The 230,686-nt window shown below is 71.1% G+C and carries 205 protein-coding genes, 10 tRNA genes, 3 rRNA genes, 1 other RNA gene, 3 pseudogenes and 1 riboswitch (2 of these 223 cut by a window edge); of the genes and pseudogenes, 181 read left to right on the forward strand and 41 right to left on the reverse strand.

What is annotated here, in order from left to right; genetic code table 11:
• The 10 genes from tadA to caldi_RS15075 all read left to right on the forward strand — a co-directional run.
• On the forward strand, window positions 1-244 hold the 3' portion of the coding sequence (tadA, locus tag caldi_RS15030) for a tRNA adenosine(34) deaminase TadA (protein WP_264842579.1). The gene continues 233 nt to the left of window position 1, outside the view; the window shows 244 of its 477 coding nt (coding positions 234-477); its start codon lies beyond the left edge, outside the window; it ends in the stop codon at window positions 242-244.
• Window positions 245-256: 12 nt separating this feature from the next.
• Window positions 257-347, forward strand: a tRNA-Ser gene (locus caldi_RS15035).
• A gap of 20 nt (window positions 348-367) precedes the next feature.
• An RNA gene (gene ffs, locus caldi_RS15040) (signal recognition particle sRNA large type) lies at window positions 368-631 on the forward strand.
• Window positions 632-783: 152 nt separating this feature from the next.
• Window positions 784-2,514 (forward strand): DNA polymerase III subunit gamma/tau, encoded by a 1,731-nt coding sequence (gene dnaX, locus caldi_RS15045; RefSeq protein ID WP_264842580.1) that lies wholly within the window; start codon window positions 784-786, stop codon window positions 2,512-2,514.
• A 7-nt stretch (window positions 2,515-2,521) separates the two neighbouring features.
• Window positions 2,522-2,842 (forward strand): YbaB/EbfC family nucleoid-associated protein, encoded by a 321-nt coding sequence (locus caldi_RS15050; RefSeq protein ID WP_264842581.1) that lies wholly within the window; start codon window positions 2,522-2,524, stop codon window positions 2,840-2,842.
• Between the two features lie 31 nt (window positions 2,843-2,873).
• Window positions 2,874-3,452: a recombination mediator RecR gene (recR, locus tag caldi_RS15055; RefSeq protein ID WP_264844822.1), complete on the forward strand. Its 579-nt coding sequence runs from the start codon at window positions 2,874-2,876 to the stop codon at window positions 3,450-3,452.
• A 106-nt stretch (window positions 3,453-3,558) separates the two neighbouring features.
• Entirely contained in the window at window positions 3,559-3,891 is a 333-nt protein-coding gene (locus tag caldi_RS15060; RefSeq protein WP_264842582.1) for a YaaL family protein, read from the forward strand.
• Window positions 3,888-4,160 (forward strand): pro-sigmaK processing inhibitor BofA family protein, encoded by a 273-nt coding sequence (locus tag caldi_RS15065; RefSeq protein WP_264842583.1) that lies wholly within the window; start codon window positions 3,888-3,890, stop codon window positions 4,158-4,160. Before caldi_RS15060 ends, caldi_RS15065 begins: the two co-directional genes overlap by 4 nt.
• Window positions 4,161-4,285: 125 nt before the next feature.
• Entirely contained in the window at window positions 4,286-5,725 is a 1,440-nt protein-coding gene (gene gltX / locus caldi_RS15070; protein ID WP_264844823.1) for a glutamate--tRNA ligase, read from the forward strand.
• Between the two features lie 63 nt (window positions 5,726-5,788).
• The gene (locus tag caldi_RS15075) at window positions 5,789-7,294 is read left to right on the forward strand and encodes an aldehyde dehydrogenase family protein (RefSeq protein ID WP_264842584.1); all 1,506 of its coding nucleotides are present in this window, start codon (window positions 5,789-5,791) and stop codon (window positions 7,292-7,294) included.
• Here caldi_RS15075 and caldi_RS15080 read toward each other — a convergent pair.
• Window positions 7,291-8,151: an IclR family transcriptional regulator gene (locus caldi_RS15080; RefSeq protein ID WP_264842585.1), complete on the reverse strand. Its 861-nt coding sequence runs from the start codon at window positions 8,149-8,151 to the stop codon at window positions 7,291-7,293. The genes caldi_RS15075 and caldi_RS15080 overlap by 4 nt on opposite strands.
• 268 nt (window positions 8,152-8,419) lie before the next feature.
• On the opposite strand from caldi_RS15080, the gene gcl reads away from it, so the two are divergent.
• The 12 genes from gcl (at window position 8,420) to caldi_RS15140 (ending at window position 22,500) form a co-directional block, all read left to right on the forward strand.
• A complete protein-coding gene (gene gcl / locus caldi_RS15085; protein ID WP_264842586.1) occupies window positions 8,420-10,183 on the forward strand; it encodes a glyoxylate carboligase in 1,764 nt (587 codons plus the stop codon).
• A gap of 90 nt (window positions 10,184-10,273) precedes the next feature.
• Window positions 10,274-11,059 carry a hydroxypyruvate isomerase gene (gene hyi, locus caldi_RS15090; protein ID WP_264842587.1) on the forward strand — a complete coding sequence of 262 codons (786 nt, stop codon included), beginning with the start codon at window positions 10,274-10,276 and terminating at the stop codon, window positions 11,057-11,059.
• A gap of 106 nt (window positions 11,060-11,165) precedes the next feature.
• Window positions 11,166-12,059 (forward strand): 2-hydroxy-3-oxopropionate reductase, encoded by an 894-nt coding sequence (locus caldi_RS15095; protein ID WP_264842588.1) that lies wholly within the window; start codon window positions 11,166-11,168, stop codon window positions 12,057-12,059.
• 412 nt (window positions 12,060-12,471) lie between these two features.
• Window positions 12,472-14,014 (forward strand): 16S ribosomal RNA (locus caldi_RS15100).
• A gap of 221 nt (window positions 14,015-14,235) precedes the next feature.
• Window positions 14,236-17,214 (forward strand): 23S ribosomal RNA (locus tag caldi_RS15105).
• Between the two features lie 58 nt (window positions 17,215-17,272).
• Window positions 17,273-17,389 (forward strand): 5S ribosomal RNA (gene rrf, locus caldi_RS15110).
• Together the 16S, 23S and 5S rRNA genes form the textbook arrangement of a ribosomal RNA operon.
• 222 nt (window positions 17,390-17,611) lie before the next feature.
• On the forward strand, window positions 17,612-17,788 hold the full coding sequence (locus caldi_RS15115; protein WP_264842589.1) for a hypothetical protein: 177 nt from the start codon (window positions 17,612-17,614) through the stop codon (window positions 17,786-17,788).
• 637 nt (window positions 17,789-18,425) lie between these two features.
• Window positions 18,426-19,040, forward strand: a complete 615-nt coding sequence (locus tag caldi_RS15120; RefSeq protein WP_264842460.1) for a DUF6431 domain-containing protein — start codon at window positions 18,426-18,428, stop codon at window positions 19,038-19,040.
• Between the two features lie 97 nt (window positions 19,041-19,137).
• Entirely contained in the window at window positions 19,138-20,523 is a 1,386-nt protein-coding gene (locus caldi_RS15125) for a DDE-type integrase/transposase/recombinase (RefSeq protein ID WP_264841556.1), read from the forward strand.
• Window positions 20,524-20,546: 23 nt separating this feature from the next.
• On the forward strand, window positions 20,547-21,353 hold the full coding sequence (locus caldi_RS15130) for an ExeA family protein (RefSeq protein ID WP_264841555.1): 807 nt from the start codon (window positions 20,547-20,549) through the stop codon (window positions 21,351-21,353).
• The gene (locus caldi_RS15135) at window positions 21,350-21,673 is read left to right on the forward strand and encodes a hypothetical protein (RefSeq protein WP_264841554.1); all 324 of its coding nucleotides are present in this window, start codon (window positions 21,350-21,352) and stop codon (window positions 21,671-21,673) included. Before caldi_RS15130 ends, caldi_RS15135 begins: the two co-directional genes overlap by 4 nt.
• A gap of 479 nt (window positions 21,674-22,152) precedes the next feature.
• Window positions 22,153-22,500, forward strand: coding sequence for a WD40/YVTN/BNR-like repeat-containing protein (locus caldi_RS15140; protein ID WP_264842590.1), 348 nt, complete (start codon window positions 22,153-22,155; stop codon window positions 22,498-22,500).
• 106 nt (window positions 22,501-22,606) lie between these two features.
• On the opposite strand, the gene caldi_RS15145 is transcribed toward caldi_RS15140, so the two are convergent.
• On the reverse strand, window positions 22,607-22,939 hold the full coding sequence (locus caldi_RS15145) for a Uma2 family endonuclease (RefSeq protein WP_264842591.1): 333 nt from the start codon (window positions 22,937-22,939) through the stop codon (window positions 22,607-22,609).
• 215 nt (window positions 22,940-23,154) lie between these two features.
• On the opposite strand from caldi_RS15145, the gene caldi_RS15150 reads away from it, so the two are divergent.
• From caldi_RS15150 to rsmI, 10 genes are all read left to right on the forward strand, one after another.
• Window positions 23,155-24,171 (forward strand): 2-oxoacid:acceptor oxidoreductase family protein, encoded by a 1,017-nt coding sequence (locus caldi_RS15150; protein ID WP_264842592.1) that lies wholly within the window; start codon window positions 23,155-23,157, stop codon window positions 24,169-24,171.
• 6 nt (window positions 24,172-24,177) lie between these two features.
• Window positions 24,178-26,457: a thiamine pyrophosphate-dependent enzyme gene (locus caldi_RS15155; protein ID WP_264842593.1), complete on the forward strand. Its 2,280-nt coding sequence runs from the start codon at window positions 24,178-24,180 to the stop codon at window positions 26,455-26,457.
• Window positions 26,458-26,609: 152 nt separating this feature from the next.
• Window positions 26,610-27,722, forward strand: a complete 1,113-nt coding sequence (locus caldi_RS15160; protein ID WP_264842594.1) for a DnaD domain-containing protein — start codon at window positions 26,610-26,612, stop codon at window positions 27,720-27,722.
• Complete coding sequence (locus caldi_RS15165; RefSeq protein ID WP_264842595.1) at window positions 27,691-28,752, forward strand: ATP-binding protein; 1,062 nt, start codon at window positions 27,691-27,693, stop codon at window positions 28,750-28,752. The genes caldi_RS15160 and caldi_RS15165 overlap by 32 nt, the downstream gene beginning before the upstream one ends.
• Window positions 28,749-30,206, forward strand: coding sequence for an aminotransferase class I/II-fold pyridoxal phosphate-dependent enzyme (locus tag caldi_RS15170; protein ID WP_264842596.1), 1,458 nt, complete (start codon window positions 28,749-28,751; stop codon window positions 30,204-30,206). The genes caldi_RS15165 and caldi_RS15170 overlap by 4 nt, the downstream gene beginning before the upstream one ends.
• 4 nt (window positions 30,207-30,210) lie before the next feature.
• The gene (tmk, locus tag caldi_RS15175) at window positions 30,211-30,843 is read left to right on the forward strand and encodes a dTMP kinase (RefSeq protein WP_264842597.1); all 633 of its coding nucleotides are present in this window, start codon (window positions 30,211-30,213) and stop codon (window positions 30,841-30,843) included.
• A complete protein-coding gene (locus caldi_RS15180; RefSeq protein WP_264842598.1) occupies window positions 30,840-31,169 on the forward strand; it encodes a cyclic-di-AMP receptor in 330 nt (109 codons plus the stop codon). The genes tmk and caldi_RS15180 overlap by 4 nt, the downstream gene beginning before the upstream one ends.
• A gap of 1 nt (window position 31,170) precedes the next feature.
• Window positions 31,171-32,190 (forward strand): DNA polymerase III subunit delta', encoded by a 1,020-nt coding sequence (holB, locus tag caldi_RS15185; protein ID WP_264842599.1) that lies wholly within the window; start codon window positions 31,171-31,173, stop codon window positions 32,188-32,190.
• 66 nt (window positions 32,191-32,256) lie between these two features.
• A complete protein-coding gene (locus tag caldi_RS15190; protein WP_264842600.1) occupies window positions 32,257-33,192 on the forward strand; it encodes a PSP1 domain-containing protein in 936 nt (311 codons plus the stop codon).
• A gap of 32 nt (window positions 33,193-33,224) precedes the next feature.
• On the forward strand, window positions 33,225-34,172 hold the full coding sequence (rsmI, locus tag caldi_RS15195; protein WP_264842601.1) for a 16S rRNA (cytidine(1402)-2'-O)-methyltransferase: 948 nt from the start codon (window positions 33,225-33,227) through the stop codon (window positions 34,170-34,172).
• Window positions 34,173-34,299: 127 nt separating this feature from the next.
• Here rsmI and caldi_RS15200 read toward each other — a convergent pair whose 3' ends face one another.
• Window positions 34,300-34,560: an AbrB/MazE/SpoVT family DNA-binding domain-containing protein gene (locus caldi_RS15200; RefSeq protein WP_264844824.1), complete on the reverse strand. Its 261-nt coding sequence runs from the start codon at window positions 34,558-34,560 to the stop codon at window positions 34,300-34,302.
• Between the two features lie 792 nt (window positions 34,561-35,352).
• Between caldi_RS15200 and metG the strand changes: the two genes are divergently transcribed.
• The 16 genes from metG (at window position 35,353) to caldi_RS15280 (ending at window position 53,472) form a co-directional block, all read left to right on the forward strand.
• Window positions 35,353-37,281 (forward strand): methionine--tRNA ligase, encoded by a 1,929-nt coding sequence (gene metG / locus caldi_RS15205; protein ID WP_264842602.1) that lies wholly within the window; start codon window positions 35,353-35,355, stop codon window positions 37,279-37,281.
• A gap of 1 nt (window position 37,282) precedes the next feature.
• Window positions 37,283-38,056 carry a TatD family hydrolase gene (locus tag caldi_RS15210; RefSeq protein ID WP_264842603.1) on the forward strand — a complete coding sequence of 258 codons (774 nt, stop codon included), beginning with the start codon at window positions 37,283-37,285 and terminating at the stop codon, window positions 38,054-38,056.
• A gap of 204 nt (window positions 38,057-38,260) precedes the next feature.
• Window positions 38,261-39,304 (forward strand): ubiquitin-like domain-containing protein, encoded by a 1,044-nt coding sequence (locus caldi_RS15215; protein ID WP_264844825.1) that lies wholly within the window; start codon window positions 38,261-38,263, stop codon window positions 39,302-39,304.
• Between the two features lie 39 nt (window positions 39,305-39,343).
• Window positions 39,344-40,231, forward strand: a complete 888-nt coding sequence (rsmA, locus tag caldi_RS15220; protein WP_264842604.1) for a 16S rRNA (adenine(1518)-N(6)/adenine(1519)-N(6))-dimethyltransferase RsmA — start codon at window positions 39,344-39,346, stop codon at window positions 40,229-40,231.
• A gap of 88 nt (window positions 40,232-40,319) precedes the next feature.
• A complete protein-coding gene (locus tag caldi_RS15225; protein ID WP_264842605.1) occupies window positions 40,320-40,799 on the forward strand; it encodes a ribonuclease H-like YkuK family protein in 480 nt (159 codons plus the stop codon).
• A gap of 175 nt (window positions 40,800-40,974) precedes the next feature.
• Complete coding sequence (locus tag caldi_RS15230; RefSeq protein WP_264842606.1) at window positions 40,975-41,253, forward strand: Veg family protein; 279 nt, start codon at window positions 40,975-40,977, stop codon at window positions 41,251-41,253.
• 63 nt (window positions 41,254-41,316) lie between these two features.
• Window positions 41,317-42,228, forward strand: a complete 912-nt coding sequence (locus tag caldi_RS15235; protein WP_264842607.1) for a 4-(cytidine 5'-diphospho)-2-C-methyl-D-erythritol kinase — start codon at window positions 41,317-41,319, stop codon at window positions 42,226-42,228.
• A gap of 32 nt (window positions 42,229-42,260) precedes the next feature.
• Window positions 42,261-44,252 (forward strand): HAMP domain-containing sensor histidine kinase, encoded by a 1,992-nt coding sequence (locus caldi_RS15240; RefSeq protein ID WP_264842608.1) that lies wholly within the window; start codon window positions 42,261-42,263, stop codon window positions 44,250-44,252.
• Window positions 44,224-44,916, forward strand: a complete 693-nt coding sequence (locus caldi_RS15245) for a response regulator transcription factor (protein WP_264842609.1) — start codon at window positions 44,224-44,226, stop codon at window positions 44,914-44,916. Before caldi_RS15240 ends, caldi_RS15245 begins: the two co-directional genes overlap by 29 nt.
• Before the next feature lie 164 nt (window positions 44,917-45,080).
• Complete coding sequence (locus caldi_RS15250) at window positions 45,081-45,371, forward strand: hypothetical protein (RefSeq protein WP_264842610.1); 291 nt, start codon at window positions 45,081-45,083, stop codon at window positions 45,369-45,371.
• Window positions 45,372-45,376: 5 nt separating this feature from the next.
• Window positions 45,377-48,784: a molybdopterin-containing oxidoreductase family protein gene (locus caldi_RS15255; protein WP_264842611.1), complete on the forward strand. Its 3,408-nt coding sequence runs from the start codon at window positions 45,377-45,379 to the stop codon at window positions 48,782-48,784.
• Between the two features lie 23 nt (window positions 48,785-48,807).
• Window positions 48,808-49,908 (forward strand): 4Fe-4S dicluster domain-containing protein, encoded by a 1,101-nt coding sequence (locus caldi_RS15260; protein ID WP_264842612.1) that lies wholly within the window; start codon window positions 48,808-48,810, stop codon window positions 49,906-49,908.
• 26 nt (window positions 49,909-49,934) lie between these two features.
• A complete protein-coding gene (locus caldi_RS15265) occupies window positions 49,935-50,702 on the forward strand; it encodes a TorD/DmsD family molecular chaperone (RefSeq protein ID WP_264842613.1) in 768 nt (255 codons plus the stop codon).
• 6 nt (window positions 50,703-50,708) lie between these two features.
• The gene (locus caldi_RS15270) at window positions 50,709-51,590 is read left to right on the forward strand and encodes an ethylbenzene dehydrogenase-related protein (protein ID WP_264842614.1); all 882 of its coding nucleotides are present in this window, start codon (window positions 50,709-50,711) and stop codon (window positions 51,588-51,590) included.
• A 5-nt stretch (window positions 51,591-51,595) separates the two neighbouring features.
• Entirely contained in the window at window positions 51,596-52,594 is a 999-nt protein-coding gene (locus caldi_RS15275; protein WP_264842615.1) for a hypothetical protein, read from the forward strand.
• Window positions 52,591-53,472, forward strand: a complete 882-nt coding sequence (locus caldi_RS15280; RefSeq protein ID WP_264842616.1) for an Mrp/NBP35 family ATP-binding protein — start codon at window positions 52,591-52,593, stop codon at window positions 53,470-53,472. The genes caldi_RS15275 and caldi_RS15280 overlap by 4 nt, the downstream gene beginning before the upstream one ends.
• A gap of 359 nt (window positions 53,473-53,831) precedes the next feature.
• Here caldi_RS15280 and caldi_RS15285 read toward each other — a convergent pair whose 3' ends face one another.
• Window positions 53,832-56,033 carry an acetate--CoA ligase family protein gene (locus tag caldi_RS15285; RefSeq protein ID WP_264842617.1) on the reverse strand — a complete coding sequence of 734 codons (2,202 nt, stop codon included), beginning with the start codon at window positions 56,031-56,033 and terminating at the stop codon, window positions 53,832-53,834.
• A 172-nt stretch (window positions 56,034-56,205) separates the two neighbouring features.
• Between caldi_RS15285 and caldi_RS15290 the strand changes: the two genes are divergently transcribed.
• From caldi_RS15290 to caldi_RS15365, 16 genes are all read left to right on the forward strand, one after another.
• The gene (locus caldi_RS15290) at window positions 56,206-56,958 is read left to right on the forward strand and encodes a nucleotidyltransferase family protein (RefSeq protein ID WP_264844826.1); all 753 of its coding nucleotides are present in this window, start codon (window positions 56,206-56,208) and stop codon (window positions 56,956-56,958) included.
• Between the two features lie 37 nt (window positions 56,959-56,995).
• Entirely contained in the window at window positions 56,996-57,817 is an 822-nt protein-coding gene (purR, locus tag caldi_RS15295; RefSeq protein WP_264842618.1) for a pur operon repressor, read from the forward strand.
• A gap of 4 nt (window positions 57,818-57,821) precedes the next feature.
• Window positions 57,822-59,066 carry a threonine ammonia-lyase gene (gene ilvA / locus caldi_RS15300; RefSeq protein ID WP_264842619.1) on the forward strand — a complete coding sequence of 415 codons (1,245 nt, stop codon included), beginning with the start codon at window positions 57,822-57,824 and terminating at the stop codon, window positions 59,064-59,066.
• Window positions 59,067-59,152: 86 nt separating this feature from the next.
• A complete protein-coding gene (locus tag caldi_RS17685; protein WP_319951771.1) occupies window positions 59,153-59,578 on the forward strand; it encodes a SpoVG family protein in 426 nt (141 codons plus the stop codon).
• 62 nt (window positions 59,579-59,640) lie between these two features.
• Complete coding sequence (gene glmU / locus caldi_RS15310) at window positions 59,641-61,032, forward strand: bifunctional UDP-N-acetylglucosamine diphosphorylase/glucosamine-1-phosphate N-acetyltransferase GlmU (protein WP_264842620.1); 1,392 nt, start codon at window positions 59,641-59,643, stop codon at window positions 61,030-61,032.
• Window positions 61,033-61,047: 15 nt separating this feature from the next.
• Window positions 61,048-61,995 carry a ribose-phosphate diphosphokinase gene (locus tag caldi_RS15315; protein ID WP_264844827.1) on the forward strand — a complete coding sequence of 316 codons (948 nt, stop codon included), beginning with the start codon at window positions 61,048-61,050 and terminating at the stop codon, window positions 61,993-61,995.
• A 108-nt stretch (window positions 61,996-62,103) separates the two neighbouring features.
• Complete coding sequence (locus caldi_RS15320) at window positions 62,104-63,405, forward strand: S1C family serine protease (protein WP_264842621.1); 1,302 nt, start codon at window positions 62,104-62,106, stop codon at window positions 63,403-63,405.
• A 31-nt stretch (window positions 63,406-63,436) separates the two neighbouring features.
• Window positions 63,437-64,009, forward strand: coding sequence for an aminoacyl-tRNA hydrolase (pth, locus tag caldi_RS15325; RefSeq protein WP_264842622.1), 573 nt, complete (start codon window positions 63,437-63,439; stop codon window positions 64,007-64,009).
• A gap of 47 nt (window positions 64,010-64,056) precedes the next feature.
• Entirely contained in the window at window positions 64,057-64,284 is a 228-nt protein-coding gene (locus caldi_RS15330; protein WP_264842623.1) for an anti-sigma-F factor Fin family protein, read from the forward strand.
• Between the two features lie 218 nt (window positions 64,285-64,502).
• Window positions 64,503-68,156: a transcription-repair coupling factor gene (gene mfd, locus caldi_RS15335; protein ID WP_264842624.1), complete on the forward strand. Its 3,654-nt coding sequence runs from the start codon at window positions 64,503-64,505 to the stop codon at window positions 68,154-68,156.
• Between the two features lie 13 nt (window positions 68,157-68,169).
• Window positions 68,170-69,168 carry a peptidylprolyl isomerase gene (locus tag caldi_RS15340; protein ID WP_264842625.1) on the forward strand — a complete coding sequence of 333 codons (999 nt, stop codon included), beginning with the start codon at window positions 68,170-68,172 and terminating at the stop codon, window positions 69,166-69,168.
• A 99-nt stretch (window positions 69,169-69,267) separates the two neighbouring features.
• Complete coding sequence (spoVT, locus tag caldi_RS15345) at window positions 69,268-69,834, forward strand: stage V sporulation protein T (protein ID WP_264842626.1); 567 nt, start codon at window positions 69,268-69,270, stop codon at window positions 69,832-69,834.
• Between the two features lie 197 nt (window positions 69,835-70,031).
• Complete coding sequence (locus caldi_RS15350) at window positions 70,032-71,735, forward strand: putative polysaccharide biosynthesis protein (RefSeq protein WP_264842627.1); 1,704 nt, start codon at window positions 70,032-70,034, stop codon at window positions 71,733-71,735.
• Entirely contained in the window at window positions 71,732-72,526 is a 795-nt protein-coding gene (gene mazG, locus caldi_RS15355; RefSeq protein WP_264842628.1) for a nucleoside triphosphate pyrophosphohydrolase, read from the forward strand. Before caldi_RS15350 ends, mazG begins: the two co-directional genes overlap by 4 nt.
• A 114-nt stretch (window positions 72,527-72,640) precedes the next feature.
• Window positions 72,641-72,916: an HU family DNA-binding protein gene (locus caldi_RS15360; protein ID WP_264842629.1), complete on the forward strand. Its 276-nt coding sequence runs from the start codon at window positions 72,641-72,643 to the stop codon at window positions 72,914-72,916.
• Window positions 72,917-72,998: 82 nt separating this feature from the next.
• Window positions 72,999-73,271, forward strand: coding sequence for an RNA-binding S4 domain-containing protein (locus tag caldi_RS15365; RefSeq protein WP_264842630.1), 273 nt, complete (start codon window positions 72,999-73,001; stop codon window positions 73,269-73,271).
• A gap of 27 nt (window positions 73,272-73,298) precedes the next feature.
• Here caldi_RS15365 and caldi_RS15370 read toward each other — a convergent pair whose 3' ends face one another.
• Genes caldi_RS15370 through caldi_RS15380 form a run of 3 tightly spaced genes read right to left on the reverse strand, consistent with a single transcriptional unit; the run spans window position 73,299 to window position 77,886 of the window.
• On the reverse strand, window positions 73,299-74,762 hold the full coding sequence (locus caldi_RS15370; RefSeq protein ID WP_264842631.1) for a SpoVR family protein: 1,464 nt from the start codon (window positions 74,760-74,762) through the stop codon (window positions 73,299-73,301).
• Window positions 74,759-75,949, reverse strand: a complete 1,191-nt coding sequence (gene yhbH / locus caldi_RS15375; RefSeq protein ID WP_264842632.1) for a sporulation protein YhbH — start codon at window positions 75,947-75,949, stop codon at window positions 74,759-74,761. The genes caldi_RS15370 and yhbH overlap by 4 nt, the downstream gene beginning before the upstream one ends.
• A gap of 29 nt (window positions 75,950-75,978) precedes the next feature.
• A complete protein-coding gene (locus caldi_RS15380; RefSeq protein ID WP_264842633.1) occupies window positions 75,979-77,886 on the reverse strand; it encodes a PrkA family serine protein kinase in 1,908 nt (635 codons plus the stop codon).
• Between the two features lie 157 nt (window positions 77,887-78,043).
• Here caldi_RS15380 and yabP point away from each other — a divergent pair, with 157 nt between their 5' ends.
• The 5 genes from yabP to caldi_RS15405 all read left to right on the forward strand — a co-directional run bounded on the left by yabP (window position 78,044) and on the right by caldi_RS15405 (window position 80,260).
• The gene (yabP, locus tag caldi_RS15385; RefSeq protein WP_264842634.1) at window positions 78,044-78,361 is read left to right on the forward strand and encodes a sporulation protein YabP; all 318 of its coding nucleotides are present in this window, start codon (window positions 78,044-78,046) and stop codon (window positions 78,359-78,361) included.
• Window positions 78,361-78,930: a spore cortex biosynthesis protein YabQ gene (gene yabQ, locus caldi_RS15390; RefSeq protein ID WP_264842635.1), complete on the forward strand. Its 570-nt coding sequence runs from the start codon at window positions 78,361-78,363 to the stop codon at window positions 78,928-78,930. Before yabP ends, yabQ begins: the two co-directional genes overlap by 1 nt.
• A gap of 137 nt (window positions 78,931-79,067) precedes the next feature.
• Window positions 79,068-79,298 (forward strand): RNA polymerase sigma factor, encoded by a 231-nt coding sequence (locus tag caldi_RS15395; RefSeq protein WP_264842636.1) that lies wholly within the window; start codon window positions 79,068-79,070, stop codon window positions 79,296-79,298.
• Window positions 79,298-79,714 (forward strand): FtsB family cell division protein, encoded by a 417-nt coding sequence (locus caldi_RS15400; RefSeq protein WP_264842637.1) that lies wholly within the window; start codon window positions 79,298-79,300, stop codon window positions 79,712-79,714. Before caldi_RS15395 ends, caldi_RS15400 begins: the two co-directional genes overlap by 1 nt.
• A 458-nt stretch (window positions 79,715-80,172) precedes the next feature.
• Window positions 80,173-80,260: transfer RNA gene (locus caldi_RS15405), tRNA-Leu, on the forward strand.
• A 741-nt stretch (window positions 80,261-81,001) separates the two neighbouring features.
• Here the strand turns inward: caldi_RS15405 and caldi_RS15410 are convergent.
• The 7 genes from caldi_RS15410 to caldi_RS15440 all read right to left on the reverse strand — a co-directional run bounded on the left by caldi_RS15410 (window position 81,002) and on the right by caldi_RS15440 (window position 88,796).
• Window positions 81,002-81,469 carry a DUF134 domain-containing protein gene (locus caldi_RS15410; RefSeq protein ID WP_264842638.1) on the reverse strand — a complete coding sequence of 156 codons (468 nt, stop codon included), beginning with the start codon at window positions 81,467-81,469 and terminating at the stop codon, window positions 81,002-81,004.
• A 220-nt stretch (window positions 81,470-81,689) separates the two neighbouring features.
• Window positions 81,690-83,198, reverse strand: a complete 1,509-nt coding sequence (locus caldi_RS15415) for an ammonia-forming cytochrome c nitrite reductase subunit c552 (RefSeq protein WP_264842639.1) — start codon at window positions 83,196-83,198, stop codon at window positions 81,690-81,692.
• 51 nt (window positions 83,199-83,249) lie between these two features.
• Window positions 83,250-85,022, reverse strand: coding sequence for a cytochrome c3 family protein (locus caldi_RS15420; protein ID WP_264842640.1), 1,773 nt, complete (start codon window positions 85,020-85,022; stop codon window positions 83,250-83,252).
• A 25-nt stretch (window positions 85,023-85,047) separates the two neighbouring features.
• Window positions 85,048-85,944 (reverse strand): formate dehydrogenase subunit gamma, encoded by an 897-nt coding sequence (locus caldi_RS15425; protein WP_264842641.1) that lies wholly within the window; start codon window positions 85,942-85,944, stop codon window positions 85,048-85,050.
• A 34-nt stretch (window positions 85,945-85,978) separates the two neighbouring features.
• Window positions 85,979-86,719: a hypothetical protein gene (locus caldi_RS15430; protein ID WP_264842642.1), complete on the reverse strand. Its 741-nt coding sequence runs from the start codon at window positions 86,717-86,719 to the stop codon at window positions 85,979-85,981.
• Between the two features lie 288 nt (window positions 86,720-87,007).
• Window positions 87,008-87,415, reverse strand: a complete 408-nt coding sequence (locus caldi_RS15435) for a plastocyanin/azurin family copper-binding protein (protein WP_264842643.1) — start codon at window positions 87,413-87,415, stop codon at window positions 87,008-87,010.
• Between the two features lie 10 nt (window positions 87,416-87,425).
• Window positions 87,426-88,796 (reverse strand): sulfite oxidase, encoded by a 1,371-nt coding sequence (locus caldi_RS15440; protein WP_264842644.1) that lies wholly within the window; start codon window positions 88,794-88,796, stop codon window positions 87,426-87,428.
• Between the two features lie 226 nt (window positions 88,797-89,022).
• Here caldi_RS15440 and caldi_RS15445 point away from each other — a divergent pair, with 226 nt between their 5' ends.
• Window positions 89,023-90,660: an ATP-binding protein gene (locus caldi_RS15445; protein ID WP_264842645.1), complete on the forward strand. Its 1,638-nt coding sequence runs from the start codon at window positions 89,023-89,025 to the stop codon at window positions 90,658-90,660.
• 14 nt (window positions 90,661-90,674) lie between these two features.
• Window positions 90,675-91,358, forward strand: coding sequence for a response regulator (locus caldi_RS15450; RefSeq protein ID WP_264842646.1), 684 nt, complete (start codon window positions 90,675-90,677; stop codon window positions 91,356-91,358).
• Here the strand turns inward: caldi_RS15450 and caldi_RS15455 are convergent.
• Window positions 91,297-92,247, reverse strand: coding sequence for a DNA-methyltransferase (locus caldi_RS15455; protein ID WP_264842647.1), 951 nt, complete (start codon window positions 92,245-92,247; stop codon window positions 91,297-91,299). The two genes, caldi_RS15450 and caldi_RS15455, sit on opposite strands and share 62 nt — an antisense overlap.
• A 296-nt stretch (window positions 92,248-92,543) precedes the next feature.
• On the opposite strand from caldi_RS15455, the gene caldi_RS15460 reads away from it, so the two are divergent.
• The 16 genes from caldi_RS15460 (at window position 92,544) to caldi_RS15535 (ending at window position 110,250) form a co-directional block, all read left to right on the forward strand.
• Window positions 92,544-93,116: a DoxX family membrane protein gene (locus tag caldi_RS15460; protein WP_264842648.1), complete on the forward strand. Its 573-nt coding sequence runs from the start codon at window positions 92,544-92,546 to the stop codon at window positions 93,114-93,116.
• Between the two features lie 157 nt (window positions 93,117-93,273).
• Complete coding sequence (locus caldi_RS15465) at window positions 93,274-93,555, forward strand: metal-sensitive transcriptional regulator (protein WP_264842649.1); 282 nt, start codon at window positions 93,274-93,276, stop codon at window positions 93,553-93,555.
• 113 nt (window positions 93,556-93,668) lie between these two features.
• Window positions 93,669-93,744 (forward strand) — tRNA-Met (locus caldi_RS15470).
• A gap of 53 nt (window positions 93,745-93,797) precedes the next feature.
• Window positions 93,798-93,873: transfer RNA gene (locus tag caldi_RS15475), tRNA-Glu, on the forward strand.
• Window positions 93,874-94,091: 218 nt separating this feature from the next.
• Window positions 94,092-96,416, forward strand: coding sequence for a SpoIIE family protein phosphatase (locus tag caldi_RS15480; RefSeq protein WP_264842650.1), 2,325 nt, complete (start codon window positions 94,092-94,094; stop codon window positions 96,414-96,416).
• Between the two features lie 74 nt (window positions 96,417-96,490).
• Complete coding sequence (tilS, locus tag caldi_RS15485) at window positions 96,491-97,915, forward strand: tRNA lysidine(34) synthetase TilS (protein ID WP_264842651.1); 1,425 nt, start codon at window positions 96,491-96,493, stop codon at window positions 97,913-97,915.
• A gap of 156 nt (window positions 97,916-98,071) precedes the next feature.
• Window positions 98,072-100,003, forward strand: coding sequence for an ATP-dependent zinc metalloprotease FtsH (ftsH, locus tag caldi_RS15490; protein WP_264842652.1), 1,932 nt, complete (start codon window positions 98,072-98,074; stop codon window positions 100,001-100,003).
• Window positions 100,004-100,170: 167 nt separating this feature from the next.
• On the forward strand, window positions 100,171-100,605 hold the full coding sequence (locus caldi_RS15495; RefSeq protein WP_264842653.1) for an NUDIX hydrolase: 435 nt from the start codon (window positions 100,171-100,173) through the stop codon (window positions 100,603-100,605).
• Entirely contained in the window at window positions 100,602-101,705 is a 1,104-nt protein-coding gene (locus caldi_RS15500) for a M24 family metallopeptidase (RefSeq protein ID WP_264842654.1), read from the forward strand. The genes caldi_RS15495 and caldi_RS15500 overlap by 4 nt, the downstream gene beginning before the upstream one ends.
• Window positions 101,706-101,737: 32 nt before the next feature.
• Window positions 101,738-103,021, forward strand: coding sequence for an EF-P 5-aminopentanol modification-associated protein YfmF (gene yfmF / locus caldi_RS15505; RefSeq protein ID WP_264842655.1), 1,284 nt, complete (start codon window positions 101,738-101,740; stop codon window positions 103,019-103,021).
• Between the two features lies 1 nt (window position 103,022).
• Window positions 103,023-104,339, forward strand: a complete 1,317-nt coding sequence (yfmH, locus tag caldi_RS15510; RefSeq protein WP_264842656.1) for an EF-P 5-aminopentanol modification-associated protein YfmH — start codon at window positions 103,023-103,025, stop codon at window positions 104,337-104,339.
• A gap of 15 nt (window positions 104,340-104,354) precedes the next feature.
• Window positions 104,355-105,320, forward strand: coding sequence for a metal-dependent hydrolase (locus caldi_RS15515; protein ID WP_264842657.1), 966 nt, complete (start codon window positions 104,355-104,357; stop codon window positions 105,318-105,320).
• Between the two features lie 22 nt (window positions 105,321-105,342).
• On the forward strand, window positions 105,343-106,017 hold the full coding sequence (locus tag caldi_RS15520) for an HAD family hydrolase (RefSeq protein ID WP_264842658.1): 675 nt from the start codon (window positions 105,343-105,345) through the stop codon (window positions 106,015-106,017).
• A 105-nt stretch (window positions 106,018-106,122) separates the two neighbouring features.
• The gene (locus tag caldi_RS15525) at window positions 106,123-107,445 is read left to right on the forward strand and encodes an FAD-binding oxidoreductase (protein WP_264842659.1); all 1,323 of its coding nucleotides are present in this window, start codon (window positions 106,123-106,125) and stop codon (window positions 107,443-107,445) included.
• 1 nt (window position 107,446) lies between these two features.
• Complete coding sequence (locus caldi_RS15530) at window positions 107,447-108,790, forward strand: (Fe-S)-binding protein (RefSeq protein ID WP_264842660.1); 1,344 nt, start codon at window positions 107,447-107,449, stop codon at window positions 108,788-108,790.
• An 8-nt stretch (window positions 108,791-108,798) separates the two neighbouring features.
• Entirely contained in the window at window positions 108,799-110,250 is a 1,452-nt protein-coding gene (locus caldi_RS15535) for an FAD-binding oxidoreductase (RefSeq protein WP_264842661.1), read from the forward strand.
• Window positions 110,251-110,254: 4 nt separating this feature from the next.
• Here caldi_RS15535 and hutH read toward each other — a convergent pair whose 3' ends face one another.
• The gene (hutH, locus tag caldi_RS15540; RefSeq protein WP_406568093.1) at window positions 110,255-111,814 is read right to left on the reverse strand and encodes a histidine ammonia-lyase; all 1,560 of its coding nucleotides are present in this window, start codon (window positions 111,812-111,814) and stop codon (window positions 110,255-110,257) included.
• A gap of 223 nt (window positions 111,815-112,037) precedes the next feature.
• Between hutH and caldi_RS15545 the strand changes: the two genes are divergently transcribed.
• From caldi_RS15545 to caldi_RS15555, 3 genes are read left to right on the forward strand one after another with little or no spacing between them, the layout of a single operon-like run.
• Window positions 112,038-113,129: a 2-hydroxyacid dehydrogenase gene (locus tag caldi_RS15545; protein WP_264842663.1), complete on the forward strand. Its 1,092-nt coding sequence runs from the start codon at window positions 112,038-112,040 to the stop codon at window positions 113,127-113,129.
• On the forward strand, window positions 113,129-114,010 hold the full coding sequence (locus caldi_RS15550) for a class II fructose-bisphosphate aldolase (protein ID WP_264842664.1): 882 nt from the start codon (window positions 113,129-113,131) through the stop codon (window positions 114,008-114,010). Before caldi_RS15545 ends, caldi_RS15550 begins: the two co-directional genes overlap by 1 nt.
• A gap of 49 nt (window positions 114,011-114,059) precedes the next feature.
• Window positions 114,060-115,679 carry an FGGY-family carbohydrate kinase gene (locus tag caldi_RS15555; protein WP_264842665.1) on the forward strand — a complete coding sequence of 540 codons (1,620 nt, stop codon included), beginning with the start codon at window positions 114,060-114,062 and terminating at the stop codon, window positions 115,677-115,679.
• Window positions 115,680-116,215: 536 nt separating this feature from the next.
• On the opposite strand, the gene caldi_RS15560 is transcribed toward caldi_RS15555, so the two are convergent.
• Window positions 116,216-116,392, reverse strand: coding sequence for an iron-sulfur cluster assembly accessory protein (locus caldi_RS15560; protein ID WP_264842666.1), 177 nt, complete (start codon window positions 116,390-116,392; stop codon window positions 116,216-116,218).
• Between the two features lie 311 nt (window positions 116,393-116,703).
• A complete protein-coding gene (locus tag caldi_RS15565) occupies window positions 116,704-117,759 on the reverse strand; it encodes a hypothetical protein (protein ID WP_264842667.1) in 1,056 nt (351 codons plus the stop codon).
• A gap of 329 nt (window positions 117,760-118,088) precedes the next feature.
• On the opposite strand from caldi_RS15565, the gene caldi_RS15570 reads away from it, so the two are divergent.
• From caldi_RS15570 to caldi_RS15615, 10 genes and pseudogenes are all read left to right on the forward strand, one after another.
• The gene (locus caldi_RS15570) at window positions 118,089-119,879 is read left to right on the forward strand and encodes a formate--tetrahydrofolate ligase (RefSeq protein WP_264842668.1); all 1,791 of its coding nucleotides are present in this window, start codon (window positions 118,089-118,091) and stop codon (window positions 119,877-119,879) included.
• A 138-nt stretch (window positions 119,880-120,017) separates the two neighbouring features.
• Complete coding sequence (locus caldi_RS15575) at window positions 120,018-120,773, forward strand: hypothetical protein (RefSeq protein ID WP_264842669.1); 756 nt, start codon at window positions 120,018-120,020, stop codon at window positions 120,771-120,773.
• On the forward strand, window positions 120,766-120,954 hold the full coding sequence (locus caldi_RS15580; RefSeq protein WP_264842670.1) for a hypothetical protein: 189 nt from the start codon (window positions 120,766-120,768) through the stop codon (window positions 120,952-120,954). Before caldi_RS15575 ends, caldi_RS15580 begins: the two co-directional genes overlap by 8 nt.
• A gap of 24 nt (window positions 120,955-120,978) precedes the next feature.
• Entirely contained in the window at window positions 120,979-121,410 is a 432-nt protein-coding gene (locus caldi_RS15585) for a DUF350 domain-containing protein (RefSeq protein WP_264842671.1), read from the forward strand.
• A 27-nt stretch (window positions 121,411-121,437) separates the two neighbouring features.
• Window positions 121,438-122,280: pseudogene (gene folP / locus caldi_RS15590) on the forward strand (dihydropteroate synthase); the annotation flags it as partial.
• Window positions 122,281-122,282: 2 nt separating this feature from the next.
• Window positions 122,283-122,663, forward strand: a complete 381-nt coding sequence (gene folB, locus caldi_RS15595; protein ID WP_264842672.1) for a dihydroneopterin aldolase — start codon at window positions 122,283-122,285, stop codon at window positions 122,661-122,663.
• 6 nt (window positions 122,664-122,669) lie between these two features.
• Window positions 122,670-123,209 carry a 2-amino-4-hydroxy-6-hydroxymethyldihydropteridine diphosphokinase gene (folK, locus tag caldi_RS15600; protein WP_264842673.1) on the forward strand — a complete coding sequence of 180 codons (540 nt, stop codon included), beginning with the start codon at window positions 122,670-122,672 and terminating at the stop codon, window positions 123,207-123,209.
• 269 nt (window positions 123,210-123,478) lie between these two features.
• Complete coding sequence (gene nadC, locus caldi_RS15605; RefSeq protein ID WP_264842674.1) at window positions 123,479-124,330, forward strand: carboxylating nicotinate-nucleotide diphosphorylase; 852 nt, start codon at window positions 123,479-123,481, stop codon at window positions 124,328-124,330.
• Window positions 124,330-125,109 carry a type III pantothenate kinase gene (locus tag caldi_RS15610; RefSeq protein WP_264844828.1) on the forward strand — a complete coding sequence of 260 codons (780 nt, stop codon included), beginning with the start codon at window positions 124,330-124,332 and terminating at the stop codon, window positions 125,107-125,109. The genes nadC and caldi_RS15610 overlap by 1 nt, the downstream gene beginning before the upstream one ends.
• Entirely contained in the window at window positions 125,109-125,942 is an 834-nt protein-coding gene (locus caldi_RS15615; RefSeq protein WP_264842675.1) for a type III pantothenate kinase, read from the forward strand. Before caldi_RS15610 ends, caldi_RS15615 begins: the two co-directional genes overlap by 1 nt.
• Before the next feature lie 25 nt (window positions 125,943-125,967).
• On the opposite strand, the gene caldi_RS15620 is transcribed toward caldi_RS15615, so the two are convergent.
• Window positions 125,968-126,654 carry a molybdenum cofactor biosynthesis protein MoaE gene (locus caldi_RS15620; RefSeq protein WP_319951772.1) on the reverse strand — a complete coding sequence of 229 codons (687 nt, stop codon included), beginning with the start codon at window positions 126,652-126,654 and terminating at the stop codon, window positions 125,968-125,970.
• Window positions 126,655-126,781: 127 nt separating this feature from the next.
• Here caldi_RS15620 and caldi_RS15630 point away from each other — a divergent pair, with 127 nt between their 5' ends.
• The 5 genes from caldi_RS15630 (at window position 126,782) to sdhB (ending at window position 132,537) form a co-directional block, all read left to right on the forward strand.
• Complete coding sequence (locus tag caldi_RS15630) at window positions 126,782-127,234, forward strand: bifunctional nuclease family protein (RefSeq protein WP_264842676.1); 453 nt, start codon at window positions 126,782-126,784, stop codon at window positions 127,232-127,234.
• A 645-nt stretch (window positions 127,235-127,879) separates the two neighbouring features.
• Window positions 127,880-129,055 (forward strand): pyridoxal-phosphate-dependent aminotransferase family protein, encoded by a 1,176-nt coding sequence (locus caldi_RS15635; protein WP_264842677.1) that lies wholly within the window; start codon window positions 127,880-127,882, stop codon window positions 129,053-129,055.
• A gap of 241 nt (window positions 129,056-129,296) precedes the next feature.
• A complete protein-coding gene (locus caldi_RS15640; RefSeq protein ID WP_264842678.1) occupies window positions 129,297-129,932 on the forward strand; it encodes a succinate dehydrogenase cytochrome b558 subunit in 636 nt (211 codons plus the stop codon).
• 60 nt (window positions 129,933-129,992) lie between these two features.
• Window positions 129,993-131,774 (forward strand): succinate dehydrogenase flavoprotein subunit, encoded by a 1,782-nt coding sequence (gene sdhA / locus caldi_RS15645; protein WP_264842679.1) that lies wholly within the window; start codon window positions 129,993-129,995, stop codon window positions 131,772-131,774.
• A 4-nt stretch (window positions 131,775-131,778) separates the two neighbouring features.
• Window positions 131,779-132,537, forward strand: a complete 759-nt coding sequence (sdhB, locus tag caldi_RS15650) for a succinate dehydrogenase iron-sulfur subunit (protein ID WP_264842680.1) — start codon at window positions 131,779-131,781, stop codon at window positions 132,535-132,537.
• A 111-nt stretch (window positions 132,538-132,648) separates the two neighbouring features.
• Here sdhB and caldi_RS15655 read toward each other — a convergent pair whose 3' ends face one another.
• Window positions 132,649-132,939: a metal-sensitive transcriptional regulator gene (locus caldi_RS15655; protein ID WP_264842681.1), complete on the reverse strand. Its 291-nt coding sequence runs from the start codon at window positions 132,937-132,939 to the stop codon at window positions 132,649-132,651.
• A gap of 206 nt (window positions 132,940-133,145) precedes the next feature.
• Here caldi_RS15655 and caldi_RS15660 point away from each other — a divergent pair, with 206 nt between their 5' ends.
• From caldi_RS15660 to caldi_RS15675, 4 genes are all read left to right on the forward strand, one after another.
• The gene (locus caldi_RS15660; RefSeq protein WP_264842682.1) at window positions 133,146-133,616 is read left to right on the forward strand and encodes an OsmC family protein; all 471 of its coding nucleotides are present in this window, start codon (window positions 133,146-133,148) and stop codon (window positions 133,614-133,616) included.
• Window positions 133,617-133,671: 55 nt separating this feature from the next.
• Complete coding sequence (locus caldi_RS15665) at window positions 133,672-134,523, forward strand: polysaccharide deacetylase family protein (protein ID WP_264842683.1); 852 nt, start codon at window positions 133,672-133,674, stop codon at window positions 134,521-134,523.
• 72 nt (window positions 134,524-134,595) lie between these two features.
• Window positions 134,596-135,027 (forward strand): hypothetical protein, encoded by a 432-nt coding sequence (locus tag caldi_RS15670; RefSeq protein WP_264842684.1) that lies wholly within the window; start codon window positions 134,596-134,598, stop codon window positions 135,025-135,027.
• A gap of 1 nt (window position 135,028) precedes the next feature.
• Window positions 135,029-136,870, forward strand: a complete 1,842-nt coding sequence (locus caldi_RS15675) for a solute symporter family protein (RefSeq protein ID WP_264842685.1) — start codon at window positions 135,029-135,031, stop codon at window positions 136,868-136,870.
• Window positions 136,871-136,873: 3 nt separating this feature from the next.
• Here caldi_RS15675 and caldi_RS15680 read toward each other — a convergent pair whose 3' ends face one another.
• On the reverse strand, window positions 136,874-137,671 hold the full coding sequence (locus tag caldi_RS15680) for a LytR/AlgR family response regulator transcription factor (protein ID WP_264844830.1): 798 nt from the start codon (window positions 137,669-137,671) through the stop codon (window positions 136,874-136,876).
• A gap of 37 nt (window positions 137,672-137,708) precedes the next feature.
• Window positions 137,709-138,995, reverse strand: coding sequence for a sensor histidine kinase (locus caldi_RS15685; RefSeq protein WP_264842686.1), 1,287 nt, complete (start codon window positions 138,993-138,995; stop codon window positions 137,709-137,711).
• Window positions 138,996-139,390: 395 nt separating this feature from the next.
• Here caldi_RS15685 and caldi_RS15690 point away from each other — a divergent pair, with 395 nt between their 5' ends.
• The 5 genes from caldi_RS15690 (at window position 139,391) to caldi_RS15710 (ending at window position 147,026) form a co-directional block, all read left to right on the forward strand.
• The gene (locus caldi_RS15690; RefSeq protein WP_264842687.1) at window positions 139,391-139,654 is read left to right on the forward strand and encodes a DUF4212 domain-containing protein; all 264 of its coding nucleotides are present in this window, start codon (window positions 139,391-139,393) and stop codon (window positions 139,652-139,654) included.
• A gap of 12 nt (window positions 139,655-139,666) precedes the next feature.
• The gene (locus caldi_RS15695) at window positions 139,667-141,415 is read left to right on the forward strand and encodes a sodium:solute symporter family protein (RefSeq protein ID WP_264842688.1); all 1,749 of its coding nucleotides are present in this window, start codon (window positions 139,667-139,669) and stop codon (window positions 141,413-141,415) included.
• A gap of 93 nt (window positions 141,416-141,508) precedes the next feature.
• A complete protein-coding gene (locus caldi_RS15700; RefSeq protein ID WP_264842689.1) occupies window positions 141,509-142,972 on the forward strand; it encodes a DUF294 nucleotidyltransferase-like domain-containing protein in 1,464 nt (487 codons plus the stop codon).
• Window positions 142,973-143,027: 55 nt separating this feature from the next.
• Complete coding sequence (acs, locus tag caldi_RS15705; RefSeq protein ID WP_264842690.1) at window positions 143,028-145,001, forward strand: acetate--CoA ligase; 1,974 nt, start codon at window positions 143,028-143,030, stop codon at window positions 144,999-145,001.
• 111 nt (window positions 145,002-145,112) lie between these two features.
• The gene (locus caldi_RS15710) at window positions 145,113-147,026 is read left to right on the forward strand and encodes an acetate--CoA ligase (RefSeq protein ID WP_264842691.1); all 1,914 of its coding nucleotides are present in this window, start codon (window positions 145,113-145,115) and stop codon (window positions 147,024-147,026) included.
• A 96-nt stretch (window positions 147,027-147,122) separates the two neighbouring features.
• Here caldi_RS15710 and caldi_RS15715 read toward each other — a convergent pair whose 3' ends face one another.
• Window positions 147,123-148,181, reverse strand: a complete 1,059-nt coding sequence (locus tag caldi_RS15715) for a helix-turn-helix domain-containing protein (RefSeq protein ID WP_264842692.1) — start codon at window positions 148,179-148,181, stop codon at window positions 147,123-147,125.
• A gap of 518 nt (window positions 148,182-148,699) precedes the next feature.
• Between caldi_RS15715 and caldi_RS15720 the strand changes: the two genes are divergently transcribed.
• From caldi_RS15720 to caldi_RS15735, 4 genes are all read left to right on the forward strand, one after another.
• Complete coding sequence (locus caldi_RS15720; RefSeq protein ID WP_264842693.1) at window positions 148,700-149,575, forward strand: ATP-binding cassette domain-containing protein; 876 nt, start codon at window positions 148,700-148,702, stop codon at window positions 149,573-149,575.
• Complete coding sequence (locus tag caldi_RS15725; RefSeq protein ID WP_264842694.1) at window positions 149,560-150,498, forward strand: ATP-binding cassette domain-containing protein; 939 nt, start codon at window positions 149,560-149,562, stop codon at window positions 150,496-150,498. The genes caldi_RS15720 and caldi_RS15725 overlap by 16 nt, the downstream gene beginning before the upstream one ends.
• Window positions 150,495-151,289 (forward strand): energy-coupling factor transporter transmembrane component T family protein, encoded by a 795-nt coding sequence (locus caldi_RS15730; RefSeq protein WP_264842695.1) that lies wholly within the window; start codon window positions 150,495-150,497, stop codon window positions 151,287-151,289. Before caldi_RS15725 ends, caldi_RS15730 begins: the two co-directional genes overlap by 4 nt.
• A gap of 80 nt (window positions 151,290-151,369) precedes the next feature.
• Window positions 151,370-151,864, forward strand: a complete 495-nt coding sequence (locus tag caldi_RS15735) for an ECF transporter S component (protein ID WP_264842696.1) — start codon at window positions 151,370-151,372, stop codon at window positions 151,862-151,864.
• Window positions 151,865-151,871: 7 nt separating this feature from the next.
• On the opposite strand, the gene caldi_RS15740 is transcribed toward caldi_RS15735, so the two are convergent.
• Window positions 151,872-152,786, reverse strand: a complete 915-nt coding sequence (locus caldi_RS15740) for a DUF1028 domain-containing protein (RefSeq protein ID WP_264842697.1) — start codon at window positions 152,784-152,786, stop codon at window positions 151,872-151,874.
• 118 nt (window positions 152,787-152,904) lie between these two features.
• Here caldi_RS15740 and dusB point away from each other — a divergent pair, with 118 nt between their 5' ends.
• The 6 genes from dusB to caldi_RS15770 all read left to right on the forward strand — a co-directional run bounded on the left by dusB (window position 152,905) and on the right by caldi_RS15770 (window position 157,593).
• Window positions 152,905-153,975 carry a tRNA dihydrouridine synthase DusB gene (dusB, locus tag caldi_RS15745; RefSeq protein ID WP_319951773.1) on the forward strand — a complete coding sequence of 357 codons (1,071 nt, stop codon included), beginning with the start codon at window positions 152,905-152,907 and terminating at the stop codon, window positions 153,973-153,975.
• A 132-nt stretch (window positions 153,976-154,107) separates the two neighbouring features.
• Window positions 154,108-154,653: a helix-turn-helix domain-containing protein gene (locus caldi_RS15750; protein ID WP_264842698.1), complete on the forward strand. Its 546-nt coding sequence runs from the start codon at window positions 154,108-154,110 to the stop codon at window positions 154,651-154,653.
• Entirely contained in the window at window positions 154,650-155,624 is a 975-nt protein-coding gene (locus caldi_RS15755) for an HAD family hydrolase (RefSeq protein WP_264842699.1), read from the forward strand. Before caldi_RS15750 ends, caldi_RS15755 begins: the two co-directional genes overlap by 4 nt.
• Window positions 155,584-156,678, forward strand: coding sequence for a shikimate dehydrogenase (locus caldi_RS15760; protein WP_264842700.1), 1,095 nt, complete (start codon window positions 155,584-155,586; stop codon window positions 156,676-156,678). Before caldi_RS15755 ends, caldi_RS15760 begins: the two co-directional genes overlap by 41 nt.
• A 259-nt stretch (window positions 156,679-156,937) precedes the next feature.
• The gene (greA, locus tag caldi_RS15765) at window positions 156,938-157,411 is read left to right on the forward strand and encodes a transcription elongation factor GreA (protein WP_264842701.1); all 474 of its coding nucleotides are present in this window, start codon (window positions 156,938-156,940) and stop codon (window positions 157,409-157,411) included.
• 107 nt (window positions 157,412-157,518) lie between these two features.
• Window positions 157,519-157,593 (forward strand) — tRNA-Ala (locus caldi_RS15770).
• Window positions 157,594-157,665: 72 nt separating this feature from the next.
• Here the strand turns inward: caldi_RS15770 and caldi_RS15775 are convergent.
• On the reverse strand, window positions 157,666-158,031 hold the full coding sequence (locus tag caldi_RS15775) for a cupredoxin domain-containing protein (protein ID WP_264842702.1): 366 nt from the start codon (window positions 158,029-158,031) through the stop codon (window positions 157,666-157,668).
• Window positions 158,032-158,533: 502 nt separating this feature from the next.
• Between caldi_RS15775 and caldi_RS15780 the strand changes: the two genes are divergently transcribed.
• The 11 genes from caldi_RS15780 (at window position 158,534) to fusA (ending at window position 169,446) form a co-directional block, all read left to right on the forward strand.
• A complete protein-coding gene (locus caldi_RS15780; protein ID WP_264842703.1) occupies window positions 158,534-158,680 on the forward strand; it encodes a hypothetical protein in 147 nt (48 codons plus the stop codon).
• 192 nt (window positions 158,681-158,872) lie between these two features.
• Window positions 158,873-159,655 (forward strand): selenite/tellurite reduction operon b-type cytochrome ExtP, encoded by a 783-nt coding sequence (extP, locus tag caldi_RS15785; protein ID WP_264842704.1) that lies wholly within the window; start codon window positions 158,873-158,875, stop codon window positions 159,653-159,655.
• A gap of 40 nt (window positions 159,656-159,695) precedes the next feature.
• Window positions 159,696-160,472, forward strand: a complete 777-nt coding sequence (locus caldi_RS15790; protein ID WP_264842705.1) for a cytochrome b family protein — start codon at window positions 159,696-159,698, stop codon at window positions 160,470-160,472.
• Between the two features lie 67 nt (window positions 160,473-160,539).
• Window positions 160,540-161,073 carry a QcrA and Rieske domain-containing protein gene (locus tag caldi_RS15795; protein ID WP_264842706.1) on the forward strand — a complete coding sequence of 178 codons (534 nt, stop codon included), beginning with the start codon at window positions 160,540-160,542 and terminating at the stop codon, window positions 161,071-161,073.
• Between the two features lie 194 nt (window positions 161,074-161,267).
• The gene (locus tag caldi_RS15800) at window positions 161,268-162,212 is read left to right on the forward strand and encodes a c-type cytochrome (RefSeq protein ID WP_264842707.1); all 945 of its coding nucleotides are present in this window, start codon (window positions 161,268-161,270) and stop codon (window positions 162,210-162,212) included.
• 19 nt (window positions 162,213-162,231) lie between these two features.
• Window positions 162,232-162,876 (forward strand): hypothetical protein, encoded by a 645-nt coding sequence (locus caldi_RS15805; protein WP_264842708.1) that lies wholly within the window; start codon window positions 162,232-162,234, stop codon window positions 162,874-162,876.
• Between the two features lie 47 nt (window positions 162,877-162,923).
• The gene (locus caldi_RS15810) at window positions 162,924-163,373 is read left to right on the forward strand and encodes a 4Fe-4S binding protein (RefSeq protein WP_264842709.1); all 450 of its coding nucleotides are present in this window, start codon (window positions 162,924-162,926) and stop codon (window positions 163,371-163,373) included.
• Between the two features lie 64 nt (window positions 163,374-163,437).
• Window positions 163,438-164,115 carry an HAD family hydrolase gene (locus caldi_RS15815; protein WP_264842710.1) on the forward strand — a complete coding sequence of 226 codons (678 nt, stop codon included), beginning with the start codon at window positions 163,438-163,440 and terminating at the stop codon, window positions 164,113-164,115.
• 16 nt (window positions 164,116-164,131) lie between these two features.
• Entirely contained in the window at window positions 164,132-165,742 is a 1,611-nt protein-coding gene (locus caldi_RS15820; protein WP_264842711.1) for an amidohydrolase, read from the forward strand.
• Between the two features lie 75 nt (window positions 165,743-165,817).
• Window positions 165,818-167,101, forward strand: coding sequence for a putative glycoside hydrolase (locus tag caldi_RS15825; RefSeq protein ID WP_264842712.1), 1,284 nt, complete (start codon window positions 165,818-165,820; stop codon window positions 167,099-167,101).
• Between the two features lie 275 nt (window positions 167,102-167,376).
• Window positions 167,377-169,446 (forward strand): elongation factor G, encoded by a 2,070-nt coding sequence (gene fusA / locus caldi_RS15830; RefSeq protein ID WP_264842713.1) that lies wholly within the window; start codon window positions 167,377-167,379, stop codon window positions 169,444-169,446.
• Window positions 169,447-169,526: 80 nt separating this feature from the next.
• Here fusA and caldi_RS15835 read toward each other — a convergent pair whose 3' ends face one another.
• The 4 genes and pseudogenes from caldi_RS15835 to caldi_RS15850 form a co-directional block, all read right to left on the reverse strand.
• Complete coding sequence (locus tag caldi_RS15835; RefSeq protein WP_264842714.1) at window positions 169,527-170,741, reverse strand: M48 family metallopeptidase; 1,215 nt, start codon at window positions 170,739-170,741, stop codon at window positions 169,527-169,529.
• A gap of 20 nt (window positions 170,742-170,761) precedes the next feature.
• Complete coding sequence (locus caldi_RS15840; protein ID WP_264842715.1) at window positions 170,762-172,129, reverse strand: FAD-dependent oxidoreductase; 1,368 nt, start codon at window positions 172,127-172,129, stop codon at window positions 170,762-170,764.
• A gap of 14 nt (window positions 172,130-172,143) precedes the next feature.
• Window positions 172,144-172,365, reverse strand: a pseudogene (locus tag caldi_RS15845) (thioredoxin family protein); the annotation flags it as partial.
• Between the two features lie 12 nt (window positions 172,366-172,377).
• Complete coding sequence (locus caldi_RS15850; RefSeq protein WP_264842716.1) at window positions 172,378-172,833, reverse strand: thioredoxin family protein; 456 nt, start codon at window positions 172,831-172,833, stop codon at window positions 172,378-172,380.
• A 653-nt stretch (window positions 172,834-173,486) separates the two neighbouring features.
• Between caldi_RS15850 and caldi_RS15855 the strand changes: the two genes are divergently transcribed.
• From caldi_RS15855 to caldi_RS15875, 5 genes are all read left to right on the forward strand, one after another.
• Window positions 173,487-174,665, forward strand: a complete 1,179-nt coding sequence (locus caldi_RS15855) for a class I SAM-dependent rRNA methyltransferase (protein WP_264842717.1) — start codon at window positions 173,487-173,489, stop codon at window positions 174,663-174,665.
• 110 nt (window positions 174,666-174,775) lie between these two features.
• Entirely contained in the window at window positions 174,776-175,228 is a 453-nt protein-coding gene (locus tag caldi_RS15860) for a CtsR family transcriptional regulator (RefSeq protein WP_264842718.1), read from the forward strand.
• A gap of 26 nt (window positions 175,229-175,254) precedes the next feature.
• Window positions 175,255-175,794, forward strand: a complete 540-nt coding sequence (locus caldi_RS15865) for a UvrB/UvrC motif-containing protein (protein WP_264842719.1) — start codon at window positions 175,255-175,257, stop codon at window positions 175,792-175,794.
• Window positions 175,781-176,851, forward strand: a complete 1,071-nt coding sequence (locus caldi_RS15870) for a protein arginine kinase (RefSeq protein ID WP_264842720.1) — start codon at window positions 175,781-175,783, stop codon at window positions 176,849-176,851. Before caldi_RS15865 ends, caldi_RS15870 begins: the two co-directional genes overlap by 14 nt.
• 86 nt (window positions 176,852-176,937) lie before the next feature.
• Window positions 176,938-179,403, forward strand: coding sequence for an ATP-dependent Clp protease ATP-binding subunit (locus tag caldi_RS15875; protein ID WP_264842721.1), 2,466 nt, complete (start codon window positions 176,938-176,940; stop codon window positions 179,401-179,403).
• Between the two features lie 119 nt (window positions 179,404-179,522).
• Here the strand turns inward: caldi_RS15875 and caldi_RS15880 are convergent, their stop codons facing one another.
• Window positions 179,523-180,041: a DoxX family protein gene (locus tag caldi_RS15880; RefSeq protein WP_264842722.1), complete on the reverse strand. Its 519-nt coding sequence runs from the start codon at window positions 180,039-180,041 to the stop codon at window positions 179,523-179,525.
• A gap of 210 nt (window positions 180,042-180,251) precedes the next feature.
• Here caldi_RS15880 and radA point away from each other — a divergent pair, with 210 nt between their 5' ends.
• Both radA and disA read left to right on the forward strand, forming a co-directional pair.
• Window positions 180,252-181,667 carry a DNA repair protein RadA gene (radA, locus tag caldi_RS15885; RefSeq protein WP_264842723.1) on the forward strand — a complete coding sequence of 472 codons (1,416 nt, stop codon included), beginning with the start codon at window positions 180,252-180,254 and terminating at the stop codon, window positions 181,665-181,667.
• Window positions 181,661-182,722, forward strand: coding sequence for a DNA integrity scanning diadenylate cyclase DisA (gene disA / locus caldi_RS15890; RefSeq protein ID WP_264842724.1), 1,062 nt, complete (start codon window positions 181,661-181,663; stop codon window positions 182,720-182,722). Before radA ends, disA begins: the two co-directional genes overlap by 7 nt.
• 69 nt (window positions 182,723-182,791) lie before the next feature.
• On the opposite strand, the gene caldi_RS15895 is transcribed toward disA, so the two are convergent.
• Complete coding sequence (locus caldi_RS15895) at window positions 182,792-183,187, reverse strand: nucleoside triphosphate pyrophosphohydrolase family protein (RefSeq protein WP_264842725.1); 396 nt, start codon at window positions 183,185-183,187, stop codon at window positions 182,792-182,794.
• Between the two features lie 491 nt (window positions 183,188-183,678).
• On the opposite strand from caldi_RS15895, the gene caldi_RS15900 reads away from it, so the two are divergent.
• From caldi_RS15900 to caldi_RS15960, 14 genes and pseudogenes are all read left to right on the forward strand, one after another.
• Window positions 183,679-184,767, forward strand: coding sequence for a bifunctional 3-deoxy-7-phosphoheptulonate synthase/chorismate mutase type II (locus tag caldi_RS15900; protein WP_264842726.1), 1,089 nt, complete (start codon window positions 183,679-183,681; stop codon window positions 184,765-184,767).
• Window positions 184,768-184,813: 46 nt separating this feature from the next.
• A pseudogene (locus caldi_RS17840) lies at window positions 184,814-184,912 on the forward strand (CarD family transcriptional regulator); the annotation flags it as partial.
• Window positions 184,913-185,021: 109 nt separating this feature from the next.
• Window positions 185,022-186,152, forward strand: a complete 1,131-nt coding sequence (locus caldi_RS15905) for a PIN/TRAM domain-containing protein (RefSeq protein ID WP_264842727.1) — start codon at window positions 185,022-185,024, stop codon at window positions 186,150-186,152.
• Window positions 186,149-186,901 carry a 2-C-methyl-D-erythritol 4-phosphate cytidylyltransferase gene (gene ispD / locus caldi_RS15910; protein WP_264842728.1) on the forward strand — a complete coding sequence of 251 codons (753 nt, stop codon included), beginning with the start codon at window positions 186,149-186,151 and terminating at the stop codon, window positions 186,899-186,901. The genes caldi_RS15905 and ispD overlap by 4 nt, the downstream gene beginning before the upstream one ends.
• A 37-nt stretch (window positions 186,902-186,938) precedes the next feature.
• A complete protein-coding gene (gene ispF / locus caldi_RS15915; protein WP_264842729.1) occupies window positions 186,939-187,418 on the forward strand; it encodes a 2-C-methyl-D-erythritol 2,4-cyclodiphosphate synthase in 480 nt (159 codons plus the stop codon).
• 463 nt (window positions 187,419-187,881) lie between these two features.
• Window positions 187,882-188,592, forward strand: a complete 711-nt coding sequence (cysE, locus tag caldi_RS15920; protein ID WP_264844832.1) for a serine O-acetyltransferase — start codon at window positions 187,882-187,884, stop codon at window positions 188,590-188,592.
• Window positions 188,570-189,991, forward strand: coding sequence for a cysteine--tRNA ligase (gene cysS, locus caldi_RS15925; protein ID WP_264842730.1), 1,422 nt, complete (start codon window positions 188,570-188,572; stop codon window positions 189,989-189,991). Before cysE ends, cysS begins: the two co-directional genes overlap by 23 nt.
• Window positions 189,988-190,392, forward strand: a complete 405-nt coding sequence (locus tag caldi_RS15930; RefSeq protein WP_264842731.1) for a Mini-ribonuclease 3 — start codon at window positions 189,988-189,990, stop codon at window positions 190,390-190,392. The genes cysS and caldi_RS15930 overlap by 4 nt, the downstream gene beginning before the upstream one ends.
• 14 nt (window positions 190,393-190,406) lie before the next feature.
• A complete protein-coding gene (locus caldi_RS15935; protein ID WP_264842732.1) occupies window positions 190,407-192,017 on the forward strand; it encodes an FAD-dependent thymidylate synthase in 1,611 nt (536 codons plus the stop codon).
• 61 nt (window positions 192,018-192,078) lie between these two features.
• On the forward strand, window positions 192,079-192,825 hold the full coding sequence (gene rlmB / locus caldi_RS15940; RefSeq protein ID WP_264842733.1) for a 23S rRNA (guanosine(2251)-2'-O)-methyltransferase RlmB: 747 nt from the start codon (window positions 192,079-192,081) through the stop codon (window positions 192,823-192,825).
• Window positions 192,826-192,885: 60 nt separating this feature from the next.
• A complete protein-coding gene (locus caldi_RS15945) occupies window positions 192,886-193,983 on the forward strand; it encodes a VanW family protein (RefSeq protein ID WP_264842734.1) in 1,098 nt (365 codons plus the stop codon).
• A 132-nt stretch (window positions 193,984-194,115) separates the two neighbouring features.
• On the forward strand, window positions 194,116-194,442 hold the full coding sequence (locus tag caldi_RS15950; protein WP_264842735.1) for a DUF2325 domain-containing protein: 327 nt from the start codon (window positions 194,116-194,118) through the stop codon (window positions 194,440-194,442).
• Window positions 194,443-194,672: 230 nt separating this feature from the next.
• A complete protein-coding gene (gene sigH, locus caldi_RS15955) occupies window positions 194,673-195,338 on the forward strand; it encodes an RNA polymerase sporulation sigma factor SigH (RefSeq protein ID WP_264842736.1) in 666 nt (221 codons plus the stop codon).
• 13 nt (window positions 195,339-195,351) lie between these two features.
• Window positions 195,352-195,426 (forward strand) — tRNA-Thr (locus tag caldi_RS15960).
• A 765-nt stretch (window positions 195,427-196,191) separates the two neighbouring features.
• Here caldi_RS15960 and caldi_RS15965 read toward each other — a convergent pair.
• On the reverse strand, window positions 196,192-197,418 hold the full coding sequence (locus caldi_RS15965; protein ID WP_264842737.1) for an SEC-C domain-containing protein: 1,227 nt from the start codon (window positions 197,416-197,418) through the stop codon (window positions 196,192-196,194).
• A 263-nt stretch (window positions 197,419-197,681) separates the two neighbouring features.
• Between caldi_RS15965 and caldi_RS15970 the strand changes: the two genes are divergently transcribed.
• Window positions 197,682-197,766, forward strand: a tRNA-Tyr gene (locus caldi_RS15970).
• 322 nt (window positions 197,767-198,088) lie between these two features.
• Entirely contained in the window at window positions 198,089-198,859 is a 771-nt protein-coding gene (locus caldi_RS15975) for an SDR family oxidoreductase (RefSeq protein WP_264842738.1), read from the forward strand.
• Window positions 198,860-198,926: 67 nt separating this feature from the next.
• On the opposite strand, the gene caldi_RS15980 is transcribed toward caldi_RS15975, so the two are convergent.
• The 3 genes from caldi_RS15980 to caldi_RS15990 are packed head-to-tail and all read right to left on the reverse strand — an operon-like array spanning window position 198,927 to window position 202,060.
• Complete coding sequence (locus caldi_RS15980; protein WP_264842739.1) at window positions 198,927-199,895, reverse strand: carbon-nitrogen hydrolase family protein; 969 nt, start codon at window positions 199,893-199,895, stop codon at window positions 198,927-198,929.
• Window positions 199,896-199,939: 44 nt separating this feature from the next.
• Window positions 199,940-200,854 carry a phosphatase PAP2 family protein gene (locus caldi_RS15985; protein ID WP_264842740.1) on the reverse strand — a complete coding sequence of 305 codons (915 nt, stop codon included), beginning with the start codon at window positions 200,852-200,854 and terminating at the stop codon, window positions 199,940-199,942.
• Between the two features lie 3 nt (window positions 200,855-200,857).
• Complete coding sequence (locus caldi_RS15990; RefSeq protein WP_264842741.1) at window positions 200,858-202,060, reverse strand: M24 family metallopeptidase; 1,203 nt, start codon at window positions 202,058-202,060, stop codon at window positions 200,858-200,860.
• A gap of 290 nt (window positions 202,061-202,350) precedes the next feature.
• On the opposite strand from caldi_RS15990, the gene caldi_RS15995 reads away from it, so the two are divergent.
• The 4 genes from caldi_RS15995 to caldi_RS16010 all read left to right on the forward strand — a co-directional run bounded on the left by caldi_RS15995 (window position 202,351) and on the right by caldi_RS16010 (window position 202,896).
• Window positions 202,351-202,427: transfer RNA gene (locus caldi_RS15995), tRNA-Met, on the forward strand.
• Between the two features lies 1 nt (window position 202,428).
• A tRNA-Thr gene (locus caldi_RS16000) sits at window positions 202,429-202,504 on the forward strand.
• A 60-nt stretch (window positions 202,505-202,564) separates the two neighbouring features.
• Window positions 202,565-202,729, forward strand: a complete 165-nt coding sequence (gene rpmG / locus caldi_RS16005; RefSeq protein WP_264842742.1) for a 50S ribosomal protein L33 — start codon at window positions 202,565-202,567, stop codon at window positions 202,727-202,729.
• A 91-nt stretch (window positions 202,730-202,820) separates the two neighbouring features.
• Window positions 202,821-202,896, forward strand: a tRNA-Trp gene (locus caldi_RS16010).
• Between the two features lie 865 nt (window positions 202,897-203,761).
• Here caldi_RS16010 and caldi_RS16015 read toward each other — a convergent pair.
• The 3 genes from caldi_RS16015 to caldi_RS16025 form a co-directional block, all read right to left on the reverse strand.
• On the reverse strand, window positions 203,762-204,493 hold the full coding sequence (locus caldi_RS16015; protein ID WP_264842743.1) for a hypothetical protein: 732 nt from the start codon (window positions 204,491-204,493) through the stop codon (window positions 203,762-203,764).
• A 177-nt stretch (window positions 204,494-204,670) separates the two neighbouring features.
• Complete coding sequence (locus caldi_RS16020) at window positions 204,671-205,381, reverse strand: hypothetical protein (RefSeq protein WP_264842744.1); 711 nt, start codon at window positions 205,379-205,381, stop codon at window positions 204,671-204,673.
• Between the two features lie 57 nt (window positions 205,382-205,438).
• Window positions 205,439-206,299, reverse strand: coding sequence for a hypothetical protein (locus caldi_RS16025; RefSeq protein ID WP_264842745.1), 861 nt, complete (start codon window positions 206,297-206,299; stop codon window positions 205,439-205,441).
• A gap of 1,022 nt (window positions 206,300-207,321) precedes the next feature.
• Here caldi_RS16025 and caldi_RS16030 point away from each other — a divergent pair.
• The 8 genes from caldi_RS16030 (at window position 207,322) to caldi_RS16065 (ending at window position 217,326) form a co-directional block, all read left to right on the forward strand.
• On the forward strand, window positions 207,322-208,404 hold the full coding sequence (locus caldi_RS16030) for an S-layer homology domain-containing protein (protein ID WP_264842746.1): 1,083 nt from the start codon (window positions 207,322-207,324) through the stop codon (window positions 208,402-208,404).
• A gap of 461 nt (window positions 208,405-208,865) precedes the next feature.
• Window positions 208,866-210,572, forward strand: coding sequence for a peptide ABC transporter substrate-binding protein (locus caldi_RS16035; RefSeq protein ID WP_264842747.1), 1,707 nt, complete (start codon window positions 208,866-208,868; stop codon window positions 210,570-210,572).
• 104 nt (window positions 210,573-210,676) lie between these two features.
• Window positions 210,677-211,600, forward strand: coding sequence for an ABC transporter permease (locus caldi_RS16040; protein ID WP_264842748.1), 924 nt, complete (start codon window positions 210,677-210,679; stop codon window positions 211,598-211,600).
• 1 nt (window position 211,601) lies between these two features.
• Window positions 211,602-212,522, forward strand: coding sequence for an ABC transporter permease (locus caldi_RS16045; protein WP_264842749.1), 921 nt, complete (start codon window positions 211,602-211,604; stop codon window positions 212,520-212,522).
• A gap of 11 nt (window positions 212,523-212,533) precedes the next feature.
• Complete coding sequence (locus caldi_RS16050; protein WP_264842750.1) at window positions 212,534-213,538, forward strand: ABC transporter ATP-binding protein; 1,005 nt, start codon at window positions 212,534-212,536, stop codon at window positions 213,536-213,538.
• Window positions 213,539-213,612: 74 nt separating this feature from the next.
• The gene (locus caldi_RS16055; protein WP_264844833.1) at window positions 213,613-214,563 is read left to right on the forward strand and encodes an ABC transporter ATP-binding protein; all 951 of its coding nucleotides are present in this window, start codon (window positions 213,613-213,615) and stop codon (window positions 214,561-214,563) included.
• 123 nt (window positions 214,564-214,686) lie between these two features.
• Window positions 214,687-215,241: a hypothetical protein gene (locus caldi_RS16060; RefSeq protein ID WP_264842751.1), complete on the forward strand. Its 555-nt coding sequence runs from the start codon at window positions 214,687-214,689 to the stop codon at window positions 215,239-215,241.
• A 578-nt stretch (window positions 215,242-215,819) separates the two neighbouring features.
• Window positions 215,820-215,929: riboswitch (SAM riboswitch) on the forward strand.
• 95 nt (window positions 215,930-216,024) lie between these two features.
• A complete protein-coding gene (locus tag caldi_RS16065) occupies window positions 216,025-217,326 on the forward strand; it encodes a homocysteine synthase (RefSeq protein ID WP_264842752.1) in 1,302 nt (433 codons plus the stop codon).
• 4 nt (window positions 217,327-217,330) lie between these two features.
• On the opposite strand, the gene caldi_RS16070 is transcribed toward caldi_RS16065, so the two are convergent.
• Window positions 217,331-219,217, reverse strand: coding sequence for a methyl-accepting chemotaxis protein (locus caldi_RS16070; RefSeq protein ID WP_264842753.1), 1,887 nt, complete (start codon window positions 219,215-219,217; stop codon window positions 217,331-217,333).
• 276 nt (window positions 219,218-219,493) lie between these two features.
• Here caldi_RS16070 and secE point away from each other — a divergent pair, with 276 nt between their 5' ends.
• The 9 genes from secE (at window position 219,494) to caldi_RS16115 (ending at window position 227,509) form a co-directional block, all read left to right on the forward strand.
• Window positions 219,494-219,700 carry a preprotein translocase subunit SecE gene (gene secE, locus caldi_RS16075; protein ID WP_264842754.1) on the forward strand — a complete coding sequence of 69 codons (207 nt, stop codon included), beginning with the start codon at window positions 219,494-219,496 and terminating at the stop codon, window positions 219,698-219,700.
• A gap of 28 nt (window positions 219,701-219,728) precedes the next feature.
• A complete protein-coding gene (nusG, locus tag caldi_RS16080) occupies window positions 219,729-220,262 on the forward strand; it encodes a transcription termination/antitermination protein NusG (protein WP_264842755.1) in 534 nt (177 codons plus the stop codon).
• A gap of 120 nt (window positions 220,263-220,382) precedes the next feature.
• Window positions 220,383-220,811, forward strand: a complete 429-nt coding sequence (gene rplK / locus caldi_RS16085) for a 50S ribosomal protein L11 (RefSeq protein WP_264842756.1) — start codon at window positions 220,383-220,385, stop codon at window positions 220,809-220,811.
• Between the two features lie 84 nt (window positions 220,812-220,895).
• Entirely contained in the window at window positions 220,896-221,603 is a 708-nt protein-coding gene (rplA, locus tag caldi_RS16090; RefSeq protein WP_264842757.1) for a 50S ribosomal protein L1, read from the forward strand.
• 384 nt (window positions 221,604-221,987) lie between these two features.
• Complete coding sequence (locus caldi_RS16095) at window positions 221,988-222,149, forward strand: hypothetical protein (protein WP_264842758.1); 162 nt, start codon at window positions 221,988-221,990, stop codon at window positions 222,147-222,149.
• 447 nt (window positions 222,150-222,596) lie between these two features.
• Complete coding sequence (gene queD / locus caldi_RS16100; RefSeq protein WP_264842759.1) at window positions 222,597-223,073, forward strand: 6-carboxytetrahydropterin synthase QueD; 477 nt, start codon at window positions 222,597-222,599, stop codon at window positions 223,071-223,073.
• Entirely contained in the window at window positions 223,070-223,714 is a 645-nt protein-coding gene (locus tag caldi_RS16105; RefSeq protein ID WP_264844834.1) for a radical SAM protein, read from the forward strand. The genes queD and caldi_RS16105 overlap by 4 nt, the downstream gene beginning before the upstream one ends.
• 2 nt (window positions 223,715-223,716) lie before the next feature.
• Window positions 223,717-224,805, forward strand: coding sequence for a LuxE/PaaK family acyltransferase (locus caldi_RS16110; RefSeq protein WP_264842760.1), 1,089 nt, complete (start codon window positions 223,717-223,719; stop codon window positions 224,803-224,805).
• 1 nt (window position 224,806) lies between these two features.
• Window positions 224,807-227,509 carry an aminotransferase class III-fold pyridoxal phosphate-dependent enzyme gene (locus tag caldi_RS16115; RefSeq protein ID WP_264842761.1) on the forward strand — a complete coding sequence of 901 codons (2,703 nt, stop codon included), beginning with the start codon at window positions 224,807-224,809 and terminating at the stop codon, window positions 227,507-227,509.
• A 42-nt stretch (window positions 227,510-227,551) separates the two neighbouring features.
• Here the strand turns inward: caldi_RS16115 and caldi_RS16120 are convergent, their stop codons facing one another.
• The gene (locus tag caldi_RS16120) at window positions 227,552-228,631 is read right to left on the reverse strand and encodes a DUF1002 domain-containing protein (RefSeq protein WP_264842762.1); all 1,080 of its coding nucleotides are present in this window, start codon (window positions 228,629-228,631) and stop codon (window positions 227,552-227,554) included.
• 225 nt (window positions 228,632-228,856) lie between these two features.
• On the opposite strand from caldi_RS16120, the gene caldi_RS16125 reads away from it, so the two are divergent.
• Entirely contained in the window at window positions 228,857-229,615 is a 759-nt protein-coding gene (locus caldi_RS16125) for an SDR family NAD(P)-dependent oxidoreductase (RefSeq protein ID WP_264842763.1), read from the forward strand.
• Between the two features lie 18 nt (window positions 229,616-229,633).
• Here the strand turns inward: caldi_RS16125 and caldi_RS16130 are convergent, their stop codons facing one another.
• Window positions 229,634-229,879 carry a hypothetical protein gene (locus caldi_RS16130; protein WP_264842764.1) on the reverse strand — a complete coding sequence of 82 codons (246 nt, stop codon included), beginning with the start codon at window positions 229,877-229,879 and terminating at the stop codon, window positions 229,634-229,636.
• Between the two features lie 763 nt (window positions 229,880-230,642).
• Between caldi_RS16130 and caldi_RS16135 the strand changes: the two genes are divergently transcribed.
• Window positions 230,643-230,686, forward strand: the 5' portion of a protein-coding gene (locus caldi_RS16135; RefSeq protein ID WP_264842765.1) for an ATP-binding protein. The gene runs 1,729 nt beyond the window's last position; only the first 44 of its 1,773 coding nucleotides appear in the window; the start codon lies at window positions 230,643-230,645; its stop codon lies beyond the right edge, outside the window.

Raw genomic sequence — 230,686 nt, forward strand, 5'->3', positions numbered from 1 at the left:
GACCGTGGAGCCGTGTCCCATGTGCGCCGGGGCGCTCGTGCAGGCGAGGGTCGACCACCTCGTCTACGGCGCGTCCGACCCGAAGGCGTGGGCCGACCGCAACCTCCTGGAGATCGTGCAGAACCCGGGGCTCAACCACCGGCTCCGGGTGACCGGCGGGGTGCTGGCGGAGGAAGCGGCTGCCATCATGCGGTCATTCTTCCGCAGCCGCCGCAGTTGTCGCGAACCGGCCGATCCCTTATAATAGCGCACGCACGGAGAGGTGCCGGAGTGGTTGAACGGGGCGGTCTCGAAAACCGTTGTGGGCCCTTGGTCCACCGTGGGTTCGAATCCCACCCTCTCCGCCACTGTCCTTCTTGGGGTTTGGCCGTGCTAGACGGGGAGGTAGCGGTGCCCTGCACCCGCAATCCGCTACAGCGGGGTTGAATCCCTGCCCGCGGGTGCGTCCTGTGGGGTCCGGCTGGCGAAAGCGGCGAGGAAGGCTGGGTCCTGCGCGGCGGGGGCCCGTGAACCCGGACAGGCCCGGAAGGGAGCATCCGTAAGCGGAATCCCCCGTGCGCCGCAGGGTGGCCTGGCCCGAGCTGGCTACGGCAGTATCGCCCGGAGGGCGCATTCAACGGCAGGTGCACGGCCACTGAGTTTCATGGGCGGCGGCTCCAGGCGGGGCCGCCGCCCAGGCCTCTATGCGACCCGGGTTCCCTCACGCCCCCGGCGGAGGAAAGCCGGGGGGCGGGGAGAATCGCTCATTGACGGCGCACCGGTCGCGCGAGAGGGGGGCGCACGGTGGCAGGACTGGCGCTCTACCGGCAGTGGCGGCCCCAGTCCTTTCGGGACGTGGTGGGGCAGGAGCACGTCACCCGCGTGCTCCGGAACGCCCTGGTGGCCGGCCGCTTCTCCCACGCCTACCTCTTCTCCGGCCCCCGGGGTACCGGCAAGACGTCGGTGGCCCGGATCCTGGCCAAGGCCATCAATTGCCAGGCCCCCGAGGACGGGGAGCCCTGCAACCGCTGCCCGGCATGCGAGCGGGTGACGGGCGGCCGGTCGATGGACGTGATCGAGATCGACGCGGCGTCGAACCGGGGCATCGACGAGATCCGGGACTTGCGGGAGAAGGTCCGCTACGCCCCCGGCGACCTGCGGTACAAGGTCTACATCATCGACGAGGTCCACATGCTCACGGAGCCGGCCTTCAACGCGCTCCTGAAGACCCTCGAGGAGCCGCCGGCCCACGTCGTCTTCGTCCTGGCCACGACGGAGGCGCACAAGGTCCCTGTGACCATCCGCTCCCGCTGCCAGCGCCACGAGTTTCACCGCCTGACAGTTTCTCAGATCACGGAGCGACTAAGGCGGGTGTGCGAGGACGGCGGCTTCCGGGTCGAGGACGCGGCGCTGCGGGTCCTCGCCCGGCAGGCGGAGGGTGGCATGCGCGACGCCCTCAGCCTCCTCGACCAGCTGGTCACCTACGCGGGCGAGGGCGGCACGGTCACCCTCGACGACGCGCTCACCGTCCTCGGCGCGGCGCCGCTGGAGAGCTTCCTCCGCATCGACGACGCGGTGCTGGCCCATGACCCCGGCGCCGCCCTGGCGGTCCTGGACGAGCTGGTCCGCCAGGGCAAGGACCTCCGCCAGCTGGCCCAGGACTACCTGGGCCACCTCCGGGACCTGCTGCTGACCGGCGTGGACGACGGGGCGGCTCTGGTCGACCTGCCCGAGGGTGCCCGGGAAGCGGTGAGGGACAGGGCCGCCCGGTTCGGCCGGGAAGACCTCCTGGCCGCGATCCGCCTCATGGCCCGGACGGAGAGCGAGCTGCGACACACCGCACACCCGCGCCTGCTTCTCGAGGTCGCCCTCGTCCGGCTCTGCTCGCGCCTCTTTCCCGCCGAGGCCGAGGAGGGGCGGGCCCGGGCCGCCGCGGCCGCCGGCGAGTCCCGGTCCGGAGCGCCGCGGTCGGGGTCCGCCCGTGACCCGGGGACCGCGGCCGCCCTAGCGGGCGGGCTGGGCCCGGAGGCCGGGCCGGCCCCGGCTGCCGGGGCCCATCCGGGCGGGCCACCGTCGGGCGCCGCCGCCCCGGATACGGGCAGCACGGCGAACCCCTGGGCGGGTCCCGGCAGCGGTGCGGCCCACCGGGCCGCGGGCGGCGAGACCCCGCTCCTGGACCGCGTCCGCCAGGCGTGGCCGGAGGTGATCGCCCTCTTCGCCTCCGCGCCGCGGAGCCGGCCGTACCAGCCCTTCGTGGAGCAGGCCGTGCCGCACCGGATCGAGGGCCAGACGCTCGTGCTGGCCTTCCCGTCCACCCCGGAGGGCCGGACGGCTCGCGACATGCTGGAGAAGAAGGCGAAGTGGGTGGAGGAGGCGGTGAAGCGCCAGGGCCTCCCTCCGCTGCGGGTGGCCACGACCCTCATGAGCGGCGCACCGCCGGCTGGGGAGGACGGGGCGGGCGACCGGCCGGATCCGGTCGAACTCCTGCGCCGGCGCCTCGGACCGGACGTACCGGTAGACCTGAAGGAGGACTGATCGGCCGATGTTCCCGGGTGGCATGGGCAACATGATGAAGCAGATCCAGAAGATGCAGAAGCAGATCCTGGAGGCGCAGGAGCGGATCGCCGGCATGGAGGTCGAGGCGACGGCCGGCGGCGGCGTGGTGAAGGTGGTCGTGAGCGGCCGCAAGGAGCTGAAGTCGGTCACGCTGGCGCCCGAGGTCGTCGACCCGGACGACATCGAGACCCTGCAGGACCTCATCGTGGCCGCGGTCAACGAGGGGATGCACAAGGCGGAGGAAATGGCTGCCAGGGAGATGGAGAAGATCACCGGCGGCATGCCGCGCATCCCGGGGCTCTTCTAGGGCGGAGACAGGCGTGTTCTACCCGGAGGCCATGACCCGCCTGATCGAGGAGCTGGCCAGGCTCCCCGGCATCGGCCCCAAGAGCGCGCAGCGCCTCGCCTTCTTCCTCCTCGACTCCCCCGCCGAGCGGATCGACGCCCTGGTGGGGGCCCTGCGCGACGCGCGCGAGCGCATCCGCTACTGCTCGGTCTGCTGGAGCCTCACGGACACCGACCCGTGCCGGATCTGTCAGAACCCTGCCCGGGACCGGTCCACGCTATGCGTGGTGGAGCACCCGCGGGACGTCATCGCCATGGAGAGGACCCGGGAGTACCGGGGGCTGTACCACGTCCTGCACGGCGCCCTGGACCCGATGGAGGGGGTCGGGCCGGACGACATCCGCCTGAAGGAACTGGTCCGGCGGGTCGGGGGCGGCGACGTCCGCGAAGTGATCGTGTGCACGAACCCCACCACCGAGGGCGAGGCCACCGCGGTGTACATCGCGCGCGTCCTGCGCCCTTTCGGCGTCCGGGTGACGCGGATCGCCCGGGGGCTACCGGTGGGCGGGGACATCGAGTACGCCGACGAGGTCACCCTGGCCAAGGCGCTGGAGGGTCGCCGGGAGATGTGACTAGCGCGCCCCTTCACGGTCAATGTCTTGGAATGGGCGGGCACGTGCGAGGCGTCATCACACGCCCGCCGTCCACGTACTATGGCCGGTGACGGGGTGGTGGTCCATGCTCAGCCGGCAGCAGGGCCTCCGCAGGCGGCCGCTCCTGTCCGGCCCGTCCGGGGCGGGGCCGGACCCGGAGCTGGAGCAGCTCGTCCGCAAGGCGCTGGAAGAGTGGCAGGCCGCCCAGGCCCACTTCGACGCGGTGGCCGGAGCGAGCGACCCGGACCTGGTCGACCACGCGATCTACCACCTGGAGGCGGCCCGCCGCAAGTACATGTACCTCCTCAAGCAGGTGCAGAAGGCGCGGGGGCTGCCGGTGGTCTCGGGCATCCCCGCAGGGGCGCAGGGTCCCGACGTCATGGACCTCCCGGCGACACCGGAGGAGGGGGCCGGATGAGCGGCGAGTGGGCGCTGTGGCTCGTCGGGCTACTGCTGGCCTACCTGGCGCTCTCCGCCCTGGCGGAGCCGGCACGCTACCTCGTGCTCCTCGTCTGGCGGGGCGTGCTCGGCTACGTGGCGCTCACCGTGCTGAACCTCCTCGGCCCGGCCCTGGGCTTCCACCTCCCGCTCAACCCCGTGTCGGCCCTGGTGGCGGGGGTGCTGGGGGTGCCCGGGGTGGTCGCGCTGGCGATCATCGGGCGGCTGTACGCCGGGCTGGCGGTTTGACAGCCCCGTGGCGGAACCGGTACAATGTGCCGGGGTCTAGGGAGCGATCCCGTCCCTCCGGGGGGCGGGGTTTTGTTATGAGCGGCCGAGCCGCCCCTCTTCAGGAGGCAACGTCCGTGTCCGAGATGCGGCTGCGCTTCGCCCCGTCGCCCACGGGGCCCATCCACGTGGGCAACGCGCACACGATGCTCTTCAACTGGCTCATGGCCCGCAGTCAGGGGGCCACCTTCGTCCTGCGGTTCGAGGACACCGACCGGGAGCGGTCCCGGCCCGAGTGGGAAGAGGTCATCCTGAGCGAGATGAAGTGGCTCGGGCTGGACTGGGACGAGGGTCCGGACATCGGGGGGCCGTACGCGCCCTACCGGCAGATGGGGCGCCTGGACCTGTACCGCGAGTACTTCGAGCGCCTCAAGGCCGCCGGCGCCGTCTACCCCTGCTACTGCACGCCGGAGGAGCTCGCCGCGGAGCGGGCCGAGGCCGACCGCCGCAAGGTGCCCTACAAGTACAGCCGGCGGTGTCTCCGCCTCACCGACGAGGAGCGGCGCCGCCTCGAGGCCGAGGGCCGCCGGCCTGCCTGGCGCCTGAAGGTGCCGGACGGCGAGGTCGTCGCCTACGAGGACCTGATCCGTGGCCGCATCGAGTTCCCCACCGACTCGATCGGCGATCCGATCCTCGTGCGGTCGAGCGGCATCCCCGTGTACAACTTCACCGTGGTGGTGGACGACATCACCATGCGCATCACCGACGTGGTGCGCGGCGAGGGCCACATCTCGAACACCCCCGTTCAGGTCCTCATCTACCGTGCCCTGGGAGTGGAGCCGCCCCGTTTCGCCCACGTCTCCCACCTCCTCAACGCCGAGCGCGGGAAGATCTCCAAGCGCAAGGGCGAGATGTCGGTCACCGAGTTCCGGGAGCGCGGGATCCTCGCCCCGGCCCTCTTCAACTACCTGGCGCTCCTCGGCTGGACCCCGGAGGGCGAAGGCCGGGAGATCCTGAGCCGGGAGGAGATCATCCGGGAGTTCGACATCCGCAAGGTCAGCAAGGCCGCGGCCGTCTTCGACGAGACCAAGCTCGAGTGGATGAACGGCGTCTACATCCGCCGCATGAGCCCCGAGGAGCTGGCCGAGCACGCCCTGCCCTTCGTGACCGGTGCCGGCCTGGCGTCCGAGGAGGATCTGCGGCGGCGGTGGCCGTGGTTCGTCCACCTCATCTCGCAGCTGCAGGAGCGGATCAACACCCTGGCGGAGGTGCCCGGGTACGTCGACTTCTTCTTCCGGGACGAGATCGAGTACGACGACAAGGCGGTGCGCAAGTTCCTGAGCCCGCCTCCGGCCGACTTCTTCCGGCAGGTCGCCGGCGCCCTCGAGACCGTCGAGTGGACGGTCCCGGCGATCGAGGCCGCGGTGCGGGGGCTCCAGGCGGCATCGGGGCTGGAGGTGAAGGCCGCCCTCCAGCCGATCCGGGCGGCCGTCACCGGCCGCACCGTGAGCCCCCCTCTGTTCGATACGATCTACCTGCTCGGCAGGGAGAGGGCGCTCGCGCGCCTGCGGCGCTGGCTGGCGTAGACGGCCGCCGCCCGGCCCCCCGACCCGGGGTCCGGGCGGCGTGCGCATAGGGGGTACCCCGCGATGGAGCTCGTGCGGAACTACATCGGCGGACAGTGGGTTCCGGGCAGCGGCGGCGAGCTGGATCCCGACTACGACCCCGCCACGGGAGAGGTGATCGCGCAGGTCACCCGGTCGACCCCCGCCGACGCCCGGGCCGCCGCGCAGGCGGCTGCGGCCGCGTTCCCCGCCTGGCGCAAGGTGCCGGCGCCCCAGCGGGGCGAGATCCTGTACCGGGTGGGCGAGATCCTCCGCCAGCGCAAGGAGGAGCTGGCCCGCCTGCTGACCCGGGAGATGGGCAAGGTCCTGGTCGAGGCCCGGGGCGACGTGCAGGAGGCCATCGACATGGCCTACTACATGGCCGGCGAGGGGCGCCGGATGTTCGGCCACACGGTGCCCTCGGAGTTGCCGGACAAGTTCGCCATGTCGATCCGCGAGCCCGTGGGCGTGGTGGCGGCCATCACGCCGTGGAACTTTCCCATCGCGGTTCCGTCATGGAAGATCCTCCCGGCCCTCGTCTGCGGCAACACGGTGGTCTGGAAGCCGGCGCCCGAGACGCCGATGACCTCCGCCGCCTTCGTGCAGTGCTTCATCGACGCCGGGCTGCCCCCCGGCGTGCTGAACCTCGTCGTCGGCGGGGGGGCGGACGTGGGCGCCGCCCTGGTTGAGGACCCGGACGTGCGCCTCATCAGCTTCACGGGCAGCACGGCGACCGGCCGCAAGGTCGCCGAGGCGGCGGGCCGGCACCTGAAGCGGGTCACGCTCGAGCTGGGCGGCAAGAACGCCATCACGGTCCTGGCGGACGCCGACCTCGACCTGGCGGTGGAGGCGATCGTCTGGGCGGCCTTCGGCACCACGGGCCAGCGCTGCACCGCGGCCAGCCGCGTCATCGTCGAGGAGGCGATCTACGACGAGCTCGTCCGGCGCCTGGTGGAGCGCGTGAAGCGGTTGCGCCTCGGCCACGGCCTCGAGGAGGGGGTCGAGGTGGGGCCGCTGGTGGGCGCCGCGGCGGTCGAGAAGGTGCAGCGCTACGTGGAGATCGGCCGCCAGGAAGGCGCCGAGGTGATCGTCGGTGGCGAGCCCGTCAAGGAGGGCGACCTGGCCCGCGGGTTCTTCTACTCGCCCACGATCCTCGGCCGGGTGAGCCCGGAGATGGCCGTGGCGCAGGAAGAGATCTTCGGGCCCGTGCTGGCGCTCATCCCGGTGAAGGACCTGGACGAGGCCATCCGGGTGAACAACAGCTCCCGCTACGGCCTGTCCGCCTCGATCTTCACCCGGGACCTGAACAAGGCGTTCAAGGCCATGCGCGAGCTGGACACGGGCATCGTCTACGTCAACCACGGGACCACGGGCGCCGAGATCCAGCTGCCCTTCGGCGGCACGAAGGACACCGGCAACGGGCACCGCGAGGCCGGGCAGGCCGCCCTGGACGTGTTCTGCGAGTGGAAGTCGGTCTACGTGGACTACAGCGGGCGCCTGCAGCGCGCCCAGATCGACACGGAGGCGCTGGCGAAGGCCGGCCGGGGCTAGTCGGGCTCGGCCCCGTCGAGCGGGTACCCATCCGGCCGGCGCCGCGCCTCGGGGCGGTACCCGAGCGCCTGCGAGACGGCGAGGGCGGCCCGGCGCACCTTCTGGCCCATCTCGGCCAGGCTGGCGTCCCCGGTGCGGTAGGCTGGAGCGGAGATGCTGAGGGCGGCGATCACCCGCCCGGTGTGGTCGTACACGGGAGCCGCGGCGCAGCGGACGCCGGGCTCCCGTTCCTCGTTGTCGACGAAGTAGCCGAGCTTCCTGCCCTGCCGCAGGTCCTCCATCAGGGTCTTCAGGTTCGTGATGGTCTGGGGGGTGAACGCCGGCAGGCCGTGGCTCCGGATGATCCGCCGGATCTCCGAGTCGCCCAGGCCCGCCAGGAGCGCCTTGCCCACCCCCGTGCAGTGGACGGGGACGCGGGCACCGGTGTCCGCGAAGGTGCGGACCATGCGGGTCGACTCGACCTGGTCGACGTAGACGGCCTCCCCGCCGTCCAGCACGGCGAGGTTCACCGTCTCCCCCGACTCCTCCTGCAGGTGGCGCATGAACGGGCGCGCCACGTCGCGGAGGCGGGTCTGGCTCGTGAACGCGCTGCCGACCTCGAAGGCCCGGACGCCGATCCGGTAGCGGCCGGTCTCGGGGTCCTGGGCGACGTAGCCCCGGCTGGCGAGCGTGGCCAGCAGGCGGTGGGCCGTGCTGCGCGGCAGGCCGAGGCGGTCGGCGAGGTCGGCCAGCGGGACACTGGCCCGCGACTCGGCCAGGACCTCCAGGATGTCGAGGGCCCGGTGCAGGGCCCGGACCTGCTCGCCCCCGGCGGGGCCGGGGGTCGAGCGGGGCGCGCTGCGGCGTGCGGTGGTCACGGCACTCCCTCGCTTCGGAGCGGACGGACGGGCGCGGCGGGCGCGCGTCCGCCAGACGGAACGGCGGTTCGCATCGGGTGGAGGCAGCAAACCCAATTGCAGAGGACATTATACGACGATCGTTCTGCCATGCGGAATTCCTCACCGGATTTATTGCCCGCACGGCACGCGGGGCGCGATCATGGAGCCAAAATTCCGGCCGCTCTGACCCGTCCGCACCAGCACGACGTGCCTCGCAGGGCCACGAGCCAGGGAAGGAGGAGGAACCATGCCCCGCATGACCGCCATGGAGGCGGCCGTCCGCGTCCTTGAGGACGAGGGCGTGGAGTACGCCTTCGGCATCCCCGGAGCGAACATCCTGCCGCTTTACCAGGCGCTGTCCCGCTCGACCCGCATCCGCCACCTCACCATGCGCCACGAGGAAGGGGCCACCCACGCCGCCGACGGCTACGCGCGCGCCACCGGGAAGGTCGGGGTGGCCATCGGCACCTCGGGCCCTGCCGGGACGAACATGGTGACGGGGCTCTACACCGCCCAGGCCGACTCGATCCCCATCATCACGATCACCGGGCAGGTCCCCCGGGCGCAGCTGCACCGGGAAGCGTTCCAGGCAGTCAACATCACGGAGATCGTCAAGCCCGTCGTGAAGAAGAGCTACCTGGTGATGGAGCCGGCCCAGGTGCCATGGGTGTTCCGGGAAGCCTTCCGCATCGCCCGGGAGGGACGGCCCGGGCCCGTGCACATCGACCTGCCCCTCGACGTCCAGCGTGCCGAGATCCACTACGACCCCGACGTGGACGGGCCGCTGCCCGTGTTCCGGCCCGGCCCGAACCCCCGGGCGATCGAGAAGGCCGTCGACATGCTGCTGGCGGCCAGGCGGCCGCTCATCCTGGCCGGCGGCGGCGTGATCCTCGCCGGGGCGTCCGATCTCCTGCGCCAGTTCGCCGAGCACGTGCAGGTCCCGGTCGTGCCCACCCTCATGGGCTGGGGCAGCATCCCCGCCGACCACCCCCTCTACGTGGGGCTCGTCGGCATCCAGACCCAGACCCGGGCCGGCAACCAGGCGTTCCTCGAGTCCGACCTCGTGCTGGCGATCGGCGCCCGCTTCGCCGAGCGGCACACCGGCGACCTCTCGGTTTACACCCAGGGGCGGAAGTTCATCCACATCGACATCGAGCCGACCCAGATCGGGCGGGTCCTGGAGCCCGACCTCGGCATCGTGTCCGACGCCGACGAGGCGCTCCGGGCCCTCCTGGAGGCGGCGCGGGCCCGGACGGCCCCCCGGGAGCCGGGCGAGTGGGTGCGGCGTGTCCAGAGCCTGCGCCGCCGGCTGCGCCGGAAGATGGACTTCGACGACGTGCCCATCAAGCCGGCGCGGGTGTTCAAGGAGATCAACGAGTACTTCGGGCCCGAGACCGTCTTCGTCACGGCGATCGGCCTGTACCAGATCTGGTCCGGCCAGTTCCAGCAGGTGTACCGGCCGCGCCACTACCTCGTCTGCGGGCAGGCGGGCCCGCTGGGCTGGGAGGTGCCGGCGGCGATCGGCGCCAGGCTGGCGCGACCCGACCTGCCGGTCGTGGCCGTGGTCGGCGACTATTCCTTCCAGTTCCTGCTGGAGGAGATCGCCGTCGCCGTCCAGTATCAGGTTCCGTACGTGATCGTCATGCTGAACAACTCGTACCTGGGGCTCATCCGCCAGCCGTCGAAATACCAGTACGGGATGAACTTCGCCGTCGACCTGGCCTACGACGGCGGGCCCGGCATGGACCACGTGAAGGTCGTCGAGGGCATGGGCGCCCCCGGCCGGCGGGTGGTGCACCCGGGCGAGCTCCGGGACGCCCTGGCCTGGGCGGTGCGGGAGTCCGAGCGGCTCCGCCGGCCGGCCCTGGTCGAGGTCATGATCGAGCGGGAGGCCGACGCCGCCATGGGCCCGTCGCTCGACAAGATCCGGGAGTTCGAGCCCGTCGAGGACCTGCCCGAGGAGGAGGAGGTCACCGCACCGCAGCGGGAGCTCGAGCCGGTCGGCGACTGAACCGCCGTCCCGGCTGGCGGGCGGGGGTCGCCGCCCGGGCGGGGGCGACCCCCGGCGATCCGGGATCGACCATCGGTGGAGGTGGGGGCGATGCCGCGTCTTGCCGCGAACCTGACGATGCTGTTCACGGAAGTCCCGTTCCTGGAGCGGTTCGGCGCCGCCCGGGCCGCGGGGGTGCGGGCGGTCGAGTTCCTCTTCCCGTACGAGTACGAGCCGGACGTGGTGCGCCGGGAACTGGAGAAGAACGGCCTGGAGCTGGTCCTGTTCAACCTGCCCGCAGGCAACTGGGCCGCCGGGGACCGGGGCATCGCCGCCGACCCCCGCCGGGTGGACGAGTTCCGCGCCGGGGTTGAGAAGGCCGTCCGCTACGCCCGCGAGCTCGGCGCGCCGCGCCTCAACTGTCTGGCCGGCAAGCGGGCGCCCGGGGTGAGCGACGGAGAGCACTGGGAGACCTTGGTCCGCAACGTGCGTTACGCCGCTGACGCCCTGGGCAAGATCGGCGTGAAGCTGATGGTCGAGCCCATCAACACGTACGACATCCCGGACTTCTTCCTCTCGACCACCCGGGACGCGCTGCGCCTGCTGGAAGAGGTGGGGGCGCCCAACGTCTACATCCAGTACGACGTCTACCACATGCAGCGCATGGAGGGCGAGCTGACGGGGACGCTGCGCCGCCACCTGGACCGCATCGGTCACGTCCAGGTCGCCGACAACCCCGGCCGTCACCAGCCCGGCACCGGCGAGATCAACTACCGCTTCCTCCTCGCCGAGCTCGACCGGCTGGGGTACCAGGGCTTCGTCTCGATGGAGTACGTCCCCGACCCCGACACCGTCACTTCCTTGCGGTGGGTGGAGGAGCACGGCTTCTCGCTCTGAGCCGCGCGCAGGCGATCCGGCGATGACACGCCGTGGCCCCGGTCGGGCGGGACCGGGACCGGGCCGGGGTAGCCGGCGGGGCCACGGCACGAGGAGGGCTGCCGCAATGGAGCGGATCGGTTTCATCGGCCTGGGGATCATGGGCAAGCCCATGGCCCGCAACCTCATGAAGGCCGGGTACCCGCTGGTCGTCCACAACCGCAGCCGGCGGCCGGTGGATGAGCTTGCCGCCGAGGGGGCCACGCCGGCTTCCTCGCCCCGGGAGGTCGCGGAGAAGTCCGACGTCGTCATCACCATCGTCCCCGACGCGCCCGACGTCGAGGCCGTCATCCTGGGCCCCGGCGGCGTGGCCGAGGGCGTCCGGCCGGGCATGCTCGTGATCGACATGAGCACCAGCTCCCCGGTGCTCGCCCGCCGCATCGCCGCCACGCTGGGCGAGAAGGGCGTCGACGTCCTCGACGCGCCGGTCTCCGGCGGCGAGATCGGCGCGAAGGAGGGCACCCTGTCGATCATGGTCGGGGGGTCGGCCCGGGCCTTCGAGCGGGCGCTCCCCATCCTCCAGGCGATGGGCAAGAACATCGTCCATGTCGGGGATGCCGGCGCCGGGCAGGTGACGAAGGCCGCCAACCAGATCGTCGTGGGGATGACCATCCAGGCCGTGGCCGAGGCCCTGCTCCTGGCCAGCAAGGCCGGGGTCGACCCGGCCCGGGTCCGTCAGGCCCTCATGGGCGGGTTCGCCCAGAGCCGGATCCTGGAGCTCCACGGGCAGCGGATGCTGGACCGGAACTTCAAGCCCGGGTTCAAGGCCCGGCTGCACCGCAAGGACCTGGCGATCGCCCTCAGCACGGCCCGGGAGTACGGCGTGCCCCTGCCCGGCACGGCGGTGGTGCACGAGCTCCTGAACGGCCTCATCGGCATGGGGCGGGACGAGTACGATCACTCCGGGCTCGTCACGGTGCTCGAGACCCTGGCGCAGGCGGAGGTCAAACCGCAAGCGTAGTACGGCGACCCGGCCCGGCGGGCCCTGATGGGGCTGCCGCCGGGCCGGCGCGTTCCCGGGCAGCCGGCGGCGGAGGCGCCGACCCCGCCCCCGGGGTGGCGGCAGGCGTAGGGCCGCTTGACACGGATTCGGGGCCTGGTATAATAGCGGACGTCGGCGCCGCTCCTGGAGCGGGCTCCAGGCCCGGCCGGGGGCAGCGGCCACGGGCGGCAGAAACTACCGGTTGCAGACGGTAGCGGGCCGTGATAAGATGACGATCCTGCGGCGGCGCCGTCGGGCGCCGCCCGCCGGCCGGAAGGCCGGCGGCCCGGTCCTTGAGAACTGAACAGTGTGGGCAGGAAGGAGCCTGCGGACGGAAACCGGGAGGATTCCGGACGACGGGATCGGCTTTCCGGGGGAAAGCGGAAGCTTTGGGACGGAGAGTTTGATCCTGGCTCAGGACGAACGCTGGCGGCGTGCCTAAGACATGCAAGTCGAGCGGGGCCCTTTCGGGGGCCCAGCGGCAGACGGGTGAGTAACACGTGGATAACCTGCCCCGGCCACCGGGATAACAGGCCGAAAGGCCTGCTAATACCGGGTAAGCTCACGGCCCCGCATGGGGCTGGGAGAAGAGGGGCGATGGCCCCGGGCCGGGAGGGGTCCGCGGCCCATCAGCTGGACGGTGGGGTAACGGCCCACCGTGGCGACGACGGGTAGCCGGCCTGAGAGGGTGGACGGCCACACTGGGACTGAGACACGGCCCAGACTCCTACGGGAGGCAGCAGTCGGGAATCTTGCGCAATGGGCGAAAGCCTGACGCAGCGACGCCGCGTGGGGGAAGAAGGCCTTCGGGTTGTAAACCCCTGTTGCCCGGGACGAGGCCGGTGCGGAGGGAATGCCGCGCGGGTGACGGTACCGGGCGAGGAAGCCACGGCTAACTACGTGCCAGCAGCCGCGGTAATACGTAGGTGGCGAGCGTTGTCCGGAATGACTGGGCGTAAAGGGCGTGTAGGCGGCCCGGTAAGTGGAAGGTGAAAGGTCCCGGCTCAACCGGGGAGGTGCCTTTCAAACTGCCGGGCTTGAGTGGGCTAGAGGGCAGCGGAATTCCCGGTGTAGCGGTGAAATGCGTAGAGATCGGGAGGAACACCAGTGGCGAAGGCGGCTGCCTGGGGCCTGACTGACGCTGAGGCGCGAAAGCTGGGGGAGCAAACAGGATTAGATACCCTGGTAGTCCCAGCCGTAAACGATGAGCGCTACGTGTGGTGGGTATCGACCCCTGCCGTGCGGTAGCCAACGCATTAAGCGCTCCGCCTGGGGAGTACGGCCGCAAGGCTGAAACTCAAAGGAATTGACGGGGGCCCGCACAAGCGGTGGAGCATGTGGTTTAATTCGAAGCAACGCGTAGAACCTTACCTGGGCTTGAAAGGCCGCTGGTAGCGCCCGAAAGGGCGTGAGCCCCGCAAGGGGAGGGCGGTACAGGTGGTGCATGGTTGTCGTCAGCTCGTGTCGTGAGATGTTGGGTTAAGTCCCGCAACGAGCGCAACCCCCGTCCCGTGTTGCCAGCACGGAAGGTGGGCACTCACGGGAGACTGCCGGGGACGACCCGGAGGAAGGTGGGGATGACGTCAAATCATCATGCCCCCGATGTCCAGGGCTACACACGTGCTACAATGGCCGGGACAGAGCGGACCGAACCCGCGAGGGGGAGGGAATCGCAAAAACCCGGTCCCAGTTCGGATCGCAGGCTGCAACTCGCCTGCGTGAAGGCGGAATCGCTAGTAATCGCGGATCAGCACGCCGCGGTGAATGCGTTCCCGGGCCTTGTACACACCGCCCGTCACACCATGGGAGTCGGCAACACCCGAAGCCGGTGGGCCAACCCGAGAGGGAGGCAGCCGTCGAAGGTGGGGCCGATGACTGGGGTGAAGTCGTAACAAGGTAGCCGTATCGGAAGGTGCGGCTGGATCACCTCCTTTCTAGGGAGTTTTCTCCCAGGTCGGTCGGTCGCCGGGGAGGCGGCTGAGGCCGGGGCTGCGGGAGCGGCCGCCGGCGCCGCAGGGTTCCGGAAGCCCACACTGGTCAGTTCCCAGGGACCGGGCGGTCCCCCGGGCGGGGGGCGGCCGGTCCTGCACCTTGACAAGTGCACAGAGGGAAGGGACTGCGACACAGGCGGAACCGCAAGACGCCTGAGGCGAACGGTCAAGCGGATAAGGGCGCACGGTGGATGCCTGGGCGCCAGGTGCCGAGGAAGGACGCGGCCAGCGGCGAAACGCCCCGGGGAGCCGCAAGCAGGCAGGGATCCGGGGATGTCCGAATGGGGGAACCCGGCCGGGGGGAACCCCGGTCACCGGCCGGTGAATGCATAGCCGGCCGGGGGGCACCCGCCGAACTGAAACATCTCAGTAGGCGGAGGAGGAGAAATCAAGCGAGATTCCCTCAGTAGCGGCGAGCGAACGGGGAAGAGCCCAAACCGTGCCTGTGGGAAAGCCTGCCGGCGTTGCAGGCACGGGGTAGCGGGACCGTCAGGGTGGGCGGCAGACCACCGGCGGAGTGAGAAACCGCCGCTCTAGCCGAAGCGGCCTGGAACGGCCTGCCGCAGACGGTAAGAGCCCGGTAGGCGAAAGGGCGGCGGCTCCGGACGGGATCCCAAGTAGCACGGGGCACGTGGAATCCCGTGTGAATCCGGGGGGACCACCCTCCAAGGCTAAAGACGCCTGGCGACCGATAGCGGACGAGTACCGTGAGGGAAAGGTGAAAAGCACCGCGGGAGCGGAGTGAAAGAGAACCTGAAACCGTGTGCCTACAAGCAGTCCGAGCCCCGATGGGGTGAGGGCGTGCCTCTTGAAGAATGAACCGGCGAGTTGCGATCACGGGCGAGGCGAAGCACCTCAGGTGCGGAGCCGGAGGGAAACCGAGTCTGAAAGGGCGCAAGTCCGTGGGCGCAGACCCGAAACCGGGTGATCTACCCATGGCCAGGGTGAAGCGGGGGTAAGACCCCGTGGAGGCCCGAACCAGGTTGGCGTTGAAAAGCCATCGGATGAGCTGTGGGTAGGGGTGAAATGCCAATCGAACCCGGAGATAGCTGGTTCTCCCCGAAATCGCTTTTGGGCGAGCCTCGGGAGGTAGCCGGCGGAGGTAGAGCGACGGATTGGGGGAGGGGCCGTACAGGTTACCGAACCCACTCCAACTCCGAATGCCGCCGGCCGGACCCCGGGAGTCAGACTCCGGGTGCGAAGATCCGGGGTCAAGAGGGGAACAACCCAGACCGCCAGCCAAGGTCCCGAAGTCCGTGCTGAGTGGGGAAGGATGTGGCGCTGCGAAGACAACCAGGATGTTGGCTTAGAAGCAGCCATCATTCGAAGAGTGCGTAATAGCTCACTGGTCGAGTGGCGCTGCGCCGAAAATTCACGGGGCTAAGCACGGCACCGAAGCTGCGGATCGGAGCGAGGCTCCGATGGTAGGGGAGCGTTCCGTACCCGGCGAAGGTTCGCCGGAAGGCGGGCTGGAGGGGACGGAAGTGAGAATGCCGGTATGAGTAGCGAAAACGGCGGTGAGAATCCGCCGCACCGAAAGCCTCAGGGTTCCTGAGGAAGGCTCGTCCGCTCAGGGTAAGTCGGGGCCTAAGCCGAGGCCGAAGGGCGTAGGCGATGGGGAACCGGTGGAGATTCCGGTACCACCACCGGCCGTTTGAGCGAGGCGGGGACGCAGGGGGGCAGGCATGGCCGGCCGCTGGTCGAGCCGGTGCAAGCCGGTAGCGTGCCCGGGGAGGGAAGTCCCCCCGGGTAGACGTGAGAGGCGACGCCGAGGGAATGGAGTACCGAAGCAGCCGGGCCCGCACTGCCAAGAAAAGCCGCTAGCGAGGCACGGGGTGCCCGTACCGCAAACCGACACAGGTAGGCGGGGAGAGAATCCTCAGGTGCGCGGGAGAACCCTCGCTAAGGAACTCGGCAAACTGCCCCCGTAACTTCGGGAGAAGGGGGGCCCTCGGGGGTGAGGGGTCCGAGCGGCCCGGAGCCCCTGGGGGTCGCAGGGAAACGGCCCAAGCGACTGTTTACCAAAAACACAGGTCTCTGCGAAGCCGGAAGGCGAAGTATAGGGGCTGACGCCTGCCCGGTGCTGGAAGGTTAAGGGGAAGGGTGAGCCGGAAGGCGAAGCTCTGAACCGAAGCCCCAGTAAACGGCGGCCGTAACTATAACGGTCCTAAGGTAGCGAAATTCCTTGTCGGGTAAGTTCCGACCCGCACGAATGGCGTAACGACTTGGGCGCTGTCTCGGCGAGGGACCCGGTGAAATTGAGCGACCTGTGTAGACGCAGGTTACCCGTGGTTGGACAGAAAGACCCCGTGGAGCTTCACTGCAGCCTGGTGTTGGGCGCTGGTGGTGCGTGTACAGGATAGGTGGGAGCCGGAGAAGCAGGGGCGCCAGCCCCTGTGGAGGCGCCGTTGGGATACCACCCTCGGACCCCCGGCGCTCTAACCCTGGCCCGTGAGCCGGGTGGGGGACCGTGCCAGGCGGGCAGTTTGACTGGGGCGGTCGCCTCCTAAAGGGTAACGGAGGCGCCCAAAGGTCCGCTCAGGATGGTTGGAAATCATCCGGGGAGTGCAAAGGCAGAAGCGGGCTTGACTGCGAGACGGACAGGTCGAGCAGGTGGGAAACCAGGGCTTAGTGATCCGGCGGTACCGAGTGGAAGGGCCGTCGCTCAACGGATAAAAGCTACCCCGGGGATAACAGGCTGATCTCCCCCAAGAGTCCACATCGACGGGGAGGTTTGGCACCTCGATGTCGGCTCATCGCATCCTCGGGCTGAAGTCGGTCCGAAGGGTTGGGCTGTTCGCCCATTAAAGCGGTACGTGAGCTGGGTTCAGAACGTCGTGAGACAGTTCGGTCCCTATCCACCACGGGCGTTGGAGACTTGACGGGAGCTGCCCCCAGTACGAGAGGACCGGGGTGGACGCACCGCTGGTGTACCAGTTGTCCCGCCAGGGGCAAACGCTGGGTAGCCATGTGCGGAACGGATCAGCGCTGAAAGCATCTAAGTGCGAAGCCGGCCCGGAGATGAGGTCTCCCATCCCGCAAGGGAGTAAGACCCCTGGGAGATGACCAGGTCGATCGGCCGGGCGTGTACGCGCCGCAAGGCGTTGAGCGGACCGGTACGAATCGGTCGAGGGCTTGACCTGGCCAAAGGCGGCGTGCGGTTCCACCTGGGTCGCAGACCCAACGCCTCTGTGCACGAATTCGGGTGCCCATACCGGCGGGGCCACACCCGGCTCCATTCCGAACCCGGTCGTTAAGCCCGCCAGGGCCGAGGGTACTGGGGGCCCTAGCCCCCGGGAGAGTAGGTCGGCGCCCGAGCGATCTTGAAGGCCAGCAGGACGGACCATCCGCCCTGCTGGCCTTCTGCGCGTCTTCCCGCGCGGTTTGGGCGCCCGGCGGGAACCCATCCGGGGTCCGTTCGCGTCGAAGTAGCGGACCCTCCAACACGAGGCGGGGAAGCCGGGATGCGAGGCACCCGACCGGCCCCTGGGGCTTGACCTGCAGCGGCCCGGGTCTCTTGCCGAGCAGGGGGAGGACCCGGTGCGAGCGGTGGCGGCCTTCCCCGTGGCCGGCCGGACGTTCGCCCGGTTCCGCCTCGGGCTCCTTCGGTTGCGCCAGGGCGGTCGGGAAGAGGCGGCCCGCGTCCTCCAGACCGCTGCCGGGCGATGCGCCGGCCTTGGTACGGTCGTCCCCCGGAAAACCTGTGCGGCGCTCTGACGCTCGCCGAGGGATTCCGGCCGGGGTGCACGGAGCCTGTAGCACGCTCGAGGGGTGGATTTCGCCTGTGACCGAGGTCACGCGCACCCGGATGGTTGCCGTGGCGACGTGGCTCCTCATGCTCGTCGCGGGATGCAGGGTGCCCCGCGAGCCGGAGTCCCCCTCCCGCCCCCCTCCTGCCCCGTCCGGTGGCAGCGCGCCGGCGGCGGACGGGTTGCCTGAGGACTTCGTCCCCTCTTCCGTCGCCTTCTGGACGGCGGCGGAAGGGCTCCTGGCCGGCGCCGCCGGCTGCCCGGACCGTTGCGAGGGCGTACTCGGACGCACTCGCGACGGCGGTCGCACCTGGCAGGTTGTCCACCGCGGCGCCGCCCGGGTCTGGGACGTCGCCACCGTGTCCGGTGGCAGGGCGTGGGCCAGTGCGTCGTCGTGTGCCTACGTTGGCTGTTTTCGCCCACGCTATTTGTCGCCGCGTTGACCGGAGTGGTTGGCGCTGGAAGGGGACGAGGAGATGGGTGTGGAAGAGCCTGGGGAGGTCGAGCCTCCCCCTTTTCGCGCGGGGGGTGGAAATAAAGACACCTGCCCCGGGTCGAGTTTCGCAGCCAAGCCCCGGGGCAGGCTTCAGAGGAGTTACCTCTGCGTGTCCATCATACTGCCCCTTGCGGTCTCAGTCAAAGCGTACTTACGCCGGTACGGCCGTGACGGACCCGCACTGGCGCTTCGTTGTGCAGGCTGCGGCCGGCAGATGCGGGAGCATGGCGCCCACCATCGGTCAGTGGTTACCCGCCGGCGCATCTACCGCATCCCCATCTACCGCTGGTTCTGTCCCCGGTGCAAGCACACGTGCTCAGTCCTGCCGGACTTTCTGTGTCCGTACGCCCGCTTTGTCACGCTGCTGCGGGAAGTGGTCGTGCGCCGGCGCCTTCAGCAAGGGAGGTCGTGGAGGGATCTCGCCTGGGAAATCAGTTCACCGGCGGTCAGTGTGGTGTCGGAGCGAACGTTGCGCCGGTGGGTGCGTACGGTTCGCGGTATCGCGGGGACTTGGGGACAGTTCCTGACCGCCTGGCTGCTGGAACAGCGACCCGCCGTCGACGTCTTCACGCTGGTCCCCCGCCACGAGGGTCCCGACGCCGCCCTCCACTTTTTGCTCGCGCTGGGTGACTGGCTCCGGCGGCAGATGCCTGTGGACCCTGTCCGCCACCGTGGGCTGTTTGCGTTCCTGAACAGTTTTTGCGAGGCGCCGGCACCCCTGTGAGGTACGGCTATACCCCCCACCACAAACTTTGTCCCTCCCGGCTGGCTCGGCGTGCCGGCCATAATGGCGGCAACGACGCCAGCAGGGGAGGGATTCCATGGACGAGCAGCAGCGGGAAGAGATCGCCACCTTCCGCTGGAGCCTCATCGCCCCCGTACTGACCCAGAACCTGAGCCCGTCCGAGCGCCAGCGCCTGTTGCGGGAGATCGCCGGGCACCCGCACGAGATCCCTTCCAGTGACAAGACCCGAGTCGGGCTCAGGACGCTGCAGCGCTGGGTCCAGGCCTACCGGCAGCACGGGTTCGAGGGGCTCAAACCGCACACCCGGGCGGATGCGGACCAGGGACGGGCCGTTCCCCCGGAGGTCCTGGAAGCGGCGATCGCCTTGCGGCGGGCGGTGCCCGACCGCAGTGTGCAACAGATCATCGCCTTGCTCGAGCTGGACGGAAAGGTCGCACCCGGGCGTCTCAAACGCACCACCCTGGGCCGCTACCTGGCCCGGGCAGGCTGCACCCGCCAGGAGTTGCGCAGCAAAGCCGCCCGGAGTTTGCTCCGCCGGTTTGAGGCCCAACACCGCAACGACCTGTGGCAAGGAGACGTCCTGCACGCCCTGTCGCTGCCGGTGCCGGGACAACCCGGGAAGCGGCGCCAAGTCTACCTCATGGCTTTCCTCGACGACCATAGCCGAGTCGTTTACGGCCAGATGTATTTCGAGGAGAAGCTCCCCCGCCTGGAGGACTGCCTCAAACGCACCATCCTCCGCTACGGCCTGCCCCGCCAGATCTACGTGGACAACGGGGCGATCTACTCCACCCGCCACCTGGCCCGGATCTGCGCCAAGCTCGGGATCCGCCTCAGCCACTCCCGCCCCTACCGACCCCAGGGGCGGGGAAAGGTTGAAAAGTTTTTCCAGTACGTCCGCCGCAGCTTTGTACCCGAAGCGCACGCGCTGGTCGAAGCCGGCCAGCTCCGCACCCTGGACGAACTCAACGAGTTCTTCTGGGCCTGGCTCGAGGTGGCCTACCTCAGTCGCCCCCACGGCAGCACCCACCAGACCCCCCGCCAGCGGTTCGAGGCGGACACCGAGCCCTTGCGCCGCATCGACCCTACGGCCCTGCGGGAGGTGTTCCTCTGGGAGGAGCAGCGGGTCGTCGACAAGACCGGATGCTTCTCCCTGCATGGGAACCGCTACGAGGTCGACGCCGCCCTCAGCGGCCACCGGGTGCTCCTGCGCTACGACCCCTACGACCTCAGCCAGATCCAGGTCTGGCACGAGGGAAAGCGTTTCCCGGACGCTGCCCCCCTCCAGCTCCGCCGCACTCACCACCACGCCGTCCCTGCCCCGGCCCAACCCCCGTCCAGCGACGGGATGAACTTCCTCACCCTGGCCCGCAAGCACCACGAGGCCGAGAAGCAGCGCCGCCTGGGTCAGACCTCTTACGCTCGCCTGGTCGGCCACAAGGACGGTGAGCCGTCACGCTGACCGAGTACTTCGGCCTCAAAGCGGTGCCCTTCGCCAGGGAGATTCCCACCGACCGGCTGTTCCCCGCTCCCCAGCACCAGGAACTGCTTGCTCGCCTCCAGTACGCCATCCGCCACCGCGCGTTCGCGGTCGTCACGGGTGAGGTCGGCGCCGGGAAGTCCACCGCCATCCGGGCCCTGTACGATCAGCTCGACCGGACCCGCCACCTGTTCGTGTACATCGCCGACTCCCGTCTCACCCCCAGCGCGTTCTACCGAGACGTGCTCACCCAGCTTGGGGTGGCCCCGCCTTCTCTGTTCCACGGGCGGGAGGTGAAACGGCTTTTCGAGCGCACCATCCTGGACGGTTACACCACCAACGGCCGTCAGCCAGTGATCGTCATCGACGAGGCCCACCTCCTCAGCGGCGCCATGCTCCAGGAGGTCCGCTTCCTCCTGAACTTCCACATGGACTCCATCTCGCCGCTGACGTTCATCCTCGCCGGCCAGAGCGAACTCCGGGGGCTGCTCCGGCTTCGCACCTTCGAGGCCATCGCCCAGCGGGTTCAGGTGCGCTTCCACCTCACCGGCCTCGGGGAGGCCGAGACTCTGGCCTACATCCAGCACCATCTCCACCTGGCCGGCGCCGACCGGCCCCTCTTCTCCGAGCAGGCCCTGCGCAAGATCGTCACGGAGTCCCGGGGCATCCCGCGGGTCATCAACACGATCTGCACGAGCTGCCTCCTGGACGCTTGCGCCCATGACCAGCGCCTAGTGGAGGAGGCCCACGTCGAGCGGGTGCTGCTGGAGCTGCAGGATACCCAGGCCCCCAGAGGAGGTAGCCCGTGGTGACAGACTTTCGCCTGCAACACGCCGGGGTTTCACTCCGGCTTTACGGGTACGAGATCACCGACCTGCTCGACCTGCTGGAGGCCGCCATCCGGCAGGCCACGACCGGAGATGGGGTCCGGCGCGGCCAGGCGGTCACGGCGTTCATCCTGGGCTACCGTCTGCTCCACCGGTTACGGGACCTGAAGAGCCGGCCCACGTGCCGGCTCGACCTTCCCGTCTTCCGGTATATCGAGGACTACGAGCATTGGTGGTGGCGCCTCTACCGGGAGTTCGTTCACAGCCCCGGGGTCAACCACCCGTACGGCCCTGGTGGATTCTAGTGGCTGCCGGCCCTGCATTTCGGACTCTGGGGCGCATCCTTACCACGGGCTGCGCCCCTTCAGCGCCAGCGGACCGGTCACATCTCATGAACGGCCATGACATCGTCGCTGGTCACCGGAGCGACAAATAGCGCGGGCAGCAACACGTTGGCGACACCAACTGCGATCGGTCCCTGCTCCGCACAGACGACGGCGGCGAGACCTGGCGCTCCGTCCACGAGGGCAAGGTCACCGGGCCGAGCGGCCCCGTCGTGGCCGCCCCTTCGTTCGCCGACCCGGGCCACGGCTGGGCCCTGCCCTCCGATCCCCCGGAGCCCGGCCAGTCCGCGGGCCTCCTCGCCACCGCCGACGGTGGAAAGACGTGGCGACCGACTCCCGCCCCCTGCGGGGGGAAGTGGTCTGAGCCCGCTGCAGTCAGCTTCCCGACCTCGCGCACCGGCTGGCTCGTATGCGCCGGTCAGCCGGGGGCCGGGCAGCAGATGAAGGCGCTGTACCGGACAGACGACGGCGGTCGGACCTGGGCGCTGGTCCGCGACCTCAGCGGCGCCGGCTACGTGGACGGCGTGTTTTTCCGCCCGGAGGGCCACGGCTGGGTCTGGATGAGCCGCGGCAACCTGCTGGCGACAGAGGATGGTGGCAGGGAGTGGAAGGTCCTCGACGTCACCAGCCCTGAGGTGGTCGAGGCCCGCTCCGTCTGGTTCGTTTCGGATACGGAAGGCTTCGCCCTGCTGCAGGACAACGAGCGGCGGGCCTGGCGTCTCGACGCGACCCGGGACGCGGGGAAGACCTGGTCGACGGTGCGTACGTGGCACATGCGCGTCCGCTGAGCGGTTGGGTCGTGCCTGCCCGGAGCCGGTCGCGCAGCGGGTGCGGAGTGGATCGGGGGCCTCGGCGAAACGGTTCGCGGACCGGGGCAGGTTCGGCTCGGGGCGTTCAGACAAAGAGCCGGGCCAGCGGGACGCGGAGGCCCGGCAAGGTGTTTCCTGCGTCCAGCTCCTGACGCTCTGACAGGACCTCGAGCGCCCCGCCTGGGCGGTAGACACTGACCGTTCGGGAACGGGGGTCGAGCGCCCATACCGCCCGTGCTCCCCCCGCAAGATCGTCCTGCACCCCGGCCAGCACTTCAGCGAACGTGTCCTCCGGGGACAGCACTTCCACGGCCAGGTCCGGCGTGCAGCCCGCGTACCCGCGCCCCGGCCACCGGGTGCCCGCCGCGGCGGAGCAGACCCACGATATCCGGGCTGGACAGAACCGGGTTGAGCCCACGTGGGGTCGGCACGCTCCCGCGGCGCCGGCGCTGCAGCGTGGCCCCCGGGTCGGAAACCCGGACCATCGCGCATTTCATCGGCGTCTCCTTGCATTTCGCCGCTCATGGGCGGCACTGCAGCAGAGAGATGATATACTAATAGGCTCTTGTGATTAGACCGCTTCTCCGCTACACTGGACCCAAGCAGCGGCAACCAGTGAGGGGAGGCGTGCCCATGCTGCTGCAGAGAGCGGAGAAGCAGGTTCGCCTGCCGGTCAAGGACGAGTGGGGCTTCTTCGGGATCCGGTTCGAATCGATCGGCGGTTACGGTGCCCACATCGCCGGCCGGATGCTGGCGGAGGCGGGCATCGTCCACATGGGCTTCAACGGCTCGAACTTCTCGTCCTACGGCTCGGAGAAGAAAGGATCGCCCGTGAAGGCGTACGTGCGGTTCTGCGACCCGGACCAGGAGGTGCGCACCTCGGCGCCCGTGGAGCAGCCGCACGTGATCGCGGTCTTCCACGAGGCCCTCATCCGCACGGAGCCGGTGACGGCGGGGCTGCGGGAAGACGGCATCGTCATCGTCAACACCCGCAAGTCGCCGGAAGAGATGCGGGATCTCCTGAAACTCCAGTACGGCACGGTCGCCACGGTCGATGCGATCACCATCGCCGTCGAGGAGAAGACCCGGGTGAACACGGCCATGCTGGGGGCGCTGTGCCGGGTCGTCCCCTTCATCGACCCGGAGGCCGTCAAGGCGGTCATCCGGGACACCTTCGGCAAGAAGTACCCCCACACGGTGCCCGGGAACCTCCGCACCTTCGAGCGGGGGTACGAGAGCGTGCAGATGCTCCAGATCACGCCCCAGCCGGGGTTTCACCCGGAGCCGTACCGCCGCCCCGGGCCGCTGTACGGCTACCTCAACGCGCCCATCGGCGGGGTGATCCTGAACCCCGGTAACACCGTCAAGAAGGACCTCTCGGCCTCCCGCCAGGGATACCTGCCGGAGTTCGACCGGGAGAAGTGCACGGACTGCGGCCAGTGCGACCTGGTGTGCCCGGACTTCTGCTTCGTGTGGGAGCCGGGGGTCGACAAGCGGGGCAAGCCCGCCATGGTGCTGAAGGGAATCGATTACCAGTACTGCAAGGGCTGCCTGAAGTGCGTGGAGGCGTGCCCGTTCGACGCCCTCCACGACCGCCTCGAAGAGGACGGCTGGGCCGACGCCCACCGGGTGGCCCACACGGGGTGGTGAGGCGCGATGGCCGTAGCGGAGCGTAAGGTCGTACCCGCACAGAAGGTCGACTTCAAGACCGGGAACGAGATGGCGGCTCTGGCCGCTGCCCATATCAACTTCCACCTGATGGGGTACTATCCCATCACCCCGTCGACGGAGATCGCCGAGTTCCTTGACGAGATGAAGGTCGAGGGCCAGCACGACATCGTGATGATCCCCGGCGACGGCGAGCACGGCGCCGCCGGCATCTGCTACGGGGCCACGACCGGCGGTGCCCGGGTGTTCAACGCCACGTCGGCCAACGGGTACCTGTACGCGATCGAGCAGATGCCCGTGCAGTCGGGCACCCGGCTGCCGATGGTCCTCGACCTGGTGACCCGGTCCGTGAGCGGTCCGCTCGACATCCGGGGTGACCACAGCGACCTGTACTACGCCCTGAACACGGGCTGGATCATCCTCATGGCGCGGGACCCGCAGGCGGTGTACGACTTCAACATCGTGGCCGTGCGCCTGGGGGAGCATCCGGACGTGCGGCTCCCGGTCGTCGTCGCCTACGACGGCTTCTTCACGAGCCACCAGAAGCGGCGCGTGCACTACTTCGAGGACCCGCAGGTGGTGCGGGACTGGATCGGTCCGCAGCCGGAGGGGTTCCCGCACGCGCTCGACCCGCGGCACCCGGTGACGATCGGTCCTTACATGAACGATCCGGATCTCATCAACAACAAGTACCAGCTGCACCTGGCGATGAAGAGCGCCCTGCGGGTGCTGCCGGAGATCTTCGCGGACTACGCCGCCGTATCCGGGCGTCACTACCCGCTGGTCGACCTCTACCGGATGGAGGACGCCGAGGTCGCCGTGTTCCTCCTGGGCTCGGCGGCGGACACGGCCAAGGACGTCTGTGACCGGCTGCGCGAAGAAGGCCACAAGGTGGGCGTGATCAGCCCCAACGTGCTGCGGCCCTTCCCGGTCGACGAGGTGCGGCAAGCCCTGGCCCGCGTGAAGGCGGTCGTCGTGGGCGAGCGCGCGGACGTCTACGGGGCCGATGGTGGCCCCATGACGCACGAGGTCAAGTCGGCCCTGCTCGACCTGCCCGGGAACCGGGCGCTGGTCCTGAGCCGCATCTACGGTCTCGGCGGAAAGGATTTCTATCCCGACGACGCCCGGGAGTTCTTCCGCCTGGGCCTGGAGGTGGCCCGCCAGGGTGACTTCGGCTCGATCCCGCGCTTCGACTACCACGGCGTGACCGAGGTGACGCCGAACAGCCCGACCGCCATCGTGGTGGAGCCGCTCAAGCCCGAACAGCTGCAGAGCCCCGTCCGGGTGGAGGAGAAGGACGGCGAGCTGAAGGTCACCGTCCCCCCGCCCCGGAAGATGATGGAGATGCCCAAGCGCATCGCCCCGGGCCACGGCGCCTGCCCCGGGTGCGGCATCTTCCCGGCCCTGGACCAGTTCTTCCGGGCCCTCTCCGGCGACGTGGTGGTGCTGTTCCAGACGGGCTGCGCGATGGTCGTCACGACCGGCTACCCGTACAGTGCGCACCGCGTGACCTACGTCCACAATCTCTTCCAGAACGGCGCCCCCACGCTCTCGGGGCTCGTGGAGGTGTTCCACGAGAAGCAGCGGCGGGGCGAGCTGCCGGCCGGCGACGACATCACCTTCGTGATGGTGACGGGCGACGGCGGCATGGACATCGGCATGGGCTCGGCCCTGGGCACGGCGATCCGGAACCACAAGATGATCATCCTCGAGTACGACAACCAGGGCTACATGAACACCGGCGCCCAGCTGTCGTACGCCACGCCGCTCGGGCACAAGACCGCCACCTCGAACGTGGGCCCCCAGGCCTTCGGCAAGGCCTTCCACCACAAGGACACGCCCCAGATCATGGCGGCGACGAACATCCCCTACGTCTTCACCGCCGTGGAGGCCCACCCGCAGGACGTCTGGCGCAAGGCGGCCAAGGCGCAGTGGTATGCCAAGCACGAGGGCCTCGTCTACGGCAAGATGCTCATCACCTGCCCGCTCAACTGGCAGAGCGAGGAGCGCCTGGGGACCAAGATCCTGGCGGCCGCCGTCGACTCGTGCTTCTTCCCGCTCTACGAGGTCGAGCGCGGCAAGACCCGCATCACCTACGACCCGGAGGCCCGGGGCAAGAAGGTGCCCGTCGAGGAGTGGCTGAAGCTCATGGGCAAGACGAAGCACCTTCTCCGTCCCGAGTACAAGGAAGTCACCGCGGCGCTCCAGGCCGAGGTCGACCGCCGCTGGCGGCGCCTCAAGGCGAAGCACGAGCACCCCGAGCTGTAGTCGCCGGGCCGCCCGGCCCGGCCGGCCGCAGGGTGAAGCCGGCACCCCCGGGTGCCGGCTTCGTTCCACTTGCCAGTCTTGCCAGGAGCAGGAACGCGTCTGCCGCGCGGAGAAACGATCAGTCCGCGCTCAGACACGGCGCCCGCAGGGGGGTGGCGAGGGTGGACCTGGCGCTGGCCCTGCTGAAGCGGGGGTTCGTCAGTTTTCCGCGGCTTCTCATCGACCACGCAGGCCCGCTGGAACTGGGCTACGACGAGCTGGGCAAGCTCCTGGTGTTCCTGAGCGAGCCGGAGGTGCACCACCCGGAGCCCATCCCCGGGGTCGACTTCCGGATCCGGATGGGCACGAGCCCCGACCGGTACCGCAACCTGCGGGAGCGCCTCATGGAGTTCGCCGACCTGGGTCTCGTGTTCTACCGGGAGAGCCCCGACGGTACGGAACTGGTCTTCAACTTTCAGCCCATGTTCGAGCGGCTCGAGGCCCTGGTCCGGGACCACGAGGCCCTGGAGGCGGAGGAGGCCGCCGGTCTCGCCGCCGGCGTGCCGGCGGCGGGCATCGGAGCGGAGGTCCCGGATGCGGAGGTTCCTGCCGCCCCGTCCCCGGCGTCCACCAGCTTCCTCGAGCAGGTGCGCCTCCACGCGCCGATCCTCCGCTGGGCCGAGCAGCGCCTGGGCCGTCCCCTCGGCGACCGCGAGGTGGCGGACATCCTCGACTGGATCAACACCTACGGGTTCGACGACCGGGTGGTGCGGGCCATCATCGACGAAGGCCTGGAGCGGGGGATCACCCGGTTCAGCTACCTCAACCAGATCGCCCGGCGCTGGCACGAGGACGGCATCCGCACGCTCGACGAGGCCGAGGCGGAGCGCGCGGAGTACCGCAAGGTCATGGCCCGCTGGGGCCGGGTGGTGAACCGGCTCGGGCTGGGGCGCCGCCTCACCCGGGCCGAACAGCAGCTCCTGGAGAAGTGGAGCAAGGACTGGGGCCTGCCCGACGAGGTCATCCTGCGAGCGTGCGACGAGACGGTGTACGCCCGGGAGCCGAACTTCGCCTACCTGGACCGGGTGCTCGCCTCCTGGCACGCGCAGGGGGTCCGGACCGTCGCCGACGCGGAACGCGTCCTCCAGCAGCACCGGCGCAGCCGCGCGCACGGCCGGCCTGCCGCCGAACGGGAGGGCCCCCCGGCGCGGTCCAACGTGTTCCTGAGCGGCAAGTCCAGGGACGACATCGACTATGAACAGCTTTACCGCCGACCTGGCCGCTGAGCGCATGCGGCGCCGGCAGGAGCGGATCCGCCGGCTCCGGGCGGAGCGCGACGAGCGGGAGGCCGAGCTCGTCCGCCGGATCCCCCGCCTGGCGGAACTTCAGGCGGAGCTGGCGCAGATCGGCCTGGCGATGGCGCGGGCGGTCCTGAGAGGCCCGGGTTCCGGGGTCGGTGGGGCGGACCCTGCGGACCTCGCCCGCCGGGGGCAGGCCCTGACGGCCGAGCGCGACGCCCTGCTGCGCGCGCACGGCGCCGATCCCCACGACCTCGAGGTGTGGTGGGACTGCCCGGATTGTCAGGATACGGGCTGGATCCGCCCGCAGGTGGCGCCCGGGCAGGAGTCGGTCGCCCCGCCGCAGAAGTGTCATTGCCTCATCCGTGAGGAGATCGAGGACCTGTACCGCCTCTCGGGCCTGACGCCGGCCATGCGGGAGCACGTGTTCGAGCGCTTCGACCTCACGGTCTACCCTCCTGAGGACCGGGACTACATGGCGTGGGTGCGGGAGGAGTGCCGCCGGGCCGCCGGGGCGATCGCCGCGGGCGAAGCGGCGCCGAACCTCCTCCTGGAGGGCGGGGTCGGGCTCGGCAAGACCTTTCTCGCCGCGGCCATGGCGAACGCGGTCCTCGCCCGCGGCCGCCTCGCCGTCTACTTCACGTTCCCGGAGTTCCTCGACGTCCTGCGCAGGGCTCGGTTCGACGAGGAGGCGCTCGCGGCGCTGGTCGGCCGGGCGCTGGAAGCCGACCTTCTCGTCCTCGACGACCTCGGCGCCGAGAAGCTCTCCGAGTTCGTGGCCCAGGAACTGTTCAACATCCTCAACCGACGGGTTGCGGCGGGGCGACCGCTCGTGATCGCCACGAACCTCGACCTGCGCGAGCTGCGGCAATACTACGGGGAGCGGATCGAATCCCGGATCGTAGGCCACTTCGAGGCGATCCGGCTGCGCGGGCAGGACGTGCGGCTCGTCCTGAAGCAGCGGCAGCTGCGCGCCGTCCGGGAGGGCCGGCCGGGGCGGGGCAGGGAGGGAGCGTGAGCCTGTCGAAGCAGGACCGGGAGCAGCGCCGCGCGCCGCTTCACGCCGCGGTCACCGGCTACGTGCGCCGGGCGCCGGCCGTGTTCCACGTGCCGGGGCACCGCCAGGGTCGGGCCGCGCCGGCAGCGCTCCGGCGCCTGCTCGGGTCCGGCCTCTGCGCCGACCTCACCGAGGCTCCGGGTCTTGACGATCTCCACGCGCCCTCCGGGGCCATCGAGCGGGCTCACCGTCTTCTGGCGCGCGCCTTCGGAGCCGGGGCGTCGTTCTTCCTGGTGGGCGGCACGACGGCGGGGATCCAGGCCCTGCTCCTGGCCGCCGGACCGCCGGGGTCCCGGGTGGTGGTGCCCCGCCACAGCCACCGCTCGGTCCTCGCGGGGCTGGTCCTCGCGGGCCACGAGCCTGTCTACGTGCGCCCCACCTACGACCCCGACCTCGACCTGCCGCTGGGCGTGCCTCCCGCGTCGGTCGACCAGTCCCTGGCGGCGTGCCCGGAGGCGGTCGCCGTGCTGGCGGTCCACCCGACCTACCACGGCGTCCCCGCGCAGGTGGCGGAGCTCGCGGCGGTCGCCCACCGCCACGGCGTGCCCCTCCTCGTCGACGAGGCCCACGGCGCCCACTTCGCCTTCCACCCGGCCCTGCCCGAAGCGGCCCTGGCGGCCGGGGCGGACGCGTCGGTGCAGAGCCTGCACAAGACGGGCGGTTCCCTCACGCAGTCGAGCGTCCTCCACCTGGCGGCCGGGTCGCCGCTGCCTCCGGACCGGGTCCGTGAACTGCTCGCGCTCGTGCAGTCGTCGAGCCCGTCCTACCTGCTGATGGTGAGCCTCGACCTGGCTCGGCGGCATCTGGCCCTGCACGGACGGGCACGCTGGGAACGGGCGCTGGAGACGGCGGCGCGGGTGCGGAGGGCGGTCGGGCGCATCCGCGGGTTGCGGGTGCCGGAGGTTCCGGGTGGCGACCCGACCCGCATCATCGTGGACGTGCGGGGCCGCAAGCTGTCCGGCCCGCAGGCGGCCCGGGCCCTGTGGCGGCGCGGCGTGGCGGTCGAGCTCGCCGGACCCGGCTACGTGCTGCTGGTGGTCGGCCCCGGTACGGGGAGGGATGACGTCGCCCGGCTCCTGGCGGCCCTGGCCGACCTGCCGGAAGGGCGACGCGCCCCGCAGCGGCTGGGCGAGCCGCCCTGGCCGCAGGTGGCCCTGCCGCCCCGGGCAGCGCTCTTGGGCCCCCGGCGCCGGCTGCCCCTGCGGGACGCCCGCGGGGAGGTGGCGGCCGAGGCCGTGATCCCTTACCCTCCCGGCATCCCGGCGGTTGCCCCCGGCGAGGTGCTCACCCCGGAGGTGCTGGAGTACCTGGCCCGCCTGCGGCGCGTGGGCGCGCACTTGCAGGGGGCTGCGGATCCCCGCCTGGAAACCATCGCGGTGGTGGACCAGGGGGACGCATGTCGCCCGGGGAGTTGATGGGATGCCCGTTCTGATCACGCTGGAGGGGCTCGACGGCTCCGGGAAGACGACCCAGTTCGAGCAGCTCGTGGAGTACCTGCGCACGCTGGGGCACGAGTTCGTCGCCACCCGGGAGCCGGGGGGCACCGCGGCGGGCGAGGCGCTGCGGCGCCTGCTCCTCGATCCGGACCTGCCCCTCACGATCCACAGCGAGGCCTTCCTGTACGCCGCTGCCCGGGCGGAGCTGGTGGAGCGGGTCGTGCGGCCGGCCCTGTACGCGGGGCGGAGCGTGGTGCTCGACCGCTACGTGGACTCCAGCGTGGCCTACCAGGCCTACGGCCGCGGGCTGCCCCCCGAGTTCGTGATGGCCATCAACGAGATGGGCACGGGGGGGCTCCGGCCCCATCGGACGATCCTCCTCGACCTGCCCGTGGCACTGGCCCTGGAGCGGAAGCGGCAGGCGGGGGGCGACCGCTTCGAGCGCGAGACCGCGGAGTTCTTCGAGCGCGTGCGCGAAGGATACCTGGAGCTGGCAGCCGCCGAGCCCGAGCGGATCCGGGTGGTGGACGCCTCGCGGCCGCCCGGGGAGGTCCAGGCCGAGGTCCGCCGGCTGGTGCGGGAGATCTGGCCCGTACGGCAGGGGGCGAACGCATGAAACTGGTGATCGCGGTCATCCAGGACAAGGACGCCCACCGGCTGCTGGAAGGGCTCATGCAGGCCGGGTTCGGCGCCACCAAGCTGGCCAGTACGGGCGGCTTCCTGCGGGAGGGGAACACCACCCTCCTGGTCGGGGTGGAAGACGAGCGGGTGGACGAGGTCATCGGCATCATCCGCCGGACCTGCAAGGCCCGGGAGCAGCTCGTGACCCCGCTGGCGCCCATGAGCGGGTCGGCGGAATCCTACCTCCCGTACCCCGTCGAGGTGCAGGTCGGGGGCGCGACCGTCTTCGTCCTCCAAGTGGACCGGTTCGAGAAGTTCTGAGATGGGCTGGTCGGAGGTCGTCGGCCAGCCGGTCGCGGTGCGGCTCCTGCGCGGAGCCGTCGCCGCGGGCCGGGTGGCGCATGCCTACCTCTTTTCCGGGCCGGAGGGGACGGGCCGGCGCACCGCGGCCCGTGTCCTGGCGAAGGCGCTCGGATGCGAGGCCCCGCCCGTGCCGGGCGATGCCTGCGACCGGTGCCGCCACTGCACCCGCGTGGATCGGGGCGTGCACGAGAACGTCCTGGTGGTCGAGCCCCGGGGCCGCGAGATCCGCCTCTGGCAGGTGGTGCACCGGGAAGAGAGCGACCGCCAGGGGGCGGTGCCGCTGTCCGACTTCCTCGTGGTCCGGCCCGCGGAGGGCGCGCGGAAGGTCGTGATCGTCGACGGGGCCGAAACCCTGAACCCCGAGGCGGCCAACAGCCTCCTCAAGAGCCTGGAGGAGCCGCCCCCGTATGCCCACATCCTCCTCCTGACCGCCAACCCCGCTGCCGTCCTGCCGACCATCCGCTCCCGCTGCCAGACGGTGCAGTTCGCGCCCATCGCCCCGGGGGTGATCGAGGCCGCCTTGCGGGACGAGGGGGTCCAGGCGGAAGCAGCCCGGCTGGCGGCAGCCCTTGCGGGGGGGAGCCTGGGGCGTGCTCGGGCGCTGGTGAAGGACGAGGCGCTGCTGAGGCGGCGCCAGGAGGTGGGAGAGCTCCTCGCGGAGGTGCCGCGTCGGGATGACGCCTGGCGGCTGGCCCGCGCCGAGGAGCTGGACCAGCGTCGCGAGGAGCTTCCCGCCGTGCTCGATCTCATGGTCCTCTGGTTGCGGGACGCCATGGTGGTGGCCGAGGGCGGCCGTGCGCCAGGAGACCCCGCGCAGGCGGACGACCCGACCGGGCGGATCCTCACCGACCTGGTCAGGTGGGGGCGGGAGCGCCTGATCCGGGGGCTGGAGGCGGTGGAGGCCGCCCGGGGGCAGCTGGACCGCAACGCGAACCCCCGGCTCGTCTTGGACGTGCTCCTCCTCCGGTTGGGAGCGTAGCTTGTCCCTGTCCGATGCAGCACCTATACTGGGCCTGAGTGGGGATCTGCCCCTGGGGGTATCGGCATGGTTCGGGTCGTCGGGGTGCGGTTCCGAAGAGCGGGCAAGATCTACTACTTCGATCCCGGAGACCTCCCGCTGCGGCGCGGGATGCACGTGATCGTGGAGACCAGCCGCGGGATGGAGTACGGCGAGGTCGCGCTCCCACCTCGCTTCGTGGAGGAAGACGAGGTCGTCGGGGAGCTCAAGCCCATCGTGCGGGTGGCCACCCCCGAAGACGACCGGCGGATGGAAGAGAACCGGCGGCGGCAGGAGGAAGCGTTCCGGATCTGCCTGGAGAAGATCGACGCCCACGGCCTGCCCATGAACCTGGTGGACGCCGAGTACACCTTCGACGGCAGCAAGCTCGTCTTCTCCTTCACCGCCGAGGGGCGGGTGGACTTCCGGCAGCTGGTGCGTGACCTGGCCGCGGTGTTCCGGACCCGCATCGAGCTACGGCAGATCGGGGTCCGGGACGAAGCCAAGCTCCTCGGGGGCATCGGACCCTGCGGGCGGGTCCTGTGCTGCAGCAGTTTCCTCTCCGACTTCGCGCCGGTGTCCATCCGGATGGCCAAGGACCAGAACCTCTCGCTCAACCCGACCAAGATCTCCGGCCTCTGCGGCCGTCTCATGTGCTGCCTGCGGTACGAGCAGGGTCACTACGGGCCGGCCCGGCCCGCCGTGAGCACCGAAGACCTCCTGACCGCTGCGCAGGCGGAGCCGGCCGGGGTTCCGGCGGAGCTCGAGCAGGAGCCGGATCTGGTCCTGGCCGGCGCGGACGAGGGCGAGGGACCGCTCCTCGACCTCCTCGCAGCCGAGGAGGTCTCCGCAGGGGAAGAGGTCGAAGCGGCCCACCCCGCGCCGGCGCCCGGGGCCGGCCGGCGCCGCCGCCGGCGGCGGGGCGGGCGGGGACGGCGGTCAGAGCCCGGGCAGCCCCCGGCGGCCGGGCCCGCCGGGTCGTGAGGCGAGCCGCGGGCGAGGAGGCTGCAGGAGGCGTGGCCGGGACCCTCTACCTGGTCGGGACCCCCATCGGCAATCTGGAGGATATTACCCTCCGGGCTCTACGCATCCTGCGAGAGGTCGACCTGATCGCCGCCGAGGACACCCGGCAGACCCGGCGGCTCCTGCATCACCACGGGATCCGGACCCCGCTCCTGTCTTACCATGCGCACAACGAGGCGGCCCGCGTCCCGGACCTGGTGCAGCGCCTGCGCGAGGGCCAGAACATCGCCCTGGTGACGGACGCAGGGATGCCGGGGATCTCGGACCCGGGCCGGCTCGTGGTGGATGCCGCCCTGAAGGCCGGTCTACCGGTCCGGGTGGTCCCCGGGCCGTCCGCGGCCGTCGCCGCGCTCGCCCTGGCAGGGCTGCCGGCCGGGGTCTGGCTCTTCGCGGGCTTTCTGCCCCGGCGGCCCGGTTCGCGGCGCGAAGCGCTGCAGGCGATCCTCACCACAGGATACACGGCGGTGCTGTACGAGGCGCCCCACCGGGTGGTGGAAACCCTGGCGGACCTGGCGGCGCTCGCCCCCGATCGGCAGGTGGCGGTATGCCGGGAGCTGACCAAGCAGTTCGAGGAGGTGCGCCGGGGGAGGCCGGCGGAGCTTGCCGAGCACTTCCGGACGGAGGGCGCGCGGGGGGAGTTCACCCTGGTGATCGGTCCGCCGGCGCATTCCTCCCGCGAGCCGGGCGAGGAGCCGGGGCGGGTACATCCCGCGCTCCCCGGGACGACGGGTGGGAGCGGGAGCGGCGGAGAGGAAGCCCTCTGGCAGGCCTACGCCGCGCGCGTGCGGCAACTGGAAGACGAGGGGCTGGACCCCCGGGAGGCGACGCGCCGGGTGGCGCGGGAGTACGGAGTGCGGCGCCGGGACGTCTACCAGGCTGTGCTGCGGGTTCGCTCCCGGGGAGCCGGGCCCCGGCCGGACGGTGCGCCGGGAGGATCGTGAGCGCAACGAAAAACAGCACCCTCCCCAGGTGAAGTCGGGTGCTGCGTCCGTGTTCTGTCTCCGGTCCGGTCGATTCGGCTGGCGGTGAGTCCCCCGTTACCCACCGCTCACCGAGGCAGTGCCGGAACTAACCGGCGCTGGCCATCGCGCGGCTGGCCATCTGGGTCAGGCAGTTGTGGCAGACGTTCTTCCCCTTGAAGTTCTCGACGTTGGCGGCGTTCCCGCAGAACACGCACGCCGGCTCGTACTTGCGCAGGATGATCTTGTCCCCATCCACGTAGATCTCCAGCGAGTCCTTCTCCTCGATGCTCAGCGTCCGCCGCAACTCGATCGGGATCACCACGCGGCCCAGTTCGTCTACCTTGCGCACGATACCGGTCGACTTCATCATGCTGGAGTCCCCCTTCTGTTCCAAATCCATACAAGGCCAACATCATGCTCCAAATATGTTTGAAACCGGCACTGACTGGGGACTGAAAACCGGGGTGGCTCAGGCGAACACCCACACATACGCCACCCGCGACTACGATAACCATAATTGGAACAACGTCCTAAGTCAAGGGGAAAGTCGGACCCTTAGGGGGAATCCTCTCCCTTTACTGGTCATCTTGACCGGGGGAGTTCGCTCGTTCCTGCGCGCTGGCCCGATCGCGCCCGGTGACGCTTGGCAGTATTCGACAGGGCAGGGAGACTCTCCTTCTGTACGCAAGCCGCTCGCCGTTCGGAATCCTCCATAAGAAAGAGCGGTCAGAATAGAAAAGTGCTACCCACACGGAGCGCGCCGGTGCGGGGAGCCGCCACAGCCGCTTGACAGCTCCACCCACGGACGCTAGAGTTTGGGTATACGAGGCGATGATGGGGAGCGAGTACGGAGGGAGGCCGCTGCAGCGAGCCCGGGAGGGTGCGAGCCGGGTGCGTGGCGAACTCCGGAACATGGCCCTGGAGCTGCCGGCCGAAACCCGGAGGAGCGGGCGCGGAGCGAGCCGGGGTGTAGGTCGGGCCGGCCGGCCCCCGTTAGCGGGCCAGGGTATTGAGGCCGGTGCCTCGCCGGCTGCGTACCCGGAGAGGCCTGCGCCGCGAGGCGCGGGCGAATCAGGGTGGTACCGCGGGAAACAGACCCGCCCCTGCGAAGGGGCGGGTCTTTGCATTCTGTTACCCTGTGCATGGGGAGGCGCTTCGCGTGGCGGAGAAGTTCTACATCACGACGCCCATCTACTACCCCAGCGACCGGCTGCACATCGGGCACTCGTACACCACCGTGGCGGCGGACGCGCTCGCCCGCTACCACCGCCGGCTGGGGCACGATACGTGGTTCCTCACTGGCACCGACGAGCACGGTCAGAAGATCGAGCGGCGGGCGCAGGAGGCGGGGAAGGAGCCCCAGCAGTTCGTCGACGAGATCGTCGCGAGCATCAAGGATCTCTGGAAGGCGCTCCACATCTCATACGACGACTTCATTCGCACCACTGAGCCCCGCCACGAGAAGGCGGTGCAGGCCATCTTCACCCGGCTCTACGAGCAGGGCGACATCTACAAGTCGGAATACGAGGGCTGGTACTGCACGCCCTGCGAGACGTTCTGGGTCGAGTCCAAGCTCAAGGAGGGCAAGTACTGCCCGGACTGCGGCCGGCCGGTCGAGCGGATGCGGGAGGAGAGTTACAAGTTCCGTCTCTCGAAGTACGCGGACCGGCTCCTGAAGCACATCGAGGAGCACCCGGACTTCATCCAGCCCGAGTCGCGCCGCAACGAGATGATCGCCTTCATCCGGCAGGGGCTGGAGGACCTGTCCGTCAGCCGCACGGCGGTCCGCTGGGGCATCCCGGTACCCTTCGACCCGGCGCACACGATTTACGTGTGGATCGACGCGCTGTCCAACTACGTGACGGCGCTCGGCTACGGGTCGCAGGACGACTCGCTCTACCGGCGCTACTGGCCGGCCGACCTGCACCTGGTCGGCAAGGAGATCGTGCGGTTCCACACGATCATCTGGCCGATCATCCTGCTCGCGCTGGGCGAGCCGCTGCCGAAACAGGTCTTCGGCCACGGCTGGCTCCTCTTCGGCACCGCCGGCGAGAAGATGTCCAAGAGCAAGGGGAACGTCGTGGACCCGCTGGTGCTCATCGACCGCTATGGCGTCGACGCGGTCCGCTACTACCTCCTGCGGGAGGTCCCCTTCGGCGCCGACGGCACGTACACCGAGGACGCGCTCGTGCTGCGCACGAACGTCGACCTGGCCAACGACCTGGGCAACCTCCTCAACCGGACGGTCGCGATGATCGACCGCTTCGCCGGGGGCAAGGTGCCCGACCCGGCAGGCGGCGACGACGGCGTGCTCCGCGAGGCCGTCGCGGAGGCCCTGGCCGGCATGCGGGAGAACATGGACCGGCTCCTGATCTCGGACGCGCTGGCGTCGCTGTGGAAGGTCGTGGGGCGGGCGAACAAGTACATCGACGAGCAGGCTCCCTGGAACCTCGCCCGGGACCCGGGCAAGCAGGACCGCCTCGGCGCCGTCCTGTACAGCCTCGCGGAGACCCTGCGCGTCCTGGCGGTGGCGCTCACCCCGTTCCTGGTGGAGACGCCGGAGAAGATCTGGGATCAGCTGGGTCTCGACCCGTCCGGGGTGCGGACCGAGCCCTGGGACGAGGCGACCCGCTGGGGCGGCCTGCGGCCGGGCACCGCGGTCCGCCGCGGCGACCCGCTGTTCCCCCGCATCGAGGCGGAGCGGGCCGAGGCCCCGGGCGACGGCGAGCCCGCCGGCACGGCGGAGGTACCGGAGGGCGTGGCCCTCATCGACTACGCCGACTTCCAGAAGCTCGACCTGCGCGTCGCCCGGGTGCTGTCCGCCGAGCCCGTGCCCAAGACCGACAAGCTCCTGCGCCTCGAGCTGGACGTGGGCGGGGAGCCGCGCCAGATCGTGAGCGGGATCGCCGAGCACTACCGGCCGGAGGAGCTGGTCGGCCGCCTCATCGTCATCGTCGCCAACCTCAGGCCCCGGAAGCTCCGCGGGGTCGAGTCGCACGGGATGCTCCTGGCCGCCTCGACCGAGAACGGGGAGCTGAGCCTGGTCACCCTGGACCGGCCGCTGCCGAGCGGGAGCCGGGTGCGGTAGGATGCTCTTCGACACCCACTGCCACCTCCACCACCCGCGGTTCGACGCCGACCGGGCCGAGGCGCTGGCACGGGCCCGGGAGGCGGGTGTCACCCGGCTCCTCCTCGTCGGAACCTCGGTCGAGGACGCCCGCGCGGCCCTCGAGCTGGCTGAGCAGCACAAGGGCGTGTTCGTGGCGGCCGGCGTCCATCCCGAGGGAGCGGCCCGCTGGGACGGCGGTACCCGGCGGGCCCTCCTGGACCTGTGCCGGCATCCCAGGGTGCGGGCGATCGGGGAGGTGGGGCTCGACTACCACTGGGACTACCCCCGCGCCGACCAGGAGCGGGCCTTCCGTGCCCAGATCCGCCTGGCCCGGGAGGTGGGCCTGCCGCTCGTGATCCACGACCGGGACGCCCATGCCGACGTGCTGCGGATCCTGGAGGAGGAGGGGGCGGGCGAGGTGGGCGGCATCCTGCACTGCTTCTCGGCTGGCTGGCCCGAGGCCGAGCGGGGGCTGTCGCTGGGATTTGCGCTGGGCATCGGCGGGCCCGTCACCTACCCCCGGAACGACGCCCTGCGGGCGGTGGTGCGCCAGGTGCCGGCCGACCGCCTGGTGCTGGAGACCGACAGCCCGTACCTGGCGCCCCAGGCCCGCCGCGGGCAGCGCAACGAGCCGGCCTTCGTCCGCTTCGTGGCGGAGGCCGTGGCCGCCGAGCGGGGGCTCTCGTTCGAGGAAGTCGCGCGCCTGACCTCCGGCAACGGTGCCCGCATCCTCCGCCTGGACGGCGCTCCGTAGCTCGGGTGCGACAGCGGCTGAGGGCACCCGGGCGCCTGTCAATCCTCATTTTGGAATACAGCCGAAAAAGAGGGAATAAAGCCGCCACGCCCGGCTTCCCGGGAGCAGTCCGGTGCTCCCGGGCCGGGCGTGCATTTGACGGAACGGGTGCGCGGGGCCTATAATGCTCAACCGGACATTCCCGAAGGGAGTTGGCGGTTGGCGGTGGGCACCGTGGAGATCGTCGCGCCCGCCGGGGGCGGCCGGAAGCCGCTTGTCACCCCGTTTCGGTTGGCCGTCCTCGGGGGCGCCGTCCTTCTCGGGCTTTCCCTCTCCCTCGTGACCGCTGCTCTCCGCGAGACACACACGGTCCACCTGACCGTGGCGGGAGAGGGAGTGGACACCTTCCGGACGCGGGCCCGGACGGTCGAGCAGGCCCTGCGCCAGGCCGGGGTGGAGCTGGGCCCGCGCGACCGCGTCGAGCCCGCGCCGGCGACGCGCCTCCGGAAGGATACGACCATCACGGTCGCGCGGGCGGTACCCATCCGCGTGCGCGCCGACGGCCGGGAGTGGGAAACCTGGGCCTGGGCTCCCACCGTGGGTCAGGCCCTCGTCGCGGCCGGAATCCGCCTGGGACCCCTGGACCGCGTGGAGCCGGCGCCGGAGACACCACTGACGGGTGCGGGAGGCGCCCCCCGGGAGATCCGGGTGTTGCGCGTCCGGGAGGAAGAGACCACCCAGGTCGTGGAACTACCTTTCGGGACCGTGAAGCGAGAGGACTGGAACCTCCCTGCGGGCCAGCAGCAGGAGATCCGGGCCGGCATCCCCGGGGAGAAGGAACTGACCATCCGGACCCGCTACGAGGACGGGGTGGCGGTGAGCCGGACGGTCGTGGCCGAGCGGGTGACGCGCCCGCCCGTGGACCGCGTTGTGGCGGTGGGCACCGCCGGCACCGTCTCCCGCGGCGGGCAGACGCTCCGGTACCGGCAGGTGCTGCGGATGGTCGCCACCGCGTACGCCCCCGGCGACGGGTACACCCCGGGCACCCGGACGGCGAAGGGGCTGAGGGCCGGGCGGGGCGTGGTGGCCGTCGACCCCCGCGTGATCCCGCTCGGGACCCGTCTCTACATCGACGGGTACGGCCCGGCGGTGGCGGGGGACACGGGGGGATCCATCCGGGGGAACCGCATCGATCTCGGGTTTGACACGCCCTCCGAGGCGCGGGCCTTCGGCCGGCGCACGGTGACCGTGTACGTCCTGGCGCGGTGAGGGCGCGGGCCTCCGGGGGGAACCCGGAGGCGTCAGCTGTTGGAGCAGTTCGATCCGGCGAGCGTCCGGTCGATCCGGGCCTGGCTCGAGGCGCGGGGGCTGCGCCCGCGCCGCGGGCTGGGTCAGCACTTCCTCGTGGACCGCCGCGTCGTGGATCGGATCGTGGCGGCGGTGGAGCCGGCCCCAGGGGACCTGGTGCTCGAGATCGGCCCGGGGCCGGGGATCCTCACCCGGGCCCTCGTGGAGGCCGGCGCCCGGGTGGTGGCCGTCGAGCTGGACCGCCAGCTTGCGGCCTTGCTGCGGGACACCCTGCCCGCCGCCGGGGCGCCCGGCACGGTCGAAGTGGTGGAGGGCGACGCCCTGAAGGTGGACCTGGCAGGCCTTCTCGCCGCGCGCCTCCGGCCCGGCGCGCGCGCCCGCGTGGCGGCGAACCTTCCGTACTACATCACCTCGCCGCTTCTCTTCCGGCTGCTCGAGGAAGACTTACCCCTGGAGCGGATCGTGGTCATGGTCCAGCGGGAGGTGGCCGACCGCATCCTGGCGCCGCCGGGCACGCGGGCCTATGCCGCCCTGAGCGTCGCCGTCGCCTACCACGCCGAGGCCCGGCTCGTCGCCCGGGTCCCGCCGGGGGCGTTCTGGCCGCCTCCGTCGGTGGACTCCGCGGTGGTGCTGCTCCGGCTGCGGGAGCGCCCCCCGGTGGCTACCCCGCGGGAGGCGCTCTTCCGGGTGGTGCGGGCAGCGTTCGGACAGCGGCGGAAGACCCTGCTCCGCGCGCTCGCCGGCGGGCTCCGGCTCGACGGCGACGTCGTGGCCCGGGCGCTGGCGCGGGCGGGGGTGGACGGCACCCGGCGGGGAGAAACCCTGTCACTGGCGGAGTTCGCCGCGGTGGCCGACGCCCTCGCCGGGACGGGCGGACACACGGGCTGAGTACGGCCCGTGGTATACTGTGAAGTGGGTCCACCGTTCCGGCGAATCCGGGAGCGGGTGACGGGCCAGGGCCAGGGGGGCTGGTCGGATGAAGGAGGAACCGTTCATAAGCCCGAGCCGCGGGCCGCTCAGCTTCGACGCGATGGTGGCGGACATCTTCCAGTTCATCGCGGCGGACCCGACCGCGCGTTACAAGCTCATCGTCGGCACGGACTCGCAGGCACGGGACGACGTGACCTTCGTGACGGCGGTGATCGTGCACCGGCTCGGCAAGGGGGCCCGGTACTACTACCGCCGTCGCGTTCAGCCGAAGATCACCAGCCTCCGGCAGAAGATCTTCTACGAGACGGCGATCTCCCTGACGCTGGCGGACCGGCTCGCCCGCCGGGTCCGGGAGGCAGGGGACCCCTCCCTGAACGTGGAGATCCACCTGGACGTGGGCAACGGCGGGGAGACCCGGGACCTGATCCGCGAGGTCACGGGCATGGTCACCGGGTCCGGCTTCCGCGCGGAGATCAAGCCGTACTCGTACGGCGCTTCCAAGGTCGCCGACCGGTACACCAAGTGACCGGCCACAATCAGCGCCGACTTCGGCGCCCCGGCGAATCGGTCGGCGGATAGATCTTGACAGCTCAGACAGGGCGCTGCTAAAATCTAAGATTCCTTGACGCCTGTCCTTCCGGCTGGTACAATAATTGTACTGGTGTGCCCGCTGCACCGACCCGGAAGGATGTGGTAGAGAAGTGGCCCCCAAGAGCGTCCTGGCTGAGATCAAGCGGGATCTGGACTCGTATGTCGGTGCCCGGATCCGCCTCAAGGCGAACAAGGGCCGCAAGAAGGTGCTCGAACGCGAGGGCGTCCTCGAACAGACCTACCCCAACATCTTCGTGGTCAGGCTCGACGAGGGCGACCTCGGCGAACGCCGTGTATCGTACAGTTACACCGACCTGCTCACGGAAGCCGTGGAACTGGTCGTCTACGATGCCGGCAAGGAAACCAAGATCGAGTGCCACGGCCGCTGACGGGCGGCGTGGCTGTGAATCGGGCCGGGGCCTGCGCCCCGGCCGCATCGCGAGGTGAGGGCCGTGAGGGAGGACGGACCCCCCGCGCCGGGCGCCATCCGCCTGGAGGCGCGCGCCAAGCTCAACCTCGTGCTGGAGGTGGTGGGCCGGCGGCCGGACGGGTACCACGAGATCCGCTCGGTCATCGCCCCGCTCGACCTGGCGGACACCGTCACCGTGGAGCGGCTGGAGGAGCCGGCGGGCAGCCTCGAGCTGGAGGTCGACCCCCCGGGCGTGGTCGGGGAGGCGGACAACCTCGCGCTACGCGCCGCCCGCCTGATGCGGGACGCAGCCGGAGTGCCGGACGCCGGGGCGCGGATCCGCATCGCGAAGCGGATCCCCGTGGCCGCGGGGTTGGGCGGGGGTAGCACCGACGCCGCGGCAGTGCTCCTGGCCCTGAACCGCCTGTGGGGTCTGGGCTGGCCGGCGGAGCGGCTGCAGGCGCTTGGCGCCCGCCTCGGAGCCGACGTCCCCGCCTGCCTCCGGGGCGTCCTGGGGGAGACGGTGCTGGCGGAGGGGGTCGGGGAGCGGGTGACCACGCTCCCGCCGGCACCCCGCCTGCACGTGGTGCTGGCCACTCCGGAGGCGACGTGGCCGGGGCCGAAGACCCGCACCGTCTACGCAGCGTACCGCCCGCCGGGGATCGGAGCACGGGCGGAGCAGGCGGTGGCCGCCCTGCGCAGAGGGGACACGGCCGGCCTGCTGGCGGCCGTCGCCAACGACCTCGAGCCCGGCGCGGCCGCACTCGTGCCGGCGATTCGCCACCTGCGCGAGGCCTTCCTGTCGGCCGGCGCCCCGGTGGTGGCCATGGCCGGCGCCGGCCCCACCGTCTTCGCCCTCGCCCCCGACCCCGCTCTGGCGGAACGCCTCGCGGCCGCCGCCCGCCCCCTCGCCCGGGCGATCCACGTCACAGCGACGGGGGACGTGCTACCCTGAAGGGGCACCGAGGACAGCGGAGGTGAGCGGCCATGCGGCTGGGGACGAGCATCCGCGCCAAGCTCCTCGCCGCCATGCTGCTGCTCGGTTTCATCCCCCTCAGTGCCGGGGCCGGCAGCCTCATCCTGGGCTGGCGGGTGCTCACGCGGGTCACCCAGGAGTTCGTCGGCCGCGTGCCCGTGGCCGCCTCGACCCGGATCGAGGAGCTGCTCTATTTCCGCTACGTGGACATCGCCCACTGGGCCCGCCTGGACGTCGTGGCCGACCCGGCGGCGCGCGAGGCGCAAAGCCGCCTCTTCGCCGAGATCGTCAGCCTCTACCGCCCGTACGCCTGGGTGGGGCTCGTCGACCCTTCGGGGCGCGTGGTTTCCGCCTCCGACCCGGCCTCCGCCGGCGCGGACCTCTCCGAGGCGCCATGGTTCCGCACGGCCAGGGCCGAGTTCGCCGGCGTTCCGGCCGGCAACCCGGCGGGCGGCGCCGGTGGGGCAACGTCCTGGGGTGAGCTGCCGGTATCCGTCTCCGACGTGCACCCGCTCGAGCCCGGGGACGGACAGCCGGTGGTGGGGTTCACCACACCCGTCCGGGACCGGGCGGGCCGGCTGCAGGGGTACCTGCACTCCGAGGTGTGGCTCTCCTTCGTGGTCCGCCACGTCCTCTCGCTCCAGCCCACGCCGGGCGCGCGGGCCTTGCTGTTGGACCGGGCGGGCCGGGTGCTGGCGGATAACCACGGCCCACGGCCCGTGGGGGATGCCTCGCCCGCCCTTCCGGGTTGGGGGGTGGGCGTGGAGGACCTCCTGCGGCTGCGGGCGGTCCAGGCGGCGCTGCGGGGCGACACGGGCGTCCTCCGGGAGCGGGTGGGCCAGCAGGACGCGCTGGTGGGATTCGTGCCGATGCGGGGTTACGGGCCCTACCGGGGGCTCGGCTGGTCGCTGCTCCTCTTCCTGCCGGTCAGCGAGGCCTACGCCGCCATCTGGGACCAGGCCCGCTTCACCGCGGCGATCCTGCTGGTCGGGCTTCTGCTGGTGATCGCCGTGGCCGTGGTGCTGTCCCGCCAGATGAGCGCGCCCGTGCTGCGGCTGGCCGGAATCGCCCGGCGGGCGGAGGCGGGCGAGCTCGTCTGCGACTTTCCGGCCTCGGGAACCCGGGACGAGATCGCCGAGCTGACCGAGAGCTTCCGGGGGATGGTCCGGGCGATCGGCCGCAAGCAATCGGAGCTGGAGGAGGCGAACCGCCGGCTCGAGGAGGCGAACCGGCAGCTCGAGGAGGCCAACCGCCTGCAGTCCGAGTTCCTCACCAACGTCACCCACGAGTCCCGGACCCCGCTGACCGCCGTCCTGGCGGCCACGGAGATGCTGCGCCAGGAGGTGGTCGGCCCCCTGGGACCGCGCCAGCTGCGCTACGTGGAAAGCATCGAGGCGAACGCCCGGCGGGCGCTGGAGTGGATCAACAACCTCCTCGACCTCGCCCGGGCGGAAGCGGGGCGGATGGAGTTCCGGCCCATGGCCGTCGACGTCCCCGAGGTCGCTCGGCGGGCCCGGGAAGCCCTGGAGGGGCCGATGGGCCAGAAGGGGCTCGCCTGCCGCGAGGAGTGGGAGCCGGACCTCCCGGCGGTGCGGGCCGACCCCGAGCGCCTGCAGCAGGTCCTCCTCAACCTCCTCGGCAACGCCGTGAAGTTCACCCCCGAGGGCGGGTCGATCGCGATGGGAGCCCGGCGGGACGGTCCGGCCGCCGTGTCCATCTACGTTCGGGACACGGGGATCGGCATTCCCCCCGAGGAGCAGGAGCGCATCTTCGAGAAATTCCACCAGGTGGACACGCGGCTGTCGCGCCGCTACCCGGGTACGGGCGTGGGCCTGGCCCTGGTGCGCCGGCTGGTGGAGTTGCACGGTGGCACGATCCGGGTATGGAGCCGGCCGGGCGAGGGCGCCGAGTTCACCGTCACGTTGCCGGTGGCGGCGCCGGAGCGGGTGCCGGCAGCAGGAGGGGATCACGACGTTGGCGCGGCGGATCCTCGTCGTGGATGACGACCCCACCATCCGGGAGGTCGTGGCGGACGTCCTGCGGATGGAGGGCTACGAGGTTCACGTGCTCGGCAGCGGAGAGGAAGTCCTCCCGAAGGTGCAGGCACTGGACCCGGCGCTCATCGTCCTCGACGTCATGCTGCCCGGCCTCGACGGATTCGAGATCACCCGCCGGCTCCGGCGCTCCTCGTCGGTTCCGATCATCCTCCTGACCGTGCGGGACGGGGAGCTCGATAAGGTTCAGGGCTTCCGGCTGGGTGTTGACGACTACGTCACCAAGCCGTTCAGCCCCCTGGAGCTCCTCATGCGGGTCAAGGCCGTGCTGCGCCGTACCGGGGGATGGGCCGGGGAGCCCGAGGGGGAGGCAGTGCTGCGCTGCGGGGATCTCGTGATCGACCGTGCCGGCCGGCGCGTGTTCCGGAGGGGCCAGCCGGTCGCCCTGACCGCGGGCGAGTTCAACGTTCTCTGGGCCCTGGCCTGCCACGCCGGGCGCGTACTTACCCGCGAGCAGCTCATGGAGCTGGCGTGGGGCCCGGAGGCGGTGGGCGGGCCGGAGAGCGTGACGGTGCTCGTCTCCCGCATCCGGGACAAGCTCGAGGACGACCCCGCCGCGCCCCGCTGGATCGAGACCGTGCGCGGGGTCGGGTACCGCTTCAAGCCGGAGTGACCGGCTCACCCGCGTCTCCGGACCCGGAGGACCCCCGGCCACCTGTTTTGGATTCGTTAAGAAACGATTCAGAAACCAGAAAGGCCCCGGCTGTACCCTGGTGTCAAAAACGGGTGCAGCCGGGGTCCGCGCGCGGGTACCCGGCGGCGCCGGGGGGTCGGAACGTGGGCACCGGACACGAAGAGCAGGACCGCCTGAACCTCATGGGTCTCGCCTTCCCCGCGCCCGGGGATGAGCCGGAACTGGGTGAGATGGCCCGCTGCTTCGTGGAGGAGTTCGTCCGGATGGGGTGGGCGGACGAGCAGATCCTCGGGCTCTTCCGCGACCCGTTCTACCGGGGCCCCCACGCCGTCTGGCAGCGGCGGGGCGAGGCGTTCGTGCTCGGCCTCCTGGCAGACGTGCGGGGCGGTCCCCGCTCCGGTGCCGCCAGGCCCCGGAACCCGGGGGAGGGATGAGGGTCATGGCCGACCGAGAGCTGCCGGACCGGGGAGAGCAGCCCGATGCCGGGCTCGTCTCCCGGCGCCAGTTCCTCGTGAGCACGGCGGTGGCCGCCGGCGGGCTGCTCCTGAGCCACCGCTGGGCCCGGGCCGCGCTGGTCACCTTGCGGCCCGTGCAGGTGGACAATCCGCTGGCCACGTACCCGGACCGGTCGTGGGAACGCCTGTACCGGGACCAGTACCGCTACGATGCGGAGTTCACGTTCATGTGTGTCCCGAACTGTACGCACAACTGCCGGGTCAAGGCCGTCATGCGCAACGGGGTCATGATCCGGGTGGAGCCCCCGTACACCGAGGGGACGGCGACGGACCTCTACGGCACGAAGAGTCACCCGGGCTGGCACCCCCGCGGGTGCCTCAAGGGGTACACGCTGCCCCGGCGCATCTACGGCCCCCACCGCGTGCAGGCGCCAATGGTGCGCAAGGGCTGGAAGGCCTGGGTCGAGGCCGGCTGGCCCGATCCCGACGACCCTGCGAACGTCGAGAAATACTTCCGCCGCGGCTGGGACGATTGGGTCAAGGTCTCCTGGGACGAGGCCTTCACCCTCGTGGCCAGCACGCTCCTGCACATCATCAAGAAGTACAGCGGCCCCGAGGGCGCCGAGCGCCTGCGCAGGCAGGGATACGACGAGGCGATGATCGAGGCCATGCACGGCTCCGGGGCGCAGACCGTCAAGCTCCGGAACGGCATGGCCCTGAACGGCGTCATCCGCATCAACGCCCTGACGCGCTTCGCCAACATGCTGGCCCTGGTCGACGGCAACCTGGGCGGCCGGCAGTGGTCCAGCTACGACTGGCACGGCGACCTGCAGCCAGGCCACCCGATGGTGACCGGCGTCAAGTGCTCCGACGTGGACCTGAACGACCTGCGAAACGCCAGGCTGATGATCTTCCTGGGCAAGAACATGGTCGAGAACAAGATGGCGGACGCCCACTGGTGGATCGAGATCATCGAGCGCGGCGGCAAGGTCGTCAACATCTCGCCGGAGTACAGCCCGGCCTCGCAGAAGGCCGACTACTGGATCCCGGTGCGCCCGGGCAGCGACATCGCCCTGCTCCTGGGCGTCGCCCGCATTCTGATGGACGAGGGCCTGGTCGATAGGGATTTCGTCAAGCAGCACACGGATCTGCCGCTTCTGGTCCGCATGGACACCCTGAAGCGCCTGAACGCCCGGGACATCGTCCCCGGTTACGAGCCCCCGCCCCTCGGCGGGTACAGCGAGTCGGTGCAGAAGATCAAGCCCGAGCTGCGCCAGAAGTGGGGCGACTTCGTGGTCTGGGACCAGAAGTCGGGCGGCCCCCGGATCATCACCCGGAACGACGTGGGCCGGCACCTGGTCCGCAAGGGCATCGACCCCGCCCTGGAGGGCTCCTTCCGGGTACGAACGGTCGACGGCCGGGAGGTGGAGGTGAAGCCGCTCTACCAGCTCTACCGGGAGCACCTCCGTGATTACGACCTCGACACCGTGGCGGAGATCACGGGGGCCCCCAAGGACCTCATCCGCCAGCTTGCCCTGGACCTGGGCACCATCAAGCCCGCGCACCTGGCCACCGGCGAGGGCGTCAACCACTACTTCCACAACGACCTCACCGGCCGGGCCGCCTGGCTGGTCATGACGCTGACGGGCAACGTGGGCAGGCCCGGCGCCAACTTCACCCACTGGGCGGGCAACTACCGGGGCGAGAACCACCCCGGCCTGCCGGTCTGGGTGGCGGAGGATCCGTTCCGACCGAACCTGGATCCCGACGCCCGTCCGGAGGACGTGCCCATCCGCAAGCTCTACAAGTCCGAGCACCCCGCGTACTGGAACTACGGCGACAAGCCCCTCAAGGTCGGGGGCAAGATCTTCACGGGCAAGACCCACATGCCGACCCCGACCAAGGTCATGTGGATCGCCAACTCCAACCACCTGAACAACGCCAAGTGGGCCCACCACATGATCGAGGTCGTGAACAAGCGGGTCGAGATGTTCATCGTCAACGACTGGGAGTGGACCGGCTCCTGCGAGCACGCGGACGTGGTCTTCCCGGTCGACTCGTGGGCGGAGATGAGCCAGCCCGACATCACCTCCGCCTGCTCGAACCCCTTCCTGAACGCCTGGAAGGGCGGCATGCCGCGCCTCTACGACACCCGGCAGGACGTCGAGGTCATGGCCGGCGTAGCGGCCAAGATGGCGGACCTCACCGGCGACCCGCGCTTCCGCGACTACTGGAAGTTCGTCCTGGAGGGCCGGTCGGAGGTCTACATCCAGCGGGTGCTGGATGCCTCCTCCACCACCCGGGGCTACAAGATCGACGAGCTGCTGAAGTCCGAGCGGGACTGGCTGATGATGTTCCGCACCTACCCGCGGATCTTCGGCTGGGAACAGGTGCACGAGTCCAAGCCCTGGTATACCAAGACGGGCCGCATGGAGCTCTACAAGGACGAGGACGAGTTCATCGAGGCCGGCGAGAACCTCATCGTGCACCGGGAGCCCGTGGAGGCCACGCCGTACCTGCCCAACGTGATCGTGGGGACCCACGAGGCCATCCGGCCGGTGAACCTCGTGAGCGACCTGAATTCGATCGATCCGGACGAGCGCAGCGTCCGCAACGTGAAGATGCCGTGGTCCCAGGTCAAGCAGACGAAGAATCCGCTCTGGGAGCAGGGTTTCCGTTTCTACTTCCTGACCCCGAAGTCACGGCACCGGGTGCACTCCTCCTGGGCGATGACCGACTGGAACGTGATCTGGGACTCCAGCTTCGGGGACCCGTACCGCGCCGACCCCCGGACGCCCAACGCCGGCGAGGCGCAGCTCCACATCAACCCCGAGGACGCCCGGGAGCTGGGCATCGAGGACGGCGACTACGTCTGGGTCGACGCCAATCCCGCCGACCGGCCGTACGTCGGCTGGAAGGAGACGGACCCCTACTACAAGGTGGCCCGGCTGAAGGTGCGCGCGCACTACAACCCCTCCTATCCGCGGGGCGTGACGATGATGAAGCACGCCATCTGGATCGCCAGCCCGCGCACGGTCGAGGCCAACGAAACGCGCCCCGACGGCCTGGCCATCTCCCCCACCGGCTACCTGGCGCACACGCGCACCGGCTCGCACCAGAGCTGCACCCGGGGGTGGCTGCAGCCCACCCACATGACCGACAGCCTGGTGCGCAAGGCGTACATGGGCCAGGAGATCGGCGAGGGCTACGAGCCGGACGTCCACGCGCCGAACACTTGCCCCAAGGAGACGCTGGTCCGCATCACCAAGGCGGAGGACGGCGGCCCCGGCGGGAAGGGGAAGTGGAAGCCCGCCGCCTCCGGCTACGCTCCGGGGAGCGAGAGCGAGGCGATGAAGGCGTACCTGAGCGGCAAGTTCGTCCGGATGTCGTAGCCGGGGCCAGGAGGCGGTGACCCATGGCGGAGGTCCAAAACTGGCAGCTGGGCCGCAAGATGCAGTACCCCTACGAGGAGGCCCGGCCGGAGCGCCAGTTCGCCGCGGTCTTCAACCTGAACCGATGCATTGGCTGCCAGACCTGCACCATGGCCTGCAAGTCCACGTGGACCTGGGGGCCGGGGCAGGAGTACATGTGGTGGAACAACGTCGAGACCAAGCCCTACGGCGGATACCCGCAGAACTGGGACGTGAAGCTCCTCTCGATGCTCGGCCCGCAGGAGTGGCAGGGCGGGGTCTACGCGGGGAAGACGATCTTCGAGGCGGCCGACCCCGCGAAGCAGACGACGTCCGGCTTCCTGGCCCTCGGCTACCTGCCGGCGGACGAGGAGTGGCGCTACCCCAACATCCACGAGGACACGGCGCAGGGCCACTCTCCCCACGGCGCCCGGCTGCCGGAGCACGAGAGCTGGTTCTTCTACCTCCCGCGGATCTGCAACCACTGCACCTACCCGGCCTGCCTGGCGGCCTGCCCGCGCAAGGCGATCTACAAGCGGCAGGAGGACGGGATCGTCCTCATCGACCAGAGCCGCTGCCGGGGCTACCGCAAGTGCATGGAGGCCTGTCCCTACAAGAAGCCCATGTACCGGGGCACCACGGCCACCACGGAGAAGTGCGTGGGGTGCTACCCCCGGATCGAGCAGGGACAGGTGACCCGCTGCATCGCCACCTGCATCGGCAAGATCCGCCTCTTCGGGTGGGTGAACGAGGAGTCGAGCCCCGTGCACTACCTGGTCCACAAGGCGAAGGTGGCGCTGCCTCTCTACCCCCAGTTCGGCACCGAGCCCAACGTGTACTACATTCCGCCCCGCTGGGTGCCCCGGGACTACCTGCGGCAGATGTTCGGGCCGGGGGTCGACGCGGCGATCGAGGCTTACGCGAAGCCCTCGCCCGAGCTCCTCGCCGTGCTCCAGCTCTTCGGCGCCACGGACCGGATCATCGCACGGTACCGCCTCGAGGGCGAGGCGATCGTCGGGTTCGACGACAGGGGCGCCGAGGTCGTGCGGGTGCCGATCGACGAAAAGGTCCAGGTCCGGCCGGCCGACCGGATGAACATCACGTGAGCGCGCAAGGGCCGGAGGTGGCCGTCATGGCAGACCCGCAGTCCGCCGGGGCGGAGGTGGTCCGGGCCGAGGCCCGGGGGCGGGTGTACGCCGCCCTGTCCCGGGCCTTCCTCTACCCCGACCCGCCGCTCTACGAGGCGCTCGTGTCCGGCGAGTTCCTCACCGTCCTGGAAGAGGCGCTGGCGGAGGTGCCCGAGGCCCGCGGGCTGTGGGGCGCGGCCGCCGGGGCCGCTCTGCGCGACGCGCTGGGCCGCAGTCTCGAGCGCCTCCCCACGCGAGCCGAGTGGGAGGGGCGGTACCTCCGGCTCCTCGGCCAGCCGGCCGCGCCGCTGTGTCCGCCCTTCGAGACCGAGTACACCGCCTCCCACCTCTACATGCAGACCCAGGCGATGGCCGACATCGCGGGGTTCTACCGGGCCTTCGGGGTCGGCCTGCCGGAGGGCGGCGGCCGGCCCGACCACATCGCCACGGAGCTGGAGTTCCTGTACTTCCTGTCGGTCAAGGAAGCCCTCGCCCTGGACGACGGGCACGGGGAGCGCCTCGCGGTGTGCCGGGAGGCCCACTCCCGCTTCCTCGAGGACCACCTCGGCCGCTGGACCGGCGTCCTCCACGCGCTCCTGCGGCGGCACGACGAGGGAGGCTTCTACGCGGCGCTGGCCGGGCTCACCGACGCCTGGGTGAGCCTGCAGTGCGAACGGGCCGGCGCCCTTCCCCGGAAGGTGACCCGCCTCACCCCCCTGTCCCGGGACGGGCTGGACGCCGGCGTCGCCGGCGCCGGCCGCAAAGGAGAGTGATCCCCTGTGCAGAGGTTGCTCACGCGCCGGCGCCTGCCGTTTGCGATCGCCCTTCTGGTGCTGATCGCCGCGGCGGTGGTACCGGCGATTTCCAAGATCGAGCTTGGCAAGTCCGCGGCCGCCCCGGCGGTGGTGGCCCGCTACGCGCCCGAACTTCCCGCCGACCCCTGGGACCCGGCCTGGCGGCGGGCGCCGGCCGTGCGGATGCCGGTGTCGGCGGTCGCCACCCCCGGGGCCCGGCCCATCCGTGACGTGTCGGTCCGGGCCCTGAACGACGGCAGGCGGATCGCCTTCCGGGTCGAGTGGGCCGACGATACCCAGGAGGTCACCACCCTGCGCCCGCAGGACTTCGGCGACCAGGCCGCCGTCCAGCTCACCACCGGGCCGATCAACGTCTGCATGGGTCAGGCCGACCGCTACGCCCACATCTGGCACTGGAAGGCCGACTGGCAGTACGGCAGCCGCGACATGCGGCGGCAGTACCCGAACCTCTACACCGACGGGTACTCCATCGGCGACCGGGGCCTGTTCCAGGAGGATCTCTTCACCCGGCCCGCGGCCACGGTCGGCAACCTGCGCGCCCGGCCGGCGCACGACACGCCGGTCGAGCACCTCATCGCCGGCGGCTTCAGCTCCCTCACCACCGTGCCGGACCCGAAGATGCAGAACGTGGGCGGGAACGGCGTGTGGAAGGACGGAAAGTGGGCCGTGGTGTTCGTCCGGGAGCTCGCCGCAGCCGGCGAGGGCGACCTCGGCCTCGTGCCCGGCGAGCCCGCCCAGGTGGCTTTCGCCGTCTGGGACGGCAAGCAGATGCAGCGGGACGGGATGAAGTACACGACGACCTGGGCCACCCTGACCCTCGACAGGCCCCCGCTGGCGAGGAGGTGAGCCCCGTGGAGCGCGCGCTCCAGGCGCTCTGGCTGGTGGCGTTCGCCGACTTCCTCTTCGGCCGCCTCCTCACCCGGGTGGGCATCTTCATGCCCAAGACGCCCGGGGTGCTCGCCGCCTACCGGCTCCTCTCCGACCTGGGCCAGATTGCCTTCAACCTGAGCTTCCTGGGCGGCACCCTGGCCCTGGCGTGGGCCCTGCGGCTTCTTGCCCGCGCCGGGGGTGCCGGCGCCCGGCTGCCCCGGCTCGCCGCCGTCGCCGCGGCGACGGCGGCCATGGCCGTGCTGGCCGCCCCGGCCGCGCCGGGCCCGGCAGTCTCGCTGGCCACCAGCGCGGTCCTGGGGCTGGCGGTCCTCCTCCTGGGGGCGGTGGCCATCGGGCGGGCGCGGGCGCCGGCCACCCGCCTGGGGCTGGGATGCGCGCTGGGTGCCAACCTGGCCTGGTACGGGGCCGCCTCCGCGCAGCTGCTTGCAGCGACTCTCGGGCTCCCCGCCGACCTCGCCGCCGTCACCCCCGTGCTGGGCTCCGGGGAACTCCTGGCCCTCGTCGCGCCGGTGGCCCTGGCGCTGGGCGTCGTGCCCGCCCCGGCGCCGGGGCGGATTCGATGGCTCCGGAGCCCCGGCCGGCTCCTGTCCGGTACCGAGGGCCGGGCGGCCGCGCTCGCGCTCGCCTCGGCGGCCGCCTTTGGCGCCGGGTACGCCGCCGGCGCCGACCTGGGCGGGGTGCTGGCCATCTGGTCCCTGGGCTTCACGCTGGTCTGGCCGGCCCCGCTGTACGCCATCGCGGCGGGCGCGGGGCTGTATCTTCTGCTGCGGCTTCTGGCGGGATCGCCACCGGAGCGGCTCCGGGCCGTGGGGCTCGGTCTCCTCTTCTGCGCCGGACTGGTCCTGCAGACCAACCAGCAACACGTGCTCGTCCTTCTCGCGTGGACGCTGCTGGGCCTCGAGAGCCTTCCGGCAGCGGCGAACGCCCGCCCTGCCCTGCCCGGAGGCGAGCCGGCATGACCCCGTGTGCGCGCGAGATCCCCTGCGCCCTCTGTCCCGACGAGGGGCGCTGCGGCCTCGACGGATCCGCCCACGACGCCTGGCTCCTGGCGCGCCGGCTTGGCGCCGTGACCCGGCGGGTGCTGGTGCTGAGCAACAAGGGCGGGGTCGGCAAGAGCACGGTGGCGGCCAACCTGGCGGCGGCCCTGGCCCTGGACGGTGCCGCCGTCGGCCTGGCGGACGCCGACATCACCGGTCCCAGCGTCCCTCTCGTCACGGGCCTGCAGGGCCAGCGCCTGCGGCTGGGACCGGAGGGTGCGGCGCCGGCCGAGCCCCTGCCGGGGTTCAGGGTGGCCTCGATCGGGTTCCTGCTCGAGAGCCCGGACGAGAGCGTGATGTGGCGGGACGCCTACAAGTACGAGTTCCTGCGGCAGCTCTTCGCCGGGGTGGCGTGGGGCCGGCTGGACTGGCTCGTGGTGGACATGCCGCCGGGCACCGGGGGGGAACTCATCGCCGTCCGGGAACTCCTCGGGCGGGTTGACGGCGCCGTGCTGGTCACCACGGCGAACGAGGTCGCCCTGCAGCACGTGCGGCGCGCCGCCACGGCCTGCAGGGCGAGCGACATCCCGATCCTCGGGATGGTCGAGAACATGAGCGGTCTCGTGTGCCCGCACTGCGGGGGCGAGGTCCACCCCTTCGGCGAGGGCGGTGGCGAGGCGGAGGCCGCCCGGCTCGGGGTGCCGTTCCTCGGCCGGGTACCGTTCGACCCCGCAGCCGTCGCCGGCGGACCGGTCGTGGTGATGAGGCCGGCGAGCCCGGCCGCCCGGGCCCTGCGGGAGGTCGCCCGGCGGTGCCGGCGGAGGCTGGAGGGCGCGGGGGCGGGTGGCACGGACGTCTGACCCAGCCCGCGGGTCCCTCCGGAAACGTCGGCCCCGTCAGGCGGACGGCTCGCCCCGCGCCGGGCGGGAGGGCGGCCGCAAGTTTTGTTTTCCAGAACGGAACAAATCGCCCGCTCCCACGTCATACCAGATAAGGGGACGTGAAAGGGGGCGCCGGCGGTGGAATTCCTCCTGCTTTTCCTGGCCTGGCTCATCTTCCAGCTGGCGACCGCCGGCGGCGGCCGGCGGAGCCGCGCCCGCCGGGCAGGCTGACGCCGCGCCGGCCTCACAGACCCCGCGGGGCGATCGATGCGCGAGAGGGCGGCTGCCGGGGCTCCACGTCCCGGCAGCCGCCCTGACGTCCGGGCTGCGTGCCGGCCCTACCCGTCCAGCCGGACCAGGGCGTCCACGGCGACGGCGCGGTCAGGGTAGAGGAGTACCGGATTCACGTCGACCTCCCGGAGCCCCGGCACCCGGGCCACCGCCCGGGACACGGCGGCGATGACCCGTGCGGCGGCGCCCAGGTCGACCGCCGGGCGCCCGCGCGCGCCGGTCAGGAGCGGGTAGCCTCGGAGTTCCCTCAGCATCTCCAGGGCGTCGGCCTCTGTCACCGGGGCCAGCCGCCAGGCCACGTCGCGGTACACCTCGGCGAAGATGCCGCCGAGTCCGGCTGTGACCACCGGCCCGAAGGACGGGTCCCGCAGCCCGCCGACCAGCAGCTCAACCCCGGGCGGCTCCTGGCGCTGGACCACCATGCCGTCGATCCGGGCCTCCGGGCGGCGCCGGGACACCGCGGCCATGATCTCCTCCCAGGCCGCCGCCACCTCGGCAGGGCCGGACACGCCGAGGCGCACGCCGCCCACGTCCGTCTTGTGGGCGATGTCCGGCGACGCCACCTTGAGCACCACCGGGTAGCCAACGTCCCCGGCCGCCGCGACGGCCTCGGCCGGCGTCGACGCAAATCGGGCCGGGGGGAAGGGCACGCCCCACTCGGCAAGGAGCCGGGCGGCCTCCCGTTCCCCGAGGAGCCGCCCCGGCGGAGCCCCGTTCCCGGCGGCGACCGCCGCCGCCTCCCGCCATGGGCGCTGCCAGCCGCGGGCGGCCCTCCACATCCGATACCGGGCCAGGGCCAGGACGGCCCGGGCGCCGCTGTGGAGACTGGGCAGCGCGATCCGGCCGGCCCGGGCGAACCCCTCGCGCCCGGCCGCCTGGAGCGGACCCGCGGGCAGCACGGTGGCCACGGGCGCCAGCCCGGAGCGTGTGCCCGGCATGGCCTCTGCCTCGGTCAGGGCGGCGTCGACCTCCCGGGCGAGCACGTCCGCCGGGATGTAGGGGGTCGACAGGACGATGAGGAAGACCAGGTCGACCCCCGGGTCGGCGGCGAGCCGTGCGGCCGCCCGGGCGATGTGGGCGGGGGAGGCCCCTGCCGTGGCGTCGACGTACCCGTCGGGCCGGCCGACCGCGGCGAAGGGCGGGAGCACGGCGGAGACGGCCTCGAGGGTCGCCGGGTCGAGGTGGGCCGGCACGGCGGCGCCGCCGCTCTCGCCCCACAGCGCGTCGGAGGCGAGCACACCGGCACCGCCGGCGTTGGTCAGGATGGCGACACGCAGCGGCTCTGCGGACCCGGGGGAGTCGGCATCGCCGCGCGAGGTGGTCCCGGCCCCCGGCGCCCCGACGGCGGGCCACAGCCTCTCCGCCGCGGTCAGGAAGGCGGTGAACTCCTCGGGGCTCCGGGCGACGAGCGCTCCCGCCTGCCGCAGCGTGCCCTCCCAGAGGGGGCCGGTCCCGGCCAGGTTGCCCGTGTGGGAGGCGGCAGCGGCGCCACCCGCCTCGGTGAGGCCGCCCTTCAGCACGACGACCGGCTTGTCGCGGGCCGCGCCGGCGATGGCATCGAGCAGGTCGCGGGCGCGGGTGGTCCCTTCCACGTAGACGCCGAGCGCGCGGGTGTCCGGGTCGGCGCCGAGGAAGCGGACGGCCTCCGCCAGGCTCACGTCGGCGGCGTTGCCGACGTTGACCATGCGGGCCAGACCCGGGGAGGACGGCTCCCCCGCCCACAGGCCGTACAGCCACGCCACCATGCCGCCGCTCTGGCTGACGAGGCTCACGGCCCCCGGGCGCAGGTGGGGGACGCTGAGAAAGGTGGTGTCCACGCCCGTCCGGGTGTCCGCCACCCCGATGCAGTTGGGCCCCAGGATCCGCACGCCCAGCCGGCGGCAGGCCGACGTGAGGCGCTCCTGCCGGCGCCGGCCTTCCTCGGTCCCGATCTCGGCGTAACCCGCGCCGGTGGCCACCAGCGCGCGCACGTCGCCCCTGGCGGCCTGGCGCGCCTCGAGGTCGGCGAGGAAGGCGTCCAGGGCGTCGGTGCGCAGGGCCAGCACCACGAGTTCCGCCGGACCCGGCACGTCGGCCAGCCGGGGGTAGGACGGCAGGCCCAGGATCTCCTCGCCGCTGGGGTTCACCGGGTAGATCGGGCCGGCGTAGCCGGCGGCCTTCAGGTTCTTCAGGATGTGGTGGCCGATGCGTGCGGGGTCGCGGGAGGCGCCGACCACGGCGATCCCGCGGGGGGAGAAGAAGTCCTGCAACCCCTGTCGCCTCCGTGCAGCGGGACATGCTACGAACGGTTGACCGGTCAACACTTCGCGGCCCGGGCGGCGATCCCCTCTTGCCGCAAGGCCCGTGAAAGGAGTTCGGCGCGCGGAGTCGAAACTGCTCCTGGTTACGTTACCCGGCCCCGGGAGGAAACGTGGCTTGACCGTGAACGCGATCGTCCTCTGCGGCGCCGAGAACACCGGGCCGCTCCGGGAAGTGGACCCGGCCCCGAACGAAGGCCTCATCCGCATCGGCGACCGGCCGATGGTCCAGTACGTGCTGGACGGCCTGCGCCAGTCCAGCCGGATCGGCCGCATCGTGCTGGTCGCCCCGCCGGGGGTCGTGGGGCCGGCGATCCGCGCCGACGGCGTCGTACTCGTGCCGCCCTCCGGCCACATCATCGACAACGTCCTGGCTGCGCTGGCTCACCTTCCACGGGACCGGAAGGTCCTCATCGCGACGTGCGACATCCCGCTGATCACAGGCCGCGTGGTCGACGGCTTCCTCGACCTGTGCGCGCAGCGGGAGGCCGACCTGTACTACCCGGTCGTGGAGCGCTCGGTGGCCGAGGCGCAGTACGCCGGGGTCCGCCGCACCTACGTCCGCCTGCGGGAGGGCACCTTCACGGGGGGGAACCTCTTCCTGGCCGACCCGGCCATCGCCGATACCGTGGCGCCCCGTATCCGGGCCTTCCTCGACGAGCGCAAGCGCCCGCTGCGCATGGCGGCCATCCTGGGCTGGAGTTTCGTGTTGCGGCTCGTGTTGCGCTCCCTGAGCCTCTTCGAGCTGGAGCGCAAGCTGTCGGACCTGTGGGGGATCCGGGGCGCGGTGATCAACTGTCCGTATCCGGAGGTCGGGATCGACGTCGACAAGCCCAGCGACCTGGAGCTCGCGCGCCGGTACCTCCGGAAGCCATGAGGGCTGGCGGCTGCCGACCCCAGGGGAGGCGGGGGACGTGCTGAAACTGAGTCGGGCTGCGAGGGTCGCCCTTCTGGTGAAGTCGCTGGTGGAGCACCCCGGGGAGGTGATCCCCCTGGCCCACTTCGCCGAGCGGCTGGGCGCGGCCAAGTCGTCCATCAGCGAGGACGTCGCCCTCGTGCGCGCCGCCTTCGAGACCGCCGGCGGCGGCCGCCTCACCACCCTGGCGGGAGCGGCGGGCGGGGTGGTCTACCTCCCGCTCCCCAGCCCGGCGGAGCAGGCCGACGTGGTGCGGCGCCTGGCCGGCGTGCTGTCGGCGCCGGAGCGGATCCTCCCGGGCGGATTCCTCTACATGACCGACGTCGTCTCGAGCCCCGTATGGGCGGCCCGGATCGGCGAGGTGTTCGCCGCCCGCTTCCACGCCGCCCGGCCCACCTGCGTGCTGACGGTGGAGACGAAAGGCATCCCCGTGGCCCTCATGACCGCCCGGGCGCTCAACCTGCCGCTCGTCATCGCCCGGCGGGAGGGCCGGGTCACCGAGGGGCCGCAGGTCACCATCTCCTACGTCACGGGATCGCGGGGCCGGATCGAGACGCTCACCGCCGGCATCCGGGCGATCCCGCCGGAGGCGCGGGTGCTCATCATCGACGACTTCATCAAGGCGGGCGGCACGGCCGCCGGCATGATCGAGCTCGTGCGGCAGTTCCCCGGGGCGACGGTGGTGGGCATCGGCGTGCTCGTCGCCACGGCCGAGCCCGCCCGCAAGCGCGTGAGCGGCTACCGGTCCTTGCTGACGCTGGAGGGCGTCGACGAGGAACAGGGCACGGTTCGCATCGTGCCCAGCGAGTCGGAGGGGTGAGGGGATGAACGAGCGGCTCCCGGCCGGCCTCGCGGACGTCGAGCGGGCCCGGTCCGTCCTCGCCGGGTTCACGGTGGCCACCCCCCTCCTGCACTCGGCGGCCCTGAGCAGCCTCTTGGGCTTCCCGGTCTACCTGAAGGCCGAGAACCTGCAGCGGACAGGCTCCTTCAAGGTTCGGGGCGCCTTCTACAAGATGTCCCGCCTCCCCGCCGAGGCGCGGGCGCGCGGGGTGGTCTCGGCTTCGGCGGGAAACCACGCCCAGGGGGTCGCGCTGGCGGCGAGCCAGCTGGGCATCCCGGCGACGATCGTGATGCCGGCCGGCGCGCCGATCACGAAGGTGCAGGCGACGGCCGGCTACGGGGCCCAGGTCGTGCTGCACGGGGCCACGGTCGACGACGCCTACGACCGCGCCCGTGAGCTCGAGCGGGAGACCGGCGCCACGTTCATCCCGGGCTTCGACGACCCGGACATCGTCGCCGGGCAGGGCACCATCGGCCTCGAGATCCTCGACGCCCTGCCGGACGCCGGCACGGTGCTCGTCCCCGTCGGCGGCGGCGGGCTCATCTCCGGGATCGCCCTGGCGATCAAGAGCCGGCGCCCGGCGGTGCGCGTCGTGGGGGTGCAGGCCGCAGGAGCGCCGGCGGTGCACCTCTCCTGGCAGGCGGGCCGCTACACCACCACGGACACGGTGCGGACCATCGCCGACGGGATCGCGGTCCGCCGGCCCGGCGTCCTGAACTGGGAGTACATCCGCCGCTACGTGGACGACGTGGTGACCGTCGGCGAGGAGGAGATCGGCCACAGCATCCTGCTGCTCCTCGAGCGGGCCCGCCTCGTGGTGGAGGGGGCCGGTGCCGTGGGGCTGGCCGCGCTCCTGGGCCGGGTGCGGCCGGAGCCCGGGCCGGTCGTGGTGGTGCTGTCGGGCGGGAACATCGACGTCAACATCCTCTCCCGGATCATCGAGCGGGGCCTGGTGCGGGCCGGCCGCTACGTGCGGCTGAGCGCGCTCATCCCGGACCGGCCCGGGAGCCTTAAGCGGCTCCTCAGCACGGTGGCCGCGCAGGGGGCCAACGTGCTCCAGGTCCACCACGAGCGGTGGCTCGACCGGGTGACCGTGGGCGAGGTGGAGGTCGACCTGGCCCTGGAGACCCGTGACCACGAGCACGCAGCCGGGCTCATCGCCGCGCTGGAGCGCGACGGCTACTCGGTCCGCAGGGTACCGCCCCTGCGCCCGACCGCAAACTGGTAACTGTGGGATGTTTTTCCGCGAGCCCACAGGAGGCGCGCGCCCGGCGCCGAACTTCCGTATCACTCCACACAAGGGAGTGACTGGAAGTGCAGGTGACCGGCGTACGCGTGCGACCGCTGGCCCGGGAGGGAGCCACCAAGGCGTTCTGCACGATCTTCCTGGACGGAGAGCTCGCCATCCACGACATCCGTGTGGTCGAGGGGAAGAACGGTCTCTTCGTGTCGATGCCCAGCCGCCGGCTGGACACCGGCGGCTACCGGGACGTCGCCCACCCCATCACGAGCAGCATGCGCGAGGCGATCCAGGAGCGCGTGCTGGAAGCGTATCGGGAGTCATGCGCCCGGATCGCCCGCAGCGGCGCCGCAGGGCCGGTGGGCGGGGGCGCTGCGCCGGACCGGGGCGAGGCACCCGGAACGTCCCCGAGTGCGGTGTCCGGGGCGGACCCGGGTGAGCCGGCCGGGGGGGACCGGCCGGAGGCGGTGGGGTCGGAGGCGGCTGCGGGGGGATCGTGAGCGCCCCCGCCTTCCCGGCTGTGTTACAATAGCCGTGGACATCCGCCGGGGAGGCTGTTGGGATGTCAGGGGTCTCGGCTGTGATCCTCGCGGCCGGCCTGGGCACCCGCATGCGCTCCCGCCTGCCCAAGGTGCTGCACCCCGTCGGCGGCCGTCCCATGGTCGGGCACGTGGTGGAGCACTGCCGGCAGGCGGGAGTGGATCGCGTCATCGTGGTCGTCGGCGCCGGGCGGGAGCAGGTACAGGCGTACCTGGGCGACTCGGTGGCGTACGCGGTGCAGGAGGAGCAGCTCGGGACCGCGCACGCCCTGCTCCAGGCGGAGCCGCTCCTGGACGGGGCGCGGGGTGACCTCCTGGTGCTGTACGGAGACACCCCGCTCCTGCGGCCCGAGGTGGTGAAGCGCCTCCTGGAGGCGCACCGGGAGAGCGGCGCGTCCGCCACGGTCCTGACCGCCCACGTGCAGGACCCCGGGTCCTTCGGCCGGGTGATCCGCGGCCCCGACGGCACGCTGGCGCGGATCGTCGAGTTCAAGGACGCCACGCCGGAAGAGCGGGCCGTCCGGGAGATCAACGCCGGCGTCTACTGTTTCCGGCTCGAGGGCTTCTTCCAGCACCTGCGGCGCGTGCCCCGCGGGCCGCAGGGCGAGTTCTACCTGCCGGACGTGCTGCCGCTCCTGATGGCAGCGGGCGGGCGCGTCGAGGCCGTGGCGGCAGCGGAGGAGGAGGACGTGCTGGCGCCCAACGACCGGCGCCAGCTGGCACAGGCGGAGGCCATCCTCCGCCGGCGGGTCCTGGACCGGCTCATGGAGAGCGGGGTCACGGTCGTCGACCCGGCCACCACCTGGGTGAGCGCCGAGGCGGAGGTGGGGCCGGACACGGTCCTGCTCCCCTTTACGTTCCTCGAGGGTCGGACGCGCGTGGGCCGGGACTGTGTCATCGGGCCGGGCTCCCGCGTGGTGGACTCGACGATCGGCGACCGCTCCCGGGTCGAGTTCTCGGTGGTCGAGTCGAGCCGGATCGCCGAGGACGTCCGGATCGGGCCGTACGCCCACGTCCGGCCCGGCTGCGAGATCGGTCCGGGGGTGGAGCTGGGCAACTACGCCGAGGTCAAGAAGGCCCGCCTGGGCCCCCGGGTGAAGATGCACCACCACGGCTACCTGGGGGACGTGGAGGTCGGCGAGGCGGCGAACATCGGGGCCGGGGTGATCACCTCCAACTACGACGGGGTGAACAAGTTCCGCACCGTCATCGGCCCCGGGGCGTTCGTGGGAACCAACGTGAACCTGGTCGCGCCCCTGACGGTGGGGGAGGGTGCGTACGTGGCCGCCGGTTCGACGGTCAACCAGGACGTGCCGCCGGGTGCCCTGGCCATCGCCAGGGCGCGTCAAGAAAACAAGGAAGGGTACGCAGCACGGATCCGGGCTCGGGCCAGGGTCCGCAAAGAGCCGGGGTAGGAGGTCGCACCGTTGGTGGGGTATCAGGACCGGCGGCTCAAGATCTTCGCCGGGAACGCCAACCCGGAGCTGGCGAGGGAGATCGCACGCCACCTGGGCATCGAGCTGGGTGACATGGAGGTGGGCCGGTTCTCCAACGGGGAGATCCGGGTGAAGCTCAACGAGAGCGTGCGCGGCTCGGACTGCTTCGTCATCCAGCCGACGTGTCACCCGGTGAACGACAACCTCATGGAGCTGCTCATCATCCTGGACGCGCTGCGGCGGGCGTCCGCCCGCCGGATCACGGCGGTCATCCCGCACTACGGGTACGCCCGCCAGGACCGGAAGGCCCGCGGGCGCGAGCCGATCTCCGCCAAGCTCGTGGCGAACCTGATCGTCACCGCCGGCGCGCGCCGGGTCCTGACCATGGACCTCCACGCCGACCAGATCCAGGGTTTCTTCGACGTGCCGGTCGACCACCTGCGGGCGGTGCCCCTCATCGCCGAGTACTTCAAGCGCAAGCGGCTCGAGAACCTCACGGTGGTCTCCCCGGACACCGGCGGCGTGGTCCGCGCCCGCGAGCTGGCCGAGCGGCTCGGGGTGGGGCTCGCCATCATCGACAAGCGCCGCCCCGAACCCAACCAGGCCGAGATCATGAACGTGATCGGCGACATCGCTGGCAAGACCTGCATCCTGCTGGACGACATGATCGATACCGCCGGCACCATCCTGGAGGGTGCCCAGGCGCTCCTGGAGCGGGGGGCGGCGGCGGTCTACGCCGCGGCCACCCACGCGGTCTTCTCCGGCCCGGCCTACGAGCGGCTGGCCCACCCCGGGCTGACGCAGGTCGTGGTCACCAACACGATCCCGGTCGACGCGGAGCGCCTGGGAGACAAGCTCGACGTCCTCTCCGTGGCCCCGCTCTTCGGCGAGGCCATCATCCGGATCCACGAGGATCTCTCGGTCAGCAAGATGTTCGATTGAACGCTCCCCGGGGATGGACCGCTGGCCGTTACGGATTCTTCACATCTCGTCCACACCGCTGCAAACGTTGCATGCGACGATGTAGGACCGGGGAGGTGAACCACAGTCATGGAGGGCGAGAACACCTACGCCCGCATGGCGGCCGGCCCCGGGCAGCCCGGGCCGGAGGGGGCGGAGCCGGGTGCCGTGACGGGCGCCGGGGCCGGAGAGGCGGAGCGCCTGCCGGACGAGACCCCGGGCTCCGGGGTGCCGGCGCCGGCGGCGACCGCGGATGGGGACCAGGCCCCGGCCGGGCGGCGGGACCGGGCGCGGCGGAGGCTGGCAGCCCTCGCGCTGGTGGCGCTGGGTGCCTTGGTGGGCGCGATCGCAGGAACTGCGGCGACGCTGGCGTGGATCGGTCCGGCCCGGTACCGGCCGGTGCCGCTGCCGCCGCCGGTGCCCGCCCGGCCGGTCGTGTACTCGGGTCAGGCAGACGTGGTGCAGATCTACAAGCAGGCTGCCCCGGCCGTCGTGCAGATCCTGACCCCGACCGGCACGGGCTCGGGGTTCATCTTCGACCCTGCGGGCTACATCCTGACGAATAACCATGTCGTCGAGGGCGCCCGCACGGTGAGGGTGCTCCTGGACGACGGGCGGGAGGTCACCGGCCGCGTCCTCGGGGTGGACCCGGGCAACGACGTGGCGGTGGTGGCCGCCCAGGCCGGTCCCGCGCCGCTGCCCACCCTGCCCCTGGGCGACTCGGACGCCGTGCAGCCGGGTGAGCCGGCGATCGCCATCGGCTTCCCGCTGGACGAGGGCAAGTCGGTCACGGCCGGGATCATCTCCGGCACGGGCCGGGTGAGCGAGCGGGTGAACGACTGGACCCTCTCGGGCCTGATCCAGACGGACGCCGCCATCAACCCCGGCAACTCCGGCGGGCCGCTCATGAACGCCGCCGGACAGGTGATCGGCATCAACACCCTGATTGCCAGCCCGGTGAGAGGTTTCACGGGGATCGGGTTCGCGGTGCCGATCAACGCCGTGCGCGCCGTGCTCCCGGACCTGCTGGCGGGCCGGCGCGTGGAGCACCCCTGGCTCGGGATCGGCGGCATCCCGCTGAACCCGCAGATCGCCGACGACCTCGGGCTGCAGGTGACGTCCGGCATCCTGGTCCAGAAGGTGTACCCCGGCACGGCGGCGGAGGAAGCCGGCCTGCGGCCTGCCGTCCAGCGGCCCGACGGGGAGTGGGTCGGGGGCGACGTCATCACGGCGATCGACGGGCGGGCCCTGCGGGACGTGGCGCAGCTTCAGTCGTACCTGGCCTCCCGCCGGGTCGGTGACCGGGTCCGGCTGACCGTCCGGCGCGGGGACCAGACGCTGACCGTCGAGGCGACCCTGACCGCCCGGCCGGAGCGGGAGGCGCTCCGGTAGGGGGAGAGCGCGAGCGGGCAGGAGGGTGCGGGTGACACCGTGGATCGTGGCGGGCCTGGGGAACCCGGGCCCGCGTTACGCTCGGACGCGGCACAACGTGGGCTTCTGGGTGGTCGACCGCATCGCGGGTGACAAGGGCCTGGGGCCCTTCCGCAGCGGCCACCAGGCTCTCTACGTGGAGTGGCGCGTGGGGCAGGAGCGGGCCGTGCTCCTCAAGCCCCAGACGTTCATGAACCTGAGCGGCGAAGCCGTGGCCGCGGCGCTGCGCTGGTACAAGGCGGACGCGGAGCACCTCATCGTGATCTACGACGACATCGACCTCAAGCCGGGGCGCCTGCGCCTGCGCGAGCAGGGTTCGAGCGGGGGCCACCGCGGCGTCCAGTCCGTCATCGAGGCGGTCGGCACCTCGCGCTTCCGGCGGATCCGCATCGGGGTCGGACGCCCGGCGCCCGGGTGGGACGCCGCGGACTGGGTCCTGGCCCCCTTCGATCCGGACGACGAGGCGCGGGTCCTCGAGGCCGTCGCGCGAGCGGCGGAGGCCCTCGAAGTCGCCATCCGCCTGGGCTTCACCACGGCCATGAACCGGTTCAACGGCATAGCGTGAACCGGCGGCGGGGGACACTAGCCCCGGATGGGTCGGGGGGCGGTCGGGTGCGCGTCGTCTATCGCTGTTCCCGGTGCGGCAGGCAGATCGCCGAGCTGCACCTGCCCGTGCTCAGCGAGGCCGCGCTGGGGCTGGACGCGTTGACCCCCGAGGAGCGCGCCGATATAATTAGCTTTGATGCGGCGGCTGAGACCGTCAGCCTGAGGTCGCTGTGCGACCGCTGCGTCGAAGGGCTGGAGATGGATGCCCCCCTTGCCTGGCGGCGGGTCCATTGACCCGCCGGGTGTCGGGCTGAACGCCGCCCTGCACGCGCCGGGTGGATCCGCGCGCAAACACGGATGTCTCGGGCTGTAGCCCCCGTCCTGCGGGGCTAGAGCCCCTGGGCTGTTTTGTCCAATTTTTCCGATGTACCCGTACCCCCGCCTGTACCGGGGGCATGGGCGTGTTGTGCTGCGAACCTGCCGAGCCCGCGATGAGGAGGCGCCGCACCCGGATGCTGGCCGAAACCCTGCTGGATCTTCTCCACCAGGCACCCGAGTTCCACACGCTGCTCGAAGGGCTCAAGAAGGGCTACACGGAGCAGCTCGTCTACGGACTGAGCGGCTCGATGAAGTCCTTCCTGGTGGCCGGGCTGCGGCGCGAGACGGGGCGGCCCGTGCTCGTGGTGACCAGCAGCACCCAGCAGGCGGAGCGGATGCGGGAGGACCTGGCCACCTGGCTGCCCGGCCAGGAGGCGCTGGTGTTCCCGCCGATGGAGTACGTGCCCTTCGAGGTGGTGGCCCGCAGCCCGGAGGTGGCGGGACAGCGCTTGGCCGTGCTCGAGCGGCTTGCGCTGGGCGAGAACCTCGTCGTCATCGCCCCCGCCCCGGCGCTGCTGCGCACGCTGCTCCCTCGGCGGATCTTCCAGGCGGCCCTCACGCGGGTCCGCCTGGGCGGGGACCTCGACGTGCGGTCCTTCGCCGCGGCGCTCAGCCGTCGCGGCTACGAGCGTGTGGAGATGGTGGAGGCAGGGGGCCAGTTCGCCGTCCGCGGCGACATCCTCGACGTCTGGCCGCTGACCGCCGACTCGCCGCTGCGGATCGAGACGGAATGGGACCGCATCGCCCGCCTCACCCGTTTCGACCCCGTCTCCCAGCGCTCGACCGCCGAGGTGGAGGAGGCCCTCGTCGGCCCCGCCCGCGAGTTCATCCTGCCGGAGCAGGTGGAGGATGCGCTCGGCCGGATCCGGCAGGAACTGGAGCAGACGGTGGCACGCCTGCAGCGGCGCTACGAGCGGGAGGTGCGGCAGGCCCGCGAGAAGGCGGAGGAGTTCCTGCGCGGCGAGGGTGCCGAGCGCTTGCGGGAGACCTTCTTCAAGCCCGAGGACCTGGCTTCCCGCCTGCGCGAGCGCGTGGAGTCCCACCTCGAGAGGCTCGCGGCGGGAGTTGACTTCGAAGGCTCCGACCTGTACGCCCCCTACTTCTACCCCGAGGCGGCGACCCTCCTCGATTACTTCGCCCGCCCGCCGCTGGTGGTGGTCGACGAGCCGGCGCGCCTCCGGGAGGCGGCCACCGACCTCGACCGGCAGGGGCAGGAGCGCCAGATCACGCACCTGGAGAGGGGCGGGCTCCTCCCCGGGCAGCTCGGCCTGTACCTCTCCTACGAGGCGTTCCTGGGCCGGCTGCGCCGCTGGCAGTCGATCCACCTGAGCCTGCTGCTGCGCAAGGTCCAGGGCCTCGAGCCCCAGCACACCGTGGCGGTGACGGGCCGGCCCATGCAGGAGTTTCACGGACAGTGGCCGCTCTTCACGGAGGAGCTGAACCGCTGGCGGCAGCAGCACTACCGGGTCTTCGCCGTGGCGAGCACCACCGAGCGGCAGCAGCGGCTGAAGACCGCCCTCCTGGACTCGGGCGTGCCGCCGGCCCTGGCCGAGCCACAGCTGAGCCTGGACGGCAACCTGGGCTGGCCGCAGCCGGCCCCCGGGCAGGTGAGCGTCGCCGCCGGCAGCCTGGAGGCGGGGTTCCTGTGGCCCGGCCTGCGGCTCGCCGTGGTCACCGACGGGGAGATCTACGGCCGGACGAAGAAGCGGCGCCGGGTGCAGCCATCCCCGGCCGGCCGGGAGGGCATGCGCCTCACCTCCTTCCAGGACCTCAACGTGGGCGACTACGTCGTCCACAAGGCCCACGGCATCGGCCGGTACCTCGGGGTCCAGTCCGAGACCATCCTGGGCGTGACCCGGGACTACATCGTGATCCAGTACGAGGGCACGGACCGGCTCAAGATCCCGACCGACCAGCTCGACCAGATCCAGAAGTACATCGGCACGGACGGACACGAACCCCGGCTGAGCCGCCTGGGCGGCACCGAGTGGTCACGGGTCAAGGCGCGCGTCAAGGAGTCGATCCGGGAGATGGCGGCCGAGCTCCTGCGCATCCAGGCGATGCGCCAGGCGGTGCCCGGGCACGCCTTCAGCCCGGACACGCCGTGGCAGCGGGAGTTCGAGGACGCCTTCCCCTACGAGGAGACCCCGGACCAGCTGCGGGCCGCCGAGGAGATCAAGCGGGACATGGAGAAGCCGCGCCCGATGGACCGGCTCCTCCTCGGCGACGTGGGGTACGGGAAGACCGAGGTCGCGCTGCGGGCCGCCTTCAAGGCGTGCGCGGACGGCAAGCAGGTCGCCTTCCTGGTCCCCACCACCATCCTGGCCCAGCAGCACTTCGCCACCTGCACGCAGCGGTTCGCCGGCTTTCCCATCGTCGTCGACGTGCTGAACCGCTTCCGCACCCCCCGCGAGCAGCAGCAGGTGCTTGAGCGGCTCGCCCGGGGCGAGATCGACCTGATCATCGGCACCCACCGGCTCCTGAGCGACGACGTCCGCTTCAAGGACCTGGGCCTCGTCATCGTGGACGAGGAGCAGCGCTTCGGCGTCCAGCACAAGGAGAAGCTCAAGCGGCTGCGGGCGATGGTCGACGTCCTCACGCTGTCCGCCACCCCCATCCCGCGCACCCTTCACATGGCCCTGGTGGGCCTGCGGGACATCAGCACCATCGCCACCCCGCCCGAGGACCGGTACCCGGTGGAAACCTACGTGGCCGAGTTCGACGAGGCGCTCATCCGGGACGCCATCGAGCGCGAGCTGGCACGCGGCGGGCAGGTCTACTTCGTGCACAACCGGATCCAGACCATCGAGCGCGTCGCCGCCCGGCTGCGGGAGCTCGTCCCCGAGGCCCGCTTCGCCGTCGCCCACGGCCAGATGAAGGAGGAGAAGCTCGAGCAGGTGATGCTCGACTTCCTGGACCGGGAGTACGACGTGCTGGTGGCCACGACCATCGTCGAGTCGGGTCTGGACATCCCCAACGTGAACACGATCATCGTCAACGACGCCGACCACCTGGGCCTGGCGCAGCTGTACCAGCTGCGTGGCCGGGTCGGGCGGTCGAACCGGGTCGCGTACGCCTACTTCCTGTACCGCAAGGACAAGGTCCTGAGCGAGGTGGCCGAGAAGCGCCTGCAGGCGATCAAGGACTTCACTGAGCTCGGCTCCGGCTTCAAGATCGCCATGCGGGACCTCGAGATCCGGGGCGCGGGCAACATCCTGGGGCCCGAGCAGCACGGCTTCATCTTGAGCGTGGGCTTTGACCTGTACACTCAGCTCCTGGAGGAGACCATCCGCGAGCTGAAGGGCGAGGCCCCGCCGCCGCCGGAGTTCCAGCCCACCGTGGAGCTGCCGGTGGACGCCTTCCTGTCGGACCAGTACATCGCCGACCCGCGGCAGAAGATCGAGGCGTACAAGCGCATCAGCGCGATCCGGACCCTGGATGAGGCCCGCGACGTGTACGACGAGCTGACCGACCGCTTCGGCTCCCTGCCGAAGCCGGCCGCGAACCTGCTGGCCCTGGCCCGGCTCCGGGTGCTGGCCGCGGACGCCGGGGTGACCTCGATCGCCCAGACCCGCGACCGGGTGCACTTCAAGTTCCTGATCGAACAGGGGCCGGACCGGGACGTCATCGCCGACCTCAACCGCAAGTACCGGGGGCGCCTCCAGCTGTCGGTCACGCGGCCGCCCACCCTGACCCTGCGCGCCCACGGGTTCATGCCGGAGGACGTGCTCTACGCCGCCGAGGACATCCTCACCCGGCTGGTCGAGCGCTCCCCGGCCCGGGTGTGAGGGAGGGTAACGGGTGAAGCGCGCGTTCGGGGTCCTGCTTGCCCTCGCCGTGGCCGCCGCCCTCCTGGCCGGGTGCAAGGCGCGGCCCACCTCAGGCCCGGCGGCGGCGCCGGGGCTGCCGCCGGGCGTGGTCGCGGAGGTCGGCGACGTCCGGATCCCGGCCCAGGCTCTCGAGACCCGCCGCAAGGTCCTCACCCTCTACTACCGGGAGGAGGCGGACGAGAGCCGCCTGGTCGACGAGCTCGTCGACCAGGCCCTCCTCGTCGCCGAAGCCCGGCGGCGAGGCCTGTCCGTCTCGGAGGCGGAGGTCGAGGCCGAGCTGGCCCGCTTCGCCGGGGCCCTGGAGGCGCGCTACGGCGGCCGTGCCGAGCTCGAGGCGGCGATGAGCCAGGTGGGGCTCACGTGGGCCGACCTGCGCCGTTTCCTCCCCGACGTGCTCCTGGCCGAGCGGGCGGCCGCGGCCGTGCGCGGCGGCGTTACCGTCCCCGAGGCAGATCTTGAGGAGTTCTACGAGGAGAACAAGGCGCGCCTCTACACCTTCACCGACGACGTGGTGCGCCTGCGCCACATCCTGGTCCCCCCGGAGGCGCGCGATCGGGCCGGCGACGTTCTCCGCCGCGCGCGGGCAGGGGAGGACTTCGCCGCGCTCGCCCGGGAGTTCTCTGCCGACCCCGCCAGCCGGGATCACGGCGGCGACCTGGGCTACCTGCGGCGCGCCGACATGGACCCGGACATGGCCGCGGTCGCGTTCGCCCTCATGCCCGGCGAGGTGGGCGGGCCGGTGAAGAGCGAGTTCGGCTGGCACATTATCAAGGTGGATGAGCGCCGCCCGCCCGGCACGGTCCCCTTTGCCGAGGCCCGGTCGGACGTCGTGCGGCGCCTCCTGCCGGCTCGCCAGGCCGAGGCGCTCCGCAAGTGGCTCGAAGAGCAGCGCGCGGCGGTGCCGATCCGGCGGGCGACCCCCGCCCCGGGAGAGACGGCGCCCAGGCGACAGAACGGTGGAAAGGGTTAACGGCCCAGTAGCATCCCCGCCAGAATTGAATACGAATGTAAGGGCTGCTATATACTATCATCGCCGAGCCGGTGTGAGGTGACGAAGGAGGGTTGGGAGATGAAGGCCACAGGCATCGTCAGGCGCATCGATGACCTCGGCCGGGTCGTGATTCCGAAGGAGATCCGACGCACCCTGCGGATCCGGGAAGGCGATCCCCTGGAGATCTTTGTCGACCGCGACGGCGAGGTGATCCTGAAGAAGTACTCCCCCATCGGGGAGCTGGGGGATTTCGCCAAGGAGTACGCCGATTCCCTGTACGAGACCACGGGCCACATCGCCCTGATCGCGGACCGCGACACGGTCATCGCCGTGGCCGGCGCGCCGAAGAAGGAGTTCATGAACAAGCCGATCGGCTCCATGGTCGAGCGGGTGATGGAGGACCGGAAGTCCATCCTCGTCAACCGGCCCGGGGAGCAGAAGAACCTCCGGGGGGCGCTGATCGGCGAAGACGAGGAGGAGAACGCGAAGTACTCGGCGCTGGTGGTGGCTCCCATCGTGGCGGCCGGCGACCCGATCGGCGCGGTGATCCTGTGCTCCCGGGAGCCCGGCGTCACCATGGGGGACCTCGAATTGAAGCTGGTGGAGACGGCAGCGGGTTTCCTGGCCAAGCAGATGGAGCAGTAGCTCCTTCGGGCCCTCACCCGGCCGGCCTCAAGCGGGCGGGTTCCGCGTGAATCGGGTCAGGAGCCGAACGGAGGGCGGCGGCGGGCAGCTGCCGCTCTCCTCGCGCCCGGGCGCTGCGGCGCTGCGGGCGCCCTTGCCCGCGGGCGGGCCCGGCGCTACCATGAGGAGGACGTGCTGATGCCAGCAGGAGGCCTGGGATGGAGGAGCAGTTCCGCAAGGAGGGCCGGGTCGAGAGCTTTGCCCGCGGCGCACTGATCATCACGCTGGCGGTCCTGTTCTCCCGTCTCCTGGGGGCGCTGTACCGGCCGATCGTGGTGCGGCTGTTCGCGCCCTTCGACGGGCAGCACGGGGAGGCCGGGTTCGGGCTCACCCAGGTGCCGGCGCCGGCCTACCTCGTGGTGCTGTCGGTCTCGGCCTTCGGGATCAACATCGCCATCTCCCGCCTGGTGGCCGACCGCGTGGCCCGCGGCCGGTACCGCTCGGCCTGGCGGGTCTTCCGGCTGTCCCTGGTGCTCATGTCCGCCCTCGGCCTGGTCCTGGGCGCGGCCTTCTACGCCGCGGCCCCGCTTCTCGCCACGGCGGCGGGCCGGCCGGAGACCGCGCCGGGTTTTCAGGCCATCGCCCCGGCGATCTTCCTGGTCTCCGTCATGGCGGCCTACCGCGGGCTCTTCCAGGGCCTGCAGCGGATGGGACCGTACGCCGCCTCGCAGGTCTACGAGCAGATCGTGCGCATCGTGGCCGGCATCGCCCTGGTCTGGCTGCTGGCGCCTCGCAGCGTGCCGCTGGCGGCGGCGGGCTACAACTTCGGGGCCACCGCGGGGGCGCTGACCGGCCTCGTCTACCTCGTGCTGGTGTTCTGGCGGCAGCGGCGGGAACTCCTGCCCACACTGTTCGACCCCGCCCGGGCGGACGGCCGCGGCCAGGCAGCCGCGGGCCCGGACGAGGCGGCGTGGCCGGTCCTGAGGGAAGTCCTCAGGCTGGCGGCGCCGATCTCGATCATCGGGGCCGTGCAGCCTCTCATCCTCATGACGGACTCGTTCCTGGTCATCACCCGGCTGGAGGCGGCCGGAGTCACCGCCCAGTCGGCCGACGCCCTCCTGGGGCAGCTGGCGAACAGCTTCTCGATCGTCTGGTTGCCGGCCATCCTCACGGCGGGTCTCTACACGAGCCTGGTGCCCGCCATCACCGAGTCCCTGGCCCGCCACAACTGGGCGGAAGCCCGCTCCCGCTCCATCACGGCCTACCGCCTCACCCTGCTCTTCAGCCTGCCGGCGACGGCCGGCATCTGGGTCCTGGCGGACGGCATCTACAAGCTCTTCTTCCTGAGCGAGGGCGGGCCGGTGCTGCGCGCCCTCGCCCCCGCCACCTTCTTCATGATGCTGCAGCAGACGAGCTCCGGGGTGCTCCAGGGGGCCGGGGACATCGCCACCCCGGTCCGGAACTTCCTCCTGGGAGCCGGGCTCAAGGTGGTGCTCACCTTCTGGTGGACGGCGACGGGGCTTGGAGCCCGGGGCGCGGCGTACGCCACGGGCGCTGCCTTCGCCCTGGCGGGCGGCCTCAACGTCCTGGCCGTTCGCCGCCGCTTCGGCGCCCTCGCCCGGGACCCCGGGGATTGGCTCCGGCCGGCGGCGGCGGCCCTGGTGATGTCGGCGTTCGCGGCGGCGGCCGAGCGTCCGCTGGCCGCCCTCCTGGGGTCGCAGCGGCTCGGCACTGTTGCCGTGGTGGTGCTGGCAGCCGGCGTGTACGGCGCCGCGCTCCTGGGCGTGCGCGGGATCACCGCCCGGGATCTGCGCATGCTACCGGGACCGGGGCCGCGGCTGGCCGGGCTGCTCTTGCGCTGGCGGCTGCTCCCGCCGGAGGGAGGCACGGAGACAGGCAGCGGGGGAGGGACCGCCCGGTGACGAGACACCCGTTCGACGAGCTGGTGGAGGTCATGGTGCGCCTCAGGGGACCCGGGGGCTGCCCCTGGGACCGGGAGCAGACCCACCGCAGCCTGCGGCCCTACCTGATCGAGGAGGCGTACGAGGCTGCCGAGGCGGCCCAGGCCGGCGACGACCGCCACCTGGCGGAGGAGCTGGGGGACGTCCTCCTCCAGGTGGTGTTCCACGCGCAGATCGCCCGGGAGCGCGGGGCGTTCAGCATCGAGGACGTGGTGCGGCGGCTGACGGAGAAGCTTGTCCGCCGCCATCCGCACGTGTTCGGGGATGTCCGTGTCGCCGGGGCGGGGGAGGTCGTCCGCAACTGGGAGGCGATCAAGGCCGCCGAGGCGGCCGCCCGGGGCGAGTCGCCCGGGCCCCGGCGCCTCCTGGAAGGGGTGGGCAAGGGGCAGCCGGCCCTCACCCGGGCCCGGAAAGTGCAGGAGAAGGCGGCTGAAGTGGGGTTCGACTGGAAGGACATCACCGGCCCGCTGGCGAAGGTGAGCGAAGAGGTGGCCGAGATCGAGCGGGCCCGCCTCCGGGGCGGGCCGGAGGAGATCGAGGCCGAGGTGGGTGACCTGCTCTTCGCCGCGGTCAACGTGGCCCGGAAGCTGGGCGTCGACCCGGAGCTGGCCCTCAGCGGCGCGATCCGCCGGTTCGAGCGGCGCTTCGCTTACATCGAGGACCGGGCGGCGGCCTCCGGAAAGGCTCTCCGCGAGATGAGCCTGGAGGAGATGGATACACTATGGGAGGAAGGAAAACGGGCAGAAAAGTAGCATAAGGTGGGTCCTTGACCCCCAGTTTTAGAGGGAACCAGAAGGATTTCTTTCATCTCCCAACGAATAAACGGAACGGATTTCATAGGCTGACGAAGAAGGGAGAGTCAGGGATTGAACAAGGCGGAGCTTGTGTCGGCAGTCGCGGAGAAAGCAGGGCTCACCAAAAAGGACTCCGAGAAAGCTGTCAACGCGTTCGTTGAGAGCGTAAAGGAGGCACTTGCGAAGGGCGACAAGGTCTCGCTGGTCGGGTTCGGGACGTTCGAGGTGCGGGAACGCCGGCCGCGCAAGGGCCGCAACCCCCAGACGAAGGCCGAGATCACCATCCCCGGCGGCAAGGCCCCAGCGTTCAAGGCCGGCAAGGAGCTGAAGGACGTCGTCTCCCACTGAGTTGCCTCTTTCCTGTTGCCGGGCCTCGAACGAGGCCCGCTCGCTTTTTCCGCGGACCTTTCCTGTCGGGGGGATCTCGCCGGTGCGCCTGGACAAGTTCCTGAAGGTCTCCCGCCTCATCAAGCGGCGCACGGTGGCCAAGGGCGTCGCGGCAGCGGGCAGGGTCGAGGTGAACGGCCGGCCGGCGAAGCCCGGGACGGACGTCGAGGTCGGCGACGAGATCACCATCGACTACGGGACCCGGCGGCTGCGGGTCCGCGTGCTCGGCGTCCCGGCGACCGCGCGCGCCGAGGAGGCCACCTCGCTCTACGAAGTGCTGGAGGAGACGGCCTCGCCGGAGGGACCGGAGGTCTGAGCGGGGAGGCGGAGGAGGTCCGGTCGGTCACAGGGGGCGTCGCTGCACCTCGTGGCCATCGTACGTGTACCGCACCGGCCGGTCCCCCTCGACGGTCTCGAGGTGCACCGGCCTGCCCCAGATGTGGTACACGTGCGGGAGGGTGCGCGTCAGGTCGTGCGGGTCGAGCTCGACCCCCTCGTAACCGTGGCGCAGGTAGAGCTCCCCGCGTTTCTGGTAATCGTGGTCCTCCGCATAGATGTACGGGAAGCCGCAGTTCGAGATGAGCCGGACCAGGCCGTCGCGCACCGCCTCCCAGTCGGAGTGGTCCCGGGTCACCTCCCAGCGGTCGCCGTTCTTGCGGAAAAGGTAGAGGTCAAGTCGTTCGACGAGGTCACGGGTGAGGTAGTTGCGGATGAAGGAGACGTCCGTGTCCACCTCCCGGACCTCGAACAGCTTCTCCGTCCCATAGCGCGCCTCGATGTCGGAGAAGATGTGCAGCCCCAGGTGGTAGGGGTTGAGGTGGAAGCGGCTCGGCGCCAGCACGGCCGCATGCATCCGGGCGAACTCCAGGGACTCTTCGGGCGTCAGGTCCAGGTCCCGCATGATCCGGGCGTGCCACAGCGATGCCCAGCCCTCGTTCATGATCCTGGTCTCGAGCTGCGGCCGGAAGTACAGGGACTCGCTGCGAACGCTCGAGAGGATGTCCCGCTGCCAGTCCTCGAGGTCGGGGGCCCGCTCCAGCAGGAAGAGGAGCAGGTCCCGGGTCGGGCGGCGGGCAGCCCCCCGGGCTCCGGCCTCGGCGCGCGGCGGTTCGCCCCGCGACGCGTCGCCCCGCGCCCCGGGGCCGGCCCCCTCCGGCCGCGGGGCCTCCGCCGGCGCGGCCGCCGCGGGGATGTAGCGGTCGAGGTTCCAGAGGTCGCCGTAGGGGTCCTGGTCGGAACCGGCCGCCCGGCCGCCGGGCCGCTGGGCGCCGTCCCGGGACGCGCCGGCCGCGGCGCCGCGGTCCGGGTCGGGAAGCGGGTCGACGTGTTCGTGGATGGCCAGGACCGCGTCCAGGAAGCGCTCCACCCGGTCCCGGCCGTACTCCTGCTCGTACTGGCGCACCCGCCCGGCGAAGGCGGCCATGGTCCAGACCATCTTGCGGTTCGTGTCCCGGAAGCGCCAGTTGTTCTTGAAGAAGTCACAGTGTGCCACCACGTGGGCGGCGATCATCTTGTTCTGCAGCAGCGTGTTCGTGTCCAGGAGGAAGGCGTAACAGGGGTCGGAGTTGATCACCAGCTCGTAGATCCGGGCCAGGCCGTAGTCGTGGTCCATCTTCATGCGGTGGAAGGCCTTGCCGAAGCTCCAGTGGCTGAAGCGGATCGGCATGCCGTAGGCCCCGAAGGTGTAGATGATGTCCGCCGGGCAGATCTCGAAGCGCATGTCGAAGAAGTCGAGGCCCGCCTCGCCGGCGCGGTCGATGATGCGGGCGATGGCGTCCTCGAGCTCCGCGTGGACGCGCGCGGTCACCGCTCCTCCCTCCCGGCCAGGGCGGCGACCTCCCGCGGGCCGAAGAACGCCCGCAGGGCGTCCAGCACCTCGTTCCGGCTGCGGATCACCGTCGCCACGAAGCGCGGGTGCCGGATCTCCCGGGTGTACAGGGAGTAGAGGGTGCTGCTGCGGTAGTAGCTGAGCCCGGCGCCGTGGCCATCGATCTCGCCGTAGCCGAAGAGGTTCGAGACCTCCAGGAGCGCCTTGACGAGCTCGACCGCCCGGGGGTTGTCCGAGGCCAGGTTGTCCCCGTCGCTGAAGTGGAAGGGGTAGAGGTTGTACTCGCCGGGGGGGTACTCCTCCTCGATCAGCCGCAGCGCCAGCTCGTACACCGAGGAGCAGCGGGTGCCGCCGGACTCGCCCTTGGTGAAGAACTCCTCCTCGGTGACCTCGCGGGCCTCCGTGGAGTGCGCGAGGAAGCGGATCTGCACGTTGTCGTACTTCGAGCGGAGGAAGCGCACCATCCAGAAGAAGAACGCGCGGGCGATGTACTTCTCGAACTCGCCCATGGACCCGGAGGTGTCCATCATCGCCAGGACGACCGCGGAGGTCTCGGGCCTGTAGCGTTCCTCCCAGGTCTTGTAGCGCAGGTCCTCCGGGATGATGGGGTGGATCCGCGGTACCCCGCGGAGGGAGTTGCGCTTGAGCGCCTCCAGCATGGTGCGCTTCTTGTCGATGTTCGCCCGCAGCCCCTGCTTGCGCACGTCCTCCCAGCGGTACTGCCGGCTGGTGAGGTCGGGCCGCTTCCGGGGGTCCAGGTGGGGGAGGCCCAGGTCCTCGAAGATGAGCTCCCCCAGGTCGTCGACGGTGATCTCCGCCTCGTAGTAGTCGTGGCCCGGCATGTCGCCTGCGCCCGGCCCCCGGCCCGGGCCCTCGGCGGTGCCGTCCTCCCGCGCGATCACGTCGCCCGCACGCGTGCTGCCGCTGCCCTGGCCCACGTGCTCCCGCTTCTGCCAGTTGAACCGGAACCGGTACTCGTTCAGCGAGCGGATGGGTACCCGGATGACGCGCCGCCCGTCGCTGGTGATGATGTTCTCCTGGCTCACGATGTCCGCCAGGTTGTTCTTGATGGCCTCGCGCACCTTCTCCTGGTGCCGCTCCTGGTCCATCTGGCCCTGCCGGTGCAGCGACCAGTCCTCGCTGGTGACGGTGAACCGAACTGCCACGCGCGGTGACCTCCCATCCGCCGCGGGGTTCAGCGGCTCAGCAGGCTACCCACGTACTTCAGGAGCTCGTTGGCGCAGGTGGCGCAGTACCCGTGCTCCTGGATGAGCCGGTCCACCACCTGGTTGATCCGGCGCAGCTGCTCGGCGTCCGGCGTGCGGGTGGAGGTGGTGATCTTCACCACGTCCTTCAGGTCGGCGAAGAGCTTCTTCTCGATCGCCTCCCGGAGGCGCTCGTGGCTCGTGTACTCGAAGCGCAGGCCCCGGCGGGCGTAGCTCGACAGCCGGATGAGGATCTCCTCCCGGAACGCCTTCTTGGCGTTCTCGGATACCCCGATCTGCTCCTCGATGGCCCGCATGAGCTTCTCGTCGGGGTCGACCATCTCGTCGGTGATCGGATCGCGCACCCGGGTGCCGCTGCAGTAGGCCTCGACGTTGTCGAGGTAGTTGTGCAGAAGCGCCCGGGCCTGCTCCTCGAAGGAGTAGACGAAGGCCTTCTGGACCTCCTTCTTGGCCAGCTCGTCGAACTCCTGACGGGCGATCGCCAGAAAGCCCAGGAGGCGCTCCCGCTCCTGCGGGCTGATGCTCGGGTGCTGGTCCAGCCCGTCCTTGAGGCAGCGCAGCACGTCGAGGGCGTTGATGCACGACTTCTCGTTCTCACCCTTGCGGATGAGCGCGGTGGAGATGCGGTTGATCACGTAGCGGGGGTCGACCCCGGACATCCCCTCGCCCTCGGCCTCCGCCTGGATCTCGGCCAGGTCCTTGTGGGTGAGCCCCTCGACCTCCTGGCCGTCGTACAGCTTCATCTTCTTGACCAGGTCGAGTCCCGGCTTCTTCGACTCCTTGAGGCGGCTCAGGACGCTGAAGACCGCTGCCGCGTACAGGGCGTGCGGCGCGATGTGCACGCCCCGCAGGTCGGACTGGCGCACGAGCTTCTCGTAGATCCGCACCTCGTCAGACACGCGCAAGTTGTAGGGAATCGGCATCACGATGATGCGGCTTTGCAGAGCTTCGTTCTTCTTGTTGGCAATAAAGTTGCGGTACTCGGTCTCGTTCGTGTGGGCGATGATGAGTTCATCCGCGGAGATGAGGGCAAAGCGCCCCGCCTTGAAGTTCCCCTCCTGGCTCAGCGAAAGGAGGTTCCACAGGAACTTCTCATCGAGCTTCAGCATCTCCTGAAACTCCATGAGGCCCCGGTTCGCCTTGTTCAGTTCCCCGTCGAACCGGTAGGCGCGGGGGTCCGACTCGGACCCGTACTCGGCGATGGTGCTGAAGTCGATGGACCCGGTCAGGTCGGCGATGTCCTGGCTCTTCGGGTCCGACGGGCTGAAGGTGCCGATCCCGCAGCGGTCGGCCTCGGAGATGAGGACCCGCTCGACGCGCACGTCCTCGATCCGCCCGTCGTACTGTTCCCGCACCATGAGGCGGCAGGACGGGCAGAGGTCGCCCTCGATGGTCATGCCGAGCTCCCGCTCGACCTCCGGCCGCAGCTCCTTCGGGATCAGGTGGAGCGGCTCCTCGTGCATCGGACAGCCCTTGATCCCGTACAGGGCCCCCTCCGGGGTGCGGCTGTACGCCTCGAGCCCGCGCTTGAGCAGCGTGACGATCGTCGACTTGCCGCCGCTCACGGGGCCCATCAGGAGCAGGATCCGCTTTCGCACGTCGAGCCGGCGGGCCGCCGGGTGGAAGTACTCCTCGACCAGACGCTCGATCGCCCGGTCGATGCCGAAGATCTCCGAGGAGAAGAAACGGTAGCGCCGGCCCGTGGGGGTCTCCTCCACCCCGTGGGAGACGATCATGTCGTAGATCCGGGCGTGCGCGAAGCGCGCGACCCGGGGGTTTTCCGCCACGATGCGAAGGTAATCGGCGAACGTGCCCTCCCACTGGAGCTCGTTCTCTTGCTGCCGGTGCTCCTGCAGTCGCTTCAAGAGGCTCTGCATCCGATGACCTCCCTGCCCAACCGCTCACCGGATGGCCGCGGGGCCATGCCGTTACCCCCCGGCAGATGGCTTCCCTACCCTTTCTTGGGTTATCGCCAGGAACGCCCGCCCATATACATAAGCCGGGCGGGGGGACCGCCGTCGGGAGGTGGTGGACATGCGGGAGGAGCGGGGGCTGAGGCCCGGAGAGCCGCGGGCCGGGTCGGACCACACCGTGCTGATCACCAACCGGGAGCAGGTGCAGATCTCCGGGGTCTCCTCGGTGACGAGCTTCGACGACCAGGAGATCATCCTCGACACGGAGGCCGGCAACCTGACGATCCGCGGGGAAGACCTGCACATCAAGCAACTCGACCTGGAGTCGGGCCGGTTCGCCGTCGAGGGCACGGTGACATCGCTCGTGTACACCGACCGGCCGGCCCGGGGGCCCGGACGGGCCCGCAGCCGGGGGATCCTCGAGCGGCTCCTGAAGTGATGCAGGACCTGGGACTGCAGGTCTACGCCTTCTTCTCGCTGGTGCTGGCCGGCAGCGCCGCCGGCGTGCTGTTCGACCTCCTGCGTGTCCTGAGGCGCCGGCTCGGCCCGCGCAGCGCCTGGGAGGAGGTGCTCGACCTCCTCTTCTGGGGGGGCCTGACGCTGGTCCTGGGGACGGCGCTCCTCAGCGGCAGCCACGGCAACCTGCGCTCCTACATCCCCGTCGCGCTGGCGCTCGGGGCCTGGCTGTACTTCGCCCTGGCCAGCCCGACCGCATCGCGCCTCCTGAACCGGGCCGTCACCATCATCGACCGGGCCGCCGGCTGGGCCGTGATCGCCGGGCGCACGGCCTTCCGTCCTCTGGCGGCAGCGCTGCGGCTCATAGGTACCGCTGCCGCCTTCCTGCTCCGCCCCGCCGTCGCCCTGGGGGTGCCCGTGCTGCGCCGGCTGCGGGGAGCGGCGCAGCGGCTCGCCCGCCCCGGGAGGGGGACGCCGGGCCGGCTCGCCGGGCGGCTTCGCGCCTGGCTGTTCCCGCCGGGCGATGGCGGTGGTGAGGAGGGCCCTGAGTAGGCAGTTGCAGGAAATCGGCATGCGGCGGAGAATATCCACAGGACGTACCGGCTTTGTACTCAACATGTCCTCAGGATGTCCTGAGATTGTCCACAGAATCATCCCCAGCCTGTGCATAACCACCGGGACGGATGCCCATGCAGGTGGAGATCCGTGGCGTGGAGCGCCTGAGTTTCCGTGAACGGCAGGTGGTCACGCTGAAGGAGATGGGGCTCTCGAACGAGCAGGTCGCCCGGCGGCTCGGGCTCTCTCCCGCCACCGTGGCCACCCTCTACGGGCGCGCCCGGGCGAAGGGGTACCAGGTCGTCATCGTGCTGCCGGGGGATGCCCTTGGGCTACCCCCGGCGGACGAGGAGGGCGAGGCCTGATGCGCGCCCTTCCCCGGCGGTGGCTGTCCGGGCTGGTGGCCGTCGGCCTCGGCCTGCTCGTGCTGTCGGCGGCCGTTCGCTTCTCCGCCGGGGCGGCGCGGCTGGAAGCCCTGCGCGCCCAGGAGGCGGCGGCCGTCCGCCGGCTGGAGGACCTGAAGGCGGAGCGGGCGCGCCTCGAGGCGGAGATCCGGCGCCTCCAGACCGACGAGTACATCGAGACCGTCGCCCGCCAGCAGCTCGGGTACATCCGCCCGGGGGAGATCCCGTACATGGCCATCCCGCCGGCCCGCACAGGGGCGCCGGAGCCGGGGGCGCCGTCGGAAATGGGCTCGGGGCCGGCCCCCGCACCGCCTCCGGGGGCCGTGACGCTCCCACAGGCTCCCCAGGGAGGGAAGAGCGGTCCCGCCGGGCCGTGAGGTCATGCTCGGGGGCCAGGCCACGCCCGTTGCCTTCGCCGTACGTCCGCGGGGATGCAGGTTGGGGGCCGATTGTGTGGCCGCACAGACAACGATTGTGCGGGTGGGTTCGTTGTCCGGATCGACCTGCACAATCCTTGTCTCCACTGCGGTCCGGGGCCTGGCACAGAACTTGTTCCGGTGGGGCCGCCAATCGGCTTTCGACCGTCGCGTCCCCCGGGTGTGGGCCTGAAGCTGGCCGGAAAAGCCGCCTGAGGTAGACGGAATGACACATTATGTTGAACTCAGCCGCCCCGTCCAGGCCTATCTGAATACGATTGAACCCACCTACCCCGGGGGGTTTCTGGTACGATTCCTGTCCCGGTGCCCGTTTGATCCGCGGGAAGCAGCCGGAATTGACGGCCAGCGGGCGTCTTCCCTATCATGGGGGTGGCGCTTGGCACGGCCGGGATGAATGCGCCGGAGTGGCGGAACTGGCAGACGCGCGGGTCTTAAAATCCTGTGCCCCCGAAGGGCGTGTGGGTTCGACCCCCACCTCCGGCACCAGTCAGGGAGCGGGTTGCAGGGAAGTGGACCATGCAGCCCGCGTTTTTCGTACTTGGTGTGCTCTTGTACCTTGTTCCGGAGACACCCGCCCGCGAGCGTGGTGCCGGCGTGTGTCCGTGCACGAGCGGCGGCGCCCCGCGGCCGCGGCGAGGGCGGCGGGGCATCCGCCAGGGTGGCTGGTCAGAACGTTCAGCCGTTCCGCCAGGCCCCCGGGGCTGCGCTTGGGCGGCGGCGGCCGCCATCCGTTGGGGGCGGCCCGGCGTTCCCGCGAGACAGGGAGCCGCCTTCCGCCGGTCGGCGGGAGGCGGCCCTCCGGTCCTTGCCCTGCGACTATGTTCCCTCGTGTGACTTCCCCCGCCCGTCTTCCTCGTCAAGTTCGGCCAGGCGGCGCCGCACCCGGTCGAGCCGCTCCTGTAGCCAGCTGGCAACCGCCTGGAGGTGGGCTTTCTCGGCCGCCCGCCGCTGTTCGGGGACGGCCTCGTCAGCCCATGCGGCCCACCCAGACCCTGCCCACGGGGGACCGGCCCACGCAGGCTCGCCCCACAGAGGGCCGGCCCACCCGAGGCCACCCCACAGGGGGCCGCCGGGCCCGTGTCGGCCTGCTGCCGCCATCCGCAGGGGACCGTGGCCGGGACCGTGCCGGTGCCGCATGCCGCATCCGCCATTCCGCATCCGCTCGCTTCCTCCTTTCGCAGTGTCAGCGTGCACCACGGGGCGCCCGGCCGGTACTGCGCGAGATGCTCACCCGCCGGGTTCGACCTCCGGGCTGCCGCAAGCCGGGCAGCGGCCCCAAGGCCCGTGCCCATGCCCGCCGTGGCACCGGCCGGCACCGCCGGACCCGCCGCCCGGCGTCCACCCGGGTCCGCCGTGGCCCCGGCCCCAGCGATGCCCGCAGCGGCCGCACCGCAGCGCCCGCGGCGCGAGCAGGTAATGGCCGCCTGCGATCCGGATGGCCTTGCCCCCGGTCAGAGCGGCTGCCACCTTCCGGCGGGCCCCGGCCAGGAGGCGCTGAAACGTGCTCTGGCCGACGTTCATCCGGGCCGCACAGGCTTCCTGATCCAGATCCTCGACGTCCTTGAGGCGAAGGGCCTCGAGCTCGTCCACGGTCAGCTCGACGGTCTCGATGGCGCCTGGGGGCACGCCGGCCGGGAGAAACATCGTGACGCTCGGTTCGAACTCCACCCACCGCGGTTTGGGTGGACGCGGCACAGGGTAACCTCCTCCCGGGTTATTTCGGGTATATACCCAAAACCAGTGTGCACCTGTACCCCTGCGCGTGTCAAGCCCGCCCGGCCGACGGTGCGGTCCGGCCAACGGCCGGCAAAGGAGCGCGGCCGGCAAACGGGCCGTCAGCGAACGCGGTCCGGCCCCCGGCACCGCTTCGGAGCGGGCCGGGGGCCGGTACCGGACGGGCCTCTTGGGCGATCGCTCAACGGGTGGCCGCGAAGAACTCGTTCAGGTTCCTCTCGGCGACCCCGAGCACCTTGACCGCGTAGTCGAAGTTGTGGACACCCCAGCTGCCGTCCGACTTCACGAAGGACACGTTGGTCCGGGCCACGTCCACCTTCGCCTTGAGATCCGCCGCGATCCCGGGGCGGGCCTTCAGCCGGGCGTCCGCCTGGGCCAGCTGCTTCTCCAGGGCAGCCACCTTGGCCTTCACGGTGTTCTGCCACATGTCGAGGTAAGCCTGGCGCACCTCCGGGATGGAGGTCTGGTGGCAGGCGACGCAGCTGTCCTTCCGGTTCGTCCCTGCCACCTCTGCCGGCTTGATGACCTTGAACATGTGGTTGCCGTCGGTCATGTGGCAGCTCGCGCACGTGACGCCCATCGCGTTGTGCGGGCTCGGGCTCTCACCCGGGACGCCGATGGCCCCGACGCCCTTGAACATCTCGGCCATCGGGTGGTGCACCACCGACCCCGGCCGGGCGGTCTGCCCCGCCGGGATGCTGCCGTTGTGGCAGTCCATGCAGAGCTCGTTCTGCTCCTCACGGAGCTGGGCCTCGTGGCGGGACGCGTGCGGGTCGTGGCAAGCCACGCACGTGATGCCGTCGTGCAGACCGGCCGTGTTCACCTTGGCCCCGCGCTCGGCGGCCAGGCGCGCCTCCGTGCTGTGGCACCGGTAGCACGAGTCCTGGGCGTGGCCGCTCGCAACCAGCGACTCCACCGCAGTGGCGTGCGCGCTGGCCTGGAGCGGGGCGTACTGGCGCAGGTGCAGTGCGGGATCGGGCGGCGGTCCCTTCGGGTCGACGGCCTTCACCTGGAACCCCGTCTGCGTGAGCGCCATGCCGGGTTTCCACCCGACCGGCCACCGGGTGCCGTCGGGCATCGAGCCCGCCACGTGGCAGGCGCCGCAGGTATCACTGCTGGAGGAGACCACGATCTTGGAGCGATCCCCCTTGCCCAGGATGTGGTCCCGACCCGGCCCGTGGCAGGACTCGCACCCGATGCCCGCCTCGGCGAACCGGCCGGAGGCCGGGTTCCATCCCACCGAGTGGCAGCCGGCACAGCTCTTCTCCCAGCTCTCCCCGGCGCGGGCGTACGGCTTGTACGTCTTCGCCGCCGGATCGTACACCACGCCGAGGTACACGTACTCGCCCGACGGCGACCGGCCGATGAACCGCTGCCCGGCCACGACGTACAGCGCCCGGTCGAGCTGCGCCCGGAGCTCCGGCGGCGCCTTGGCCGGATCGGCCGGAAGGTCCGAGGGCTTGAACACCGGCTTGAGCATCTGGGCGTGCCCCGTCCGGGACCAGCTGGCGTACTCGTCCGGATGGCAACCCATGCAGGCAGCCGAACCGACGTACTCCGGCAGGTCGGCGGGGGCCGGGGTGGCCTGGGCGGGCGAGGCGGCCGCCGCCACGGCGATCACGGCGGCCGCGGCGAGGACCCCCACTCCGGTGAGGATGGCTCTCTGGTGCCTCATCCACTTGCGAAGCATGCTGTTTTCACCTCCTTCCGATCGGGGTGGACCCAGTTTCACACCGCGACCTCAGTGGGAGCCTGCGAGGTCCCGGTGGCACTGGCTGCAGGACGGACCGGCCCAGGCGTGGCAGCGCAGGCACGTCTCCACGCCCTGGCGGGCCACCTCGTCTCCGTGCTTGAACCACGCGTAGGGGTCCGGGTGATAGGGGCCGCCCGTGTGGCAGGACGTGCATTCGCCCGGGTCCGCTCCGGTGTGCGGCGGGCCGCCCGCCCGTCGCCGGGCGCCGGCGTGGCACACGGCACACTCGGGGTTCGGCTGCTCGCGCGTGCCGCCCGCCGCTGCCACCTCCCGCCCGTGGCGGGCCATCCACCCGTCCGGGTGCCGGTACCGGTCGAGGTGGCAGTCGAGGCAGAAGGTCGGGCGCGCCCATGCCGCCGAGGGGTTCGCCGGGTTGTCCGGCGAGTGGCAGCGGTTGCAGGCTGCGGTGCCGGCGCTGCCCCGGGCGGCCGCGGCGAGCACGGCCTCGCCGTGCGGGCGGCCCTCGTAGCCGGGCGGGTGGGGCATCGGTACCCCGGCGTGGCAGGACGTGCAGAAATCCGGGCGGGCGTAGGGGGCATCCGGGCGCACCGGGTTCTGCGGCGAGTGGCAGAGGGCGCAGGCCGCATCGCCTGCCGCCCGGGCCTCCTGGCCGTGGGTGCGCAGGAAACCGTCGGGGTGCGGGACGTCCGTCCGGTGGCAGTCCCGGCAACTGCCCTGGTTGGCCAGCCGGGCGGGGTCGCCGCGGAAGGCCAGGTCGAACCCCTGCCCCTCGGTCCCGTGGCAGCGGGCGCAGAGGGCCGGGCTGTCCCGGTATGCCTCGGTGTGGCGGCGGATCCACCCGTCGGGGTGGGGCATGGGGAGTCCGTGGCACGAGGCACAGTCGCCCTGCGGGGTGACGCCCGGGACGGGGCGGTAGACGAACTGGTCGGGACCGAAGCCTTCGCATTCGAGCCCGGGCGGGGCGGAGGGGGCCTTCCCGACCGGTGGGCGGGAGGCCGGGACCGGGATGGGTGACGCCGCCTTCGCCACGCCTCCATGCGGGCCTGCCGGTGACAGGTGACAGCCCGCACAGCTGGCGGCGTCTGTCCGGGCCTCGGCGCCGTGGCGCTCCCGCCAGTCGCTGCTCCGGTGGCCGGCGGGGGCGACCTGGAGGGGGTCGGCGTGGCAACCTGCGCAGGTCACCGGGCGTGACACGGCCACGGTGACCTGCTGCCGCTCGTGGCACTCGCGGCAGGTGCGATGCAGTTCCACCTTGCGCTCCGCCGGGTCGGCCGGGCCGTGGGCCACGGCGGCGTGACAGTCGGCGCACGCGACCGCGGGCCGGGCCCTCGTCAGGTGCACGTCGTGTCCGGCGAGGGCCGTGAGCCACTTCAGCTCCCGGCGCTCCGGCACCGCGCCCGCCCGGGCGGCGGCGAGGTCGGGCGGCTCCAGGTCCTGCATCACCCACGGCATCTGGGGGGCGTGGCAGGCAGTGCACCGCTGGTCGGGGACGCGGGAAGCGATCCGCGCCAGATCGACGTCTCCCGTGCGGGTGGCCAGGGTCATGCGGAGCCGGGCCAGCTGCATGTGGAACCAGCCCCGCACCCCCGGGTCGGCGTGGCAGGCCGTGCACGCCACTTCGGCGTGGGGCGCCGACTCCCACGTGCGGACGTGCTCTGCCATCTCGTGGCAGGTGCCGCAATCGGCGGCCAGGCGGCGGGGGTCGGGGGAGACCTCGTTGAGGGACTGGATGGTGGCGAGGCCCGCGATGAAGACGATCATCGCCGCCAGACCGGGAATCGCCAGGTTGAGCCGCCGCATGCGCCGCCCCCCTTCCCGCCCCTGGTCAGGCGAGCAGCATCGGGATGAACGTGAGGAGGAGGTAGTAGAAGATCGCCGAGTAGATGACGAGCTCCACCACACCCAGCGCCCGGCGCCAGCCGCGCAGCCGGTGGCAGGGGTCGCCGGCGGGGCGGCCAAGGGCTTCGACCCACCCGGAGGGCAGCCTGCCCGCCTCCGCCAGCCGCTCCAGCTCGAGGGGGTGCTCCTCGGCCAGGTGCGCGAGGGAGATGCGGCCCGAGTACCAGACCGGGCTCGACGGGAAGACGGCCGGATGGAAGTGGGCCATGAAGAAGTGGCCGAAGGCCAGCGACAGCAGGGCCACGAACGCCTCGTTGCTGTGGACGACCCGCAGGGCATCGAGCACCCAGCGCCCCGCGAGGCGGCCGGCGACCTCCGGGAACCACAGCGCCAGCCCGGAGAGGCCCATCACGACCATGCCCCAGAAGATCGCCAGGTACTCGAACTTCTCCAGGTAGCTGTAGCGGTCGAACCGGGGCGGGTCCCGACGGAGGCCGAGCAGGTACAGGGCGTGGTGCACGGCGTCGAGGGCGTCCTTGCGGGTCGGGCGCATCGACCACGTGACCTGCCCGCGGCGCCAGTGGTAGAGGAGGAACCCGAGGTGGTAGAGGGCGACCAGGATGAGCAGGACCGCTGACGCCTTGTGCAGCACGAGCGTGCTGCGGAACCCGCCGAGCAGGGCGATGACACGCGGCGCCCAGCCGGTGTAGGCGTACTTGATGGACAGGCCCGTGGTGAGGAGCCCGACCATGGAGACCGCCAGGGCCAGGTGCTGGAGGCGGTGCTGGAGGTTCCAGCGCTCCACGAAGATCTCCTCGGGCCGCGCCAGGGCCCCCGCTGGTGCGGCCGGGACGTCTGCGGCCCGGGTGTCCACGTCGTCCATGGCATCGCCTCCTGGCCGTCCGCTGGCGCTCGGGTCAGCCCGTCACCCGGCGCAGCAACTCGAACATCACGATCGGACCGTCCTTCAGCACGTCGAACAGGATAAGGGCCATGAAGAACTTCCAGACCCAGTACACAACGCCGCCCTGGGGCTGCTGCGGCAGGATGTGCTCCCGCCCGTCCGCAAAGCCGGGCGGCGCGCCGGCGTGACACCCGGACTGGCCACAGGTGGCGGTGAGGTTCGCCGGCGCTGCCGCCGACCGGGGGTCCTCCGGGCGGAGGACGTCGTGCACCCCGTGGCAGTCGGCGCAGGTGGCGGCCCGGAGGTCTCCCATCCGCACGGCCGTGCCGTGGAAGCTGTAGGCGTAGCTCTCGGCGTAGATCCCGGTGTGACACTTCGTGCAGGTCGAACTGAGCCGCGCCCGGCGCGCCCGGCCTGCCGGCAGGTCGAGCGGCGCCAGCGGCTCCGACTCGTGTCTTGGCGTCACTTCTTCGTGACAGCGCACGCAGGGCAGGATCCCGTGGACCGACTCACGGTAGCGGGCCTCGTCGACCCGGCCCGAGCGTCGCGCGGCGAGCCCCTCCTGTGCCCCGGTGCCGTGGCAGGCCAGGCAGGAGTCGATCCCGGTCGGGCTGGCGGGGTCCGCGATGGGACCCGGCGCGCCCGCAGCCTGAGCAGCCGGCCACCAGAAGAAGAGGAACCACACCCCGCAGGCCAGCAGGGCCCGGACCGCCCACGGCCGCGAGGCGCCACGGTTCGGGCTCCGCACTGCCACGCGCCTACCCTCCTTCCCGTCCGGGACCGCATGCTGGACATGCCTGGACGGAACGCCGAATGCCGCTTTGTGAACGTGAAGCCGTGCACAATCAGCTTCGGGTGGAAGCACAAGCTGGCTCGTCTTACCCGGCGTCTTGCCCAGCCTATTTCAAAATTTCCCCCTGGTGCACCCCCGCCCTCCAAGTTTTTGCTTATGGCCATGCGCGTTCGCTTATGGCGGAGATGCCATGGCGGAGAGGGCCTGGGGCCGCTCTCCGCCACCGTACGGTGCCCGCCCGCCGGCGAGCTACTGCACCGTCAGCGTTGCCACCATGCCGGCATCCCGGTGCCCCGGCAGGGTGCAGACGAGCGCGTAGGTACCGGGACCGAGCTTCACCTGGACCGACTCCGCCTTGCCGACGCCCACGACGGGGATCTCCGCCACGCTCCGGTCTCCTTGTTCGAGCACCAGGTTGTGTTCGGTGGAGCCCACGTTACGAGCGGTCAGGGTGATCTCGCCGGCGCCGGCGCTGACCACCTTCGGCTCGATCGCAAACTCCTTGAGCTGGATTTCCACGGCGCCGGCGGGCCGCCCCGCAGGCGCCTTGCCCGTCCCGCAGGCAGACGCGAGCAGGCTCAGCGCCGGGAGGACCAGGCCGGCCGCCAGCGCCCGTGCCGCGCGACGACCGATGCTTCGCCCGTGTTGCCGAAACATGCCCTCTCTCTCACCCGACCTTCACGGGGTGTCCGACCACCGCGCCGTACAGGTACCCCTGATCGTTCCACGGCACGCTGTCGGGCTGGGCGTTCCCCTTCTCGTCGGTCGCTCGCACCCGGATCTCGTACTCCCCCGGCTTGGCGTCCCACTCGAAGTCCCACCGGACCCAGGCGAGGGGGATGTTCGGTTCCTGGAGGCGTGCCGGCAGCCAGGACTTGCCGCCGTCGAGGCTGTACTCGACCTTGCGGATCCGCCCGTGCCCCGACCAGGACCGGCCCCGGACCGTGTGCCGCCCTGCGGGCAGCTCGGCCGGCCAGGCCAGCTCCAAGGCGCTCTTGACGACCTGGGTGGTGAGGGCCGGCCCCTTCGCCTTCCCCTCTGGCTTGTAGTCCGGGCCGATCAGCACGTACGACTCGGTGTTCCAGGGGGAGAACAGGGGCTCCTCGGACACCTCGATTCGTCCGACCCACTTCGTGTTCGCCACCCCGATCCACCCCGGCACCAGCAGGCGCACGGGGAAGCCGTGGTCCGGCGGCAGCGGTTCCCCGTTCATGGCGAAGACCAGGAGCGTGTCGTCCTCCAGGGCCTTGGCGACGGGGAGAGGCCGGCGCACCTTGAGGTCGTCGAGGCCTTCGGGCATCACGTCCCGGGCGGTCCTCTTGATCCCCGCGCGCTCGAGCACTTCTCGCAGCGGGACGCCGGTCCACTCGGCCACGCCGATGGCGCCGAGCTTCCACTGGGTGCCCTGTGCCTTCTTCCCGTACCGCTGCTCGAAGAAACCCCGGCCGTTGCCCGCGCACTCGACGAAGCGGATGACGGAGACGGCCGGCAGGGCCAGGAGCTCGTCGTAGGTGAGCTCCAGCGGGCGGCTCACGCCGGACCCCTCGACGCGCAGCTTCCATGTCGCGGGATCGATTCGGGGCGTCTTGCTGTGGTTGCGGACGAAGAAGAGGTCGTTCGGCACCACGTATCCCCGGTTGTACATCTGGTTCCAGCGCATCTCCTGGTTGCTGCCGTAGTCGATGAACTTCTCCGGAGGCACGGGCTTGACGATCCCCTTGTCCTTGGGCGCAGGTGCTGCTGCCGCGCCGGGAGCCGGCGCGACGCCCTGCGCCGGCGTCTGCCCCCCCGACGGTGCGGCCCCGCCAGCCGCGGGCGCCGGCCCGGTACCGGACGCGGTCGTCGGGGCGGATGAGCCCCCGCCCGGTGACTCCACCCGGGTCGTGCAGGCGCTCAGGAGAGCCCCGGCCCCCGCAGCCGCCATCATCTGAAGCAGCCGTCGCCGGGACACGCCAAGGTCGCGTGCCCGCAGCCAGAGCCGCTCTTCCCGTCGGGCCGCGTCGTAGGTCGCCTCGTCCCGCAGGTCTTCCTCGTACATGACAGACCCCCCTCCCCTCCGGGCGGTGCCGGATCCCCCGGCTTCGCCGGATATCCGCTGCTGCATTCGCCCGGTGTGGAGGGGCCGACCTGGTTTGGGTCATATCGGGTACTTTGGATACGTTTTGGACGAAAATCGAGCATAAAGTGCAAGCGCGTCCGGGAGGAGGGTCGTCCGACATGGCCAACTACTCACACACGATCCTCCGGTGCGGAGGGGTCGAACCGTGTTTCGGGCCTTGCCGGGCGGGGACAGGCGGCCCCCGCTCAAGCTCGGGACCAAGATCACGCTGCTCGTCACCGGCGTCGCCTGCCTGGCCCTTCTGCTCCTGGGGGGTGCAGCGGTCTGGACCGCCGGTCTCGCCCACGAGGCGGCCGTGGGGCGCCAGAACCTGAAGCTGGCCCGCCTCCTGGCCGAGATGCCCGAGGTGCGGGCCGGCCTCGCCGCACCCGACCCCGCCGCGGTGCTGCAGCCGCTGGCAGAGCGGCTGCGCCGCACGCTGGGCGTGGACCTCATCGTGGTCATCGGAATGGACCGGATCCGCTACTCGCACTACGACCCCCGATACGTGAAGACCCTCTACTCGGCCGGCGACGAAGCCCGCGCCCTGCGAGGTGAATCCTACGTCTCCAAGTGCTCCTGCGTCGGGGTCCAGTCGGTCCGGGGGCTGGCTCCCGTGCGGGCGCCGGACGGCCGCCAGGTGGGGGTCGTGGTGGTGGGGACCTTCGTCGACAACGTGGCCGCGGGCACCCGGCAGCTGCAGGCGGCACTGGGCGTGAGCCTGGCCGTCTCCCTCGCCGTGGCGGCGGCCGCCGCCCGGTGGGTGGCGCGCAGCATCAAGGCGAGCCTGTTCGGCCTCGAGCCCCCCGAGATCGCCTCCCTCCTGCGGGAGCGGGAACTGATCCTGCAGTCGATCCGCGAGGGGCTCGTCGCCGTCGGCCGCGACGGACGGATCACTTTGATGAACGAAGCGGCCCGTGCCCTGGCCGGCGTCCAGGGGGATCCCGTGGGCCGGCCGGCGGACGAGGTGGTGCCGGAACTCCGGCTCGTCGATCTGCTCGCGGGCGACAGCGCGCAGGAGGACGTGGAGGTCTTCCTGGGCCAGCGGGTCGTTCTCCTGAGCCGCATCCCCGTCACGGAGGGCGGCCGCGTGGTCGGCGCCCTGGTCACCTTCCGGGACAAGACCGAGGTCACCCGGCTGGCGGAGGAGCTCACCGGGGTGCGCCGGTTCGTCGAGGCCGTCCGGGCGCAGAACCATGAGTTCCTGAACAAGCTGCAGACCCTCGCCGGGCTCATTCACCTGGGGTCCTACGACGAGGCGCTCGCCTTCATCGCCCAGACGACGCGCGGAAGACAGGAGGCCATGGGGCGGCTCCTGGCGGCGGTGCGGGACGCGGCCACGGTCGGGCTGCTGATGGGCAAGCTGAGCGAGGCACAGGAGAAGGGGGTCGAGCTCGTCGTCGACCCCGGGAGCCGGGTGAACGCCTTGCCGCCGCACTTCGACTCCAGCGCCATGGTCTGTGTCCTGGGAAACCTCGTGGAGAACGCCATCGAGGCGCTGGCCGCCGGGCCGCGCGGGGCCCGCCGCGTGACCGTCGCCGTGCGCGAGGAACCCGACCACCTCCACCTGGAAGTGGCCGACAACGGGCCGGGCATTCCTCCGGACATGCGGACCCGGATCTTCCGCCGCGGGGTCAGCACGAAATCGCCCGGGCGTGGCCTCGGACTGTACCTCGTGCGCGCCCGGGTCGAGCAGGCCGGAGGCGAGATCACGGTCGACTGCCCGCCGGAGGGCGGCAGCCGGTTCGTGGTGCGGATACCCCGGCAGCTGCCGGGTTCGGCAGCCGGCGCGGCGGTGGGCTGAGGAGGGGGTCGGACGTGCGGGACCTGGGCGTGCTGGTCGTCGAGGACGACCCGATGGTGGCGAGCATCACCCGGCGCCTGGTCGAGCAGGTACCCGGGTTCCGCGTGCTGGGGGTGGTCAGGGCGGCCGAGGAGGCCCTGGCCGCCGTGCAGCGGCTGAGCCCGGACCTCGTCCTGCTGGACGTCTATCTCCCCGACGGCAACGGGGTCGACGTCCTCAGGCGGCTCCGGCAGGGGGCCGGGCCGGTCGACGTCGTGCTCATCACCGCCGCCCACGACGCTCCGACCGTGGAGGCGGCCATCCGCTACGGGGCCGTCGACTACCTCTTCAAGCCGTTCGACCCACGGCGCCTGCATGCCGCGCTGGAGCACTTCCGTCGCCTCCGCCAGGCCCTGCGGCCCGGACAGGTTCTGAGCCAGGCGGACTTCGACCGGCTACGCGGCGTGGCCCCTGCCGACGCATACCCGCTGCCCAAGGGGATCAACCGCGTCACCCTCGCCCAGGTGGTCGAGTTCCTGGGCCGCACGGACGGCCCCGTGACCGCGCGGGACGTGGCCGAAGCCACGGGCATGGACCGGACCACGGCGCTGCGGTACCTGGACTTCCTTCAGGCGCGGGGAGACCTGGTCGAGGAGGTCAGCTTCGGGAGCGTGGGCCGTCCGTCCCGGGTGTTTCGTCCGGTGCGGCCGGCGGGGTGACCTCGGCGAGGTAGCGCCGGGCCAGGTCGCAGTACTCCGGGGAGATGTCGTAGCCCACGTAACGGCGCCCGTTGCGAGCTGCCGCCACGCAGGTGGCGCCGGAGCCGTTGAAGGGATCGAGGACGACGTCACCCCGGTACGAGTAGAGCCGGATCACCCGCTCCGCCAGTTCGACCGGGAACGGGGCGGGATGCCCCACCTTCCGGGCCGAAGCGGGCGGGATGTCCCACACGGACAGCGTGGCTTCCATGAACTCCTGGCCCGAGATCGTGCTGTCCCCGCGGTCCGGGCGCTGGAACCGCTCCTTGGCGAAGACGAGGATGTACTCGTGCACGTCCCTCAACACCGGGCTCTGGGCCGAGCGCCACGACCCCCAGGCGCAGTTGCCGTTCATCCCCTTGCTCTTGCGCCAGATGATCTCGCCGGCCGGCAGGAAGCCCACCGCCGTGTGCACGGCGTAGAAGTAGGCGTGCATCGGGATGTACGGCTTGCGGCCCAGGTTGGCCACGTTGACGAGGTAGCGGCCGCCGGGCCGCAGCACCCGGTAGACCTCGGCCGCCACCCGCGCGATGAGGCCCAGGTAGGCGTCGAGGTCGGCGTCCTGGTCGAAGTCCTTTCCGGAGTTGTACGGCGGTGACGTGAAGGCAAGGGCCACCGAGCCGTCCGGTACGTGGACCATCGCCTCCGACGTGTGGCAGTAGATCCGATCCGCCCACTCCTCGACGGGCCGGGGGGGAACCCGCCGGGCCGGCTCCGGTGCCGGCGGGGGCGCTGTCAGGTCGACCCGCAGCACGGGCATCCGGGCATACAGGTTGCGGCGGTAGAACTCGGACGCGTCGTGGCCCTCACGCTTCGACGTGCCGAAGGACGACGTGCGGGTCCGCGTCATTCTGAATATCCCGCCCCTCGGTTCGTTCCGCGCCGGTAGCCCCCGACTGCCTTCGCCGCCAGGCAACCGGCGCTGTGTTCACTTTCCGCATCGGCCGGCGCGTTCCTTCCTTCGACACCGGCCCGGTGGGTCTACAGGTGTGCCGGCCGCGACGGCGCACTTGACGGGCAGCGACAATAGCTCGAAAGAATGAACCGAAAGGATCATGGCAGTCTATGGTAAGGTACGATACATCGGAGTCGAGAAAGCGGAAGCTGGTGAGGGGAAATCTCCGAAGCGGAAGGAGGTCGCACACAATGGCAGGCACACGCGTCCCCCGACGGGCCGTTTCCGATCCCCCCTGGGTGGCGTCGCTCCTCGGAGATACCCGCTGGGCCTGGCTGTGGGCCATCGTCCGGGTGTACGTGGGCTACCAGTGGTTCGAGGCCGGGCTGCACAAGGTGACGGACCCTGCCTGGGTCCGGACCGGCGCCGCCCTGCAGGCGTACTGGCAGCGGGCCGTCCAGATCCCCGCCCAGGGGAGGCCGCCGGTGACCTACGACTGGTACCGGGAGTTCCTCACCTTCCTGCTGAACAGCGGGTCGCACACCTGGTTCGCCAAGCTCGTGGCCTACGGCGAGCTCGTCATGGGGATCTTCCTCATCGTGGGGCTGTTCACGGGGTTCGCCGCCTTCTTCGGAGCCTTCGCGAACTTCAACTTCATGCTCGCGGGGTCGGCGAGCACGAACCCGGTGCTCTTCCTGCTGGCCGTGCTGCTCATGCTGGCCTGGAAGATCGCAGGGTACTGGGGCCTCGACTACTGGGTGCTCCCGGCGGTGGGCACGCCCTGGAAGTCGGTCCCCACCACCGCACCGGAGCGGGGTGGCTGACCGGTGACGGGCGGCCGCCCCGGCACCTTGGTGGGGACATGGCGACGGCAGGCGGCACAGGGCGCTGTGCCGCCGCAGCGCGTGTCGCCCCCGGGCGCCGCACGTGCTAGAATACGGGGTAGGGTAGATCCCTTGGCCTCGCGGGAGGATGCCATCCATGTCCTTTGCCGCAAACCAACCGGAAGTCCTTGCCGACCTCCTCCGGCGCATGCGCCGCATCGAAGGCCAGGCTCGGGGTGTACAGCGCATGCTGGAGGAAGGGGCGGACTGTGACGCCATCCTCACTCAGCTCTCGGCGATGCGCTCGGCACTGCACCGGGTCGGCCTGAAAGTGCTGGGCTGCCATCTGAGCTCGAAGATGGTCGACGAGGTCCGGCGCGGCGGCTCGGGACTCGACGCCGTCGAGGAGGCGCTCGAGAGCTTCATGCGGCTCGGATGACGAGTTCCGGCGCCCCGGGTCCGGCGCCGGAACTCGGGTCCGGGACTTGACCTCCGGCGGCGCTCTGGTACAATGAACGATGCTCTGCGAATTCACGCCGCGGAGCTCGGCACGGCGGAGTAGCTCAGCTGGTAGAGCAAGCGGTTCATACCCGCTGCGTCGGGGGTTCGAGTCCCTCCTCCGCTACCACGACGCAAGCACAGCCGGGGGCGCCGGCCAGACGGCGCCCCCCAGTTGCAAACGGCCCCATCGTCTAGAGGCCCAGGACACCGCCCTTTCAAGGCGGAGACACGGGTTCGAATCCCGTTGGGGCTACCACGAAGCGCCCAGTCCTGCTCCGACCGGCAGGGCTGGGCGCAAGCGTTTCGGCAGACCCCGGAGGTCGATCGGGCCGCGCTGCCCACCTGGACTCTGCCGGCGGCGCGGCACGGGGGCCGCCGCCGGGCCGGCGGCCCTTCTGCTTCCTTCGACAGATCTCGCGGTTCGTGATGGGTACAATGAGGATGGACAACCGGATGATGGCAGGAGGTGGCGGCGTGCCGTCGGTGGAAGGCGCGGCGCGGAGCGGGGCCGGGCGTCCGGCGTGGACCGCGCGCGTGGCGGCGGTGTGGCCGTGGCCACTCCTGGCGGTGCTGCTCGGCCTTCTCCTGGGAAGGGCGCCGGTCCTGGGCCACGCGGGGCCCTTCGGGCTCGCGTGGGTGGCGGCCCTGCGGGTGACGGGCGCCCCCACCGGCGTTCTCTCCGCCCTGGCAGCCGCGCTCGGGATGGCGGCCCAGGGAGGCGGGCTGCGGAGCCTGCCGGCCCTGCGGGCGGTGGTGTCCGTGGTCATCGTCTGGGTCGTCGCCCGTGGCCGCAGGGAAACGGAGCGCGGGGCGCCGGCGGTGCCCCCGGCCGCGGGGACCGCCACCGCGGCCCTGGCGGCAGGGGTCGCGGCCGCCGTGGGGACGGGGGTGCTCTCGAGCGCCGGGCTCGACTGGATCCGCACGGCCCTCGAGGCGGGGACGGCCGCCGTGCTGGCGGCGGTGATGGTCCGGGGGCTCACGGTGCGGCCGTCCGGCGCGCGGCCCGCGCCCGGCGCCGCCGGGTCCCTGCTCACGGTCGTCCTCCTTCTCGGCGTCGTGGCGGGGCTGCAGGACCTGCAGGCAGTGGTTGCGGGTATCCCTCCGGTCCCCCTGGCGTCGGTGGCGGGAAGCCTGGCCGTCCTCGTGGCGTCGGCGTCGGCCGGGCCGCTGGCCGGAGCGGCCTCGGGCCTCCTCGTGGGGCTGGCCGGGCTCCTCGCCGGGCCCCCGGGGCTGCCGGGGCTCCTGCGCTTCTCGGCCGAGGGCACCGCCTTCGGGACGGCGGGGCTCCTGGGCGGCGTCTTCCGGGATCTCGGCCGGACCGGGAGCGCGCTCGGGTACCTTCTCGCCTACGTCTTCCTGCGGGCGCTGCGGCAGGACGCGCCCCCTTCCTACGTATGGGGTGAGGCCGCGGCGGCCCTCGTCGCGGCTGCAGGGCTCCTGGTCTTGCCCCGGGGCTGGCTCGTGCAGGCCTCCGGCGGCGTCGTGGCCGGCGCGCTCGCCGCAGCGACGGAGCCGGCCGGGCGCACCTCCGGGGGCCACGCCGGCGCGGCCCTCCTCCGGGAGCGAATCGGCGCCGTGGCGCGACTCCTGCGGGACGTCCACCTGGCCCTCACCGCCGGCCACCGGCCCCCGGCGCAGGCGCCGGCCGTCCCCGACGCCATCGCCCCGCTGGTGGGGCAGGTGGTCGAGCGCGTCTGCCACCAGTGCAACCTCTACCGGCACTGCTGGGAGAACGAGTTCTACCGGACCTACCAGGTCTTTCACGACCTCTGGGAGCGTGTCGAGGAGAGCGGGCCGCTTCCGACCCGCCTGCCGCCGGAGGAATTGCAGCGGTTCTGCGCGTACCCCGGCGAGGTGATCGCCTCCCTCAACGCGGTGCACGACCTGGTGACGGCGGAGGGAGAGGCCCGCGAGCGGGCGGCGGAGGGGCGGAGCGTCCTGGCGCTGCAGGTTCAGGCGCTCGCCGGGATGCTCGAACACCTCGCCGGCGCGCTGGAGACGGCTCCGGACACGGCGCCCCCCAGGTACCGGGTCCGCACCGGCGTCGCCCGCATGGCCAAGCGGGGCAGCCTCGTCTCGGGGGACACCCACCGGGCGCTGCCGCTGAGGGGGAACCGGTTCCTCCTGGCCCTCTCGGATGGCATGGGAGCCGGGCGCGGGGCCGCCGCCGGCAGCCAGGAGGCGATGGACACGCTGGTGGGGCTCCTGGAGGCGGGGTACCCCGTCCAGGCGGCGGTGCAGCTGGTCAACGCCGCCCTGGTCCTCAAGGAGCCGGAAGGCGAGCACTTCGCCACCCTGGACATCGCCCTGATCGACCTGTCCTCCGGGCGCGCCGACTTCGTGAAGGTGGGCGCCCCGCCGTCGATCCTGTGGCGGGGCCGCGACGTCCAGTGGGTCCGGGCCGAGGTGCCGCCGGCGGGCATCGTGTACCCGTTGCCCCTCGAAGCCGAACTGCGGGCGCTGCGGCCGGGCGACTGGCTCATCCTCGCCACCGACGGCCTGTGGGCGCGGGAGGGCGAGGCGGCCGGCGATCGCTGGCTGCGGGCGCTGCTGGCCACCCAGGGGCCATCCGGCCCCGAGGAGCTGGCACAGGCCCTCCTGGCCCGCGCGCTCGCCGGCGACCGGGACGGCCCGGCGGACGACATCACCGTGCTGGTGGCGCATCTCGAGCCGCTGGGTGCCGCGGACCCGGGGCGGACGGGTGAAGCCCCGCCGGCGACCCTGCCCGCGGCGGCCGCCCGGGCGGATCCGGCAGAGCGGGGGCCCGTGCCGGCACGGCGTGCGCCCCGGGGCCGCTGAGGGGTCGAAGGGCCGGCCCTCCTCCGCGTCGAAGAGTCCGACGGCCGGCAGGATTGGCGGGGGAGGGGAAGGCCGTGCGGGGCGGAAAGGCCGTGCTCGACGAGATCCGGCGCTTCGTCGCCCGGCGGGGGCTCCTGGAGCCCGGCGACCGGGTCGTCGTCGCGCTGTCCGGCGGCCCGGACTCCCTCGCGCTCACGCTGGCCCTGCACCACCTCCGGACGGAATGGGGGCTCGACCTCCACCTGTTTCACCTGCACCACGGTCTGCGGGGGGAGGAGGCGGACCGCGACGCAGCCTTCGTTCGGGAGGTCGCGGATCGGCTGGGCCTGCCCTGCACCGTGATCCGGCGGGACGTCCGGAGCGAGGCGAGGAGCCTGCGGGCGGGGGTGGAGGCGGCCGGACGGCTCGTCCGGTACCGGGCCCTTGCCGACCTGGCCGGGCAGCTCGGCGCACGCCGGGTGGCCGTGGGCCACACACGGGACGACCAGGCCGAAACCGTCCTCATGGCCCTCCTCCGGGGGGCAGGCCGGCGCGGCCTGGGGGGCATGCCGCCCGCCCGTCCACTGGGTTTCGGGGCGGGACCGGAGGTCACGCTCGTCCGGCCCCTCCTGGCCGTGGGAAGGGAGGACACGCTGGCCCTCTGCCGCGCGGCGGGGCTGGAGCCCCGCCGTGACCTCACGAACGAGGACCCCCGGTTCCTCCGCAGCCGCATCCGGACAGAGCTCCTGCCGCTCTTGCGCGATCGGTACAGCCCTGCGGTGGTATTCCGGCTGGCCGCGCTGGCGGAGGTCATGAGAGATGAGGAAGGATTCCTTCGCCGGGCTGCCGCGGAGGCCGCCGCCCGCCACGGCGTGACGTACGACCCGCGGGAGTCGCGGCTCCCCGTCCCGGCGCTGACGGACGAGCACCCGGCGCTGGCGCGTCGGATCGTGCGCCTGGCCGGCGAGTCGGCCGGGATGTCCCTCACCGCGCGGCACGTGGAGGCCGTGCTCGACCTCGCCCGGTCGCCCGGCGGCGGCGAGGTCCACCTCGGCAGGGGTCTGGTGGCCGAGAAGGTGGGGGACGTGGTCCGGGTGCGCCGCCGGGAGCGCGTGGGGAGGGCCGTGACGGCGGAAGGGGGGCAGCCGGTGCCCCTGCCGGTCCCCGGCTCCGTCGCGTGGGCCTCCGCCGGGCTCACCCTGTCGGCGACGCGGGAGGATCCGGACGCCGAGCCCGCGGCGGGTCCCTGGGCGGTCGACCTCGACCCCGACCGGTTACCGGGGCCCCTCGCGGTGCGAACCCGGCGCCCGGGAGACCGCATCTTCCCGGTGGGGATGGACGGGAGCAAGAAGCTCCAGGACCTGTTCGTGGACCTCAAGGTGCCCCGGCCCGATCGGGACCGCGTGCCCGTCGTGGTGGCGGGGGACCAGGTGGTGTGGGTGGTGGGGTACAGGGCCGACCGGCGGTTCCTCGCCGCCCCCGGCCGCCCCCGGCTGGCGCTGCGGGCCCGGCCGGGCTAGGCCCGGGGCACCTGGCCCGGGGCACCTGTTGCTGCCCCCGCCCAGATGTGCTATACTACCGTGGCATCTCGCACGAATAGAGCGCCAACGGAGCACGATCTGCCATGCGCCGGTCCGGGTCCGGTGCTCCGCCCCCTCGGAAGGAGGGCTTCATATATGAACAAAGTATTCCGCAATCTCGCGTTCTACCTGTTCCTGCTCGTCGTGAGCGTGGCGATCGCCACCTACCTTTCGGGCGAGGGGCAGAGGCGGCAGCAGCTCATCTACTCCCGCTTCGTCAACGAGGTCCGGGCCGGCAACGTGACCCAGGTGACCCTCGTGGGCGAGCAGGAACTGGTGGGCAAGCTCAAGAACGGCCAGGAGTTCACGACGGTCATCCCGGACGACCACGAGAGCCTCAACCGCCTGCTTCTCGAGCACAACGTCGACATCGCGGTCCGGCCCACCACCCGGACGACGATGTGGACCACCCTGGCGGGCACGCTCCTGCCCGTGATCCTCGTGCTGGCTGCGTTCTTCTTCATCATGCAGCAGACGCAGGGGTCGGGGAACCGGGTCATGCAGTTCGGCAAGAGCCGGGCACGGCTCCACACCCCGGACGACAAGCGGCGCGTGACCTTCGACGACGTGGCCGGGATCGACGAGGTCAAGGAAGAGCTTCAGGAGATCGTGGACTTCCTCAAGCACCCCAAGCGCTACCTGGAACTCGGTGCCCGCATCCCCAAGGGCGTGCTGCTCTACGGTGCCCCCGGCACGGGCAAGACCCTCCTGGCCCGCGCGGTGGCGGGCGAGGCCGGCGTGCCGTTCTTCAGCATCTCCGGCTCGGATTTCGTGGAGATGTTCGTGGGCGTGGGCGCCAGCCGGGTGCGTGATCTCTTCGAGCAGGCCAAGAAGAACAGCCCGTGCATCGTGTTCATCGACGAGATCGACGCGGTCGGCCGCATGCGCGGCGCCGGGTACGGCGGCGGCCACGACGAACGGGAGCAGACGCTGAACCAGCTGCTCGTCGAGATGGATGGGTTCGGCGTCAACGAGGGCATCATCGTGATGGCCGCCACGAACCGGCCGGACGTGCTCGACCCGGCGCTCCTGCGGCCGGGGCGGTTCGACCGGCACATCGTCATCGACCGGCCCGACCTGAACGGGCGCAAGGCCATCTTCAAGGTGCACGCCCGCGGCAAGCCGCTCGACGACGACGTCGACCTGGAAGTCCTCGCCAAGCGGACCCCGGGCTTCACCGGCGCCGACATCGCGAACCTCATGAACGAGGCGGCGCTCCTGGCAGCTCGGAAGCGCAAGCGCAAGATCAGCATGGAGGACCTCGAGCAGGCGATCGACCGGGTGATGGCGGGCGGGCCCGAGAAGCGGTCGCGGATCATCTCCGAGCGGGAGAAGCGGATCACGGCGTACCACGAGGCCGGCCACGCGCTGGTGGCGGCGGTGCTGCCGCACAACGACCCGGTGCACAAGGTGACGATCATCCCCCGGGGCCGCGCCCTCGGCCTGACCTACATGCTGCCCGTGGAGGATCGCTACATCAACTCGAAGCCCGAGCTCATGGACCGCATGGCCTATGCGCTGGGCGGGCGGGCGGCGGAGGAGATCGTCTTCGGCGACCTCACCTCGGGCGCGCAGTCGGACATCGAGTGGGTGACCAACATCGCCCGGCGCATGGTGACGGAGTGGGGGATGAGCGAGAAGCTCGGGCCCCTCACCTTCGGCACCAAGCCCGAGGAGGTCTTCCTGGGGCGTGACATCGCCCGGCAGCGGAACTACAGCGAAGAGGTGGCCGCCCTCATCGACGAGGAGGTGCGGGCGCTGGTCACCCAGGCCCACGAGCGGGCCCTGGAGGTGCTGCGCCGGCACCGCAGGGTCCTGGAGAAGCTCGCCGCCGCGCTTCTGGAGAAGGAGACCCTCGAGGGGGCCGAGCTGGAGGCCATCCTGAACGAGGCCCGGGAGGCCGAGCGGCTGGGGCAGGTCCAGGAGAAGGAGCGGTCGGAGCGGGAGAAGGAGAAGGAGAAGGCCCAGCCGGCCGGCCCCAACCCGCGCACGATCTTCGGCACGCTGCACCCGAGACCCGCCAACTGAGCCGATGCCGGAACGAAGCCCCGGACACGCACGTCCGGGGCTTCACGATCCATCGGCTCCCACTCCGGCTCGCCGTCGCTGGCCAGCCTTTCCAGCGGAGAGGAATAGGGCCACGCGGCTGGAATCCCTTAAGGACACGCCCGTGGGGTCGAGAGGAGGGGGAACCCGTGGGGCGCGAGTACCCGGAGCACCCGCGGCCGTCCTGCCACGCCCTGGTGGTGCAAGATGGCCGGGTCCTCCTGATCCGCCGGGCCGCCGAGCCGCTGCGAGGCTACTGGGGCCTGCCCGGCGGCGCCGTGGAGCTGGGCGAGACCGTGGTCGAGGCGCTGCGGCGGGAGGTGCTCGAGGAGACCGGGCTCGAGGTCGAGCCGGAGCGCTACCTGGGCTACCGGGACGCCATCTCGCGCGACGAAGAGGGGCGGGTGCGGTTCCACTACGTGATCCTCTTCTACAGCGCCCGCCCGGTGGGAGGCGAGATCCACGCGGGGGACGACGCCGCCCAGGTCGACTGGGTGCCGCTGGACAGCCTCTCGGGCCTGCAGTTGACCGACAGCGTGCACGAGTGCCTGCGCTGGGCGGGGATCGAGGAGAGTCCGCAGTGAACGAGCGTATCCTTCGTCTGCAGGCCCTGCTGCGCGAGCGGGGCATCGACGCGGCCGCCCTCATGCCCGGGCCCAACCTCTACTACTTCACGGGTCTTCGCATGGAGGTGACCGAGCGACCGGTGCTCCTCTTCGTCCCGTCCCGGGGGACCCCCTTCGCCTGGGGCCCGGCCTTCGAGGCGGAGCGCCTCCGGGAGGCGGCGGGGCGGGTCTACACCTGGGGGGAGGTCGAGGGTCCACTGCCGTCCCTCCTGGAAGCCCTGCGCCGGGAAGGCCTGGCGGGGGTCGGGGCGGCCGTACCCGTTGTAGCGGTGGAGTACCGGGTGATGCGGGTCCTGGAGTTCGAGCTCCTCCGGGCGTCGGCCGGCGCCGTGAACCACGTGGACGCCGGGCCCCTGTGCGCCCGGCTCCGCTCGGTGAAGGACGCGGCGGAGGTGGAGCGACTCGAGGGTGCTGCCCGCCTGTGCGACGCCGGGATGGCCGCGGCGGCGGAGGCCATCCGGCCGGGCGCTTCCGAAGCCCAGGTGGCCGCTTGGGTGAAGGCGGCGCTGGAGAGACTAGGGCACGCGGGAGATTGCCATATCATGGTCGCCTCGGGTCCGCGCTCGGCCGTGCCGCACGCCGGGACGAGCGACCGGGTGATGCAGGACGGCGAGCTCTGCTGGGTCGACCTGGTGGTGTACCACGAGGGGTACGTCGGCGATATCACCCGGACGTTCCCCGTGGGCACCGTGGGGGCGGAGGCGCGCGCCATCTTCGACGCCGTGCTCCAGGCGCAGGCCCTGGGGCGCGCCGCGGCCCGGCCGGGGATCACCGGGGCCCAGCTGGACCGGCTCGTCCGGGACCACCTGGAGGCGCGAGGGTATGGTCCCTGCTTCACCCACCGCACGGGGCACGGGATCGGGCTCGAGGTGCACGAGGAGCCCTACATCGTGGGCAGCAACGACGCACCGCTGGAGGCGGGCAACGTCTTCACGGTGGAGCCCGGCGTGTACGTGCCGGGCCTGGGCGGAGTGAGGATCGAGGACGACGTGCTCCTGGTTCCGGGTGGGGCCCGGGTCCTCACCCGCTATCCACAGAACACGTTCGGCGGGGCCTGAGGCCCCGGTCCGGAGGAGGGTGCCGTTCGCCCATGCCGTCTTTCGTCCGGTTCCCCCTGGCCGAAGGGGTGAACCTGTACGTCTATCCGACCGACAAGTTCAAGACCGTCCTGCTGTCCGTGTACCTGCACCTGCCTCTGGCGAAGGAGACGGTCACGGCGAGCGCCTTGCTGCCGATGGTCATGACCCGGGGCACGGCTCCCCACCCCACCACCCCGGAGCTGGTGCGCCACCTCGAAGGGCTCTACGGAGCCACCCTGGCCTACGACGTGGGCCGCCGGGGCGAGATCCAGTCGCTCGTGTTCCGGCTCGAGCTGCCGGCGGAGACGTACCTGCCCGGGGAGAAGAGCCTCCTGGAGCGCGGGGTGGCCACCCTCGCGGAGGTTCTGCTCATGCCCGCCACCGAGGGCCTCGGCGCGGCGTTCAAGTCCGAGTTCGTCGAGCAGGAGAAGAAGAACCTGCGCGAGATGATCGAGGGCCTCATCAACGACAAGCGCCGCTACGCGCTGAACCGGTGCCGGGAGATCATGTGCGAGGGCGAGCCCTACGCGCTGTATCACCTCGGCCGGACCGAGGACCTGGCTGACATCACGCCGGCGTCCTTGCTCGCGCACTGGCGACGGGTCCTCACCTCGGCGCCGGTCGACGTGCTCGTCGTGGGGGAGGTGGACCCGGACGGGGTGGCTGAGCTGATCGGCCGGCACCTGGCGATCCCGGCGGGCGGTACCCGGGAGATGCCCACGACGGTCGTCCGGGCGGAGGTGGACGGGGTTCGCCGGGTGCGGGAGGAGCAGAAGGTCAACCAGGGCGTGCTGGTCGTGGGCATGCGCACCGGCGTGACGGCCCGCGACCCGGACTTCTTCCCCATGGTCGTCGCCAACGGCGTGCTGGGCGCCTTCCCGCACTCGAAGCTGTTCCTCAACGTGCGCGAGAAGAACAGCCTCGCCTACTACGCGTACTCGTCGATCGAGGCCTTCAAGGGCGTGGGGTTCCTTTACGCCGGGATCGAGTTCGCCAACTACGACAAGGCCCTGGAGATCGCCCTGGCCCAGCTCGAGGACCTGAAGCAGGGGAAGATCACCGAGACCGAGCTCGAGGCCACGCGCAAGGCCCTGATCAGCGACGCCCTGGGGGTGCAGGACAGCCCCGGGCGCCTCGTCGAGGAGTACGTCAGCGGCCTCGTGGCCGGGCGGACCCTGACCACCGAGGAGCGGGTCGCCGCCTACCAGGCCGTCACCCTGGACCAGGTCGTGGCGGCGGCCCAGAAACTTCAGGTCGACACCATCTACTTCCTCACGAAGGAAGGAGGCGCGTAGCGTGGAGGTCCACCACGACGAGCGGCTGCGGGAGACCATCTACTGGGAGACGCTCCCCTCCGGCCTGCGGGTCGGGGTGCTCCCCCGAAAGGGCTGGCGCGAGACCACCGGCCGGGTGGCCGTGAACTACGGCTCGAACGACAGCCGCTGGATCCCGCCCGGCGAGACGGAGCCGGTGGAGGTGCCGGCCGGCATCGCCCACTTCCTGGAGCACAAGCTGTTCGAGTCGGAGGAAGGCAACGCCTTCGACCGCTTCGCCGCGCTGGGCGCCGACGCGAACGCGTACACGTCCAACCAGCAGACGGTGTACTACTTCAGCACGACCGACCGGGTGCCGGAGTGCCTCGAGACGCTCCTGGACATGGTGCAGACCCCGTACTTCACGGACCAGACGGTGGAGAAGGAGCAGGGGATCATCGAGCAGGAGATCCGGATGTACCTGGACCACCCGGAGTGGCGGTCCCGGCAGAACCTCCTGGAGGCGCTCTACCAGAAGCACCCCGTGCGGATCGACATCGCCGGCACGGTGGAGAGCATCCGGCAGATCACCAAGGAACAGCTGTACCGCTGCCACGCCACGTTCTACCACCCGTCGAACATGATGGTGTTCGTGGCGGGGGACGTCGACCCGCAGGCGGTCATCCAGCAGGTGGCGGACAACGTGGAGAAGCGCGGCTACCGGCCGCAGCCCCCCGTCCAGCGCCTGTACGAGCCGGAACCGGCCGAGGTGGCCGAACGGCGCCGGGAGCAGGAGCTGGCGGTCAGCCAGCCGATCTTCCGGCTCGGCTTCAAGGACCGGCGGGTGGGCGAGACCGGCCGGGACCTGCTGCGCAAGGAGCTCCTGACCAGCGTCGTCCTCGACGGCATCATCGGGAAGGCGACCCCCCTCTACAACGAGCTGTACGAGGCGGGGCTGATCGACGGCCGGTTCGGCTTCGACTACACCGGCGAGCCGACCTACGGGTACACCACGTTCGCCGGGCCGACCCGCGATCCGGAGGCCCTGGAGGCGAGGCTCCTCGAGGGCATCGAGAAGGCGCGCCGGCAGGGCCTCGAGTCCTACGACTTCGAGCGGGCCAAGCGCAAGGCCCTGGGCCGGTTCCTGAGCATGCTCAACAGCACCGAGATGATCGCCTACGTGGTCAACGACGGCTTCTTCAAGAACATCGGGCTCTTCGACGTCCTCCCCGTCGCCGAGTCGCTGACCCTCGACGAGGCCAACGAGCGGCTCAGGGAGCACTTCGACCCGCAGTACGCGGTGACGAGCATCATCTGGCCGCACAAGGGTGCGCAGTCCAAGGCGGCCGCTGCGAACTAGACGGAGGCGGACGCGGTGGACCCGGTGAGTCATGCACTCGTGGGGGCGGCGGTGGGGTCGCTGGCGCCCGGCCCCGCCGCGTTCTGGGCTGCGGTGGCAGGGAGCGTGGTACCGGACGCCGACATCGTGGTCCGGTGGGTGGCCGGAGAGGCCGCCTACCTGGACCATCACCGGGGCGCCACGCACTCGCCCTTGGGGGCTGCCGTCCTCGGGAGCGCCGTGGCGGCGGCGGCGCAGGCCCTCTGGCCGGGTTCGGGCTTCGGCCGGGTCTTGTTCTGGGCCGTTCTGGGCTTTTATTCCCATGTACTGCTTGACCTCACCAACGCGTACGGGACGCAGGCGCTGTGGCCCTGGAGCCGGCGCCGGTACGCGTGGGACTGGACCTCGGTGATCGACGGCCCGGTACTGGCGCTCGGCGCCCTCCACCTGGCGATGCGCACCGTCGCCCCGGCCCGCGGCGCGCTCTGGGGCGGTCTGACGCTCGCCGCACTGGCGGTCTACCTCGGGCTGAGGGCGGCGGCGCACGGGAAGGCCGTGGCGGCCGTGCGCCGGCACGCTCCGGCGGCGCGGCGGGTTTCCGTGGTCCCCGCCTTCCTGCGTCTCGACCGGTGGCGGTACGTGGCGGAGGACGATCGCGGCTACCTGACGGGTTGGGTCCTGGGACCCGGCCGGAAAGTCGGGGAGCCCCAGGTCCTCGTGCGCCGGGAGGACGCGGTGGTGGGTGCCTCGCTCGCCGCCCCGGCCGTGCAGGTGCTGCGGCGCTTCAGCCGTCACCCCCATGCCGAGTGGCGGCGAGACGGCGACGGTTACCTCGTGCGGTGGTGGGACGTCCGCTGGGGCGCCGGTCCGATCCCCCCCTTCGCGGCGGAGGTCGTCCTGGATCCGGCGCTGAAGCTCGTCGACGACCGCCTGATCGCGGGACCCGGGCGGCTCCGGGACGGTGTGCGGTTCGTGTACGAGGAATGGGGCCGCCCGGTGTGAGGGGCGGGGTGGAGGGGATCCGGTGGCGGTACTCCTTCTCTTCGACATCGACGGCACCCTCCTGGCGGGAAAGGCCGGCCGCAGGGCCTTCGCGCGCACCTTCGCGGTGCTCGCCGGCGACCCGCTGGCGGCGGACGGGATCCGCTTCGCCGGCAGGACGGACGTCTCGATCTTCGAGGACATCGTGTCCCGCAGCGGCCTGGGGCACCTGAAGCTCGAGGACATCGTCCCCACCTATCTCCGCATGCTCGCGGAGGAGGTGGCGCGCGACCCTGGCCGCCTGTACCCGGGCGTGAGGGAACTCCTGGACGCTCTCTCCCGGGAGCCCGGCTTCTGCCTGGCGCTCGGCACCGGCAACCTGGAGGCGGGGGCGCGGCTGAAGCTCGAGCCGCACGGCATCTGGCACTACTTCCCCACCGGCGGCTTCGCAGACGACTCCCCCGTCCGGGAGGAGCTCATCGCCGCGGGCATCCGCAAGGCGGAGCGGCACTACGGCACCCGGTTCGACCGTGTGGTTGTCATCGGCGACACCCCCTTGGACGTGGGCTCCGGCCGCGCGAACGGCGCCGCCACCCTGGCCGTCGCCCAGGGCTTCTACGGCGAGGACGAGCTGCGCGCCGCCGGCGCCGACCGCGTGCTGCCGAACTTCCAGGACCTGGGTGCCACCCTGGACGCCCTGCGCGCCCTCGCCCGCTGACCGGGCCCCTCTCGTTCCCTTCCGGCAGGAATCGCTTCTCCGGGCCGCCAATCCCTCCGGTAGCCGGAATCGTGCCCGTAGTCCCATCACCGGGAGGGTCCGGTCATGCCCGAACATTCCATTCCAGCGCTCCTGGCGGCGGCGGACGTCGCCGCGGTCCCGGGCCCGCCGTCCGGCTACCGGGTGGACGGACCGGAGCCGGCCTGGCGGGTGACCCCGCCCGACGAGGAGGGCGTCTGTCGGGTCCTGGCGCTGGCCCGGGCGAACCGGGCCGCGGTCGTGCCGAGGGGCAGCGGGACCCGCGACCGCGCCGGCAACCCCCTCGACCGCGCCGACATCGTCCTGGAGACGGCCGCCCTGGACCGGGTGGTCGAGTACAACCCGGCCGACCTCACCGTGACCGTCCAGGCGGGCATGCGCCTGGCGGAACTGCAGCGCGTCCTGGGCGAAGAGGGCCAGTGGCTCCCCGTCGACCCGCCCGGGGCGGAGCGCATGACCGTCGGCGGGTGGGTGGCCAGCGCCGCGGCCGGCCCGCGGCGGCTCGCCTACGGCGCGCCCCGCGACCTGGTGCTGGGGCTGCGCGTCGCCCTGACTGCCGGGCACGTGATCCGCACCGGCGGCCGCGTGGTGAAGAACGTGGCCGGGTACGACCTCACCCGGCTCTTCACCGGGTCGATGGGCACCCTGGGCGTGATCACCGAGGTCAGCATGAAGGTGCGGCCGGTGCCGGAGGCGCGCCGGACCCTGGCCTACGGGTTCGGCGAGCCCGAGGCCGCCCGCCGTTTCGCCCGCGCCGTGGTGCAGTCCGAACTGCTGCCCGCGGCGCTGGAGGTCTTCTGCCCCGGCGCCGCGGAGGCGGTCCGTGCGCCGGGCCCCTGGGCGGTGGCGGTGCTCCTGGAGGAAACCCCGGCCGCGGTCGCCTACCAGACGGAGCGGCTGCATGCCCTCGCCCGGGAGGCGAGGGCCCGTCACGACCACCGCACGGACGACGGCGAGGCGGCGGCGTTCTGGAAGCGCCTGTCCCGTCTGTGGGAAGAGGCGGTGGTGGCGGCGCGAGTCCAGGTGCCCCCTGCGGCGGCGGTGGACGTGCTGGTGCGGGCCACGACCCTCGTGCACAGCCTGGGGCTGCCGCAGGCGCTCGCTCTGCAGGGGACGGCGGGCGCGGGCACCGGCACGGTCCGGCTTCTCCTGTCCGGCACCGTGACCGAGGAGACCCTGGGGCCCCTCGCTGCCTGGGCGAACGCGCTCGCCGCGGCGGCCCGGGAGCACGAGGGGAGCCTGGTCGTGGAGGCGGCGCCGGCCGGGCTCAAGTCGCGCATCCAGGTCTGGGGCCCGCCCGGACCAGCCCACGGGCTCATGGTCGGCATCAAGGAGCGCTTCGACCCGGAGCGCGTCCTGAACCCGGGCCGGTTCGTGGGGGGGATCTGAAGTGGCGGCGATCCAGCTCGGGCAGGCCGCCCTCCGGGAACTCGACACGTGCGTGCACTGCGGCCTCTGCCTGCCGGCCTGCCCCACCTATCGGGAGCTGGGCCAGGAGCCCGACTCACCCCGGGGCCGTATCTACCTGGCCCGGGCGCTCTTCGAGGGACGGCTGGACCCCCGCGGCCCGGCGCTCGAGCACCTCGACCTCTGCCTGGGCTGCCTGGCCTGCGAGACCGCCTGCCCGTCGGGCGTCCACTACGGCGTGATCCTCGAGGACGTGCGCGCCGCGACGGAGGCGGTCCGGCCCCGCTCCGTCCTGGTGCGCTGGCTGCGCCACCTCCTGCTGCGCTGGCTCCTGCCTTCCCCGGGGCGGCTGGCGCTGGCGGCGAGGCTCCTCCGGATCGGCCGGGCGCTCCGGCTCGACGCCCTGGCCCCGCGCCACCTGCGCGAGCTCGGCCGGGCAGCGCCGCCGGTGCCGCCGAGGCCCTCCCGGGCGCTCCTGCCCGCGGAGCTGCCACCGCCCGCGCCGGCGGCGCCTCTCCGGGTCGGCCTCCTGGCCGGCTGCGTCCAGGACGTCCTCCTGGGGGAGACGAACCTCTCGACCGCTCGAGTCCTGGGCCTGTATGGCTGCACGGTGGTGAACCCGCCGGGGCAGGTGTGCTGCGGCGCCCTGGCGGCCCACGCCGGCGACCGCGAGACCGCCCGGGAGCTGGCCCGGCGGAACATCGAGGCTTTCGAGGGCGTCGACTACGTGGTGGTGAACGCCGCCGGGTGCGGTGCCCACATGAAGAAGTACGGCCACCTGCTGGCAGACGATCCCGAGTGGGCTGTGCGCGCCGAGGCCTTCAGCCGGCGGGTCCGGGACTTCAGCGAGCTGCTCGCCGCCCTGGCGGCCGAGGGGCGCGGGCCGGAGCTGCCCGGAGTGGCCGCCGGCGACGGGGCGCGGCCGGCGGTCGCCTACCAGGACGCCTGCCACCTGGCCCACGGCCAGGGGATCCGGACACAGCCGCGAGCCCTCCTGGGTCAGGTGTGCGAGGTGCGGAACCTGGCCGACGAGGCGTGTTGCGGCAGCGCCGGCTTCTATAACCTGGTCCAGCCGGAGATGGCGACCGCGGCGCGGGACCGCAAGGTCGAGCAGATCCGCGCCACGGGTGCCCGCACCGTGGTCACGGGCAACGCCGGCTGCCTCCTGCAGCTGCGGGCCGGCGTGCGGGCGGCCGGGCTGGACGTCGAGGTCGTCCACATCGCCGACTACCTGGCCCGCCGCTACGACGAGCTGGGCGCGGCTGCGCGTCCCGCCGGGGCCGGCGGAGGCGCCCAGGTCGCCGGGGCCGCCGCGCGGAGGGAGTGACCGAGGAGATGGCGCACGAGGACGTGATCCGGGAGCTGCAGGCCATCGTGGGTCCCCGGTGGGTCCTCCACCGCCCGGAGGACCTCCTGGCCTACGAGTGCGACGGCTACACCCTGGAGCGCCGGCCGCCCCTGGCCGTGGTCCAGCCCGACTCCACCGAGGAGGTCTCCCGGGTCCTGCGGGCGCTCCACCGCCGGCGGATCCCGTTCATCCCCCGGGGGGCCGGCACCGGCCTGTCCGGCGGGGCGATCCCCCAGGGCGGGGAGGTCGTCATCAGCCTCACCCGGATGAACCGGCTCCTGGAGGTGGACGTCGAGAACCAGCGGGCCGTGGTCCAGCCGGGCCACGTGAACCTGCACCTGACGCAGAAGGTGCAGGGACACGGGTACTACTACGCGCCCGACCCCTCCAGCCAGTACGCGTGCACGCTCGGGGGCAACGTGGCGGAGAACGCCGGCGGGCCGCACTGCCTGAAGTACGGGGTGACCATGAACCACGTCCTGGGCCTGACGCTCGTGCTCCCCGACGGCGAGGTGGTGCGGCTGGGCGGCAAGGCCTGGGACTACCCCGGCTACGACCTGGTCGGGCTCGTGGTCGGCTCCGAGGGGACCATGGGGGTCGTCACCGAGATCGTCGTGCGGCTCCTCCGCAGGCCTCAGGCCGTCAAGACCTGCCTGGCCCTCTTCGACACGGTGGAGGACGCGAGCCGCACCGTCTCCGGCATCACCGCCCGGGGGATCATCCCGGCCGCCCTGGAGCTCATGGACCGGCTGGCCATCGACGCCGTCGAGAAGGGGAACTTCCCCGTCGGCTACCCGCCGGACATCCAGGCCGTCCTCATCGCCGAGGTCGACGGCCTGGCGGCCGGCCTCGACGACCAGATGGAGCGCATCGTTGCCGTCTGCCGGGAGAACAACGTCCGAGAGGTGCGGGTCGCCCGGACGGACGCCGAGCGGGCGCTGTGGTGGAACAACCGGAAGACCGCCTTCGGGGCGATGGGCAAGCTGGCCCCCGACTACTACGTCCAGGACGGCGTCATCCCGCGTTCGAAGCTGACCGAGGTCCTGCGCCGCATCGACGAGATCAGCCGGGAGTACGGCCTGCCGGTCGCCAACGTGTTCCACGCCGGCGACGGCAACCTGCACCCGTTGGTGCTCTACGACCGCCGGCAGCCCGGGGTGGTCGAGAAGGTGGTGAAGGCCGGCTCGGCCATCCTCAAGGCGTGTGTGGACGCCGGGGGTACCATCTCGGGCGAGCACGGCATCGGCATCGAGAAGCGCGAGGACATGCGCCTGGTCTTCACCCAGGCCGACCTCGACGCCCAGAGCTGCGTCCGCGAGGTCTTCGACCCGGATGGCCTGGCCAACCCGGGCAAGCTCCTCCCGTCCCCGGCCCGCTGCGTCGACATCCGGGCCCTGCCGGTGGCCGGGGCGGCCGGGGGCGCGGGCCGGGCCGGTTGAGGGTTCACTCCAGGGGCCCTACCGCCCCCTCGACGGCGCTGAGGAGCGCCCCGGACTCGATGAGCTCGACCGCCCGGGCGATGTCGGCGTGCTGGAGCCGGTCCTCCGCCAGGGGCGGGATGCGCTCCCGGACGGCCCGGTACGCCGCCCGGGTGCCGGCGCCGAGCCCGCGGGGGTCGTGGAACTCCACCGCCTGGGCGGCACAGACGAGCTCGATCGCCAGCACGTGGCGGGCGTGCTCCACGATGCGGCGGGCCTTGCGGGCGGCGATCGTCCCCATGCTGACGTGGTCCTCCTGGTTGGCGGAGGACGGGATCGAGTCCACGCTGGCCGGGTGGGCGAGGACCTTGTTCTCCGAGACCAGCGCCGCCGCGGTGTACTGCAGGATCATGAGCCCCGAGTTCAGCCCGCCGGCCCGGGTCAGGAAGGCCGGCAGGCCGGAGAGCGTCGGGTTGAGGAGCCGCTCGACCCGGCGCTCGCTCATGCTGGCCAGTTCCGCCACGGCGATGCCGAGGTAGTCCATCGCCAGGGCCACCGGCTGGCCGTGGAAGTTGCCGCCGGAGAGCACCTCGCCCTCGTCGGGGAAGAGCAGCGGGTTGTCGGTGACGGCGTTCAGCTCCCAGCCCACGACCTGCGCGACGTGGTCGATCGCCGTCCGGCTCGCCCCGTGCACCTGGGGGATGCAGCGCAGGGTGTAGGCGTCCTGCACCCGGACCTCGCCGGGGGCGGTGAGGAGCGCGGACCCCTGCGTCAGGCGCCGGAGGTTGGCCGCGGCCGCAGCCTGGCCCGGATGGCCCCGGAGCTCCTGAATGCGGGGGTCCCAGGCGGTCGGGATCGCTCCCAGGGCCTCGGCGGTGAGGGCGGCGGCCACGTCGGCCACCTTGAGGAGGTCGAGCGCCCCGGCCAGTGCCAGCGCACCGATCCCGGTCATGATCTGCGTGCCGTTGATGAGGGCCAGGCCCTCCTTGGCCTCCAGGGTGAGGGGCCTGAGCCCGGCCCGGGCGAGCGCCTCCCGGCCAGGGAGGCGCTCGCCGCGGTAGCGCGCCTCGCCCTCTCCGACCAGCACCAGGGCGAGGTGCGCCAGCGGGGCCAGATCGCCGCTCGCCCCCAGGGAGCCCTGCGACGGGACGACCGGGTGCACGCCCCGGTTGAGCATCTCGAGGAGGAGGTCGACCACCGCCGGCCGCACGCCGGAGTGCCCCTGCGCGAGCGCCTGGGCCCGCAGGAGCATCGCCGCCCGCACGGCGGCGTCGTCGAGGGGCTCGCCGACCCCGGCGGCGTGGCTGACGAGGAGGTTGTGCTGCAGGCGGGCGACCTCCTCCGGGGAGATCGGGACGTCGCTGAACTTGCCGAAGCCCGTGGTCACCCCGTAGACCGGCTGGCGCCGGGCCAGGAGCCGCTGCACCAGGGCCCGGGCGGCCTCCACTCGGGCACGGGCCTCGGGCGCCAGGCGGGCCTGCGCCCTGCCGCCAGCGACGGCCACGACCTCTGCCAGCCCGATCGGCCTGCCCACCGGAATCACGTCCACTGTGGTCCCCTCCTGGTGTTCGCTTTCGTTCTCCATCCCAAGGATTGCGTTGCCGGTGCTTCGCTGCCGCGAGGCAAGCGGCGTTTGGTCTCGGCACCTGCGGCCCCGGGAGGATGGTTCCTTTGATGACTCGGAATCGATGGAGTATACTTCTCACGGTGTGCCGCAGGGGCCCGGAGGCCGTCGAGGCGGTGAACCGCTCCCGGCTGGCCGTGGCCCGCCGCAAGACGTGACGGACCCGGGAAAGGAGCCGCCCGCCATGAAGATCCTTTGCATCGGCGATGCCATGATCCCCGGCGCCTGGTTCACGGAGGCCGCTGAGGGGCTGGGGACGGCCCAGCGCGTCACCGCCGACTGGGAGACCGACTGGGGCCGCCTCCAGCACCGGCGGCTGGTGGTCGAGCACGAGGGGCCGGCGGTGGAGGAGGTCCCGCCCGTGTTCCGGGCCCACCCCGACGCCGAGATCGCGCTCGCCCTCTTCTGCCCCTTCTCCGCCGAGGGCATGGACGCCTTCGAGAACCTGCGCCTCATCGGTGTGGCCCGGGCCGGGGTGGAGAACGTGGACGTCCGGGCCGCCACGGAGCGGGACATCCTGGTCGTGAACGTCATGGGGCGCAACGCGGAGGCCGTGTCGGACTTCGCGATCGGCCTTCTCCTCAGCGAGGCCCGGAACATCGCCCGGGCGCACGCCGCCATCAAGAGCGGCACCTGGCGCAAGGAGTTCAGCAACAGCGCCCACATCCCGGAGCTGAAGGGCAAGACCGTGGGCATCGTCGGCTTCGGCTACATCGGGCGCCTGGTGGCCCGCAAGCTGAGCGGCTTCGACGTCCGGGTCCTGGTCTACGACCCCTACGTGCAGCCCCAGGACGTGGAGGGGACCGGGGTGCACCGGGTCGACAAGGAGACCCTGTTCGCCGAGGCCGACTTCGTCACCATCCACGCCCGGCTCACGCCCGAGAGCCGGGGGCTCGTGGGGCGGGCCGAGCTGGCGAGGATGAAGCCGACCGCCTACCTCATCAACACCGCCCGGGCCGGCCTGGTCGACACGGACGCTCTGGTCGAGGCGCTGCGGGAGAAGCGGATCGCCGGCGCCGCCCTCGACGTGTTCGACGTCGAGCCGATCCCGGCCGGCCACCCGCTCCTCGAGCTCGACAACGTCACCCTGACCTCCCACCTGGCGGGTACCACCCGGGAAGCGCTGACCCGCTCCCCCTACCTCCTGGTGGAGGAGGTGGCCCGGGTCCTGGACGGCCAGCCGACCCGCTCCCTCAAGAACCCGGAGGTCCTGGACCGGCCGGCCGTCCAGGCGTGGCTCCGGAAGGCCCGGGCCGAATTGGGGAGGGCCCGCTGATGCCCGAGCTCGCCCGCTTCTCGTCGATGCTGCGGACGGCGCAGCGGGGTGGCTACGCCGTCGCTGCCTTCAACGTCTACAACCTCGAGTCGATCGCCGCGGCGCTGCGGGCCGCCATCGCCACCCGGACCCCGGTGATCGTTGCCCTGGGGGAACGGTACTTCCCGAACATGCGCCCGGCCACCGCCCGGGCGATCGTGGACACCCTGCTGGCGCAGCACGCCCGGGAGGGGCAGGCGGTGCCGCCGGTGGGGCTGCACCTCGACCACGCCACCTCGCCGGAACACTGCAGCGAGGCCATCCGGGCCGGCTTCACGTCGGTCATGATCGACGGGTCGCACCTGCCCTACCGGGAGAATGTCCGCCTCACCCGGGCGGTGGTGGAGGAGGCCCACGCCCACGGCGTCGAGGTGGAGGCCGAGCTGGGGGGACTGGCGGCCGGCGAGGCGAGCCACGAGTTCGCCACGGGCGAGGAGGCGCTGACCGACCCGGATCAGGCCCGGGAGTTCGTCGCCGAGACCGGGGTGGACGCCCTGGCGGTCTCCGTCGGCACCGTCCACGGGCTGTACCGGGGCGAACCCCGCATCGACCTGGACCGCCTGGCTGCCATCCATGCACGGGTGGACGTGCCCCTGGTCCTGCACGGCGGGTCCGGCACCCCCGCCGGGCTCCTCCGGGAATGCGTGGCCCGGGGCGTCGCCAAGGTGAACGTCAACACCGAGATCTCCCTGGCTGCGGTCCACCGCATCCGGGAGGAGCTGGAGGCGCGCCCCAGGGCCCACTTCGCCGAGCTGGGGCTCGTGGCCGTTCCCGAGATGGAGGAGGTGATGAAGGACTACATCCGCCGGTTCGGCGCCGCCGGCGTCCTCCCCGGGATCTGATCCGGCAGCCGGACAGGCGGGGCCGATTCGAGCGCATCGAGGTGACGACATGACTTCGCCGACCCCAGCCGCACCATCCGCCGCGGGCGGAGCCCGGATCCTCGCGGTCGACGTGGGGACGACCGGCACGCGAGCCATGCTGTTCGACCTGGAGGGTCGCCCGCACGGCATGGCCTACCGGGAGTACCGGAGCCACTTCCTGACGCCGTCGGTGATCGACCACGACCCGCAGACGTGGCTGGACGCCGTGGACGCGGCGGTTCCGGAGGTGCTCCGGAGCACCGCCACGCCCGGCGAGGCGATCGTGGCCATCGCGGTGACCAGCCAGCGGGCCACCATCCTCCCCGTGGACGCCGCCGGGCAGCCGCTCAGCCCGGCCATCCTCTGGCAGGACAAGCGGACGCTCGAGCAGTGCCGCCAGATCGAGGCAACGGTCGGGCCCCAGGAGGTCTACGCCCGCACCGGGCTGCGCATCGACCCGTACTTCTCGCTGCCCAAGCTCCTCTGGTTCCGGCAGGTGCGACCGGAGGTCTACCGGCAGGCGCACCGGTTTCTCACGGTCCACGACTTCGTCGTGCACCACCTGACGGGCGAGTTCGTCACGGAGTGGACGCAAGCGTCGCGCACGATGCTCTTCCAGGTGGACCACTTCCGGTGGGACGAAGAGCTGGCCGGGCGCCTGGGGATCGACATCGAGCGGATGCCCAGGGCTTTGCCCCCGGGGTCCGTCGCCGGCACGCTGACGCGCCAGGCGGCCGAGCGGCTCGGCTTGCCCGCCTCGGTTCCGGTCGTCATGGCCGGCGGTGACCAGCAGTGCGCGGCGCTCGGCCTCGGCGTCACCCGGCCCGGACTGGCGAAGGTGACCACGGGGACCGGGTCCTTCGTGGTGGCCCCCGTGAACCGGCCGTACCGGGACCCGCAGGCCCGGGTCCTCTGCAGCGCCTCGGCGGTGGCGGGCGGGTGGATCCTGGAGGCGGGGATCTTCACCTCGGGCTCGGTATACCGCTGGGTGCGGGACGAGCTCTCGGTGGCGGAGACCACCGCGGGCGCCACGCTGGGCCTGGACCCGTACGACCTGCTGAACCTGGAGGCGGCGCGCGCCGCACCCGGCGCGGGCGGACTGGTGGTCATCCCGCACTTCGCCGGCAGCGCCGCGCCGTACTGGAATCCGCTGGCCCGGGGGGTGATCTTCAACCTGGCCCTCGGCCACCGGCGGGCTGACCTGATCCGGGCGGTTCTCGAGGGGATCGCGCTGGAGGTCGGCAAGAACCTCGCCATCATCGAGGCGCTGGTGGAGGCCGGGGACGCCGGTTCCGGCCTCCGGGAGATCCGGGTCAGCGGCGGCGCCGTGCGCTCCGACCTGTTCAACCAGATCCAGGCCGACGTCTACGGGCGCCGGGTGGTCCCCGGCAAGCTCGAGCAGGCCACGGCCCTGGGCGCCGCCATCCTCGCCGCGGCAGCGGTGGGCGCCTACCCCGACGTCCAGACCGCCGCCGGGGCGATGAGCACCGTCGACCCCTCGCGGGCCCGCGAGCCGGATCTCCGGCGGCACGCGATCTACCAGGAGATCGCCGCCCTCCACGACGCCGTTTACCGCGCCCTGGCGGACGCGGGCGTGTACGAGCGGGCCGCGGCGGTGGCCCGCCTGTTGCAGGAGCTGGGGGGGTGAATGGCCGGCTCCGTCCCTGACCCGACGTGCGAGCACCCCCGGCGCGAAGCGCGGCGGGGGTTCGAGCCTTCCGGCTCGCCGCCGGACTTCCCCGCCGTAGCCGGTACACGCCTGCCCATCCCGGCTGCGCCCCTCGAACCATCCGCTCCTGGCGCCGGCCCGCCGGCGTCGCCGCAATCGAGTCCGCTGGCCGGAACGCCGTTGTCACTGTTGGAACGAAACGCAAAACGTGACAGGCAAAGGTTTCCGTCGACTGTCAGGTTGTGCGTCCGGCGACCGGCATGGCGACCTGAAGGCGGGGGGACGAAGGGGACAAGATGGCCGCTCATTACCGTAAGTCCATGTTATGTCACCGATCGAGGAACGGCTGCCGGACCAAAACGCAAACGTTGACAGGCAACGGCTCGCCTACCAGTGCAACCTTTGCGTTTTGGATACACCCACATCCAGATCTGGGTGTAACTGTCGCCCCCGGTCCGCACAGGACCGGGGGCGTTCGCTCTGCATAGGCCGACTGGCACATCGCCAGCGCACGCCTAGCAACTACCCGACGGTGCGCCGTGGAGGCGGAACCCGCCGCCCCAGCGGCTTTCCTCGTAGTCGAGTTCGACCTCGTCACCGAGGTACATGGCGGTGAACCCGTCGACGACGACCTTGATCCCGTCGACCTCGGTGACGTTGTCGTTGGGGTGAATGGTCCCGTCCAGGGCCATGCCGAACGACGGGCCCCCTCAACCGGGCATCGCGTAGATGCGAAGCGCCTTCCCGCTATCCTTGACGATCGAACGGAGCTGCTCGAGTGCAGCGTCCGTGATCCGCACCAAACCGCTTCACCTCACCCGTACCCATCGGGGTATGGCAACAGGATAGCGCACGACCTTGCCGGTCGCAAGAGGTGGCGGGCAGCCTTGTGGCGGACAGCACGTAGCGGACAGGCCGCGGCGGCCCGCGTCCGGGGCGGATCCGGCCAGCCCGGCAGGCATCACACGGCCGGTGTTCCGGCTGACGGTACCAGCCGTCACTCTCACGGATAGTACAGCTGCAGCCCTCGCAGCACGTCGCCGGGTCCCAGGCCGCCGGACCCGACGCCCATCACCCGCAGCCGGGCGCCGGGCGGCTCGAACCCCTCGACGTGGGCGATGACCACGTCCCCCCGGTTCACCGTGAGGGGCAGGGTCTCCCCGGCGCGCACCGGCCCGAAGACGACGCGGCACCGCACGACCCACGGCGCATCCGGCCCGCCAGCCGGGCCGGCGAAGGCGGCCGCGCCTCCCTCCCCCGCGCGCCCTGCCGGCGCGGCGCCGGGGAACGGGACGGTCCCGCCCCCGGCGGCAACCGCAGTCCCTGCCGCCGCGGCCCCGGAAGCTGCAGTGCCGGCAGACGGGGGCAGGTGGAGCCACGCGTCCTCGGGCCCGAAGAGGTCCGGGGGCAAGGACCCCTCGGCGACCACCTCCGTCACCACGAGTTCGAGCGGCCGCTTCCGGTGACCGTGCAGGGCGTGGAAACGGGGGGCGTACGCGCGGCGGTTTCCCGTGGGGTCGGCGACGGCGGCGGAAGCCAGGTCGAGGAGGTCGCGGAGCTGGGCGGCCTGCTCCTCGGCGTACTGCCGGGCCCAGCCCGGGGCGCCGGCAGGTCGGGGCCAGCGGGACACCTCCCGGGCGAAGCGGACGACCTCCGAGGCGTACTCGCGCCAGCCGAGGACGACCGGGCCGGCCCCCAGCGTCGCCGTGAAATCCGAAAGAAGCACAGCGTCACCCCTGTGGGTGACGCTGAAGTCGTATCTCGCACCGGAGTCGCCCAGGACGCTTCCCTGGAAGAACAGATTTCCGTCGGCTGCCGGGTCCACGACGTGGTCTTCGAACACCGTTCGCAACAGGCCGACCGCTGCGGGGAGAGGCCCCGCCGGCCCGCCGGCCGGGATCACCGCGCGCGCACCCTGGACCGTGAGCACGATGCGCGCCGGAGGTACCGGGTCCCCGAGGCGGCTTCCGGACGTTCCGGCTGCGACTCCGAGCGGGCGCTTCGTACCTGCCGCAAGCCGCAGCCGGAAGGGGTGGGCTGCCGGGTTCGCCATCTCCATCGGCGACCACCTCTCGTGGCCCGTGGTGTGAGAAGATTTGCCGGCGACCGGGGGGTTTCCTGCCGGGCCTCGCAACGATCCCGTAACCGCCCGTTCACCGGTGGCCTCCGGAAGGGGACGGAGCGGCGAGTCGGGGGTCCGTGCTGGCAAGTCTGGCCCTTTGGTGCCATCTCCAGTGTCTCCAAAGTCGGCTGTTTGCGACCCACGCCGTTTGCTACGCTGTTCGCGGCGGGCCCGTGGGCCGCTTTGGTGCAGGGAAGTAACCGGACGGGGTCGAAGGTTGGCCCCTGGCACCGTGCGGGTACCCTGTCAGGCGGGGAGGCGACGTCGTGGCACCGACGGACATCGAGATCGCCCAGGCGCACACCCTCCGACCCATCGCCGAGATCGGGGCCAAGCTGGGCCTCGGTCCGGACGACCTGGAACCTTACGGCAAGTACAAGGCGAAGATCGCGCCTCACGTATGGGAGCGGGTCCGGGGCGCTCCCGACGGGCACCTCATCCTGGTCACGGCGATCACCCCCACCCCGGCGGGTGAGGGGAAGACCACCGTCACCATCGGGCTCGGAGACGCCCTGAGCCAGCTCGGCGAGCGGACGGCGATCTGCCTGCGGGAGCCCTCCCTCGGCCCGGTGTTCGGCGTGAAGGGCGGGGCGGCGGGCGGTGGGTACAGCCAGGTCGTCCCGATGGAGGACATCAACCTCCACTTCACCGGCGACTTCCACGCGGTGAGCGCTGCCCACAACCTGCTGGCCGCGGCCCTGGACAACCACCTGCACCACGGGAACGCGCTCGGCATCGACCCCCGGGCGATCACCTGGAAGCGCACGGTGGACATGAACGACCGGGCCCTGCGCCAGATCGTGGTGGGTCTCGGCGGCAAGAGCGGCGGCGTCCCGCGGGAGGACGGCTTCCTCATCACCCCCGCCTCGGAGGTCATGGCCACCCTCTGTCTGGCCTCCGACCTCGAGGACCTGCGGGAGCGGCTGGGCCGGATCGTCGTGGCGTACACGACGGCCGGCAAGCCCGTCCGGGCGGCCGACCTCAAGGTCCACGGGGCGATGGCGGCCCTGCTCAGGGACGCCGTGAAGCCGAACCTCGTGCAGACGCTCGGCGGCACGCCGGCCTTCGTTCACGGCGGGCCCTTCGGCAACATCGCCCACGGCACGAACGCGATCATCGCCACCCGCCTGGCGCTGAAGCTCGCCGACTACGTGGTCACGGAGGCGGGCTTCGGCGCCGACCTGGGGGCCGAGAAGTTCGTGAACATCGTCTCCCGGGTGGCGGGCTTCCGGCCCGTCGTGGCGGTCATCGTGGCGACGGTCCGGGCGCTGAAGCTCCACGGCGGCAAGAAGCTGGAGGAGCTCACCCAGGAGGACCTGCCGGCGCTCGCCCGCGGCATCGCCAACCTGGAGAAGCACATCGAGAACGTGACCCGGGTGTACGGCCTGCCCGCCGTGGTGGCGATCAACCGCTTCCAGAGCGACACCGGCGCCGAGCTGGACCTGCTCGAGGGCCGGGTGCGGAACCTCGGCGTGCCGGTGGCGGTCGTGGACGTGTGGGCCCGCGGCGGCGCCGGGGCCCTGAACCTCGCCCGGCAGGTGGTCGCCCTGGCGCAGCGGGTACAGAGCCTGCCGGCCGGGAAGGCAGCCGACCCGAAGGGCGACGGGCGCAAGGTCCGCCCGCCCGAGGGCGCGGCGGAGGGCCCGGGGCTTGAAGATGCCTATCCGGACGGGTTCCCCGGCGGCCTGCGCTTCACGTACGAGCTTGACGAGCCCATCAAGGCGAAGATCGAGAAGGTGGCCAAACAGGTCTACGGGGCCGGCAGCGTCGCCTACTCCGCTCAGGCCGAGCGCTCCATCCGCCGCCTCGAACGCCACGAGCTGGGCAACCTGCCCGTCTGCATGGCGAAGACGCAGTACTCCCTCAGCGACCAGCCCGAGCTGCTCGGGCGTCCCGAGGGCTTCACGCTGACGGTGCGGGACGTCGTGCCGTCTGCCGGGGCGGGCTTCGTCGTTGCCATCACCGGCGAGATCCTGACGATGCCCGGCCTGCCCAGGGAGCCGGCGGCGGAGCGGATCGACATCGACCGGACCGGCCGCATCACGGGGCTCTTCTGACGCCCCGCCGTTCCCGACTGGCGCGCCCATCCGGGTGGGTGGGCGCGCAAACCTTTTGCGCTCGGATCGAGTCTTTCCGAGGGATGCGGGTTGCCCGCAGCGAAGAGGTGTAGCCTGCGGGAGGGAGGAGGAGGCCGCGTGAAGAAGCTCTGGAGACGTGTCCTGACGGTCCTTCTGGCGGTTCTCCTGGCCCTGGCCTGGGCCCTGCCGGCGCTGGCGGCCAGCCGGTCGTTCTCCGGCGGGTCCTTCTCCAGCCGGGGGTTCAGCTCTGCCACCCGCAGCTTCAGCTCCCGACCCCTGGCCCCCTCGAGGAGCTTCTCGAGCCGGCCTCCCTCGGGCCTCTTCGGGGGCGGCCCCCGCACCACCCCATCGCCCTCGGTCAGCCCCGTGGCGCCGGCGCCGGGCCGCTCCTTCTCGTCCCCGGCCCGCTCCTTCTCTGCCGGAGCGGGCAGCTTCTCGACCCGCCGCTTCGACTTCTCCACGGGTGAGCGCGGTTTCTCCACACAGCGGCGGGACTTCCGCACCCCGCCGCCAGGCGGGATGGCGCCCGGGACGACCGGCACCGTGACCATCGGGGGCAACCCGTACCGCTACCGGACGAACAGTGAGGGCCGGCCGGTGATCGAGTACGACGTGGGCCGGTCCCGCTACCCGGACCGGCCGCCGGTCGTCGTGATCGGAACCCCGCCGCTCGACCCTTGGGTCTACCAGGACATGTACTGGGGGATGCCGTGGTGGCTGCGGATGTGGTACCGGCCGGTCTACACGTACTACGGGCCCTGGTACCACGGCTTCGCGTTCGGTCCGGCGGCCTACGCTGCCGCCTCGGTCGGCGTGGTGGCGGCCGCGTGGCTCTTCATGCTCTGGGCGAGGAGGCGGTACTTCGGTGTTTGAGCTGCAGGGGAAGCGCGTGTGGATCCGCCGGGACGGCGAGGGCGGCGACGGCTTCGAAGGCACGGTGGAGCGCGTCTCCGGCAAGTGGATCTACGTCAAGGTCGACGACCCGGCCGGGACGACGCTGGGGATCTGGGTGAACACGGACCTGCAGCGCGAGATCGCCGTTCTGGCCGGCTGACCTGGCCGAGAGGAGGTGGCCGCCGTGGAAGTCGCCGCTCCGCCGGGGATCCTCGGTGTCCCGTGGGGGGCCATCGGCTGGACGGTCCTGTTCGCAGGTACCGGAATGCTGCTCATGCTCGCGGCCGTGATCGTGTTCGACCTGCTGTCGCCCGTGCGCGTCCTGCGGGACGTCCGCGCCGGGAACCCGGCGGTCGGCTGGACGGTGGCAGGGCTCCTCGTCAGCACCGGGATCGTCATGCATTCGGCCATGCTGCACAACTCCGGCTGGCTGCAGGCCGTCCTGTACTCGGCCCTCGGCATCGCGCTGGAGTACGCGGCGTTCTTCCTGTGGGAGCTGGCCACCCCGGGCTGGAGCCTGAACCGGGCGCTGGAAGAGGGCAACACGACCGTGGGGATCATCACCTGTGGCCTCTTCATCGCCATCGGCCTGGTGGTGGCGGGTGCGTTCAGCTAGACAGGAGGGGCAGGGGTGGGGACCTGGCGCATTCCGCTTCGCGACCGTGTCATCGAGCTGGGGCAGCGGACCCTCGTGATGGGGATCCTGAACGTGACCCCGGACTCGTTCTCCGACGGCGGCCGGTACCTGGACCCGGGGCGGGCCTGCGAGCGCGCCTGGCAGATGGTCGAGGAGGGCGCCGACATCGTGGACGTGGGCGGGGAGTCCACCCGCCCCGGCCACACCCCCGTTCCCGCCGAGGTGGAGCGGGAGCGGGTCATCCCCGTCGTCCGCCGGCTGGTGGCCGAAGGGCTGCCCGTGCCGATCTCGGTCGACACGATGAAGGCCGAGGTGGCCGAGGCGGCGCTGGAGGCCGGCGCGCACATGCTGAACGACGTGTGGGGGCTGCAGCGCGACCCCCGCATGGTCCGGGTCGCCGCCCGCTACCGGGCGCCCGTGGTGGCCATGCACAACCAGGAGGGGACCGCGTACCGCAGCCTCATGGACGACATCGCGGCGTTCCTGCGGCGGAGCCTGGAGCTGGCGGCCGAGGCGGGGCTCGGGGAGGAGCTCGTCATCGTCGACCCGGGCATCGGCTTCGGCAAGACCGCGACGCAGAACCTTGACGTCCTCCGGGACCTGCGCCGGCTCACCGCGCTCGGCCGGCCGATCCTGGTCGGGACCTCGCGCAAGTCGACCATCGGCAAGGTGCTGGGTGGCCTCCCCCCCGGGGAGCGGCTCGAGGGCACCGCCGCGACGGTGGCGGTGGCCATCGTGGGCGGTGCCGACATCGTGAGGGTCCACGACGTCCGGGCGATGGTTCGGGTGGCCCGCATGACGGACGCCATCGTGCGCCCCGGCCGCGGCGGCTTTGTGGAGGTGGGGTGAGCGTGGATCGCATCCTCATCTCGGGCATGCAGTTCTTCGGCCGGCACGGGGTGAACGAGCGGGAGGCGGAGCAGGGCCAGGTCTTCGGGGTCGACGCCGAGCTGTTCCTGGACCTCCGCGAAGCCGGCCGGTCGGACGACCTGCGGCGGACCGTCGACTACGCCGCGGTCTTCCGTGAGGTGCGCGCGGTGGTGGAGGGGCCGGCCGTCCGGCTGGTGGAGACCCTCGCCGAGCGGATCGCCGGGCGGCTCCTGGACCGCTTCCCCGCCGATGCCGTCACCGTCCGGGTGCACAAGCCCCGGGCCCCCATCCCGGGCACCTTCGCCGACGTGTGCGTGGAGATCCACCGGCGACGTGCCGGGGACGGACCGCGCGGGGGGTGAGGCGCCGTGCCGCACGAGGACGTGCGGATGGTCCGCGCCTACCTGAGCCTGGGATCCAACCTGGGCGACCGTCTGGGGCACCTGGTGCGGGGGCTGCGTTACCTCCTGGCCCCCCGCCAGGTGGAGCTGGTCGCCGTGTCGTCCGTGTACGAGACGGCTCCCTGGGGCCGGACGGACCAGGGCCCCTTCCTCAACGCCGCCGCCCTGGTGCGCACGACGCTCGAGCCCCGGGAGCTCCTCTTCGCGTGTCAGGCGGCGGAGCGGTCGGAAGGTCGGGAGCGGCTGGAGCGCTGGGGCCCGCGCACCCTGGACGTGGACATCGCGCTGTACGGGGAGGTGTCGATCGCCGAGCCCGACCTGGTGATCCCGCACCCGCGCCTCGGCGAGCGGGCGTTCGTGCTGGTGCCGCTCCTGGAGCTCGATCCCTCCCTGCGACTGCCCGGCGGACCCGCGCTGTCGCGCCTCCTGGCGGCGCTGCCGGACCAGGGGGTCCGGCTCCACCTGCCGGCCGCCGTGTTCCTGGAACGGATCCGAAAGGGGTTGTGAGTTGTGAGTGGTGAGTGGTGAGTTGTAAAGTGTGAGTTGGCGGGCCGGCCGGCCGCCCGCAGGGCGGTCGTGGGACCTGTCACGCCGGGGCCGCCCCGCCGGCCGTTCCTTCCGGATGATCCAACGGAGCGCGCCACGGGCCGCGCTCACGGGCCGCACCCACGGGCCGCGAATGTAGACGGGTGTGTCAAGACTCACAACTCATAACTCACAACTCACAACTGAGAACGGATTGGGGGCAGTCGCGCGTGTTCCCAAGTCGGCTTGCGTTGGAGCAGACGGTGCGTCAGGCCCTGGCCGAGGACATCGGCCACGGCGACCTGACCACGGCGGCGCTGGTGCCGCCGGGCCTGCAGGCGGTCGGCGTGGTGGTGGCCCGGGAGGCGGGCCATGTCTGCGGCCACGAGGTGGCCCGGCTGGCCTTCGAGCTGGTGAGCCCGGCCGTCCGGTACGAGGCGCTGGTGGAGGAAGGTGGGGCGGTGGAGGCCGGAGCGGCCGTCGCCCGGGTCACCGGCCCGGCCTGGGCGCTGCTCACCGCCGAGCGCACGGCGCTCAACTTCCTGCAGCGGATGAGCGGCATCACCACGGCGACCCGGCGCCTGGCCGAGGGGATCCGGTACTACAAGGCCAAGCTGGTGGCCACGCGCAAGACAGCTCCCGGGCTGCGGCTCCTGGACAAGTACGCGGTGCAGGTCGGCGGCGGGGCCAGCCACCGCCTCGGGCTCTACGATGCGGTGGTGATCAAGGCGCAGCACGTCGCCATCGCCGGGGGGGTGCGGGAGGCGATCCTCGCCGCGCGGAGGCACCTGGGGCCCCTGTCGGCCCGCCTGGGGATCGAGGTGCAGGATCGGGCCGCCCTGGAGGAGGCGCTCGGGGCCGGAGCGGACGTCATCCTGCTGCACAACTTCGACCCCGAGGAACTCAAGCAGGCGGTCGAGTTCGTGGCCGGCCGCGCGGTGCTCGAGGCGACCGGCCGCGTCACGCCGGAGAACCTGGAGGACATCGCCCGGTCGGGGGTGGACTACATCGCGGTCGACGCGCTGACCCTCTCCCCGCGGGCCCTCGACCTGAGCCTCGACCTGGTCAGCACCGGCGAGGCCACGGGAGAGGCGGAGGCGTGATGCTCCTCGCCCTCGACGTCAGCAACACGCACATCACGCTGGGCGTGTACCGGGGATCACGCCTCGCCCACCACTGGCGCATCGCCACGGAGGCGGGGCGTACCGGCGACGAGTACGGCGTCCTGATCGCGGGCCTGCTCGAGCACGCCGGCATCCGGGCGGGGGACGTGAGCGGGGTCGCGATCTGCTCCGTGGTGCCGCCGCTCACCCCGACCCTGGAGTCGATGAGCCGGACCTACTTCGGGGTGACGCCGCTCACCGTCGGGCCGGGCGTCCGCACGGGCCTGGTGATCCGCTACGACAGCCCCCGGGAGGTGGGCGCGGACCGGGTCGCCCTGGCCATCGCCGCCTACGAGCGGTACGGCGGGCCCTGCATCGTCGTCGACTTCAGCACGGCCACGATCTTCGACTACATCTCCCGGGACGGCGAGTACTGGGGCGGGGTGATCGCGCCCGGGGTGGAGATCGCGGCCGACGCGCTGTTCCGCCACGCGGCCCGCCTCCCGCGGGTCGAGCTCGCCCGCCCGAAGACCGTGCTGGGGCGCAGCACCACCCACTGCCTGCAGAGCGGCATCGTCTACGGCTTCGCCGGCATGGTGGACGGCATCTGCGAGCGGCTCATCGCCGAGAACGGGCCCGCCACCGTGGTGGCGACAGGCGAGACCGCCGACCTCATCGCCCCGGAGTGCCGGAGCATCCAGCACGTCGACCCGTGGCTCACGCTGGAGGGGCTCCGGCTCATCTACCAGCGCAACCGCGGGCCCGGAGGGCCGGACTGATGCTGCTGGCGCTCGACGTGGGAAACACGAACGTCACGGTCGGCCTCTACGCCGCCGCCCCGGCCGGCGCGGGGGGCGGTGCTCCCCTGCGGTCGTGGCGCCTGGAGACGCGGCGCGCGCGTACCGCCGACGAGTACGGTCTCTGGCTCGTGCGCGCCTTCCGCCTGGCGGGGCTCGACCCCGGGGCGGTGACGGCGGCGGCGATGGCTTCCGTGGTGCCCCCCCTCACCCCCGTGCTGGTGGAGATGTGCCGGCGCTACTTCGGCGCCGAGCCCCTGATCGTCTCCAGCCGGCTGCGCTCGCTGCCGGCAGTCCGCTACGAGGACCCGTCCGCGCTCGGCGCGGACCGGCTCGCCAACGCGGTGGCCGCGTGGGTCCTTCATGGGGGCGGGGACCCGACCGGCGGTGGGGCGCCGGGGGAGCGGGCCACCGTGGCCGTCGACTTCGGCACCGCCACCAAGCTGGAGGTCGTCGCCGCCGACGGCACGTACCTCGGCGGCAGCATCGCCCCGGGGGTGGGGATCAGCACGGAGGCGCTGTTCGAGTCGGCGGCGCGCCTGGCCCGGGTGGAGCTGGTCGCCCCGCCCCGGGTGCTGGGGCGCAACAACGCGGCGGCGATGCAGTCCGGGATCCTCTACGGGTTCGCGGGGCAGGTGGAAGGGCTCCTGCGCCGGGTGCGCGAGGAGCTGGGGGAGGAACTGCGGGTGGTCGGCACCGGCGGACTCGCCCACGTGGTGGCCCCGCACTGCCGGTGCCTGGACACCGTGGACCCCTGGCTCACGCTGGCCGGGATCCGGCTCATCTGGGAGTGGAACCGGCCTCCGGGCACATGACCCGGAGGCCGGCGCTGTGTCGGGCTCACCGCTTCTCGGGATGCTGCCAGGGCGGGCCGGACTGGGCTCCCACCCATGCCTCGCCGTTCTCCCAGACCTCTTTCTTCCAGATGGGGACGATCTGCTTGAGCCGGTCGATGGCGTACCGGCAGGCGTCAAAGGCGCCGGCCCGGTGGGGGGTCCCCACCGCGATGACCACGCTGGCCTCGCCGATCTCGAGCCGGCCCACGCGGTGCGAGATCGCCACCCGGGCTCCGGGCCAGCGCTCGCCGATCTCCCGGGCGATCCGCTCCATCTCCCGCACCGCCATCTCCGGGTAGGCCTCGTATTCGAGGTGGACCGTGCGCCGGCCGTGCGTCCACTCGCGCACGGTGCCGACGAACGTGACCACCGCCCCGATCTCCGGTGCCACCACCTTCCTGGCGACGGCGTCCGCCGAGAGGGGGTGCGTGACCACCTCGAAGAGCGCCTCCTCACCGCCGCTCACGGGCGGGATCAGGGCCAGTTCGTCCCCGTCCTGCAGCCGGTGATCGGGCTCGACGTACTCCCGGTTGACGGCCAGCGCCAGGGTGGGCGCCAGCGGCCCCAGGGACGGGAACTGCCGGGCCAGTTCCTGAACGACCTCGCCGGCGGTGAGGCCGGCCCAGTCCCCCGACAGCTCCCGCCGCCCCGCCGCCTGGGCGGCTCCGGCGAACAGGCGGACCCGTACCACGTACTTCACTCCTGCTGCGATGTGCTGCCTCGATTCTAGAACCCTGCCCAAGGCGGTGTAAAGTTGCTGCGGCGCGCGGCCGGGCAGTATACTAGAGTCAAGGCCAGGCCCGGAGGAGGGTGGCGCGATGGTGCGGCTGGAAGTCGTCAGCGTCGGCATCGTTCAGGGCTCCTCGGACGTGGTCCTGGTGTTCCGCGCGCCGCACACCGGACAGCTGCTGGTCATGGGCATCGGGCCCTTCGAGGGCCGGGCGATCGCCATGGGGATCGAGCGGACCGAGGTCCCCCGGCCCATGACCCACGACCTGCTCCTGAAGGTCCTGGAAGCGCTGGACGCCAGGGTGCAGCAGGTCCTGATCCGGGACTTCCAGGACGGTACGTTCTACGCCTCCCTCTTTCTCGAGCAGAAGGACGGTACGGTCGTCGAGGTCGACTCCCGGCCCAGCGACGCGGTCGCTCTGGCGGTGCGGGCCGGCGCGCCGGTGTTCTGCGACCCGGTGGTCATGGCCCTGCACGGGGTGCAGCCCGATGCCGAAGAGGAAGATGGGGATGGGGAGGAGGACGACTCCCCGATTCACTAGGGGTCGGTACGGGAATCCGGTGGGGCGACCTTGCTCGGAGCAGGGTCGCCCCCCTGCGTTCCGGCGGCTGCGGCCACCGGACCGGCAGCGGCGCGCCGCACGGCATCTCCCGCCCCCGGCCGCTCGGCTGCCGCTACGGCAGAACCGGGCGTCACAGCGGTCCACGCGGCGGGACAACGGCAGATTCTGCAAACCGGTCCCGACAGTTCGTTTGCAAAGACCGCGGTGCTCAGGCCCGTGTAGTCTGTCGGGCAACGCAATAGGCCCCCAAACCGCCCCGGACGCTTGCTGCTAGAACACACCCGCTGCATTTCGCCGCCCGACGAGCGGTCCTTCGTGCTGTTAATCGCGTGTTTTGCAGAGGCTGCCCCGAACTCCGTTTGCAGAAATCGCAGTGGGGGCCGCATCGCGGCAGCGCGTTCCGCAGCGGGAAGGCGGAGGACCGCACCGGACGGAGGGATGCCGCGGCGCTGCAGGCAGGTACGGCGAGTCGACCAACCTCCCGCCGTGGCAGGTTTTCGCGGCGGCTGCGCCGAACCCCTGTCTGGCTGCGCGGGGCGTCCCGGCGGGGGTCCGCCGGGGCTGCCCGGCGGAACCTGTTCGTACGCTCCCGAACGTGTCCAGTTGCAAGGAGGTCACAGCCCTGTGTCCCTGCCGGAACTGAGGACCCCGAACCGCCTGCTGCTCGGCCCGGGGCCCGCCAACGTGGATCCCCGGGTCCTGCGCGCCATGGCGACCCCGGTGATCGGGCACCTCGACCCCGCGTTCCTTGCCGTGATGGACGATGTCAGCCAGTTTCTTCGCCAGGTGTTCCGCACACGCAACGAGTTCACCCTGCCCCTCTCGGGGACCGGCACGGCGGGCATGGAGGCCGTGATGGTCAACCTGCTCGAACCTGGGGACGAGGTGCTGGTCGGGGTCGCCGGCTACTTCGGCCAGCGGATGGCGGAGGTGGCCCGGCGCGCCGGAGCCCGGGTGCAGACCGTCGAGGCCGAGTGGGGAACGCCGCTCGACCCGGATCGCATCGAGGCTGCCCTGCGCGAGCGGCCCGCCCGGGTGGTGGCCTTCGTCCACGCCGAGACCTCCACCGGCGTGCTGCAGCCGCCCGGCCCCATCGTCGAGGTCGCCCACCGCCACGGGGCGCTGGCGGTGGCGGACTGCGTGACCTCTCTCGGCAGCGTCCCGGTCGAGGTCGACGCCTGGGGCCTCGATGCGGCCTACTCCTGCTCGCAGAAGGGCCTCGGGGCCCCGCCCGGCATGGCGCCGGTCACGTTCGGCGAGAGGGCGCTGGAGCGCATCCGCAGCCGCAAGAGCCCCGTGCAGAGCTTCTACCTCGACATGACGCAGCTCATGGCGTACTGGGGGGACGGCGCGCGGGATCGGGCTTATCACCACACGGCCCCGATCTCGATGATCTACGCCCTGCGGGAAGCCCTGAGGCTCGTCCTCGAGGAAGGGCTCGAGGCCCGCTGGGAGCGGATCGGGCGGGTCCACCGGATGCTGGTGGCCGGGTTGGAGGCGATGGGCCTCCGGATGCTGGTTGCCCCCGAGTACCGGCTTGCGCCGCTGAACACGGTCGTCGTCCCGGAGGGCATCGACGCGGCGGCGGTGCAGCGGCGGCTCCTCGACTTCGACATCGAGATCGCCTCGGGGTTCGGCCCGCTCAAGGGGAAGATCTGGCGGGTCGGCTTCATGGGCGTGAACGCCGAGCCCAAGAACGTTCTCAGCTTCCTGGCCGCCTTCGAGACGGCGCTGCGGGAGCAGGGGCTGCGCCTCGAGCCGGGGGCCGGGTTGGCGGCTGCGGCCGCCGCCGCGGGCTAGCTCGGCGGGCAGGTTGTTGTCGTTAACCAGAAGATTCCATTCGCGTTGACGCGCTTTTGACACCGGGGTACAATGGGGCTGATTGCGACGGGCCGGTTCGACCTCCGGAGCCGTGTTGGACCGCCGTTCCGCAGGGCGGATCAGGGGGACGGGAGCCGGGGGGAGCGGTCGTGCCCGCCATGGAGCCCGGTACAGTCCACACATCCCGGCACGGTGGAGGAAAGGAGTGGGCGCGACTTCGATGCGGGAGTTCTTCAAGCGCAACGAGTTCTTCTGGCGCAGGCTCCACTCACTTCTCGGCGTCGTCCCCGTCGGCGGATTCCTCCTGTTTCATCTGTACACCAATTACGCGGCCAACAAGGGCCCCGAAGTGTTCAACACGAAGGTCCGGGCGATCAACGAGCTCCCGTTCCTGTGGGCCCTGGAACTCTTCGTCATTATCCTTCCCCTGTATTTCCACGCCTTATACGGCATCTACATCATCATGGACGCCCGCTTCAACGTGACCCAGTACCCGTGGGCGCGGAACTGGGCCTTCTTCTTCCAGCGCCTCACCGGGCTGATCACGCTGGCCTTCGTGACCCAGCACCTGTACCACTTCCGCTTCCAGAAGCTCCTCGGGGCGTGGGGGGCGGACGTCAAGTACCCGACCTTCGATATCGTGGCCCGGGGCCTGGCCAATCCGCTGATGCGGGTCTGGTACGCCATCGGGGTCGTGGCCGCGGCGTACCACCTGGCGAACGGCCTGTACACGTTCCTCATCACCTGGGGCATCACGGTGGGGCCCCGGAGCCAGCGCGTCTCGAACTGGGTATCGAACGCGGCCTTCGTCGTCATCGCCGCCCTGGGTCTGGCGGCCCTGCGCGCGTTCCGCTGATCGCCGGCCGGCCGCCGGTTCCCAAGCGGCGGCACTCGCTAAGGAGGGATCGCATCCCAGATGGCAGAACCCCGCATCGTCGTGGTCGGGGGCGGGCTCGCGGGCCTCATGACCACCATCAAGATCGCTGAGGCCGGCCTGAACGTCGACCTCCTCTCGCTGGTTCCCGTCAAGCGTTCCCACTCCGTGTGCGCCCAGGGCGGCATCAACGGAGCGGTCAACACGAAGGGCGAGGGGGACTCCCCCTGGGAGCACTTCGACGACACGATCTACGGCGGCGACTTCCTCGCCGACCAGCCCCCCGTGAAGGGCATGTGTGAGGCGGCGCCCGCCATCATCTACCTCTTCGACCGCATGGGCGTGCCCTTCAACCGCACGCCGGAAGGCCTCATCGACTTCCGCCGGTTCGGCGGCACCAAGCACCACCGCACCGCGTTCGCCGGCGCCACCACGGGCCAGCAGCTCCTCTATGCGCTCGACGAGCAGGTCCGCCGCTGGGAGGTGGCGGGCAAGGTCACGAAGTACGAGGGCTGGGACTTCGTCGGCATCGTCCTGCACGAGGGCCGCACCGTGGGCGCCGTGGCGCAGAACCTCCACACGATGGAGTTCCGCGCGTTCCCGGCAGACGTGGTCGTGATGGCGACCGGCGGCATCGGCGCCATTTTCGGCAAGTCGACCAACTCCGTGATCAACACGGGTGCGGCCGCCGCAGCCGTCTACAAGCAGGGCGCCATCTACGCCAACGGCGAGTTCATCCAGGTCCACCCCACGGCCATCCCGGGCGAGGACAAGCTGCGGCTCATGTCCGAGTCGATCCGGGGCGAGGGCGGCCGGGTCTGGACCTACAAGGACGGGAAGCCCTGGTACTTCCTGGAGGAGTGGTATCCGGAGTACGGCAACCTGGTGCCGCGTGACATCGCGACCCGGGCCATCTTCAAGGTCGTCGTCGAGATGGGCCTCGGCGTCGACGGCAAGAACCAGGTCTACCTCGACATCTCCCACATCCCGCCCGAGGTCGCCCGCCGCAAGCTGGGCGGGGTTCTCGAGATCTACGAGAAGTTCATCGGCGACGACCCCACGAAGGTGCCGATGCGCATCTTCCCCGGCATGCACTACACGATGGGCGGGCTGTGGATCGACTACGACCACTGGACCAACATCCCGGGCCTCATGGCGGTGGGTGAGGCGGACTTCGCCTACCACGGCGCCAACCGCCTGGGCGCCAACTCGCTGCTGTCCTGCGTCTACGGCGGCATGGTGGCCGGGCCGAACGCGGTGAAGTACGTGAAGGGCCTGCCGCGCCTGGCCTCGGAGCTGCCGTCCTCGGTGTTCGAGCCCGAGGTCCGGCGCCACCAAGAGGCATACGAGTCCATCCTGCGCATGGACGGGCCGGAGAACCCGTACCGCCTGCACGAGGAACTGGGCAAGTGGATGACCGACAACGTGACGGTCGTGCGGTACAACGACCGCCTCGAGAAGACCCTGCAGAAGATCAAGGAACTCCAGGAGCGGTGGCACAGGATCGGGGTCCCGGACACGGGTGGCTACGCCAACCAGCCGGCCGTCTTCACCCGGTGGCTCTCCGGCATGCTCACGCTGGCGGAGGTCATCACCCTGGGGGCGCTCCTGCGCAACGAGAGCCGCGGGGCCCACTACAAGCCCGAGTTCCCCGACCGCGACGACGAGAACTGGCTCAAGACCACCATGGCCACGTGGACTCCGGACGGGCCCAAGATCACCTACAAGCCGGTGGACACTTCGCTCATCAAGCCCCGCCCGCGGCGCTACGACGTGGCCAAGACGGCGACCATGCAGGAAGCGCAAGCGAAGAAGGGGGCCTGAGGTCTTGGCGACGAACGGCAGCACGGTCCGGCTGAAGATAAAGCGGCAGGACGGGCCCGACAAGGAGTCGTACTGGGAGGAGTTCGAGGTTCCCTACTCGCCGGGGATGAACGTGATCTCCGCCCTCATGGAGATCCAGAAGAACCCCGTGAACGCCCGTGGCGAGAAGACCACCCCCGTGGTGTGGGAGAGCAACTGCCTCGAGGAAGTCTGCGGCGCCTGCACGATGGTCATCAACGGCAAGACCCGCCAGGCGTGCAGCGCTCTCATCGACAAGCTCCCCCAGCCCATCAGCCTGGAGCCCATGAGGGCGTTCCCCGTCAAGCGGGATCTCATGGTCGACCGCTCCCGCATGTTCGAGACCCTGAAGAAGATCCGCGCCTGGATCGACATCGACGGGACCTACGACCTGGGTCCCGGGCCGCGTTACAGCCCTGCCGAGCAGGAGTGGCGGTACGAGCTGTCCAAGTGCATGACCTGCGGCGTATGCCTGGACGTGTGCCCGAACTACGGTCCGCAGAGCGAGTTCATGGGGCCCTTCGCCTTCGGCCAGGTGGCGCTCTTCAACTCCCACCCGTCCGGCAAGCTCCACGCGGACGAGCGGCTGGCTGCCTTCATGGGGCCCGACGGCCTCACGGGTTGCGGCAACGCGCAGAACTGCGTCAAGGCGTGCCCGAAGGGGATCCCGCTCACCGAGGCCATCGCCGAGATCAACCGGCAGGCCACGCTGTTCAGCCTGCGCCGGTTCTTCCGCGGCCGGTGACCTCGTGCGAATCCCGTCCGAAACCCGGCGGCCCCCCTCAGGAACCCTGAGGGGGGCCGTCCGTCCGGCGAAGGGCCGCCGGGGGTCGCCGGCTGCCGTGGCGGGCCGGTTCTATCCCAACCGCATGAAAGAAGACAGGATATCGTCCGCCGCCTTGTCCCCCGTGCCGCCGGCGCGGATCTCGGCGGCCATGGTCTGGCCCAGCTGGCACCCCAGGAGCTTCAGGCCCACCCGTGCGATCGCCGCCTTCATCGCGGCGAGCTGCACGAGGATGCTGCCGGGGTCGGCCCCCTTCTGGAGCATGCGCTGGATGCCCCGGGCCTGCCCCTCGATGCGGCGAAGGCGGCGCTGGAGGTCTTCCAGCACCTCGGGCGCCAGCTCGCGGCTGCTGAGTCCTGCCACGGCCGTGGGTGGCCCTCCTCTCCGAAGTGGACCCTCCGGGCTATATACCCTACCCGGTATCTGAGGACAACATCGCGCCGAGTTCTCATTTTGTCAATAGCAGTGGGTATAATACCCAGAGGGGTACTTACGGCGCCGGGGTCGGAGCGCGACGATGGACGATGGCGGAGCATCCCTCACGACAACCCGACGGGAGGTTTGGCGCGGTGAAGCAGGCAACGGTCACGTGGGAAGGGGACATGTTGTTCAAGGCGACCACCGGCACCGGGCATGCGGTCCTGATGGACGCGGCGGAGAGCGCCGGCGGGAAGAACACGGCTGCCCGGCCGGCGGACCTGGTGCTCGTGGCGCTCGGCGGGTGCACGGGGATGGACGTGGTGTCCATCCTCCGAAAGATGCGGATCCCCTTCGACCGGTTCGAGGTCGCCCTGGAGAGCGACAACGCGGAGGAGCACCCGAAGGTGTTCAGGGCCATCCGCGTCGTGTACCGGCTCTGGGGCGAGGGTGTGCCCGTCGACCGGTACCTGCGCGCGATCGAGCTGTCCTGGACGCGTTACTGCAGCGTGAGCAACACCCTGAAGCACGCCGCCCATCTCACCTATCGGGCAGAGCTCAACGGCCAGGAAGTCGGCCGCGGCGAGCACCCCGCGCCGGCCCTGTCCGGAGAGCGCGCGTAAGCGGGCAGACTATGGGCAAGAAGGTGCGCCATCACGGGTGGGGGAGGATTCCCGGGTGCGACGCTTTCTTGCCCTCTTGCTTGTGAGCCTGACGCTGGCGGGGGGCTGCCTCTCGCGGGTCCTGCCGCGGCGGGGTCAGCCCCCGGCTGCCCCTCAGGCGCCGCCACCCTCGCCCGCCCCCGGGCCGCAGGCGACGGACGCCACGCCGGAGCTCGAGGGCGGTCCGGAAGACGGCGGCCGCCCCCACGAGGATCCCGCGAAACCCCCGCCCGGGGTGTTCCTGAGCGGGGACAAGCGGTACCGGCTCGCCGCACTGACCTTTGACGACGGGCCGGACCGGACGTTCACGCCCCGGATCCTCGACGTCCTGCGGGCGCAGCGGGTGCCCGCGACGTTCTTCCTGGTCGGCACCCGGGCCCGGGCGAACCCCGACGTGGTCCGGCGGATCGTCCGCGAGGGGCACGAGGTCGGCAGCCACAGCTACCAGCACGTGAACCTGGCCCGCGTCACGCCGGCCGCGGTCGACTGGCAGCTGCGCCAGGGCGACCGCGTGCTGCGGGGCATCTCGGGCCGGCCGGTCCGGGTGTTCCGCCCGCCGTACGGCGAGGTGACGCCGGACGTCACCCGCACCGCCCGGGCGCTGGGGTACAAGGTGGTGCTGTGGAACGTCGACTCGCTCGACTGGAAGCGCGGCACCACGGCCGAGATGGTGGTGGCGAACGTGGCACCCCGTGCCCGCCCGGGGGCGATCATCCTCCACCACTCCGCCGGCGGCAAGGGGGAGGACCTGACGAACACGGTGCAGGCCCTGCCTGTCATCGTCAGTTCGCTGCGGCGGCAGGGGTACCGCTTCGTCACCGTCTCGCAGATGCTCGCCACCGGCCGCCCGGTGCCGGGGCAGTGGTGAGGGGGGAGGACGTAGGAATCCGGTCCGCCCGCGTCAAATTCCCACTCCCACCGACCGCGGGGGGTGCGGGCCGTGCGACACGGGCGGACCGGGCCCGGGGAAGGCGGCTCCGGTCCCGGGCCGGCCCCGGAGCCGGGGGACCTGTGGCCCGGGGCGGGCGGCGACTGGGAGCTGTGGGCGGAAGACGACTTCGACACGCCGGAGGAGGTCGAGGCGGTCTTCCGGGCGCAGCGCCGCCTCAGCTTCCTGTACGGCACGCTTTTCTTCCTCGTCACGCTGACGCTGCCGGTCCTTCACTCCACGTGGGACTACTGGGTCAAGGCCACGGTGTGGGGAGGCTTCACCCTCGCCTACCTCGCCGTGACCCTGCTGTACCCGCTCTTCTACATCCTCCTCGCCGTCGCCTACACGATCCAGGCCAACCGGCTCGAGGAGGCGCTCCTGGGCCGTCCGGAGGGCGGCCGGGCCGGGGCGGGCGTCGGCGGGCGGGCGCGGGGGGATTGAGGTGTACCCCGGGGCTCTTGCCATCACCCTCGCGGTGATGGCCGCCACGGTGGCCATCTCCTGGTACGCGCGCCGTTACTCGGGCACCACGGTCGAGTTCTACCTGGCCGGGCGGACCGTGAACGTGTTCATGAACGCCTCCGCCATCTGCGGGGACTACTTCAGCGCGGCCTCCTTCCTCGGGGTGGCGGGGGCGGTCTACGCTTCCGGGATGGACGGGCTCTGGTTCGGCATCGGCTTCGCGGCCGGGTTTGTGCCGGTCCTCCTCTTCCTGGCCTCGCCGCTGCGCCGCTTCGGCGAGTACACCCTGCCCGACTTCCTCGCCGCCCGCTTCCGCTCGGACGCCGCCCGGCTGGCCGGGGTGGCCATGGTCCAGATCATCGCCCTCTTCTACCTGGCCCCGCAGATGGTGGGGGCGGGCACGGTCTGGGAGCTCCTGGTCGGCCGGGGGCTGCCCGGCCTGAGCCCGTACGCGACCGGAGTCATCGTCACGGCGCTGGTGATGATCGTCTACACGGCCGTGGGCGGGATGCGCGGCACCACGTGGAACCAGGCCCTGCAGTTCTGGATCATGGTCTGGGCCGTCGTGGTCCTGCTCGCCCTGGGGATCGTCACGGGATTCAGCTACAGCCGGGCCCTGGCCGACCTGTCCCTCGGGCCCCTGGTCAGCGCCGAGCGGTGGCGGGTCGCCGACCTGCTGCGCCCGGACCCGGCGACCGGCAAGACCCCCGCGGACCAGGCCCGCGAGGTGATGAGCGAGGCGTACTGGCGGGCACGCATCGAACCCCGGCTGGCCGACCCGGACGCCGAGGTCACCGTGCTGATGCCGCAGAAGAGCCGGGTGCGACCCGGCGAGCCGGCGGTCTTCAACCGCCCCGGCCACCTCTACGGCCCCCTCGACCAGATCTCCCTGGTCCTGACCCTGACGCTGGGCACGGCCGGTCTTCCGCACGTGATCATGCGCTACTACACGAACCCGAGCGGCCCGGTCGCCCGCTGGACCACCGTGTATGTGCTCGTTTTCACGAGTGGGTTCTACCTGCTGGCCAGCACGGTCGGGGTGATGGGACGGGCCCTGGCGCCGGCGCTCGCCGCCAAGGGGCGGGTGGGCCTGGCGATCCAGGTCGTGGACGGCGTGCTGGCCTACCCCGATCAGGTCATGCCGTTCCTGGCCCAGAGCCTGGGGGGCGACGTGGTGCTGGGCCACGTGGCGGCCGGGGCCTTCGCGGCGATGTTCTCCACCATCGGAGGGCTGCTCATGGCCTCCGCCGCCTCGTGGGGGCACGACCTCTACGAGCAGTACATCAAGCCGGACGCTCCGGAGTGGCTGCGGGTCGCCGTGGGCAAGGCGGCGCTCGTCGCCATGGCGCTGGTGGCGCTGGGGCTCGGCCTGGCGGTGCCCCGGTTCGAGCTCACCCGGGCCTTCCCTGCCGTCATCGCCCTCATGGTGACGTGGGCGTTCTCGGTTGCGGCCAGCGGTTTCGTCCCGGTGCTCGTGACGGCGATCTGGTGGCGCGGCACCACCCTGCGGGGCGCGCTCGCCGGGATGGCGGTGGGCGGAGGCGGGGCGGTGCTGTTCGTGGTCATGAACCTGCTCCGGATCCGCGGCGCGCTGCCGGACCATCCCCTGACGGCGCTGGGGAAGCACCTCACGTTCCCGACGCTGGTGACGGTCCCGCTGGCACTCCTCACCATCGTCCTGGTGTCGCTGTGGGACCGGCGCAGCGTCCCCGAGAACATCGACGAGGTCTGGATCCGGGTGCACGGCACGGCCCGCGAGCGGCAGGAGCGCCTCCTGGCCCGCGTGGGGCTGCGGGCGCGCACCGGCCGCCCCGGCGCGTGACCGCTATTCCTCCCGCAGCCCGAGGCGCCGGCGCACGAGCGGGGTCAGGCCCCGGCTCACGGGGATCTCGGTGCGCTCGGCGTCCGCCACCACCAGACCGATGCTCCCCTTGAAGTAGGGCACGACCTCCCGCACCTTCTCCAGGTTGACCAGGAAGCGCCGGTGCACCCGCAGGAAGCCGTAGGGGGCGAGACGCGCGTCCAGCTGGCGGAGGGTGAAGCGGCACGGCAGCCGCTCGCTGTGAAGCTTGACGTAGACCTGTTCCTCCTGGGCGTAGATGAAGGCGATCTCCGACGGGTGGACGAGGAGGGTCTTGCCCGCCTTCTCCACCGGGATCCGGGGGGGCGTCCGGGAGGCGGGCGCGTCGGACGGCGCGCGGGCACCGGGCTCTCGCCGGGGGCCAGCCGGGGCCGGCCCGCCCGCTTCCCGCGCCGGCAGGGCGCCCCGCGGGCCCGCGATGCGGTCCAGGAGCTCCCCCAGGCGCTCCTCGTCGAAGGGCTTGAGCAGATAGCCCACTGCCCCGACCTGGAAGGCTTCGAGCGCGTACTGGGGGTAAGCGGTGGTGAAGACAACACGGGGACCGCTCGGGCCCCGGGAAATGCGCCGGGCCAGGTCCATCCCGCTCATGCCCGGCATCTCGATGTCCAGGAACACGACGTCGTAGTTGAGGGCGGCGATGAGCTCGTACGCCTCCTCGGCGCTGGCGGCCTCGCCCACCACCTGCACGTCCGGGAACCGGGCCAGCTGGGCGCGCAGCTCGCGCCGGGCGGGGTACTCGTCGTCGACGATCAGGACACGCATCACGCGGGTTCACCTCCCTCGGCCGGGTGCCCGCCGCTCACCGCATGGGCACCCGCAGGTGCACCGTGGTGCCCCGGCCCGGGGCGCTCTCGATCTCGAGGCTGTACGCGTCCCCGTACAGGCGCCGCAGCCGTTCGTTGATGTTGCTGAGGCCCACCCCGCCTCCGGCGGCCCGGCCCGGGCGGTTGCGATCCCCCCCGGCGGGCCGCGTGCCCGGGCGGGGGCGCAGGAGCTCCGGGATCCGCTCCGGGGGCATCCCGACGCCGTCGTCCCGCACGGTGATCTGCACCCGCAGGAGCAGGAAGTCGAGGCGGGCCCGCACTTCCACGGTGCCGGGGGCCCCCTTCGGGGCGATCCCGTGACGCACCGCGTTCTCCACCAGGGGCTGCACGGAGAGAGCCGGAACCCCCACCTTCAGCACCTGCGGGTCGATGTCGTACACGACCCGCAACCGGTCACGGAAGCGCGCCTGCTCGATGAACAGGTAGTCGCGCACGTGCTGGTACTCCTCGGCGAACGGGATGATCTGGCCCTGGAGGTGCATCGTGATCCGGAAGAGGTCGGCCAGGCGGAGGAGGAGGCGGCGCGCCATCTCCGGGTCGTCCCGGCTGTAGCTGATGATCGTGTTGAGCGTGTTGAAGAAGAAGTGCGGGTTGATCTGGGCCCGCAGGGCGCTCAGCTCGGCCTCCGCGGCCAGACGGGCCTGCCGGTCCAGCTGGCCGAGCTCGATCTGCATGGAGAGCAGGCGGGCGAAGACCTCGGCCGAACGGGACACGTCGGCCACCACGCCGGGCCGGGACTCGGCGACCAGTGCCAGCGCGCCCACCACCTCCCGCTGGCACTGGAGCGGAACCGCCACCGCCGTGGCGGCGGGCCGGCCCTCGCGCGCCGGCAGGCGAGCCAGCCGGGTGCCGCCACGAGCCTGGGCGCGCGCCACGGCGCGCCGGACCCGCTCGAGGGCGTCGGGGTCCTCCAGACACCGGCCCGAGACGGCCAGGACCTCCTGGCGGCCGGCCACGAGCACGCCGTGGACGCTGTCGAGCTGGGCCAGGATCTCCGCGGTCTTCGCCGCCGTCTCCCGGTTCAGTCCCTGTCGCAGGAAGGGCAGGGTGTCCTGCACGATCCGGAGCGCGCCCTCTCTCTGTCCGGCCCCGCCGACCGCGATGCCGCCGACGGCGAAGTAGCCCACCACGGCTGCCAGCGCGAGGTTGAACAGGCCGAGGGTCAGGCCCAGCTGAACGGGGTCGATGCGGACCAGCGGGTACAGCACGACCCCTTCGACCAGCGTGATCAGCGCGGCGGCCGCACCGGCGATGCGCAGCACCTGCGGCCCCCCTTCGAGCCGAAAGGTGCACATCCTTCACAAATGCATCGATTTCGCCCACTCACGGAGCAAACCCTTCTGCTCGCCGCGCCGTTCACCCGGCGATTCCCGCCGTTCACCGGCCAGTTCACCCCTTCTGCCTGGCCGTTCACCCGGGCTCCGGCGCGGCCGTCCCGTTCAACCCCGTCCGAACACGTCTTACCCTGGCCTCGTGCCCCGTTCACCGGCGAACATTGGCCGGCCCCTCACGCCCCCCGTTACAATTGGTGACACCAGACACGGTGGAAATTTGCATCAAAGGGGGCAAAAGTGACAGGGGGAACAAGTGGTGGAACCGAACCCGTGGTGCAGTCATGGTACGCATGCGAGGTCAAGGAAAGGGAGGGGAAGGCTCGGTGACGGACAACGAGCGGGAGCGCCTCGAAGCGCATTTCCGCGAGAACGCGCGGACCGTGTTCTGGATCCTCGTGGTGTGGGCTCTGGTGTCCTACGGGGCGGCCATCATCGTGAAGTTCCTCAACCAGTTCAAGATCCTCACGGGGTTCCCCCTCGGGTACTACATGGGTTCCCAGGGCTCGCTCATCGTCTTCGTGCTCCTGATCTTCTACTACGCCTGGCGGATGGACCAGATCGACCGGAAGTACGGGGTTGAGGAATAGGGGGGCAGGGGCGTGCGCATCGACCGTCTCGGGCGCATCTGGGGGATGTACACGCTCGCCTTCGCGGGCGTCGTCCTCCTCGTGTGGGCGCTGGAGTCCGCCGGCATCCTGGGCTCCAGGGGGATCGGTTACATCTTCATGGGGCTCACGATCGCGATCTACGCCCTGATCGGCATCGTCTCGCGGACCAACAAGCTCGACGAGTACTACGTGGCCGGCCGGCAGATCCCCGGCATCTTCAACGGGATGGCCACGGGTTCCGACTGGATGTCGGCCGCCTCGTTCATCTCCATGGCCGGGCTCGTCTATGCCCTGGGGTACGAAGGGCTCGGCTACATCATGGGGTGGACGGGCGGCTACGTCCTGCTGGCGGTGTTCCTGGCACCCTACATTCGCAAGTTCGGCCACTACACGATCCCGGACTTCGTGGCGGCCCGGTACGGTGACGGCTTCCCGCGGGTGGTGGCCGTGCTGGCGGCGATCCTCGTGAGCTCGACGTACCTCATCGCCCAGGTCACCGGCGTCGGCGTGGTCATGAGCCGCTTCCTCGGGATCCCGTACAACATCGGCGTCTTCGTCGGCCTGCTGGGCGTGCTGGTGTGCTCGTTCCTCGGCGGCATGCGGGCGGTCACGTGGACGCAGGTGGCCCAGTACATCATCCTCATCATCGCCTACCTGGTACCCGTGATCGCCATCTCCACCAAGTTCACCGGCGTGCCGATCCCGCAACTCATGTACGGGAAGGCGCTGACCGCCATCACCGAGCTGGAGGCCAAGTACGGGATCACGAAGGCGTACGTCCAGCCCTTCAACGACTGGAGCCCGGTCATGTTCCTGGCCTTTACCCTGAGCCTGATGGCCGGCACGGCGGGGCTGCCGCACATCCTCGTCCGCTTCTACACGGTACCCTCGGTCCGGGAATCCCGCTACAGCGTGGGTTGGGCCCTGTTCTTCATCTTCCTGCTGTACTTCACGGCCCCCGCCTACGCCGCCTTCGCCCGCTGGGAGATCCTCCAGAACATCGTGGGCCAGCCCATCGCCAGCCTGCCGGCGTGGGCCGCCGCCTGGACGAAGACGGGCCTCCTGACGATCAAGGACGCCAACGGGGACGGGATCCTGCAGTTCGCCGAGCTGGGCATCAACAACGACATCATCGTCCTGGCCACGCCGGAGATCGCCGGCCTGCCGTACGTCGTGGCGGGCCTGGTAGCGGCCGGCGGCCTGGCGGCGGCGCTCTCGACGGCGGACGGGCTGCTCATGGTCGTCGCGACCGCCATCTCCCATGACATCTATTACAAGCTCATCAACCCGAAGGCCAGCGACAAGGCCCGCCTCTTCCTGTCCAAGGTCCTCCTCATCGTCGTGGCGATCATCGCCGCGTGGATCGCGACCTTCCGCCTGCAGTTCATCGCCAACATCGTGGCCTGGGCCTTCTCGCTGGCGGCCGCGTCCTTCTTCCCGATCCTGGTGCTCGGGATCTGGTGGAAGCGGGCGAACCGGTACGGTGCCATCACCGGGATGATCGTGGGCCTGCTCATCACCTTCGCCTACATCATCCTGAACCGGCACCCGGCCGTGAAGCTGGAGCTGTTCGGGATCAAGGACACGGCGGCCGGGATCTTCGGCATGCCCATCAACTTCCTGATCACGTACGTCGTCTCGCTGCTCACGCCGGCCCCCGACCCGAAGGTCCAGGACCTGGTCACCGAGGTTCGCTACCCGAAGCGGCTCCTCCGGACGGTCGAGGGTCCGGCGGACTGAACGATCACGCCGGCCGGGCGCGGGGCGGTGCAGGCGGTCCCGACCTGCCTGCACCGGCCCGCCGCCCGTTCGGTGGCCCGGGAGGTGAAAGGGGTGGAGCCGCCGGCGCCGGACGTGTTGGACCCGCGACCCTTCCGCCGGCGCGTGCAGGACCTCATGTCCCGTCCCGTACGCTCGTGCGGTCCGGACATCCCCGTCGCCGAGGCGGCCCGGCAGATGGCCGCCCTCGGCATCTCCTCGATGGTGGTCGTCGGGCCCGACGGGCAGCCTGTCGGGATCGTCACGGAACGGGACCTGGTGGTGAAGGTGCTGGCGGTGGGCGGTTCGCCGGCGCAGCCCGTGAGCCGGGTGATGACCCGGCCGGTGATCACCTGCCGGACCACCGACTTTCACGCGACGGCGCTCCTCACCATGCTGCGCCACGGCGTCAAGCACCTGCCGGTTCTGGACGAGGCCGGCCGGCTGGTGGGGATGGTCACCCTGGGCGACCTCTCCCGCCAGCGCGACCTGGGGGCTGCCGCCCTGGCGGACGCCATCGAGCGGGCCCGGGACGTGCAGGCCCTGGTGCGGGCCCGGGAGCGGGCAGACGACATCCTCCGGACGCTGGTGCGCGACCGGGCGGCGCCTGACGAGGTCCTGGCCGTGGCCACCGAGTTCAACGATCGCCTCACCCGCCGGGTGGTCGCGCTGGCGGAGGGCGCGCTGGGGCCGCCACCGGCGGCCTACGCGTTCCTCGTGATGGGCAGCGCCGGGAGGGGCGAGCAATACGTCCGCAGCGACCAGGACAACGCCCTCGTCTGGGCCGACCCGCCGCCGGGGCGGGAGGAGGAGGCCGAGCGCTACTTCGCCCTGCTCGGGGAGCGCGCCGTCACGCTGCTGGAGAAGTGCGGCTTCGCCCCGTGCCCCGGCGGGGTGATGGCGAGCCGCCCGGACTGGCGGCGCCCCATGTCCGCCTGGCTGGAGGAGGTCGCCCGGTGGGCCACCGCCCCGACGGGCGAGCGGATCCGGGCCGCGACCATCTTCTTCGACTTCCGCGCCGTGGCCGGCGACCGGCGGCTGGGCCAGGAACTCCGCCGGCGGGCGGTGGCGCTCGCCCGGGCGAGCGGCCTGCTGCTGCACCATCTGGCGGCGGACGACCTCCAGCACCGGGTGCCGATCGGGCCCTTCGGGATCCTCCTGCTCCGCGGGCCCCGGCGCGGGCTGCTGGACCTCAAGACCGACGCCGGGGTCCACCTGGTCGACGGGCTCCGGGTGCTGGCGCTGCGCCGTGGCAGCCTGGCCACCGGGACCCTCCAGCGGCTGCGGGATCTCCTCGCAGAGCAGGAGATCGACCCCGTCCTTGGAGAATCGCTAGAATCAGCGTTTGAAACCCTCATGCGATTGCGGATCCGGCGGGCTCTTCTGCCGGAGACGTGTCCGTCCCCGCCTCCCCTCTCCGGACACACCCGCCTCAGGCCCGAAGAGCTCTCCCCGCGGGAGGCGCGGGAGCTCCGCGAGGCGCTTGCGGCCATATCGAAGCTTCAGGACCACCTCGGTCTGGTCTTTCACGCCGGTTAGGTCTGCCGCCCCCGGAGGGGGCCGGTGCCGGATTACACGAACTGGAGGGGAGCTCATGAGCAGCCAGGAGAAGATCGCAGCGCTTCTTCAGGAGAACCGGCTGTTCCCGCCGCCGCCCGACTTCGCCGAGCGTGCCCACGTGAAGGACATGAGCCTGCACGAGTGGGCCAGGAAGGACCGCCTGGGCTTCTGGGCGGCGATGGCGGAGCGACTCCACTGGTTCAAGAAGTGGGATACGGTCCTCGAGTGGGAGCCGCCGTTCTACAAGTGGTTCGTGGGCGGTAAGCTCAACGCCTCGTACAACTGCATCGACCGGCACCTCACTTCCTGGCGCCGGAACAAGGCGGCCATCATCTGGGAGGGCGAACCGGGCGACGAGCGGGTGCTCACCTACCAGGACCTCCACCGCGAGGTCTCCAAGGCCGCCAACATGCTGAAGTCCCTCGGCGTCAGGCGGGGCGACCGGGTCACCATCTACCTGCCCATGATCCCCGAGCTGCCGATCGCCATGCTCGCCTGCGCGCGCATCGGCGCCATCCACTCGGTGGTCTTCGGCGGGTTCAGCGCCGAGTCGCTGGCGGGCCGGATCAACGACGCCCAGGCGAAGATCGTCATCACGGCCGACGGCGGCTGGCGGCGGGGCAACGTGGTGCCGCTCAAGCAGAACACCGACGAGGCGCTCAAGAGCTGCCCGTCGGTCGAGAAGGTCATCGTGGTGAAGCGCATCGGCCACGAGTCCCTCGTGCACCACAACTGGGTCGAGGGCCGTGACCTGTGGTGGCACACCCTCATGCGGAACCAGCCCGACACCTGCCCGGTGGAGGAGATGGACGCGGAGGACCCGCTCTACATCCTCTACACCTCCGGGTCGACGGGCAAGCCCAAGGGCGTGCTGCACACCACCGGCGGCTACCTCACCGGCGTGGCGGCGACCACGCACTACGTCTTCGACCTCAAGGACGAGGACGTGTACTGGTGCACCGCGGACATCGGCTGGGTGACCGGCCACAGCTACATCGTGTACGGTCCCCTGGCCGAGGGCGCGACGACGGTGATGTACGAGGGCACCCCGGACTACCCGGACCGGGGCCGCTTCTGGGACATCGTGCAGAAGTACCGGGTGAACATCCTCTACACCGCGCCCACGGCGATCCGGTCCTTCATGAAGTGGGGCGAGGAGTGGCCGGCCCGGTACGACCTCTCCAGCCTGCGGCTGATCGGCACCGTGGGCGAGCCCATCAACCCCGAGGCGTGGATCTGGTATCACCAGCACATCGGCCGGGGCAAGTGCCCGATCGTCGACACCTGGTGGCAGACGGAGACCGGCATGATCATGATCACGCCGCTGCCCGGCGTGACCCACACGAAGCCCGGCTCGGCGACGATCCCGTTCCCGGGCGTCTCCGCCGAGGTCGTCGACGGCGCCGGCAACCCCGTCGGGCCCGGCGAGGGCGGGTTCCTCGTCCTGACCGAGCCGGCCCCGGCCATGCTCAGGACCGTCTGGGGCGACCCCGACCGCTACGTCGCGCAGTACTACAGCCGGTTCGGGAAGAGCGTGTACTTCACCGGCGACGGGGCGAAGAAGGACGAGAACGGCTACTTCATCATCGTCGGGCGGGTCGACGACGTGATCAACGTCAGCGGCCACCGGATCGGCACGTGGGAAGTCGAGTCGGCCCTGGTCGACCACCCGGCGGTGGCGGAGGCGGCGGTCATCGGCCGCAACCACGACATCAAGGGCCAGGCGATCTCCGCCTTCGTGATCCTGAAGGAAGGCCACCAGCCGAGCGAGGCCATGGAGAAGGAGCTCAAGGAGCACGTGGTCCGGAAGATCGGCGCCCTGGCCCGGCCCGAGGAGATCCTCTTCACCGCCGATCTCCCCAAGACCCGGTCCGGCAAGATCATGCGCCGGCTCCTGCGCGACATCGCCGAGGGCCGGGCGCTCGGCGACACCACCACCCTCGCCGACCCGGCGGTGGTCCAGCAGCTGAAGGAGAAGTACGAGGCGACCGAGGGCGGCGGCGTGTGACGCCGCCCGGGCCGGCGGCAGGGCTGGGGCCCCGGACCGCCGGCCCCCGCCGGCCCGCGTGCGTCGCGCACTTCGCACCTGCCACGCAACCGCAGACGGGGAGGGAGACGGATGGAGGTCCTGAACCCGATCGTCCGGCGCTGGCGCGAGGACGCCGAGAGGGACTGGGAAGGGTTCTGGGGCCGGGCAGCGGAGCAGCTGCCGTGGTTCCGCAAGTGGGACCGGGTCTTCGAGTGGGACCCGCCCGGCTTCAAGTGGTACACGGGCGCGCAGACGAACCTGAGTTACAACTGCCTCGACCGCCACGTGGCGGCCGGGCGCGCCGGCCACGCGGCGCTCATCGGCATCACCGAGCGTGGCGAGCAGCGGGTGTTCACGTACGCGCAGCTCCTCAGCGGCACGAAGCGGGTCGCCGCCGCGCTCCGGGGCCTCGGGGTCCGGCGGGGCGACCGGGTGGCCATCTACATGCCCACCGGCCCCGAGGCCATCATGGCCATGCTGGCCTGCACCCGGATCGGCGCCATCCACATCGTGGTGTTCGCCGGCTTCGGCGCCAGCGCCCTGGCGGAGCGCATCCGCCTGGCGGGTGCGCGGGTGCTCCTGACCGCCGACGTGACCTATCGCAAGGGGAACGCCGTGCGCCTCTGGGGCATCGTGAAGGATGCCCTCTCGGCTCCCGACTCGCCGGTGGAGAAGGTCGTGGTGCTCCGCCGTACCGACACGCCAATCGACCTGCGGCCGGGCCGGGACATGACGTGGGACGAGTTCCTGGCCCAGGGCGAGGGCCAGCCGGCGGACCACGAGGTCATGGAGGCCAACGAGCCGGCCTTCATCCTGGCGACCTCGGGCACGACGGCCAAGCCGAAGCTCGCCGTCCACGTGCACGGCGGGTACCAGGTGGGCATCTACAGCACGGCGGCGTGGTGCTTCGGCATGAAGCCGGAGGACGTCTGGTGGTCGACCTCCGACATCGGCTGGATCGTGGGGCACAGCTACATCGTCTACGCCCCGCTGCTCTTCGGCACCACGACCATCGCCTACGAGGGCGCCCTCGACCACCCGGGGCCGGAGACCTTCTACCGCATCGTCCAGGAGCACCACGTGACCGGCATCTTCACCGCCCCCACGGCCGTCCGCATGCTCATGCGCTACGGGACGGCGGTATCCGAGAGGTTCGACCTCTCCTCGGTGGAGCGGGTGGTGTGCGCGGGCGAGGTGCTCAACGTACCGGCCTGGCAGTGGCTGCAGAAGGAGGTCTTCAGGGACCGGATCCCCGTGATCGACCACATGTGGCAGACCGAGACGGGCGGTCCGGTCTTCGGCAACCCGTACGGGCTGGCCATGCTGCCGATCAAGCCCGGGTCGGCCGGCATCCCCCTGCCGGGCTACTTCGCCGAGGTCCGCAGCATGGAGGGCGAGAAGCTTCCGCCCGGCGAGAAGGGCATCGTGGTCTTCACCCGGCCGTTCCCGAGCCTGACCCCGACCATCTGGGGCGATCCCGACCGCTACAACTGGGAGTACTGGCAGCGCATCCCCGGCGTGTACTTCACCGGCGACGCCGCCTACGTGGACGAGGACGGCTACTTCTGGTTCAGCGGCCGGGCCGACGAGGTGATCAAGATCGCCGGTCACCGCATCGGCACCATCGAGGTGGAGACCGCCCTCCTCACCCACCCCGCGGTGGCGGAAGCGGGTGTCACCGGTCGCCCGGACGAGCTGCGGGGCGAGGTGATCTCCGCCTTCGTCGTGCTGAAGGCGGGCTACTCGGCCAGCGAGGAGCTCCGGCGGGAGCTGTTCGACACGGTGCGCCGGGAGCTCGGCCCCGTGGCGGTGGTCGGTGAGATCCACTTCGTCAACGTCCTCCCCAAGACCCGGAGCGGGAAGATCATGCGGCGGGTGTTCAAGGCCGTCATCCTCGACCGCGACCCGGGCGACATCTCGACGATCGAGGACGAGGGTTCCGTCGAGGAGGCTCGCCAGGCCTGGCGGGAGATGCGGGCGCAGATCCGGGGCGCGGCGGACTGAGGCGGGACGCCACCGGCTGCAACGCCTTGCTGGGCCGTACCGCCCCGGACCGATGGGTCCGACCGGATCCCGGCCTGGTGCGACCCGGCGCCCCCGTCACGGCCGCAGGGGTGCCGGGGAGACATCCCCCGGCTCTCCCCGCGTGGCCTTCCGGACGTAGGCCTTGCTGACCTTGTCCAGGTACCCGACGACCGGGTCCTCCTTCCGCAGCTCGCGCAGCGGGAGGAGGCCCTTCAGTTTCTCCGCCAGCCGTTCGAAAGTGAGGTCTTCGGGGTGCACCACCACCAGGTGGACGCCGTATTGCCTGGCCAGGGCGTCCTTGACCAGGTCGCGCAGGCGCTGCTGGCGGGCCTCCCCGGGGTCGGGAAAGGCGCCGGTCGGCCCGTAGTGCTGGCGGCCGTTGAACTCCAGCGCCACGCCTGCCAGGTAGTAACGGTCGAGCTCCAGGCGCTCCCCCGTGAGCGGGTTCACCAGGAACCCTGGCCGGGCGTTGTCCTGGAACCGGTTGTCAGCGACCCGGACGTTCAGCAGTTCCTTCATCACGGCTTCGCCCTTGAAGGCTTCCCGTCCCAGCCGGAGCTTCACCCGTTCCAGTTCGGCCTCTCGGGCTGCCCGGTGGGGGTCGAGGAGTTCGTAGGTGGAGCCACTCGCCCCCGGGTTCCGGTGAACCTGCAACCAACCTGCCTGCTGCAGGCGTTCGAGCTGGCCGCGCAGGGTGTTGTCGCTGCCCAGGCCCGACCAGCGGAGCACCTCCAGCTGGCGCGCGGCACATTTCCGGGTCCCCGGCTCGCGGCGGGCGAGCAGGGCAGCGTACAGGCACTTCGCGCCCGGGGAGAGCGGAGGCAGCGTGATGAGGCTGGCCGGCACCGCCACCGTGAGCTCTGCAGACACCGGGCCGTGCGGCGTATGCAGCGCATACAGGGTGGGCCGGTGGCTGCGTGCCTTCTTGATGGAGAGCCATCCTTCCCGTTCCAGTCGGGCCAGGTGGCTTCGCACGGTGTTCGTGCTGCCGAACCCGGTGTGCACGAGGAGGTCGGGGAGGGAGAGCCGGCACTGCCAGACACCCGGACTGCAGTGGCGCAGGAGCACCATGTAAAGGTAGCGGGCTTCCGGTCGGAGGCGCCGGTCGCCCACGATACTCACCGGTACCCGCACGGTCCACCAGAGGGTGTGTTCCAGGGCGGCGCGCTCCAGGGCAGACCACCTCTGCTTGGCTGATGATCAGAGTCATAGATTGGATGAGCTGGCTCTACTTTCCTCCCAAACGCAGAACCTGACAGGTAAGTCGAGCCTTTGCCTGTCAAAGTTTGCGTTTTGGTCCGTCGTCTGCGCCGCTATTGTCGACATAACATCCACTTTCGGTAACATTGAACGCCGCGGCCCCCCCTGAACCGGCCTTCTTCCGTCCCCACACCGGTCACGGGACGCAAAACTTGAGAGGCGAGGCCACCCCTCGCCTGTCAGACTCTGCGTTTCGTTCCGCTGGGAGTGACGTCACTCCGCAAGGTGGAACACGCGCAGAGGTGCCCACCGCCGGTGCCATGCTGAAGGTGAGCCCGGCGTCCAGATCGGGGCTGGAACCCAGTGGCCGGCCTGGCCCACCGCAGCCGCGCGGCCCACAGCGGCCGCCTGGCCCCCCTGTCAGATGGCAGACCGGCTGTGCTATACTCAAGTTGCCATCTCGCGGGACAAGCCATCGCGGCTGCCGGGGGGCGGAGGCCCTGATCGAGGTCCGGGACGCCGGCGTGGTCTACGGCGCCGGCGGGGAGGCGCCGATCCAGGCGCTAAACCGTGTAAACATGACACTGAATCCGGGGGAGTTCGTCGCCCTGGTGGGGCCCAACGGCTCGGGGAAGTCCACCCTGGGCCTTCTCCTGTGCGGCCTTCTCCTGCCGACCTCCGGAGAGGTGCGGGTCGACGGGCACGCCACCACCGACCCCGCCGGCCGGGCCGCCGTGCGCCGGCTGACCGGCATCGTCTTCCAGAATCCGGATAACCAGCTGTTCGCCAGCACGGTGGAGGACGAGGTCGCCTTTGGCCCTGAGAACCTCGGCCTGCCACCGGAGGAAACCGTGGCCCGGGTGGAGGAGGCCCTCGGCCGGCTGGGCCTGCGGGAGCTGCGGCACGCGCCGCCCCACCGGCTGGCGGCGGGCCAGAAGCAGCGGGTTGCGCTGGCGGCGGCGCTGGCGCTGCGCCCGCGCTACCTCGTCCTGGACGAGCCCACGGCGCTCCTGGACCCTGCTGGCCGGGAGGAGGTCCGGGCGGCGATCGCCGGGCTGCGCGGGGAGGGCATCGGCCTGGTGCTGGTCACCCACGCCATGGAGGAAGCCGTGCTGGCCGACCGGGTCGTGGTGCTGGCCGGGGGCCAGGTCGCTCTCGAGGGGTCGCCCCGGGAGGTCTTCGCCCGGACGGCGGAGCTGCGCGGCGTCCGCCTCGAGCCGCCGCTGGCGGCCCGCCTGGCGGACGCCTTGCGGGCGCGCGGCGTGTCCGTCCCCTCCGGAGTGCTGGACCTGAAGGAGCTGACCGCGCACCTATGCCGATCCAGGTAGAGGGCCTGCGGCACACGCTGGCACCCGGCACGCCCTTCGCCCGGCCCGTGCTCCGCGGCGTCGACCTGGAGGTGCGGGACGGGGAGATCCTGGGGGTGACGGGGCCGGGCCAGGCCGGCAAGTCCACCCTGGCGCAGTTCCTGAACGCGCTCCTCGTGCCCCGTCCCGGCGAGGGCCGGGTGGTGGTGGGCGGCGTCGACACCCGTGCCGGGCGGGATCTCCGGATCCGGGTGCGCCGGCAGGTCGGGCTCGTGTTCCAGGCGCCCGAGGACCAGGTCTTCGAGCGGACGGCGCTGGAGGACGTGGCCCTGGGTCCCCGGGCTCAGGGCGTTCCGCCGGAGGAGGCGCTGCGGCGCGCCCGGGTCGCCCTCGACCGGGCAGGGCTCCCGTGGCAGACCTTCGGGCACCGGGCGCCGCACACCCTGAGCGGCGGGGAGAAGCGGCGGCTGGCGGTCGCCGGGGTGCTGGCCATGGAGCCCGCCGTCCTGGTGCTGGACGAGCCCACGGTCGGGCTCGACCCCGCCGGACGGGAGGAGCTTGCCGGGATGGTCCGCTCCCTCCGGGACGGGGCCGGCGTGAGCGTCGTGCTGATCTCGAGCGACCTCGAGCTGATCGCGGCCCTGGCGGACCGGGTCGCCGTGCTGGCGGGCGGCCGGGTGGCGCTGTGCGGCACGCCGCGGGAGGTGTTCGGCCGGCCCGACCATCTCCGGGAGCTGGGCCTCACGCCGCTGGGGGTCACGACGTTCCTGGAAGGGCTCCGGAACTGCGGCCTGCCGGTCCGGCTCGACTGCCTCACCGAGGCCGAGGCCGCCGAGGAGGTGGCGCGCGTCCTCGCCCGGCTCCGTGCGGACACCCGGGTCGGGACCGGCGTGGCCGGAGAGGACGGGGCCGGCGAGGGCGGAATCGGGGGCGGACCGGCATGACGGCACCGGTCTTCGGCGCTTACGTGCCGGCGTCCTCGCCCGTGCACCGGCTCGACCCGCGGAGCAAGCTGCTGGCGGCAGCGATTCTCATCGCCGTGGCCCTGGTCGTGCGCTCGTGGTACGGGCTGGGCCTCCTGGCGCTCGCCACCGCCGCGGCCGCCGCCGTGGGCCGGCTTCCCCCCGGCTACCTGCTGCGGGGTCTGCGGCCGGTCCTCGTCTTCGCAGCCTTCACGTTCGCCTTCCAGCTCGTGTTAACGACCGGCGGGGCCGAACTGGCCCGCCTGGGGCCGGTGCGGGTCACGGGAGACGGGGTCGCGGAGGGGCTGCGCATGACCCTGCGCCTGCTCCTGGTGGTGGTGACGGTCTTGCTGGTCACCCTCACCACCCGGGCGGACGAGCTCGCCGAGGGGGTGGAGCGCCTCCTGGCTCCCCTCCGGCTCGTCGGGGCCAACCCGTACGAGGTGGCCATCGTCACCACCGGCGCCCTGCGCTTCGTGCCCACCCTGCTCGAGCAGGCGGAGAAGGTCCGCCGGGCCCAGATGGCCCGGGGGGTGGACTTCGAGACGGGGACGCTCGTCGCCCGCGTGCGGCGTCTCTTCCCCCTTCTGGTGCCCCTCGTGATCTCGAGCCTGCGGCGCGCGGAGGAGCTGGGCCTGGCCATGGAAGCCCGGGGGTACCGCGGCGGCGCCGGGAGGGTCCCGCGCCGGCGAAGCCGCATGGGACCCGCCGACCTCGTGGCCCTGGCCGCGACGCTCCTCGCCGCCGCCCTTGCCCTCCTGGCGGGGCCCTGACCCCGCCGGACCGCCGTTTCCCCCGGCCCGGTCACGGCCCGGCAGCCGCGGACATTCGATTGCTGAAAGGAGCCGATCCCATGAAACCTCGGGACGTGGGTCTGGCCATCCTCCTGACGGCCCTGGCCCTGGTGATTCCCCTGGCCTTCACGTTCCTGCGGGTCGTGATCCCGCCCTTCACGGCCACCCTGGCCTCCCACGTGCCGAGCATGCTGGCCGTGTTCATCAGCCCGGCGGTGGCCGTGCTCGTGGGGGTCGGGTCGACCCTCGGCTTCCTCGTGGCCACCGGACCCGTGGTCGCCGCCCGGGCCGCCACCCACATCGTCTGGGGGTACATGAGCGCGGTCCTCTACCGCCGCGGCTGGCCCGCCTGGGCGGCCCTCCTCGCGGCGGTGGTTCCGCACGCGCTGGGCGAGGCGCTCGTCGTGGTCCCGTTCGGATACGACCTGTACCGCGCGGGCGTGGTCGTGGGAGTGGGGACCCTGCTCCACCACCTCGTCGACATGGGGATCACGCTCGCGGTCGTGGCCCTGCTGCGGCAGGCGCGGATCCCGCTCACGGACGGCCGCCCGTAGGCGGGCCCTACCGGGCCGGGTCCGCCGGGCCCGATCGCCGCAGGCGCAGCACCGCCTCCCGGAGGGCGTAGATGGTCTCCCCGGGTACCCACGCCCCCGAGGGGTCGTGCCTGGGCAGGCCGTGCTCCTGGCACCAGGCGGCCAGCGCACCCCGGGTGTTGTACGTGAGCTCGCCGCTCACCGCCCCGTCGAAGACGCCGACCTCGCGCAGGAGCGACTGCAGCACCTGGATCTTCTCGGGGCTGTCGAGGAGCCAGCGCTCCGGCGGGGTCGGCGTCAGGAAGGTCTGGCGGCTCAGCTCGAGGAGGCGGCGCAGTTCGGCGATCGGCTGGGGGTGGTCGTCGACCCGGAGGTCGACGAGCCGGTCGCCGCCCAGGTAGCCGCCGTTCTCGCGCACCACCAGGAGGGCCGCCGCCTGCATCCCGCGGCTGTCGCCGCCGGCCGCCTGACCTGCCTCCAGGGCGGCCAGCAGGCGGTCGGCGAGGTGGCCGCCTGCCGACTCGAACGCGCGGGCCATCGCCGGCACGACGTCCGGTCCGGCGAGGATGTTGCCCTGGCAGGCGTAGCTGTCGCCGACGTGGTGTCCCGCCCAGGGCAGGCACCCGGGCCCTGTCCAGGCGGCGGCCGTGCCCCGGGCGTCGACGATTGCCACCTGCCGGTGGTCCCGCTCGGGGTCGGCCTGGATGAGCCGGTTCAGGACCTCGGCGGCGGCAAGCCCCTGGGCGAGGAGACCGAGCCCCTCCGGGCCGAAGCGGACGTTCGCCCGGGCCTGGGTGGCGACGGCTCCCACCCCGGCGCGGGCCCAGGGCACGACGGCGCCGACGGCGAGGAACCGGGACTGGACCGCGACACCGAGCTCGCCGGTCGCCGGGTCGCGGGCGACGATCGAGAAGGTTCCGATCAAGGGCTGAGGCCTTGACAACACCTGGCCCTCCGTTCCGGACATGCTCGCCACAAGATTCGAGGCCGGCCGGCACTTTCCCTCTGCAGACGGCGTTTCCCCGTGGTGCTACAATGAAGGGCCCGAGGGGGGTGAGTGCGTGCTGCCCGCGGAGCTGGTCATCGGGCGGCTGCGGATCGAGCCGCCGATCGCCCTGGCGCCCATGGCGGGGGTGACGTCCTGGCCGTTCCGGCTGCTGTGCAAGGAGCAGGGTTGCGGCGTGGTGGTGACCGAGTTCGTCAACGACAACGCCATCCTCCACGGCAACCCCCGCACCCTGGAGATGCTGACCCTTGTGGACGAGGAGCGGCCAGCCGGGGTCCAGATCTTCGGCCACGACCCGGAGACCATGGCCCGGGCCGCCGTGCGGGCCGCCGAGTACGCCCGTCCGGACTTCATCGACATCAACATGGGCTGCCCGGCCCCCAAGATCACCCGCGGACGCGGCGGATCCTCCCTCCTGCGGGAGCCGGACACGGCCGAGGCCATCGTCCGGGCCGTCGTGCGGGCGGTCTCGCCTCTCCCCGTCACCGTGAAGATGCGGATCGGCTGGGACCGTCAGAGCATCGTCGCGGTCGACCTCGCCCGGCGCCTGGAGGACGCCGGTGCGGCGGCCATCACGGTGCACGGTCGCACCCGGGAGCAGCAGTACAGCGGCCGGGCCGACTGGGACGTGATCGCCGCCGTCGCCCGGTCGGTGCGGATCCCGGTCATCGGCAACGGCGACATCTCGACGCCCCAGGAGGCGGCGGCCCGCCTTCGCGACGCCGGCGTGGCCGGCGTGGCGATCGGCCGCGGGGCGCTCGGCAATCCCTGGATCTTCCGCCGCACGGCCCATTACCTGCGCACCGGCGAGCTCCTGCCCGAGCCGACCCCGGAGGAGCGGATCCGCATGGCCCTCCGGCACCTCGAGCTCATGGTGGCGTACAAGGGCGAGTACCTGGGGGTGCGGGAGATGCGCAAGCACGGCGCCTGGTACCTGCATGGCCTGCCCGGCGCCGCCGCGGCCCGGGCGGCCGTCGTGCGGGCGGAGACGGCGGGGGAGATGCGGGCCGTGCTGCTGGGCGTGCTGGAACGCGCCCCGGCAGGGGCGCCGGCCGGCGCGATGCCGCCGGCCGGCGAGCCGGTTGGCCGTCACGGACTCCCTGCGGCCGGGTGCCGGATCGGCTAGCCTGCACGGGCCCGCGCACCCCACATGATACCTGAGCCGGGATGTGTCACAGCCCGGCTTGATTTTCTCTGCCACCCGGTGCTAGCATGACTTCGTGGGTGCACAAACTTGTGCACAGCAGGGGGCGGCGCCGTGGATCACGACCTGGTACGGATCGGCGACAAGCTGGTCAGCCGGCGCCGGATTGCCCGGCAGGTCGACCGCATCCTGGAGATGCGGGCCAAGGGCATGTCGCAGCAGGACGTCGCCGCGCGGCTCGACCTCGACCGCACCTTCATCTCCCGCCTGGAGGCGCTGGGGGAGGTCCACAAGGGCCGGCGGATCGCGGTCGTCGGCTTCCCCCTGGCCAACAAGGACGAGCTGGAGGCCGTCTGCGAGGAGGAGGGCGTCGAGTTCACCCTCCTCATGACGGAGGCGGAGCGGCAGGAGTTCGTGCGGCGGCAAAGCGGCGCCGAGCTGGTCAACACCGTCATGGAGCTGGCGGCCCGGGCCCGGGAGTTCGACACGGTCGTGGTGCTCGGGTCGGACTACCGCGGCTCGGTGATCGAGGCGCTGGTCGGCAAGGACTGCATCCTGGTCGAGATCGGCAAGTCTCCGCTGGTGGCGGACGTGTACTACGACCCGGCCCAGCTGCGGGCGCTGCTGCGGGATATCCGTGGGAAGGGTGGCGCCGCGTGAAGCGCATCGTCAGCGTGTCGCTGGGCTCCTCGGCCCGCAACCACCGGGTGCAGGTGGAGATGCTGGGCGAGACCCTGGTCATCGAGCGGATCGGCACCGACGGCAGCAAGGAGAAGGCAATCGAGCTGATCCGCTCCCTGGACGGGCAGGTCGACGCCTTCGGCATGGGCGGCATTGACCTCTACGTCTGGGCGGGCAGGAAGCGGCTGGTGCTGCGCGATGCCCTGCCGATCGCCCGCGCTCCCAAGAAGACCCCCATCGTCGACGGCTCCGGGCTCAAGAACACGCTCGAGCGCCGGGTGGTCGAGTACCTGGCCCGGGAAGGGATCCTGCCCTTGCGGGGGATGCGGACGCTCCTGGTGTCGGGGGTCGACCGCTTCGGCATGGCCGAAGCCCTGGAGGCGGCCGGGGCGCGGGTGCTGTACGGCGACTTCTACTTCGTGCTGGGGATTCCCGTGCCGCTGCGGTCGTGGAAGCAGGTCGAGCGGGTGGGCGCGGTCCTCGGGCCGATCATCGTCCTGCTTCCCTTCGAATGGCTGTACCCGACCGGGGAGAAGCAGCACGAGACCACGCCGCGGTTCGAGCGCCTCTTCCGCGAGCACGAACTGATCGCCGGGGACTTCCACTTCATCCGCCGGTACATGCCCGCCGACCTCACGGGCAAGGTCATCCTCACGAACACGGTCACGGCACAGGACGTGGAGGACCTGCGCCGGCGGGGCGTGCGGATGCTCGTCACCACCACGCCGGAGCTGGGCGGGCGGTCCTTCGGCACCAATGTGATGGAGGCCGCCCTGGTGGCCCTTTCCGGGCGGCGGCCGGAGGACCTGCGGCCCGAGGATTACGAGGTGCTCCTCGACCGCCTCCAGCTGAGACCCCGCGTCGAGTATCTCGACCGGGGGGAGAGCGGTGAGCAAGGGGGGAACGGGCTTGGAACGCGGGCTGTACGCGTTCACGGTGCACCCGTTTGACGTATCCCGCATCCGCCGGAAGTGGCCGGGGCTCGGGCTGCTTCCCGAGCGGGCCGTGGAGGCGGTGATGCGCTGGGTACCGCCGTTTCCGTACCACGCGATCCCGCCGGTACAGACGCCACACGGTTCCGCCCAGGGCTGGCTGATCGGCATCCCCCTGACCGCCCGGCAGTGGAAGGAGCTGCCGGACGGGCTGCTGGTCGACCGGGTCGTCCGGGCCGCCCGCGTGGCGGCCCGCCTGGGGGCGAGGGTCATGGGGCTGGGCGCTTACTCGGCCCTCCCCGGCGGCGCCGGGGTGGAGGTGGCGCGGCGGTCTCCGATCGCCATCACCACGGGCAACAGCCTCACCGTGTGGGCCGCCCTGCAGGGCGCCCGGGAGGGGGCCCGGCTCATGGGGCACGACCTCGACCGCGCCGAGGTGGCCGTGGTCGGCGCCGGCGGGGCGATCGGCGCTGCGTGCGCGCGCATCCTGGCCCGGGAGGTGCGGCACCTGACCCTGATCGGTCCGCAGGTCGAGCGGCTCGAGCGCGTGGCGGAGCAGATCCGCCGCGAGACCGGGCTGGTGCCGGCGGTGTCCGACCAGGTCGAGCGGGCCCTGCCCCGCATGGACGTGGTCATCGCCGTTTCCAGCAGCGGCGGGGGCATCATCCGGCCGGAGATGCTGCGAGCGGGCGCCGTGGTCTGCGACGTGGCGATGCCCCGCGACGTCGACGAGCAGGTGGCCGCCGTGCGGGACGACGTCCTGGTGGTCGACGGCGGGCTCGTGCAGGTCCCTGTTCGCACCGGGCTGGAGGCGGACGGCTTCCCGCCCGGCACGGCGCCGGCCTGCCTGGCCGAGACGATGCTCCTGGCCCTCGAGGGCCGGTACGAGAATTTCACCCTGGGGCGCGACCTCACCGTGGAGCAGGTGGACGAGATGGCGCGGCTCGCCCAGCGCCACGGGTTCCGCCTGGCCGGCATCCGCAGCTTTCACCGGGCCGTGGACCCCGGTCAGGTCCGCCGCATCCGCGAGCGGGCGCAGGCCCGGCGCCGGCAGGAGGCCCTCCCCGTGTGACGTCGGGGACATGGTCAATCGCGGCGAAGCGCCACATACATTGGGACCACCCCGAGAGCGGTCGGGGTGGTTTTGTGTGGGGCACGCCGGCGAGGCCGCTTGCGGGGCGGGCCCCACCGATCAGGCAGGGATTGCCGGCCCGACGGCGAAATCGTCTAGCCGATACCATTTCACGCAACGCAGGACGGCGGGGGGTCGCGGTTCGAAGCGGGTGCCCCGGCTCCGGGCCAGGGGCCCACACGAAGGGGCGGATCGTCCGGTGGCAGAGAAAGAGGTCTACCTTTCCCGGGACGGGCTGAAGAAGCTGGAGCAGGAACTCGAGTACTTGAAGACGGTGCGCCGGCGCGAGATCGCCGAGCGGATCCGGCAGGCCCGGGAATACGGGGACATCGCCGAGAACTCCGAATACGAGGACGCCAAGAACGAGCAGGCGTTCATCGAGGGCCGCATCCTCCAGCTGGAGAAGACCCTGCGCAACGCCCGGATCCTCACCGAGAACGGTTCTCCCAGCGGGCGGGTCGGGCTCGGCAGCCGGGTGCGCATCCGGAACCTCGACCTCGGCGAGGAGGAGGAGTACCTCATCGTCGGCACCCTCGAGGCGAACCCGGCAGAGAACCGGATCTCGGACGAGTCCCCCGTCGGCCGGGCGATCATGGGGCAGAAGGTCGGCGCCATCGTGGAGGTCGACGCGCCCGCCGGGGCGATGCGGGTGCAGATCCTGGAGATCCACTGAGCCGGAGGCGGGTTGACGGGCCTGCGGGTGCGTGGTAGATTGGAGCGTGCGCCGGCCGGCAGTCCTGGCGCTTCCGCCTGCGGAGCAGGAGCGGCCGGTACGTTCGTGGGGTCGTAGCTCAGAGGGAGAGCGCCGCCCTTGCAAGGCGGAGGTCGTGGGTTCGAATCCCATCGGCTCCACCAGGTGAAAGGCAGTGCGCGGGGAAAGGCCAGGTCAGCGATACACCGCTGACCTGGCCTCTCGCGTCCGGTGTGCTACTTCGTGACGGTCAGCTTGCCCGTCATGCCCAGGTCCTTGTGGCCGGGCTGGGTGCACTCGATGGTGTACTCGCCTTCTTTCGTGATCTCGAACTCTTTCGTTACCGTCTGGTTTGGATTCACCGTAACTTTAACGTTCGCATCAGGAATGACAAAGTCGTGAATCTGTGTGCCCGTGTTCTGGAGCGTGACCTTAAACTTGCCCACCTTGCCCGTGAAGGTGTTGGGCTCGAACCTCATGTTGTCGGTGAGCTTGACGGTGCCCAGATCCGTGACGGAGCTGCTGGAGCCTCCGCCGCCGCAGCCCGCGACCAGGACGGCCACGGCCAGGGTCAGGACCAGGGCGGACAGGAGCCGCTTCACTACCCCCTCACTCCTCTGCTGCGCATGGATTTCCGTATCGGTTCGGCGCACCCGGACGCCCCGCCGGCGAGCCCGGAGACCGGCCTGTACGGAAGAGAGGGCCGGACGCGCCGACCACGCACCAAGGATAGCACGGGGGGTTTCGGAGCGCAAGCATTAAATAAACCGACAGAGTACACATCGGGCGCAGCGAGGGGGGGCTCGGGCGGCGGGCGGAATGCCGCCCTTTACCCTCGGCGCGCGTCCGGTCGGGGTAGGTCATACGCCCGACTATCACCCGGGAAACAATCGGTGAGGCGCCCTACCCGAGTAGGGTCTAGCTTCTACTTCTAGTAGGGTCCTATTTCTACTTAGAGAACCGATGGAATAACGAAGTATTGACACTAACATAGAAGGGAGCCGATACTACAATCACCAGCAAGTTGCCTCGGAGGGGTCACCGTGCGGCGTGCCCGGCAGGCGCCGGACGCCCCATTGCCCGCGAGCCGAGGAGGCGGACGCGGTGACGCACCCCTCCCACACCGAAGGCGGCCACGGACCCGTGCCGCGCTGGCTGCTTGTGGTCTACCTCGGCATCCGCACGTTCTTTGTGTATTACATCATCACCAACGTCTTCATTCACGGAACCCACCCCACGTACCGCTTCTGAAGCCCTTCCATGCCCGTTTTTCCCTGCCCTCCGGGTGGGGGGGGTTCCATCCCCGGTCGGATTGAATGCCCCTGTCCCTGCGGTTATAATGGGTGCGCGGTTCGAGTAGGCCTTTCCTACTGGTCGGGGTAGACCAAAGGCCCATTCGGATATCGACTCGGATATCGACCGGTCACGGGAGGTGGGCGCCTGGTGGGATTGTGGTCGAAGTTCAAGCAGACCACCCTCTATAAGTCGATCTATCGCAACGAGTACCCGGACACGCCGCGGAATCAGGTCCTTGTCATCCTGAACAGCGTGGTCCTGCACCTGCATCCGGTGAAGGTGCCCCGCCGGGCCATACGGGTGAGCTACACATGGGGGCTCGGCGGCCTGTCGCTTCTCATGTTCCTCATCCTCACGGTAACCGGCGTCTGGCTCATGTTCTACTACGTGCCCGCGGTACCGGACGCGTACTTCTCCGTGCAGGCCCTCGAAACCGACGTCATCTTCGGTATGTTTTCCCGCAACCTGCACCGCTGGGCCGCGCACGGCATGGTCCTCGCCGTGTGGCTGCACATGGCCCGGGTCTTCTACACCGGCGCCTACAAGCCTCCCCGGGACTTCAACTGGGCCATCGGCGTCGTGCTCTTCACCGTGACCGTGCTCCTCTCGTTCACCGGCTACCTCCTCCCGTGGGACCAGCTTGCCTACTGGGCGATCCAGGTCGGATCGAACATGGCGGGGTCCACGCCCTTCATCGGCAAGCAGGTCCGGTTCGTGCTCCTGGGTGGCTACGACATCGGCCTGCCCACCCTGGTGCGCTGGTACACGCTCCACGTGCTCCTGCTGCCGCTGGCGGCCATCGTCCTCATGGCGGTGCACTTCTGGCGCGTCCGCAAGGACGGCGGCATCTCCACCCCGATCCCCTATGAGGACGAAGAGGAAACCGCACCGGCGCCCGAGCCCCAGCCTCTGGGCGGCGCCGCCGACTGATCCGGCCGACCGGGCCGACTGAGTCGTAGGAGGAAAGCGGATGGCTCAGCCCACCCCCAAGTACCAGCAGGCAGGGCCCAAGGTGAAGCCGGCCGAGAAGGAGGAGATGGTTTACACCTGGCCCTACCTGGTGAGCATCGAGGCGATCATGGCGATCGCCATGACCCTCGCGCTCTCGCTCATGTCGATGTTCGTCAACGCGCCCTTGCTCGCCCTGGCCAACCCGGAGCAGACGCCGAACCCGGCGAAGGCGCCGTGGTACTTCCTGGGGCTGCAGGAGCTGCTCCTGCACATGCACCCGGCCCTGGCCGGCGTCATCGTGCCCGGCGCCGCCCTTCTCCTCCTGGCGATGATCCCTTACGTCGACCGGGACCGGCGGGGCACGGGGATCTGGTTCAGCACCCGCAAGGGGATTCCCATCACGATCTTCTCCTGGGTCTACACCTGGATCTGGGAACTGGTGCTCATCCTGATCGACGAGTTCTGGGTCACCAAGGACGCCGCCGGCCAGGAGATCAAGGGCATCGAGCGCCACCTCACCTTCTGGCTCAACGACCTCTTCCCCGGCATGGTGAAGATCGGCGTCGGCTGGGAGTGGCTCGGCAAGATCCTGCTTCCCAGCGGGCTGATGGTGGCGATCCCCTGGATCCTGGCCGAGATCGTCCGCCGGCGGTGGAAGGCCAACACGCGCGAGGTCATGATCGCGCTGGGGACGTTCTACTTCGCTTCCTTCGTCCTCCTCACCATCATCGGCACCGCCTTCCGAGGGCACAGCATGCTCCTCATGTGGCCGTGGGAGGTCACGCCGCCGGAGTGAGCGTGGCCCGGTGAAGCCGGGATCGAAGCTTGGGATAAATCAAGGCCGAGGTGAAGATGAAGTGAGCGTGAAGGAAAGGAAGGAAGCGGCGCCGCCGGCACCGGCGGTACCGGCCCGGGAGGCAGCACGCCCGGAGGTCACCCGCCGGCAGTTCCTGCGAAGCGGCATGTACGGGACGATCGGCCTGTTCGCTGCCCAGGCGCTGGTGGGAGCCGGGGTCATGCTCTGGCCGGCGAAGGTGTCCGGCTTCGGCGGGCGGGTGCTCGTTCCCAAGAAGCTCAGCGAACTGAGCCCGGACGACCCGCCGCTCAAGGTCCGGGAAGGGAAGTTCTACCTCTCCCGCCTGCCCGAGGGCGTCATCGCCCTGTACTGGAAGTGTCCGCACCTGGGCTGCACGGTTCCGTGGAACGAGAGCGAGAACCTGTTCCACTGCCCGTGCCACGGCTCCATCTACGAGAAGACCGGGCAGAACGTGGGTGGCCCGGCGCCGCGGCCCATGGACATCATGGCCATCGAGATCGACGGGGACAACATCTGGGTCGACACCGGCAAGATCACCCAGCGTCCGCGCCACCTGCCCGAACACGTGACGAAGGTCTAGAGGGGAGAAACGGAAGTGAGCCCCTGGTTCGGGATCCACGTCAGCGAATCCGTCGAGCTCCTCATCGTGTTTCTCCTCTTTCTCGGCACCCTGGTGGGTGTCTACTTCCTGCAGCGCTGGATCGGCGACTACTGAGACGTCCGCGGCTGCAGGCGGCGGACGCAGGCCAGCGGTAGGGAAAGGGGCACAACGCGTTGCGGAACCCGCGCAAGTACTTCGTGATCAGCGTCCTCTCCTTCGTCCTGGTCGCGCTGTTCATCGTGGCCGCGGTGCGGGAGGCCTGGCGGATGCCGGCCGCGCAGGCGCGCCAGGACCGGGAGTACGTCGAGCTCGGCGCCAAGCTGTACGCCCAGAACTGCATCCAGTGTCACGGTCCCTGGGGCGAGGGCGTCGTCGGGATGCCCCTGAACAGGAAGGAGAACCAGGGTCACCCGCTCGACCCCGCCTTCAAGGACCGCTACCAGTACCTCTACGACACCATCGCCAAGGGCCGGCCGGGCACGGTCACCACCCGCTGGGTGAAGGTGGAGGGCAAGCACTGGCTCTCTTACAGCCAGATGCCGCCGTGGCTCCGTGAGAACGGCGGGCCCATGGACGAGCACATGGTGAAGGCGCTCACGTACTTCATCATGCTCGGCAACATGCCGGTCGACCCCGACGACCCGAACAGCCCGGACTACTGGCACAGCATCGGCAGCAACGAGTTCCCTGTCCAGCAGCCCTTCTACGGTCAGAATCCGAAGGAGGACATCCCGAAGCTCCTGCCCAGGTCCCAGGGCCTGACCGAGGAGGAGATGAAGCAGGTTACCGCCCTGCTCGCCGACCTGCCGAAGAGCATGTGCCTGACCTGCCATACGATCGGCTCGGTCGGCGGCAAGGTCGGTCCGGACCTGACCAGGGCGGGCAGCTGGGGCTTCGACGCGGAGTTCCTGCGCCGGTGGATCTCCAACCCGCAGAAGGTGCCGAACGAGGAGCGCATGCCCATCTACTGGAGCGCGAACCGCCTCGGCACCGGGCCGGAGCCGGAGCTGAAGAACCCCGTCGTCTCCGGGATCAACAGCTACATGCCGGCGTTCGAGGGGAAGCTCTCCGATCAGGAGATGGACCTCATCATCCGCTACCTGCTGGGCCTGAAGTAGCCTGCGGGGGGCTGGCGGCGTGAGGTGGGGGACGGTCGCGCTGCTGGCCGGCGCGCTCGCTGCCGGCGCCCTGCTCCGGGCGGCCACCGCCGGCGCCACCCCGATGGCGCGGATGGCGGCGACGATCGGGCTGTTCGTGCTCGGGCTCGCCGGGAGCATTGTGCTGGCCCGCAGCCAGTTCCACGCCGGGCGCCGGCGGCTGGAGAGGGTCCTGGTGGGCCTCGGACCCGCCTTCGTGATCACCGACTGGGCCGGAGGGCGTCCGGCGCCGGAAGCGCCCGATTACGTGGTGGTGGGCCCGGCCGGGATCCTGGCGATCGTCCTCGATGACAGCCCGGCCGGGCGGTGGGCCGCCCGGCGGCTCGGCCGGGCCCGGGAGCGGGCGCAGCACGCGGCGGCGTGGGTCGCCGCCGTGGCGCGGGGGGAGCTGCCCGAGGGGGCGGTCGTGGAGCCGGTGGTCGCCCTGACCCGGCGGCCCGCCTCGCCTGCCGACCGCCAGGGCGCTGTCACGGTCCTGGAGCCCGAGGAGGCCGGGGCGTACGTCCGGCGCTTCGAGGAGCCGGAGCGGCTGGCCGCCGATCAGCGGATCCGGGTGACGCGGCGGCTGCGCCGGAGGGCCTGGGTCGGAACGCCACAGCGGCAGGGGCACGGCCGGCCCCGATGACGCCGGGCGCGGGAGCGCCGGGAGCTGCGGCAGAGGAGGAGTGCCGAGTGGCCCACTTCATCGACGAAAAGTGCATCGGGTGCACCGCGTGCGTGTCCGTCTGCCCCACGGAAGCGATCACGGGCGAGCGGAACAGCCTGCACGTGATCGACCCGAGGCTCTGCATCGATTGCAGCGCCTGCGTGCGTGTCTGCCCGGTGCTCGCGATCCAGGACGAGTTCGGCGTCTACAAGCCCCGCATCCCCAAGCGCGCCGACTGGCCCAAGCCGGTGGTCGACCCGGTGGCCTGCACGGGCTGCAACTTCTGCGTGGAGATCTGCCCGTTCGATTGCCTCGAGCTCTCCGGCGAGGGCGACTTCGCCGGGATCGCGGTGCTGACCAAGCCGAACGCCTGCGTATCCTGCCGGGAGTGCGAGGAGGTCTGCGCCAAGGGTGCGATCATCGTGATGCCGAAGGAAGAGAAGCACCCGGCGCTCGTGCTCGAGGGCCGCGCCTGAACGTGACGACGGGGACGGGACCGGCGTCGGGCCGGTCCCGTTCGTTCTTCCGGGGGTGAGCCGCGTGCCGGCCTACCGCGCCGTGCTGTTCGACCTGGACGGGACCCTCATCGACACGAACGACCTGATCCTGACGACCTTCCGGCACGTGCTGCGGGAGCAGCTCGGGCTCGAGGTGGAGCCCCGGGACCTGATCCCGTACTTCGGCGAGCCCCTTCGCACCACCGTGGCGCGCTTCGCGCCGCCGGAGCGGGTCGACGAGGTGGTGGCCGCGTACCGGGCGTACAACCACGCCCACCACGACCGGCTGGCGAGGCCGGTCCCCGGCATGGCCGAGGTGCTGGCCGCCCTGCGGGCGGCCGGCGTGCGCCTGGCCGTGACCACTTCCAAGCTCTCCGAGGGCGCCCGGCGGGGGCTCCGCCTCTTCGGGCTGGAACCGTTCTTCGAGGCGGTCGTCGGCCTGGAGGCCACGGCCCGCCACAAGCCCGACCCGGAGCCGGTGCTGCGGACGCTGGAGCGCCTCGGCCTCCCGGCCGGGCCGGACGTCCTCATGGTCGGGGACAGCCCGTACGACATCGAGTCCGGCCGGCGCGCCGGCGTCCGGACCGCGGCCGTGGCGTGGAGCCTGCACGACCGGGCCGAGCTACAGGCCCGGCAGCCGGACTACTGGGTCCGGACACCGGCGGAACTTGTTTCCCTGTGCCTGGGACCGGGAACTTTGTACAGCATGAAACCGTCCTAGCCTTTGGTGGTGTATCATGCAAACGCTTTACGTGGGCAGGATCTACACGCTGGCGGACGGCGACGTCGCCGGCCCGGTCGAGGCTCTGCTCACGGAGGGCAGCCGGGTGCGGGCGGCCGGCGCCCGCGCCGCGCTGGAGCCCGCTCTACGGCCGGGCGATCGGGTGGTCGACCTGGGAGGTGCCACCCTGATCCCCGGCTTCGTTGATGCCCACGTGCACCTGGTGCCCCATGGCTTCCGGCTCACGGACGTCGACCTGAGCGGCGCGCAGAGCCTCGCCGAGGCCGTCCGGCGGATCGCCGCCCGTCATGCCCGCCTCGCCCCGGGCCAGGCTCTGCGCGGCGGCGGGTGGAGCGCTGCCGGATGGGAGCGGCCGCCCACCCGGCACGACCTGGACGCGGTCTGCCCGGGCCGGCCGGTCGCTCTTTTCAGCCGGGACCTGCATACGATCTGGGTGAACTCCTACACGCTCGAGCGGGCAGGCATCACGCGCGACACGCCGGACCCGCCGGGGGGCCGTATCGAGCGGGACCCCGGGGGAGAGCCCACGGGGCTCCTGCGGGATGGTGCCATCCCCCCGGTGCTGGCGGCGCTGCCCGCGCGGGCCCCTGCCGAGCTCGAGGAAGCCCTGGCCGCCGCGGTCCGGGACGCGCTGGCCGGGGGCGTGACCGCGGTGGCCGACATGGCGGCGGACATCGCCGTGGACGACGTGGCCGCGTTCCGGGCCATGCAGTCCCTCGCCCGCCGCGGGGAACTGCCCCTGCGGGTGGTCAAGTACGTCCCGGAGGCGGCGCTCGACCGCCTGGCCGCCGCGGGCGTGGAGAGCGGGCTCGGCGACGACCGCCTGCGCCTGGGCGGCGTGAAGCTGTTCGCCGACGGCTCGCTCGGCTCCGCCACCGCCTGGATGCTGGCCGACTACGCGGACCGCCCCGGCTACCGCGGCGTGCCCGTGCACACCCCCGAGGAGCTCGACGATCGGGTGCGGCGGGCCGTGGCGGCCGGGCTGAACCTGGCCATCCACGCGATCGGCGACGCCGCGAACCGGGCGGTCCTGGATGCGCTGGCCCGCCACCGGCAGGCCTCCAAGGCCCGGGGGCTCCTGCACCGGATCGAGCACGCACAGCACCTCGACCCCGCCGACGTCGCCCGCTTCGGCGCGCTCGGGGTTGTGGCCTCCGTCCAGCCGGCCCACCTGCCCGGCGACCGCGACCTCGCCCTCCGCCACCTCGGCCCCGAGCGGGCGCGTACCTCCTTCGCCCTGGCCTCGCTGCGCCGGGCCGGGGCGCTCCTCGCCCTCGGTTCCGACGCGCCGGTGGTGCCCCTGCGTCCCCTCCAGGGCATCCACGCCGCCGTCTACCGCCGCCTGCCCGGCGAGGACCGCGCCTGGTTTCCCGAGGAGGCGCTCACCCCCCTCGAGGCCCTCCTCGCCGCGACCCTCTGGGCAGCCCGCGCCTGCGGCATCGGCGACCGGGCCGGCAGCCTGGCCCCCGGCAAGCTTGCGGACCTCACGGTGCTGAGCCGCGACGTCCTGAGCGGCCGTGAGGAGGACATCGTCGAGGCGGAGGTGCTCGCCACGGTGGTCGGCGGCCGCCTCGTCCACGGCGACCTCGCCTCCCGGCCTGTGTGAACCCGTTTCCCCGACCCGTCGCCCGGCCCCCGCTACCCTATGCCGGACCGTGACCGCATCGGAGGCAGCTCGCTCATGCGCAAGCGGATCGGATCGATAGCCGGCGCGCTCCTGGCGGTGAGCCTCACCGCGGGCGGCGCCGCGCTCCCACTGGGGGCCCCGCGGAGCACGAGCCCCGCCGCGGCGGCCGCCGGGCTGGCCGTGTCGGTGGCGGAGGCGGCGACCTCCCCGGGCGATCCTGCGGCCCCGCAGGGCGGGGCCGCGACCCAGCCTTCGGGGGCGTCCCGCTCCCCCCGCCTCCTGCGGGCCACGGTGCGCGGCATCTACCTGACGGGGAGGACGGCGTCCTCGGCGCAGCGGCTCGGCGAGCTCCTGGCCCTGGTCGACCGGACAGAGCTGAACGGCATGGTCATCGACGTCAAGAGCGACTGGGGGACGCTGACCTACCGTTCCGACGTGCCGCTGGCGATCGAGGCCGGGGCGGGGAAGGGCCCCATCGCCGACCTGAGGGCGCTGGTCACCCGGCTCAAGGAGCACGACGTGTACGCGATCGGCCGGGTCGTCACCTTCAAGGACAACTACCTGCCCCGCCATCGCCCCGACCTGGCGGTGCAGCGGGCCGGCGGCGGGCTGTGGCAGGACCGCAAGGGCATGACGTGGCTGAACCCGTACAAGAAGGAGGCCTGGGAGTACGTCATCAACGTGGCGAAGGAGGTGGCCGCGGCAGGCTTCGACGAGATCCAGTTCGATTACGTCCGCTTCCCCACCGACGGCGACGTCTCGCAGATCGTGTACCCCGGCCGGGACGGGCGGCGGCGGGAGCAGGTGATCGCCGACTTCCTCACCTACGCCCGGGAGCAGCTGGAGCCCCTCGGGGTCTGGGTCTCGGCCGACATCTTCGGCATCATGACGATGGCCACGGACGACCAGGGCATCGGTCAGCTGCTGGAAGAGGTCGCCCGCGGCCCGCACATCCTCTCGCCGATGGTCTACCCCAGCCACTACGGCCCGGGCAACTACGGCTTCGCGAACCCCAACGCCCACCCCTACGAGACGGTGTACCGGGCGCTCCAGGACGCCCACCGGCGGCTGGGGGAGAAGTTCCCGGACCTGATCATCCGCCCGTGGCTCCAGGACTTCACGCTCGGCCAGCCGCCCTACGGCGCGCGGGAGGTGCGGGCCCAGATCCGGGCGACCTACGACAGCGGTATCCAGGAATGGCTGCTCTGGAACGCGGCCAACGTGTACACGGAGGCGGCGCTCGGCCCCGCGGACGAGACGCCGCCCCTGCCGCCGCCCCGGATCATCGTCTGGGGAACCGCCCGCACCGCCGCCCGGGTCCGCCTGGAGGCGTACTGATGTGGAGACGGTCCCGGTGCCCCCGGTCGAGTGCCGGGGGTACCTTCATGGCCGGGCCGCATCGGTGCTGGCGTGCCCGCTGGCCCCGGTGAACTGGAACCCTCGCGCTAAAGGAGATTTCCCGGGCCGGGTCGAAGCAATCCGGACAGCGAGAAGAGTCAGCGGTGCGCCCCGGACGGAGGCGCTTTTCTACCCCCTGCCGGCCGCCGCAGGCCCCGGCACGCCGAGGCGTACCGCCCCGTGCGAAGGAGGCGTTCCCGTTGAGGCGATACCCCGTGGACAGATTGCGCAACCTGGCCCTCGTCGCCCACGGTGGAGCGGGGAAGACTTCGCTGGCCGAGGCCATGCTGTACGCCGCCGGGGCGATCGAGCGGCTGGGGCGCACCGACGAGGGCAACACCGTGATGGACTGGGAGCCGGAGGAGATCCGGCGTCGGGTCTCGATCAGCACGAGCGTCGCGCCGGTGGAGTGGCGCGATCATAAGCTGAATCTTCTGGACACACCGGGGTACTTCGACTTCGTCGGCGAGGTCAAGGCGGCGCTGCGGGTCGTCGAGAGCGCGCTGATCGTGGTGGACGCCGTCGCCGGCGTGGAGGTCGGCACGGAGCTGGTGTGGCGCCACGCCGCGGAGGCCGGGGTGGCGCGGGCGGTCGTCGTCAGCCGGATGGACCGCGAGAACGCGAACTGGAGCAAGGCGCTGGCCGGCCTGGAGGAAGCCTTCGGGCGGGCCGTCCTGCCGATCCAGATCCCGATCGGCCAGGAGGCCGGCTTCCGGGGCGTCGTCGACGTGCTCGGGCAGCGGGCCCTGGTCGGCGGCCTGCGCGACGTGAAGGAGGAGCCGGTCCCGGCCGAGCTGGAGAGCCAGGTGGCGGAGTTGCGGGAGCGGATCGCCGAGGCGGCCGCGGAGGCGGACGACGAGCTGACCCTCAAGTACCTGGAGGGCGAGCCGCTCACCGACGAGGAGATCCGCCGCGGCCTGCGGGCGGCGGTGGCGGCGGGGAAGGTCGTGCCGGTGCTGTGCGCCTCCGGGGTGAAGGGGCCGGGCGTGCGGGCGCTGCTGGACGTGATCGTCGACTTCCTCCCCTCCCCGGCCGACGCCGGCGCCGCCGTGGGCCGGGACCCCCGCACGGACAGGGAGGTCCGGCGGGAACCCCGGGAGGACGGCCCCCTGGCCGCGCTGGTGTTCAAGACGATCAGCGACCCCTTCGTCGGCCGCATGACCCTCTTCCGGGTGTACTCCGGCGTGCTGCGCCCCGACTCCCAGGTGTACAACGCGAGCAGGGGCAAGACCGAGCGGGTCGGTTCCGTGTACTCGCTCCGGGGCAAGCAGCAGGAGGCGGTCAGCGAGGTCGGCCCCGGCGACATCGGCATGGTCGCCAAGCTCCAGTTCACCGGCACCTTCGACACCCTGGCGGACGAGCAGAACCCCGTCGTGCTGCCCGCGCCGCCCATGCCCGAGCCCGTGTACTCGGTGGCGGTGCACCCCAGAAGCCGGGGCGACGAGGAGAAGATCAGCTCGGGGCTCCAGCGCCTGGCGGAGGAGGACCCCACCGTCAAGGTGGAGCGCAACCCCGTCACCGCCGAGACCATCGTCTCCGGCATGGGCGAGATGCACGTCGACGTCATGATGGAGCGCATGAAGCGCAAGTTCGGCGTCGAGGCGACCGTCACCACCCCGAAGGTGGCTTACAAGGAGACCATCCGCGGCACCGCCAGGGCCGAGCACAAGCACAAGAAGCAGACGGGCGGCCACGGGCAGTACGGCCACGTGATCATCGAGCTGGAGCCCCTTCTGGACGAGGGCAAGGACTACGAGTTCGTGGACAAGATCGTCCAGGGCCGCGTGCCGCAGCAGTACCGGCCGGCGGTCGACAAGGGCATCCGCGAGACCATGGCCGAGGGCGTCCTGGCCGGCTACCCGGTCCAGGGCGTGCGGGTGACCCTCCTCGACGGCTCCTACCACGAGGTCGACTCCTCGGAGATGGCCTTCAAGATCGCCGCCTCACAGGCGTTCAAGAAGGGGTTCATGTCCGCCCGGCCGATCCTCCTCGAGCCCATCCTCAACGTCGAGGTGTCGGTGCCGGAGAGCTACATGGGGGACATCATCGGTGACCTGAACAAGAAGCGCGGCCGGATCCTCGGCATGGAGCCCGGCCCGGACGGGACCCAGATCATCCGGGCCCAGGTGCCGCAGGCGGAGATGTTCAAGTACGCCATCGACCTGCGCTCGATCACCCAGGGCCGCGGCACCTTCAAGGCCGTCTTCGACCACTACGAGGAGGTCCCGGCGCCGATCGCCCAGCCGATCATCGAGGCGGCTCAGAAGGCCGCCGAGGCGGAGTGAGGGTAAGGCCGGAGGCGCGGAGGCCGCCCCCCGGATCCCACCGGGGGGCGGCCCGCGTTCCGGCCGGCGGACGGGTCCGCTCACCGGGAGGCGGCGAGGGCCGTCTCGATGCGCTCGAGCACCGGCGGGTGGGTGAACAGCACGGCCACGGTGAACGGGTGCGGGGCGACGTCGGCCAGGTTGCTGCGGGCAAGGCGCTTCTCCAGCTCGGCCATTCCCGGCCCGTCGCCGGTGAGGGCCAGGGCGAAGCGGTCCGCCTGGCGCTCGAAGGTGCGGCTCACGGCGTTCTGCACGGGCAGGGCGGCGAACGACGCCAGGGTGAGGAAGAGCACCAGCACGACCACGTGCGCCGGGTCGCCCGGCCGCCCCGGCGCCCCGGCCAGGAGGCGCTGGGCGAGCCAGAAGACGCCCGCGCTCCCCGCCGCCCCGAGGGCGATGCCCAGGTAGATGTGGTGCAGCCGCCAGTGCCCGAGCTCGTGGGCCAGCACGAGCAGGACCTGCCGGCGGTCGTACGATTGCAGCAGCGTGTCGTAGAGCACGATGCGGCGCGTGGCGCCGAAGCCGGTGAAGTAGGCGTTGACCCGCCGGGTCCGCCGGCTGGCGTCCATGACGAGGACCTCCCGCACCGGCACCCCGGCCCGGCGGGCGAGCTGCCGCGACTCGGCCGCCAGCTCCGCGTCGGCGACGGGGGTGAAGCGGTGGAAGAGGGGGTCGATGACCACCGGCCCCAGGAAGCTCGACAGGGCGAGGTACAGGGCGAAGCCGGCGGCCGCGGCCGCCCACCACCCCGCCGGCCAGCGGCGGATGGCGGCGAAGAGCGCAGCCAGGAGCGCCGAGCTAATCGCCAGCCCGATCAGGAGCGACTTGCCCAGGTCGGCCAGCCACAGCCCGACCGTCTGGGTGCTGAGGCCATAGCGGTGGTCGAGCACGAAGCGGGCGATCCCCGCCGGTAGCCCGGCGGCCGTGATGCCCACGGAGACGATCGCCCCGATCAGCACGGCGGCCAGCACGGGGCGGGGCCCCACGAGGCCGAGGAGCCAGCGCGCCAGCGCCCGGTCCCACCCGCGGGCGATCGTCCACACGAGGAGGGCGACCGGCAGGGCCTGGCCGGCGAGGAAGAGGAGGTAGCGGGCGCGGCTGTACGCCTTCGCCCGGACGAGGTACGCCGGGTCGAAGTGGCGCAGCGCCTCGGCCGGCGGTGCCCACGGAGCCAGGACGCCGATCAGCAGCAGGAGAGCCGTGAAGCCGGCCAGAAGGCCGGCTCCCCAGAGAATCCCGCGCGACTCGGCGGACACGGCATCGCCCCCCGGGGCGGTCAGTCGCTCCCGCCCAGCTCCTTCACCGCCGCCCGGGCCGCCACCAGCACCGGGTCCCACACCGGCGCGAAGGGCGGTGCGTAGCTGAGGTCCAGCTCGGCCACCTCTTCCGGCGTCATCCGGGCGTGCAGGGCGGTGGCGAAGATATCGATTCGCTTCGCCACCCCCTCCGGTCCTGCCATCTGGGCGCCGAGCAGGCGGCCGCTCTGCCGGTCGGCGATCACCTTCACGGTGATTCGCCCGCCGCCCGGGTAGTAGTGTGCCCGGGACCCGTGGCGGACCACGGCGGAGACCGGGTCGAACCCGGCCTGCCGGGCCTCGTCGGTGCTCAGGCCGGTGCGGGCGAGCTCCAGTCCGAACGCCTTCAGCACCGCCGTCCCGACCACCCCCGGGAAGGTGGCGTCGCCGCCGGCGGCGTTCTCCCCGGCCACCCGGCCCTGCTTGTTGGCGGTCGACCCCAGCGGGATGTAGGCCGGCCGGTCGCTGAGGAGGTGGTGCACCTCGGCAACGTCGCCCGCCGCGTAGATGCCGGGGACGTTCGTCTCCATGCGGGCCGTGACCTGCACGGCGCCGGTCGGCCCCAGGGCGATGCCGGCGTCCCGGGCCAGGGTCGCGGCCGGCCGGACGCCGCCGGCGAACAGGACGAGGTCGGCGTCCAGCGTGCGGGACGGGGTGACGACCCGGCGGACGCGCACGTCGCCCTCCAGGGCCTGGAGCGGCTCCCCGAAGTAGAGCGCCACCCCGTTTCGCTCCATCTCGGCCCGGGCGAGCTCGCTGAGGTCGGGATCGAAGTTGCTGAGCGGCCGCGGCAGCATCTCGACCACGGCCACCTCCAGGCCGATCGTCCGGAACGCCTCGGCCATCTCCACCCCGATGTACCCGGCCCCGACAATAACCGCCCGGCGGGGGGCGTGACCGCGGAGGTACTCGAGCAGGGCGATCCCGTCGTCCAGCGTGCGGAGGGTGAAGACGCCCGTGAGGTCGGCGCCCGGCACCGGGGGACGGGACGCCCGGCCGCCCGTGGAGAGCACGAGCACGTCGTACTCCGTCTTGAAGGTCGATCCGGACGGGTCGCGGACCGTGACGGTCCGCCCCCAGGGGTCGATGGCCAGCACCTCGTGCCGGGTGAGCGCCAGGATGTTCCGCTCCGACTTGAACCGCTCCGGGGTGACCACGACCAGGTCCTCCGGCCGGCGCACCTGCCCGCTGATCAGGTAGGGCAGGCCGCACGAGCCGTACGACACGTGGCTGGATGCCTCGTAGGCGACGATCTCCAGGTCCGGATCGCGCCGCCGCGCGCGGGAAGCGGCGCTCATGCCGGCCGCCACCCCGCCCACGACCACCAGGCGCCGCCTCCTGTCCGCCACGGGCGGACCCCCCTTTACTTGTCGTCCCCGCCGCTGAGGGCCTCGAGGACCTTCTGCAGGAACTGCCGCTCCGGCAGGGCGCCCACGAACATGACCTTGCCGTCGTTGACCACGGTGTGGGGGACGCTCATGACCCCGAAGCGCTCGGAGAGCTCCGGGAACTCGTTGGCCTCCACCATGTCCGCCACCACCTGGTCGGACTCCAGCGCGAACTGATGAGCCGTGCGGACCGCACGGGGGCAGTACGGTCAGGTAGGGGTGACGAACACCTGGATGTGGACCTTCTCCTTGATGGCCGCCAGCTGCTGCTTGATGGCGTCGGGCAGGCGGGTCTTGCCCTTCGAGACGTCGATGATCGTGTCGATCATCGCCCCGAACTCGTACCCGGCGGGGATGCCGAACCAGCGGGCGCCGTGCACGACCTCGTTGGCCACCAGGATCGCCGGCGCCTTGTCGATCCCGTACTGCCGGGCCCTGTCGGGTTCGGCCTCGATGTCGATGACCTCCGCGCGGAGGAGCGGCGAGAGCTCCGCCACCTCCTGCACGAGCTGGACGGTCTCCTTGCAGTACTGGCAGGGCTCCCGCCCCGGCAGGATCAGCTTGCTGTCAGGCTTCGTGAAGACCAAGAGCCGGACGGGCTGGACGAGTTCCTTCTGGAACTCCTGTTCCAGCGTCTTCCGGTCCGCCTCCCTCAACAGGCCCATGCAGGCCACACCCCCAGGGTATACCCCCTATGGTATTTCGATCCCATCTTAGGATACCCCTAGGGGCGTGTCAAGATCACCCCGCGCCGGGCGGACCCGGCGGGGTATGGCGACGTCGTGGCGCTGTGGCCGGGCTCGGCCTGACCGTTTGGCTCGATGGGCCTGCGACGACCCCGACGGCGTCTCACTGTGCAGAACGCCGTCAGCGCCGGCGGGACGAAACGCAGAAGGTGACAGGCGAGGCGCCGCTCTGGGTGTCAGGTTCTGCGTCTGGGTGCCCGCACCTCGCCCGGACGTGGGCACGAAGAGGCCGCTCGACCGCATGGGGTTTACTGGTATTCGATCTTATGTCGACAGGAAGCGCTGGCCGGAGGACCGGAAACGCAAAGGTTGACAGGCAACGGCCTGTCTCGCCGCGCAACGTTTGCGTTTTCGATCCAGATACTCCCGGTCCACCGGGCGCCCGGCGTCATGAACAGCGCGACGGCCGGTGCGGGCGGCGGCCTGAGCGGCCCCCGGGCAGACGCGGTGCCGGCGCGGGCCTCGCCGCGCCAGCCCCGGGACGGTTTCGGATTTCCGGCATCCAGCCGAGCACGCGCTCCCTCCCGGGAAGTGAGGGCCGAGGTTATACTCCATGGGGGGAGGCCTGACGGATGGCCAGCGTTCACCTCCTGCCCGGCCGGCAGCGGCGCCTGGCGGACGGGCACCCGTGGGTGTACAGGACGGAGATCGCCGACGTGCAGGGCTCTCCGGAGCCGGGCGCGGTGGTGGATGTCGTCGACAGCCGGGGCCGGTTCGTCGCGCGGGGGCTCTACAACCCGCAGTCGATGATCGCCGTGCGCATCGTGACGCGGGACCCGGACGAGGCGGTCGACGAGCAGCTCATCCGCCGGCGGCTGGAGGAAGCGTGGTCCTACCGGCGCCGGGTCGTCCCCGAGCACCTGGGGGCCTGCCGGGTCGTGTCCGGCGAGGCGGATGGTCTTCCGGGCCTCTTCGTCGACCGGTATGACCGCGTCCTGGTCGTCCAGGTGGTCTCGCTGGGCATGGAGCGGCTCCTGCACGCCGTTCTCCCGGCGCTTCGGGACCTCCTCGACCCCACGTCGATCTACCTGCGCAACGACGTGCCGGTCCGCCAGCTCGAGGGTCTCCCCCTGGACAGCGGCTGGGCGTATCACACGGGCCCGGACCGCGTGTGGGTCCAGGAGCACGGGGTGCCCTTCGTGGTCGACGTCGTCGCCGGGCAGAAGACCGGCCACTACCTCGATCAGCGGGACAACCGGCCGCTGGTGCGCCCCCTGGCTGCCGGGGCCCGGGTACTCGACGCCTTCTGCCATACCGGCGGCTTCGCCCTGAACGCCGCCCTGGGCCAGGCCGAGAGCGTGGTGGCGGTCGACTCCTCGGCGGCCGCGCTGGCCACGCTGCAGGAGAACGCCGCCCGGGCGGGGCTCGGGGGCCGGATCGAGACGGTGGAGGCGAATGCCTTCGACCTGCTGCGTGCCCACGACCGGGAGGGCCGGCGCTACGACGTCATCATCCTCGACCCGCCGCCCTTCGCCCGGAACCGGGCCTCGCTCCCGGGCGCCCGCCGGGGCTACAAGGAGATCAACCTGCGCGCGCTCCGCCTCCTGACCCCCGGGGGGTTCCTGGTGACCTGCTCCTGCTCGTTCCACATGACCCCGGACCTCTTCCGCGAGGTCGTGGCGGAAGCCGCCCGGGACGCCGGGCGCCGGCTGCGCCTGGCCGCCGAGCGCGCCCAGGGCCCCGACCACCCGATCGTGCCGGGGTACCCCGAGAGCCATTATCTGAAGTGCCTGATCTACGAAGTCCGATGACCCGGCTGGTCCGGTCCGCGCGGTGGGATTTGCCAGACTGCGCGGCGCGCGCTATAATAGCACCGGAATGGTCAAAGAAAGACAAAGTCGACCGGAAAGGGGGCCGGGGGATGGCCAACCTCGCCGATCTCATCGAAGACTTCCTGAAGGAGCAACTCCGCCAGCAGCGTAGTATCGAAGTGCGGCGGGCCAGCCTGGCCGAGCGATTCGGCTGTGCGCCGTCCCAGATCAACTACGTGCTGGCAACCCGCTTCACCCCCGCCCGCGGCTACGTCGTGGAAAGCCGGCGGGGTGGCGGAGGCTACATCCGGATCGTGCGGCTCGAGCTCGGCCCGGAGGACCTCCGCTCGCTGGTGCTGGAGCGGATCGGGGACGAGCTCTCGCAGGACGAGGCCGTGGACATCATCCGGGGCCTGCGGGAGAACGGGCTCGTCACCGACCGGGAGGCGGCGGTGATGGAGGCTGCCGTCAGCCGGGAGACCCTGGGGCTGGGGCTGCCGCTCCGGGACATCGTGCGGGCCCGGCTCGTCAAGGCTATGGTGCTGGCGGCCCTGCGGGCGTGACCCGCCCGGGCGGAGGGGGAAGGACCGTGCTGTGCCAGAACTGCGGCCAGCGGCCGGCGACGGTGCACATCGTCAAGCAGGTCAACAACCACAAGGAGGAATACCATCTCTGCGAGACCTGCGCCCGGGAGCAGGGCCAGTTCTCCATGGAGTTGCCGAACTTCTCGCTGCAGCAGCTGCTCGCCAGCATGCTGGAGGAAGGGCCGTGGGGGCCCATGCCGGGGTCCCTCCAGGCGCCGGCGGAAACCCGCTGCCCTTCCTGCGGGCTGACGTTCCGCCAGTTCAAGGAGCGGGGGTTCTTCGGCTGCGGCCAGTGCTACACCACGTTCGAGGGCGAGCTCCTGCCCCTCCTGCGGAGGATGCAGGGTTCCGACCGTCACGTCGGAAAGGCGCCGCGGCGGACGGGCGGGCGCTTGCGGGTGCGCCGGGACCTGGAGCAGCTGCGGCAGCAGCTGCAGCGGGCGATCGCCGCCGAGGAGTACGAGAAGGCGGCCGAGCTGCGGGACCGCATTCGGGTCCTGGAGCAGCGGCTGGAGGCAGGGGGTGAGGGTGGTGCCGTGGAATAAGGTGGTCGACCGGGCCATGAGCCACTGGATGGAAGCCACCGGCCCGCACTCCGACGTGGTGCTCTCCACCCGCATCCGGCTGGCCCGCAACCTCGAGGGCTTCCCCTTCCCGCACATGCTCAGCGAGGGCCAGGCCGCCGAGGTGATCCGCAAGGTCGAGGCCGGGGTGCGGGAGATCGACAAGATCCAGGTCCCCGGCGTGGTCTCGCCGGTGGAGCTGTACCGCCTGGCGGAGATCCCGCCCCTCGCCCGGCAGGTGCTGGTGGAGAAGCACCTCATCAGCCCGCCGCTGGCGCAGGACGCCCGGGGCCGGGCGGTGGCGATCTCCGCGAACGAGGCCGTGAGCATCATGGTGAACGAGGAGGACCACATCCGCATCCAGGTGCTCAGCTCGGGCCTCGACCTGGAGAACACGTGGACCCTGGCCTCCCGGGTGGACGATGCGCTGGAGGAGAAGCTCACCTACGCCTTCCACAACGTGCGGGGCTACCTCACGGCCTGCCCCACCAACCTGGGGACGGGTCTGCGGGCGTCGGTGATGGTCCACCTGCCGGCGCTCGTCATCACCGGCCAGGCCGGGCGCCTCTTCAACACGCTGGGCCAGTTCGGCCTGGCCGTGCGCGGGTACTTCGGCGAGGGTACGGACGCGCAGGGGAACATCTATCAGATCAGCAACCAGGTCACGCTGGGCCGGTCCGAGGAGGACATCATCTCCAACCTGAACGGCGTGGCCCAGCAGGTCATCGAACACGAACGCAAGGCCCGGGATCACCTGAAGCGGCAGATGCGGGCACAGATCGAGGACCGGGTGGGCCGGGCGTACGGCATCCTCACCGGTGCGCACATCCTCTCCTCCGAGGAAGCGATGCGGCTCCTGTCGGACGTGCGGCTCGGGGTCGACCTGGGGCTCATCCCCCGGGTGCCGGTGAAGGTGCTGAACGAGCTGCTGGTGGCCATCCGGCCGGCCTTCCTGCAGAAGACGGCGGGGAAGGACCTCGGGCCCTTCGAGCGGGACGTACGCCGGGCGAGCCTGGTGCGCCAGCGGCTTGCCGCCTGAAGGGCCTGAAGGGAAGGAAGGGGTCCGGGGATGCCCGCCCCACGGCGGGAGCAAGCTGGAGCGGGGACACCAAAGGAGGCGAGGCCATGTTCAGCCGCTACACGGAACGGGCGCAGCGCGTGATCGTGCTGGCCCAGGATGAGGCCCGCCGGCTCAACTACGACTACGTGGGCACGGAGCACCTGCTCCTCGGGCTCATCCGGGAGGGCGAAGGGATCGCGGCCAAGGCGCTCCAGTCCCTCGGGATCAGTCTGGAGCAGGTGCGGGCGGAAGTCGAGAAGATGATCGGCAAGGGCACCGCCAGCGCGCGCGGGGAGATCGGCTTCACGCCCCGGGCGAAGAAGGTCATGGTCGAGCTGGCGATCGAGGAAGCGCGCCTCCTGGGCCACAACTACGTCGGCACCGAGCACATCCTCCTGGGCCTGATCCGGGAGGGCGAGGGCGTCGCCGCACAGGTGCTGCAGAACCTCGGGGCGGACCTCGAGCGGGTCCGCAACCAGGTCATCCACCTGCTCGGCGGGGTGCCGCACACCCAGGGCGCGGCGCCGCCGAAGGCGAAGGCGAAGACGACGACGTCGACCCTCGACCAGTTCGGCCGCGACCTCACCGCGATGGCCCGGGAGGGCAAGCTGGACCCGGTGATCGGCCGGGAGAAGGAGATCGAGCGGGTCATCCAGATCCTCAGCCGGCGCACGAAGAACAACCCCGTCCTGATCGGCGAGCCGGGCGTCGGCAAGACGGCGATCGTCGAGGGCCTGGCGCAGCGCATCGTCGAGGGCCGGGTGCCCGAGCTCCTCAAGGACAAGCGGGTCGTCTCGCTCGACCTGGCCTCCCTCGTGGCCGGCTCGAAGTACCGGGGCGAGTTCGAGGAGCGCCTGAAGAAGGTCATGGAGGAGATCCGCGGCGCCGGCAACGTGATCCTCTTCATCGACGAGATGCACACGATCATCGGCGCCGGCGCCGCCGAGGGCGCGATCGACGCGTCGAACATCCTCAAGCCCGCCCTGTCGCGGGGCGAGCTGCAGGCCATCGGCGCCACGACCATCGACGAGTACCGCAAGCACGTGGAGAAGGACGCCGCGCTGGAGCGGCGCTTCCAGCCGATCATGGTCGAGGAACCGTCGGTGGAGGACTCGATCGCCATCCTCAAGGGCCTGCGTGACCGCTACGAGGCGCACCACCGGGTCGAGATCACCGACGCCGCCATCGAGGCCGCGGTGCGCCTGAGCGCCCGCTTCGTGACCGACCGGTTCCTGCCGGACAAGGCCGTCGACCTCATCGACGAGGCCGCCAGCCGCGTGCGCCTCCGGAGCTACGTGGCGCCGCCGGACATGAAGGAGCTGGAGCAGAAGCTCGAGGAGGTCCGCAAGGAGAAGGAGGCGGCCGTCCAGGGCCAGGAGTTCGAGAAGGCCGCCCGCCTGCGGGACCGCGAGCAGCGCCTGAAGGAGGAGCTCGAGCGGATCCGCAGCGAGTGGCAGCAGAAGAAGGTGACCGCCAAGAGCGTGGTGACCGAGGACGACATCGCCCAGATCGTCAGCTCCTGGACCGGCATCCCGGTCACCCGCCTGGCGATGGAGGAGTCCGAGCGCCTCCTGAAGCTCGAGGAGGTCATGCACGAGGACGTCGTGGGCCAGGACGAGGCCGTGCGCGCCGTCGCCCGGGCGATCCGCCGGGCGCGGGCCGGGCTCAAGGACCCCAAGCGGCCGATCGGCTCGTTCATCTTCCTCGGCCCGACCGGCACCGGCAAGACCCACCTGGCCCGGGCGCTGGCCAAGGCGCTCTTCGGCGACGAGGACGCGATGATCCGCATCGACATGTCGGAGTACATGGAGCGGCACACGACCTCGCGCCTCGTCGGCGCCCCGCCGGGGTACGTCGGCTACGAGGAGGGCGGCCAGCTCACCGAGGCGGTGCGCCGGCGCCCGTACAGCGTCGTCCTCCTGGACGAGATCGAGAAGGCCCACCCGGAGGTCTTCAACATCCTCCTGCAGGTGCTGGAGGACGGCCGGCTGACGGATGCGAAGGGCCGCACCGTGGACTTCCGGAACACCGTCGTGATCATGACCTCCAACGCCGGCGCGCACGCCATCCGCGGGGACAAGCGGATGGGCTTCGTGGTCGGGACGGAGGACGCCGAGAAGGAATACGAAGAGATGAAGAAGCGGGTCATGGACGAGGTGAAGCGGATCTTCCGCCCCGAGTTCCTGAACCGCGTCGACGAGATCATCATCTTCCACTCGCTCACCGACGAGCACCTCAAGAAGATCGTGCAGCTGGAGATCCGGAAGGTGGCGCGGCGGCTGGAGGAGAACGGGATCCGGGTCGAGGCCACCGACGCGGCCCTGATGAAGCTGGTGCGCGAGGGCCACGACCCGCAGTACGGCGCCCGGCCGCTGCGGCGGGCCATCCAGCGCCTGGTGGAGGACCCGCTCTCGGAGGAGATGCTCAGGGGCACGTTCGGCCCCGGCGACGTGGTGGTGATTGACACCGACGCCGAGGGGAACATCAAGTTCTCGAAGAAGGCGCCGGAGAAAGCGCCCGCGACGGCCTGAGACGGGGGCCCCGGCCGTGGGGCGGTCGGGGCCCGGAGCGCGGGCACGGCGGGACGGAGGCGCGAGCGGGGCCGGAACCCGGTGGGGTTCCGGCCCTGCGCAGGTGGTGCTGGCCTTGTTCAGTGACCGCTGGCGTGGGTGGCGACGGCGGCCTTGCCGGTCAGGCGGTCCATCCAGCTCCGCCAGATCGGGCGGAACCAGTAGTCGACACCCAGGTAGCCGGCGTACGGGCCGCCGATCAGGATGAAGATGCCGAGGGTGAACAGGATCGGGTTCGTGCTGGTGCTGCCGGCGAGCATGAAGTTGAGGTTCATGAACACTCCCATGAAGGCGGCGAACAGGGTCGCGAAGCCGGCGATCAGCGCCAGGCCCACCAGGAACTCGCCCCACGGAATGAGGAAGTTGAAGAGCCCGACGTTCGGCAGGGCGAATCCCTTCAGGAAGGCGGCGTACCAGGGCTGGACGGCCGGGTGCTCGCCCGTCGCCTTGGCGATGGCGCCCTTCAGGAAGCCCGAGGCGTCGAAGGGCTTGGGGCCGGTGAGCTTCTCCCAGCCCGCCTCCAGCCACTGGTACCCCACGTACAGGCGGAGGACGAGCCAGATCCAGGAGGCCTGCTTGCTCTTCAGGTAGGCTTTCATCCTTGTGGTCCCTCCTCCCTGTGCTTTGCAGCTTCATCATAGCCACACCTGGATACGACTCACTAGAACACGAATGTACACACGTTCACATGGTCCGATGGAAGCGCCGGGTGGTCCGAAAGGACCATCCTACCCGGCGGAGGCAGGGCACGGGCGGGGAGAAGGGATCGGGCGCGCACCCGGCGAAGCTACCGGGCCGGGGGGAGCGGGATGGCGAGGGAACGCACGGTCTTCGTGTGCCAGGAGTGCGGGCAGGAGGCCCTGCGCTGGCAGGGCCGCTGCCCGGGGTGCGGGGCGTGGGGGACCATGGTCGAGGAGCGGGTGCCCGCCCCCTCCGGGCGCGGTGCCGCGGGCCGTGCCCGGGCCGGCGCCGGCCCCGGGGCGGTGGGGCACCTTCCCGTCCCCATCGCCGAGGTGGACCCCGGGGAGGCGCCCCGGGTGGTCACGGGGATCGGCGAACTGGACCGGGTCCTGGGCGGCGGGCTGGTCCCCGGGTCGATGGTCCTCGTGGGCGGCGACCCGGGCATCGGCAAGTCGACTCTGCTCCTCCAGGCCGCCCACCGGCTGGCCCTGCAGGGCGTGGGGGTGCTGTACGTCTCCGGGGAGGAATCCGCCCGGCAGGTGCGCCTGCGGGCGGACCGCCTCGGGGCCCTCGCCCCGGGGCTCTACGTGGCCTCCGAGACCGACATGGACCAGATCGAGGAGAACGTCCGGGTCCTGTCCCCGGGCGTCCTGGTCGTGGACTCCATCCAGACGGTGTTCCGCCCGGACCTCTCCAGCGCCCCGGGCAGCGTCACCCAGGTGCGTGAGGCGGCGTCCGATCTTCTGCGCCTCGCCAAGTCGACCGGGGTCACGGTGCTGGTGGTGGGCCACGTCACCAAGGAGGGCGCCATCGCCGGGCCCCGGGTGCTCGAGCACATCGTCGACACGGTCCTCTACTTCGAGGGCGAGCGCCAGGGCCAGCTGCGGGTGCTGCGGGCGGTAAAGAACCGGTTCGGGTCGACCGGGGAGATCGGGCTCTTCGAGATGCGGGACGGCGGCCTCGCCGAGGTGCCCGGCGCTTCCCAGGTGCTCCTGGCCGAGCGCCCCGCCGGCGCGGCCGGGTCCGTGGTGGTGCCGTGCGTGGAGGGCACCCGCCCCCTCCTCGTCGAGGTGCAGGCCCTGGTCAGCGCCACCCCCTACCCGAACCCGCGCCGGACCGCCACCGGGGTCGACCTGACCCGGGTCCAGCTCATCCTGGCCGTGCTCGAGAAGCGCGTGGGGCTCCACCTGGGCGGGCACGACGCCTACATCAAGGTGGCGGGCGGGGTGCGGGTCGACGAGCCGGCGGTCGACCTCGGCCTGGCCGTGGCGCTCGCCTCCAGCTTCCGGGAGGTGCCGGCCGACCCCCATACGGTCGTGCTCGGCGAGGTGGGCCTGGCCGGCGAGGTCCGGGCGGTGAGCCGGCTCGCCGAGCGTCTCTACGAGGCAGAGAAGCTGGGCTTCCGCCGGGCGGTGATCCCGGCCGGCAACCTGCGGGCCGAGGGCCGGCGCGGGGACATCGAGTGGGTCGGCGTGCGGACGGTGGCGGAGGGCCTGGAGGCCGCTCTGGGCGGGTCCCGTGAGGAGGTCGGGCAAGGGTGGTAGACGAGCGGGACGAGCGCCTGGGGCGCGTGCTCCGCATCGTCGCCCCGGGCACCCCTCTGCGGGAGGGGCTGGAAAACATCCTGCGGGCGCGCACGGGCGCGCTGATCGTGGTGGGGGACACCCCGCAGGTGCTGGCGCTCCTGGACGGGGGGTTCCGCATCGACACCGAGTTCCAGCCCCAGTACCTGTACGAGCTCGCCAAGATGGACGGGGCGATCGTCCTCAGCCACGACGCCCGTCGCATCCTCTACGCCAACGCCGGACTCGTGCCGGACCCGGCGATCCCCTCGACGGAGACCGGCATGCGCCACCGCACCGCCGAGCGGGTGGCCCGCCAGACGGGCGAGCTGACCATCGCCGTGTCGCAGCGCCGGAGCATCATCTCGCTCTACATGGGCAGCCTGCGCTACGTGCTGCGGGACATGAGCATCCTGCTCACGAAGGCGAACCAGGCGTTGCAGACACTGGAGCGCTACCGGGCCGTCCTCACCCAGGCCCTGGTCAACCTGAGCGCCCTCGAGCTGGAAGACCTGGCCACGGCCACCGACGTCGTGAAGGTCCTGCAGCGGTTCGCCTCGGTGCTGCGCATCGTGCGGGAGATCGAACGGTACGTGGCCGAGCTCGGGGCGGAGGGGCGCCTGGTGGGGATGCAGCTCGAGGAGCTCGTGGCCGGGCTGCAGGAGGAGGGGCAGCTCCTCCTCCGCGACTACGCCCGCGGCGAGGACGGCCGTCCCCCGGAGGGGCTGGCGGAGCAGCTGGCCGGCGGGGCGATCGACCTGACCGATCCGGTCGCCATCGGCCGCGCCCTGGGGCTCGGGCCCACCCTCGAGGTGCCGATCACCCCGCGGGGCTACCGGCTCCTGCGAAAGATCCCCCGCCTGCCGATGCCGGTGATCGAGAACCTGGTCCGCCACTTCGGCGACCTGCCACGGATCCTGCGGGCCAGCACGGACGAGCTCGACGAGGTCGACGGGATCGGCGAGGCCCGCGCCCGGGCCATCCGCGACGGCCTGCGCCGGCTGAGGGAGCAGACGATGCTCGAGCGGGACCTGTGAGCCTGTGAGAACGAACAGCGCCGGGGGTGACCCCCGGCGTCGATTTCGTGCGGCGGCGGCTGGGCGCGCTCAGGCGAAGTTGAACACCCCCAGCGCGACGAGCTTCTTGTGCTCCTTCAGGAGGATGTCGTAGAGGTTCAGGTCGAACTGGTTGCAGAGGGCTGCCAGGTAGAAGAGGCTGTTGCCGATCTCCGCCTCCAGGATCTCCCGATCATGTTCACAGAGTTGGCCGCTCAGGTGGGTGTGCATGTGGTTGCGCATCTCGTGCAGCGACACGTCCGCGGGAACCTGCTGCTTCACCGCCTCGATCCGGATGCAGCCGCACTGGGTGACCGACTTGGTGATGGCCCGGTTGATCCTCGCGTTGGCCTCCTGAAGCTTGGCCAGCACGTCCAGGATGCTGCGATGGCGGATGAGGTACTCGCCCACCGCCTCTTGAAACTGGTCGCACAGCAGATCCTTCACGAACCGACCCACCCCTTCGCGCTGCCTCACCGCAGGCCGAACACCTTGTATTTTAGCAGAGCCCGGAACCCGGGACAAATGGCCGCCGGGCGGTCGCGCGGCGGGCGGGCCCCGTTGACAGGTCGGGCCGGGGCGTGCTAGTGTTGATGCCAACCACACACGCTGCCAGCGTGATCCACCTGGCAAAGGCCATGACGGGGCAAAGTAGTCCGGAGAGCGGCCCGCACAGGGAGGGACGCCGCGACTGAAAGCGTCCCCGGGAAGCGCCGGGCGAAGTTCGCCCCTGAGCCGCCCGCTGAAGCGCCTGCCGCCCCGGCAGGCGTGGGTAGGCGGGGCCGGCCGCCCGCCGTTATCCGGGCAGGGTGTCGGAGCCGCCGCTCCCGCACCCGGCGAGCGGCCGCCTCCGGGCGGCAAGAAGGGTGGTACCGCGGGACACATCGATCCCGCCCCTTGCAAGGGGCGGGATTCTGTTTTCGGGGGAGGAAGGCTACATGGGTGAGGCCGTGGCGCTCCGCGTGCGCGAGGGAGCGGGCACCCGGAAGCGGATCGAGGTGGGCCCCGGGCTGTGGGTCGGCGGTGAGCGGCCGGCGGTGCTGGTCGCCACCCCGGTGGACGGGGAGGTGCCGGGCGCCGGCGGAAGGGCGGCCGCCGGCGGGGTGACGCGGCGGGTCCGCCTGCTTGCCGCCGCGGGATTCCCGCTGGTGGAGCTGCGGCCGGGCTCCTCTCCCTACGGCCCCGCCCCGGACCCCCTCGACCTCGTCCGGGCGGCACGGGAGGGGGCGGACGTGGCCCTCGCGTTCCCCGTCACCGACCCGGCAGCGCTGACCAGCCTCGAGGGGCACGTCGACGCGTACCGCGTCCCACCGGCCCACATGCAGAACTTCCGGCTCCTGCGCGCCCTGGGCGCCGTCCGGACCCCCGTGCTCCTCTCGCGGGGCCCGGCGGCCACCATCGAGGAGTGGCTCCTGGCAGCCGAGTACGTCCTGGCCGGCGGCAACGACCGGGTGATCCTGTGCGAGACCGGCGTGCTCACGGCCGGCGGGGGCCCGCTCCCGGTTCCCGACCTGGCCGCCGCGCTGGAGGCCGCGCGGCAGACGGCCCTGCCGGTACTGCTGGACGTGAGCTACGTGCCCCACCCGCCCGGGCCGCTCGTCCGGGCGGCGCTGGCCGCCGGGATCGGCGGCGCCGTGCTGCGAGTCGAGCGCGACGCCGACCCGGACTTGCTCGCCCCGCTTCTGGCGGGCGCCGAGCTGGGGCGGGGGGCCAGCCTCCCTGCCGTGCGGCGGGCCATCGACGCCACGGACCGGGTTCTCCTCGCGGCCCTGGCGGACCGGATGCGCCTGGCTGCCCGGGCCGGGACCGTCAAGGCCCGTCTCGGGCTCACCGTCTACCAGCCCGAGCGGGAGCAGCAGCTCGTCGAGGCCCTGGTCGGCGACGCCCGGGAGCCCCTCGGCGCCCGGGCGGTGCGGGCGATCTGGCGGGAGATCCTGCGGGCTTCCCGGGAGGTCCAGCAGCCGGTCGGGCCGGCCGGCAGCGAGCGGCACAGGCCGGCTCCGGCCTCCCAGGCGGCGGCCGACTGAGCGCCGGGAACGCGGCGGCAGCGGCCCCCGGCCCTGCCGGACGCACCTTGCGATGATGCGCAGCGGCGGTATGCTGGAGGTGGCGGTCGTGGTGGAGCACCTCGCGGAGCGGGCCCGGAAGCGCGGACTGTCCGGCGGCGAGAGGCGCATGACGGCGGGGTCCCGGGGCCGGCGGGTGGCCGGCCCCGGGGTGCGGCCGGTGCACCGAACGCTCCGGCGAGACCGCACGTCTTTATCTTCAGGGGGGTGGTCGGGTGTTCCGGAGAAACCTGCGCCTGATCCTCACCATCGCGGGGATCGTGGGCGGGCTGGTGCTGACGGCGTTCAACCTCGAACCCATCCGGGAGATCTGGCCGGCGGCCGGCGGGACCCTCGGGGTCTGGGGCACGGTGCTGACCCTGACCTCCGGAAGCCTTCTCGGTGGACTCATCGGTTTCTTCCTCTTTCCCGCCGTGACCTGGATGGAGAGCCGGCTCACCCGGACGCCGGTCCACGATCTGCTGTTCGGCGCCGGAGGGCTCATCATGGGCCTTCTGATCGCCACGCTCCTCAGCTTCACGGTCGCCAGCATCCCGTGGTTCGGGAGCATCGTGGGGGTGCTGGCCGCCCTGGTGTTCGGCTACCTGGGCATGACCCTGGCGACCCGCAAGCGGGACGAGCTCGCCGGGCTGTTCGCCAACTGGAATCCTCCCGGCAAGCGAAAGGGGGAGACGGACACCCGGCGGGAGCGCGACGGGACCCCGAAAGGTCCTGTACCCAAGATCCTGGACACCTCGGTGATCATCGACGGGCGCATCGCCGACATCGTCCAGACGGGTTTCCTGGAGGGCCCGCTGGTGATCCCGTCCTTCGTCCTCGAGGAGCTGCGGCACATCGCCGACAGCTCCGACGTGCTCCGGCGGAACCGAGGCCGGCGGGGGCTCGACATCCTGAACCGCATCCAGAAGGAGCTGGCCGTCCCCGTCGAGGTGTACGAACGCGACCTCGGCGAGGGCGAGGTCGACTCGAAGCTTCTCAAGCTCGCCCGGCTGCTCGGGGGGAAGATCCTCACCAACGACTTCAACCTGAACAAGGTCGCCGAGCTGCAGGGGGTCAAGGTCCTCAACGTCAACGAGCTGGCCAACGCCGTCAAGCCGGCGGTCCTCCCGGGCGAGGAGATGTCGGTGACGATTATTAAGGAAGGAAAGGAGCCGGGCCAGGGCGTCGCCTACCTGGACGACGGCACCATGATCGTGGTCGACGGCGGCCGGCGCCACATCGGCGACACCGTCACGGTGCTCGTGACGAGCGTCCTGCAGACGGCGGCGGGGCGCATGATCTTCGCCCGGCCACGGGAGCCGCAACGGGGCGGCGGGGAGCGAGACCGGGAGCGGGTCGCCCCGTGACCATCCCTCTGGGTCCGGCCGGACTGGCGGTCGGAGTGACGGCGATCGTGGCGGCCGGCGGTCGGGGGACCCGGGTCGGAGGGCCCGTCCCCAAGCAGTTCCTGGACCTGGCCGGCCGGCCCGTGCTGGTCCGCAGTCTGGAGGTGCTGGCCGCCGACCCCCGGGTGGACGAGCTGGTGGTGGCCGCCCCGCCGGGGTGGGTCGACCGGGTGTGGGAGCTCGCCCGGCAGTACGGCATCCCCAAGCTCACCCGGGTGGTGGAGGGCGGGGAGACGCGGCAGGAGTCGGTCGGGCGGGCGTTCGGGGCGGTCTCCTCCCGCCCCCGGGTGGTGGCGATCCACGACGCCGCCCGCCCGCTCCTGCCGCCGGCACTCCTGGCGGGCCTCCTGGAGGCGGCGGGCCGTTACCCGGCGGTGATCGCCGCGGTGCCGGTGCGCGACACGGTGAAGGAGGCCGCCCCCGGCGATCCGCCGCGGGTGGCCCGGACCCTGGCCCGCGAGCGCCTGTGGGCCGCCCAGACCCCGCAGGTGTTCCACGCGCACGTCCTGGAGGCGGCGCTGGCCCGGGCCCGGGAAGACGGCTTCACCGGCACCGACGAGGCGGCCCTGGTCGAGCGCCTGGGCGAGCCCGTCGTGCTGTACCCGGGCTCGGCGGAGAACCTCAAGCTCACGACGCCCGAGGACTTCGCCCTGGCCGGGGCGCTCCTGGCCCGCCGGCACGCGGCGGCCGCGCCGCCGGCGCCGGCATGAGCCCCGTCGCCGGTTCTGCGGGAGGATGAGGCGGTCCGTGCGGATCGGGATCGGTTACGACATCCACCGGCTGGTGCCCGGGCGGCGGCTCGTGCTGGGCGGTGTGGAGATCCCCTGGCGGCTGGGCCTGGAGGGCCATTCGGACGCCGACGCCCTCACCCACGCGGTGATCGACGCGGTCCTGGGCGCGGCCGGGCTGGGGGACATCGGCCAGCTGTTTCCGGACACCGACCCGGCCTTCGCCGGGGCAGACAGCGTGGCGCTCCTGGAGCGGGTGGTCGCGCTCGTCCGGGAGCGGGGGTGGCGGGTCGGCAACGTGGACGCCACGGTCCTGTGCGAGCGCCCGCGCATCGCCCCGCACCGCGAGGCGATGCGCCGGCGCCTGGCCGCCGCCCTGGGGGTTGCGCCGGAGGACGTCGGCATCAAGGCCACCACCAACGAGGGCCTGGGGGCGATCGGGGCAGGGGAGGGCATCGCCTGCTACGCCGTGGCCCTGCTCGTTCGAGATTCTCCTTGACGCCCTGGTTCCCAGGCCCTATAATCAGGGCATCCAAACCGAGAATGGTTCTCAAAGGCGAGGAACGGGAGGAGTACCCGCCCGCCGCCGCACAGAGAGCCGCCGCCGGAGCGCCACCGGGGCGCCGGGCTGCAAGCGGCGGCCGGAGAAGCCTGCCGGCGGGTCCGGCAGGCAGGGCGGACGGGGAAGATGCACCCGGGAGCCGGGGTCCGAACGTCCGGCGCATGCCGGCCAAGTAGGCGCCCACGGGGGCCTCCGTTACGGGGCCGGGGGATCGGCCGCAAGGCCCGTCCCTGCCGAGATGGGCGCGGAGTCCGGAGCCACCGCCTGCCGCGGGGCGCCGGGCCGGCCCAAGCAGAGTGGAACCGCGGATCGGCCGTCCGCCTCTGCGCACCGCAGAGGCGGACGCTCTTATATCCCCATAGACCGCTCGGAAAAACGTTCGCAGTGAAGGAGGATGGCGATGCTCGCCCGCCTGAAGCGCGACATCCAGGCCGTGCTCGACCGGGACCCGGCGGCCCGCTCCGTGCTGGAAGTCATCCTCTGCTATCCGGGCCTGCACGCGCTGTGGCTGCACCGCATCGCGCACTGGCTCTGGACGCACAACCTGAAGCTCCTGGCCCGCATGGTGTCGAACCTCTCCCGGTGGCTCACCCTGATCGAGATCCACCCGGGCGCCAGGATCGGCGAGGGGTTCTTCATCGACCACGGGGCCGGGGTGGTCATCGGCGAGACCGCGGAGATCGGCGACAACGTGACCCTCTACCAGGGCGTCACCCTGGGCGGCACCGGCAAGGAGAAGGGAAAGCGGCACCCGACGATCGGCAATAACGTGGTGATAGGGACCGGCGCGCGCATCCTGGGCGCCATCACCATCGGCGACAACTGCAAGATCGGGGCCGGCGCCGTGGTGCTGCGCGACGTGCCGCCCGACTGCACGGTGGTCGGGAACCCGGGCCGCATCGTCCGCCGCAGCGGGCAGAAGGTCGACCTGCTGGACCACGTCAACCTGCCCGACCCGGTGGCCGCCGCGCTCGACCAGCTCACAAAGGAAGTGCACCGGCTCCAGGCGAAAGTGAAGAACCTGGAGGCGGAACTCGCCCTCATGAGGGCGCGGGGCGAGTCGCCCGAGGAGAGGGAGGATATCCCGCGTGCCCGTACGGCTGCTCAATGACCTCACCCGGCAGGAAGAGGAGCTGGTCCCGCAAGAGCCGGGCCGCGTGACCTTCTACAACTGCGGCCCGACGGTCTACAACCTGTTCCACATCGGCAACGCCCGGACGTTCCTCGTCTTCGACGCCCTGCGGCGGTACCTCCGCTACCGGGGCTACACGGTGACGTACGTCCAGAACTTCACGGACGTCGACGACAAGATCATCCGCCGGGCGGCGGAGCTCGGCGTGCCGGAGCGGGAGCTCGCCGACCAGATGATCCAGGAGTACTTCCGCGACGCGGACGCCCTGGGCATCGAGCGGGCGGACTTCCATCCCCGGGTCACGGACCACATCCCGGAGATCGTCGAGCACATCGCCGCCCTCGTGGAGAAGGGCTACGCGTACGAGATCCCCGGCGACGGGGTGTACTACCGGGTCACCCGCAAGCCGGACTACGGCAAGCTCTCCCACCGCTCCCTGGACGAGCTGCAGGCCGGGGCCCGGGTGGAGGTCGACCCCCGGAAGGAGCACCCGATGGACTTCGCCCTCTGGAAGGCGCAGAAGGAGGGCGAGATCGCCTGGGACTCGCCCTGGGGAAAGGGCCGGCCCGGCTGGCACATCGAGTGCTCGGTCATGGCCCGCCACTACCTGGGGGACACGCTCGACATCCACTCCGGCGGGGAGGACCTCATCTTCCCCCACCACGAGAACGAGATCGCGCAGTCGGAGCCGGTGACGGGCAAGCCCTTCGCCCGGATCTGGCTCCACACCGCGTTCCTGAACATCGGCGGCGAGAAGATGTCCAAGTCCAGGGGGAACTTCTTCTGGGTCCGGGACGTGCTCCGGCAGTACGACGGGGAAGCCGTCCGCTTCTTCCTGCTCTCCGCGCACTACCGCAACCCCCTGGACTGGCGCGATGACCTGGTCGAGGCCGCCAGGGCCGGCCTCGAGCGGCTCTACAACGCCGCCCGGGCCCTGCGCCACCTGGCCCAGGCGGCCAGCCGGGAGGAGCTCACCGACGCCGAGCGGACCCTCCTGGCCGATCTCCGCCGTCACCGCGACCGGTTCGTCGAGGCGCTCGACGCCGACTTCAACACGGCCGTGGCGCAGGCCGTGCTCTTCGACCTGGCGCGGGACACGAACACCCGGGTGCAGCCGGGTGCCAGCCGGGCGCTGGCGCGGGGGGCACTCGACCTGCTGCTCGAGCTGGGCGGCGTGCTCGGGCTCTTCGGCCGCTTCCGCCAGGAGGCAGCGGAGGACGGCGGGCTCGACGCCGAGATCGAGCGCCTCATCGCCCTCCGCCAGGAGGCCCGCAAGGCCCGTAACTTCGCCGAGGCCGACCGGATCCGGGACGAGCTCCGGGCCCGCGGCATCCTCCTCGAGGACACCCCGGCCGGGGTCCGGTGGCGCCGCGCATGACGGCGACCCGGCCCGAGCTGCTACCTGCCCTCACACTGGCCTACGTGGGCGACGCCGTCCACGACCTGTATGTCCGGGAGTGGCTGGTGCGGCAGGGCGGCGCGCAGCCGGCGGGGCGGCTGCACCGCGCCGCCACGGCCTACGTGCGGGCCGGGGCCCAGGCCGCCGCCCTGCGGGCGCTCCTGCCGGAGCTGAGCCCCGTCGAGGCCGACATCGTGCGGCGGGGCCGCAACGCCCGGCCCGCCCACGCCCCGCGCGGGGCGGACGCCGCGGAGTACCAGGCGGCCACGGCCTTCGAGGCCCTTGTGGGGTACCTGTACCTGAGCGGGCAGCGTGAGCGGCTGCGGGCCGTGCTCGCCCGGGCCGTCGCGCACGCCGGCGAGGGCCAGCCGGCCCGGTGAGGAGGGGGCGGAGCTTGTCCCGCTACAGCCCGGAGGAAGCGGCGCTGCTGTCGCGATACGTCAGCAACCTCGACCGGAACGTTTACGCCATCTGGGGGCTGCCCGAAGAGGTCATCGCCGTGGTGTTCGCCCGGGTGAGCCGGTCGCCGGCGAGCTTCCGCGACAACCTCCTCTCCCTCATCCGGGACCGGGAACTGGCGCTGGCGTCGCCGGACGGGGAAGGCCCGCCCCCGGAGGCCCGCTTCGACCTCGAGAAGGCCCGCCGGTTCCACGAGCGGGTGGTGATCGGCTACGGGCATTCGAGCGTGGCCGAACTGGCGGTGGCCCACGTGGGCATCGAGCGGATCTCCCGCCTGGCGTCGGCGCGCCTGGAACTGGCCAACCCGTTCCTTTCCTTCGTTGAATACTCACAGCGCTACCAGCGCCCCGCACGCGGGGGGTACGTGGTGCCGCCCGAGCTCGAGGAGCGGCCCGACCTGCGCGGTGCCTTCGAGCAGCTGCAGGACGAGACGTACCGCGCGTACGAGGAGCTGCAGGCGGGGCTGGTCGACTACCTGCGCGGGGTGATCGGGCCGCGGGAAGGGGAGGGCGAGAAGGCCTGGCGGTCCCGCCTCGAGAAGATCGCCTTCGAGGACGCCCGCTACGCCCTCACCCTCGCCGTCCACACGAACCTGGGGCTCACCGGCAACGGGCGGGCCCTCAGGGACGCCATCGTCCGGCTCCTCTCGGACCCCTACCCGGAGTGCCGCCGCCTGGCCGCCGCCATGCGGGAGGAGGTGTCCGCCGTCCTCCCGGTTCTCCTGCGCCACGCCGAGGAGAGCCCGTACCAGACGCAGACCCGGCTGGCGTTCGAGGCGGAGCTGGGCGACCTGGGCTCCTGGGCGCCGCGGGGTGCGGAGGCGACCCGCTCCTCCGCCTCCGGGGCGGCCGGCCCGCGGGCGGCGGTCCTGCTCGACTGGACGGGCCGGGACGGCACGGCGCCGGAGGCCGGACCGGCCCGCGACGCCGCACCCGCCGGGGACTCCATCCCGCCGGACGAGGTGCGGGCCCTCCGGACCCTCCTCGAGGGCGCTCTCACCACCCACAGCCGGCTGGGCGGCGAGGCGCTGCGCCGCCACGTCGCCGATCTCCCCGCAGACCGCCTCGTCCGCCTCGCCCGCGTGCTCGTCGACCGCCTGGGCCCCCACGACCACCCGCACGATGCCTTCCACCGCGTCGCCTACGAGGTGGAGTTCTGCGTCTCCGAAGCGTGCTGGCACCAGCTCCTGCGCCACAGCCGGAAGGTCGACTTCGCCCCGGCGGAGCCGCGCCCGGACGACGGGTGGGTGGTGCCCCCGAACGTCCGCGCCGCAGGGCTCGAGGGGGTGCTGGCCCGGGCGGTGGAGGCCAGCGAGGCGCTGTACCGGCGCCTCCTCGCCGACGCCCCCCTCGCCGCGCCCTACGTCCTCACGGGCGCGCACCGCCGGCGCGCCCGGGCGCGGTTCGACCTCTGGGAGCTGTACCACCTCGTCAACCTGCGCGGCGGCCCGGAGGCGCAGTGGGAGATCCGGGAGGCCATCCTCGACCTGAACGAGCAGGTCCGGCGCGTGCACCCGCACCTCGCACCGACCCGGCGGCGGGCGTAGGCGCCCCGCATGGCCGCCTGCCCCGGCGCGCATGCTGAAGTCACCGTAAGGAGAATGGATCGTGGCGGAGGAGCACATCGCCGGCCGCAACCCGGTCCTGGAGGCGCTGCGGGCCGGGCGGCCGATCCACCGGCTGCTGGTCGCCCGGGGCGCCGTGGAGGGATCCATCCGCCAGATCCGGGCACTGGCCCGGGAGCGGGGCGTGCCGGTCCAGGAGGTCGACCGGGCGCGGCTCGACGCCCTCGCCGGCGGGGTCCGCCACCAGGGCGTGGTGGCGGTGGCGGCGGTCCGGGAGTACGCCTCGCTGGAGGACATCCTCTCCCGCGCCCGGGCGGCCGCGGAGGATCCGCTCTTGCTCGTCCTCGACGGCATCGAGGACCCGCAGAACCTGGGCTCGCTCCTCCGCACCGCCGACGCCGTGGGGGTCCACGGGGTGGTGATCCCCGGGCGGCGGGCCGCCGGCCTCACCCCGGCGGTGGCGAAGGTGGCCGCCGGCGCCGTGGAGCACGTCCCCGTGGCCCGGGTGACCAACCTGCCCAGGGCGATCGCCGAGCTCAAGGAGGCGGGGCTCTGGGTCTGCGGGGCCGCACCCGGCGCCCCGACCGTCTACCACGAGGCGCGGCTCACCGGGCCGCTGGCGGTGGTGATCGGCGGGGAGGACCGGGGGCTCAGCCGGCTGGTCGCCGAGGCGTGTGACTTCACCGTGCGGATTCCCATGCGCGGACACCTGAACTCGCTGAACGCGGCGGTCGCCGGTGCCATTCTCCTCTACGAGGTGCGGAGGCAGCGGGACAAGGGGGCGTCCTGATCCGCCCCGGCCCACGGGCCTCCGCACGGCGCCCAGATCGGCCCGGGGGAGGGAGGCCCGGTGGACGGGAGGACCCGGGTCCGTTCCCGGCGACGGCACGTGGCGCTCGGGGCGGCGATCGCGCTCCTCGCCGCCGTGGCGGGCAGCGCGGTGGCGGCGCGCGCCCTGTCCGGCCGGTGGCCGGCGGGGCGGTGGCCCGGCCACCCCGGTCGCGGCCGGGGCGGCTGGCTCTTGCTGGTGCCGTACGGCGCCGGAGGACGGTCGGGGGGCCTGCCCGGGAGGCCGCCGGGGGACGTGCCGGGGACCCCGCCTGACCCCTCGACGGGCGGGGCCGCGGCGCCGGGGCCGCAGGCTCCGGGCGTCGGGGAGGCCGGGGGCAGTTCCGCCCCCGATCTGGCCCGGCTGCGGCTCCTCGCCCGCTTCGAGACGCCGGTGGTATCGGCCCAGGCAGGGCGGGTGGCGAACATCCGGCTGGCGGCGGCGAAGATCGACGGCCACGTGGTCCCGCCCGGCGGCGAGTTCTCGTTCAACCGGGTGGTCGGGCCCCGCGACCCGCAATTCGGCTGGCAGGCGGCGCCGGAGCTGTACAGCGGCGAGTTCGTGGTCGGCTACGGTGGCGGGGTCTGCCAGGTGTCGTCGACCCTCTTCAACAGCGTGCTCCTCGCCGGCCTTCCGGTCACCGAGCGGCACCACCATTCCCGGCCCCTCACCTACGTCGACCTCGGCCGCGACGCGACGGTGGCCTGGGACGGCCTGGACTTCCGCTTCCGCAACACGACCGCCGGACCCGTCCAGATCCGGGCCCGGCTCCTGAGCGGGTCTCCGCAGCGGATCGAGGTCGCCCTCTACGGCGCCGTGCGGGTCCCGGCCTACCGGCTGCGGACCCGGGTGGACCGCTACACCCCGCCCGAGATCGCCGAGATCCCGGACTCCAGCCTGCCGGTGGGGCGGCGGCTCGTCGTCGAGGAGGGGCGGCCCGGCTACCAGGTACGGGTGATCCGCACGGGGCCCGACGGAAGGGAGGAGGTCGTCGCGCGGGCCTTCTACGCGCCCAGGCGTGGCCACGTTGTGGTCGGGACCGCGCTGCTGCCCGCCCCGCGCGGAGACGCGGGGGCGGCGCCGCTGCCGGTTGCCCCGGCCGCGCCGGACACGGGTTAACGCCCACGGATTTGCACTATCCTCTTGTTGCTGACGGCAGGGGAAGTATGGTAGACTCAGGACATGAGAATGATTCTCAGCAAGCCTCCCACGGCGGGAGGCGATCCTGGGCGCAGGAGGGAGGGCGACGGCGTGGTCCTGGTCGTCGGCGGCGACCACCTGGGGTCGATCGCGGAGAACCTGCGCCAGCTCGGTTACGGCGACGTCGTCCACGTGACCGGCCGCAACGAACGGCGGGTGGACATCCCGGCCGGTACCCGCCTCATCCTGGTGCTGGTCGATTACGTGAACCACAACCTTGCCCGGTGGGTCAAGGACCAGGCCAAGGCGCAGGGGATCCCGACGGTGTTCACCCGGCGGTCGTGGAGTTCCGTCTGCCAGAGCCTGCAGAACTGCGGGCTGCCGTGTATTCACGTCGAAACGTGCCCGCGCGCCTCGCGGAAAAGGGTGGCGGGTTAGGTTTCCCACGAACTTGCATATCCATGTACCGGGCTCCCGCCCTGGCTTGACTGGGCGTCTCACGCCGATCTATAATGGCGGCAGTGGTGACCCGGTCAATCCGTTATGCCGTGTCTAACTCTCCAACACCAGTGTGTACGTCGGTCTAGCCCTCCAACCCGGTCACGCACTGGTTTTTTGTGTATATTTCGTTTGTTTTACCTCCAGGGGCGCGGGGAGGGGACCCGTTCATGGCGGCTAGCCCGGAGCGCGTTGTCCTGCACGATTACGACAGCATGGTTGACGAGGACATCGTGGAGTTCGCCCGGGATGGGTCGACGGTCGCGCTGGAGTTCCTGATCAACAAGTACAAGAACTTCGTTCGGGCAAAGGCCCGGTCGTACTTCTTGATTGGTGCCGACCGCGAAGACATCATCCAGGAGGGCATGATCGGGCTGTACAAGGCGATCCGGGACTTTCGCAGCGACAAGCTCACCTCCTTCCGGGCGTTCGCCGAGCTGTGTATCACCCGCCAGATCATCACCGCCATCAAGACGGCCACCCGCCAGAAGCACATCCCCCTGAACTCGTACGTCTCCCTCAACAAGCCCATCTACGACGAGGACTCCGATCGCACGCTCCTGGACGTGATCTCCGGCTCCAAGGTCACCGATCCCGAAGAGCTGATCATCAGCCGGGAAGAGTTCGGTGACATTGAGGAGAAGATGGGCGAGATCCTGAGCGACCTCGAGTGGAAGGTCCTCATGGCATACCTCGACGGCAAGTCGTATCAGGAGATCGCCCTCGACCTGAACCGGCACGTCAAGTCCATCGACAACGCCCTCCAGCGGGTCAAGCGCAAGCTGGAGCGCTACCTCGACCAGCGGGCCGGCGCCGTGGAGCGTGGGCGCGTCTAGCACGTGCCTGCACGCCGGTTTAGCTCAGCGGCAGAGCAACCGCCTTGTAAGCGGTAGGTCGTGGGTTCAAATCCCACAACCGGCTCCAGTTAGGAAACGGGTTTCGGGGATCACGCCCGGCGGAAAAAGGCCCGATGTCGCGACGGATGTAGCAACGGGGCGCTGTTCCGGTCCGGAAACCCGAAAAATGGGGTTCGGTGCCGTTCCCGCCGGCACCGAACCGTAACAGATGGAAACAAGACGGTCCGCAGGTCAGGGCTTCCGTTCCCGCGGCGCTGCCGGAGTACGGGCGCGCCTTATTTCGCGTGCCCATAATCGTGTAAGATCCACGTCTACACGATCTCGAACCGCTCGAGGGCAACGCTCACGCGAAAGATCTGCCCACTGCTCGTGGCCGCGTTGCGGGCAAAGGCGCGTTGGCCCGTCACATTCGACATGAAGAACCGCTACGCTCCCCCCACGGACAATACGGGTGCTCGAACCTGGGCAAGCCGTCCAATCCGTCCGGGACGCCCTGGCGAGGGCAAGTGAGCGAGCGAGCCGGGGGCGGGTGAAGCGACGGGAGCCTCCTGGCCGCTCTGCCGGCGCTTGCGGGTGGCGGCCACGCTCCGGACTCTGCTCGTACCCGCGCCCGAACGGGCGGGATCGCCGGACACGGCCGGACGCCCCCTCCCACGGCGATCCCCGCTTCGCCCGGACCGGCTCATCCCGACCGAGACGCGGCGGCGACGAACAGCTGACTCCCGGCGGCCGGCGCCGGCCTACCGGCGGGACCCAGGGGCCTCTCCAAGGGCGTCCTGGTCCGCCGGGCGGCGGACTGACCGGCTGCCCGCCGGGTGGAGCACCCACTATCTCACACCGGCTCTCGCACAGGCGGGATTGTGACATGGAAGCTGGCGAGATTCTCGAGGCAGTACCGGATGAGCGCGATGGTGCGGTTTCTGTCCGCAGTGGCCGTCCACACGGCTCTCACCCGATCCAGGAGCCTGTCGTAATCCTGTGGAGGGATCCCGAAACCCCAGCCGGAGGTCATGGCAAACCGGTCCAGTCGCAGGAGACGGGTAACGATGCCCATACCGGGCTCGCCTGTGCTGACCAGGCCGAAGTCGGCCAGCCGGTAGGTCTCTCTGCCGAGTGACAGCGCATCCCGAATGACAAGGTACTGGGTGGTGACCTGTTCGATGTGAAACAAGCCCACCCGGGACTCCCCGATCGCCCGGTGCAGGGCGGCAGCCTCCGGGTCGGCCGGGGCGTTACGGGCGCAGAAGTGCACGATCACGGGGCGGCCGTGGCGGCGGACCTCGTACAAGGCGGTGTCCATGACCAGGCTCTCCTCGTTTCCCGACCGGGTGGCAAGCACCCCGCCGGGTGCCAGGAGGCCGAGCCGCTTCGCGGCCTCGGCGAATTCGTCCGGCAGCACCTCCTTCAGGGCCAGGCGATAGATCTGGTTGAGTCGCGCTCTGGCCGACCGGTACGCCTCGAGCACCGGAACGCCGTCGCCTTCCGGTGACTCTGCTGCGGGCAGGCTCAGGCCTGCCGGGGCCGGACCTTCCACGTGCCGCAGTACCTCTACCTGGAGCCGGCCCCTGGGGAGGGGTCCCAGCGTTTCCTCCAAGGCAGCCCGAATGTGCGCGTGGCGGGGGCGGCTGAGCGTCTGGGCGATCAGCCGGCCGGGCAGTAGCTCAACAGTTCCGAAGAACTCACGCCCCGTTCCCTGTTGACCCCGGTAGCGCCAGAAGCAGCGCTGCGGGCTGTCCTCCATGCACGCGAACTCCGGACGCCCGGCCAACTTCTCACGGACAGTGTCGAAGGTGAGGTGGTTCCACTCCTCGGTGTGGACGATGGCTGGCGCGTAACCGCCCCCGGGGCTGGCCGCGAAAATGCGGCTGACCCCCAGTGGCAGGCAACACGAGCCGAAGGCCTGGCCCGAGCCGCAGGGGCAGTCCTCTTCCCGGCCGTACGGGATGAAGACGATCTGGGTCATCACCCTCGGCTTTCCCGTGGGGTCCGGCTCCATCTCCTCCGTCCGTGTCACGTAGAACCCCGGCCCCTCCGGCACAGAGAGCAACTCTTTACCCATGCCTACCTCGTCCCTTCCTTCGAGGACCGCTCACTTCCGCGCGTTTCGATGGAGGTCGTTCTCGCCCATCGACCGGATTCCTTCCCGGAGCCTCCCTGGGGCACGGGTAGTGCGGTGACCTCGCGTCGGGCCGGGCGATATTCTCTCCAGGCTGAACCAGGCGAACCGCTGCCCGCGTTCCCACTTCCCTCTCAGTTCCTCTTGACGCGAAACCGCCCTTGCCGTAAGATATGGAACGCTGCCGGGGAACCCGGCAGCGTCGTGGAGGGGTAGCGAAGTGGCCAAACGCGCCTGACTGTAAATCAGGTGGCTCTGCCTTCGGAGGTTCGAATCCTTCCCCCTCCACCACGTCCACACGCCAAGGGCCGGCGTCCGCGGGACGCCGGCCCGAATTCGTTTTGTTTCGTCCGGCGGAGGGCCCTCCCAGGCCGGCGTCATCGCCGCATCCGGCGTTCGACCCGCGGGATGGACTTCCGCCCGCAGGGACCCCCCATGCGGACGGGGCGGCCGGGACAGTCTGATTCGTGTAGGGTTCGGTGAGGTCGTCAGGGTCAGGCGCCACCCTGCGCAGCGGCCGGCAGGAGCTTGCCATGACGTGCGAGAAGGACACGCTGCTTCGGGCCTGCCGCGACAGGGTGGGCCGGGAAGCGTGCAGAGGAGGTGTTTTTGCATGGCAGGGCAGTTCGCGGGCAAGGTGGCACTGGTGACGGGCGGGGCCTCCGGAATCGGCCGGGCGACCGCGCTCGCCTTCGCCCGGGAGGGCGCGAACGTCGTGGTGGCGGACGTGAGCGCCGAGGGCGGCGAGGACACGGTCCGCCAGATCAAGGCCGCAGGCGGCGACGCCGTCTTCGTTCGCGCCGACGTGTCGAACTCCGCCGACGTCCAGAACATGGTGAAGGTGACGGTCGACACCTTCGGCCGGCTCGACTACGCCTTCAACAACGCCGGCATCGAGGGCGCCCTCGCCCCCACCGCCGACTACCCCGAGGACGTGTGGCACCGTGTGCTGGGCATCAACCTGAGCGGCGTGTTCCTCTGCATGAAGTACGAGATCCCGGAGATGGTCAAGCGGGGCGGCGGGGCGATCGTGAACAACGCGTCCATCCTCGGGCTGGTCGGCTTCGCCAACGCCCCGGCGTACACGGCGGCCAAGCACGGGGTGGTCGGCCTCACGAAGGTGGCGGCCATGGAGTACGCCCAGCGCGGCATCCGCATCAACGCCGTGTGCCCCGGCTTCATCGAGACGCCGATGGTCATGGAGCGCGGGGTTGCAGCCGGCAAGAACCGGGAGGTGTACGAGCAGATCGCGGCTCTGTCGGCGATGAAGCGGATGGGCAAGCCCGAAGAGATCGCCGCCGCCGTGATGTGGCTCTGCTCGGACGCCGCCTCGTACGTGACCGGGACCGCCCTCACCGTGGACGGCGCGTACACGGCGCAGTGAGGTCCCAGCCTCCGGGGGGCGCTGCCGGGCGATCGTGCGGCCGGGGCCCCAGGGCCCCGGCCGCCGTTCACGCCTCTTCCTCATGGACCACTTCCGGTCTCGGGACGGATTCGAACCCCACGGCCGGCGATTCGTTCACGATGAGCCGGAACACGTCGGGCCGGTTGTAGTGACCAATCACGTCGAAGTCGTATCGGGCCTGGGTGATCTGGTCGAGGTCGAGATCGGCGGTGAGGATCCCTTCCCGGTCGTACAGGGGGCCGGCCAGGTACTGCCCGAGCGGGCCGAGGATGGCGCTGCCCCCGCGGCACAGGACCTCGGGGCCGGGGCCGAGGTCCTCCCAGTCGGCCGGCATGATCTGCCGGGTGACGAACTGGTTGCAGGAGAGCACGAAGCACCGGCCCTCGCAGGCGATGTGCTGGATGGTCGCCTGCCAGGTGTCCCGGCAGTCGGCGGTGGGGGCCAGGTAGATCTCGACGCCCTTGCCGTACATCGCCATCCGGGCGAGCGGCATGTAGTTCTCCCAGCAGATCAGGCCGCCCACGGTGCCGAACTCCGTTCGAATCGCGGTGAGGGTGGACCCGTCCCCCTCTCCCCAGATCAGCCGCTCGGCCCCGGTCGGCTTCAACTTGCGGTGCTTCCCCAGGAGGCTGCCGTCCGGACCGAAGTAGAGGAGGGTGCAGTACAGCGTCGACCCCCGGTACGGGCCCGCTCGCTCGATCACGCCCACCGCCACGTAGGCCCCGGTTCGCCGGGCGGCGGCGCCGATGGCCTCGGTGGCGGGGCCCGGCACGTCGACGGCGTTGTCCCAGTACCGGGCGAAGGCCCGGCGTCCTGCCTCGCTGCGGCTCCCGACCACCGTGCCGAACGTGAGCCCCCGCGGGTAGGCCGGGATGAACGCCTCGGGGAACACGATGAGCCGGGTGCCCTGTCCGGCGGCCTCCTCGATCAGGCGGACCGTCTTCCCGACGGTGGCCTCCCGGTCGAGCAGCACCGGAGCGGCCTGCACCACGGCCACGCGAACGCTCGTACCCATGCGGGATCCTCCTCCGGCGTAACGGGATGCCCGGTGCCGCACGGTCAGGCGCCGGGCGATCGCTCCGCTGCTCCCACCGGTGACGGGACCGGGCCGCCGATCCGCCGCAGGAGCCACGGGGCGAGGAGCGTCGCGGCGAGTGCGACGGCGGCGTAGCGCACGAAGTCCCCGCCGGCGGTGTCCGGCAGCACCGCCTTGAGCCCGGCGCGGGCGGCGAGCACCACGGCGAGCCCCAGGGCCACCCGCACGACCTGCCAGCCCGGGCGGGGGTGGGGGCGGTAGCCGATCCACGCCTCCTCCAGCACCGTGCCGGGAAGGAACCCGGTCAGGGCGCCCATGGCGACCGGGAGCTCCTCGGGCTGGATCCGGCCGAGGGCGGGCACCGCCTGGTAGGCGGCGTAGAGCAGGACCGGAATCCCGGCGCCCAGCGCCGCCCGCAGCCATAGGGGCAGGGCAGACAGCCAGCCGCCGGCCCGGCCGTGGACTCGGATGCCGAGCCAGGCCAGGCCCAGGCCGAGCGCCCACCCGCCCACGACGTCGGCCGGCCAGTGCACGCCGAGGTACAGCCGGGACACGCCCACCAGGAGGATGACGGCGGCCGCCAGCCCGGCGAACCAGCGGCGGCGCACGCCGGAGGCGAGCACCGTCCACACCAGCGCGGCGCTCTGCGCGTGGCCGCTGGGGAAGCCGAGGGGGCTGCCGACGTCCACCGGCGCGACCCGGATCCCGCCGGCCGGCGGGCGGGGCGACGCGACCAGGCCCTTGGCGACGCTGGCGACCCAGATGTTGAAGAGGAGCAGGCCGGTCAAGAGGCGGGTGAAGCGGCGGTCGGCCGTCCAGTAGAGGATCGGGACCAGCGCCACGAAGACCTGCTCGGAGGAGAGCTTCGACATCAGCGTCCAGAAGCGCTCCCACCCGGGCCCCGGCATGGTCGCCTGCAGGAAGCGGATGACCTCCACGGATCAGGTCACCTCGAAGAGGCGCTGCTCCACCGTGCCGAGCACCTCGCCGCCGGTCGGGGTCACGAGGATCTCGTCCTCGATCATCGCGGCGCCGACGCCCGGCACGATGAACTTCGGCTCCACGGTCACCACCATCCCGGGGACGAGCTCCTGGTCGGCCCCGGGACCGAGCACCGGCGGTTCGTCCATCTCGAGGCCCAGCGAGTGGCCGATGTACTGGCCCTGGTTCGGGCCGTAGCCCATGAACCAGTCGGCATACCCGGCCCGTCCGGCGTGCTTCCGGGCGACCTCCCACAGCTCGGCGGCGCGCCTACCCGGCCGGATGGCGGCGATCACCGCCTGATGAAGTTCCACGAGGCGGTCCCACAGGTCCTTCAAGCGGGCCGACGGTTTCCCGACGGCGTACGTGCGCGTCATGTCGGCATGGTAGCCTTGCCGGTAGAGGCCGAAGTCGACCACCACGAGTTCGCCCTCGCCGATCACCCGGTCACTGTAGCCCCACGGCTGCGCGGGCCCGAATCCGACGCCGGTGACGGTGAAGGCCGGACCGGAGATCCGCCAGCCGTTGGGGCCGCTCGCCACGACCCGCCCCGCCGCTCCGGTGCCGTCCCAGCGCCGGAAGTAGATCTCCGGGCCGGCGCCGGCCCGCATCGCCCGGCCGAGGGCGCTGGCGGCCACGTCCGACTCCCTCGCGCCGGGCGCCAGGGCTTCGAGGACGCCGGCGTGGACCTCGGCCCACAGCCCGGCTGCGGCGCGCATCGCGGCGATCTCGATGTCGTCCTTGACCAGGCGCTGGTTCAGGACCACCGGGGCGACGTTCTCGAGGCGGTATCCGGCGAGGGTCCGGCCCAGGCTCTCGACCAGCGTGGCGGGCAGGACGTCCTTCTCGATCCCGATCGTCGCCCCCTCACGCGGCAGGAGGCCCCGCTCGGCGAGGTGGTGCCGCATCTGGCCGAAGGACGCAGCGCCGATCACCTGGGGGAGGAGGCTGTCCTGGCGCACCCACTCCTCGACCCGTCGGGCGAAGAGCACCGGCTCGCCCTCGGCGGGCACCCAGAGGTTGCACGGTTGCCCCGTCCCGGCATAATAGAAGACGTCACGGGGATGCTGGATCAGTGCCGCTGCCCAGCCGGCCTCCCGCAAGGCGGCCTGCAGCCGCTCGGTGCGCCGCCGTGCCGCTACCACCGACCGTGTGTCTGCCATGGCTCACACGCGCCTCCCCTGTGGCCCGGTGGGTGGTACCCTGACCGGTTGACCAACCGTTTGGTCGAGTGACACAGGATCGGATTCGAGGCGGCGGGCGGCTTCCCCTGCGCGGCGCGAGCGCGGGAACGGCGCGGCGCGCGGCACGGCGGCAGTAGATCCGGCGCTGGGCGGCGTCCCCCCGGTTGGAGACAAACGGTCTGGACAGATCGCCGGAGCGTGATATAATAGTCACCGGTCTCGGGAACCAGGGCACGCGAGGGCGTGCCGGGAGGGCATCGGGACCACGTCGCGGGGTGGAGCAGTCCGGTAGCTCGTCGGGCTCATAACCCGAAGGTCGAGGGTTCAAATCCCTCCCCCGCAACCAGGCTGGTGTAGCTCAGTAGGTAGAGCACGTCCTTGGTAAGGACGAGGTCACCGGTTCGATCCCGGTCACCAGCTCCAGCGTTTCGCTTCCGGCCCCGGAACGGGGCCGGCAGTTGTTCCAGGACGGGGGTGGCCGCCGTGGCCGCGAAGGGCAATCGCGTCATCATCACGATGGCGTGCACGGACTGCAAGCAGCGGAACTACTCCACGACGAAGAACCGCAAGAACGACCCGGGGCGTCTCGAGCTCAAGAAGTTCTGCCCCACCTGCGGCCGCCACACGCTGCACCGCGAGACCCGGTAGGGTCGGCGCGAGGCCGCGCACGGGTGCCGAACCGCAGGCGTTTACCCGGGGTGCCGTCCATGCTACAATGCGCGGTGGACGCGCACGCCGCAGGGGTGTAGCTCAAGTGGTAGAGCAGCGGTCTCCAAAACCGCAGGTTGCGGGTTCGAGTCCTGCCGCCCCTGCCAACTCAAGAAGCCGCGAACCCGCCAGGCTGTAAGTCTGGCGGGTTGGAATTTATAGGCAGGGGTATGCAGATGTGACTATCTGGGCGGGTTTGCAACCCGTTTGCAACCCTCGTCATTGCAAGTAGTACGCAACCACCGTCTTCAACCACTTTTAGGATCCTTAAGGTGACGTGCCAGTTACGGGTTTGTGGACACCGGGCTACGAACCGGGAGCGGGCGACCACGGTCAGCATCAAGACGAACTCGGCGTAAGAGACAAGGGGCCCTGGATAACCCGGGCTCCTTTCTTGTCTTAGGGCACCGTTTTTCGTATGAGGACCGGAACCGGTCCGGCTTCGCCCTCCTTCGAGAAGATATTCACGCGGTAGACGTACTCTTTGCCGTGCCCTACGCTCGTGTCGTTCCACTCGGTCACAGAGGTGGGGAGTTCGGCCAACAGCTTGAACGACAACCGCGCCACCGAGCGAGCCTCTGGACGCTGGGGGCACGTCGCGCTGGTGATCGCTACTCTTGCCGGCATCCACCAACCGGGTTCACACTCCTTGCCGCGCGGAAGGCCGGTGAGATTTCACTGGTCGCTGCTGCCGACACAGCCTCTCTCCCGAAGGCGGAAAGAGAGTGGCTTGCCTTATTTCCCCGTTCTGTTCCCAACTCACCCACACACCGCTATGCGCTTCGACATAGCGCGATGCCTTGACAATCGGATTGAACAGTGCGCAGCGTCGTTGCCGACTGAACGTACGTCCTCCATAGCGTCAAGTAACTCCGACAGCATGACGCGTTTGTTGCCGAGGCCCTTGATGCGTTCTCTGAAGTTGCTGCCCCTCGCTTCCCGACCATTCCCCGGGGCGACCTTCTTCGCCTTTCACTGGGTTTCGGGTTGCTGGGGAATGGGGCGGATGATGATTTCGACTGCCTGGCCGGGTATCTCCTTGTGGCCTTGTTTGAGAACTGGAACCAGTACGAACCGAGCGGGTAGCGGGGGTGACGCCTCAAAACCGGACGAAAAGGGTACGTCCCCTGTGGGGTGCTTCCGGCTATAACTCAGGCGGACTTCCGCCACGGCCTTGCCGTTTGCAACCCAGTACCTACCGTCGTCCCACGTGAACGGGCGCATACTCACAGTCGCGTTTCCGTCCACCACCTTGACGAACACAGGCGGCGTCGGTGCGTTCACTTGTCCGAGATTGCCCCTCGGTGGCCAAAACAGACCTTGCTGGCGCTGGTTGTTCGCGTCCATGACGTGAATCGGGACAATGAGTCCCCAGGGCTCGACTGTGTACGGCCCGGGAGGAAGCGGCACACCCCATGGTGTGGTGAGAGATGGAACAAGAAGCTGCGCTGTGGCCTCCTTACCAGGGTCCCAGGGAGGCGCGGGGGCCAGTGGTATTGGCGGTGGGTCGCCTTCCACCTGGAAGCGAACTTCACCGTCCCCGAAGCGGTAGACCTTGAACGGCATGTCCGGTTGCGAAGGTTGGGCATAGGACGTGGCGACTGATTCCTCGGTACTGGCCTTGACCCCGCATGCTGCCGCACCGCTGAACAGTGCGAGAACGAGCCCTGCACCGACGACAGCCACAGCGGGAAGTCCGCGCATGTTGAGCACCTCCGTGCTCTCAACATGTACCTCATCGTTCTTCGTGGACTCTGGGCTCGCGGAGGGTACCAGTCCCACCACGATCTGGATTGAAACGAGCCCGGCGTGAGGCCGTTGCCTGGAGCCGAGACGGAACACGGGTGGAAGGCTCTCCCTCCCCCTGTGTCCGCTTTCTGTTCACGATATTGCCTCTGCAATTTGCAGGACTTCCTCAAGCCCCGGGTTCGCGGCATCAACGGTGTGGAGCACGCCGTCGCTGTACAACGTGAGGTGCCACATGTGCTTGGTCCACGGGGGTTCGAGCGGCTTCCCGTCCTCCCCAACTTCGTTGAAGTCGATCTCGGCCACGGTGCCGGTGCGAAACTCGACCGTTCGTCGGCCGTCATTCAAGATGTCTCGCGCGGTCTGTTCCGACACACGCATCTGTCGAACCATCAAGAAGGCTGGTGTGTCGCTTTCACGGTACCAGACCCGTCCGATCCAGCGGTCGCCAGATCCAACATCCATGGACTGGTACAGGGTGCCACCCAGCAGGCGCATGCGGTTGGCGGCGGCCGAGTGGGCGAGAAAGCCGGACATCGTGACCGGAGGCTTGCCCAGAGCCTTCTCCGCATCCACCCGGCTGATGGGCGTTTCGGGGAAGCCCTTATAGTGTCGGCGAATGGACTGGGGAACGGATTCGGCCGCATGTGGTTCTGTCGACTTGAGCTGGTCGGGCGCGTCGTCTTCGGCCGGGGCCGCAGTCCGCGTGGTTGGCTCAGCCTCGAGACGGGAGATGATGCGGGCCGGGGGATAGAGCGTCGCCAGGGCTGCCCCCGTGCCGAAGCTCAGAGCGCTCATGAGCCCGAACGCAGCGACAGGGCGTACGAACGGGCGCACGGTGGCCACCTCCGCCTTCCCACAGTGCACGTCCACGGGGATCGGTTTCGGTCCCGAGGAGCCCCACTACGACCTCGCTGGAGAAGAGATCCACGTGGTGAGTGGCAAGGTAACCGGGGGTGCAGTGAGGTCGGGGATGCCGTCACTCGGTAGCCGTGACCGAAGGGGCGCAGCGTGACGCCTGATCGGATGGAGCAGTCGGTACCATTCCTGCTTCAGCGCTCGCTTCACGGCGGCGTCGAGGGCAGCGTCACGCGTAACCACAAACACATTTCCCCGGGTGGTGAACAATTCGGGCGCGTTCGAGTCGATGACACTACTCCACCCGTCGATCTCGACCCTGTATCTGTACCGCCCCGGATCACTTTCGATCTGGGTGATGCGGATCTTGTCAGCGTCTTCCGCTTCGGGGAAGAAGATTACGTCCAGAATACCCAAGTTGGTCCTCATCCAGGCCGCTTTGTGGGCGCCACCGGGGAAAAAGGACTCCCACTTGGACCGTGCCACCTCTTCCACCTCAACGCCCTGTTTGGATAGCCTTTCCACGAACTGGTTGGAGTCCGCCGACAGGAGAGGCGAGGGGTGATCGCTGTGCTCCCAGACTGACGCACCTCGACACCACACCGCGTAGGTTCGAAGGGGCACCCAGAAGAACGAGTACGCCCTCACCTTTGCCACCCAGTAGCACGGCGCTTTCGTGATGGGATCTACCGTTCCCGGTGGCAGCGGCATCATGTCTGTCACCCGCATTCCCCGAGTGAGACCACGCTCGATGGGGTGATCAAGGACCATTCGGGCGAGTCGAACGGCGTCCTCAGCGAACTGGCGTTGTTCGCCTGAGAACCGAGTCACTCCGGTGGTGAACCGTGGACCCCAGACTCCCACGGCTACGAAAGCCAGCAAAGCTAACGACGCGATCTTCCGCACGGCTTGCCACCTCAGCCACTATTACACACTGACGCCAAACACGAAAACGGCAATCACCGCCACGGTGAACGCCAGGAGCAGACAGACCAGCGCCACGGTCACCGGGTTCAGACGACCGAGTCCGATGAGTTGGGCACCAACATCCGCAATTCGCTCCAGAATGGCTTGCAGGATGTCGATTGGATTTCGCCTCCAGCCGCACTGATGCTGTCCAAATTATGATTCAACACGATCACGGCTACAAGACGGCCTGTGAACGCGCGGTCAGGGTGGTAGATGAGGCATCCTGACGTACGACACGCTGGTACAGTGGGAGCGCCGGCCAAGGTCGCGGGCGGTCACCCGGCCCGGTGGTGAAGGGCCAGGCGACGGCGCGACCGACCTGTTCCGTGGGCCGGCGGCGGAGGGGCATAGAGGAAGGTGCGGCCGTGGGGCTGAACCATAGATTACCGCCCGGAGACCGTTCGAGCCCGGAGGCGAGGGACGTTGGGCCGGCTCGTGGCTCTTCTGGGGGCCGCAGCGCGGGCGGCGGGGAGCGTCGTGATGGTCTGCTGGGGCGCTCGCGGCGAAGAGCGGACGATGCTTCTTTGGGGGTTCGGCTTCCTGGCCTTGTTCGGCATCGCCGCGCGGTCCGCGCTCCGGAGGAACTGGTTCCCGGTACAGGTAATCGCGTAGGTCACGGTGGGGCTGTCGCTTCTCGGCGTCATGAGCGTCGGCGCGCTCATCTTTCCCGGGGCGGTATTGCTGGCCATCGCGTCGTATAGCCATGAATGGGTTATAACGGGAACCGGTGGGTAGAGGGTTCCTCGTCCCCTTCGGACCTGGGCGTCGTCACACGGGCCAACCAGACCTTCTGGCATGTGGATGGGGGCAAACCCATGCGTCTCGTGCAGACAGTGCCTTGGGGGCGCCGGATCGTCAGCTTATTCGCCATGTTTGTGGTTCTTGTCTCGGCGGCACGTGGGGGTGCCCAGTCAGGGTACACCACCGATAGCAAGCTGGACGCGCACCCAGATGAGCCCGTGTTCCGAGACGTCCAGGGGCACTGGGCGGAGGCCAGCATTCGCGAAGCCGTGGCAGCCGGCTACGTGCATGGCTACCCGGACGGCACCTTCCGTCCGGATGCGCCCGTCACCCGGGCCGAACTCCTGGCGCTCACGGTGAAGGCGCTGCAGCAGGCCGGCTACCTGCCGCGGATCCACGTGCCATACGCTGCGGACGAGTTCGACCCCCAGTTGCGGGAGCACTGGGTGGTGAAGCAAGGGTTCCTACCTCTCGCACTGGCGACAACGCCCGGGGCGGGACAATGGCTCCACCTGGTGGACATGGACGCCGCCGCGACCCGGCTGGAGTCCGCGGTCTGGCTTGCGCACATGGCGCGACCAGCTCTGAGGATGCGGCTCTCCATCCTCGACCAACGCCGGGCGGAGAACTGGTCGGAAGCGGCCCAGGCGGCGGCCCGGAAGGGGATCGAGGATGGAGTCTGGCCGTTTCAGGACGCCGTACCCGCGGAAATCAGACCTTACGTGCTGGAGGCGGTTCGCTCTGGCTTGATCGTGGGGCTGCCCAACGGCCGCTTCGGCGGCGATGAGCCCGTCACGCGCGCCCAGTTGGTCGCCATGCTGCAGCGCATGGCGCCGGTGTCGGCCCTGTCTCACGGAGGTCCTGCCGTGCCGGAGCCTGCGCTCCCCGGACGCGGGCGGGTGGTGGGAGCCCGACTGACCTGGTCCCATGGTGCCAGTCGAGCGCCGCGTCCCCTCCAGGGCAGCCGGCAAGAGGACTGGCCCGCGTTGAATCGTCTCATAACCGCTCTCAGCGACGCCGCCCGTTCGGGCGACGTGCTGCCGCCAGAGGGCGTGGGGCGGTTGCCGGTTCCACCGCCACATCCCGTTCATCTGGTTGTGCAATACGCAGACGCCACCCAGGATCGGGTGGAATCCGCCGTCCGGTGTGAGGGGGATCCCAGTGGGTCCCGGCGCTGCGCGGCAGAACCCGATTGGATGATCGTGAACGACCGGGTTGTATTCGCGCCTGCGCTCTGGGAGTACTACCACGGCCAGATGCGCCTGGACATGCCGATGCTCCCCGTGGACGCCGGGAACTGATCACGCCGTCCGTCACCGCCCACGGGGCGAACCCCGGTCGGGCGATCATCCGGGCGGACCACGGTTTCCACGTGAGCCGGGCGCAAAACTTTCTGCAGGGAAACGCGGGGCGGATGGCTAACTTGTCCCGTAGTCGAAGGCGGCGGGGGTGAGCGCCGCCCCCGCAGGTCGTCTTGCCGCGTCCGCCCCGTCTGTCGCGCCTGGGAATATGCAGTAGTGGATAAATGCGGCCGGCCCTGCTATCCTGGTATGTGTACGTGGCCCAGGCCGGTGCGAGCCTGGGCCCACCGGGCAAGCAGGTACGGCCCGCATGCCGCGGCCCTGGGGGTGGTCACGGGGAGTCCCGCCGGATCGGGAACGGGGCGGGAGGTCGCAGGCTTTCCGGAGGCGAGGCCGGTGCCGGCCGGCAGTGCCTCTTGGGAAGGATGGGTTGGTCACTTCAGAACGAGGGGGAAGACAGCGTGCGCAGGTGGATTTCCGTTTTCGTGGTGGCGTCGCTCTTGACGCTTGCCGTCGCGGGCTGCGCCGGCGGTAAACAGCAACAGCCGCAGCAGCAGCCGGGGCAGCAGCAAGCGCAGCAGCAGCCCGAGCAGCCCAAGGAGCAGGTCGTCCGGTTCAACAACGGTACGGAGCCGGAGACCATCGACCCCGGCCTCTCGACGGGCATCCCCGAGGCCAACGTGGAGAACCACCTGTTCGAGGGTCTCATGCGGCTTGACGCCGAGTCCAAGCCTGTCCCCGGCATGGCGGAGCGTTACGAGGTCAAGGACAACGGGACGACCTACGTCTTCTACCTCCGCGACGCCAAGTGGTCGAACGGCGACCCCGTCACCGCGCACGACTTCGTCTATGCCTGGCAGCGGGTGCTCGACCCGTACACCGCTTCGGAATACGCCTACCAGCTGTACTACGTCAAGGGCGCGGAGAAGCTGAACACCGTCCCGCTCAAGGATAAGGACGGCAAGGACCGCCCGGAGGCGGACGTCAAGAAGGACATCGAGGCCGCCAAGGCGGAACTGGGCGTCAAGGCGCTCGACGACAAGACGCTGGAGGTCAAGCTCGAGGCCCCCACCCCGTACTTCCTCAGCGTCGCTGCCTTCCACACGCTGTTCCCGGTGAACAAGAAGGCCGTGGAGAGCGGCCCCGACTGGTTCCGCAAGCCGGAGACGATCGTCACCAACGGCCCGTACCTCCTCAAGGAATGGAAGCCGAAGGAAAAGATCGTCCTGGTCAAGAACCCGAACTACTGGGCGGCGAACGAGGTCAAGATCGACCGGCTCGAGTTCTACCCGGTCGAGGAAGCGTCCACCGCTCTGACCATGTACGAGTCCGACCAGATGGACGTCCTGGATGACGTCCCCGTGGCCGAGATGGACCGGCTCAAGAAGGAGAAGGCCGGTGAGCTGATGATCCGGCCCTACCTCGGGACCTACTACTACCTCTTCAACACCACGAAGAAGCCGCTCGACGACCCGCGGGTGCGCAAGGCCCTGAGCCTGGCCATCGACCGCAACGCCATCGTCACCCAGATCACCAAGGCCGGTCAGATCCCCGCGCTGGCGTACGTGCCGCCCGGCATCCCGGACGTCCAGGGTGACTTCCGCAAGAACGGCGGCGACTACTTGAAGGACAACGACGTCGAGACCGCGAAGAAGCTCCTGGCCGAGGCCGGCTACCCGGACGGCAAGGGCTTCCCGAAGCTGACCATCCTCTACAACACCAGCGAGTCCCACAAGGCCATCGCCGAGGCCATCCAGGAGATGTGGAAGAAGAACCTCGGCATCGAGGTCAACCTGACCAACCAGGAGTGGCAGGTCTACCTGGACACCCGGACGAAGCTGGGCTATGACATCGCCCGGGCCGGCTGGATCGGCGACTACGTCGACCCGATGACCTTCATCGACATGTTCACCAGCACCAGCGGCAACAACGACACGGGCTGGAAGAACCCGCAGTTCGACGACCTGGTAAAGCGGGCCAAGGCCACGGGCGACCAGGCCACCCGGATGCAGCTCATGCACGAGGCCGAGAAGCTGCTGATGGACCAGGCGGTCGTCATGCCGATCTACTTCTACGTCGAGGTGGACCTGCAGAAGCCCAAGCTCAAGAACGTGATCGTCCACCTGGTGGGCGGCCACGACTTCAGCCGGGCGTACTGGGAGAAGTAAGGCTTCGAGAGACCGGGAGGCGGGGAGGTATGCCGGCCCGCCCGGCATACCTCCCCTTCCTGGCGTGAGGGAGGAGCCATCGACCCTACCCGGGGGGTGAGGCCTTGGGACGTTACGTCGTGCAGCGCCTCGTGACCATGGTGGTCGTGCTGTGGGTGATCGTCACCCTCACCTTTTTCATGATGCGGGCGATTCCCGGCGGTCCCTTCGCCAGCGAGAAGAATATCCCGGAGGCCGTCCTGCAGAACATCGAGAGGCGCTACAAGCTGGACCAGCCCCTGTGGAAGCAGTACACGGATTACCTCTCCAACGTGATCGTCTGGGACCTGGGGCCGTCCTTCAAGCTCGAGGGCGTGACGGTGAACGACATCATCAACCGGGGATTCCCGGTTTCCGCCACCCTGGGCGCGCTGTCCGTCCTGCTGTCCCTGGCCGTGGGGGTTCCCGCCGGCATCATCGCCGCGATGCGGCACAACGGCACCGCCGACCGGGTGACCATGGCCCTGACGGTGCTGACGATCTCCGTGCCGAGCTTCATCCTGTCGACGGTCCTGCAGTACGTCTTCGCCTTCAAGTTGCGCTGGTTCCCTCCGGCCCTGTGGGGCTCGTGGAAGCACATGGTCCTGCCGACCCTCGCGCTCTCGAGCTTCAGCATGGCGTGGATCGCCAAGCTGACGCGGTCGAGCCTCCTCGAGGTGATCGGCCAGGACTACATCCGCACCGCCCGGGCGAAGGGGCTGCCGGAGGCGGTCATCACCTGGCGCCACATGCTGAAGAACGCGATGATCCCGGTCATCGCTTACTTGGCCCCGCTCACGGCGGCGCTCCTGACGGGGACGTTCGTCATCGAGAGCATCTTCGCCATCCCGGGGCTCGGCCGGGAGTTCGTGACCAGCATCGCGAATCGGGATTACACCGTGACGCTGGGCGTGACCGTGTTCTACGGGGCCCTGCTCGTGGGTCTGACCCTCGTGGGCGACCTCCTGACGGCCCTGGTCGACCCCCGGATCCGGCTGGAGGGGGATTGAGATGGCAGCTGTCCTTCCCCAGACCAAGTTCGCCCCCGCCCGGGTCCGTGCAGGCGAGGCCGAGCGCATCACCACCCCGCCGATCAGCTTCTGGAAGGACGCGTGGCGGCGGTTCCGGGCCAACCCGCTGGCCGTGCTGGGCCTGGTGATGCTGGCCGTCATCGCGGTTGCGGCGATCGTGGGCCCCGAGCTCACCCCGTACAGCTACTCCGACCAGAGCCTCCTGAACCGCGACAAGCCACCGAGCGCCGAGCACTGGTTCGGCACCGACAACCTGGGCCGCGACCTCTTCACCCGCGTTCTCTTCGGCGCCCGGATCTCCCTGACCGTCGCGGTGGCCGGCGGCGTGATGCAGGGCATCATCGGGGTGGTCTACGGCGCGGTCGCCGGACTCCGGGGCGGCACGACCGACAACTTCATGATGCGGATCGTGGACATCATCGACACGATCCCCCTCACCCTGTACGTGATCCTCCTGATGGTGGTCATGGGCCCGGGGATGAAGAGCATCCTCATCGCCATCGGCATCACGTACTGGACCCGGATGGCCCGGCTCGTCCGGGCGCAGGTCCTCTCCCTGAAGGAACAGGAGTTCATGCTGGCCGCCCGGGCCCTGGGAGCGTCGATGAGCCGGCTCATCTGGCGGCACCTCGTCCCGAACACCGTGGGCCCCATCATCGTGGCGCTCACCTTCGAGATCCCGTCGGTGATCTTCACCGAGGCGTTCCTCTCGTACATCGGCCTCGGCGTCAGCGCCCCGATGGCGAGCTGGGGCGTGCTGGCCTCCGAGGGAGTCCGGTCGTTCCGGTCCTACCCCTGGCAGATGACGTTCCCGGCCCTGGCGATCGTGATCACCATGCTGTCCTTCAACTTCGTCGGCGACGGGCTCCGGGACGCCCTGGACCCGAAGCTCCGGCGCTAGGGGGGCGAGCCGTGGCGAACCTGCTGGAGATCGAGAACCTGCACGTCACGTTCCACACCTACGCCGGCGAGGTGCAGGCCGTCCGGGGCGTCGACCTGACGCTGCGGGAGGGCGAGTCCCTGGCCATCGTGGGCGAGTCGGGGTCGGGCAAGAGCGTCACGATGCTGTCGGTGATGCGGCTCTTGCCCCGGAACGCGACCGTGACGGGCCGGATCCGCTTCGCCGGTCGGGACGTGCTCGCCCTGCGGAACTCGGAGCTGCGGCGGGTGCAGGGGCGGGAGATCGGGATGGTCTTCCAGGATCCGATGACCTCCCTCAACCCGACGCTGACCGTCGGCCTGCAGATCACCGAGAGCCTGCGCTACCACCTGGGGATGGGGAAGCGGGAGGCGGAGGAGCGGGCCATCGAGCTCCTCAAGATGGTGGGGGTCCCCGCCGCCGAGTCCCGCCTGAACCAGTACCCGCACCAGTTCTCCGGCGGCATGCGGCAGCGGGTGATGATCGCCATCGCCCTCGCCTGCCAGCCCCGTCTCCTCATCGCCGACGAGCCCACGACGGCACTGGACGTGACGATTCAGGCCCAGATCATGAACCTTCTGAAGGAATTGAAGAAGAAGCTGAACATGTCCCTGATCCTCATCACCCACGACCTGGGCATCGTGGCCGGGATGGCGGACCGGGTGATGGTGATGTACGGCGGGCAGGTGGTCGAGCAGGGGCCCGTGCGGGACATCTATTACAATTCCCGCCACCCGTACACGTGGGGCCTCCTGCGCAGTGTCCCCCGGGTCCACGCCTCCCGGCGCGAGCGCCTGGAGTCGATCCCCGGGTCCCCGCCCAACCTCCTGGCGCCTCCGTCCGGCTGCCCGTTTCACCCGCGCTGCCGGCACGCGATGGTGATCTGCGAGGAGGAAGCCCCCCAGCTACAGGAAGTGCGGGGGGAGCACCGCTCGGCCTGCTGGCTCCTGCACCCGCAGGCCCCCCGGGTGGAGTGGGAGGAGGCACGGGCGCAGTGAACGAAGAGCTTGCCACGCACCGCCCGGAACCGGACCGCACCGGCGGGCCCCTCGTCGAGGTCCAGGACCTCAAGATGCACTTCCCGATCGTGCGGGGCTTCCCGCTGCAGCGCGTCGTCGGCCACGTCAAGGCCGTCGACGGGGTGAGCTTCGAGGTCTACCCCGGCGAGACGCTCGGCCTCGTGGGGGAGAGCGGCTGCGGCAAGACCACCGTGGGCCGCACGCTCCTGCGCCTGTACGAACCGACGGCCGGCACGATCCGCTTCGACGGGCGGGACATCACCCGGCTGCCCGAGCGGGAGTTCTTCCCGTACCGCCGGCAGATGCAGATCATCTTCCAGGACCCGTACGCCTCCCTGGACCCCCGCATGACGGTGGGCGACATCATCGGCGAGGCGCTGGACATCCACGGGCTCTACCCCGGCCGCCAGGAGCGGATGGAGCGCATCTACGAGCTGCTCGACATGGTTGGCCTCCTGCCCGAACACGCCAGCCGCTTCCCGCATGAGTTCTCCGGCGGCCAGCGCCAGCGGATCGGCATCGCGCGCGCCCTGGCGGTGCAGCCGCGGTTCATCGTGGCCGACGAGCCCATCTCCGCCCTGGACGTCTCCATCCAGGCGCAGGTCGTGAACCTGCTGGAGGACCTCCAGGCCCAGCTCGGGCTGGCGTACCTCTTCATCGCCCACGACCTGTCGATGGTCCGGCACATCTCCCACCGGGTCGCGGTCATGTACCTGGGGAAGATCGTGGAGACGGCCCCGGCCGTCGAGCTGTACGCCCACCCGGTGCATCCGTACACCCGGGCGCTGCTCTCGGCCGTACCGGTTCCCGATCCGGAGATCGAGGCCTCCCGGGAGACGATCCTCTTGGAGGGCGACCCGCCCAGCCCGATCAACCCGCCGTCGGGCTGCCGGTTCCGCACGCGCTGCCCCCTGGCCTCGCCCCGGTGCGCCGAGGAGGAGCCGGTGCTGCGGGACGCCGGCGGCGGCCACCGGGTCGCCTGCCATCACCCCGAGGGGGCGTGAGTCGCCGTCCCCGTTCGCCCGAACCCCGCCGCCACCAGGCGGCGGGGTTCTCCGCATATCGCGGCGCACGTGCCCGTAGACATCGACACGGAGACCTCTCCGGGCCGATGGGGGGCGACGGCCATGGGGCAGGGGCGGTTTCGACTCCCGGACTTCACCCGGCCGGGTGCGCGCTGGATCGGACTGGGCCTCCTCGCCCTCCTGGTGGGGGCGGTGGGGGCGCGGTTTGGCAAGGCCCGGCCCGCCGAGTCGCCGATGGCGGCCACCGGGGCGCGCCGTACCGTCTGGGTGGCGGCGGTCGAGTTCAAGGGGACCGCCGACGCCGGCAAGGAGCCGTTCCCCGCCGAGGAGCCTCCGCCGGGCCAGGGCATCCGGCTCATGCCGCCCCGCCGTGGCAAGTGGGAGACGGAGGCCTACCGCTGGGACCCGGGCCTCATCGTCGCCTACCAGGGCGACGAGCTCGACCTGCACTTCTGGGGCGTGAACGGCGACGTCCACCCGGCGGAGATCGAGGGCTACGGCCAGCGGTTCACCGTCCGCCGCGGCCGCCTGACCCGGGTCCGGCTGGTCGCCGACAAGGTCGGCCTCTTCCGCATCGTCTGCCACACCCACACGCCCTCGATGGTCAGTTACCTCCTCGTCCTTCCCCGGTCCGTCGCCACGGTGCCGGCGCCGTGACCGGTCGCGCGGCCGCGCGGGGATCCGGCGCCAGAGCCGCGTTCGCCGGCGCCGCCTTCCTGACGGGACGCCGGAGCCCTGCCCGGACTCCGGGGCCGGTGCCGGGTACCGGAGTCCTCGCCGCCGCCGCGCGGTGAGGGCTGCAACACCTCCGGCCGAAGCGCCGCCGCGCAGGCGGGATCCGCCTGGTCGCTCCCAGGCTTGAGCATGGCGAAGTGCAAATCAGGTACCGCTACGCTTTGGCTTGCGGTGCCTGAACTGCACACGGGACCCTGAGATGCCCCTCGTGCGGAAGGTTCCGGACCCTCCCGTGAGCGCTGGAGTTCACCATCCGTTGGCGTTCTGTCAACTAGCCTCCACCCTGGGGCAGGTTGTTGTGCAAATCAGGCACCGCTAGGGTTTGGCTTGCGGTACCGAATGTGCCCACCAGGGCTCCCGGGGCGCTCTGGCTGCGCCCAGGGGGCCTCGTACGCGCCGGCGGCAGGTCCAGCGCCAAAACTGTACCATCCTTATAGAACACTTGCTTGACCCGCCACCGGTTTCCTGTTAGACTGGCGCCAAGCGACAACGGAACCATCCTCTTATCCAGAGCGGCGGAGGGAACTGGCCCGATGAAGCCCGGCAACCCGCGGCGGAGCGCGCACGCCGCGAAGGTGCCAACTCCACCGGTGACCCCGGGAGATAAGAGGGCGGCCTGGCGGCGATGCTGCGGGCCTCCCCCGGCCGGGGGAGGCCCGCTCGCACGTCCGTGAGCCCCGCCTGTCACGAGGAGGACACGTTCGCATGCCCATCGAGCAGCAGGAGCGCAGCTACACCCTGGACACGCTGGCCGTTCACGCCGGCCAGGACCCCGACCCCGTCACCGGGGCCCGGGCGGTGCCGATCTACCAGACCGTCGCCTACCAGTTCCGCGACACCGACCACGCCGCCCGGCTCTTCGCCCTGCAGGAGCCCGGGAACATCTACACCCGGATCATGAACCCCACCGTCGACGTCTTCGAGCGCCGCGTCGCCGCCCTCGAAGGCGGCGTGGGGGCCCTGGCCACGGCCGCGGGCCAGACCGCCGTGCTCTTCAGCATCCTCAACATCGCCGGGGCCGGGGACGAGGTCGTTGCCTCCACCGGCCTGTACGGCGGCACCTGGAACCTCCTCGCCGTCACGCTGCCGCAGTACGGGATCACGACCCGCTTCGTCGACCCCGACGACCCTGAGAACTTCCGCCGGGCCATCACGCCGCGCACGAAGCTCGTCTTCGTGGAGTCGGTGGGGAACCCGAAGCTCAACGTCGTCGACATCGAGGCGGTGGCGAACATCGCGCACGAGGCAGGGTTGCCCCTGGTGGTGGACAACACCGTCCCCACCCCGTACCTCCTCCGGCCGATCGAGTGGGGCGCCGACATCGTGGTGCACTCGGCGACGAAGTACATCGGGGGCCACGGGGTGGCGCTGGGCGGCGTCATCGTCGACAGCGGCCGCTTCCCCTGGAACAACGGCCGCTTCCCGCGCTTCACCGAGCCCGACCCCGGCTACCACGGGCTCCGCTTCTGGGACGCCGTGGGGAACCTGGCCTACATCACCCGGGCGCGCACGAACCTGCTCCGGGACCTGGGCGGCAGCCTGAGCCCCTTCAACGCCTTCCTCCTGCTCCAGGGCCTCGAGACCCTGCACCTCCGCATGGAGCGGCACTGCGAGAACGCCCGCCGGGTGGCGGAGTGGCTCCAGGGCCACCCGCAGGTCGCCTGGGTCCACTACCCCGGCCTCAAGTCGAGCCCCTACCACGAACTCGCCCGGAAGTACCTGCCCAGGGGCCAGGGCTCCATCGTCACCTTCGGCATCAAGGGGGGCCCGGAGGCCGGCCGGCGGTTCATCGACAGCCTGAAGCTCTTCAGCCACCTGGCCAATATCGGCGACGCCAAGTCGCTGGCCATCCACCCGGCCACCACGACCCACCAGCAGCTCGACGAGGAGGAACAGCTCCTCACCGGCGTGACGCCCGACCTCGTCCGGCTGTCGGTCGGCATCGAGGGCGCCGACGACCTCATCGCCGACCTCGACCAGGCCCTGGCGGCCGCCGCCAAGGCGTAGGCGGTCACATCTGGAAGGCGCCGATCGCCTCCGTCATCCGCCGGCTCATCGCCGTCAGGGACTCGATCGCCCCGGCGATGTCGCCCGCCACCGCCGCCGACCCCTGGCTCGCGGCCGACACCTCCCGGGCCGTGGACGCCGTCGTCTCCGCCACCCGGGCGATCCGCTTCACCATCTGCTCGACCTCTTCCATCATGGCGGCGACCTCCTCGGTGGCCGAGGAGTGCTCCTCCACCTGCGCCACCATCCCCGTCGTCGCCTGGGTGGCCGCCGAGGTGGCCTCCAGCATCCCGTCGGCCAGGCGGGAGATGCGGGCCGCCTGCTCCCGGGCGCCGTCGACGGCCTTCTGGATGCGCTCCAGCGCCTCCCGGAGCTGGCCCGCCTGCGCCACGCCCTCCTCGACGCGCCGGGCGCAGCCGCCGACCGCCTCGCTGGCGGCCCCCAGCGCCTCCATCATGGCGGCGAGCACCTCCCGGATGCGGCCGGCGGCCTCCCGGGAGCGCTCGGCCAGCCCCCGGACCTCGTCGGCGACGACGGCGAAGCCCCGGCCGTGCTCGCCGGCCCGGGCCGCCTCGATGGCGGCGTTCAGGGAGAGGAGGTTCACCTGGCCGGCGATCTCGTCGATCACCTGCAGGAACTCGGCGACCTGGCGGGCGTGGCCCTCGAGGCTGGCCATCCGCTCGGCGGCCTGGGTGGCCAGGGAGTACATGGCCTCCAGGCTGCCGGCGGTGGCGGCGGCGACGCCGGCGCCCTCGGCGGAGGTCCGGGCCGTGTGGGCGGAGGCGTCCTCGACCTGGTGGGCGGTGTCGGCCACGGCCCGGGCGGCGCGCTCGACCTTGTCGAGCTGCTCCATGACCCGGGCGGCCTCCTGGGACTGGACCTGGGTGGAGGTGGCGATCTGCTCCACGGCCCGGGCGACCTCGGCGAGGCGCTCGGAGGCCTGGGCGACGTCCTCGGACTGCTGCCGGGCGCCCTCGGCGAGGCCGGAGGCGGCCTCGGAGACCTCGCGGGCGAGGCGGCTGACCTCGGCGGCGTGGCGGCCGAGGAGGCCGGCCTGCTCCTCGACGGTGTGGCTCTCGGTGCGGACGGCGCCGAGGAGGTGGCGGAGGTGGCCGACCATCTCGTCGATGCTGCCGGCCAGGGCGCCGATCTCGTCCTTGCGCCGCAGGCCCATGCGGACGGTGAGGTCGCCGGTGGCGACCCGGCCGGCGACGGCGGCGGCGGCGGCCAGCGGCCGGGCGACCCGGGCCCGGACGATCCAGGCGCTCAGGAGCGTCCACACCGTGGCCACGGCCCCCACCACCGGCACCGCCAGGCGGATCTTCCGGACGCTCGCGACGGCCGCCTCGGCGTGATCGGCCTCCACCCGGGCGTAGGCCTGTTGCGCCGACGAGACGGAATACGTGATGTTGGTGATCGCATCCATGACCCAGTTCTTGTAGAGCATCAGGGTGCCTTCATTGCCGCGCTCCTGGAACGCGGTGTCGACGTACTCGGGGACCTTGGTCAGGTTCTCCACCGCCAGGTCCAGCGTGCGGACGACGTTGTCGAGGCCGGCGCCGGCGGCCGCCTCGCGTTCCTTCCGGATCAGGTCGGAGGCCAGCTGGAAGCTCGTGAGCATCGACTCCTTCTGGCCCTCCGTGGTGAATTCGCTGATCTGGGTGGCCGTGCGGGCGACCTCCAGGAGGAGCTGGTTCGCCTGCGTCAGCTGCGCCATCCGCGCCATGTCGGTGCTGCTCCGGCGCGTCTGGTCCACGAGGAGGTTGGAGAGCCAGAACCCGAAGCCGCTCAGCCCCACCACCACGAGGATCAGGAAGAAGAACAGGGCCTGGAGCTGGGCGGCGATCGTGAGGGAAGGCAGGCGGAAGACCGGCAGACGGAGCCGTTGCATACGCGCACCAACGTGTTGCATGCGGAGCCCCCCGGACCTTTCGTTGTCGTAACAGATACCATCTCCGTTGTATCGGATTCCCATGGAACCGTCAACCAGCAATCCCGGTAGGTGGCTCGCGGCCGAGTCGGGTGCGGCGCGAGAGAGCGGGCCGGAGAGCAGGATTCGCTTTACACGGGTCTGGCCCTGTGTTACAATCAAGTCCGCTGGCGACAGGCCAGTTTTCTTGTGTTGTGCCCTTCCCGGACTCCACTCCGTGATTGCGAGGTCAGGGTCATGGAAAAGCTGCGCCAGTGGATCGAGGACGCAAAGAAGTACCTGCGCGAGGTCCGGGGGGAGCTGCGCAAGGTGGTCTGGCCGGACCGCAGGCAGACGACCGTCCTGACCTCGGTCGTCATCCTTTCCAGCGCCCTGGTGGCCGTGATCATCTGGGCCTTCGACAAGCTGGTCAGCGGGCTCATGCTACTCCTTCTGGGAAGGTAGGTGGCGGGCCCACCCGTGGCCCCGTCCGATGGAAGGCGAGAAGAAATGGTACGTCGTGCACACGTACTCCGGGTATGAAAACAAGGTGAAGGCGAACCTGGAGAAGCGTGTGGAGTCCATGGGCATGCAGGAGAAGATCTTCCGGGTCCTGGTGCCCACGGAGGAAGAGCTCGAGGACAAGGGCGGCGGGAAGAAGAAGATCGTCAAGAAGAAGGTCTTCCCGGGCTACGTCCTGGTGGAGATGATCATGAACGACGACTCCTGGTACGTCGTCCGGAACACGCCGGGCGTGACGGGGTTCGTCGGTTCGGGCAGCCGCCCGATCCCCCTCCTGGAGGAGGAGGTCCGGCAGATCCTGGGCCAGGCGAGCGGCGAGGAGATCAAGCACCGCATCACGGTCCAGGTGGGCCAGCACGTGCGGGTGCGCACCGGCCCGTTCAAGGACTTCATCGGCGTGGTGGAAGAGGTCGAACCCGAGAAGGGGAAGGTCAAGGTCAAGGTCAACATGTTCGGCCGGGAGACGCCGATCGAGCTGGACCACCACCAGGTCGAGGAACTCTAGCCCGTCCGCCGCAAGGGCCGCCACATCAGGGAGCTCTGGGGCGCCCCCCGGCGCCCCTGGCTGTGGGAGGGCGTGCGAGCTCGCCGCCCGCCAATACCACGCGGATGAGGAGGAAGGCCAGTGGCCAAGAAGGTAACCGCCGTCGTCAAGCTCGCCCTCCCGGCCGGGAAGGCGACGCCGGCGCCGCCCGTCGGCCCCGCCCTGGGCCAGCACGGCGTCAACATCATGGCGTTCTGCAAGGAGTACAACGAGCGCACCAAGGACCAGGTCGGCCTGGTGATCCCGGTCGAGATCACCATCTACGAGGACCGCTCCTTCACCTTCGTCACCAAGACCCCGCCGACCTCGGTCCTCATCAAGAAGGCGCTGGGGATCGAGACCGCCTCGGGCGAGCCCAACCGCAAGAAGGTCGGCAAGCTCACCCGGGCGCAGCTCCGGGAGATCGCCCAGATCAAGATGCCCGACCTCAACACGACCGACATCGAGGCCGCCATGCGGCTCGTGGCCGGGTCGGCCCGGTCGATGGGGGTCGAGGTGGAGGAAGCCTGATCGGGGGCTCGCCCCCCGACTTGTGGGAGGCCTGCTCCGGCGTGCCGGCCGGACGGCCGACCGTCACCACAAGGAGGGAACGCCATGCCGAAGCACGGGAAGCGTTACCGTGAGGCCGCACAGAAGATCGACCGGGGCACCCTCTACGACCCCGCCCAGGCCATCGCCCTGGTGAAGCAGGCGGCGCCGGCGAAGTTCGATGAGACCGTCGAGGTCGCGGTCCGCCTGGGCGTCGACCCCCGGCACGCCGACCAGCAGGTCCGTGGCGCCGTCGTCCTCCCGGGCGGCACGGGGAAGACCCGCCGGGTGCTCGTCTTCGCGAAGGGCGAGAAGGCGAAGGAGGCGGAGGCGGCCGGGGCCGACTACGTCGGCGCCGAGGACCTCGTCCAGCGGATCCAGGAGGGCTGGCTGGACTTCGACGTGGCCGTCGCGACCCCCGACATGATGGGCATGGTGGGCCGCCTCGGCAAGATCCTGGGACCGCGTGGCCTCATGCCGAACCCGAAGACCGGCACGGTGACCTTCGACGTCGCCAACGCCATCCGGGAGATCAAGGCCGGTAAGATCGAGTACCGGACGGACAAGGCGGGCATCGTCCACGCGCCGATCGGCAAGGTGTCCTTCGACGAGGGTCGCCTCCTGGAAAACTTCCGGACCCTCATGGACGCCCTGATCAAGGCCCGGCCGGCGGCGGCGAAGGGACAGTACCTGAAGAGCATCACGGTGTCCTCGACGATGGGTCCGGGCATCAAGGTGAACCCGGCCCGCGCCGTGGCGGCGCCGGAGCGATGAGCGGAGAGGCCGCCGGGCCCACCCCCGGCGGCCTCAGCCTTCCGGCCGGCGGCGGCCGGTCGGCGATGGCCGGCCGGAGGCGGCCGGGCCGCAGCGGCGGTCTCCCGGCAGCCGCGGTCGCCCTGCCCTGGTGGTCTGACCACCTGGAGGCCGCCCGGAGCGTGCGATTTTGTTTGCGTGGGCACGAACGTGCGCCGACACGACGATAGTTTGCGGATTTTTAACCCAAGCGCCCTTGATTTTGCATCTCGCCCGTAGTATTCTGAAGGCAACAAGAAGCCCAAACACCTTGCGGTCGTGCAGCCAGCGGCTGGAAGTCTGCGGGTGCGGGCTCCGGCCTGCCGGTGAGTACACAGGTCGGGTAGAAAAAAGGAGGCACTTGCCATGGCCGTTTCCCGTGAGGTCAAGGAGCTTCAGAACCGCCTGGACGATCTGCTTGAGCGCTGGCTCACCGCCACGCCTGCGGAGCGGGCCCAGCTAGTCCTCGAGAAGATGCGCCTGGAGGAGGCTCTAGAGGCCGCCAAGCGGCGGGCCAAGGCGAGCTGAGGCGGAAGCTGCCCGCGTACGCTCCCTTGGTGCATCCGGGATACGTGGCCGGTGGCCACAGCGGCAGGGGCAAAACTTCCTGCGGCTGTGGCCTCGGCGCGTCTTGAGGCGGCCGGGGGCTGCAGGGGCTCCGGGGCTCTGCGGGCGCGCCCGCGACGGGCGCCGGCGGGTGCAGCGGGTGCGGCTGGCTTTCCCCCCACGGGTGTGCTACACTGGCCGTGGCGGCAGGGAACCCGGGTGCACGGCGCCCGGGCGATCCCTGCGTCCGCGGTCGCCGCACACCCGCGTCACCAAAACGGCAGCTCTTCGGGCTGTCAGCGACGCCGGGCAGGAGTAGCCGCCCGGCGTCGGACGTTCGGGCCCCACCCCGGGCGCGACACCGGCCGGGGCCGCCCACGGCAGGGTCGCGGCGGGCCGCGCATCCTACACGGCGAGGGGGGCCCGGCGGTGCCGGTCCTGCTCGAGGTCACGAAGGTGTTCACGTTCGACGCGGCCCACCGGATCGACGAGTACGTCGGCAAGTGCCACGACCTGCACGGCCACACCTACCGCCTGGAGCTCACGGTACGGGGGCCCCGGGATCGCCGGGGTATCGTCGTCGACTTCCTCGACCTGAAAGCGATCTTCAAGGAGTTCTACGAGGCGGTCCTCGACCACAAGTTCCTGAACGAGACCCTTCCGACCGCGAACACCACGGCGGAGAACATCGCGGTCTGGTTCTTCAACTACTGGGAGCGGTACGTGAGCCCCCGCTACCCCCACGTCTGGCCCGAGCGCATCCGGCTCTGGGAGACGCCGACCTCCTACGTGACCCTGAGCCGGGCCGACTGGGAGGCCGGCAAGGCCGACGGCGACGCCGGCTGGCCCCCGGCGGAGGCGGCCCGCGGCGCGGAGGCCGAGGGGGGGCCGGCCCGGTGCGGATGACGGAGATCTTCCTCTCCCTGCAGGGGGAGACGTCGTCGGTGGGGCTACCGACCATCTTCGTCCGCACGAACCGCTGCAACCTCCGTTGCACTTACTGCGACACGACGTACGCCTTCTACGGCGGCTACTCCATGAGCATCGACGAGATCATGGACCAGATCCGCTCCTACGGCTACAAGCGGGTCTGCCTCACCGGCGGCGAGCCGCTCGTGCAGCCCCGGGAGGAACTCCAGGCATTCTTCGATCGCCTCGCGGAAGAGGGGTACGAGCTGTCGGTGGAGACCGGCGGCTCCATCGACATCGGCCAGTGGCGGCTCCATCGCCCCCGGCAGCGGTGGATCGTGGACATGAAGGTGCCCTCCTCGGGCGAATCGCACCGCATGTGCTTCCAGAACCTGGAGCAGGTGGCCTACCCGGACGAGGTCAAGTTCGTCTGCGGCAGCGAGGAGGATTACCTCTGGTCCCGGCACCTGATCGAGCGGTACCGCCTCCAGGGTCGGGCGCACATCCTCTTCGGGCCGGTCTGGGGGCAGCTGGAGCCCCGCCTCCTGGCCGGGTGGATCCTGCGCGACCGGCTCGACGCCCGCCTGCAGCTGCAGATCCACAAGATCATCTGGGACCCGGCCGCCCGGGGGGTGTGACGGTGGAACGGGAGGTCCTCGCCTTCATCCGGGAGCCGGGGGACGAGGCGGCCTTCGACGACCTCGCCCTGCGGCTGTTCCGCTGGCAGCGGGAGCGCAATCCGGTGCTGGCCTCCTTCTGGGCCGGCGCCCGGCCCCGGCACTGGCGGGAGGTGCCGCCCCTGCCCGTCGGCGCCTTCAAGCAGGCGGCCGTAGCCTGCGGCGACCCGGCCCGGGCCGTGGCGGTCTTCGAGACCTCCGGGACCACCCGGGGACCCGAGGTGCGGGGCCGGCACCACTTCTTCACCCTCGACCTCTACGACGCGGCGCTCCTCCCAGTGTTCGAGCGCTACCTGCTGCCCGACGGCGCCCGGCTGCCGATGTTCATCCTGACGCCGCCGCCGGAGGCGGCACCCCACTCGAGCCTGAGCTACTACTTCGGCGTGATCCGCCGGGAACTCGGCGGGCCCGGCAGCCGCTTCTTCTGGGACGGCGGCGCCGGCGACCTCCTCTATGAGGCACTTGCCCGGGCGCTGCGCGAGGCGGAGGCGGCGGGCACGCCGGTCGTCCTCCTCGGGACGGCCTTCGCCTTCGTGCACTTCTGTGACCGGGCCCGGCAGGAGGGCTGGCGGTTCCGGCTCCCCCCGGGGTCCCGGGCGATGGAGACGGGCGGCTTCAAGGGGCGCTCCCGGGAGCTGCGCCAGCCCGAGCTGTACGCCCTCATGGCGGAGGTCCTGGGCATCCCCCCGGCACGCATCGTGAACCAGTACGGCATGACCGAGCTCTCCAGCCAGTTCTACGAGCCGAACCTACGCGACCCCCGGTACGCCGGCTTCCCCCGCCCGAAGCAGGGCGCCGCCTGGTGCCGGGTCGTGATCCGGGACCCGGAGACCCTGGCCGAGGTGCCCGACGGCGAGGTGGGGCTGATCGAGGTCGTCGACCTCGCGAACGTGGGCTCGTGTGCCTTCCTGCTCACGCAGGACCTGGGGCGGAAGGTCCCGGGCGGCTTCGAGGTGCTCGGGCGGGTGCCGGGAGCGGCCCCGCGGGGCTGCTCCATCGCGGCCGACATCGTCCTGGGCGGGAGCGGACGTCACCCGGGGGAGGGCGCCTGAGGTGGACGCCTTCTGGCTCCCCGGTCTGGCCGGTGTGCCCACCCGCACCCTCCGGGTGGGCCGGGCGGAACTCACCGTGCCGGACCTGACCCCGGCGCACCTGGAGCACCTGAGCACCACGCTCCTCGAGAACCGCCGCCGCCACCTCGCCGGGCGGAGGACGGCGGAGATCCTGGCCGCGCTGGAGGCCGTGGCGGCGCGCTGGCGCGACCCCTCTTACCCCCTGCGCCGGGCGGCCGAAGAGTGGCTCCCGGCAGTCACGGGCTACGCGCCCGCGATGGTCGCCGAAGGGCTCCGCGCCCAGGTGGAGCGGGCCGCCGGCCCCGCGCTCCGGGCGCTCCTGGCCGCCGAGCTGCCCGAGGGTGCCCTCGACGGCTTTGTCCCCCACCCCGGCGGCAGCGGGTGGACCCGGGCCTTCGGGCCGGAGCTGACGGGTTTCGTGTTCAGCGGCAATGTCCCCGGCATCCCGGCCTTTCACCTGGCGACGGGCCTCCTCATCCGGTCCGCCTGCCTGGCGAAGACCGCCACAGGGGAGCCGCTCTTCGCCGCGCTGTGGTGCCGCTCCCTGGCGGAGGTCGACCCGGGTCTCGGGGCCTGCGTGGCGGCGGCCTGGTGGCCCGGTGAGGCCGCCGACCTCCACCAGGCCGCCTTCCGGCGGGCGACGGCCGTCGTGGCCTTCGGCAGCGACCCGAGCCTGGCGGCCCTGCGCCCGCACCTCCCGCCGGGTTGCCGCTTCGTAGCGCACGGGTCACGCATGAGCCTCGGGGCGATCGCCCGGGAGGCCATGACGCCGGCAGGCCTTCCGGACCTGGCCGGGCGCGCCGCCCGGGACGTGGCCTTCTACGACCAGCAGGGGTGCGTATCGCCGCACGCCATCTTCGTCGAGGAAGGGGGCGAGCGATCCCCCGCCGACTTCGCCGCCGCCCTGGCCGCCGCCCTGGAGCGCCTGCAGGGCGTGTGGCCGCGGGCGGCGCTGGGTCCCGAGGACGCGGCGGACATCCAGGTGGCCCGCGGGGAGTACCGGTTCGTGCCCGGCGCCCGAATCTGGACCTCGCCCGGCTCCACCGCCTGGAGCGTGGTGTACCTCCCGCAGCCGGGGCTCGAGGCATCGACCCTGGGCCGCTTCGTCTTCGTCCACCCGGTGCCGGACCTGGCGGCCATCGCCGGCCTGGCGGCTCCCTGGGCCGGGGTGCTCCAGACCTGCAGCTACGCCGGCCCGCCCGAGCGGGGCCGGGCGCTGGCCGCGGCCCTGGCGCCCCTGGGCCTCAGCCGCCTCTGCCCCGTCGGCCGGGCTCAGGAACCGGCGCCCGCCTGGCACCACGACGGCAGCCCCGTGCTCCTGCCGCTCCTGCACTGGTGCGACGTGGAGGCGCCGGTGCAGGGCGCCGTCCGGGAGGAGGACGTGCCCGCTCCGGCCCGCGGCGGTCCGGCCGGGGGCGACCTGAAGGTCCTGCAGTCCCGCCACCTCCTGCACTCCGAGCACGACTTCCGGATGGCGCGGGAGAAGGGGCCGGTCGTCATCGTCCGGGGCGAGGGGTCCACCGTCTGGGACTCGGACGGCCGGGCCTACCTGGACGCGCAGGCAGGGCTGTGCCTGGTCAACGTCGGCTACGGGCGACGGGAACTGGCCGAGGCGGCGCGCCGGCAGATGGAGGCCCTGCCCTACTACCACACGTACTGGCGCTTCGGCAACGAGCCCGCCGTCCGGCTCGCGGCCCGGCTGGCCGAGCTGGCGCCGCCCGGGCTGGAGCGGGTGTACTTCACCCCCGGCGGTGCCGAGGCGGTGGAGGTGGGCATCAAGCTGGCGCGGGCATACCACCGGGCCCGCGGCGAGCCCGGCCGTCACAAGATCCTGGCGTTCCGCAACGCCTACCACGGGTCGACCTACGGCGCGCTGTCCGCCACCGGTCTGGCACCCCACCGCGACCCGTTCGGGCCGCTGGTGCCGGGATTCGTGCACGTCGAGCCGGGTGACCTGGCCGCCCTGGAGGCGGCCCTGGCAGCGGAGGGGCCGGAGACGGTGGCGGCCCTGGTCGCCGAGCCCATCCCGGCCGTCGGCGGCGTCACCGTGCCGCCTCCGGACTACTGGCCCCGGGTCCGGGCGCTTCTGGACCGGCACGGCGTCCTCCTCGTCGCCGACGAGGTGCTGACCGGCATGGGCCGCTGCGGGACGGTGTGGTGCCTGGAAGGGGTGTACGGGGTCGTCCCGGACATCCTGGCCACGGCGAAGGGGCTGACGTCGGGCTACCTGCCGCTCGGGGCCACGATCGTCCACCGGCGCATCGCCGGCGCCCTGGAGGCGGCCGACCTCCCCTTCCTCCACGGCCACACCTACTCCGGGCACCCCGTGGCGTGTGCCGTGGCCCTGGCCGCCGTGGACATCCTCCTCCGCGAGGACCTGCCCCGGCGGGCAGCCGAGCTGGGCGCACGGCTCATGGACCGCCTCCGGGCCGCGGGCAACCCCCACTTTGCCGACGTCCGGGGCCAGGGGCTCCTCATCGGCGTGGCCCTGCCGTGGCCGGACGGGACCCAGTTCCGGGTCGAGGAGGCCTGCTTCCGGCGGGGGGTCATCATCGGCGTGTGCCCGTACACCCCCGTCCTGATGCTGACGCCGCCCCTGACCATCCGGGAGGAGGAAGTCGACCGCCTCGTCGCCGTCGTCGACGAGGCGGTACGGGAAGTGGGGGCGGGGGCGCCCCGGTAGCCGCACGGCCCGGCCCCCTCCCCGAGGCCGGCCCGTGCGCCGTCAAGCCAGCCACTGCCGGACAAGCGTGAGGAACTGCGTTAGCCAGCCATAGATCCGGTCGACCCAGGCGCGCAGGAGCGGCGTGTCCGTCCCCAGGAACGCGTGGAGTTCCGCCCGGGCCTTGGCCAGCTGGTCGTGGACGCCCTGCCAGTCGACGTTCGCTGCCTTCATCTTCTGCACCAGGACGACGAGCTCGTCGACCATCTCGTCGCTGAGTCTGACGCCCAGGTCGGCGGCGACGCTCCGAATCAGCCGGCGGATCGACTCGGGGGAGTTCGACGGGTGCTGCGCCATCCGCTCCTTCAACCGGGTCATGAAGGCGGCGGCCAGGTCGGGGTTGCCCACCGCCCGGGCGAGCCGGATCGTCTGCGCCACCTCGGCCGGCGCCACCGCCTTGCGCTCGGGCGCCAGCGCCGTCCCGGCGGCGGTCTCGTATGCCTTCAGGATGCCGGCCAGGGCGGCGGTGCCGGAGACATCGAACGGAGCGGCCACCGTGACCTCGGCGTCCCGGATGCCGGCCGTGGCGAGCGCGTTCTCGTACATGGCCGGGGTGACGGTCGTGATGTGACGCGTCGTGACCCGGATGCCCGATCCGGACGGCGCCGGCCGCACCAGCACGGACGAGATCGCCCGGGAGCCGATGGTGCGGGCGTCGAAGTGGGCGCCCAGCAGCCGGTGCTCCTCGGCGTTCGTGACGGTCAGTTCGACGGCTCCCTCCGGGACGGAGAGCAGCGCCGCGAGGGCCGCCTTTTCCCCGGCCGTGAGGTCGGCTCCCCAGGTCACGACGACCTTCCCCCCGGTGCGGTCACCACCCCCGGCGGCCGCCCCGCCCTTCGCCGCCGCAAGCGCCGTGGACGCCCCGCGCACACCGAGCCGGGCGTCTGCTTGCACCGCGCTACCGGATACCGCCTGCAGCCTGGCGCCGGAGCCCCCTACCAGCTTCACGCCGGCCCCCAGCGTCGCCCGGGCTCCGAGGCCGATCCCTGCCCGGCTTCCCGCAGCCCCGGCCGCCACGGGCAGCAGCAGCGCAACGCCGGCCATGGCCGCCGCACTCAACCACCTGCTCGTTCGGCGGGTCATCTCTCTCAGCCCCCTCTCACTGTGTATCTACGCAGAGGTATCGCAGCCGGAGCGGAAAAGATGTCCGTCGCCGGGGCGCGGCGCAAGGCGGCGCCGGCGTGTTCGCACCACCGGACACGTGCGATGGGGGCAGGAACCGTGCCCCCGGGGACCTAATTGACGTGTGACAGTGGACGGTGCAGCGAACCTGGCTGTGAAGCAGCGCCAGTGGGAGGCAAGGCGACGATGCGGCTGGCAGGCAAGAGGGCGCTCGTGACGGGAGCCGGATCGGGCATCGGACGGGCCATCGCGGTGGCGTTCGCGGCCGAAGGGGCCCGGGTCGGGATCGTGGACGTGGATCCGGCGGGCGGCGAGGAAACCCTGGCAGAGGTGCGCCGGCTGTCCGGCGGGTTCTTCTTCGCCGCCGACGTCTCCAAGGCGGCGGACGCCGAAGCCATGGTCGCCGCAGCGGTCCGGGAGCTGGGCGGGCTGGACGTGCTCGTGAACAATGCGGGGGTGGGGGTGGCCGCCACCCTCCACGAGACGTCGCTGGAGGACTGGCAGCGCGTCATCGACATCGACCTGACCGGGGTCTTCCTCGGGTGCAAGTACGCCATTCCGGTGTTCCTGAACCAGGGGCACGGCAACATCATCAACATCGCCTCGGTCGCCGGCCTCGTGGGGGTGGCGAACCGGGCGGCGTACAACGCCGCCAAGGCGGGGGTGGTGGGCCTCACGAAGTCCATCGCGGCCGACTACTCCGCCCGCGGCATCCGGGCCAACGCGATCTGCCCGGGGACCGTCGACTCTCCCTGGATCCAGAAGATCCTGGCCTCCGACCCGGACGCGGCCGCCACCCGGCGGAAGATGGAGCAGCGCCAGCTCCTCGGGCGCATGGGCAGGCCGGAGGAGATCGCGCGCCTCGCCGTCTACCTGGCCTCCGACGAGAGCGAGTTCATGACGGGCTCCGCCGTCGTGATCGACGGCGGGATGACCGCCGTCTAGCGCGGGGCGCCGGTGCGGTCAGGCGGCCCCGCCCCGCAGGGCCAGCGCCAGGAGTTTCCCCAGGGAGACGAGGAGCTGCGCCGCGGCGAAGGTCTGGCCGAACGCCGTGGCGGTGGCTGACCGCAGGATGGACAGGGCGATCACGACCTCCAGGAGCGACCGGGTGGCGGAGTGCGGCGTGTTGCGGGCGTTCTCGACGGCAGCCACCAGGAGGATCGCGGGCAGTCCGAGGGCGGTCAGCGGCACCTCCTGTGCGGCTTCCACGCGGATCACCCTGGCGTGCGCGGGCAGGGGCGCAGGGCACGTGCCCGGCGCCCCTACACAGTTTGCGTAACGACTTCGCGTCTGGGCATGGGACCTGGTTTACGGAACGCCGCCGTACGGTGAACTTCGGCCCGCAAGACGCGCCGAACCCTCCCGCACGACGGCGTCTCAAGGTCTCGTGTGCAGTTCAGGAACCACGAACCGAAGCGTAGCGGTCCCTGATTTGCACAACAGCCTGCCCCGGGGTGGAGTCTAGTTGACAGAACCCAAACGTATGGTGAACTCAAGCGCTCGAGGGAGGGTCCGAAACCTCCCGCACGGGGGCGTCTCAAGACCTCGCGTGCAGATCAGGCACCGCTAGCCGAAGCGTAGCGGTGCCTGATCTGCACGTCCCCAGGCTCGAGCCCGACACCCACCACGCGGATCGCGCCCGCGCGGTGGCGTTTCGACCGGACGTCTCAGCCGCTGACCACCCGACCTGCACCAACGCCGCGGAGGGCGCGGGTACCGAGCCCACGGTTTCGGCTGCCGGCCAAGGCTCCGGCGCCCCCACCGCGGCGTCGGCGATCACGGCTGTGGCGTCGCCTCCGGGCGCGGCCCCGCGAACGGTCACGGTGCTGCCACCGTGGCGGCGTGCGGAGAGGGATACTGGGAAGACGGATCATCGTTTGGGAGAGCCAGATCGTGGCTTCCAAGCTTGACTTCCAAGTTATCTTCCAAGTAACATGACAACTAGCATGTTGCTTGTAAGTTGGTGAGTGGGATGTTGGAAGATGACCTCGCCCAATTGGTGGAGGACCTTCGCCA

Source organism: Caldinitratiruptor microaerophilus (genome assembly GCF_025999835.1).
GTDB lineage: Bacteria > Bacillota > Sulfobacillia > Symbiobacteriales > ZC4RG38 > Caldinitratiruptor > Caldinitratiruptor microaerophilus.

Bases quoted from the DNA above. Each gene is read 5' to 3' on its own strand.
- caldi_RS15545 (WP_264842663.1), top strand. From the start codon at position 112,038: ATGAAGATCCTTTGCATCGGCGATGCCATGATCCCCGGCGCCTGGTTC.
- radA (WP_264842723.1), top strand. From the start codon at position 180,252: ATGGCGAGGGAACGCACGGTCTTCGTGTGCCAGGAGTGCGGGCAGGAG.
- caldi_RS15075 (WP_264842584.1), top strand. From the start codon at position 5,789: ATGGAGCTCGTGCGGAACTACATCGGCGGACAGTGGGTTCCGGGCAGC.
- ftsH (WP_264842652.1), top strand. From the start codon at position 98,072: ATGAACAAAGTATTCCGCAATCTCGCGTTCTACCTGTTCCTGCTCGTC.
- caldi_RS16095 (WP_264842758.1), top strand. From the start codon at position 221,988: ATGGCCGTTTCCCGTGAGGTCAAGGAGCTTCAGAACCGCCTGGACGAT.
- yabP (WP_264842634.1), top strand. From the start codon at position 78,044: ATGCGGGAGGAGCGGGGGCTGAGGCCCGGAGAGCCGCGGGCCGGGTCG.
- caldi_RS15560 (WP_264842666.1), bottom strand. From the start codon at position 116,392: ATGGCCCTGGACGGGACCATTCACCCCAACGACAACGTCACCGAGGTC.
- caldi_RS15555 (WP_264842665.1), top strand. From the start codon at position 114,060: ATGACTTCGCCGACCCCAGCCGCACCATCCGCCGCGGGCGGAGCCCGG.
- caldi_RS15440 (WP_264842644.1), bottom strand. From the start codon at position 88,796: ATGTACGAGGAAGACCTGCGGGACGAGGCGACCTACGACGCGGCCCGA.
- caldi_RS15240 (WP_264842608.1), top strand. From the start codon at position 42,261: ATGCGGCTGGGGACGAGCATCCGCGCCAAGCTCCTCGCCGCCATGCTG.
- caldi_RS15200 (WP_264844824.1), bottom strand. From the start codon at position 34,560: ATGAAGTCGACCGGTATCGTGCGCAAGGTAGACGAACTGGGCCGCGTG.
- caldi_RS16065 (WP_264842752.1), top strand. From the start codon at position 216,025: ATGCCCATCGAGCAGCAGGAGCGCAGCTACACCCTGGACACGCTGGCC.
- caldi_RS15425 (WP_264842641.1), bottom strand. From the start codon at position 85,944: ATGGACGACGTGGACACCCGGGCCGCAGACGTCCCGGCCGCACCAGCG.
- caldi_RS15900 (WP_264842726.1), top strand. From the start codon at position 183,679: ATGGGTGAGGCCGTGGCGCTCCGCGTGCGCGAGGGAGCGGGCACCCGG.
- caldi_RS15140 (WP_264842590.1), top strand. From the start codon at position 22,153: ATGAAGGCGCTGTACCGGACAGACGACGGCGGTCGGACCTGGGCGCTG.
- cysE (WP_264844832.1), top strand. From the start codon at position 187,882: ATGCTCGCCCGCCTGAAGCGCGACATCCAGGCCGTGCTCGACCGGGAC.
- rplA (WP_264842757.1), top strand. From the start codon at position 220,896: ATGCCGAAGCACGGGAAGCGTTACCGTGAGGCCGCACAGAAGATCGAC.
- caldi_RS15525 (WP_264842659.1), top strand. From the start codon at position 106,123: ATGCCCGAACATTCCATTCCAGCGCTCCTGGCGGCGGCGGACGTCGCC.
- caldi_RS15990 (WP_264842741.1), bottom strand. From the start codon at position 202,060: ATGGCAGACACACGGTCGGTGGTAGCGGCACGGCGGCGCACCGAGCGG.
- caldi_RS15980 (WP_264842739.1), bottom strand. From the start codon at position 199,895: ATGGGTACGAGCGTTCGCGTGGCCGTGGTGCAGGCCGCTCCGGTGCTG.
- yabQ (WP_264842635.1), top strand. From the start codon at position 78,361: ATGCAGGACCTGGGACTGCAGGTCTACGCCTTCTTCTCGCTGGTGCTG.
- caldi_RS15420 (WP_264842640.1), bottom strand. From the start codon at position 85,022: ATGCGGCGGCTCAACCTGGCGATTCCCGGTCTGGCGGCGATGATCGTC.
- caldi_RS16055 (WP_264844833.1), top strand. From the start codon at position 213,613: ATGCACTTCCCGATCGTGCGGGGCTTCCCGCTGCAGCGCGTCGTCGGC.
- caldi_RS16125 (WP_264842763.1), top strand. From the start codon at position 228,857: ATGCGGCTGGCAGGCAAGAGGGCGCTCGTGACGGGAGCCGGATCGGGC.
- caldi_RS15165 (WP_264842595.1), top strand. From the start codon at position 27,691: ATGAACAGCTTTACCGCCGACCTGGCCGCTGAGCGCATGCGGCGCCGG.
- caldi_RS15280 (WP_264842616.1), top strand. From the start codon at position 52,591: ATGACCCCGTGTGCGCGCGAGATCCCCTGCGCCCTCTGTCCCGACGAG.
- secE (WP_264842754.1), top strand. From the start codon at position 219,494: ATGGAAAAGCTGCGCCAGTGGATCGAGGACGCAAAGAAGTACCTGCGC.
- spoVT (WP_264842626.1), top strand. From the start codon at position 69,268: ATGAAGGCCACAGGCATCGTCAGGCGCATCGATGACCTCGGCCGGGTC.
- holB (WP_264842599.1), top strand. From the start codon at position 31,171: ATGGGCTGGTCGGAGGTCGTCGGCCAGCCGGTCGCGGTGCGGCTCCTG.
- acs (WP_264842690.1), top strand. From the start codon at position 143,028: ATGAGCAGCCAGGAGAAGATCGCAGCGCTTCTTCAGGAGAACCGGCTG.
- caldi_RS15455 (WP_264842647.1), bottom strand. From the start codon at position 92,247: ATGACGCGGACCCGCACGTCGTCCTTCGGCACGTCGAAGCGTGAGGGC.
- caldi_RS15730 (WP_264842695.1), top strand. From the start codon at position 150,495: ATGACGGCACCGGTCTTCGGCGCTTACGTGCCGGCGTCCTCGCCCGTG.
- caldi_RS15565 (WP_264842667.1), bottom strand. From the start codon at position 117,759: ATGGAGATGGCGAACCCGGCAGCCCACCCCTTCCGGCTGCGGCTTGCG.
- glmU (WP_264842620.1), top strand. From the start codon at position 59,641: ATGTCAGGGGTCTCGGCTGTGATCCTCGCGGCCGGCCTGGGCACCCGC.
- caldi_RS15615 (WP_264842675.1), top strand. From the start codon at position 125,109: ATGCTGCTGGCGCTCGACGTGGGAAACACGAACGTCACGGTCGGCCTC.
- caldi_RS15640 (WP_264842678.1), top strand. From the start codon at position 129,297: ATGCGGGAGTTCTTCAAGCGCAACGAGTTCTTCTGGCGCAGGCTCCAC.
- yfmF (WP_264842655.1), top strand. From the start codon at position 101,738: ATGCCGTCTTTCGTCCGGTTCCCCCTGGCCGAAGGGGTGAACCTGTAC.
- caldi_RS15155 (WP_264842593.1), top strand. From the start codon at position 24,178: ATGGCCGTAGCGGAGCGTAAGGTCGTACCCGCACAGAAGGTCGACTTC.
- caldi_RS15535 (WP_264842661.1), top strand. From the start codon at position 108,799: ATGGCGCACGAGGACGTGATCCGGGAGCTGCAGGCCATCGTGGGTCCC.
- gltX (WP_264844823.1), top strand. From the start codon at position 4,286: ATGCGGCTGCGCTTCGCCCCGTCGCCCACGGGGCCCATCCACGTGGGC.
- gcl (WP_264842586.1), top strand. From the start codon at position 8,420: ATGCCCCGCATGACCGCCATGGAGGCGGCCGTCCGCGTCCTTGAGGAC.
- caldi_RS15210 (WP_264842603.1), top strand. From the start codon at position 37,283: ATGCTCTTCGACACCCACTGCCACCTCCACCACCCGCGGTTCGACGCC.
- tmk (WP_264842597.1), top strand. From the start codon at position 30,211: ATGCCCGTTCTGATCACGCTGGAGGGGCTCGACGGCTCCGGGAAGACG.
- caldi_RS15400 (WP_264842637.1), top strand. From the start codon at position 79,298: ATGCGCGCCCTTCCCCGGCGGTGGCTGTCCGGGCTGGTGGCCGTCGGC.
- caldi_RS15850 (WP_264842716.1), bottom strand. From the start codon at position 172,833: ATGGGCCTGTTGAGGGAGGCGGACCGGAAGACGCTGGAACAGGAGTTC.
- caldi_RS15265 (WP_264842613.1), top strand. From the start codon at position 49,935: ATGGCAGACCCGCAGTCCGCCGGGGCGGAGGTGGTCCGGGCCGAGGCC.
- caldi_RS15875 (WP_264842721.1), top strand. From the start codon at position 176,938: ATGTTCAGCCGCTACACGGAACGGGCGCAGCGCGTGATCGTGCTGGCC.
- caldi_RS15630 (WP_264842676.1), top strand. From the start codon at position 126,782: ATGGTGCGGCTGGAAGTCGTCAGCGTCGGCATCGTTCAGGGCTCCTCG.
- caldi_RS15180 (WP_264842598.1), top strand. From the start codon at position 30,840: ATGAAACTGGTGATCGCGGTCATCCAGGACAAGGACGCCCACCGGCTG.
- caldi_RS15190 (WP_264842600.1), top strand. From the start codon at position 32,257: ATGGTTCGGGTCGTCGGGGTGCGGTTCCGAAGAGCGGGCAAGATCTAC.
- caldi_RS15460 (WP_264842648.1), top strand. From the start codon at position 92,544: ATGGCAGGCACACGCGTCCCCCGACGGGCCGTTTCCGATCCCCCCTGG.
- caldi_RS15065 (WP_264842583.1), top strand. From the start codon at position 3,888: ATGAGCGGCGAGTGGGCGCTGTGGCTCGTCGGGCTACTGCTGGCCTAC.
- hyi (WP_264842587.1), top strand. From the start codon at position 10,274: ATGCCGCGTCTTGCCGCGAACCTGACGATGCTGTTCACGGAAGTCCCG.
- caldi_RS15060 (WP_264842582.1), top strand. From the start codon at position 3,559: ATGCTCAGCCGGCAGCAGGGCCTCCGCAGGCGGCCGCTCCTGTCCGGC.
- caldi_RS15725 (WP_264842694.1), top strand. From the start codon at position 149,560: ATGCCGATCCAGGTAGAGGGCCTGCGGCACACGCTGGCACCCGGCACG.
- mfd (WP_264842624.1), top strand. From the start codon at position 64,503: ATGCTGGCCGAAACCCTGCTGGATCTTCTCCACCAGGCACCCGAGTTC.
- caldi_RS16105 (WP_264844834.1), top strand. From the start codon at position 223,070: ATGACGGAGATCTTCCTCTCCCTGCAGGGGGAGACGTCGTCGGTGGGG.
- caldi_RS15680 (WP_264844830.1), bottom strand. From the start codon at position 137,671: ATGCGTGTCCTGATCGTCGACGACGAGTACCCCGCCCGGCGCGAGCTG.
- caldi_RS15320 (WP_264842621.1), top strand. From the start codon at position 62,104: ATGGAGGGCGAGAACACCTACGCCCGCATGGCGGCCGGCCCCGGGCAG.
- caldi_RS16120 (WP_264842762.1), bottom strand. From the start codon at position 228,631: ATGACCCGCCGAACGAGCAGGTGGTTGAGTGCGGCGGCCATGGCCGGC.
- recR (WP_264844822.1), top strand. From the start codon at position 2,874: ATGACCCGCCTGATCGAGGAGCTGGCCAGGCTCCCCGGCATCGGCCCC.
- caldi_RS15395 (WP_264842636.1), top strand. From the start codon at position 79,068: ATGCAGGTGGAGATCCGTGGCGTGGAGCGCCTGAGTTTCCGTGAACGG.
- caldi_RS15735 (WP_264842696.1), top strand. From the start codon at position 151,370: ATGAAACCTCGGGACGTGGGTCTGGCCATCCTCCTGACGGCCCTGGCC.
- caldi_RS15415 (WP_264842639.1), bottom strand. From the start codon at position 83,198: ATGCTTCGCAAGTGGATGAGGCACCAGAGAGCCATCCTCACCGGAGTG.
- caldi_RS15930 (WP_264842731.1), top strand. From the start codon at position 189,988: ATGACGGCGACCCGGCCCGAGCTGCTACCTGCCCTCACACTGGCCTAC.
- caldi_RS15380 (WP_264842633.1), bottom strand. From the start codon at position 77,886: ATGCAGAGCCTCTTGAAGCGACTGCAGGAGCACCGGCAGCAAGAGAAC.
- caldi_RS15975 (WP_264842738.1), top strand. From the start codon at position 198,089: ATGGCAGGGCAGTTCGCGGGCAAGGTGGCACTGGTGACGGGCGGGGCC.
- caldi_RS15050 (WP_264842581.1), top strand. From the start codon at position 2,522: ATGTTCCCGGGTGGCATGGGCAACATGATGAAGCAGATCCAGAAGATG.
- caldi_RS15150 (WP_264842592.1), top strand. From the start codon at position 23,155: ATGCTGCTGCAGAGAGCGGAGAAGCAGGTTCGCCTGCCGGTCAAGGAC.
- caldi_RS16015 (WP_264842743.1), bottom strand. From the start codon at position 204,493: ATGCGCGGACTTCCCGCTGTGGCTGTCGTCGGTGCAGGGCTCGTTCTC.
- caldi_RS15465 (WP_264842649.1), top strand. From the start codon at position 93,274: ATGTCCTTTGCCGCAAACCAACCGGAAGTCCTTGCCGACCTCCTCCGG.
- caldi_RS15855 (WP_264842717.1), top strand. From the start codon at position 173,487: ATGGCCAGCGTTCACCTCCTGCCCGGCCGGCAGCGGCGCCTGGCGGAC.
- caldi_RS15435 (WP_264842643.1), bottom strand. From the start codon at position 87,415: ATGTTTCGGCAACACGGGCGAAGCATCGGTCGTCGCGCGGCACGGGCG.
- ilvA (WP_264842619.1), top strand. From the start codon at position 57,822: ATGAACGAGCGGCTCCCGGCCGGCCTCGCGGACGTCGAGCGGGCCCGG.
- caldi_RS15860 (WP_264842718.1), top strand. From the start codon at position 174,776: ATGGCCAACCTCGCCGATCTCATCGAAGACTTCCTGAAGGAGCAACTC.
- caldi_RS15965 (WP_264842737.1), bottom strand. From the start codon at position 197,418: ATGGGTAAAGAGTTGCTCTCTGTGCCGGAGGGGCCGGGGTTCTACGTG.
- nusG (WP_264842755.1), top strand. From the start codon at position 219,729: ATGGAAGGCGAGAAGAAATGGTACGTCGTGCACACGTACTCCGGGTAT.
- caldi_RS15095 (WP_264842588.1), top strand. From the start codon at position 11,166: ATGGAGCGGATCGGTTTCATCGGCCTGGGGATCATGGGCAAGCCCATG.
- hutH (WP_406568093.1), bottom strand. From the start codon at position 111,814: ATGGAGAACGAAAGCGAACACCAGGAGGGGACCACAGTGGACGTGATT.
- caldi_RS15225 (WP_264842605.1), top strand. From the start codon at position 40,320: ATGAAGGAGGAACCGTTCATAAGCCCGAGCCGCGGGCCGCTCAGCTTC.
- sigH (WP_264842736.1), top strand. From the start codon at position 194,673: ATGGCGGCTAGCCCGGAGCGCGTTGTCCTGCACGATTACGACAGCATG.
- caldi_RS15710 (WP_264842691.1), top strand. From the start codon at position 145,113: ATGGAGGTCCTGAACCCGATCGTCCGGCGCTGGCGCGAGGACGCCGAG.
- caldi_RS16070 (WP_264842753.1), bottom strand. From the start codon at position 219,217: ATGCAACGGCTCCGTCTGCCGGTCTTCCGCCTGCCTTCCCTCACGATC.
- caldi_RS15550 (WP_264842664.1), top strand. From the start codon at position 113,129: ATGCCCGAGCTCGCCCGCTTCTCGTCGATGCTGCGGACGGCGCAGCGG.
- caldi_RS15820 (WP_264842711.1), top strand. From the start codon at position 164,132: ATGCAAACGCTTTACGTGGGCAGGATCTACACGCTGGCGGACGGCGAC.
- caldi_RS15260 (WP_264842612.1), top strand. From the start codon at position 48,808: ATGGCGGAGGTCCAAAACTGGCAGCTGGGCCGCAAGATGCAGTACCCC.
- caldi_RS16060 (WP_264842751.1), top strand. From the start codon at position 214,687: ATGGGGCAGGGGCGGTTTCGACTCCCGGACTTCACCCGGCCGGGTGCG.
- caldi_RS15825 (WP_264842712.1), top strand. From the start codon at position 165,818: ATGCGCAAGCGGATCGGATCGATAGCCGGCGCGCTCCTGGCGGTGAGC.
- caldi_RS15880 (WP_264842722.1), bottom strand. From the start codon at position 180,041: ATGAAAGCCTACCTGAAGAGCAAGCAGGCCTCCTGGATCTGGCTCGTC.
- caldi_RS15350 (WP_264842627.1), top strand. From the start codon at position 70,032: ATGGAGGAGCAGTTCCGCAAGGAGGGCCGGGTCGAGAGCTTTGCCCGC.
- caldi_RS15125 (WP_264841556.1), top strand. From the start codon at position 19,138: ATGGACGAGCAGCAGCGGGAAGAGATCGCCACCTTCCGCTGGAGCCTC.
- sdhA (WP_264842679.1), top strand. From the start codon at position 129,993: ATGGCAGAACCCCGCATCGTCGTGGTCGGGGGCGGGCTCGCGGGCCTC.
- caldi_RS15610 (WP_264844828.1), top strand. From the start codon at position 124,330: ATGCTCCTCGCCCTCGACGTCAGCAACACGCACATCACGCTGGGCGTG.
- caldi_RS15790 (WP_264842705.1), top strand. From the start codon at position 159,696: ATGGCTCAGCCCACCCCCAAGTACCAGCAGGCAGGGCCCAAGGTGAAG.
- caldi_RS16045 (WP_264842749.1), top strand. From the start codon at position 211,602: ATGGCAGCTGTCCTTCCCCAGACCAAGTTCGCCCCCGCCCGGGTCCGT.
- caldi_RS15255 (WP_264842611.1), top strand. From the start codon at position 45,377: ATGGCCGACCGAGAGCTGCCGGACCGGGGAGAGCAGCCCGATGCCGGG.